Genomic DNA, 225,170 nt, shown 5'->3' with positions numbered 1-225,170 from the left:
CCCCGGCGCGCTGGAGGATCGGCCCTCGCTCACCGAGCTGGTGCGCGGCGCGGAGTGCGTCGTGCACTGTGCGGGCCAGGTGCGCGGGCACGCGGAAGCGGTGTTCACCCGCTGCAACGTCACCGGCAGCCTGAACCTGATGCAGGCGGCCAAACAGAACGGCCGCTGCCGTCGCTTCTTGTTCATGTCGTCGCTGGCGGCCCGCCATCCGGCGCTGTCCTGGTACGCCCATTCAAAACAGGCCGCCGAGCAGCAACTCATCGCCGCCACCGGCGAGATCGCGCTCGGGATTTTCCGCCCAACGGCGGTTTACGGGCCCGGCGATAAAGAGCTGAAACCGCTGTTCAACGGCCTGCTGCGCGGCGTGCTGCCCCGGCTGGGCGCGCCTGACGCCAGGCTCTCTTTTCTGCACGTGAGCGATTTGGCCAAGGCGGTCAGCCAATGGGTACAGGCCGAACCCGCACAGCCGAATATTTACGAACTGTGCGACGGCGTGGCCGAGGGCTATAACTGGCTGCGCCTGCGGGACATCGGCGCCGCCGTGCGGCACGGGCCGGTGCGCCTGGTGGGCATTCCGCTGCCGCTGCTGAAAGCCCTGGCGGATATCAGCGTGGTGTGGAACCGCCTGGTAAAACAGGAGCCGATGCTGACGCGCAGCAAAATACGCGAATTAACCCATCACGACTGGTCCGCCAGTAATCACGCGCTGTCGCAACAGATTAATTGGTTTCCACAGGTAAGTTTGGAGCGCGCGCTGCGCGAAGGGCTGTTTTAATTATTCCAAATAGAGGTGTGTCAACGTTCTTATGCTAAATCGCGATGCTGTAATGGATTATATCCTGACGTGTTTGCAAGGTATCGTCGAAGGCGGAGTGGAAATAAAACCTGATAGCGATCTCGTCAATGATCTTGGTCTGGAATCCATCAGAGTCCTGGATCTGCTGATGATGCTGGAAGATGAATTGGATATCTCCATTCCTATCAATATATTGCTTGATGTCAGAACGCCTGAGCAACTGCTTGACGCGCTGCGCCCTTACCTGGAGAAAAACCATGGGACTGTATGATAAGTTTGCGCGGCTTGCCAATGACCGTGAACAATTTCAAACGTCCGGTCTGAATCCGTTCGGCACCTGCATCGACGAAGTCTATTCCGCCACCCTGGGCCGCATCGGCGATCAAAAGATTGTCCTCGCCGGCACCAATAATTACCTTGGCCTGACGTTCGATGCGCAGGCGATCGCCGCCGGCCAGGCGGCCCTGGCCGCGCTCGGCACCGGCACCACCGGCTCGCGCATGGCGAACGGCAGCTACGGATCGCACCTGACGCTGGAACGGGAGCTGGCGGAATTCTTCGATCGCCCGAGCGCCATCGTATTCTCCACCGGCTACACCGCCAACCTGGGCGTCATCAGCACGCTGGCGGGGCCGGGCGCCGTGGTATTGATCGACGCGGACAGCCACGCAAGCATTTACGACGCCTGCGCCCTCGGCGGCGCGGAGATTATTCGCTTCCGCCACAATGACGCCGCCGATCTGGAGCGCCGCATGGTGCGCCTGGGCGAGCGTGCGCGCGAGGCGATCATTATCGTGGAAGGCATCTACAGCATGCTGGGCGACGTCGCCCCGCTGGTGGAAATCGTCGACATCAAGCGGCGGCTCGGCGGGTATCTGCTGGTCGACGAAGCGCACTCCTTCGGCGTGATGGGCGAGCACGGCCGCGGCCTGGCCGAAGCGCTGGGCGTCGAGCAAGACGTGGATATCATCCTGGGCACCTTCAGCAAAAGCCTGGCTTCGATCGGCGGTTTCGCCGTTGGCGGCAAGGGGATGGACGTGCTGCGCTACAGCAGCCGGCCGTATATCTTTACCGCGTCGCCGTCGCCGTCGAGCATCGCGTCGGTGCGCACGGCGCTGCAAAAAATCGCGCGCCATCCCGAACTGCGGGAAAAGCTGTGGAGCAACGCGCACCGCCTGTACCACGGCCTCGCCGAACTGGGGTATACCCTGGGGCCGCGCATCAGCCCGGTGGTGCCGGTGATGATCGGTTCGAAGGAAGAAGGGCTGCGTTTCTGGCGCGAGCTGATCGCCCACGGTGTGTATGTAAACCTGGTGCTGCCACCGGCCGCGCCGGCGGGCGTCACCCTGCTGCGCTGCAGCGTCAATGCCGCGCACAGCGATGAAGAGATCGACACCATCGTGCGCGCCTTTGCGGCGCTGAAAAAATAAAGCCTTCCCTCTCGGCCGCGGCGGCGGTGCCGAAAATGGCATCGCCGCCCTGCCGAACCGATGCGCGCCTCAGTGCGCAGCCGTTGATACTTCATCAGCGGAATAGCGATAACCCTGCGCCGCCATAAATTCCGCGATGGCTTTTTCCGCCGCCGAAAGCACCTCCTCGATCGGCCGATCGGCATCGAGATCCACGATGTCGGCGCCTTCGAACGTCAATAACGGCGTGACGGCGATCTTCTTCTCCAGCGCCGCTTTGCGGTGATCGGGTTTGCGCGCGCAGGCCACCGCCAGACTGACATTCAGCTTGAGCACCAGATCCGGTTTTTGCCCCGCCATCCATTGGAACGCCGCCCGCTCGCGCGCCGCCAGCCAACGGACGAAACGGCTCCCTTCAACGTCGACGGGAAAAACCGTGCCGTCGTAAGCGCCGGGGATCTGCGCCTGCGGAAAACGGTCGGTCAACACGATGAACCCTTGCCGCCGATACGCCAGCATGCGGCGAAACCGCAGCAGCCGCCGCCCCACGAAAGCGATGATCACCGCCGACGGCAGCAGGCCAATGCGGGATTTTTTCGTTTTGACTTTTTTGGTATTGCTCTCGATAGCCTTGCCCACCGAGCGCCCGAGCAGCGGCAACTTCGCCGCCGCGCGGCCGACGTTGCCCGCCTGTTTGCCCAGATGCACCTGCACCGCCGGGCCATAATGTTTCATATACGCGATCAGATGTTCACAAACGGTGGACTTACCCGATCCGTCGCTGCCGATAACCGCAATCAGCGGCGGAAATTTTGCACTCATAATAAGACTCTCTTTCAATACACCAGAAACGGCGTGCCATATTTGAAGCGAACTACCGCTTATCATTGCCATGGTGGCCGCGTGGAAAAAATTTTCCGTAACGCGACGCCAAAAAAGCACAAAACATTAAGCGAAAATTGAAAAGCCCTGCTCTTTTTTCGCCGTTAGCCCGGCCGGAAATTAACATAAAAAGCGAAACAGGCCCACACACCAACAATTAGCACAAAATAACAAGAACGAACGCTATAAATATCAATTCAAATAACGAACAGGAATAGCAATCTCATTATTTTATCGCGGCAAAGCACAATAAATATCTTGAACCCAAGGCGTATTGGAATACAATAGTTTTTTTCGCATTGGATCAATTATTGTGAGTCAGCAGATAAGACCTTCATCTGATCGCTCGCCCGTGCGCGTAATAGCGATAACCGGCTGTGACGGCTCGGGAAAATCCACGTTAGCCGCCCGCCTGGTCAACGCCTTATCGGCACAAGAACCTGCCGAACTGCTTTATCTCGGCCAGTCTTCCGGGCGCATCGGCGAATGGATCAGTTCGCTGCCGATTATTGGCGCCCCTTTCGGGCGTTATTTATTGAAGAAGTCGCAGCGCGTGCATGAGCGCCCTTCCACGCCGCCGGATAATGCCACGGCGCTGGTGATTTTTTTACTTTCCTATTGGCGCGTTTATAAATTCCGTCGCATGCTGAAGAAAAGCCGCAGCGGCGCATTGCTGATCACCGATCGTTATCCGCAGGCCGAAGTGGCGGGGTTTCGTTTCGATGGCCCACAGCTGGCGAAAACCGCCGGCGGCAATCGCTGGATCCGCTGGCTGAGAAAGCGCGAACAAAACCTCTACCAATGGATGGCGTCTTATCAGCCCTTATTATTAATTCGGCTGGATATTGACGAACAAACGGCCTATTCACGCAAACCCGATCACTCGCTGGCGGCGTTGCGCGAAAAGATCGCCGTCATCCCGCACCTGACGTTTAACGGCGCTAACATATTGGATTTAGACGGCCGCGAGCCGGCCAACCGTATTTTCGACGAGTCTCTGCGCGCCGTTAAAATATCGCTGAGGGCCGCCAATGCCTAGCCGCCAAATAACCTTTTCGTACCGAAACAGATGAAAAAAAATAAACTCACCGCCGAACAGAATACCTCTTCCGCCTGCATCACCGGGCTGATTGCCGTGGTGGGCAGCGACGGCACCGGCAAGTCCACGCTGACCGCCGATCTGGTCAAGAACCTGCAGCAACATCGCCCCACGGAGCGGCGCTATTTGGGGCTGATCTCCGGCGAAGACGGCGACAAAATCAAGAAATTGCCGTTCATCGGCGTGTGGCTGGAACGGCGCCTGGCGGCCAAATCCGATAAAACCCAGCGCATGAGCAACAGGCCGCCGGCGCTGTGGGCGGCGCTGATCATGTACGGCTTTTCGCTGTGGCGCGCCTCCAACCTGCGCAAGGTGCGGCGGCTGGCGCAGAGCGGCGTGCTGGTGATCAGCGATCGCTACCCGCAGGCGGAAATTTCAGGTTTTTACTACGACGGGCCCGGCATCGGCGTGGAACGCGCAAAAGGCTGGCTATTGAGCCGCCTGGCGGCGCGCGAACGCCGTTTATATCAACGCATGGCCGTCTATCGGCCGGCGCTGATCATTCGCCTCGATATCGACGTCGATACGGCGTTTTCTCGCAAGCCCGATCACAGCTATGAAGAGCTGAAAGACAAGATTTCCGCCATGGTGCGCCTGCAGTACAACGGCGCGCGCATCATCGAGCTGGACGCCAGAGCCCCTTACGACGAGGTGCTGAGCAACGCGCTCAACGCCATTTCCGCCGTGGTGAACCCCGCGAAGTGCCCACAGAGCGACATCGGGCAACCCGGCGAAAACGCCGGCGAAGAAACTCAGGTTTATTAAACGCATACAGGGCAAGCGCATGACAGCGGAACACAAGATGCAGCAAAACAACGATAACGGCTGGTTTGGGTTATGAAACGGTGGTTTTCCGATGGCGCATTTCGCTCCATTTTACGTAATGCCGCCTACTTAGGCTCCGGCAGCGTGGCCAGCGCGCTGCTCGGCCTGCTGGCGCTCTCCTGCGCCGGTAAAGGCATGTCGCCTGAAATGTTCGGCGTGCTGGTGGTGATCCAGGCCTATACCAAAGCGGTCAGCGATTTCATCAAATTCCAGACCTGGCAGTTTGTGGTGCAATTCGGCACCCCGGCGCTGGAGCATCAAAACACCGGGCGCTTCCGCGACGTCGTCGCCTTCTCCTTCGGGCTGGATATCGCCAGCGGCGTCATCGCCGTGCTGGGCGGCATGATCATGCTGCCGTTCTTGTCTCACGCCCTGGGGCTGGACAGCGAAAGTTTCTGGCTCGCCATGCTGTACTGCACCCTGATCCCGTCGATGACCTCGTCCACGCCGACCGGCGTGCTGCGCGCCTTCAACCGCTTCGATCTCATCGCCATCCAGCAGGCGATCAAGCCGTTCCTGCAGGCGGTGGGCAGCGTCATCTCCTATTATTTCGATCTGGGATTCCCCGGCTTTATCGTCACCTGGTACGCCTCTAACCTGATCGGCGGCACGCTGTTCTGGTGGTTCACCGCACGCGAGCTGCGCCGCCGCGATATCCACGGCGCGCTGAGGCCACGGCTGTTCAACGTCGCGCGCCGCATCGAGGGCGCCTGGAACTTCGTCTGGACCACCAACATCGCCCACACCATCTGGGCCGCACGCAACTCCTGCACCACCGTGCTGGTGGGCGTGGTGCTCGGGCCAGCCGCCGCCGGGCTGTTCAAGATCGCCATGACCTTCTTCGATGCGACGGGCACCCCGGCCAAGCTGCTGGAGAAAAGCTTCTATCCGGAGATCATGCGCCTGGATCCGCGCACCAAGACCCCGTGGCTGCTGGGCCTGCGCTCCTCGCTGCTGGCCGGCGGCATCGGCCTGGCCGTCGCGGTGTTGATGCTGCTGGTGGGTAAACCGCTCATTTCCGCGGTGTTCGGGCAGCAATACCTGGAAGCCTATGACCTGATTCAAATCATGCTGGGCGCGATCATCGTCTCCATGATGGGCTTCCCGCAGGAATCCTTACTGTTTATGGCAGGCAAGCAGCGCGCTTTCCTGATCGCGCAGGCGACGGCCTCGGCGGCCTACATTGCGCTGCTGGTGTCGATGGCGTATGCCTTCGGCGTGCAGGGTGCCGCCTTCGCTTATTTACTGGGGCAATGTTTAGACGTTCTGTTATCCCTGATACCGACGATCGGCGCCTACCGCAATCGCTTTATGTTGGGGCTGAATGCGCCCAAAGAGAGTAATCAATGACCGCTAACGATAATTGGAAGAAGTTCTCCGCCGAAACCACCCAGGCGCTGTTTGTCGCGGTGGAAGAAGACGACCTGGTTGAGGCGAATATCAGCCTGCCACAGCAGATTGATTTGCAGTGTTCCCCCGAGAGCATCCGGGACAACTACGCGCTGTGCCTGCAGTTTTGGGAAGACGGCTTTTCCCGCCGCGAGCTGCTGCAACTGGTGAACGGTTTCCTGCAAGATCCGCAGTTGGCGGCGCCCACCCGCATGCGCTACAAATATATCCGCGCCCGCTACAAGCACCTGCGCTTCGCCCAGCAGCTGTACGGCGCGCCCCACCGCGCCAACCGCCTGTTCCACACCACCACCGTGGTGCTCGGCCATTTTCAGGACGCGTTTCGCAACGGCAACCAGAAGAACCTGACGCTGTACGGCAACCTGCTGCGGCTGCTGCTCAGCAAGCCGGTGTGGTCATATGTGCGCTATGCGCTGCGCCACACCCGGCTGGAAAGCGCACAGGGCTTTATCACCTACCGCCAGGAGCAAATGCGCCAGCTGCAGACGCTGATCGCCAGCCCGGCGCTGACCGGGCACCAGTTCCACAACGTGCGCAAAATCGTCAGCCGCCAGGTGTCGTTTTACGACACGCTGAGATCGATCGATCCCGACAACCGCGAAGCCCGGCAGATCTCGCGCTTCCTGGCGGCGATTAACGGCCTGATGGGCGACCGGCACGACGTGATGGTGGCGGACAAGCTGGCCGGCGGCGATATCTACGATCGGCCGGCGATCCTGGATATCGACATTCGCCAGCGCCTGGAGCTGCTGCTGGCGCGCTTTCCGCTGTCGTTTTCCCCGCCGGCCGTCGCGGCGGGCAGATAAGCGCGTTGCAAGGAGCCATGATGACGTTGCGTCGCTTGCTGATCTTCACGCTGCTGCTGTCGCCGCTGGCGGCATCCGCGCATAACTTCGTGCAGGGCCGGCCGGTGGCGCCGATCGCCATCGCCGATCGCGGCGAACTGCTGCTGCGCAACGGCGATTTCAGCTACCGGCCGTGGAACAGCGCAAAACTGGCGGGCAAAGTGCGGGTGATCCAATACATCGCCGGGCGCACCTCCGCCAAGAAGAAGAACTCGCTGCTGATCAACGCCGTCAAGGACGCGAACCTGCCGGGCGATCGCTTCCAGCCGACCACCATCGTCAACACCGACGACGCGATCCCGGGCTCCGGCTTTTTCGTGCGCGGCAAGATCGAGAAAAACAAGCGGAATTACCCCTGGGCGCAGTTCATCGTCGACAGCGACGGGCTGGGGCGCATGGCCTGGCGGCTGCCAGAGGAGAGCTCCACCATCGTGGTGCTGGACCAGGCCGGGCGCGTGCAGTGGGCGAAGGACGGCGCACTCACCCCGCAGGAAGTTGACCAGGTGATTGCCCTGCTGCGCGCGCTGATCGCGCGGGAGACGCCATGAAGCGCACGCCGCCGGGAGCCGATGACGCATGTCTTTGATTGAACGCTACATCACGGTTGAGATCCGCCGCCTGGTGATGATGATCGCCGGGTTTCTGATCTTTATGTTCGCCAGCTACTCCGCCCAGCGCTACCTGACCGACGCCGCCAACGGCACGCTGGCGCTGCGGGTGGTGGCCGACGTGGTGTTCTATAAGTCGCTGATCGCGCTGGAGATGATATTGCCCGTCGCGCTGTATGTCTCGGTGGCGGTGGCGCTGAGCCAGCTGTACAGCGATGCGGAAATCACCGCCATGCTGGCCGCCGGCGCCAGCCCGCTGCGGCTGTACAAGGCGGTGCTGATACTGGCCGTGCCGCTGGCGATAGCGGTCACGCTGCTGTCGCTGTATGGCAGGCCCTGGGCGTACGCCAATATTTATCAGCTGCAGCAAGAGTCGCAGTCGGTGCTGGACGTGAGCCACCTGCAGGCCGACAAATTCAACGTTAGCGGCAACGGCCGCATGATCCTCGCCAATCACGTCGACAAAACGGCCAACCACCTGACGGATGCCCTGATTTATGTGCGCGGCGGCCATCACACCAACCTGTACCGCGCGCAGTCGGTGGAGGTGCTCGACGCCTCCCCCGCCAGCCCCGCCGTGCGGCTGAAAACCGGCACCGCCTATGTGCTGGATCGCCAGGGCACCGACGACAACGGGCAGAACTACGACAACTTCGACATCGCGCTCAAACCGTTCGTACCCAGCGCCGAGAGCCGGCACAAATCGGCCTCGCCGGTGGAGCTGGCGCGCTCCGCCGATCCGGGTGACGCCGCCGAACTACAATGGCGCGAAAGCCGCGGGCTGACCACCGTGCTGATGGTGCTGTTGGCGATCCCCTTTAGCCGCATCAAGCCGCGACAAGGGCGCTACGCCGCGCTGCTGCCCCTGACGGTGCTGTTTACCGCGATTTTCTATGGCGGCAACATTTGCCGCACGCTGGTGGCCAACGGCTCTCTGCCGACGATCCCCGGCGTTTGGCTGGTGCCGCTGGCGATGGCTGCCGGCATCGCCCTGCTGCTGGCGCGCGACTTATCCCTGCTGCGGAAACCCTCCCGATGACTATTTTTAGCCGTTACCTGATCCGCAACGTGTTCATCGGCTTCGCCGCCGCGGCCGGGCTGCTCATCCCGCTGTTCACCACCTTTACGCTGATCAACGAGCTGGAGGACGTGACCCCGGGCGGCTACCGCTGGCAGCAGGCGCTGCTGGTGACCGTGCTGACCCTGCCGCGCAGCCTGGTCGATCTGGGGCCGTTTATCGCGCTGCTCGGCGGCATCGTCGGGCTGGGGCAGCTGTCGAAAACCCTGGAGCTGACCGCGATCCGCTCCGCCGGGATGTCGATATTCCGCATCGCGCTGGTGATGCTCGCCGCCGGGCTGCTGATGAACCTGTCGCTCGGCGCCCTCGATGAATGGGCGGCCTCGCCGCTGCAGCAACGCGCGCTGCAGATGAAGAACAACGCCCTAGCGCAGTCGAACAATAACGACGTCACCGTTAACCCGCTGTGGGCGCGGCGCGGCAACGAGTTTGTGACGGTCAAAACCGTCGATGAGAACGACCAGCCCCACGGCATTGAGATCTTCCGTTATCAGGCCAACCGCGCGCTCGAATCTTATATCTACGCCGACAGCGCCAGCACCGCCGCCGACGGCAGCTGGCTGCTGCACAACGTGATGCTGAAAAGCTGGCAAGGCAGAAAAGAGACGATTGAGCGGCAAAGCAGCCTGCCGTGGCGCTCGCTGTTCGCGGTGCCGAGCCTGAAAGAGCTGACCCTGCCGGCGGGCAGCTTCTCGCTGCAACAGCTGGAGCGCTATATCGATTACCTGCAGGGCTCGGGGCAGCCGAGCACCGAATACCGCCTGGCGCTGTGGAAAAAACTCGGCCAGCCCCTGCTGGTGCTGGCGATGATTTTGCTGGCCATCCCGTTTACCTTTACCGCCCCGCGCGCCCCCGGCATGGGCAGCCGGTTAGCGCTCGGCGTCATCATCGGGCTGCTGACCTACATCGCTTACCAGATCGTTCTCAACCTGGGGTTGCTGTTCGCCCTCAACGCGCCCTTCACCGCCCTCGCCCCGCCGCTTTTACTTCTGGCGCTGGCGTTAGTGCTGGTTTATCGGTTTGATCGGCGGGGTTAAAAACCCGCAGCAGCCTTTGGAAAACAAGAACTTTCCGGTTAACCTTTGGCCGGCTTTACAAATTGGCCTGAGCCGTTATCATCCCTTATCTGGTGTCCTATGCGCCGTTAGCTATCGCTGACTGCCGTTCGATAACATGCCCCTCAGGGCTCCATCGAGTGCAAGGAGTGCGAGCGCCCGCCTGAACAGGCCAAGACGCAGCAAGCAAAGGAAGAGACACACTATGTTTTCCCGTTTGAAACTGCTGTATATCGCCGATGATATTATTTCACCTGATGAATTCCCCCGTATAGTCAGCCCTTCCAGCGCCTGTCACAGCCTTTCATACATGCCGGACAATGACATTCTGTCGCTTTTTTCTGGTTTTCGCGGTGGCGAACGGATCCGCCGTGAAGTCGGCGTTACGCAAAACGGAATAAGCTCTAACCTGCGCGCAAGAGTGCAGAGCGACCTGATGAGCGGCGTTGTCGTAGCGGTTGAAACCCGGCCCGGCGTGTTGGCGACGATGGGGCCATTTTACGCCGACATCGACGGCTACCTGATACCGCAGGGAAGACAAGAGCCCAACTACCCGGTGGACAAGATAGTGAAGCGGTACGAAGAGGCCGTGAAGTCTTATGGCGGCCGCCGGGCGCGCCCGTCCGTCTTCCCCGCACAAGTCACGCGGGCCAAACCGGCCCTTGGCCCGGATATCCCGGCGCAAGGTGGAAGAGCCTCACAGTCGGTCGTGTCTGGCCCCTTGACCAAAGCGCAACGCTGGCAGGAGCGAAAATACCTCATTGGCCGCGGGCAACGGAGTATCTACCCGGACGCCCGAATCGCCTCGGAACGCCTGGCGGCAAACAATGTCGCCGTCGAGAAGGCAAAGCTGGCGGAGAATATCTACAAGACCACGAATCCGCTAAAGGATACACCCGGCGTTCCCGAGGGCTGGAAAGATATCAGTAACGATAATGCGGCCCTGAGTAAAATTGGGCTAAACAGAAATATGCTCTTCGACAGAGATGAATCGCCGGATTTTTTGGCAAGGGTATATCAACCTGACAACAGTATTTTTGGTAAAGAGATGAATCCGACGGTCGTGTTCAGAGGATCAAGAGCGCCAGAGTTCCCGGAGGGAATCGGCAGCGCCGCCAAAAAGGCCCTTAAGGGCGATTTGTCAGGAATTAAAAATGTGAATGACTGGATAAATAATGGTGCTCAGGGGATGGGGGCGAACTCAGATTATTATAAGCAGGCGGTTAAAATAGGATTACAAGTAAAGAACTCCTCCGGCGTCGATATTTCTGGTCATTCATTGGGCGGGGGAATGGCCTCAGCAGCATCAATGACCAGTGGAAAACCCGCCTGGACGTTTAATGCAGTCGGGCTCAACAGCGGAACAATTAGAAAATACGGAGGGGAGGCTCTTGGTTCAGCCAAGAACATACAGGCCTATCGAGTGGAAGGAGAACTGTTAACCACGTTACAGGAGGTTAATAACGAAAGTGATTATGAGCTTATAAAAAATGCCCTGCCCGATGCTTTGCAAAAACCCTGGGGCACAGCATTGCCTTTCACCTTGAAAGAGTGGTCATCACTGGCGATACCTGATGCCGCCGGCATACCACACACTCTTGCCGGTGGGACAGGAACCTTGCTCGATAAACACGGTATAGACCAGACAATAAAGTTGATTGAAGACCAGAAAGACGATGATATCGCCACTATCAGGGGGAGAATATGAGCAAGTTGATAATGGCCATGGCGTTACTGTTTACTGTTTTCATGATGCAAGGATGCAAAAAAAATATGGAATATGAGCCGCAGGATTTTTTTGAAGGCCGTCAACTGGAAGTCGCACAGCTGATTTATGATGGCGATGAAGTGAAACTGAAAGAAAAGCTTCCTTCAATAAACAAGCAAGAACTGAATCGACCAGTGAAAGCAGACATGACCCTGCTGTTTTGGTCGGTGCTAAACGCGATCTATGATAAAAATACGCCGGAAAGGCTGAAAATAATAACCGACCTGGTAAAAAGTGGCGCAGACCCGCTGCAACCCAGACCAGAGGGCGGGAGCAGCCCAGCGGAATTCGTCATGAAAGCCGACAAGGGGATTTGGGTCAAAGCCATGCTCGACGGCGGTTTACCGCCAAACGCAAAAGATAAGGTATTCAATGAGCCCATTATATTCCAAACAATCAAAGCCAAAAACCCTGAAACATTAAAGGTGATGCTGGATTATGGCGCGGATATAAACATCAGAGACTCCTTGCAACAAACCTTATTAATGGATGCTTTTTTTAGCTCAGCCTTTGAGCATATGACCTTACTGCTCAATCGGGGTGCGAATCCTAACCCGGTAAATATAAACAATCTTTCGCTGTTAACAGCAGTGAATCGGCAAATAAAAGACAGCCAAGATGGCTCAGAATACAATGTACAGTGTAAGAAAATACTCGAGCTCATGCTTTTGAAAGGAGCAAAGGAAACACAGTAATTTCATCAACGCAGATCTGACAGCTGCCGATTTTTTATACCTGGGCTGTCAGATTGCATCTGGTTTTCGATAAACACGCTATAGACCACACAATAAAACTGATTGAAGAGACGAGGATGTCACCATTCTCAGGGGAAAACATGAGCAAATCGATAATGACAATAGCGCTGCTGTTTACTGTCCTCATGGTGCAAGGATGCAACAAAAGCATGGAATATGAGCCACAGGATTTTTTTGAAGGCCTGCAGCTGGACATCGCACAGCTGATTTATGATGGCGATGAGGTGAAACTGAAAGAGAAGCTTCCTTCTATAAGCAAGGAAGAACTAAATCGACCGGTTAAGGCGGACATGACCCTGCTGTTTTGGTCGGTGCTAAACGCAATCTACGATAAAAATACGCCGAAAAGACTGAGGATTATTACTGACTTGGTTAAAGCAGGTGCAGACCCATTGCAACCCAGACCGGAAGGGGGAAGCAGTCCAGCTGAGTTTGTCCTGCAGGGCGATAAAGACGTCTGGATAAAAGCAATGTTGGATGGCGGGTTACCACCGAATTCTAGAGATAAAGTTCATAACGAGCCAATTATATTCGAAGCATTAGACGCGAAAAACCCTGAAACATTAAAGGTGATGCTGAATTATGGCGCAGACATAAATACAAGAGACTCATTGGGAAACACCTTGTTAATAAGCTCATTGGATTCTCATTCGTTTGATCATACGATTCTTTTGTTAGAGAGAGGTGCGGATAGTAAAATCAAAGGGAAGTTTGGTTGGACTATGGGCAATCAGCTTCAGCGCTTTATAGATAGAGGCGTAGGAGATGCCGAGGATAAAGAGAAAATTGACAAGATAAAAGAGTTATTAATTAAAAAGGGTGGTGACTGGCCTCCACTACCTGTAGAGAATTGATACTCCCCTACCCTACGGCATGGATAGGTCGACGTCGAAGACATGAAATATGCCGCTCAGGGGCGGAGGAATGGCAACCGCCCCTGCTTGCCCAGCCGACGTTAACGCAATTCCTTCGCTATGGCACTAAACATCAGCGATGCCTCCAGTGGTTGCGCGCTGAAGGACGGCTCCGCTTGCGGCCAGGTAGACCACTGGACGATCACCAGATTCTCTGCCTGATTAACCATAATCATCTGGCCGAAGATCCCCAGCGCCCACAGGGAATGCTTCAGGGATGCCTGCGGAGTAGGCTCAACGTTGGTCGCATTCACCGGCACTTCGTTGTTCCACCACTGGAAGCCGTAAATCCCGTCAGGATGGGCCGCCGACACCGAGCCAGCCGCCCGCGTCCAGTTGGACGACTGGGCTACCCAATCTTCCGGCAAGATCTGTTTGCCGTCCGGCAACCTCCCGTTATGCAGGATGAACTCGCCGAAGCGCCCTCAGTCTTCCAGCGTGGCGTTGAACCCGTGCGCACCCACGTCATGCTGGCCTTTGGCGTAGGCATGCCACACGCCGTCGCTCGCCATGCCGTAGGGCTGCCAGATGCTTTGCTGCAGATAGGCCGCCAGCGGCATGCCGGTGGCGCGCTCCAGCACGTCGCCCAGCAGCCACGCGCCGCCGGAGGAGTAAGACCAGTTCTGCCCGGCCGGATGCGCACGCTGCAAACCGGCCACCAGCTTGCGCACGCAGGCGTAGGTACCGGGCCTGGCTTCACACTCGGTCAGCTGCGCGAAGTCCGATTTCGGGTTGGTGTAATCCTCATTCCACGCCACGCCGGAGGTGTGGGTGATCAGCTGCCTGAGGGTCACGCCGTCCCACGCGGTGCCTTTCAGATCGGGTTCGTATTGCGTGATGAGATCGTCGAGCGAGTGGATCTTGCCCTGTTTAATCGCCACGCCCACCAGCGTGGCGACCACCGATTTGCCTACCGAGCGCGACGTCCACAGGGTGGCGTCGGTATTGCCCTGCCCCAGGTATTTCCAGGCGATTTTGCCGTCCTTCAATACCAGCATGCCGCTGACGTTCTGGCGCTGCAGGTAATCCTGCAGGCTGTAGGTTTTGCCATTCACCCGATAACTGGCGTCGGTTAACGGTTTAGCGGCAGTAAGCAGCGGCGTGGCATTGCCGTGGTGAAACACATCCCCCGCATAGTTGCGGTAGTCGTTACGAAAACCGACCACCCGATCGCTCTGGCTCCAGGTGAGCATCTTGTGCGTGTCCGGCAATTGCGCATCGAAAGGTGCGGGACAGGCGCTGAGTTCGGTGCCCGCACAGGCGGCCAGCGCGGCGGGCGCCAACAGGCCGCTGCAGAGACTGAGGACAACGCCCGCCAGCAGGCTGCGGTTAAACACTTTGCTTTTCATATTTTTTCTCGCTTAGCTCAGGAAGGCGTTCAGCTTAAAAAAACGCGGCCTATAATAAAAAACGCCTGATGGGGGAAAATCCCCCGAAAAATCGACGGGGGAACCGCGTGCCGAGCCTGATTTATTCCTTTGCCCAACTGGAAGCCTTCACCGCCGTGGCCGAGCATGGCAGCCTGGCGAAAGCCGCGCTCAAGCTGGGCAAAGACCGCACGACGCTGCGCGATTTGATTGATTTTCTCGAGGATGGCTTGGGCTATGCGCTGTTCCTGCGCGAGGGGCGCGGCCTGCACCTGACGCCAGAAGGCGAACAGCTGCAACGCCAGGCGCACCTGCTGATGCGCCAGGTAAAAGCGTTTGAGGCATTTGCCAAAGACGTGCCGAAGAGCGCGGCGCAGGAAATCTCGCTGGTCTACGATCCCTTTACACCCCGCGCGCTGTTGCAAGCGCTGATTGCCGCCATGGCCCAACGCAACACGCGGCTGAGTCTGATTAACGCCTCACGCGACGAAGCGGAAAGGCTGCTGGCAAGCGGCCAGGCCGATCTGGGGATCTGTCAGGCGCGCCACCGCAGCGTGGGCGACGCCATGGAGTGGCGCGCCTTAGGGGCGATAGAGATGGATTTTTACGCGTCTAAAGCGCTTTTCCCCGGCGCGGAACAACCGCTTTCGCTGCTGGAGCTCTCGCTCACGCCGCAGGTGATCATGCATCCGGACTCTGACGAACCGGTGGCGCGCCGCCTGCAAATTTCCGGGCATACCATTTTCACCAACGAGCTGGAAATGCTGCGCGCCCTGCTTGAACAAGGCTGCGGCTGGGGATTCTTGCCGACGCATATGCATGCCGAACAGTGGAAAAACGTCAACACGCTGCGCACCCAAGTAGGCAGCCAGGGGATCAGCCAAACCATGGTGACCATCTGGAAACCGGGCAATGACCGGCGGGCGTTGATTGATGAGACGTTGGGGTTGTTGCCGGGATTGTGGCGGGGAGCTGAGGGGTGAAAAGTCGCTGTTAGATTAGCGGTGTTGTTATCGGTGGTCGATCGTGGGAAGCATCGCCTGCGTTGTTGGTCCGTTTGCTCTTAAGCGGGGATTGTTGTTTCCCTCAATGCGCCCCTCACCGCCTTTAATTCAGCGCTACTAGTGCTAGTTTATTGCTTTGATAGGCGGCATTTGAGGGGCGAATTTGAGCGAGAGCAGACATTTTCCTTTGTTGTGGTCAGCTAAAACTGTATCTCGCCCTGAGGCAGGACATCAAACCTCATACCATTGTTGCTATAAATCTTCCATTACAAAGAAAATTATTGGATAATCGCTTTTATTGATATGACTGTTTGATTTTTGGTAGTTAATAGCTAAAAACAGAAAGAAATGAACGATGACAAAAGAGAATTTATATAAATTACTATATGATATTTGGAGCGAATCTAATCGCGTTTATTTTTCTGGCCTAGGGGTTATTATATGTAATAACCCTGACGGTCTTCCCATCACGAGCCTTAGAAATGTAGCCCCCATACAGAATGATTCCACACTGGGATTATTAGCAAGAATTTCCAATAAAAATAGCGAATATCACGATGGTTTTCACATCTTAAATGAAGCAGGAAATGTTACTTATATCGCACAATATTTCTCACCACCAATCATAGAGAACATCAGCTTTGACAGGTCAAGATTCATCGGGGGACGTTTTGTTGCTGCTCTTTATGGTTCTTGTATCAATGAGATTAAACTTACAGGGATTGTAAGCGAAGGGGATCGTCTTTCTATATTTGAGGCTGGCAAGGAAGTTTATTATGAGGAGTTGCAATGATAAACCTTCTCCCAATAGGGAAAATAATATCAATAATTGCCGTTATCTATGCGACTGCCTGCTGTTTGATTTTATGGGGCGTATATGATGAAAACACAACTTTAGTGACAGCCCTATCAGTTGCATCTGGAGGTTCGTTTCTTCTTAATACTATTTTAATATCAATTTTTTTCTTTGGGTGGCGAAAGCTATGGCAATGGTTCCCTAAACTAAATGACCTACTATTCCCTGATTTGAACGGAACCTGGGATATGGTTATTCATTGGGAATGGAAAGATAAAAAAGGCATATCCCACGCACAAGCAACTATAAGGCAAAATTTTCTTAGAATTGGAATGGATGTCGAAGCTGACGACTCCGATTCTCAGACGTTGGTGGCTAAACCCAAAAAGGATACCGAAACGGGGCGAGCAGCACTCTACTACGTTTTTTTAACAACCCCCAAGCATAAAGCAGGTTTTGCTGCGCAAGATCCTTACAGAGGCACAGCGATTCTCAAGCTAAACCTTAATGGTAAAGAAGTGCTAAATGGAAACTACTTCACAAGTCGTAAAACAGTAGGTCATTACGAGCTGACACGCATTGACTGATCGCTAGCCAACGGTTGACGTCCCCTGACTGGGAACCAATATCCTTAGAAAGTTATCATAGATAATGATCGAAGTCTAAACACTGCTTTTGTATAAACTGATTGATTAGTCATCGAAATTCTTTCCTTATAAACTTGAAGAGAGATAAATATACAAGACCAGGAAATGAAAGTGTGAACTTATTTGCTTTAGCCAAAACCACACTGCTTAACTGATAAATAGTAACAATCATATCAAACATTAATCAGGCACGAGTATTTAAAATACTCGTGGCCATGGTTAGATTATTAGTCCGGCACCACTACTCTGTTTTTCTATTTCACAGCACACCCAGACTACAGATTAGAGTTCACAACAATGTCCGCTCTTGGCCGAACTAACTGTGCAGAAGGCTCACTGTGAGCAAACAGCGGACGTTTGCAGTTGTTAACATGAACTAATACTTTGTTGGTTTGCTGTATCCTGATTGATGTTTGCATTTATTTTCTTGATTGCAGACCAATACATATCTTCGAAGTTATGGCCTATTACTTCAATTGTAATAACTTTGACACTGAATGCTTCAAGCAACCCTTTCTTCTCATCACTAATATAATGGGTGTAAAAATAGATTTTGTTATTTATTGTTGCTTCAGATAAAAATCGGGCTCGTTTATTTAGCAACCACCAGATGTCAGTCTCGCTGTAGTCTAATGAAAAACCGAGAATGTGGATATTGCTTGAGAAAAATAGATCAACCCAGGACGTATGACAAAATGAAGCATCCTTTAGTTTGTCTAACATGGGTTTAACAGTAACATCATCACCACTTATCTTATGTGAGTACGTACCTTTAACATATGCATCGATTTTGCTCACTGAACCACAATAATGATCTAATCCAAGCATGATGGATTTAGGGTTATCTATTTCACCGTGTATATTCCAGAGAAATTTTGTATCGTTCTCTGACTCGTACATCCTCTTTCTTCTCAGACTATAGATGTCTTCTGAACTGAGCTTTATCGGCGAAATGTTAAGTGCCTTTTCGAAAGCGTAATCATAGTTGGTAGTAAGATAATGCTCAATGGGTAATGATGCTAACTCTTCAAGAACCTCATTTGGTCCTTGCTCTCGCAGCCCGTTAGCTATAACATTTTTTATTTCAAGCTCATCTTTTTTTTCGCTTCTATCTGGCACGTGTTTATCCAGAAATATTCGTTCATACACCATAGTGTTTGGCAGCTGCCCGCTTTCGAATTTGTTGATACCTTTTATATTATCCAGCAAATCATCCCAGGTAACGTGATTTTCAGAAAGTCTATTTATTCCATTACCAAAAAAAAGAGTGTTTTTCATATTTACCATCTTATTTTAGCCAGTTAACTATGTTATTAAATTCTATATTTTAAAAAATCATGATCCACAATCATTATTTTTCATTAGTAGCGTGAAGAGATCAAGTGCTCGTTCGTAATTAATTTTATGTTTCCCGTGTGGTGTCGCCTCGATGAACATCCGCATCTCTTGGGGAGAGAACGAAAAATCATTAGGCAGTTTAAGCACCCTTTTTACTATTCCGTCCGCTGAATTACACTGGTCACAAATTAGTGTTTCAGGAAACCGAGACACGCCTAAACACCTGTAATCAGTAGAATGGTCATGGTGTTTGTGTAATGCTGCAACCCAATCCATAAAAGCGGCCGGTGTATTCGGGAATCTGAGGGTCCATCTCATGATCTGAAATTTGCTGCGTCCACACCCCGGGCAGATCCAGTTGTCTCCCGTTGTTTTCCATAGTCTATGATAATGGAGTCCAGTGTGGTTCCGATAATCTTCGAATGTAGGCGTTTTGTTCTTCATTATTTCACTGGCTCTCCACTTTTACAGCACTTCTGCGGTTAGGTTGTCATTCAGGATGGCTGGAACATTGTTGTAATCTGTAACACATGTGAACACAGATATGACTACTCTAGAGCTGTCCTAAATCATCATCCAATGTGGCTATACGTTGGATTATATCGTACAAAACGGACCTCTCCATCACCCGGTGAAAACCACAAGAACATAAATAGCGGGTCTTTCCGGACGAGGATTTGTCAGAGGTCAATAATTCGCTTCACACTAGCCAGGGGAAATTTTCATACTGAAAGCACATAGGATACCGCAAAGGCTTTTCTGCAGGTTTCACTGCGAAAAGAATAATCACCCATCAAAATTATTGCACCTATATTAGGCATGCTTACAAAGGCAGCCCCCCTTTCATTTTTCCACCATACCTACTTAAGAAGTATGGAATTAATAATTATCACAATCGCAGATAGATGGCTATAGATCCGTTTCATTCACTGTGCAACTGACTTATTTCAATTGATTAATACAGTGTGCATGTTAGCAACGTCCGCTCCTGGCAGATACTAGCCTTCTCCCATAAAACACGCCTTAAAAAATTTTCCTGCAACAAAATTCAATCATGCGGAATAATTAAATAAAAAACTAATCAACAAACTTTATTATTGAATGCCTTTACATTTTGTCATTCCCACCCCCACTCCAAACACCCTACCCTCCCCCCCTAGCACCGCCCTCGCCCTTTCCCTACAATAAGGGATCTGTTGAGGCATAACGCAAGGAAAGACGGTGTCGAAAGCCAATCCCAATGCCACTATCGTGGATATCGCCCGCCGCGCCAGGGTGACCAATATCACCGTTTCCCGCGCCTTCAATAAACCCGAGCTGGTCAAGCCGGAAACCCGCGAGCGCATTCACGCCATCGCCAAAGAGCTGAACTATGTGCCCAACGCCTTCGCGCAGGGGCTGAAAAGCAGCAGCAGCCAGATTATCGGCATCGTCACCAGCAGCATGTACAACCCGTTCTATTCCGGCCTGATCAAGACCGTGTCGCGCATTGCGCGTCAGCAGGGCTACCAGATCATGCTGTTCGACACCGACGGCAGCGAAGAGGCGGAAATGCGCGCCATTCAGGCGCTGTTCGGCTACAAGGCGCGCGGCATTCTGCTGTCGGCGGTGCGCGACGACAAGCGCTACCGCCCCGCCTATCTCGAGCTGGCCGAGGTGTACGGCGTGCCGCTGATCCTGATCGACCGCGACCTTTACGATCAGCAACTGAGCGGCGTGTTCCTCGATAACCGCGAGATCGGCGTGCTGGCCGGGCGCTATCTGGCGGAGCAGCCGGAGAAGAAGCTGCTGATTATCGGCGGCCCGGCAGATTCGGAAATTACGCTCACGCGCACCGCCGGCATCGTCGCGGCCTTGCAGGGCAGCGGCCGTGAGATTCATATCATCAACGGCGACTATGATTTCACCTCGCAGGAAAGCGAGGTGCGCGCCTATCTGGCGCAGCTGGAGAACCGCCCGGATTACATCATCGGCCTGAACGGCATCATCACGCTGGGCGCCATCGCCATCTGCCACGAGATGGGGCTTTATGAGCAGGTGAAGTTCTTTTCGATAGACGAACCGCCGCGCGCCGGCGCTTACGGCCTGCATATTCCGGGGGTGTATCACGATACGCAGAAACTGGGGGAGATCGCCGCGGAGCTGCTGTTCAGCGCCATTAACAGCCCGCGCGGCGAGCTGCCGGTGCGCAGAGAGTTCTTCACCGGCTCGCTGTTGAATCGCTGACGGGCGCTATTGCCCGTAGTAGGCGTGTTTGCCGTGCTTGCGCAGGAAATGTTTGTCCAATAGTTCCGGCTGCATCGGGGCGATGGCCGGCGCCAGCTGGCGCGTCGCCATCGCCATGATCGCCACCTCTTCCAGCACCACCGCATTGTGCACCGCATCCGCCGCGTCCTTGCCCCAGGCGAACGGGCCGTGGGAGTAGACCAGCACCCCCGGCACCTGCTGCGGATCGCGCCCCGCCTGATTGAAGGTCTCGATAATCACCTTGCCGGTTTCCCCCTCGTAATCCCCGGCGATCTCCGCCTCGCTCATCGGCCGGGTACAGGGAATGTCGCCGTAAAAGTAGTCGGCGTGGGTGGTGCCCAGCGCCGGGATCGGCTGCCCGGCCTGCGCCCAGATGGTGGCGTTGCGGCTGTGGGTGTGCACCACGCCGCCGATATCGGCGAAGGCGCGGTACAGCGCCAGGTGAGTGGCGGTGTCGGATGAGGGTTTGCGGTGCCCTTCGCGCACCTTGCCCTCCAGATCCACCACCACCAAATCCTCCAGCGTCATCGCCTCGTAGGCGATGCCCGAAGGCTTGATCACCACCAGCCCGCTCTGGCGGTCGATCGCCGAGACGTTGCCCCAGGTAAAGGTCACCAGCCCGTATGCCGGCAGGCTGAGGTTGGCGGCCAGCACCTGCCGCTTGAGTTCGTTCAGCATGCGATGCCTCCATCATTCATCTGTTGTTCGATCCAGGCCTTGGCCTGGGCAATGCGTTGCTTGTCCTGCCCGTCTTCGCGCGCCCACATCTCCAGCAGGTAGGGGCCGCGATAGCCGAGCGCGTTGAGCACGGCAAAGGCGTGGGCGAAATCCACGCAGCCCTCGCCGAACGGCACGTCGCGAAACTGCCCGGCGCTGCTCGGCCCCACCGCGACGGTGTCTTTGAGGTGCACGGCGGTGATGCTGCCGATGCCCAGCGCCAGCTCGGCGGCGACGTCGTTGCCCCAGGCGCTGAGGTTGCCGAGATCGGGATACACCGTGAACCACGGGCTGTTGACGTGGCGGGCGATGTCGCGCCATTTGCTGATGCTGTTGATGAACGGCGTGTCCATCACCTCCACCGACAGCATCACCTGCGCCCTGGCGGCCTGCGCCGCCGCCCACTGCATGCCTTCGATAAAGCGTTCGCGGCTGTGGCGATCGGCGGGTTCGTAATAGACGTCGTAGCCCGCCAGCTGGATGTTGCGGATGCCGAGATCCGTCGCCAGTTCCAGCGCCTTGCTCATCAGCACCCGCGCCCGTTCGCGGGTGGCGGCGTCGGCGCTGCCGAACGGATCGCGCCGGTGCGCCGACAGGCACAGGCTCGGTACCGTCACCCCGCTGTCGAGCCGCGCTTGGATAAACGCCAGCCGCTGGCGGCGATCCCAGTCCAGCCGCTGCTGGCGCGCCGGCTGCTCGTCGATCGACATCTCCACAAATTCAAAGCCCAGCTCGGCGGCGGTGGCCAGCCGCTGCGGCCAGCTCAGATCGGCGGGCAGCGCTTTTTCATACAGCCCCAGACAGGCGGCGTTAGTCGTTTGCATCAGTCACCTCACTCAAAGCCTGAGCGACCGCCAGATAGCGCGCCTGCTGGGCGCGCAGGCGCCGATGGGCGGCGGTCGCGGGATAATAACAGCGCAGCTTGGGCGGCGCGGCGGCGATCGCCTCGGCGAACCCGGCGTACTCCCCGGCGCCGACGGCGGCGCACAGGGCGGCGGCGCGGCAGCCGCTCTGGCGCGTTTCCACCACCTCAAGCGGCAGGTTGCCGGCGTCGGCGTACATCTGCATCCAGACCTCGGACTGCGTCGGCCCGCCGGTCATGCGCACCCGCTCGATGCGCGGGTTCAGCTGCACCATGCGCTCCTGATGGATCAGGTGCGAGAACACGATGCCCTGGTAGATCGCCTGCACCACGTCCGCCATCTCGTGGTGGGCGCTCAGGCCGATCAGCCCGCCCGGCGTGTTGCCGCCGAGGTTGGAGCCGTACAGATAAGGCAGGAACAGCAGCCCGCTGGGCTGCTCGCGGCGCTCGGCCACCCAGGCATTGAACTGGGCGTAGCGCTGCCGATCGTCGGCGCAGAACTGGCGCAGGAACCAGGCCAAATTGCCTGCCGAGGTCGGGCTGCCTTCGTGCACGAAATAGCGGCCGTCGATGCAGTAGCGCCCCCAGGCGTAGGGGTAATCGGCGCGAATGATGCGCTCGGTTACGCAGGTGGCGATCGACCAGGTGCCCGCCACCGCGCTGAGCGTGCGATCGTCGGCCACGCCGGAGCTGAGCGCCGCGCCCACCACGTCGAACAGGCCGCCGTACACTGCGGTGCCTGCCCGCAGGCCGCATTGCGCCGCCGCCGCGGCCGTCACCCGCCCGGCCAGCTGCGCCGAGCCGATCACCGGCGCGGTTTTCTCCTGCGCCTCTTCGATGCCGAAGGCCGCCATCAGCGCCGGATCGTAAGCGCCGCTGTGCTGGTTAAACAGGTTGCTGCCGGAGATGTTGGTCACCTCGGCCGCCGCCTCGCCGGTGAGGCGAAAGCGCAGGTAGTCGTGCGCCATCAGGATGCGATCGACGGCGGCGTACTGCGCCGGTTGCTCATGCTTCAGCCAGCGCAGCAGCAGCGCCGGGTGGCTGGGCCACAGCGGCTGCAGGCTGCGCGGGTAGGTCTGCGCGTCCACGCCGGCGCGGCGCAGCTCAGCCGCCGTGGCCGCCGCCCGGTTGTCCGAAGAGAGGATGCCGTTGCCAACCGGCTTGCCGTGGCGGTCGATGGCGTACAGCCCTTTGCCGTGCGCCGAAAAGCTGACGCCGCGCACCTGCCCGGCATCCAGCCCCGCCGCGTGCAGCGTCTGGCGGATCGCCGCGCAAACGTCATCCCACAGCGCGTCCATATTGCGTTCGCTGAAGCCCGGCTGGGCGGCAATCGCCGCGCCGTCGCGCTCGGCGACTGCCAGCTCTTCGCCGCTTGCCCGGTACAGCCCGGCCTTGATCACCGTGCCGCCGACGTCTATGCCAAGAAAGACTGCCATCGCGCCCCCTATTTGCGCCGCACGGAGCTGAGGTAGATGGCGGCCAGAATGATGCCGCCCTTCACCACGTTCTGGATATACGGCGACACGTTCATCAGATTGAGGCCGTTGTTGAGCACCCCGAGCATCATCGCCCCCACCAGCGTGCCGACGATGGCGCCGCGCCCGCCGGAGATCGCCGCCCCGCCCAGCACCACCGCGGCGATGGCGTCCAGCTCGAAGCCTTCGCCGGCGTTGGGCTGCCCGCTCATCAGGCGCGAGGTCAGCACCAGCCCGGCCAGCGCGGCGGTCAGGCCGCTGATCACGTACACCAGCATCTTGTAGCGCGGCACGCGGATGCCGCTCAGCCGCGCCGCCTCTTCGTTGCCGCCCATCGCATAGACGTAGCGGCCGAACGGCAGTTGGTTGAGCATCAGCCAGGCCAGCACGTACACGCCGAGCATGATCAGGATCGGCACCTGGATGCCCAGCACCGTGCCGCGGCCGAAGAAGGAGAAGACGTCGGGCAGGCCGGAGATCGGGTAACCGCCGGTATAGAGCAGCGCCAGGCCGCGGGCGATGCCCATCGACGCCAGGGTGACGATGATCGGCGGCATGCGCAGATAGGCGATGCAGGCGCCGTTGGCCAGGCCGAACAGCGCGCCGACCGCCAGCGCCGCCACCATCGCCAGCGGGATCGGCACCGCCGCCAGCATCAGCCCGGCGGCGACCGAACCGGCCAGCGCCATCACCGGCCCCACCGAGAGATCGATGCCGCCGGTCAGGATGGCGCAGGTCATGCCCACCGCGATGATGGCATTGATAGACACCTGGCGCGCCACGTTGGTCAGGTTGTTGACGCTGAGGAAGCTGTCGTTCAGCAGGCTCATCAATACGAACAGGACAGCGAAGCCGATAAACGGCAAGACCGCCGGGTGATGCAGCAGTTTTTCCCAGCGCTTGCCGAGGCTGGGGCCGGCGGCGCGGCGCGCCACGGCGGGTTGTTCAATTCCGATCATAAGGCACTCCCGGTCGCGTGAAGCATAATGTGGTTGGATTCGATGTCGTCGCCGGTCAGCTCGGCGACGATGTGGCCGCCGCGAAACACCAGCACGCGGTCGCACACGCCGATGATCTCCGGCAGTTCGGAGGAAATCATGATGATGGAGATGCCCTGCTGGGTCAGTTGCTGCATCAGTTGGTAGATCTCGGCCTTGGCGCCCACGTCGATGCCGCGCGTCGGTTCGTCGAAGATCAGGATGTTGCAGTCGTTGTTGAGCCAGCGGGCGATCACCACCTTCTGCTGGTTGCCGCCGCTCAGGGTGCTGACGGCGGTCTCGGCGTCCGGGGTTTTCACCCCCACGGCGCGGATCAGCCGCTGCACCACGTCGCGATCCTGGCGGGCGCTGACGAAGATCTTGCCGCGCCGGTGGTGCCGGTTGAGGGTGATGTTCTGCGCCACCGAGAACGGCAGCACCAGGCCCTCGGTTTTGCGGCTCTCCGGCAGCAGGCCGATGCCCTGCGCCAGCGCCTGCGCCGGGGAGCGCAGCGCCGCCGGTTGGCCGCCGAGGCTAACGCGTTTGCGGTGGCAGCGGCTGGCGCCGATCAGCGCCGAGACGGTCTCGGTGCGCCCGGAGCCCACCAGCCCGGCGAAGCCGAGGATCTCGCCCTTGTGCAGGTGGAAGCGGTCGGTCGCGCCGTGCTTCTCGCGCTGGATCTCCGCCTCCAGCAGCACCGTCGCGGTATCGACCGGGTGCTGTTTCACCGGGAAGGCGTTCTCGATTTTGCGCCCGACCATCAGCCGCACCAGCTCTTCCACGTTGGTGTCGCCGGTGGCCAGCGTTTCGATGTAGGCGCCGTCGCGCAGCACGGTGATGCGATCGCAGATGGTGAAGATCTCGTCCAGGTGGTGCGAGATAAACACCATGCCGACGCCCAGCAGCCGCAGATCGTTCATCACGCTGAACAGGTGCTCGGCCTCGCCCGGCGTCAACGTGGCGGTCGGTTCGTCCAGCACCAGCACCCGCGCCTCCAGCGACAGCGCTTTGGCGATCTCAACGAACTGCTGCTGCGCCACGCTCAGTTGCTCCACCGGGCAATCGAGATCGATAGCCACCGTCAGCCGCTTGAAGATCGCCTCGGCCTTGCGCCGCATCGCCCGCCGATCCAGCAGGCCCCAGCGGTTCCTGATCTCCCGGTTGAGGAAGATGTTGTCGATGGCGCTCATGTAGGGAATCAACGAGAATTCCTGAAAAATAATGCCGACGCCGGCCTCGATCGCCTGGCGATAGTTGTTAAAGCGGCGCTGCTCGCCGTCGATAAAAATATCGCCCTCGTCCGGCTGATAGATGCCGCACATGATTTTCACCAGCGTCGATTTGCCGGCGCCGTTTTCGCCCAGCAGGGCGTGCACTTCGCCGCGTTGAATGGCCAGATCGATGCCGTCCAGCGCCTTCACGCCGGGAAAGCTCTTCTTTATTCGCTTCAGTTCCAGTAAAGGTGTCACCGCATTGCCCTCCGCGCCGAACGCCCCGCCGCAGCGGGGCGAACCTGGCCGCTGTTACCAGCTAAAGCCGGCCGCATTGCTGCGGTCGATCAGCTTCACTTTGACCGGCACGGTTTTCGGCACCGTGGCGCCCCAGTAGCGGGCCAGCGCAATGCCGAGCGCGATGCGCAGCTGGTCGCGCGGGAACTGCGCCGAGGTGGCGATAAACGGCGAGTTCGGCTTGAGGATCTCTTTGATGGCTTCCGGCTGGCCGTCTACACTTACCAGCTTGACCTTGGCGCCGTTGCTTTCGATCGCCGCCAGGGCGCCGAGCGCGCCGACGTCGTTGACGCTGAAGATGCCCGCCAGATCCGGCGCCGACTGCAGCATGTTTTCGGTCACGGTCAGCGCGGTGTCACGTTCCTGCTTGCCGTTTTGCTTGGTGACGATCTTGATGTCGGGGTATTTCTTCATCGCCGCTTCAAAGCCGCGCACGCGCTCCAGGATCGGCACCACCGGGATGCCGTCGAGGATCGCCACCTTGCCTTTGCCGCCCAGCGCTTTCGCCAGGTACTCGCCCGCCTGGAAGCCGGCGTCGTAGTTCTCCGAGCCGACGAACGAGTCCAGCGGCCCTTCCGCCTGCGCGTCGATCGCCACCACCACCGCGCCGGCCTTATGGGCGGAGATCACCGCCGACTGCACCCCCACCGAATCGGTCGGGTTGATCAGCAGAATGTCTACCTTCTTCTGCAGCATGTCTTCCACGTCGCCGATCTGCTTGGCGACGTCATGGCGCGCATCGGCCACGTACACCTTGGCGCCGATATCCGCCGCCGCCTGATCCAGCGCCTGTTTCATGGTGACGAAGTAGTCGTTGTTCATCTCCTGGAACGACATACCGATAGTGATTTGCTTGGCCAGTGCCCCATGGCTGGCCGCCAACATTCCACCGGCGACGATAAAAGGCAGGGTCTTTTTGAATAATGAAAACATAGCCAATTCTCCTGTAGGGAAGCTTCTTGTTGTGGTTATCAGAGCAACAGCATGTCTTTACGTTTGGCCGACCGGCCGGCCCCCCATTGCGAGCGGGCCGGCGGTCGTGACTGCAACAGCGGTACAGCGGGAGGGTCAGGGAACCAGGATCACCTTGATGGAGTCGGTCGAGTCCGCCAGGGCGAAGGCTTTGTCCCAGTCGTTCAATGCATAGCTGTGGGTAACCACGCCATTGGAGGTCACCAGCCCGCGCTCGAACAGATCGATGGCGATTTCGTAGCTGTAGGGCGCCAGGTGCGCGCCGCGAATGTCCAGCTCTTTGCGATCGCCGATGATCGACCAATCGACGGTGGTTTCCTTGCCGAACACGCTGAACTCCACGAAGCGGCCCAGCTTGCGGATCATCTGCAGCCCCTGGGTGACGCCGATCGGCGCGCCGGTGGCCTCGATGTAGACGTCGCAGCCGTAGCCGCCGGTCAGCGATTTGACGATCTGGTCGGCGTCTTCCTTCAGCGGGTTGATCACCACGTCGGCGCCGAACTCCTTCGCCAGCGCCAGCCGCTCGTCGATGGCGTCGATCACGATCAGTTTCTTCGGCGTCTTCAGGCGCGCCACCTGCACCATGCACAGCCCGAGCGGCCCGGCGCCGGCCAGCACCACCACGTCGTCCAGCTGGATGTCGCCGCGCGCCACGGTGTGGATGGCGCAGGCCATCGGTTCAATCAATACCGCGTCTTCATGGCTCAGGCTTTCCGGGATCTTGTGCACGATGGCGTTCTCGGAAAAGCGCATGTACTCCGCCATGCCGCCCTCCGCCACGTCTTTTTGGAAACCGTAAATGTTATGCGTCTCACACATCCAGTAACTGCCGGATTTGCAGTAGCGGCACTCCCAGCACGGCACGATCTGCTCGGCGATCACCCGCTCGCCGAGCTGGTATTTGCCTTCCGCGCCCTCGCCCAGCGCGGCGATGCGGCCGTAGAACTCGTGCCCCGGCACCACCGGCGGTTTGACCCACGGGTTTTCCCCCCAAAACATCTGCGCGCCGTTCTTGCACTTGCAGTCGCCGGCGCAGATGCCGCAGCCTTCCACCTTGATCACCAGCTCGCGCGCCTTCGGCAACGGCGTGGGCACCTGTTCGAAACGATAGTCCTGCGGGCCGTGGCAAACGACCGCGCGCATTTTTTCCGGCAACTGGCTCATCTCTTCCTCCAATACACTTGTTAAACGCTTGAATTTTCTTAATGTTGACGTTGTCATTTTTATCCAACAAAAAACAACAAACGTTATAAAGTGATAAATTTCAATTGATTAATCATCAAAAACCCACGAAAACCAAAAATGACAACGTGAACATAGAGAAACATATAACCAAAGCTGCAAAAATAATTATTTGAGCGAAATCACATATCGTTAACATTGCGGCTAAAAATGCTACAAATGCGGATCGCGATCCCATTTACGGGATCGTCGATCCGGGGGGATCCGCTAAATCAGCAGACGCACGCGATCGTAGATCTGGCGATCTTCCGGCCGCGACGATCGCGCCTGCTGGCGCAGGGTGCGCACCAGCGTGTCGATAAACGCATGGGCGGCGGCGCTCAGAATGCTGTTGCGCCGAGTGACGATATTCAGCTGCACCGGCCGGCAGCTCTCCCGCAGCGCCAGCGGCTGCAGGCGAGAGGCGAACTGCGGCAGCGCGGCAATCGGCTGCGGACAGCAGGTACACATTTCGGCGAACTCCACCAGCGCCTGCAGCATGCCGAACGAATGCGCCTGGATAATGCGCTGGCGCGGCAGGCGCACGCCGTGGCGGAGAAACACCTCGTCGAACAGCGCATCGAAACTTTCCGGGGTATAGCTCATCACCCAATCCTGTTCCAGCAGCTGATGCAGCGAGGTGCTGTGCGCCAGCGGGTGGCCGCGCCGCACCATGTACGCCGTTTCGTACTCCAGCAGCGGCTCGCAGTGGAACTCCTGCGGCGCCGACGACGCCGGCAGCGGCGTGATGGCGAAATCCATCGTGCCCTCGCGCAGCTGCGACTGGGCGTTGGCCATCAGGCTTTCCGACAGTTCCAGCCGCACCGCCGGCATCTTGCTGCGAAACGCCATCACCGCCGACGGCAGCACCGTCAGCATCAGCCAGGGGGTGAACGCCGCCTTGACCAGATCCGCCGTGCGCCCGCGCAGCGCCGCCATTTCGCCCTGCGCCTGCTCCAGCTGGTTCAGCACCAGCCGGGCGTGCGCCAGCAAGGTTTTGCCGTAGGGGGTAAAGCCCAGCCCGGTCGGGGTGCGGATCAGCAGCGGCAGCGCCTGTTCCTGCTCCAGTTCGCGCAGCGCGCGGGTCACCGCCGCCTGCGACAGCCCCAGATGCCGCGCCGCCGCGCGAATGCTGCCGCTGTCGGCGCTGGCCACCAGCGCCTGCAGTTGGTGCAGTTTCATGTCACCTCCTGACAATAATAGGTTGTCAGCATAACCGAACGGCGGCTACCCGGCAAAAACGGAGTTTGCTAGTCTCGATGCCTACCCCTCTGCCCCATTCCCCGCCCGTTGGCCGGGACCCTTTGCCGGAGACCGTGATGAGCCCTTCACTCGTACTGCCTGAGATCGCCGCCGTTCATGATGAGATGGTCGCGCTTCGCCGCCACATTCACGCCCACCCGGAGCTGGGATTTAAGGAGTTCGCGACGTCGGATCTGGTGGCGCAGCGTCTGGAGGAGTGGGGTTACCGCGTCACGCGCGGCGTAGGACAAACTGGCGTTGTCGCCACATTGCAGCGCGGGCCGGGAAAATCGCTCGGCATCCGCGCAGACATGGACGCCCTGCCGATCGCCGAAACCACCGGCTTGCCGCACGCCAGCACCCATGCCGGGGTGATGCACGCCTGCGGCCACGACGGGCATACCGCCATGCTGCTGGCGGCGGCGCGCTGTCTGGCGCGGCAGCCCAACTTCAGCGGCACGCTGCACCTGATCTTTCAGCCAGCGGAAGAAGGCGGCGGCGGCGCCAGAGTGATGATTGAAGACGGCCTGTTTGAGCGCTTCCCCTGCGACGCGGTGTTCGCCATGCACAACGTGCCCGGCTTCCCCACCGGCCACCTGGGCTTCGCCAGCGGCCCCTTGATGTGCTCGGCCGATACGGTGCACATCACCCTGCACGGCCACGGCGGCCACGGCGCGGTGCCGCAAAGCACCGTCGATCCGGTGGTGGCCTGCGCGGCCATCGTCATGAGCCTGCAAACCATCGTGGCGCGCAATATCGATCCGCAGGAAACGGCGATCGTCACCGTGGGAGCGATGCAGGCCGGCCAGGCCGCCAACGTAATCCCGGCGACCGCCACCCTGACGCTCAGCGTGCGCGCGCTGACGGCGGTGGTGCGCGCGCGGCTGGAACAGCGCATCACCGAGCTGGTCACGGCGCAGGCCGCCAGCTTCGGCGCCCGCGCGGAGATCGACTACCGGCACGGCTATCCGGTGCTGGTGAACCACCCGGCAGAAACCGAACTGGCGCGCGCGGTGGCGCTGGACTGGGCCGGAGAGAGCCAGGTTATCCCCACGCTGCGGCCGTTTACCGCCAGCGAAGATTTCGCCTTTATGCTGGAGAAGTGCCCAGGCAGCTACATCTCGATCGGCAACGGCCCCGCCACGCCGGGCAATTCCCTGCACAACCCCGGCTATGACTTCAATGACGACAACCTGTCGGTAGGCGCCACCTACTGGGTCAAATTGGTCGAGCGCTTTTTGGCTCGCCCCACTGTTTAATCGCCAACGCTGAGGAAATGACATGAAAACCATCAAAGGGCTGTTGTTGCTGCTGCCGCTGGCCGCGAGCTTTCCCGCGCTGAGCGGCGAATTCAGCGGCAAGGTGATCAAGCTGGGCATCGATCCCACCTTTCCGCCGCTGGAATATAAAAACCCGCAGGGCAAGCTGACCGGCTTCGGCGTCGATATCGCCCAGGCGCTGTGCGACCAGATGCAGGCCAAATGCGTGTGGGTGGAAAGCAGCTGGGACGGCATGATCCCCGGCCTGCAGGCGAAGAAATTTGATGCCATCGCCTCGTCGATGACCATCACACCGCAGCGCCAGCAGCAGATCGCCTTCTCCAGCAAAGTCTCCAACGCCCCGGCGCGGCTGGTGGCGCATAAGGGCAGCAACCTGCAGCCTACCGCCGCCTCGCTGAAGGGCAAATCGGTCGGCGTGCAGCAAGGTTCCAGCCAGGAGGCCTACGCCAACGCGCTGTGGCGCCCGGCCGGCGTTAACGTGGTCGCCTACCAAAGCCAGCAGGAGGTGAACGAAGATCTGGCCAACGGCCGGCTGGATGCGTCGCTGCTGGCCAGCGTCAGCGCCAGCGAGTTCTTCAAAACGCCCGGCGGCAAAGATTTCGCCTTTATCGGCGCCGAACTGAACGACAGCAAATACTTCGGCGTCGGCGACGGCATCGGAGTGCGCAAAGAGGATACCGCGCTGCTGAACGCCTTCAACACCGCGCTGCAGGCGATCCGCGCCAACGGCACTTACAAGAAAATCAACGACAAGTATTTCGACTTCGACATGTACGGTGCAGAGCAGTAACAAGCGTTCCCCGGCGGTCACCTGCAGATCCTGCGGGATGGGGAGGCGCCTTCGGCCGCCGGGGAGCGCCCCAACGGAAACGGCAGTGTCGGCAAGAACGGAAAATCAGGCGGGATAAGGATGCGGGCCAGGCAGAACGCCCGGCCCGCTAAAGCGGGTTACTTCACTTCGCCCATCGCTTTCAGCTTTTTGGACAGCTCGCGGCGTTCTTTGGACAGATCGGCATTTTTGATGATGTAGTCATCAACGCGATCTTCGTAGTCGCTGCGCATGTTGGCGATGATGCCCTGAATGTCTTCGATGCTCATGCCGGGCTTGATGTACTCACTCAGGTTGTCTAGCAGCAGCACGCGCTTCTGGTTATCACGAATTTTCTTTTCGTTGTCGACGATCTCGCGTTGCAGTTTGTTTTTGCGGCGGAACATACGCACAAACTCCAGCACGTCCTGGAAACTCGGCTTATTTGCATTATCCATCTTTATACCCTTGCTTTAGTAATACACAGATTCATTTGCTTACGGCCACATGGCACCAAGATACAGGTTTGTGGCGGTCCGGCACAACAGTGATTGCCTTATCTTACCCACTTTGCCCCGGCGGCCAAAACCCAAAGCGCCGCCTTCATGATCTGACCCCTTATTCGCGCCCGGCGGCGGTGCAGACCAGGAGCAGATCCCCCAGCTCTTCCAACTGCTGCGCCAGCTCCATGCTGAGCCAGACATAGCCGTAAATCGGCGCTTCGCCGTGCTGGCCGAGGCTCACCTCCTGCATCAGCGTTTTCAGCTCGCCGGCGATCTCCGCCAGCTGCCCCGCCGCCGCCTGCCGCTGCGCCTGCGGCCCTTCGCGCATCAGCACGGCCAGCGATTCCAGCGAGCTCAGCGTCAGCAGCTGGGTGCTGCGCAGCGTGCGGGCGTTCAACATGATGAAGTGCGTTTCACGCGAGGCCCAGTAGGCGTCGGCCATCAGCTCCAGCGTGCACACCAGATTGCGGCTGAGGGTTTGCACCGCCTCGAACACCGCTTTGGGGATGCGGGTTTCCTTACTGGCGGGCACGATCAGGCTGCGCAGCTTCACCACCTGATTCAACAGATCCTTGAGCTGCGGCTCCAGCCGCGGCCGCTCAATGACGTTCGGTGAAAAATAGGCGCCATAGAGGCGGGCGGCGGTTTGCAGGCAGTCCGCCATTTGCATGCGCCACAGAATATAGGCGCGCTGTGGGTAGATGCTGGTGAACAGCAGCGCCAGCAGCGAGCCGAAGATCACGTCGCCGCTGCGCCACAGCGCGGTGTGCATGTCGCCGGCGCCCGCGCCGCACACCACCGCCAGCGTGATCCCCACCAGCAGCGCCATATACGGCCGCTTGCCGAGCGTCAGGTAACCGCAAACGAACATCACCACGCCGCACCAGGCCAGCATCAGCGGCAGCGAATAGAGTTCCAGATACAGGGCAATCAGGCCGGAAGCGGCGCCGAACACGGTGCCGGCAATGCGTTGCAGCGCCCGCTGCAGCACGTTACCCCAAAATGAGATCGGCCCCATCACCACCACCAGGGTGATCAGCGGCCAGGTGCCTTCGGGCACCGCCAGCAAGCGGATCAGCAGAAAGGTCAGGATAAACGCCAACCCAATGCGCACGCCGTGAACGATGCGATAGTGCCGATAGGTCAGTAATTCAAGGGAAGAGATTTTTCGATCGAGGCGCACGATGCCTCCGATAAAGACCAGCCAGGCCGCTATTTTAGCGGAGGAAACCCGGCAAGGAAAAGGCGAATGAGGCGTCCCCCATTCGCAGTCAGGCTCAGGCGGCGTACTTGTCGACCAACGCGCGCAGAGCGGCGGCGGTTTCGACATCCATCACGCCGTCATACTTCTGCTGGCGGAAGTGCAGCTGGAACGCGCGCACCAGCTGACGATAGCCTTCTGCGGTATTGGCCGCCGAGGTATCGTAGCCGTATTGGGCGAACAGTTTCAGCAGCTCGGCCTGCGCCGGCAGCCCCTGGCGGCAGTATTCCTGCTGGCGCTGCTGCTTGGTCGCCTCGTCATACCAGGCGCCGACGCCGGCCTGATACAGCTGCTGCCACGGGAACTGCGGGCCCGGATCGCTCTTGCGGCCCGGCGCGATGTCGGAGTGCGCCACCACGTTCACCGGCGAGATGTCCGGGTAACGCTGCAGGATATTCTGCGCCAGCTGGGTGACCGCCTCGATCTGCTGCGGGTTGAACGGCGGGAAGGTGATGTTTCCACCGTCGCCGCTCGCTAGGTTGACGATCTCGATGCCGATCGAGGTGTCGTTGATATTGCTGCGGGTGCCCCACTGGCTGGCGCCGGCATGCCAGGCTCGCTCGTTCTCATCCACCAGGTTGAAAATGCGCACGCCGCTGAAGCCGGCGGCCTGATAGGTGGCTTCGGTCGGATCCGGCACCAGATAGTGTGCGCTGACCGATTTTCCGGTCAACGACTTCACCGAGTCGGCGAAGTTTTGCGCCGTGTAGTGCAGCACCAGAAAGCGCACGCGGTGGCCGAAGCTGGCGACCGATCGGTAGCTATTGTAATCAATCTTGTACATCGTAAAGTCCCTCTCTCGCTTGATTTCACTGAGCGGCCCCTCATCATGACAGGCCGCCCCGCACAGGTGAACCTTTGGCTCACCCTTTTTGTTTTAGCTAATTGCTAAATTATGCGCAAGCGTTTTTTAGCAAAACCGTTATTTACCTTTTTGCTAAAGAGTGCGATCATGGCACGATGGAAACTAAAGAAATCAGGCGCAACAATCTGCGCGAATTGATGGCCCGCTACGCCCGGCAAGGCGTCAACCAGAATGAATTCGCCACGCTGGTTGAGTCTTCCGCGCCGACGCTGAGCCAAATCATCGGGGAAAAATCCTCCCGCAATCTTGGCGACAATCTGGCCAGGCGGATCGAGGCCCGGCTGAATTTGCCCAAGGGCTGGTTCGACGTGTTTCACGAAAAGCAGCTGGTACGCCCGTTTGACAACGTGGCAGCGGAGTCGGACTTCCAGCCCGCCCGTTTGAAACCGGTGGTATGGGAAGATACCGAACAAGACAAGGAAGAGTTTGTGGAGATCCCGCTGCTGGATATCGATTTTTCCGCCGGCGACGGCTGCTACGAAATCGTCGATCGCGAGGAGTTTTCGCTGATCTTCCGCCGTTACTATCTGCACAAGATGGGGGTGGCGGTCAACGCCGCGCGCATTATCCGCATCTCCGGCTCCAGCATGGAACCGCGTCTGCAGGACGGCGACGTGGTCGGCATCAACACCGACGATACGCGCATCCGCGAAGGCAAGACCTACGCCATCCGCCACGGCAATTTGCTGCGGGTGAAGGTGCTGATCGAGCAGCCGGACGGCGGCGTCGTCATCCGCTCCCTCAACCGGGAAGAGTACCAGGACGAGCATCTCAGCTATCAGCAGCGCAAGGAGCAACTGGTGGTGCTCGGCCGCGTCTTCTGGTCCTCTTCGTCCTGGTAGCGGAGCAACCTCGGGCGCCCGTTGCGCCCGGCGGTTATTTGAAGTCCACCACCATCTGCTGCTGGATAGACAGCCCGCGGGTCGACTGCACGCAGCCGGCGATATAGTCGGTAAAGCGCGGCGGCTTCGGCATGCCCAGCTTGAGGATCTTTTCGTTGCTGAAACGCACGTTGAGCATGGCGAACGATCCGTACAGGCGCATCGCCTTGAGCATCAGCCGCTCGTTGCACGGGCCGAAAATGTCTTTCAGCTGGCGGCGCATTTTCACCAGCGCGTCATAGGTCACCTGCGCATACTCATCGCCCACCGGCGCCTTTTCCAGCGCCGCCGCCATGGCGCGGTCGATTTCGGCAAAGCTGACGCTGCTCTCCTCACCGGCGGAGATGTGATAAACGTCGTTCTCCAACGTTTCGCTGTTCATCAGCATCACCAGCGCATCCGCGCAGTAGTCCGCCGGGATCACATCGATATTGTCCTGCAGCGAGCACATGAATTTGCGCAGCATCAGCGCCATGCCGAACACCCAGAAAATGCTGCTGGAAGGCTGGCAGCCCAGGCGGGTGTGCCCCACCACGATCGACGGACGAGCGATGGTCAGCGGCAGTTGCGGGCAGCGCTGGCGCATCAGCTGTTCGATGGTGGATTTGGAACGGGTGTATTCCACCAGATGCTCGGCGTCTTCCTCAAACTCGCCGCTCTCCGCCACCAGCGAACCCGGCTCCGGCGAACAGGACATGGCGGTACCGACGTGCAGGAAACGTTTTAATCCCGGCACCTGCGCCATTCTTTCGGCAAAGGCCAGAGTGCCTTCTACGTTTACCTTCCAAATGAGCGGGTTATTACCAAATGAAGCAACGGCCGCGCAGTTAATAACGTGCGTGACTTTGTTAATACGTGCGTCAGTTAAAAAGTCGGCCGGCTCGGAAAGGTCGCCCAACAATATATTTTCTATCGTAATTTTAGACAGCAGGTTCGCGTCGATATTAAACTTTTCCATATTCGCACGAATACGGGCCAGCCCTTGTTGCGCATCATCGGCACGCACCAACAAAAGATAATTAACAGACTGATTTTCAATCAATAACTTCTCGAGAACCGCACCACCCAAAAAGCCGGTAGCGCCGGTCAACAGTAGCGTTTTCATAATTGTCATCCACATTGGTATTGAATGTGGGAGATTGTATCTGCGGGTATTTAAACAAATATTAAATAGAATTACGGCGCCAGAAATCACTTCTCTTAATATTATCTTAAGGAATCTTTTGATACATCCAACGTGGATTTAGTAACAAAAGAATCTCATCTATTTTATGATTAATCTCTGCCGTTTAAATACCATTGATGTAGCGCCTGATTTAATTTAGCGGTCAATGTTATTTCTCTTATCGTCCGTGGAGGACTTATGACCTATAACCAAAAAATCTGGTTGGGGGTTTTGCTGCTGTGCGCCCTGTTTTGGGGGGCGGTGATAAGCGGCGCCTGTTCGCTGTATAACCGGGCGGGTCGCTTCCAGGCTCACCACACGGAGAGCGAGCTCGCCGCTCGCCACAGCCAGCCCCCTTGCACGCAACCCAGCTCACAGGCATCAAGCGCCCCCCGGAATGGGTAGGGACAAGACCCGCTAACGATCCTATTATGCCCTAAGGTTAACAGGGAGATAACGATGGCTCGAAAGCTGGATAGCTTACCGCAGGCACAACGCGAAAAAATAGAAACCGATTTGCTGGCCATCAGCGTGATCTACAATGAGCGCTACGGCATCGCCTCGACCCAGGCGGAAACGGAACGACAGATCCCCGACCACCTGCTCCCCTACTTTCATCAACGGCTGGATTACTATCGCCGTGCGTAATTGCGCGCATTTCGCTAACCGTCACTTGGCATCGCTCCCTACGCCGTTACAATAGGAGCATATTATATCCGCCACTGAAGAGACGCGATTTTGAGCAGCAAGGCAACGGCCACATTTTATATTCACGATTACGAAACAACTAAATCAATACATTGATTATATTGCATTTTTATTTGAATAAATTTCTTGTGGTACGCAATTTTGTACGCATCTTTTTGTCCAACTCACCTCACGAAACCGCTTATTGCTTGACGTACACGAGTTCATCGAACAATACTACTGTACATATATACATGTACTTTCAGAGGTGCGAATGTTCGTAGAGCTGATTTTTGACCAACGTAATGTTAAAGGCTTGCCTGACGCGGCAGAGATAATCAAAGCAGAACTGACAAGGCGGGTACATCGGGTATTCCCTGATGCAGAGGTGAAAGTAAAGCCGATGCAAACGAACGGACTCATTAGCGACGCTAACAAAAGCGACAGGGAGAAGTTAAATCGGCTTCTTGAAGATATGTTTGAAGAGTCAGAACAATGGCTGATGAGTGACATCTATGGGTAGCATTACCCTTGCCGGGCGGCAGATTTTCGTTCTCAACGAGAACGACAGATACCCAGAGCCGCAGCAAAATAGCCCTCCGATGTTCGCGATACGTGAAGACGAGGAGCAGCAGCACTGGCTATATGTGTGGCACAAGGGGCGCTGGCCGCTCGTGTCAGATGTACCGTTTGAAACCCAGGGCAAAGCCGTTGACGCGGCCATAGCTTTTAATTTTGATGTGCTTTACAAGTGATAGGCGCTGCCCCTGCCGATGTTCAACCGTCCGAACAATACGAGGCCAGCAACGGGGCAGCAGATTTTAGATAGGGTCAACGTTCACATTTTCAAGGGCGGCAGTTTCCTCGAGTGCTTCCGGTGCTTCTTCAGCCTCGCTCACAGGCATTTCCAGGCGAAGATCGATCCAGCGTCCTTCCGGGATATCCATCGGTTCACCAGCCACAATAGCGGCTGTGTCGATGTCAAAGCGGCGCTTGCTGACCTTCACATAGATTGTGCCATCCTTGCCGGTGTTAGCTGAGACAAAGCATAGGCGGTTGCCGTTCACGTCCTGCGGCACTTCGATATTCCAGCCCTCCTCCGCAAAACCTAATGCGCCAGTAACTTTGTAAACGCCGACTGAAACGCGCTCAGCTGATACCCCAACAGCCTCGCCATTCACGGCTACGTGTCCGGACAACATGAAACCGTCTAGATAGTCATCCGCCATTTTTTCAGGCTCACCGCAAAGTCTTGCGATCGGGGAAGCCTTTTTGATGAACCCGTTAGCATCAACGGTCGTATTGCTTGAAGTCCACAATGACGACCAAACAACTTTTGATGGGGCTGCTATTGTAGAATTACCAACCCACGCTTGGTTTGTCACTGACACGGCAAAATAAGTGCTCGACGGCCCACCATCAACGGGTAAAACCATTACGCCGCCAGCCGCGCCGCCAGGCCTGTTAGCTGTCGCAGTGGTATACCGACGAATGCATGACTTGTTATCTGTAGAAAAAATATCAGCTGTATGAATCGGGGCTGATGCAAAACCTGCTGCGATAACGGCTTTGCTATTTTCGGCTGCACTCTGCTCGCTGACTTTTGCCGCTGCTGCTGATGCTGCTGATTTGTCGGCGGACAAAGCTGCCTCTGCACGCAGGCGATCGACGGTTTGCACAATCTCAGGCGTAATGTCATCTTCACCAGGGCGGCGCAGGAAATCATTGAGCGTGCCGGGCAGTGAATCAACATAAACATCTATCGTTCCTACTCGCTCCGGCTGTGCACCATAAACCGACACAATGACTTCATAGGCTCCTGGCTCAACATTTAGCAAATACCGACCCGTATCATCGGTGACAGATTGCGACTTCGCTAAATTCAACACCGTGGAAGAAGTTTTCATCGATCGCATAGTAATCGTTACGCCAGAACGAGAATCGCCGTAAGGTCCCTTTAGTACGCCGCTGATTAATACCATTATTTATTTCTCCATAGGTTTAGGAATATACCACTCAGGCTCGCTATCACCTGAAATGCTAATCGCTGTGCCAATTATCTTTAAATAATCTTCCTTGCTTATTTGGTATGTATCACTTGGAACATCACCGAGTTCGTCAATGAATAGCGCTCTCGTCGATGGCTGATAGAAGAATTTCATTTAATATCCCTCCGCTGAAAAATTAAAATAGGGATACCACCCCGTAACAGGTGTTGTGATTGAAACTGTTATTGCATCTCTTGAGGCACCGCCCCCGTTCTTATCCCGTGTGCATGCAATAAATGCCGGTGTTCCCGCTGCTTGTTGGTCGCCGCGCGGAGATACCAGAGTTGCAACACATGACACGACGGCATTTGGAAAAGCTGCGGGCAGGCTAAACGAATAGAAATGCGTGTACCAGGTAACGCCGCCTATGTTCTGCGAGTTATATGCGCCAACCGGTTGTTGCGCACCGATAATGCCTTCCTGCTTTACAATACTTCCGCCGATCGACGTTAATATGGCATCGCCAATTCTTGTTATTTTAACACCGAGATTATTACAGGCATCCAGTTGAGTTTTAGCACCCGTCCCGCCCTGACTCAGACTCAAGGGCGTTTTAAGTCCTTTGATGGATGTAATATCACTATTGTCACCATTTGCTGCCTTGTTATCTAGCGCGGTTTTATCTGCTTTTTTATCAACTTCTGTTTTATCCGCCTTCAAATTCAATTCAGATATGAAGCTGTTCCATGCAGGGCCGGTAAACGTGCTGCCGTCAGGTAACGTCACAGTAATGTTTCCGGTGCCGCTGAATACCTGCTGCCAGTTATCTTTATCGAGGTTCAGCCCGCGCAGGGCTTTCGCCGTTTCGGCGGCCAACTGAGCGGTGATGGTGTTCATCGCGTCGCGCGGTACGGCATACCATGCTGCGCCCGCCTGCGTTGGGCCGTCATAGGTTTTAATCAGCGTCGCCTGTGTGGCACTATCAACAGTTTTCACCGGTAACGTATAGGTGACGCCGCCGACAACGCTCACGATGAAATCACCGGCTTTCAGCTCGGTATTGAACGCCGTCCCCGTACCTTTCACTACGGCGGAGTTGTTCGTTAGGGTAAGAGTGCCTGCGGGCATGATGCTCTCCTAAATCGTTGCATAAAAAAACCGGCTCAGTGGCCGGTTGTTAGAAATAATGGTCTGCGTTAATCACCATGAGCGGCATCTGTGACGAGTACCATCGGTTTGACGTATTCCACTGGGTCTGTATTTTTCTCCCTGATTCAGAGCGCCAGAATTGGACGGCGCTGCCGTTAAACCGATAGCCGCAGCTGTAATAGTTATAAACCCCGCCGCTACCTTGAGAGTCACCACGCATAAACGCATTAACGGCAAGGGGGATCATTGGCCTGGCTATCCCTGTATCGATTAAATCTTCGGGGTTCCTGCCGACATTAACCGAACGACCATCCCAAACTAACGGCTCTGTATCGCTGGTGAATGTGTTATTACCGGCAGCGTTCTTTATCACCATTCCGTAGCCGCTTGGCGTCGGTGGGTAATAACCGCTGTTCATAATGACCACTTTCACATTGGCTGTGGTTAACACTGCTTCACCGGAACCATTATCACGCGATACCGTTAATTCGTTATATTGCACAGCATGGTAAATAGAAACGCCGGGGTCATCGCACCGCACAAAGACAACCTTGGTGTTATCGTTTTGAACGACTGGCAATGTCCATTTGCCGTTAATCGTCACTTCCCCTTTCCACGCAACAAAGCCCAGCCTGGACGAACTGTTAATGCTCATCCAGTCCACCGAGTTTTGAATCATTATTCCATACGTGCCGGAAACTGATTGCGGCGGTTGAACCTGGTATATGCTGAACTCGGTAAAGAACGCCTGCTGATTTGCATTGGTAAAATCAACAATTATCCTCCCCCCATCGGTTCGCCATCCAGTAACCCCGCCGTAAGACGGGGGATTTGTCTGGCTGCCGAATATATACCCGGTCTGACCAACCAGAAAAACCGGGTTCCCAGCGACGTAATCAGGCGGAGTATAAATCTTTTGTTTATTGCCATCCGCCCAGGGTTCTTTATCGTTGGCTAACAGTGAAATGCTATTAACCGCCGCCAGCTCTTTGCCATTCATCCACAGGCCATACGCCACGTTACAACCTCCCCATTCTCACCCGCAGATTACCGCCAGCGTCATAAACATTAATCTGGTCGCCGCGTATCTCCATGCGCCCATTACCGTCGCCGCCGTTAATCTGGATTTGCCCGGCCCCTGCACCGCTTTTATCCATCCTCCACCCGCTGGTCGCACTGAAATTATCAGACTGAATAAAGCCGCTGATTTTGGCGTTTGTGATTGCCGCATCCGCAATTTTCGCCGACGTGATAGAGGCGTTCTGAATGAAAGCGTCGCTGATAAACACCTGGCCGTTGACTACAGCGAACGGCGAGTATTGGGTGTCTCCGCTGCCGCTCATCAGCACGAACTGATTGGCGTTGAAACCGATACGGGTGATGACGGGTTTGCCGGTTTCCGCCAGCACGGCGATTGACATGCCCGCGTTGTAGAACACGCCGTTAACCCGCACACCTGATTTCAACGTGTGGATTGCCGTTGCGCCGTCGGCATCAACCGTGGCCGTCAGCTTGTCCTCCAGTACAGCTGTCACGTCGTCAATCTGCGCCTGCACCTGCGTAGACAGTTCGGCCAGGGCGTGATCGACTTCTGCTATTGTGGTTTTCACCACCAGAATATCAGCCCGTACCGTGCCGTACTGCGCCCACTGGTGCTCAACCGTCGCGTTGTTGGCCAGCGCATTCTGAATGATGGCCTCAATGTTTGTGTCAATGTCGCCAGTGAGGCGGTCACCGTCCTTATCCGTCAGGAAGCCATCGCCGATGCTCTCCAGGTAGTCACCGGCGTTTGCGTTGGATTGCCCCTTAATCCAGCCAGTCCAGTCGCCCTGGTTGCCGGTGCGGTCTTGCAGACGCGCGCGGAACCAGAACTCCTGCCCCGCTTTCAACCCGGTCATAGTGTGCGTGTGCAGCGGGTACGGGATATCGGCCAGCAACATCGCGTTATTCCCAGCGGCGTTGTCCGCATACTGGATTTCGGTTTTCAGCGTGTCTTCGGCCCCGTCTGGGAATCCCCAATCGAGCTGGATACCCCACAACAAAGGCGAAGCCTTGAAGCCGACCGGCACCGGAGGCTTGCCTTCTTTCCCCTTCAGGTAGGTTTCCGGGGCATTCGCCCAGATACTGGAAATCTCTGCCGCGTTTATGGCGCGCACACGGGCCTGATATCGGCCAGCGTAGATACCAGGCACTTCGAAGCCCTGCGTTGATGTTCTTGCCGCTGGTATCCAATTTCCGTTATCTCTCCGCCATTCAGCCTCGTAGGCAATAGCGCTCTCAGCCGATTCCCAAGTTACACGCAGGGTGGTTACCGCGATATTCTGGTTGATAGTTGAGAAGCTGCTGATCGCCACATTCTTCGGCGGAGGTTGCACGCCCGGAGGAATAACCGTGATCGGGCGATCCTCGATGCGAGCGCCGGTATCGATACGCGCATATTTGTTCGGGTCATGCTCTATGGCTGTAATATCAAACGACACGCCATCTTCATTTTCTGTAACACCGGTAACACGGAATAGCTGAATCGCCAGATCGGAGGCATCAACAGCCCAGACGCATTCCGCCACAGGCACTTCGCTGTATTCAGTAGTGACCGTAACAATACGCCCATTTACCGATTGAATCGTGCGAGCTTGCGACTTACCCGATGGTAGGTTAACGATCAGGCGCTCACCCACTGCCGCCGATGACTCACGATCAAGGGTAATATTGCGGCCAGAAACGGCACTGATGCGGCCACCCAATGGCCTACCCGCCAGCGTTTCATCTGCCACACCGATGATATAACCAGGCAGCGGAATGTTACCGTCCATACCTACGGTAAAATTAATCACCCGATCTTTATCATTGGTCAACAGCAACCAGCGACCACGGCGGATAGCTTCGGTTTCGCGGGTGCAACCGATCGCCGTAATGTCAGCCTGCTTGATGTTGTAGCGGCGGATAAGTGCATTTTCAAACACCGGCGCCACTGCGTCCTGATAGCCGTTTGCCGGGTCAGCCCAGCTGACCATTGCCATGCTGTAGTGCGTTTTCTCGCTGGCGCTGGAGTCTCGAAACTCCCCATCCTTCACGTTGGCGCGGGTGTAGGTGTAATCCAGATCGCGAGGCATATCAGCCAGCGCGTTCATGCTGTTCTTTGCCCAATAAGTCATGCCACGAAAGATGTTGGCGAAGTCGCGCAGAACCGTCCAGGCTTCTTCCTGTGACTGGATATAGGCATCACACAAGAAACGCGGCTCCAGCCCATCACCGCCCCGCCCATCCGGCACCAGCTGATCGCAATACTGAGCAATGGCGTACAAGTCGAATTTCGTCATTACCAGATTTTCGGCTTTGATACGCTCGCCGATGCTGTATCGGTCGTTAATCAGAAGATCGTAGAAAACCCACGCTGGATTATTTGTCCAGGCCCACTTGAACGAGCCGTCCCATGTGCCGGTATAAGAGCGAGTGACCGGGTCGTAAGTGGTCGGTACACGAACGATGCCCATTTTTGGCTCGCACGATACCGCTGGGATATTCTGGAACTGCTTTGCGTCAAACTGCACAAACAGCAATGCGGTTTCTGGATAACGCAACTTCACATCAATCAGTTCGGTAATCGACTCCGTAACCATTTTATCGGCGATGCGGTTACTGGTGCTGTTCGGTGTGAGACGCCGCACACGTACCTGCCAGCCGGTCGTCGCTTTTGGCAGGTCAATCCGATGACTGCGCTCATATTTCGTTGTTGTCTTACCGTCGATAGCGGTCTTCAACATTTCCTGATACGCGCCGCCATCCGTCGCCACGTCGATCGCATATTCGATCCGGTAGCCAACCACATCACCGTTATCCAACTGCTGCTGCAGCTGTTGCCATGAGAAGCGCAAACGAAAAGCTGACAGCTGGGTATTCGTCAACGAGCGAACCCACGGGGTCTGACTGGTTAACTCTGTGCCGACAGTGATCTCGTTCTCAACATCAGGCATACCTTGAATGTATTCCTGATCAGGTGTGCCTGGACGGAATTCCCACTTCACGCCGGGAAAGTTTTGAGTACCATCAGCGGCAATAATTGGCGTGCCATCAAGAAAAATGTTTGTGCCGTCCAGTCCTCCCTCCCATTCCCCCTCACCCAGCGCCAAAAGGATTTTTGCGTAAGAGGTGGATTGTAGGGAATCGGGCGATTCGGTAGGCGTTGTGGTGTTGCTACTTCCACCTTTTCGACCTTTTATCGTTACATTTCTCATATTGCACCAATGAAAAAAAAGCCGCGATAAGCGGCGTAGTGAATACACTGATCAAATATCAGGGTTTACTGATGAAATTAAGGTACTATCTTGTAATGACTCAGCCCGCCATGTAGAAGCATGAGCGTTTCAAATCAGAGGGATGGCTGATTAACTCTGTGAGCGGAGACTAAATTGGAAAGACAAATACAAAACATGACTCGTCAGATTGAAGAATTAAAAAGAGAAAACAACAAGATAAAAACTGCCGCTAACTTCCTATTACATAGCATTGTAGAGTTGCTTGACGAGCAAAGTGGAGAGGGGAAGTTTAGCGAAGCATTAAGAGAAAAAATCAATTCCGAACTGGATAAAATAACAATGGGAGGAAAACCAACAATTAAATATGCCATAAATGAATTAATGCAGCCACCTGTTAAAGTTATCTTTTCTCAAGATAAGGCAGAGCCTTTCTTAAAATAAGAAAATGCCATTGCCTTATAATTAAAAAGGCAATGGCCTTATTAATTATTGACAATGAGATGACTATATTTACTGACAGATTATTGCTGATCCTCCGCGTAGATACCAGCTGAAATGATTGCTCCACCGATACGGCGCTTGCCGTAGCCAATTGGAACGGGATTTCCTTGGGCAATGGTATTAACTGGCCCGCCGAATGCGTAGCTGGGTTTATTGTCCGGGTCTTCCCTTCGGGCTAATCCGTTTTGCATAGGTGAGAGCATTTGGACAACACCGCCCAGCATCATGGCTCCGCCCATCATCATTACGTTTGTTCCCCATGGTTGCCCATAACCAAACTGCGCGATAGCCCCTACAGCAACTAATACGGCTCCCAATATTGTCTGGAAAACACCAGCTTTTTTACTGCCTATAATCACGGGTGCTATTCGGATATCTTCACTTCCTATGAACTTAATTTCATCAAGGCCGATATTCCGTTTACCATTAAACACGGCAAACGTTAACCCTCTGTCTCTTGCACTTTGTAAAAATCTCTCAAAGCCAGGAATGGTTACAGATAATGCTTTTATCGCCTCTCTTGGTGTATCAATTACCAGCCTATGTACACGCCCAAATTTAGAGCCAAGCAAACCGTACAGCCTTACAGTTCTATACTTATTTTCACTATGCATAGTTAGCCCCGCAATATAATAACCCGCGTTCTGCGGGCTATCATTTTTTACAAACACCCCTTAGCATCTCTTTCCCAAAGATTATTAAACCCTCTGGAAACCGCATATACATTCACATTTGAACCGCCAGCACCATCTGGCTCGATTGTAGCCATAGATAATGCACCTAAACCTTGGGTGGTTATTCTAAACCCAGTTTCAGTTTCTATTACACTGGCTGTTGAGTTTATATCCTGCCATTTGGGTGCCAAGCATTTCGTGTATTTTTGTGGACTCTTTTTACTATGGGATGAGAAGATAGGTTTTTGATCTTCTAATTGTCCAGTTGTACAACCAGAAAAAATAGCTGTGGCAGCAATGGCTAAAATGATTTTCCGCATTTTGAAATCCCTTCTTATGTAGGATTCAAGATGATAGCAGATTAGCGTCGTACCGCAGAGTGATGATCGTCCGCGCCAGCCAGTAACCGCCATACGGCACGCGCTGGCTCATGTGTCCGTACATGTGGTGGATCATTACGCCATCCCCCAGGTAAACCGCAGCGTGATTCGGTTCATCAGCGCGCACCTGCATAATGATTACGTCGCCGACCTGTATTTCACCGGATGCCGGTACAAACCCGGCTTCGGCGTAATGTTTCATGTAGAGGTTTTCACCCCGTTCCCACCAGCCATCATCCCGTTCAAAATTGGGGAGAGATATATTACGCTCCAGTGCATACCAGTCCCGCACTATTGCGTAACAGTCCCAGAACCCATGCACGAACGGGCGGCCCAGCAGCGGTTTTATACCCTCTGTAGGCATCACCTGCCGAATGTCTCCCTCCGGCCAACTGGCTATAATCCACGGCAGCTGTGACAGGTCACATTGTGCAAGATCAAGGTGACTCGGTTGCGTCGTTGCATCCGGGTGGCTATGAACGATAGCGACAATATCGCCGCTATCCTCTGCCTCGGCATAGTCCTCCGGCGCCAGGCTGAATTGTTCCGTTGGTTCAGGAGCCAAATTACGGCAAGGCACATAACGCTGTCGCCTGCCGTTCTGCACCACCAGCCCGCAGCACTCCCGTGGATACTCCGCTTCTGCGTGCGCCATGATCGCACTGATAATGTGCTTTCGCATGATCACCTCTTCAGCAAGGCGGAGCCAGGGAACCCGCCGAACGGCAGCGGATTACCTTTCCCCCAACGCGGCTCACACCCAGTAGAGAGCAGGCCAGAGCATTCATCCTTAGACGGGTCATCGGTCGGGTTGCCGTCAGCATCAAAATACTTGTTGCCGGTATACCCGCACGACGCACCGCGATACTGACCACGCATGCACCAGGTGCAGAGGCCGTGGATTTGCCGCGTCGGGATCATTAGCCCTTCAAGGTCAGCGGGTGAAGACAGCGCAAACTGAATTTCTTTGTTGTTGCCGTTCAGCTTGTGATCGATATACCAAACGTCGATATCTTCCTGAGAAGGATCGGCCTCCGGGTTGCCCTCGGGAAAATTACGGGCATCAAGATAATGCGCGTAGGTGTCCCGGATCGTCACCTTTGCCTTGGCCATGTTCTGGTAGTACAGGCAAAGTGAGGCGATCGTGCCGTCGATGTTACTGACGGTCAGTGTAGGGCTTGGCGCTGAACCATCGCTGGTTACCTCAAGCCCTTCAATCTTCACAGGCCACGGCTTGTATTCCTGCCCCTGCCACCAAATAGACTTGGCCAGCAGCTTACCGGGGTCATCTCCGGCGGCTTCCAGTTCATCTTCAGAATGGGGGATTGTATGGCTGTGGAAATACAGCTCTGGCCCGTTAAATTTTGTGCCGTCCACGACGAACAGGCGTACTTTACTCCCAGGCTCCAGGCGCTGGTGATCGGTGATAATTGACATATTCTGTCCTATGGGTGGTAGGCGCGGGTAAACGTAACGGAAAGGGAATAGTAAGCGCCGCTGGCCTGCACGCTGAATTTACCAGCCTGATAGAGGCCAAGCTCAAACATCGGGTTTTTCCATTTAAAGGAACGGTATCCTTTATGTTCGCGAAGAAACTGAACGATGGGCTTTATCTCATCCCAGACGCCGAGAAACACAAGCGGCCAGCTTTCCTTCTCAGCGTTGATACCGTCGCCGGTGCTCTGCGCATACCCGTCTCCGAATTGTGTCGTTCTCACCACCGGCTCTATTTCACCGGTGGTGCCAATCCGCGCCGGGAAATTGAACGTTTCTAATTTCATCGGCTCCCCTTGATTGCACGATTAAGCGTTCCGCCCTGGCTCAGACTCTTGTTCAGCAACAAACGGAAGCGCTGATCGACATAGTTCGCGATATCATTACCCGCAGACTCAAATCCGCTCGTTGCCTGTACCTGGCTGGAGCCGTCAGAGTTCAGCGTAATATCAACGTTGATCAGGGTTTGATTACTCATAACGCCATTAGCCCGCACACCCAGCGAACCGTCCGCTCCCCGTTTGAGCGGCATGATCGCCTCCGGGCCAGCCTCGCCCATCAGGCCAGCGCCCTTGGCGAACGCAAACATGGTGGGATTGCTGACTATCTGCCCGCTATATGCACTCAGTGACGGCGACGAATAAACGCCGCCTTTGGCGTTGGCGAACATTGGAACAGCACCTGGATTATTACCACCACCAGCGCCACCGCCAAAGCTCATGAACGAAGACAAAATGGTTTTTGTCAGCAAAGCCTGTGCGGCCATTTCTATCAGGTTTTGCACTATCGATTGCGTCAACGATGAGAACAGCCCCACCATGCTGTCTTTAAAGCTCTGCGTACCCGTGAGCAATCCAGTCAACATATTGGTAGAGCGTTCCCGCGTTGTGTCCACCAAACCAATTTGTAACTTATTGATCTGGCTTTGCCCCGCATAAAGACTCATTGCCTGCTTATATTGAGCTTCGGTTGATTCTTGCGTTGCCGCCTGCATCAGCTGCTCATAACGTTGCTTGTCAATATAGCCTTGCTGGTAGTACGCCTGATATTGTGCCTGCTGCTGTACAAGTTGGTTGTTCAACTGGACGGAGGGATCTACGTCACCGGCAATATCTTGCCGTGGTAAAGAAATGGCATCAGCCTCTGCTTTCAGGCGTTGGCGAGCCATTTCTTGCTGCAACGTGTCGCGAGCAACAAGATAATCACGCTCAGTCAGTAGCCTGGCATCATACAATGCCTTCAGTTCGCGACTAGTTTCCTGTTCCTTGCGTACTGCAGCCTGTCCTGGAGCGTACTGTTCTGCCAGTTCCAACCGCTGACGCTGATAATTTTCCGCATTTAATGCCATGACACGTTGCACGTCGGCTTGACTGGCGCCAGCAGCCTTAGCAGTAGCCACCAATTTTGCCTGCGAATTTCGTTCTTCGAGATCGATCTTCGCAAGGCTGGTTGCATGAGCGACTTCAATTTCCCGGCGCAGCTGCTGATATTGTTTCAGCGCCTGCTGACCCTTTTTATCAACCTTGCCAGGGTCTTCGCCACCCCACGGACTAAGCGGCTTATCACTCAGGTTTTCCGTTTGTGAGGTAATGGTATTGATATCGCTGGCAAGCTGATTAGCGGTGTTGGCTACGCCGGTCTGAACGAGGAAACGGGCCTTGCCGACATTTTCAAGATTATCGCGAGTTTTCTGGATGCCTTGATTAACGGAGTCCAGATCGTTCTCTGCACGGGTTCTCGCAGCCTGCATTTCTTTCTTATTGCCAAACAGATCACCAACCCACCCCTGTTGATTGGTTTGCTCAATCTGTTTGTTCATATACTTCAGCTGATTTTGCAGCTTACTTTGCTCTTCCAGCTGGCTTTCAAGCTGATCGCCAAGGTCCAGCTCTTTGACTGCAAGCTGCTTGTCAGATAACTGCATCAACGCGGAGGTGGTTTCTATAACCGCGTCCTTCAGATTTATCGCTGAGTCTCTGGCATCCTTCGCCTGCTGATGAAAATATAGCAGTGCCGATCCAGCCAGCATGGCCGCGCCAAATGGACCACCTACCAACGCTAACGCTCCACGTGCAGCCCCCACAGCGACTGATGCAGCTCGAGCAGAGAATGACAGACGTTTGTTAGCTGCATCCAATTGGGCTTTAGCCACAGTAGCTGAGCGTGTTGCCTCAGTCTCCTCCCGAATCAAACGATTGTAGTCAGCGGTATAGCTGACGTTCAGTCCGTACTGCTTAGCCGCTTTTTCCATCGCACGAACGCGACCAAACTCCGCATCATTTTGTTTTAACGTGGCGTTGGCAGCATCAATAGTTTTCTGCGCGATACTTGCTTGTGCCAATGTGGCGGACTTAACTGCCGCCTGCTGTTCTCGCCAGGCACCTATACTTTCACGAATTCCAGCCGTAAGTTTTGTGGACATAATGGGGATCAGCGTATACATCGCTACGCTGGCCACCATATTGAAGTTGTCCGCCAGCCCGTTGATCGCCTCAGTCACATTCTGAACACCACTGCGCAGCGGCCCGACGCTCGCTTGCCCAACCTTGATGATCAATCCTTCAAAGGCACTGGTCAGCCCCATCAGGTCGCCGTTCAGGTTGTTGACGCGAGTTGCCGCCTGTTCATGCGCAGTCTGTGTGCCGGTCAGTGATTTGGTCAGGTCATCCAGCTTGCTGCGGTTACTCACAAGGATTGAGGCGGCGTTGATGTTCTCGAGGCCGAACAACTTTACCGCCTGCGCTGTAGAGAGGTTTTTCTTCGACAGGTTTTCCAGCGCGGTGCTTAGTCCCACAACGGAAGGTTTGAGCGTTTTATCAGTGCCTTTTTCAAGGTTAAGGATAACGTTACGCAACCCGGTTCCTGCCTCACCCCCTTTAATTTCACGCTCTGCCAACACCTGGATTGCTGCGTTCAGCTGCTCAAAGCCGATACCGGCCTGTGCCGCTGCCACGCCGCCATTCTTTATTGCGGCGGCCGTATCAGCAATCTCCGATGAACCGTACTTGGCACCGGCGGCCAAAACGTTAATGTAGCGCTCTGCCTGGTTAGCACTGGCGCCAAATTGGTTCAGCGAGAGGGCCAACGTCTTCGTCGCATCCGGCAACGTTGTCCCCGCCGCCTGCGCCAAAATAAGCGCGCTGTGGGTCGCAGTGGTCAGTCCGTCAGCCGTTTTCAGCAGTTCCGGCTTGGCGCTGGCCATAAGTTTCAGCGCTTCCGCCGCCTGACTGGCGCTGTACTCGGTAGTTCGCCCCATTTGCTGGGCTGCATCGTCCAATTGCTTCAGCTGAGCACCTGTAGCACCGGTGATAGCGGAGAGGTCAGACAGCGCCTGACCATACTGCCGGGTTGTCGCGATAATACTCCCCAGCGAGAAGCCTAACCCTGCAACGCCAGCCAAACCCGCCAGCGTCCCTTTAAGGCTGCTGACCGTTTGGCCGACACGCTGATAAGCCTCATCGGTCTTTTTCGCATCCTGCTGGGCTTGACGGTTAAACCTTCCAGATTGATCGCCAGCGGTGCGGTAAGCAGCCACCAGCTTGTTTCTAAAATTGGCGTCATTCAGGTACAACCCGACCGCCAACGATGCCACATCAGCCATTTCCAAGCACTCGCATAACGTCAGCACACTGCGCATCTATCAAACTTTGCACAGGCTGAACGGGTTGATGAACAGAAACATCCTCAGCAGCATCGGCAGTAATTCCCTGCAGCTTGAAGTATGCCCGCCAGTAATTCAGGATTTGCGCCGGCAACGCGGCTATTTTGCGTGGATCAGACTCACCCCAACGGTCTGCCAACTGGAAAATCAGCATCAGCCAGGGTGAGTCAGTCAGTTTTTTTCCGCTTCTTCCAGCGTACCGACAGCGTGACGTTTGACGGTGCTGATCGCTTCGACCAGTGTAGGATTGTCATGAGACTTCAACAGCTCATCCACACTGGGCAATGCATTTGCAGGAATACGTTTGCCGTCTGGCGTCATAAAGCAGGACAGCAGCAACTCAACATTGAGGCGCGCGGCCTTATTCATATCACCGGCCTCGATGGCATCTTTCATGCCATCCTCATTATCCTGCAGTTCTGAGGCCTTCAGGCGGCGGATAAAGGTTTTAGTGCCAAACATTGGCACTTCTGTCACGTGGTCGTCAGATTTCAAAAGAGCGGCTTTGAGCGCCTTCAGGTCATATTTCTCGGACATTGATATTCCTTATTTAACAGTTACGGTTGCGGTAGCGCTGTTGATGGTGTCTGACCGCTCGGCAGACAACACCACGCGATAAGTGCCTGCATCTGCCGCCACAACTGAGTTTTTGGTATAGGTGGCAGAAGTTGCACCGCTGATATCAGTGCCGTTTTTCTGCCATTGGTATTTAACGGGCTTGCCGTTACTGGAGGTAGCCGCAACAGTCAGGGACAGATTGCCCCCGACTGCCAGATCAGCGCTCTTCGGCTGGGTAGTCACGCTGATCACACCTTTGGGGCTACAGCTCCCCAGGTGTTGCTGTTCTGCTTGCCTTGCACTGTGATCTGAATGACTTCACTCGCCGGAGCGGTGATTTCGTTCATCTTCCAGCCTGATAGCGAGAGGATCGAGGTCGAGGTACGGCCGTTTGGCAGCTCAACATAAAACTGAACGGTTTCACGGTTGTCCGCTGCGGTCAGGAACGCCGCAAAATCGGTATTGGATGGATCGTCGATAAACCCGATCGACTTCTCCGCGCCTTCCGGCAGGTCGGAGATAAATTGCTTGGTGGTGTCGATAAGGGTCGTGCAATCGACAAAACTGCCGGTCTGCCCCATCTCGCCCACAGCCTTACAGTTAACCAGCGCCTTCATGGCCGTTGGTGCTGCGCCGACAGCGCCCCACTTAACAACCGTGCCAGCCGGAAGCATGGCGTACTCTGGCGACGTTTTATCAGCCATAATTTCCCTCACTTAATGATTGTGGCAGCGGTCGCTACCGGTTTTCGATGCCATAGCGGACGTTAGCCGCCAGGATGCGTAATACGCGGGTTTTGTTGTAATCCAGTGCCGGACGAATGAATGGTGAGGCAACCTGCTTAACCGTGCCGAATTCCTGCGCCAGCGCCTTCATATGGTGCACCTTGCTTGGGCCTACACGTAGAGTTACCTGCGACCGTCCACGTGTGGTTGAACGAATAGATATGCTGTCGCGCATGTGTGGGCCGCTGGCGGTATCGTCATAACCCGCATGCTGCTGCATATCTTCCAATACAGGCTCCAAAGCGGCTCTGCCTGCATCACGCAGAATTTTTGTAGATACGTCACGCCCCAGGGCTTCCAACTGGCGGGCCAATTCGTCCATACCCGTTACACCTATGCTGATCATGTGGCGTCCTCCGGGTAACAGATGACGTAATCACGCACCAGCCGGTACTGAACGCTGTTGTTGGTGAGAGTGGTTGCTCCCTGTTGCATCGTGCCGCGTGTTACCGTCTGCACGGGCCAGCGCCCAATATGCCCGTGCTGAATGCTCTCCCAGGCGGCGCAGATAACCTTATCCAGTTCAATCAGGCGCGCGTAATCATCAATGACATACAGCGCGACCTGAAAACGCCCTTGAACCAGTGCCGTGCTGGCTAGCCCGGTATCAACTTTAGGGTTGCTGATCTTCTGATACGTCACGCCTTCCTGTTCCGGGTCAGGCAGCAACAGCGGGTACGCTGGCAGGCTCGTTAGTGCCTCCAGTGCCGCTTTGATTTCATACTCGATCATGACGAATATCAGCCTCCGCCGTAATTAACAGCCGGTCTCGCTGCGAACGATCTGGCGCACGAACGGTAAAAGTTCGCTGCTGAAAAACCACCTGCCAATCAACGGTAATTTCATCCCGTGGCCGCAATGTGAACAGCATGGTTTCCACTACCTGCCCCTGTTCACCCGTGCGAATTTTTCGGTTGGAGATCGGCTCCGCATCCGCCCAGACCTCAGCGACAAATTCAAAGGATTTGACCGGTGCGCCGGTCTGCTCATCACGAACCGTAACGGGGCGAAGAAGCTTGATGCGAAACTCCAGCGAACCTGCGCGTAATGATTTCATAAGCCGTAAATCCGATAGGGTTGGAGTAAAGACTCAACAGCCAGCGGCAATTTTGATGCCGACATGCCAACAATCGCGGCCTCGCGGTTCGCGTACCAATGCCCGATACAAAGCAGCATTGCCGTGCGCACATCATCATCCAGCAGCAGGTGATCTTCGTCGGTATCGTATCCGGGGTCGGATTCGCTGGCGTAAAGGGTGCGGCGTGTATACATCTCAACATGCTTTTTCGCCGCACCGATGTAGACGCCGATTAGGGTGTCATCCGCACTGAAATCAGGTTCCAGGCGGCAATGCTCTTTCACCAATTCCAGTTCTAACATGGCTCACCTTACTTTTTGGATTTCTTGGCCGCTTCTGGCTGCTCTGGCTGCTCTGGCTGCTCTGGCTGCTCTGGCTGCTCTGGCTGCTCTGGCTGCTCTGGCTGCTCTGGCTGCTCTGGCTGCTCTGGCTGCTCTGGCTGCTCTGGCTGCTCTGGCTGCTCTGCAGGATTGTCATCACTCACCTGCTCGGCATAGCCTTTTTTGATCAGCTCGCGCCCGTGAAGCTCCTGTGTTTCGAACAACTCGCCGTCATTCACCACCCGGCTACCGAACAAGATCGGTACAAGTGCTTTAACTTTCATGGGTATCTCCTTTAAAGCGGCCCGAAGGCCGCTATGCGGTGAGGATAATTAGCCGCCGGTTGGTGGGGTTGGCACAGTGAAGGCACCGGTAACAAACGCTTCAGGTCGTTTGACCGCCAGCGCCACACGCTCTTCACAACGAATCGAGATCATGTTCTTCTCGAAGTCGTCGGCGTTCTCGGTACTGATCACCACGTTTGCCTCTTCACGGTCAAAGAGCTGTGCACCCGCGCTGAAAGCACCGGTCAGGAATTTACCCAGGAACGCCGCTGACTCCGTCGCGACAACAGGCAAGCCCCAGAGAGTCGGGCCGGTTAGCGCGGCTGGATTGGCGAGGATATAGCGGCCCAGCGAGTCCTTGAGCAGCTCAATCTTGGCCCAGTCGGTGAAGTGCAGCACATGGCCCGTTGATGGGAAGCGTGCCAGTTGTGCCTGCAACATTGCCAGGCGCAGATCGTCAATGCCGTTTTGCATCGCGACTTCAAACGCCGCCTTATACTTCGACGCCTGTGGCATGATGCCTTCCAGGTGTGCGCCGGTGCCGTCACCGAACAGAATCTCCTGCTCTTCGACATACTTCAGGCCGTAACGCATCTCTGCATCAATGGTCGATTGCAGCTGTGCGAAATCGTCCAGAATCTGCTTGGAGGCTTTGAACATATGGGCCAACGTGCGAACCGGTGTGATCTTTTCAGCGAATTGGATATCGCTGTACGGCTTCGTGGTATTTTCAGGAACAGCGGCGGCCTTGTTGGTGAAGCCGGTTTGTTGCACCCAATAAATCGTGCTGGAGCCGGTGGTGCCTGGTGCGATCAGGTCGCGAATAAACAGGCGTTGTTTCGGCGCGGTATCAATACCCGGCAGACGTTGCGGGGCCACAATCTGCCCAGGAACATCGGTAGAGATCAGCGTCGCGTTAACCGGAATGCTCAGCCGCTGAGAGGCCTGAATGCCGGAGGCAAAGTCTTTCAGCGCTTCTGCCGAAATCACCTGCTGCCCGACCGATTGAACCACTTCAGCCGCGCGGTTCAATGGCATTTGCGCCACATGTTGCTCCAGCTCACCCAACCCAGCCTTCAGCGTTTTTTCTGCCGCCTTCAGGGCGTTCAGTTCGGTCGCCATTTTATCAACGCTGTCCTTGGTCGCTGCGGACAGCTCGCCTGATTTTTTCGCCTCTTTCAGGGCGTCCTCGGCCTTGGCGTTAAATTTGCTGGTTGCATCTTCGATAGATGCAGTAACTTTTTTCAGAATCTCATTAACTTCAGACATAATTTCTCCAAATAATTAGCACGCCGCGCACAGCCCGCTCAACGCGGCGTTCAGCTTGGCAAGGATTTCAGGGGATGGTTCGGTAGCGCTCGGCGTACCCGTTGGTTCGGTAACAGCGCTCGGCGTGCTACCTGTTAAGGCTTTCAACAGTTTTCGGCGTTCTGACCGAGGGGTATTAGCCTTGGCCAGTATGGAATCCAGCTTGCGCAATGCTGCCGCCGGTGAGTCTTCGTCACTACTGACCGCATCGGATGACAACAGGCTATCGGCCAGCCCTTTCTCGATGGCATCACTACCGCCGATGTAGCTTTCGCCGTCCATCAACTGCTTGACGGTGTCGCTATCGAGTCCGGAGCGGGCGGAGTAAATATCCGCCATTGCGTTATCGAAAGGTTCGAGGTATTCCACCATCGCGGCAAAGTCATGACGATTACCGATCGCCACCACCCAGCAGTTATGGATCATCAGGAAAGCACCGCGGCCAATTTGAATCTCATCACCGGCCATCGCAATGATTGAGGCTGCGCTTGCAGCCAGCCCCAACACTTTTACGGTTACTTTGCCCTGGTACTCTCGCAGCAGGTTGTAAATCGCCAGCCCCTCAAACATGTCCCCGCCCGGCGAGTTAATGTTTACGGTAACGTCAGCGCCATTCATTGAACGCAACGCACCGGCGATCCGTTTCGCTGTAACGCCTTCGCCCCAGTAATCCTGGCCGATGACGTCGAACACCGAGATAGAGTTGTCGTTAGAGACAGCGGCCTTTAGACCGCCATTCCATCTTTCGAGAGCCGAAGGCAGCGGCTCACAGGTAACGCCCGCGCAGGGACGCCCCGCCGGTGCGACCGGAAGTCGTTTTTTTGTCATGGGGGATTGCTCCTACGCCGCTTTTCTCAGCGGTGACTGGTCTTCAGGAATATCGGGGAAAAGATAATTATGCAGCCGGGTGATATTGGCAGCCTGAGCGCCGAGGTTATTTTGTTTCAAGTCCTCAAGCGGGGTCAGGTTAAGCTGCACGGTATAGATTTCACCGCCAGGAATCGGCGGCAGGTTTTCAAGTCGGCGAACGTCGTTGCGACTCATCCAGCCATTCTGCAGAGCGGTGGTGTAGTACGCCGCGCGGCCAACACTGTCGGCACGCAACAAACCTTCCACCGAGAACTCAGCAAAGTAATCTTCATCGCTATCGAGCAGGCAACGTGAGATTTCTTGCTCGATGTTCACCAGCAGTGGGCGTAACGTGTTGGTCAGGAAAATCAGGTTCATCCCTTCAACACTCGATGCCCAGCTACTCTGCTTCGTCACATGCCCCACCATGAAAGGCGGCACCCGGAACCAGCGGCAGATTTCCTCAATGCTAAAGGCTCGGCTCTCCAGCATCTGCGCGTCTTCAGGATTCATCGTGACATTCTGGTACGATAAATCCCCCTCCAGCACCATCATTTTACCGGCGTTTTTTGAACCGGCGAATGCAGCTAAGTATTGGCGCAGACGCTCTCGCTGCTCTTTATTCAGCGCAACTTTCGAACTGATGTATCCTGACGTTTGCAGACCGTTTTCAAAGATTTTTGCCGCCGACTCATCAACAGCCATCGCCGCCCCAAACACGTCACGGCCCGAACTCAGCGGCATCATGCCGCAGACACCATCCAGACCAAAGCCGCGAATGTGCATCATCCGGTCTACGGGTATCACGCGCTTTTTGCCGTCCTCGGTGTAGGTGTACTGCAACTGCCCGGTATCCAGACGTTTAACCACCATGTTTTGAGGCAACAGCGGATTAAGCGCCACCAGCTTTCTACCAATCATTTTTTTCTCAATGAAGGCATTTCCTCGCAAACAGATGCTGGCCACCACCATCAACATGAATCGGGACGGCGTCATTTCGAGGTTCGGACGGCGGCACAACACCTGGTATGCCGGGTGATCCTGCGCCAGCTTACGAGAACCATCCGCCTCACGACGATAGACTTTCATCGGTAAAGTGGAAACCGATTCGCTGAGTAACCGAATGCACGCCCATACAGCGGAGAGCTGCATAGCCTTGTCAGCAGTGACCACCTTGCCGCTGCTGCTGGTGCCGAACCATTCTTGCCAGAATGTCCCGGTAGTGAGACTGATAGGAACACCCAGCCAATTTAAAAGGGCGCTTTTAACGCGCCCAGGTTGCTTGTTTTTGCCCATCAGATACCTACCATGATCGGATCATCGAAAAAGCCATCAATATCGCCGTCATCCTCAACAACGCCGTCAGCAGCACCGACGGCCATCGCCAGCCCTACTACGCCATCTATGCGGCCATTACTGCGCCGTTTGCTGAATACCCGGTTACCGCTTTTATCTTCTTCAATAACCGCGTTGGCCGCATTCCAGCGCAGACAAGGATTAAACAGGATGGTGATTTCTTTCTCGGTGATGAGTTGTTCGAGCAGCTCGATTGAATGCGGCATCCACAAGCCCGACTCCGCCGATTTGCCGAAGCCTTGCCCATGAGGAACCAACGGTACGGTCACCCCTTCATCCAGCAATTCAGGCTCGAGATAATCCATGTGATAACGGTCGAAAGCGATCGACCGAATATCAAAGAGTGCCGCCAGCTCGGCGATTCGTTTAGAAACGAAGCCGTAATCGATAGCGCTGCCCTTTGGCGCATGCAGGTACTTTTCACGTACCCAGGAATCATACGGAACGCGGTCATTTCTGGCCCTGTCGTGCAGCGTGTCGCGCGGCGTCCAGAACTCCACCAGCGCCGTCTTAATGCGCGGGAAATACAGCCCCAGCGCTGTCAGGTCGCGCTTGCCGGACAAGTCCAGACCGCCAAAACACTCTTCCCCTTTCAGGCTTTCGATATCGAATGTTTTTTCACATGCCATCCAGATATCGCCACCGATCCACGGATTTTCAGCATCCACCCATTCACAGAAATTAAGGCGTCTGACCAGGCTTTCTTTTGACGGCATGCCTCGCGCATCTTCCACCTGCTCGCGTAAATATTCAGGTTGGAACGTATGCCCCATTGATGGGTTGGCTTTTGCCCAGCAGGACTCATCCTTGAAAGGATCGTCACCCTCATCCAGAGAGCAGATGAACGCAAAGAAGGCATCGTTAACTTTCTGACCGGCGGCGAGTTGTTTGCCGTACTGGTGGTACTCGTAACAAACGCTGGTTTTATCGTGACCGCTGTTTGTGATCATGAAGATGAGCGCTTGCCTGCGGCCTTTTGTCCCGGCGCGCATCATCTCAACCACTTTGTTGTCTTTGTGCTCATGCACCTCATCAATGAGGCAACAGTGCGGACGCGGCCCTGATTGCCCATCATCAGAGCTGATCGGGCGGAAAAAAGAACCCGTTTGCAAAAATGCCAGGTTCCATTCTTTACCGGCCCCGCCGGAGGGATCGATACGTTGGGCCAGCGCCGGGGACTGGTTCACCATCGCCACCGCATCACGAAACAAGATCATCGCCTGGTCTTTTTTCGTGGCGGCTGCATAAACCTCAGCACGCGGCTCTTTGTCTGCAACCAGACAGTAGAGGCCAATCCCTGCGGATAATGGCGACTTGCCGGAGCCTTTGCCGGATTCGATGTATGCCGTTCTGAATCGACGCGTGCCGTTTGCTTTTTTCCAGCCAAACAGTGAGCCAACAACAAATGCCTGCCATCCAAGAAGGACGAAAGGCGCACCTTCATGTTCACCGCCGTTCAACTTCAGCACTTTGGCAAAGAAGTCAACCACGCGGCCAACAGCATCAACATCCCAATACAGCCCCCGGCTTTCACCTTCGGCTAAATCATTAAGGTGACGTTTGCAGGCGTTTCGGATATCAGGCCCGGCAATAATTCGCCCTTCGGTAACGTCCAGCGCATATTGCGTGGCTGGATCAGGTGCCGAAAAATTCGGCGAGCGGGTCTTCTTCTTTCTCTCCACCATTTACTTTCACCTTTGACCTGGCGGCAGGCGTCAGACCAAACTCCACCAAATAACTTTTGAAGCGGCGATCGGCGTCTGCCAGCATGGCAACCGCAGGGTTAGCCTTAATCAAAAAGCCCCCCTCCGTTTGAACTGTATAAGTTCGGCCCTCGTCGGCGATCGTGTTGCGCAGTTGCAATATGTCGGCGTAAATATCGCAGAGCCGCTCAAGCGCAAAAGTATCGGCAACGGTCAGAACGCCCATGCCGTCCAGCAGCACAGTCATTTTTCCCCAAGCCGTTTTCCCCCAGTCCGTCAGGTGCGAAGGTGGGCTGGGAATTTCTCTCGCCGGTTGCGGCTCTTTATCATTAAGTTTACGTTTGCCCGGATTGCCGGTGACCACCTTGAGGTGGGACGGTTTCGGGCGTCGTCCTGCCATCGGAACCTCCCAGAAAAAACTTTTCATTTCGCGGTTGTGCGCACAAATGACAAGCGGCGGTCTTTAAGGGCGAGAGGGGGGAACTCTTACCTCGCCCCTCCCCACCGCGTTCAAACGCCGCTGTCAGCGGTTCCAGTGCGACGCAGGGTCAAGCGGCAGGCCGTCGGGCGAGCACCCTATTACCTTGCCAGTCTTCTCCATACGTTGCTTTGTGGAGTCGTGGTGTGGCTTACATAAGCCTTGCCAGTTCTTTCGGCTCCAGAACAGGTGCTGAGCCTTCTTCATTTCCTCGGGCGTCTTCGCTTCTTTCATGCGGTGCGGCACGATGTGATCCACCACCGTTGCTGGCTCAAAACGCCCCATCTGCTGACACATGGCACACAGAGGATTCTCCCGAAGGAACACAAGCCTTTCGGCTTGCCACTTGCTGCCGTAGGGTTTCTTGATGCTCATACGGAACTTCCTGCTAGTTAGTTGGATACAACCCCGACGATGTAGCAAACCACCATGTGGGTATTCAGAGCGTTTATTCTGTCAAAGGCACTCGATGAATGCCTTTTGCAGAATTTTATAAATTAGGCCAACTGCAAAACGCCGTGCTCTTTCGACTCCGAGTAAGCGATCAGGCCGCTGTACTCCGGCACGTGCTTACCATCATCCGCCTCGAACGCATCAATAAGTCCATGCGTAATGGTGTATGACGGCTGACCGTCTTCAGCTGCAAACCGGGCCAGCTCTTTGATTTGCTCTTGAGTCAGCACAATCTTGCTGACCTCCATCTCTTCCATGCGGCGGCGCTTCTCTTCGAGATAGCGCTTGCGGCGCTCGTAAAACTGCTTGCTCATTGCTCTCTCCCGGCGCTCTGCGCCCACTTGATTAACGCCTCCATGCGTGAGGCGCACACCTTCATTTCGCCTTGTTTGGCGTGCAGCGCTGTCACTGCATCACCGAACGTCGTGCCGGTGAACGGCGCGTCATCGCACTGTTGCAGCAGCACCGCTGGCGGCAGGACGTAAATCATCTGCGTGCTCTGCGGCTTTGGCCTGTCCGCGCAGGATGTTGAGAGCAGCACTAGGCAGAGGCTTGTTGCTACAGCCGCTCGCGTCCAGAGCCTCGCGCAACGCTTTGTTTTCTGCATCAGCCTTTCCCCTCAGTTTCCGCTCTTTTTCCAACTGGGCGGTGCTCGCTTGCCTGTCAGCGTCGGAAGCCTGTTTCATCGCCACCAGCGCCGCGTCTTTGGTATCCAGCTTTTCTACCAGCGCGCCGTTGTCCCTTTTGGATTTATCCAGGTCATCGCGCAGAGAAAGCGTGTAGAACACCAGCACAGCGGCCAGCAGCGCCACCAGCAGAGGCCACGCCTTGATCATTACATCCCACCACCAGCGCCAGCTCATAACAGCACCTTGCAAGCACGCTCGAAGCGTTCGCGTCTGTCCTGCAGGCCGTTAGTCCCGCCGTTAATACGCCGCGTGGTCAACTCGACATCACCAGCGTTGCGACCACAGTCGTTAGCTTTCCAGTACCAGCCAGCCGAACGCATGCCGTTCAGGTCTTCTTCCAACAGCTCAGGATGACCAACCAGGTCAAGCTTCAGCGCCGGGCCGCAAGCCATGTAATTTTTCAGGCCGGTCGTTTGCATAGGCCCGCGTCCGCGATACTTCCAGCCGTCGCCGCTGGCGCTGTTACCCATTCGTCCGCCGTAGACCAGATTGGCAATAGCTTCCTGCTTGGCTGGCTGCTGGGCTGTACGCCCCAACATCCGGCACTGATAGTCAGTCAGCCGCTTGGCTTTCGATTTAGGGCCGAATGTAGCGATCAAGCCATCAACGCTGTAGTTGAATGATTCGACCTTGGCCGTGAAGCCGTTCGACTCATGGCCGATTTGAGCGATAAACATCGCCTGCTCTAACGGCTTGTTGATGCCGAATTCTGCAAAAGTTACGAGCAGATGCGGATACCAGCGCGCAGCTAACCCGGCGCTGATACCTGCCGCCCGTTGAAAGTCGTTTTGTGTCATAGGTCTATCTCAAGAAAGGTTTAGCCAGGTGCATGACATTCCCGCGTGCCGCCAGCACCGTGACGCAAAACGCGATATTGATGAATGTCTCCGACCAATCTGCACAAACGTACTCACCGGTCAGGATGCGGATTGGTACGGACGCCGCCGCGATAATGAGGAAATAAGCCGCCCATGCGGCTAATGGCCGATGAGTGCCACCAGCCCTGCGAAATGTCATCAGACGCAACGCGATAGCAGTGCAGGCCACCGCATTCACAATCAAGATAATTTCACTGGCCATCACCACTACCTCCCCGCAGCCGCTTAAACCACTGCCCCGGATTTTCCGACTGCTTGCTGATGTACATGAAGATGCGAACCGCCACAGCAGCAGCAACTACAGCACCCAGCGGCCTTTCTGCGTGAATAGCGTCCGGGGTCAGGTAGTTGATGGCGTCAGTGACGAACCCAGCCGCCAACGTGCCAATCATGAATGATGCCAGGAACGACGCCAGACGATGCCAGATTGAAAGATCAGCTGCCGACAAGACATAAATCACAGCACCAGCGAAAGCCCCGATGATTACGCCCGTATCTGCTCCAGCCACCAGCCCAGCAATAGTGATACCGCCAATCATGTAAGTCCCTGCGGCGGTACTGGTTACCGGTTCGGACATGAGTTATCTCCTGTGTTAGCTCAGCCGATGCCGGGCGTTAGATGCAAAAAGCCCCAGCAAATGCCAGGGCCGTTCAGTTTTCCGGGAATATCTCCCGTTGTGTTTGTTCGAACCGTTCAGACTCCAGCTCTACACCCAGGCCGATACGGCCCAGCTTGATAGCTGCCTTGATGGTTGAGCCAGAACCCATGAAGAAGTCGGCCACCACGTCACCGGGGCGGCTACTGGCGCTGATGATGTGCTCCATCATTTCGGCAGGCTTTTCACAGGGGTGCTTGCCAGGGTAGAAGGCCACCGGCGGATAGTGCCAAACGTCAGTGTAGGGAACTGCTGCCGTTACCGTGAATGGGCGGCGGAGCGATCGGTATTCCTGGCACAATTCCAAATATTCGCGCTTCAGCGTCCGGTATTCTCGCACCAGCTCATGATGGGGCCGATTCAATCCACCAGCCTGCTGCCGCTCTTTTGCGATGCGGTCAAATAACGCCTGGAGTGCCTGATACTGCTTTTCGCTTGGCAATTGCCATTGGCTCTCTGAGAACCAGTGGCTGCACATCTGCGTTTTTGTTGCCGCGTTGATTTCCTTCGCTGACACGCCGAGGGATTGCCGGGCCGTTCTGAAATAATCAATCAGCGGCTTAAAGACGTTTTGCTTCAACTCTCCACACTTCGCGGCGAAGCCGTTTGCCTTCGGTTGTAGAGGCCCGGCATAGTGACCGGCGAAAATGATCCGCTCAGTCGATGGGAAGAAAGCGCGCAAGTCTTCTTTGTGATGTCGCTTCCAAACACCAGTGGGTTTAGCCCACACGATATGGCTCAGTACGTCGAAACGTTGACGCACCAGCAGCTCAGTATCGGACGCCAACCGGCTACCGCAGAACATGTAAAGGCTACCGTTCGGTTTCAGCACCCGCCAGAATTCCACCAGCAACGCATCCAGCCAGGCGAGATACTCGGCCTCGCTCTTCCACTGGTTATCCCAATCGCAAGATTTAACCCGGAAGTAAGGCGGGTCGGTTGCTATCAGGTCTATGGAGTTGTCCGGCAGGGTTTTGATAAACGCTGTTGTGTCAGCGTTGATAAGACGTGTTTCTGAAATCATAAGCGCCCTTAGTTGATACGCTCGTCCTGCTGTTAGCAGCACGGGCAAAGGTTCGCTTGTGACCATTGACATGAGCACCTGGCGGACGGGGTGTTACCTCACCCTCTCCGCCGCCCACTTCACAAACATTAAGGCGAAGCCCCATCACCCCGCTGCCGACACAACCCCTCAGTTGGGACACCGGTTAATGTTGGATGAGGCTTCGCTTTAATTTTTCGAGCAAGTTCCCGGTAGTTCGCTACCAAAGAAAAAGCCCCAGCAACATTGCCGGGGCTACATAGTCGTTATTGTCGTTGCATTCAGTGCTGATGGCCGGTCTTAAAGCCCATCAAGTACTGCTCTTGAGCCAGATCTTCTGTGATTTTAACTGGAACTGCGGATGAACACGAAGTTCTCCAGCGAGCATACTCGAAAATGATTCGGTTAAACTTCCAGTTGATGCAAAACATCATGTTAATTATTTCACCCAGCTCTTCACGAGCATCCTCATAAAGCGCTTCTTCTTTCTCATGTTCAGCGAGAATTTTATCTAGCTCTTCACGGGCCTCAGGATTGTCCTGGCAACGTATTGTGAAATTCATCATGAAGATCGGTAATTTTACCGACAGGGCATCCTCAAACGCATTCTGCGCAACTTCCTTCATGCGGATGCTAGCATCAGGTCGCTCAATGAAACTGATTACACGGTTAAGCATGAAATGCCGACGGATGAAAACCGCTCTTGCATACATAAATGCTTGAACAATGATCGCGAGTACAATTACGATTGGTACGATAGTTTCCATATCATCCACCTGCTGTAGTTGTGTTGTTGACCACTTCTTGAGGGACTTCTTTTTTCAAAGCTTCTCGTTCTTTTTCAATCTTTAGCTTGCCGAGAACCCGCTCGTTGTCCAGCGCCGTCATTTTGTAAGCAAATCTCAAGATCAGAAACAACGGTATAGAACCCATCAGCAGAAGATAGCCCGTCGATGCAACGATAGGGTTTTTTTCATAAAACTCTAAGTTAGCAGCAAAAAATACCTTTGCTACCTCGCCGCCCCAACTTGCTGCGTTCTCGTTTGCCATGCCAGTGAGTCTCTCAACCAAAAGTATTGATATAAGTCTGATACCCTCAACGAGTGAACTCACAATGCTTCACGCACGAAACAAAGTCATCGCCAAACCGTTGTAGTAGGCACCAAACAAATCAGTCATGGGTGCAGTAATCCAAACCAGCACATCTGCGCGCCACCTGCAACCCTGTTTTTTTTCTACATTATTTTTAACACGGAACGTGATTTTTATCCACAGACTGAACGGCGTTAAAGCGGAAGATAGCAACCAATAAAGGTATATAGTTAGCTTTGCAATCAAGTTACCCACAAAAAACCTGTATCAACCTTAGGTAAAACTTAACGCCGCTGTGGATAACCAGATTTAAACCAAAAGTTTATCTACAAAATTTACGAATCCCTCTATTTTCGCAAAAAATGCTTTTAGGATTATTTTCCTATAAAAAAACCCGCTCAGTGGCGGGTCATTTTGTTGCATCGCTTGATGGTACAGCTTCGCGAAAGCATATATGTATTATGCAGTTTCTTTGGCTATTTTCAAGCTATTTTTGCACTTTTCTTCATTTTCGATGCAGATAGCCGCACGAACGGCGACGAACACCGCAGAATTGAATATTTCAATGCACCAGCGCACCCGGTCGTCAGCCTGATCGCGTGTCAGCCAGGGCGCGTAATGATTTTGCATATAACGCCCCAGCACCGAGACCGTATTGTTCCGGCCCGTGTAGAACAGCTTGCCGATGATGTAGACCGGGTTATCGTGCTTCATCGACGCCAGCACCGCTTTTTCCATGAAGTCGCATTCCTCGCCAGCGTCAGCAGCCACCAGCATCGACTCAAGCGAGCGGTGCGGCCAAAGAATTGTGGTCGCCTTCTTCAACTGCTCCTCACCGCGATACCCAAGTTTGCGCAGGTCGCCCAGCACCTTCACAATTCGCGCCGCGCTTTCGTCGTCCCACTGCTCAGGCACGATTTGCCCCCATACACCGCTGCCGCCGCTGCACTTCAACTTCCCATCGGTGTTACCGCCGTACATATCGCCCCAGGCGTTCAGCAGCGAAGTGATCCACAGTGTTTGCAACCGGGTCAGGCGCTGGTACTTACCCAGGTATTTCTTGCGAGGAACACCGGCAACAGTCGCCCATGCGTTGTGTTTGATTTCTCGTTTCTGTTTTGGGGTCATCATGCTGCCTTCTCCTGCTTCAATGCTTTGCGTTTGGCTTTATACGTGTCGCGGATGTGCTCATAGTCACTGCGGCCCAGCTTGCCGACTTTCGGCGGTGGCCCAATTAACCGGTCAAAACGTGCCTGCCCGATTTTTGCTATCAGGTTAGGGCGGTACTCGCTCAGGTTCGCGGATTTGAAGTTGTTGCAGACCGAGCACTGCTTGTGGCAGTTATCTTCATCAAAGCGCAGCTCCGGATGACTCCCGACGGTGCGGTAATGCCCGGCGTGATATTGGCCGGTGTGGTAGCGCCCACAGCTGATGCATGGCTCGTCGGCGTCGCGCTCGCGGATGTAGGCGTTAAATTCGGTCTGCGCCTGGTTGATGAAGTAGCGCAGCGGCTTAACGGCCAGTTTGCGGATTTTCAGCTTGTCCTTACGTTCCCTTTCCTCAAGACGCTTACGCGCGTCACGCTGGTATGCGATAGCGCAGAGCGGGCCACAGACCTTTTGCAGGTACTTCACCGGCGTGAACGTTTCACCGCATTGGGCGCACTTTTTCGCCTTGTACTGCTTCGGCTTAGTTGGTTTTTTCATTGTTTTCCTCGCGGTGGAATACCCACTCGTAGACCTCTGAGCCGTTAAGCAGCAGATCGTTAAAGTCGCCGGATTTCGGCCAGCGCACTGAGACTTGTTGCAGATCGTTCTTTGCCAGCAGATTGGCGCGGGCGCATTCAAACGCCGCAGCGTGGCCGGATGCGTTCTTGTCTGCGTCAGCAAAGATGATCAGGCGTTGCACTCCACGTGGTACGCGGAACTTCTTCATGAAGGTGGTGTTCAGCGTCGCCCAGGTGTTGCATTGCGTGATTTGATGGCAGGACAGCGCGGTTTCGATTCCCTCAGCGATGCCCAGCGTGGTGGACGGCGGGAACATGCGGATAGCGACCGAGCTGGCGTGCTCCAGATAGCTGTCCTCTTGCAGCTTCATCATTTTTTTCGGCGCGCCAGCTACCGTGGCTTTTTTGTCCCCGTCGAGCAGGGTGCGGTGCAGGTAGCACAGTTCGCCTTTGTCGTCCGTTGCCAGCGCATAGATCGATTGGTATTCGCCACCCGCTGCGCGTTGCCGGTCGCAGTAGCGGACGTTGTCTTGTGGCAGACTGGTGATGCCGCGCAGCTTCAGGTAACGGTCTGCGCCGGTGCCTTTCAGACTGGTCAGCGATGCAAACTTGCAGCTCACGCGCTGGCGTTGCGAGGCTATGCCAGATGAAGGGCCACCAGCTTGATAACCCTCCTCCGGCGAGTAGACGCGGCCAATCAGCTTATCGACCTCTGCCGCCAGCGTTTTAAAGTCCTTGCCGGTTGCCCCGGTCAGCAGCGACCAACCGTCACCCGCGCCACATGCGCAGATGTAAGAGCCGGTGCCGTTCTTGTCGTCGCAACGATATTTGCCCTTGCGGCCACACAGCGGGCATTCACCCTTAAAATGTTTTTTCCCAGTTACCGGAGGGAGGCCGTAAAACTCGAATATTTTCGGCCAATGGCCGATAGCTGCCTGTTTGGTATTCATGCGGCTTTCCCTTCGTTTTGCTTAGATTTTGCGTAGGCGATCTGCGTTGATTTGATGAAGTTGCTCACCACTGGCGTGATGGCCATTGGTGTTCTGTGCAGCCCGTTGGGCCATACGTCGAATTTTTTGCGGTAGACATGCGAGCACCAGCCGTCACTTACCGGTTTGCCTTGGGCGGCGCGGGTGCGTTGGTAATAGAGAATTTGACTCCACCAGGCTTGTTTCACTTCTTTTGTGACAACCTCCTTGGCTTGCTTCACTTTTTTCAAGCCGCGTGACTTATCGGTTTCTACGTCCTCACCGGCGATAGGCTTGAAGCCACATTTCGGGCAGATGTAGACGCCGACCGGCTTCACGTAATGGCATTGGGTGCATTCTTTCGGCAGGCGCTCCGGCTGGTCAGTCTTAACCACGCGCGCGGGTGCTTTCTCCATCCCGTCAGAACTGGCGGGCAGGTAGTCGTATTCGATATCGTCGGGATAGCCGAGCTTATGCACAGTTCCGGTGTGATCGAAGATGAGGCAGTGATCTTTACCAGGCGCCGGTCGCAGGCCACGGCCAAGAATCTGAATCCAACGCATTTCCGATTTGGTCGGACGCGCGAAGATGATGCAGCGGACATCGCTATCAAAACCGGCCACCAGCACGCCGACGTTGATGATGATCTTCGTGATGCCCTGCTCGAAGCGGCGGATCGTCATCTGGCGGTCTTCGTGTGGCGTCGCCGCCGTCATCACTTCAACGGTCACGCCCGCCTTGCTGAATTCAACGGTCACGTAATTTGCGTGGGCCACGTTGACGCAAAAACAGATGGTCGGGCGATCTTCCCCGTTCTCCAGCCAGTTCTTAACGATATCGCCCACCAGCGTCGGGTCGCTCATTACCTCTGCAGATTGCGTTTCGTTGTAGTCGCGGCCATAGCCCGCCTGCTCTGACGTTTTAACGTCGCTTAGGTCTGGGTGCGATGGGGCGTAAAATTCGTATTTGCTCAGGTCACCGATAGCGATCAGCTCTTTCATCGTCGTCGGCTTAATCAGCTTTTGGTAATAAGTACCAATCCACGCGGCGAACGGGCTACCAGACAGGCCGACAACCTTCACATCAGTATTGGTCATCAGGTATTCGATGAATTCCAGAATTTTTTTTCGCTTCAGGTGTGCTTCGTCGATGATCAGCAGATCGATGTTGTCGGGGAAGTCACGGCGGATCAGTGTATCGGCTGATGCGATTTGAATAAGGCGGCTCGGGTCATAGGCCGGATGGTCGCGCCAGATGTAGCCGATTTCCTCGGCTGGCAACCCGTACTCAATAAAACGCGTTGCGGTCTGGTCGAGCAGGACGGTATACGGGGCCACAAACATTATGCGCATGTTGCGGCTGATGAACCCGCTGGCGATCAGCGCCGCGATTGCGGTTTTGCCGAAGCCGACCGGGGCGTACATCATGAACGAGGCGTATTGCTTCCACGCCGCGCGCAGCATGTTCAGTGCAACTATCTGTTTTTCGCGTGGCTGGATTGTAAGCGTCATCGTTATCTCCTCGTTTAATCGTCTAGCCGTCTAAATGTCCGTTTGGCGTTTTTAACCACTCGATCCCTTAAAGATCTTCTCTCTGGTAAAGCCCGTTCCTTCCCCCACACCCCAACCCGATCACCCCCCTTTCCCCCCTCTTACCCTTCCCCTCTCCCCCGTTTAAAAAAACACCGGCTAAAAAATTCATGCCGCTACCCTGTTTTGCCCCACCAGCGGTGGCGCGGTTGTCATGCCCTGGCCAGCCCGCGAATACCGCTCGACGTACAGTCGCAGGCGCGTGTTAGCCGCTTTGCGGCCTGCGTTCTCCTGCCGGTAAGAAACCTCCTCGGCGTCAAACGCTGTGCGGTAAGCCTCCTCGTAGGCGTGCGCAATCTTCCCGCGCTGTCCGTGCGGTAACTTACCGAGCTGGTCTTGAATCCATGCGGCATCCTCGCGGCAATACACCGCAGGCATGGCGGTTCGAACAAACGATGCAGGCTGCATACGCTTACCCTCCGGTTGTGAAATACAGCAGTCCCTACGGCATAGGAGCGCGCCACTTCGCTGTGTGGATTGGGGTTACTTCCGCCGGGCAGAACACGCTATAGAGCAACAGGATGTGCTCCTGGAACGTCGCGATCAGGCGGTAGGTATTGGCGTCCAGCGCTTTACGCTCAGCGGCGTCTATCTCGCCGTCTTCGGTAAATTTGCGGACAAGTTCGGAGTGCTTGCCGATGTACTCAATCGCTTCCATTAGCTTGGCGTTGATGTCGTCTCGATCGACGTCTTCAACTTCTGGCAGACGCACATTCACGCTGCGAGACTGGCGGGATACAGCGTCGGCAAAATGGGTATTGCCACCAGCCTGCTGTAAAACCATAAGCCAGCCGATCGGGAAAATTTGGTTGCTGTTTGGGCGAAGACGGTTAAACAACGCGTCTTCCGTAACCCCCAGCCACTGTGCAGCCTCAGCATAGCCACCAGGCAGACCAGTGATGATTTTGCGGGCGACACTGACCACCCATTCAGGCTGTTTTTCTGCCTGCCAGTCCGGCGCTTTTTGCTGTGACACAGTTGTACTCCTCGGGCTGTGGTTACTTTAAATTTTTGGCTGACTGATAATTCTCTTCTCAGCCACCAGCGATGTGTTCCACCGAAGCTTTCGCGCTAGGGAATGGCCGTAACTCCTCAGCTTCAACCTTCCCATCGGGAAGAGTGGTTACGAAAATTCTCCGATTCGTTCGGATTGCTTTGCTGATCGCTGTCTGATGAACGCCGATAGCATCTGCTGCTTTTGCCTGTCCGTTCTCTTTGACGTAATCAGCAAGAGATTTCTTTTCCATTGTGAGTCCCTTGTGATTGCTAATGCTGGCAATAATACCTCAAGTATTTAAACAGTCAATACCTGTGGTATTTCATTTTTTAATAACATAGGTATTAGAATCTGGGGATGGAAAAGAAAAAGGTTTTGACGACGGAACAGCTCGAAGATGCTAAGCGTCTGAAAGCTTTGTACGAGTCCAAGAAGAAAGAACTGGGTTTAACCCAACAGCATATAGCTGATGCTCTTGATATTACTCAAGGTGCTGTAGGTCATTACCTCAATGGGCGTAATGCGCTAAACCTGTCTGTGGCGGCATCCTTTGCAAAAATCTTGCAAGTGTCAATCGCCGATTTCAGTCCCACATTAGAGGGTGAGGCGCAGCGGATGTTAGCGCATGAGACCTCAAACGTTAAATTTGCTGGGCCTTATAAAAAAGGCAGGGAGTATCCGCTGATCAGTTGGGTTCAAGCGGGAGCTTGGGCAGAAGCAATGGAGCCATATACTATCGATGAGATAGATGAATGGTTCGAGTCTGATGCAAAAGTTTTCGGTAAAGCGTTCTGGCTGCGTGTCGATGGTGATTCTATGACCGCGCCTACAGGAATCAGTATTCCTGAGGGGACATTAGTCCTAATAGATACAGGTCGTGATGCCGTCAACGGTAGCCTTGTTATAGCCAAGATGGTTGACGCCAATGAAGCCACATTCAAAAAACTCATCATCGACGGCGGGCAAAAATACCTTAAAGGTCTGAACCCTGCATGGCCGATGAAAGAGATCAACGGCAATTGCAAGATTATCGGCGTCGCGATTCAGACCATGATGCGGTTAGTCTAAAAGAAGGTCGCTAAAGCGGCCTTTTATCACCCTTCCACGTTTCCTATCGCTTAAATTTCATCAACCTATCCAACTTTCCTTCGCAGCGGTCATAAAAAATTTCCAACTAAATCACCTTTTAAATCAACGAAATAATATCTTTCATATTATTTTGAATACCTGGAGTATTGATTTATTTTAATACCGCAAGTATTGTTACCCCATCAACCCGGAACGCCACCAGCAAAACACCGCCGCAAACGTTACGGGAACGGCAGGAAGCCAACAGGCAACACGCCAAGGGGTGAGCGATGCAATCACTCCCCGGCCCCGAAGAGGGATCGACCGGTAACGTTCTTTAGGGAAAGAGTGGATTTACCCTGCCGCTGCCAGTTTGGGGCGGTAGGCATAAAACCACTGAGGATTAGCGATGAACACTACTCACGATATGGGCAACAACGAAACAGTAAAGACCGGCGTTTTCCCCAACGGAGACGGCACGTTTACCGCGATGACGTTCACCAAGAGCCGGGATGGTTTCAAAACCGAAGCAGGCGCGCAACGCTGGTTTGTTCGTCAGATGGCCGACTAACAGCAGAGGGTTACACGATGATTTACGAGGTAGTCGAGAACGGGCCAGACTCCACAGATTACGTCGTCGCCACTTTTCGAGATACGCCGCGTAAGGATTACGACTCGTTTTACCGTTCAGCGGAAGACCGAGCTAATACAGTGGCTGCAAACCTGACAGAAAATAATGCTTATCTCGGCTACGGGTACACCGTCCGCCGGGTAGCTGATTAACACCCACCGCGCCCTACGGGGCGCAATAGCAGGGCTACCCATGCGCAAAATTATTTTGACTAACCGCATTCGCCGCCGAGCACGCCGGGAATTGCGCTCACAGCGTCGCCGAGCATTTAAAGCTTATGGCCATTGCAATAAAGCCAGCCTGCTGAATAGCTACGCCCGCTGGTACTTCTGAAATAAATAGCCCCGGCTGCAGACGCCAATCTTTGCCGGGGCATGACCAGTAGAACGGAGATTCAACATGATCAACCGCAATTTTAACACAGTCGTTGTCGATACCATGCGCGTGGCTCCTACCGTGCAAGCTGTTCGCCTCACCTTCTTTGCCCGCCTGCGCAAAATCCTCTGCCAGAAAGGCCACCCGCTCTAAATCTTTGCTGTGTGTAGTCTTTGGCGGCCAGACCGAACTTCAACCAATAAGGGGTGAAGATAATGTTCATAGGCTGGTCGCCCTGTTTCATAGAGAGAAGAATTCAGGCATCCATTTAATCGTGGAGGGCGTCACCCGGCCCGAGTTCTTCTCTGTATGTGACGAGGAGAAATAGTATGTCTGAAAGCAAATGCACTCCCTTTAGCCAGCAGCTGGCTTATATCAACAAAGGCACCTTAGACCAGGAGCTTACCGAAGCGCTGGCCGAGGTTATTAAAATGGTTCGCGAAACCGGCAAGAAAGGCGCTGTTACTTTGACGCTGAATTGCCAGATGTTGAACAGCCGCGACGAAAACACGATGAAAATCACCCCGAACGTCAAGAAATCCATTCCTGAACTGGATCGGGCTGACACCATTATGTTCTCAACCGCCGATGGCGATTTAATGCGTGATGATCCATCTCAAGTGCAAATGGATTTGAAAGTCATTGATACAGCCCCCGCCGCAGCGCCTATTAAGCTGCAAGCCCACGGCTAATTAATTTAGCCAGCAACGTTAATATTAATTAAGGAAAATAGCATGCAAGAACTTGCAAGCCTCGCTAATGGCTCTGTACGCGAAATTCAGGAATTGGCACTGACCGCGTTCACGCCGAAAACTGATATCCCGGTAGCAGTGGTTCCTGACAACCATGAAGTAAAAACGCTCGAGCATTTTCAGCTTCAACCTTCGCTGATTCGTCAGGCAGTACGTCTTATTTCGGTGTCCTCGCTGATCGCCTACGTTCAAAAGTTCGCTGATCCGCGTACTGCAATCTTCGCCGACAAATCTGAAACCCGCATTGAGGCCGTGCTGGATTACCACTCTGCGGCAAACTCACCAGAGTGGGCAAAGCATCGCGCTGTGTACGACTGCCCCTATTCCGATGAATGGCAGGAGTGGGCATCCCGTGACAAGCGTCCCATGAATCAGACCGATTTTGCAGAGTTCCTGGAAAACCACATCCAAGATATCGCGCCGGTCAGTGATAACTATAAAGGCCCATCCGGTACAGAACTGCTCGAAATGGTGCTGGCTTTCCAAGAGACGCGTAAAGCTGAGTTCAAGTCTGTGCGTCGCCTGCAGGACGGTACGTTCCAGATGTCCTACAGCGATGAAAAGGATGGCTCTGGTAATACTTCCCTGCCTGAAAAAATCAGTCTGGCTATCGCACCATTCCACAACGGCGCGCCTTACCAGGTTGAGGCCCGTATCCGCTACCGCCTGAAAGACGGCGGCTTAGCTCTTTGGTACGAACTTATCGAACCGAAAAAAATCGTTGAGCACGCTTTTACTGAGATCGTCGTAGACCTGGAAAACCAGCTCGAAAACATCCCGGTTTATGAAGGCTCAATTAAATAAAGTGCAGTCTTATGCGCCACCGTGTGTGGCGCATAGTGAAGCATTTTCACCCCCTCAATATGGAAGATAATTATGGCAACTTTAAGTCAGCGTTATTCTGCAAAAGAAAGCATCGGTTCAGATATCACTACCCGCAAAACGTTTCTGGTTCCACTCAGTGAAATTTATGCCGAAGATGGCTATAACGTTCGCGAATTAAATCAGGCGCACGTTGAAGAGTTTAGGGATGCGTTTATTGCGGGGGAATATATACCACCGCTGGCAGTTGAAGTGACTGAGCAAGGCGTGAAGGTTATCGACGGTCACCACCGCTTCCACGGTGCGCTGTTGGCAAGTGAAGCCGGGCATGAGGTGGCGCGTCTTGAGTGTAAGGATTTTGTGGGTACTGAGGCCGATAAAATCGCCTTCATGGTCACCAGTTCGCAAGGTCTGGCACTTACCCCTATCGAACGTGGCGCGGCCTACCAACGGCTGGTAAATCAAGGGTGGACTAACGCGGAGATCGCAAAGAAAGTTAAGCGCTCCGAGTCCGATATCCTCCAGCACCTGCAATTGCAGGAATGCAGCCCCTACATCAAGAGCCTGGTGCGCGCTGGTTCCATTAACTATGCCCTGGCTATTCAAATTAACCGCGAGCATGGCGTATATGCCGACCGTGAAGCCGCGCGCTTAATGAAAAAGGCCGAAGAGTCCGGCAAGAAAAAAATCACTAAGAGCGTCGCCCAGCCACAATTCAACGCTACCCGCGCCCGCCGACTCTGTGAACTGCTCTATGATGCTGCGCCAATGGTTCGTGAAGAGGGTGACGTCCTACTGCTCCTTCCTGGAACCCGAGAAGAAATCAACACCATTCTCAACGAATACCGCCAGCAACATCCCCAGGTTGCGAGTGGTGAAGATCAATGAGCATCAACCTGAACAATGCGCCTTTGTGGATTACTGCGAAGGCGCTGGAGAAATTAAAACAGTTCCACGCCGGTCGATTATTCCCCAAAAGAACCTATGGCAAAAAATATCTTACCTTTCGTGTAAATAAACGCTGGCGCTTACTTTCAAAAGACGACGGCCATAACTGGCTGTTACTTACCCACAATGATTACAACTGCGTAATCGACAAATAGTATATTCATGGGTTTCAAAGTCTGGTAATGATTTAAATACCCAATGGCGCAACCACTGGACATCCCCCCATCTTTCCTATACTGTCCACAGAGTATTTTTATAGGTGAGACATTATGATACTGGATTATTTAAAAGATCATTTAGATCTAGTTGTTGCTACGATTTCCTGTGTTGCTGCTATAGCTTCAGCCCTGGCAGCCTTCGCAAGTAGGAACACTGCAGAAAAAGCATTACAATTTCAAAGCAGGATGGGTCTTTACGAGACTTTAAAATCCTGTGCGGAAAGAGCCAATGGGTATGCTAAAGGTAAAAATGGTGCTGATTGGGATTTTAATGATGCTGCTAACATTGTTAGGAGTATGAATCTTGCAATGAAGACCATCCATGAGCACACCCAACATGACAACGAAAGGGAAATTAATGAATTTAAGCGATTCTTTCTAAACCAATTGAACATGGAGCTATTTAAGGAAGTAAATTACGGAGTTGGCCCTGATGCATTATTTCATAATGCTGTAGAGTCTAGCGTAGATTCAGAGATTTATAACCAATGGATTGATGTGATTAACTTCTTTAATCTAATGATTGCTACAGATGCTGACCTTGCAGATTGAAGCAAGATAATTTTTCCATGCACACTTCGAAAGCTTCATTGTCATATAACAACCCTCGCTCAAAGGTATTTTTACGAAGTGGGATATTGAAGCCGAAAGCCATGACGAGCGAGGTAAGCTAGCTGCATGATCATCTGCGCGAATATCTCTATAAGCGGCTGATACACTATCGTGATAGTAAGGAAAATTATATCTAGCAGAGGATGGAAAGTAATGGCGAAGGTGATTTTTAGTAACACCGGAATTGAAGAAGAACATCAGATTGACTTTGAGGTTCGTGCGGGACAAGCAATAACGCTTATTCGTGATGGTGTGAGTAAAAAATACATTGTCGATATTGTCTCTGGGCCTATTTATGAAAGCAAATGTCATCCCACCCTTATTAGAGTCAGAGAAACGTAAAGTTCACTCATGATTATACGACCGCCTACGGGCGGTTTTTTATTACCTGGAGAATAGTTGATGAACCACCTAATGCTTGACCTTGAAACGTTGGGTAAGAAGCCCAGCGCCCCTATCTTGACTATCGGCGCTGTGCTTTTTAACCCGCACAGCGGCGAGCTTGGCGAGCAGTTCTACACCGCCGTAGACCTGCAAAGCGTTATGGCCGGTAAGGCGACACCTGACGCCGATACGATTATTTGGTGGATGAAGCAAAGCAGCGAAGCTCGCGCGGCTATCTGTGTTGACGGTGCGCCCTCATTGCTGTCTGCGTTATATGACCTGAATAAGTTTATCCGGGCCAATGTCGCCAATCCTCGTAGCCTGCGCGTGTGGGGGAACGGAGCTGTATTCGATAACGTGATCCTGCGTGAGTCTTACCAGCGTGAATGCGTTCCGTTGCCGTGGGAGTGGTACAACGACAGGGACGTGCGCACTATCGTTGAGCTTGGCCGCGTAGTTGGCTTTGATCCCAAGCGTGATATGCCGTTTGACGGCGAGCGCCACAACGCATTAGCCGATGCTATCCATCAGGCGAAGTATGTTTCCGCAATTTATCAGCGCCTATTCTCAGCAGCAGAATAATCCACCAGCATTCCCGAGGTAACTATGCAAGATATCAACCTGATCCCTGAAAAGGAGGTCATGGCGAAGCTTGGCATTTCGTCACGATCGACCATGTACACCTACCAGAACAAACACTGTTTCCCTAAGCCTGTTCGCACTCACCCAAAAGCATATTTAGAGAGTGCGGTTAATCAGTGGATATTGAATGGCGGCATCAACCAGAAAGTTTCTTAACATGCCAGAAAAGCTTATCGGCATGTATCTCATACCCTTCCTTTTGCCCTTCTATCCAGTCGTGTTTGTTGTAGACGGCCATCACCCCACCCAGCTCATGCCCCAGCATTCTTTCCGTAATGTGTGGGGCTACCCCTTCCTCTGAAAGGCGTGTCACCAACGTCCGCCGGAAATCGTGCGCACGCCAATACCCTATATCCAAACCTTCCCGAATGCGTTTTATGTAACGATTGGCCGCAGAGATCGTTAGAGGTTCCGTGATCAGATTCCCTGGGAAAAGAACCTTGTCATACGTCAGCATTGCCTTTTCCAGCAACGGCTCAATTTGCTTGAAGATCGGACGCCGGATTTCCTTTCCTGTTTTGCTGTGCTCTTTTGGTACAGTCCAGAGCATTTCCCTCAGATCAAACTCATGCCGTTCAGATAACCTCAACTCGGACAGCCGCGCTCCCCAGAGCATGAGCATTTGGTGCAAAAGCTTATTTGAAGTGGACGCCCTGCTGCGCTCTATGGCGATCCAAATTTCTGCCAGCTCAAAGTAAGTTAGAATTCTATCCCCGGTTTCAGAACGGCTCCCTACGTCACGAGGCTCAACCTTCATTACTGAGCAATCGGGTATAAAATGCCGACGGATACACCACCCCATCGCTGATCTCAACTGGACAAGTAGTTGCCGCGCCCGCCTGCTGTTTTCCCTTTCCTCTTGAGTAAACAAATCAACCCATTGCTTAATGGTAATCTCTGCTACTGGACGCCCTTCAAAAGCATCACTTAAACGTTTAATGACAGTCGATTTATACAGCTCTCTACTGTTCTCACGAAGCGAGACATCAACGTAGTTTTCCTTCCAATAATTCAAACAGTCCTTCACCGTTGCCGTGTTGCCGATATCTCCGCTTTTATCAAAATATTGGCGCGGGTCTATCCCTCGGTCATAGAGGGTGCGCAACTCTGATGTGATTGCACGAGCCTCTTTCAAAGCGACGGCAGGATACCTGCCAATCCCTAAACGTTGGGCTTTGCCATGCCACCGGTATCGAAACTGAAAGTTGATCACCCCTTTGGGCGAAATGCGGGCGCTAAGCCCATCGGCATCGGACACTTCAGGACTTCCCGAATATGGTTTACCATGTAGTGAGCGCAGTTTTGTATCGCTGAGAGCCATAATAATTTTTTGTACGCAGTTGATTTAAGGTTATGTACCAAACCCGTACACAATAGCACATGGACGAAGGCAAACAAGTGAATACAGTCTTATGCAAGAATGGACAAACAAGGCAGTTAACGCGCTAAAAAATACTTTTAAATCGGTACGTTAAACAACATACGCGGACAAACCCCGACAGTGAAAGACAACGATAGACAGAACACCTTTTACATTCACGATTACGAAACCTTCGGCAAAAGCCCGTCGCTGGACCGCCCGGCGCAGTTTGCCGGCGTGCGCACCGATATGGATTTCAACATTATCGAAGAGCCGCTGGTCATCTACTGCGCCCCGGCCGACGACTACCTGCCGGAACCCGAGGCGGTGATGATCACCGGCATCACGCCGCAGGTGGCGCGCGCCAAAGGCGTTAACGAAGCCGAATTCACCCGCCAAATCCACCAGGCCTTCAGCGTGGCCGGCACCTGCATTCTCGGTTACAACAACATCCGTTTCGATGACGAAGTGAGCCGCAATATCTTCTATCGCAACTTCTACGATCCCTATGCCTACAGCTGGCAAAACGGCAACTCGCGCTGGGATCTGCTGGATGTGATGCGCGCCTGCTACGCCCTGCGCCCGGACGGCATCGTCTGGCCGGAAAACGAAGACGGCTTCCCCAGCTTCCGCCTGGAGCATCTCACGCGCGCCAACGGCGTCGAGCACACGCAGGCTCACGACGCAATGTCGGACGTTTACGCCACCATCGCCATGGCCAAGCTGGTCAAGCAGGCGCAGCCGCGGCTGTTCGATTTCCTGTTGCAGCACCGCAACAAGCACAAGCTGAACGCCCTGATCGACGTCGCCGAAATGACGCCGCTGGTGCACGTCTCCGGCATGTTTGGCGCGGCGCGCGGCAACACCAGCTGGGTGTCGCCGTTGGCCTGGCATCCGGACAACAAAAATGCGGTGATCATGTGCGATCTCGCCGGCGACATGACGCCGTTGCTGACGCTGAGCGCCGAGCAGCTGCGTGAACGGCTGTACACCCGCCGCGACGACCTGGCGCCGGATCAGGCGCCGGTGCCGATCAAGCTGGTGCACATCAACAAATGCCCGGTGCTGGCGCCGGCCAAAACCCTGCTGCCGGAGAACGCCGAGCGGCTGGGCATCGATCGCCAGGCCTGCCTGCAAAACCTGCAGCTGCTGAAACAGCACCCGGAAGTGCGTGAGAAAGTGGTGGCGCTGTTCGCCGAAGCCGAGCCGTTCAAAGGCTCCGACGACGTCGACGCCCGGCTGTATGACGGCTTCTTCAGCGACGCCGACAAGGCGGCGATGAGGATTATCCAGCAGACCAAGCCGCAGAACCTGCCGGCGCTGGATCTGGCCTTCAGCGACGGCCGCATGAAAGAGCTGCTGTTCCGCTTCCGCGCGCGCAACTACCCGAATACGCTGGACGATGCCGAACAGCGCCGCTGGCTGCAGCACCGCCAGGAAGCGCTGAGCGCGGAGCGCGTGCAGAGTTACCTGCTGCAGCTCGAATCGCTGTATAACCTGCACGAAGGCGACAAAGAGAAAACCGCCCTGTTGAAAGCGCTGTTCGATTACGGCAAAGAGTTGGTGGGGTAAACCCGCAGCAAGCAAAAAAGGAAAAGGCCGCGAATGCGGCCTTTTTTGTGGCTGAGGAGACGGCTCGCGCTTAGGCGGCGTCTTCGCTCGCTTGCGGCACCGGCAGACGGAAGCTGCGGGTGACGAAGGCCAGGTAGATCAGACCGATGGCCGCCCAGACCAGGCCCAGCGTCATCGAGCTGGCTTCCAGGTTGATCCACAACGCGCCGACGGTCAATGCGCCCAGCACCGGCAGGATCAGGTAGTTGAACGTGTCTTTCACGGTGCGGTTCATCTTGTCACGAATATAGAACTGCGAAATCACCGACAGGTTGACGAAGGTGAAGGCCACCAGCGCACCGAAGTTGATCAGCGCGGTCGCGGTCACCAGGTCAAACGACACGGCGGACAGCGCGATGGCGCCAACCAGCAGCACGTTCAGCGCCGGGGTACGCCACTTCGGATGTACATAGCCGAAGAAACGAGTCGGGAACACGCCGTCGCGGCCCATCACGTACATCAGACGCGATACGCCCGCGTGCGCCGCCATGCCTGACGCCAATACCGTCACGCAGGAGAACACCAGGATCACCGACTGGAAGAATTTGCCCGCCACGTACAGCATGATTTCAGGCTGCGACGCGTCAGGATCCTTGAAGCGCGAGATGTCCGGGAAGTACAGCTGCACGAAGTAAGACACCACGATAAAGATGATGCCGCCGATCAGCGCCGTCAGGAAGATGGCTTTCGGGATCACTTTTTCCGCGTCTTTGGTCTCTTCAGACAGCGAGCTGATGCCGTCGAAGCCCAGGAACGAGAAGCACAGGATGGTCGCGCCGGTAATCATCGGCACCACGTGAGCGTTATCGGACCAGAATGGGCGGCTGCTGACCAGCGTACCGGCGCCTTCGCCGTGGTAAACGCCGTTGATCACCAGGCCGAGGAACACGATCATGATCGCCACCTGCACCACCACGATAATGGAGTTCAGGTTAGCCACCAGCTTGATGCCGCGCAGGTTGAAAATCGTCATCAAGCCGACCAGCACCGCCACGAAAATCCAGGACGGAACGCCCGGGAAGATCGCTTCCAGGTAAATCTTGGCCAGCAAAATGTTGATCATCGGCATGAACAGGTAGTCCAGCAGCGATGACCAGCCCACCATAAAGCCGACGTGCGGGCTGATGGCTTTCTGGGCGTAAGTGTAGGCGGAACCGGCGGAAGGGAACTTCTTCACCAGCTTGCCGTAGCTCAGGGCGGTAAACAGGATCGCCAGCAGAGCGAAGGCGTACGCGGTCGCGACGTGACCATCGGTCAGGCCGGATACGATGCCGAAGGTATCGAAGATGGTCATTGGCTGCAGATAAGCCAGGCCCATCATCACTACCGGAACCAAAGTCAGGGTTTTACGCAGCTGAGTGCGCTGAGCCGGAGCGGCGTTGAGGGTGTTATCGGACATTGTTCAGCCCCCCCTTACCTTGAGCCTTGCGGATGGCGGACACGCCAAGACTTAAGGTTGCGGGGAAACTTCGCAACGAGCGACTTAATTCTAAAAGAAGGGGATTGTAAGCTGGATAACGGGTCGAGGTAACCTCGGCTGCTCCATAGTCGCTGCGGCCACAGCGGAAACCGGCGGGCACCGGTGCTAAAGTGAAAAATTGCCCCATCTTTCTAATCCTCATGAGTCACGACCATAAAGTTTTGTTTGATCGTGCACGAAACTATTTATCTATCCGGATCGGTGTCCGGCCTCGCTTGGTGTATGAAACGCTACGTTGGTAAAACTTAATGCAAAAAAAATAACCGACGCGTTAAAACGTCGGCTATCTGCATTTGAGATATTTTGCACCAGAATGCCTCCGGATGACAAGATCCGGAAGCCCTCAAATACAAATTCTTTTTGTCGATCGAACGGAAAACCGGCCCGGCAGGCGAATTAATCCACTACCGGCAGGCCGGTCGGCCGCACATACCTCTTACTTTATACGCCCATTCAGGCATTTTTCAACATCCAGTCAATCTCGGTTTCCGTCACTCGCCGCTCGAACTGCAGCAGTTCGTCGGTCTTGCAGGCGTGATAAACCTGGGTGAAACGCTCGCCCAGATAGTGGGTCAGCGCGTGCTGATGCTCAAACTCGTACAGCGCGTCGCTCTGGCGGATCGGCAGCGGCAGCCCCTCCTGCTCCAGCCCGTTGCCGGTCACCGGCTCAGGCAGCGGCAGCGCGTTGTCCAGCCCGTACAGCATGCCGGCCAGGATCGCCGCCATCACCAGATATGGATTGGCGTCGGCGCCGGCCACGCGATACTCCACCCGATGGTTCTCCGGTTCGCCGCAGGGAATGCGCAGCGCCACGGTGCGGTTGTTGTGGCCCCAGGCGGCCTGGATCGGCACATACATCCCAGGCTGGAAACGCCGGTAGGCGTTGACGTTCGGCGCCAGCAGCGCCATCGACGCCGGCATCAGGGTGATCATCCCGGCCAGCGCCTGTTTCAGCAGTGGCGAATCCTCGCCTTCGTCGTCGGCGAACAGGTTGTTGCCCGCGCCGTCCTGCATGCTGACATGCACGTGCATGCCGCTGCCGGCATGATCCTCGTAGGGCTTGGCCATAAAGGTGGCGTGCATGTCGTGGTTCTCGGCCACCAGCCGCACCAGCCGTTTCAGCGCCAGCGCGTGGTCGCAGGCCAGCAAAATATCGTCGGTATGACGCAGGTTGACCTCGAACTGCCCCGGCGACGCCTCCGCCACCGCGCCGTCCGCCGGCAGCCCCTGCAGCTTCGCCAGCGCGTCAATGTCGTTCAGCACCTCGGCGAAATGGTTCAGGTTATCGACGGAGTACACCTGGCTTTGGGTGTTGCGCTCCTGGGTGCCGGGCGCGCACGGCGGCTGCAGATCGCCCTCCGCGTCGCGCTGCCGATCGATGAGATAAAACTCCAGCTCTACCGCTGCCACCGGGAACAAGCCGCGCTGTCGCAGCGCCTGCCACACGCGGTTCAACACATTGCGGGGTTCAACGTCAAAGGGAGTGCCATCTTCATCCAGCATGGTCAGCAGCACCTGGCCGATATGCTGCGGATCGGCGGCCGACGGCGTCAGCGAGCCGGGTACCGGCAGGCAAATGCGGTCCGGCTCGCCGAGGTCTTGCCCAAGGCCGGTCTCCTCCACCACGTTGCCGAGGATGTCCATGGCGAACACCGACGCGGGGAAGTAGCTGCCTTTTTCCAGTTTTTTCAACCCTGAGACGGGTATGCGTTTGCCGCGGAAGGAACCATTGAGATCGGTGAGAAGGATATCGACATACTGCGTGGCGGGATGGCGTTCCAAATAATGAGCAACCTCATTTTGGAACGCGCTACTTCGCCTCTCTTCATGATGCTGTGCAAAATGTTCAACTGCTGCGCTATTGGTTTGCATACGTCACCCGCCATTATGCTCTTAAGGCGCGTTGGCGCCCGTCCGCCGTTCGATTCAACACATGATTGGATTTCTCGCCAGGCTGCGCCGCTGCCGGGCGCTCAAAATAACATCCACACCATGAAACATAGTCTTAACAGAATAGGTTTGCAAATGTTACAATCCTGTTTGATTATTCGCCGCCGGCTGCTAAATTGATAAAATATTGACCGAAAAGGCCTTGCCGCCATTTTTACGTCAACTATTTCGTCCAACGCACCGAGAGTGAACATGGGCAATATATTTTCCAAACCTGCCCTAACTACCGATATCATGCAGCATCGTTATCGCCCAGACAGGCGCCCGATAGCGATATTCATGTCTGCCTGTCGCCCCTACCAGAAGGAAGTACCGCTATGAGCGAAGCCAGCTTGGCACCGGGCAAACGCCTGTCGCAGATCCGTCAGCAATTGGGTTTGTCGCAGCGCCGGGTCGCCGAACTGTCCGGGTTAACCCACAGTGCGATCAGCACCATCGAACAGGACAAGGTCAGCCCGGCCATCAGCACGCTGCAAAAGCTGCTGAAGGTGTATGGCCTGTCGCTGTCTGAATTCTTTGCCGAACCGGAAGCCGTCGACGAGCCGCGCGTGGTGATCGACGCCGAGGATCTGATTGAGATCGGCAGCCAGGGGGTGTCGATGAAGCTGGTGCACAACGGCAGCCCGACGCGTAACCTGGCGATGATGCTGGAAACCTACCAGCCCGGCACCACCACCGGTGAAAAGATCAAGCACCAGGGCGAAGAGATCGGCACCCTGCTGGAGGGCGAGATCGTGCTGACCATCAACGGCCAGAGCTACTGCCTGACCGCCGGCCAGAGTTACGCCATCAACACCGGCATTCCGCACAGCTTCAGCAATACCTCGGCGCGCATCTGCCGCATCGTCAGCGCACACACCCCCACCACCTTCTGAGCGCTTCTCGCACCGGCGCAGCCTGACGCGGGTTGCGCCCCTACCCGCCAACGCGTTTTCCACCGCCGTTATGCCATTTTGTTGGTTGCCAACGGCGTAATCTGTGTTACAACAGAGCATAACAGCCATCTAAACATCTAAACGGCCTTAATACCCTATGTCAACCGCAACGCCTTCACGCCTCGAGATGCGCAATATCTCGATCGCCTTCGCCGGCTTCAATGCGCTGCAGGACGTGGACTTCACGCTGCAGGGCGGTTCAATCCATGCGCTGGTCGGCGCCAACGGCGCGGGCAAGTCGACGCTGATGGCGATCCTCTCCGGCGCCCACGATCATTATCGCGGCGAGATCCTGATCGACGGCCAGGCGGTGGCGATCCACTCCCCGCTGCAGGCGCGCCGCCACGGCATTCACGTGGTGCAGCAAGAGGTCGACGTCGCGCTGATCCCCACGCTGTCGGTGGCGGAAAACATCATGCTGGACTGGCTGAACGAACCGGGCCATTGGCTGAACTGGGCGGAACTGCACCGCCGCGCCGCGCAGCTGCTGCAGCAATGGGCGTTGCCGCTCAACCCGCGCAGGCGGCTGGCGGACTGCACGCTGGCGGAAAAACAGCAGGTGCTGCTGGCGCGCGCGCTGTCGCACCGCTGCCGTTTTCTGGTGCTCGACGAACCGACCGCCCCGCTCGATCGCGCCGAGAGCGAGCGCCTGTTTAACGTGGTGCGCCGCCTGCAATCCGAAGGTATCGGCATCGTATTTATTTCCCACCGCATCCACGAACTGAGCGACATTTGCGATCGGCTGACGGTGCTGCGCGACGGCCGGCGCGTCAGCGAGGACGCCATGCGCGGGCTGAGCGGCGAACAGATCGTCGAGAAGATGCTCGGTCATCGGCTGGACGATATTTTCCCACCGCCGCGCCCGCCGCACGCCGAGCGAACGCTGCTGCAGGTGCAAGGCTTGCGCGATCGCCACAAGCTGCGCGACGTTTCGCTGCGGCTGCATGAGGGCGAAATTCTCGGCATCGCCGGGCTGGCGGGAGCCGGCAAAACCGAGCTGTGCAAAGCGCTGTTCGGCGCCAGCGCCGTGCAGCTTGAGCGCGGCGAACTGCGCGGGCAGCCCTGGGCGCCGCGTGCGCCGCATCTCTCGGTCGAACAGGGGCTGGCGCTGGTGCCGGAGGAACGCCGCAAAGAAGGCATTTTCATCGATGAGGCGATCCCGATGAACCTGAGCGTCAGCGCCGACGACAGCTTCTCGCGCTGGAGCCTGTTCAGCCGGCGACAAGAGCTGCGCTGGGCGCGCGAGATCATGCAACGCCTGAACATTCGCGCCTCCGGCCCGCAACAGCGGCTGGCGCGCCTGTCCGGCGGCAATCAACAAAAAGTGGCGATCGGCAAATGGCTGCGCGGCGACGCCGAGGTGCTGATCTTCGATGAACCGACCAAGGGCGTGGACATCAAGGCCAAGCAGGAGCTGTTTGGCCTGATCGACGGCCTGGCGCGCGCCGGCAAGGGCGTGGTTTACGCCTCCGGCGAGTTCGCCGAACTGGTTGGCCTGTGCGATCGCATCTGCGTGCTGTGGGACGGCCGCATCGTGGCGGAGTTGAACGCCGCCGACATCGACGAAGAAACCTTATTGCTCTATTCCACCGGAGGAACCCCTGCGTGAGTAAAGAATTAGCCCTGCGGCCTGCGCTGCCCTGGCGCCAACAGCTGTTCGATTTCCTCTACAAATGGGGCATGCTGCTGACCGTGGCGGCGCTGATCGCCCTGTTCGGCCTGGCGTCGGACAACTTCCTCGATGCCAACAACATCATCAATATCCTGCGTTCGATCGCCATCGTGACGGTGATCGCCATCGGCGTCTCTATCTCGCTGTCGGTCGGCGGTTTCGATCTGTCGGTCGGCTCGACCGCCTCGCTGGCCAACGCGCTGGTGATTTCGCTGTTCGTCTGGCACGGGTTCGGCACCACCGGCGCCATCGTGGTAACGCTGCTGCTGTGCACGCTGGTCGGCCTGTTCAACGCCCTACTGATCGTGGTGTTCAGAATTCCCGATATGCTGGCGACGCTGGCCAGCCTGTTCGTGATCCAGGGCGTGGCGATGACCTACAGCTACGGCGGATCCATCACCCAAAACATGGTGCTGCCGAATGGCGACATGGCGGAAGGCCTGATCCCGGAGGTGTTTTCCGCCCTCGGCCAGGTGCCGGTGATCGTGCTGATCATGCTGGCGGTCACCGTGGCGGTGCAGCTGTTCCTGTCGTTGACCAAGCATGGCCGCCGCATGTATGCCATCGGCGGCAACCCCGAGGCGGCGCGCCTTTCGGGCATCCGCACCGTGCGTTACAGGGTTGCCGCTTATGTCATTTCCTCTTGGCTGGCGGCGCTTGGCGGCATCTTGCTGGCGTCACGTATCGGCTCTTCGCAGGTCAACGCCGGCGGCGGCTATCTGATGGACGCGGTGGCGGCGGCCTATATCGGCTTCTCGCTGGCCGGGGCCGGCAAACCTAATGCGCTCGGCACTCTGATCGGCGCGGTGATCCTCGGCGTGCTGCAAAACGGGCTGGTGATGCTGTCGGTGCCCTACTACGCCATGGACATTATCAAAGGCCTGGTGCTGGCGCTGGCGCTGGCCATCACCTACATCCAAAAACGCTGATCCTCCCCGGCGCACGCCCGCTGCGCCGCTTTTCCCTTTAATTCATCCGGTTAACCTTTCCCGCCAGCAAAACCAGCATACAAATGATATGGATTATCATTAGCGTTTACATTCAGAAAAAAATCCTTACAATAGCCTCACGCAACGTTGACGAAGCTAAGCATTTCTCAGCGAAAGACGAACAATTTCATTAGAAATTCAATTGGTTAATTACTTTCACTTCAATCCAGGAAAGGTTTACCTCATGGAAACGCCACGTTACAGCAAGCTCGCCGCTCTGGTGATCGCCTCACTCAGCGCCACCGCCGCGCTGGCCGCGCCGCAGGACGACACCCAGGACACCATGGTCGTCACCGCCTCCGGCTTCCAGCAAAAAATTCAGGACTCCGCCGCTTCCATCTCGGTGATCCCGCGCCAGCAGATCGAAGACAAGGCCTATCGCGACGTGACCGACGCGCTGAAAGACGTGCCGGGCGTGGTGATCACCGGCGGCGCCAGCAGCAGTGACATCAGCATCCGCGGCATGTCCTCCAAGTACACCCTGATCCTGGTGGACGGCAAACGCGTCGACACCCGCGGCACCCGTCCGAACAGCGACAACGCCGGCATCGAACAGGGCTGGCTGCCGCCGATGGAAGCCATCGAGCGCATCGAAGTGGTGCGCGGGCCGATGTCTTCGCTGTACGGTTCTGACGCCATGGGCGGCGTGATCAACGTCATCACTCGCAAGACCTCCCGCACCGAGTGGAAAGGCTCGCTGCACGGCGACGCCACCATTCAGGAAAACCGCGATTCCGGCGATCTGTTCCAGACCAACGCCTACGCCTCCGGCCCGCTGGTTGAAGGGCTGCTCGGCCTGCGGGTCAACGGCCTGCTGTCGCGCCGCGCGGAAGATAAAATCGTCAACGGTTACAACGAACAGCGCATGCGCAGCGGCACCGCGGTGTTCACCCTGACGCCGGACGAGAAAAACGAATTCGACTTCGAAATCGGCCGTTCGCTGCAGGATCGCAACAGCACGCCGGGCAAATCGGTGGTGGCGGAGCGCTGCAGCAAAGGCAAATGCTCGCCGACGTCCCGCAGCGAAAGCCTGTATACGCGCACCAACTACTCGCTGACCCACAACGGCTATTATGACTTCGGCAACTCCACCAGCTACGTGCAGCGCGAAGAAACCGGTAACCCGGGCCGTAACATGAAGGCCTACAACACCATCTTCAACACCCAGAACCAGTTCGAGCTGGGTTCCCATATGCTGAACCTCGGCGGCCAATACCGCTATGAAAAACTGGGCGACGGCGGCAACCAGCTTGAATCGGCTCAAGGTCTCAGCAAGCTGACGCGCTGGAGCTGGGCATTGTTCGCTGAAGACGAATGGGCGCTGACCAACGACTTCAGCCTGACCAGCGGCATCCGCATGGATCAGGATGAAAACTTCGGCAGCCACTGGACCCCGCGCATGTACGGCGTCTGGCACCTGACCGAACAGTGGACGCTGAAAGGCGGCGTCTCCGCCGGTTACAAATCGCCGGATCTGCGCCAATCCTCCCCTAACTGGGGGCAGGTCACCGGCGGCGGCGTGCGTAAAGGCATCATCGTCGGTAACCCGGATTTGCAGCCAGAGAAGAGCCTGAGCGAAGAAATCGGCCTGATGTGGGATAGTCTGAAAGGCATTAACGCCGGCGTGACGGTCTTCAACACCGACTTTAAAGACAAAATCACCGAAGTGCGCCGCTGCGAAGACACGCCGGATTGCACCATCGGCGGCACGTCCTACGACTTTATCAGCGATCGCGTCAACGTCGACAAAGCCAATATGCGCGGCGTAGAAGCCACCTTCGGCTGGCAGATCAACAAAGACTGGAAGTGGAACACCAACTACACCTACACCGCTTCCGAACAGAAGAGCGGCGAGTTCCAGGGCAAGGCGCTCAACCAGATGCCGAAGCACATGCTGAACACCGTGCTGGACTGGCGCGCCACGCAGGACCTCAGCCTGTGGTCGCGCGTCAACTTCCGCAGCCGCACCTCTGACTACCTGAGCCGCACCTCGATGGCCAAGAGCACGCCGTCCTACACCTTCGTCGATGCGGGCCTGAGCTACCAGGCGGCGAAAAACCTGCAGCTGACCGGCGGGGTCTACAACATCCTCGACAAGACCGTGGATTACGACCACTACAACACCACGCTGGACGGCCGCCGTTACACCGTCGGCATGACCTATAACTTCTGATGCCCCCGGGCGCGCGCTGCGCGCCCTTTTCATTCCATCACCGTGAGGAAGCCCCATGAGATTACGCCGCTCCCCCCTGATGATCGCCCTGCTGGCAGCGATGGCGCTGGCGGGTTGCCACAGTAAAACCGCTACGCCGGTAGCCGCAACCCCGGCCACCGTCAACGTCCAGCACCTGAACGGCAGCACCGAGGTGAAAAAGCACCCACAGCGCATCGTGGTGCTGGATTACGCCTCGCTGGAAACGCTGCAGCTGCTGGGCGTCGAGCCGCTGGCGCTGCCCGGCAACCGCAAGAACTTGCCGGATAGCCTGAAGCGCTATCAGGACGACAAATACCTCAATGCCGGCACCCTGTTCAAGCCGGATATGGCCGTGCTGCGCGCCGCCAAGCCGGATCTGATCCTGATCGCCGGCCGGGCGTCCAAAGCCTATGATGAGCTGAACGCGCTGGCGCCGACGCTGAACATGTCCGTCGATCCGCAGGATCAGCTGGGCAGCCTGAAACAGCGCACGCTGCAGCTGGGCGAGCTGTTCGATAAGCAGCAACAGGCACAGGCGGCGGTCGATAAGCTGGATGCGCAGATCGCGGCGGTCAAACCGCAGGCCGCTCAGGCCGGGCGCGGGCTGGTGGTGCTGTTCTCCGGCGGCAAGATCAGCGCCTACGCCCCCAAGAGCCGTTTCAGCTTCGTCTATGACGCCCTCGGCTTCTCGTCTGCGCTGCAGTCCGACGAAAAAGACGTGCGCGGCAACAAGCTGACGCCTGAGCAGGTGGCCAAACTGAATCCGGACTGGCTGTTCGTCATCGACAGAGACGCCGCGACCGGGCGGCCGAACGCGGTGGCGCCGCAGAAGATCCTCACCGGCACCGCGCTGAAGAAAACCACGGCGGTGAAAAAAGGCCAGGTGGTTTACCTGCCGGCGGCCGAGGTGTATCTGTCCGGCGGCATCGTCACCGCCCAGCACGTCGTCGAACGCGTGAGCGAGGCGCTGAACCACGCAGCACGATAAAGAAAGCCCGGCGATGCCGGGCTTTTTCTTGGATTAAATCGTCGGCTGGTTCACCAGACCGTCTATCAGCACCTGCGGCGTGCCCTGCGAACAGCGCTCGATACGCCCGCGCACGCCGTAGACCCGCGCCAGGCTCTGCGGCGTAATCACCTGATCCGGCGCGCCGTCGGCGATCAGATCGCCATCCTGCAGCATCAGCACGTGGTCGCCGTGGCGCAGCGCGATGTTGATGTCGTGCACCACCACCACCGTCACGATGTTGCGCTTGCGGGTTTCGCGGCGCACCAAATCCATCACGTGGAATTGATAGTTGAGATCGAGCGCGCTCAGCGGTTCATCCAGCAGCAGCAGCGAGGGCTGACGGATCAGCGACTGCGCCAACCCCACCAGCTGTTTCTGGCCGCCGGACAGCTGATCGAGATAGCTCAGCGCCAGGTGGGCGATACCCAATTGCTCCAGCAAAGCCATCACTTCCGCTTCGCTGCCGGCGTTGCTGCGGCCGCCCGAGGCGCGCTGCGCCACGATGATCGACTCCAGCACGTGCAGATGCACCCCGGCGGGCAGCGACTGCGGCAAATACACCACTTTCTCCGCCCGACGGGCGAACGGCATCTGCATCAGATCGCCGTCGTCCAGCCACAGCTTGCCCTGCGCCGGGTTCAGCCCGGCCAGCGAGCGCAGCAGCGTCGATTTGCCGCTGCCGTTCGGCCCCAGCAGCACGGTGATTTGCCCGCGCGGCAGCATCGGCACCGAGAGATCGTCGATCACCTGGCGCTTCGGGTAGCCCGCCGAGAAGTGTTCTATTCGCAGGCCCTGGCTCATACGTTCCCCCGGTGGCGCAAAATAATGCTCAGGAAGAACGGCACCCCGACCAGCGACGTGACGATGCCCACCGGAATGATCACCCCGGGCACCAAATTTTTCGACGCCACCGAGGCCATCGACAGCACCAGCGCGCCAATCAGCGCGCTGGCCGGCAGATAGAAACGGTGATCTTCGCCGAAGATCATGCGGGCGATGTGCGGCGCCACCAGGCCGATAAAGCCGATCGGCCCGACGAACGCCACCGCCAGCGCCGAAAGGATGCTGATGCGCAGCAGCGTGGTCAGCCGCAGACGGCGCACGTCGATGCCGAAGCTCACCGCCCGGTCTTCACCCAGGCGCAGCGCGGTCAGTTTCCACGAGCTCATCATCGACAGCGGCAGCAGCACGGCGAACACGCCGAACAGAATGCCCAGCTTGTCCCACGAGGCGCGCGCCAGGCTGCCCATGGTCCAGAACACCAGCCCCTGCAGCGTGTCCTCGCTGGCGATGAACTGCATCATCGACACCAGCGCGTTGAAGGTAAACACCAGCGCGATGCCGAACAGCACCACGCCGGAGGTGGCGACCCGCGTCCAGCGCGTGATGCCGTCGAGCATCAGCGCGGCGAACAGCGCGAAGATAAAGGCGTTGGCGGAGATGAACCACTGATCGGGAATGCCCGGAATGCCGATGCCGAGCACGATCGCCAGCGCGGCGCCAAAGGCCGCGGCGGAAGACACGCCGAGGGTAAAGGGGCTGGCCAGCGGGTTATTCAGGATGGTCTGCATTTCCGCCCCGGCCAGGCCGAGCGCAAACCCCACCACCACCGCCATCAGCGCGTAAGGCAAGCGGATGTCCCAGACGATCACCCGCGTGCCGGCATCGGCCGCCGCGGGGTCAAGCAGCGTTTGCCATAAAGACGACAGCGACAGCCCGGACGGCCCCATGGTGAAATCCAGCAGCAGCGACCCCAGGATCGCCAGTGCCAACACGCCCATCATCAACAGGCGATGGCGAAGAATATGCTGATAACGCCCCATCACGCCGGCGTTGGGTTGCCCCTTGGCGTCAGTCATGGGATCGGTGGATACGCTCATTCGTTAAGATACCTGTTACAACCATCATGACAGCGGCGCGAAAGCGTCCGCCGTAAACCGGAAAGCGCGCGGCGACAGCCTGCGCGCAGCCGTCAACAATAAAGCAAACGATAATACTTATCAATCATATCAATAGGTGAAAACGGCGTTATCGGAATGTAATAAATTGTTTTTCCACGCCATTCTTCAATCCATCGCGTTTACCCCCGCTGCGGCCAGCAGGTTCATTATTCTGAAAGTTATTCCTGATCCGACCAGACTCTGACAAATAACGAAAAAACCACATAGAATCCAAAATCACAGCACCGAGCGTGCAAAAAACTTCAGGCCGCCGCAAGAGCGGCCTTATTGACGAGGCTGTAATGAGAAGTCCATCTCCGGCGGTAACGCCCAAACGCCCGGCGCTGCTGAACTGGCTGTTGCACAGCCCGCTGCACGCCGATGACGAGCCGTTTAAACGCAAGCTGCGGCTCACGCTGACGCCCTCTCCTCTCACTCCCTGGCTGAATGCCGTGGGGCCGGCGGCGCTGTTGGTGGGGTACGCCTGGCTGAACCAGCGGCTGGTCGGTATCGTTCTGCTGCTCCTGTTGCTGCTGCTGACCGCCGGGCGCGCCTGGCTGGCGCAGAGGCGCCAACCCGCCTGGCCGGACGCCATGCTGGTGACGGTGTTGCTGTGGATGCTGCTGGTCGGCGCCAGCGCCGCGCTGGCGATGCTGTCGGGCCGCTTTGTGCTGATCCTGTTCGCCGGTCTGACGATCACCGCTCTGGCCTGCTGGCTGATGCAGCGCCATGCCGCCGCGCCGCGTTTCGCGCTGCTTGAGGTGATCGCGCTGACGCTGCCCTACCTGCTGGCGGCGCCGCTGTCGCGCGTGCAAAACCTGTTCGTCCTGGCGGATCTCACGCCGCTGTGGCTGGTGCTGGCCCATGGCATGATCGCGCGCTACCACCGCCAGCGGGTACAGCACGTCACGCTGGCGTGGGAGAAGCAGCAGGCGTCCCACCGCGATCGCCTGACCGGCTTCCTCAACCGCGCGGGCGGTGAGGCGGTGATGCGCAACATCTGCCGCCCTGGTACGACACAGCCAATCTCTCACCTGTTCATTCTTGAATTCGGCCCGCTGGCGGCGCTTTACCAAAGCCACGGCGTGCAGATCGGCGACGACGTGCTGCGCACCGTCGGCGAGCGCCTCAAGACGCTGATCCGCCCCAGCGACTACGTCTGCCGCTACACCGGCGGCCTGTTTTTAATACTGGTGCACGATCTGCCGTACGGCGCGGAAAGCGAGTTCCTGGCGCGCATTGTGCCGCCGCTGGAAGCGCCCTACGATTTTGGCACGTTCGGCGAGGTGAACATGCAACTCAACGCCGGCATTTTGGCGCTGACGCAGGATTATGCGACGGTGGAAGATTTGATGAGTTCGGCGCAGCAGGCACTGGCGGAAGCCAAAGGCGGGAAAAAGTAAAACCACACGCGGCGGGAGCTCCCGCCGCGTGTCACTCACCGAAGATTACTTCACGTCCATCTTCGGGAATTCCATTTCGCTGTACTTCACGACGCGGGTGCCGCGCGACAGCTTGTAACCGAACCAAATCAGCAGGAACAGCGGAATGCCGATGTAGGTGGCGGTCACGCCGTACCAGTCAATCTTGTCTTGCAGGAAGGCCTGGTAGTTCTGGCCCAGGGTAATGATCAGGCACAGCACGAAGGCGAAGATCGGCCCCAGCGGGAAGAACCCGGAACGGTATGGCAAGTCGTTCAGATCGCGCCCCTGCAGCATGTAACCACGACGGAAACGGTAGTGGCTGATGGCGATGCCCAACCAGGCGATGAAACCGGTCATGCCCGAGGTATTCAGCAGCCACAGGTAAACCGACTGGTTGCCGAACATCGAGGTCAGGAAGCACAGCCCGGCCACCACGCAGGTCGCATACAGCGCGTTGCGCGGCACGCCGCCTTTCGACAGCTTGGCGAAGATGCGCGGCGCCTTGCCTTCCGACGCCAGGGTGTACAGCATGCGGGTAGAGGCGTACATGCCCGAGTTACCGGCGGACAGCACCGCCGTCAGGATCACCGCGTTCATCACCGCCGCCGCCGACAGCAGGCCGGCATGCTGGAACACCAGGGTGAACGGGCTGACGCTGATGTCTTTCACGTCATTGCGCAGCAGGCTCGGATCGGTGTACGGAATGATCAGGCTGATGATCAGAATGGCGAAGATATAGAACAGCAGAATACGCCAGAACACCTGACGCACCGCGCGCGGGATGTTTTTACCCGGGTTCTCCGATTCGCCGGCCGCGATGCCGATGAGCTCGGTGCCCTGGAACGAGAAGCCGACGATCATCGCCACGCCAATCATCGCCGAGAAGCCGCCGGCGAACGGCGCGTCCCCTATCGTCCAGTTCTGCCAGCCGGCGTGCTCGCCGCCTTTCAGAATGCCGACGATCATCAGCACGCCGACGGCGATGAAGATAATCACGGTGCTGACCTTGATCAGCGCGAACCAGTATTCCGCCTCGCCGAACCCTTTCACCGAAATGTAGTTCAGCAGGAACATCAGGCCGAGGAACAGCGCGCTCCAGATCCAGCCGGGGGTGTCCGGGAACCAGTAGCTCATCACCAATTGCGAAGCCACCAGGTCAACGGCGATGGTCACCGCCCAGTTGTACCAGTAGTTCCAGCCCAGCGCGAAGCCGAAGCCTTCTTCCACGTATTTGGCGCCGTAGGTGGAGAATGAACCGGAAACCGGCATAAAGGCCGCCAGTTCGCCCAGGCTGGTCATCAGGAAGTACACCATCAAACCGATCAGAGCGTAAGACAACAGCGCCCCGCCGGGGCCTGCCTGAGAAACCGTGGCGCCCGAGGCGACAAACAGGCCGGTGCCGATGGAGCCGCCGATGGCGATCATGGTCAAATGCCGGGCTTTCAGCTCGCGGCGCAATCCGGGTGCTTGCTGCCCCGATGTTTTTATATCCTGCTGAGCCATTCGTACCCTATCTGCTCTTTGAAAAAATGAGGGCGGATTGTAACAAATACCCGCCGGTGAACTAGCAACATTGCACTGATATAAGATAGCTTCATAATTCAGAGGCAATTATTAGCCGCGGCCCTTATGGCCTTACTTACTCTCATTAATGTGAGCGCGCGCAGGTTTTTATGCTTTCTTCGGCCTGCGCGGCAGCAGAGGGCGTGACGCGCTGTCGATTACAGCGCGCAATAGCTGAGAAAACGCTGCAAGGCGTTGGAAATGTGCTTTTGCCGATGGCGGATCAGGTACAGGGTGCGCCGCAGCGGCGGCAGCGGCACCGGCAGTTCCACCAGCGCGCCGCTGGCCAGCTGTTCCGCCACCACCCGCCGCGACAGGCAGCTGATGCCGATGCCGTGCCGCACCGCGTGCTTGATCGCCTCCGAGTTGCCGAGCTCCATCACCAGTTGAAAATGCGGCAGGTGCGCCAACAGCAGATGATCCAGCACCTCACGGGTGCCCGAACCGCGCTCGCGCAGGATCCAAGGGGCATTGGCCAGCGCCTCCAGCGTTGGCGGCTGACGGGTCAGCGGGTTGTCCGGCGCGGCGAACACCACCAGCTCGTCCTCCAGCCACGGCTGCGTCACCAGCTCCGGCATATGGCAAGGCCCTTCGATCAGCCCCAGATCGACGCGGAAATCCGCCACCGCCACGATCACGTCCTGGCTGTTGCCGACGTTCAGCTCCAGCGGCGTGGCCGGAAAGTCCCGGCGGTAACGGGCGATCATCTCCGGCAGCATGTAGTTGCCGATGGTGCTGCTGGCGGCGATGCGCAGCGCCCCGCCGTCATGGCGAAACAGCTGCTCGATCTCCCCCGCCTGCTCCAGCAGCGCCAGCGCCTTGGGATACAGCAACCGGCCGTGCTCGTTGATCACCAGCCGTTTGCCGACGCGATCGAACAGCTGCACGCCCAGCTGCCCCTCCAGATCCGCCAGCGCCGCGCTGACCGCCGACTGCGACAGCGCCAGCACCACCGAGGCCTGAGTGGTCGAACCGCTTTTCAGCACTTCGGTGAAGACTTCCAGTTGACGCAACGTGATATGCATAGCCGTCCCGGTAATGAAAAAGGGTTCTGCCAGAGAACCGCAAAATGATGTCAACATGCTGTGGAGAGCCCAGCGAGGCCACCCCGTTTACGGCCAATTCGGCGCGCTACTTACCCAAGGCGACCAGCTGCGCCGCCGCGGCCAGCGCCGCCTCGCGCGGCGTGCCGGCTTCGTCCCGCTGTATCAATTGCAGCATCGCCACGAGATGGTCGCGGTCGATCGCCTTGTTTTCTTCAATCAACCGCCGCACCGCGCGGCCCACTTCCCGGTCTATCTGCTCTCTGCGTTGATCGTCGGTATCCATCGCCTGCTCCTGTTCAGTTGGAAAGTTGACGGCGGTTCGCCGCTCCTCCTCACCCTAGCCGCAATGCGGCTGTATGCCAATGCCTGACGCCATACCACTTATTCAGATAGGTTATAAATATATAATCAATTTCTCTTTTATTCAGCCCAAACGTACTCTTGGCAGCAAGAAACAGACTGAAGGACTGACTTTTATGGCGACTGATACCACTCATACTTACCCCGAGCGACGCTTTCCGCTGTTCGGCCTGCCGCGGCTGGTGCCGGGGCTGGCGCTGACCGGCGCGCTCACCGCGCTGGCCGTCTGGGCCGGCGACATTCCCTGGGTGGCGGAGCTGGGCCTGGGGGCGCTGACGCTGGCGATCCTGTTCGGCATTCTGGTGGGCAACACGCTGTATCCCCGCTGGCAAACCGTTTGTCACGGCGGCGTACAGCTGGCCAAACAACGCCTGCTGCGTTTGGGCATTATCCTTTACGGCTTTCGCCTGACCTTTCAGCAAATCGCCGACGTGGGCGCCAGCGGCATCATCATCGATGCGCTGACCCTGACCACCACCTTCCTGCTGGCCTGCTGGCTCGGCAAGAAAGTGTTCGGCATCGACAGCCAGACCGCGATGCTGATCGGCGCCGGCAGCAGCATTTGCGGCGCGGCGGCGGTGATGGCCACCGAGCCGGTGCTGAAGGCCGACTCCAGTAAAGTGGCGGTGGCGGTCTCGACCGTGGTGGTGTTCGGCACCCTGGCGATCTTCGCCTACCCGTGGCTGTATCAGTTGAACGAACACTTCCAGTGGCTGCCGTTCAGCCAGGAAACCTTCGGCATCTATGCCGGCTCCACCATCCACGAAGTGGCTCAGGTGGTTGCGGCCGGGCACGCCATCGGGCCTGACGCCGAAAATGCAGCGGTGATCGCCAAGATGATCCGCGTGATGATGCTGGCGCCGTTCCTGCTGCTGCTGTCGGGCTACATCAGCCGCGGCGGCGCAGGCAAGGCGGAAAAATCCGCGATTACCATTCCGTGGTTCGCCGTGCTGTTTATCGCCGTCGCCGGGCTGAACTCCTTCAACCTGCTGCCGGCCATGCTGGTGCAGCACCTGATCACCGCCGACACCTGGATGCTGGCGATGGCGATGGCGGCGCTGGGATTGACCACCCACATCAGCGCCGTGCGCCAGGCCGGGATGAAACCGATTCTGTTGGCCACGCTGCTGTTCGTCTGGCTGCTGGTCGGCGGCGGCGCGATAAACCAGCTGGTGCAACACTGGCTCTAATCACTCCCTTCTGCCCCTTCTGCGGCTCGCTTCGGCGGGCCGCATTTATTCCGCCCGCCATCAATGCCATAATGTCACCGATAACACAGGAGAATGAAGATGAAGTTTGTCGGTGCACATGTCAGCGCGTCAGGCGGCGTGGATCAGGCGGTTATCCGCGCGCACGAATTGGAGGCGACCGCGTTCGCTCTGTTCACCAAAAATCAGCGTCAATGGAAGGCCGCGCCGCTGGCCGCGGACGTGATCGATAAGTTCAAGAGCGCCTGCGCCCAGTACGGCTTCGGGCCGGGGCAGATCCTGCCGCACGACAGCTACCTGATCAACCTGGGCCACCCGGTGGCCGACGCGTTGGAAAAATCGCGCGAGGCGTTCATCGACGAGCTGCAGCGCTGCGAACAGCTGGGGCTGACGCTGCTGAACTTCCACCCCGGCAGCCACCTGCTGCAAATCGATGAAGACAAGTGCCTGGCGCGCATCGCCGAATCGATCAACATCGCGCTGGATAAAACCGCCGGCGTGACGGCCGTGATCGAAAACACCGCCGGCCAGGGCAGCAACCTGGGCTTCAAATTCGAGCACCTGGCGGCGATCATCGACGGCGTGGAAGACAAAAGCCGCGTCGGCGTTTGCATCGACACCTGTCACGCCTTCGCCGCCGGGTACGATCTGCGCACCGAAGAAGACTGCGAACACACCTTCAAACAGCTCGGCGACATCGTCGGCTTCAACTACCTGCGCGGCATGCACCTGAACGACGCCAAGAGCGAGTTCAACAGCCGCGTCGACCGCCACCACAGCCTGGGGGAAGGCAACATCGGCAAAACGGTGTTCAGCTACATCATGCGCGATCCGCGCTTCGACAATATCCCGCTGATTCTGGAAACGGTAAACCCGGATATCTGGGCGGAAGAGATCGCCTGGCTGAAAGCGCAGCAGTAATGCGGCGCCAAAACGACAAAACCGGAGCCTGAGCTCCGGTTTTTTTATGGCTGGACGCCGTTACGCCACGCTGGCCGCCGGCACTTCAGCACGTTTCAGCAGAGCGTAAGCCACGCCCGCCAGCAGCGTACCGGCGGCGATCGCCACCAGGTACAGCAACACCGGCGAAATCGCGCCCGGGATCAGCAGCACGAACAGCCCGCCGTGCGGTGCCATCAACTTGGCGCCGAACGCCATCGACAGCGCGCCGGTCAGCGCCCCGCCGGCAATGCAGCACGGCAGCACGCGCATCGGGTCGCGGGCGGCGAACGGAATCGCCCCTTCGGTGATGAAGCACAGCCCCAGCACCAGCGCTGCCTTGCCGCCTTCCTGTTCGGATTTCGGGAACTTGCGGCGCGCCAGCAGCGTCGCCAGCCCCATCGCCAGCGGCGGCACCATGCCCGCCGCCATGATCGCCGCCATCGGCGCATACACCGAGGAACTGAGCAGCGCCACGCCGAAGGCGTAGGCCGCTTTGTTCACCGGGCCGCCCATGTCGGTACACATCATGCCGCCGAGGATCGCCCCCAGCAGCACGGCGTTGGCGGTGCCCAACGATTGCAGCCAATGAGTCAGGCCTTCCATGATTTTCGCCACCGGCGTGCCGACCACGTAAATCATGATAAGACCGGTGATCAGACTGGCCACCAGCGGAATGATCAAGATGGGCTTCAGCGCTTCCATACTCTGCGGCAGGCGCAGCTTGCTGCTGATCGCCTTGGCGACGTAACCCGCCAGGAAACCGGCGATGATGCCGCCGAGGAACCCGGCGCCGGTGCTCACCGCCAGCATGCCGCCGATCAGGCCCGGCGTCAGGCCAGGGCGATCCGCGATGGAGAAGGCGATGAAACCGGCCAATACCGGCACCATCAGCGCAAAGGCGGAGCCGCCGCCGATCTGCATCAGCGCCGCCGCCAACGTGCCTTTGACTTCAAACGCCTTGATGCCGAACACGAACGACAGCGCGATGCACAGGCCGCCGGCCACCACCATCGGCAGCATGTAGGACACGCCGGTCAGCAGGTGGCGATACGGGCCGTTGCCCTCTTTCTTTTTACCCGCCGGCGCCGCGCTACCGCGCTGCTGCGGCTGGAACACCTCGGCCTCGGCCAGCGCCTTGTCCAGCTCCTGGGCGGTTTTCTTCAGCGCCAGGCCGGTGGAGGTGCGGTACATCGGCTTACCGGCGAATTTATCCAGGTCCACCTCGATATCCGCCGCGACGATCACCAGATCCGCCGCCGCCACCTCTTCCGGGGTGATGGCGTTGCCGGCGCCGACGGAGCCGCGCGTTTCCACCTTCACCCACCAGCCGCGTTTCTTCGCTTCGCTTTCAATGGCTTCGGCCGCCATAAAGGTATGCGCCACGCCGGTTGGGCAGGCGGTGATCGCCACGATGCGTTTTTGCCCACCGGCTTTCACCGGCGCCGCCTGCGGCGCCTGATAGGTTTCAGCTTCGGCCTTGGCGCGCGCCAGAAAAGCGTCCGGTTCACGCACCGCCTGTTCTACGTCGCCCACATACACCAATTTGCCGTTCAGCCCGGCGTCAGCCGGGGCCGACTGCCCCGCCACCGCCACCAGTTCGGCGTCCTGCAGCGACTCGACCAGCGTCAGGCCGGTTTTGGCCGCGGCGGCCTCCAGCATGTGTTTCGCCAGGTGGCCACGGGCCTGCCCCAGCGAACTGTCTACCATCAGCAGCGTTTTCATTCTGCCTCCTGCTATTGATTGAAAGGTTTCAGATCGACGCGCGCCATCATCGCGGCCAACTGGGGACGATCGGTCACGCCGACGTTGCTCTGGCTGACCGCCAGCGCCGCTACCGCCGTGGCCAGACGCAAGGTGTGTTCGCTGGATTCGCGCATCAGCAGGCCGTAAATCAGGCCGCCGACCATCGAATCACCGGCGCCCACGGTGCTGACCACCTCACAGGACGGCGGTTTGGCGATCCAGGCGCCGGAGGCGTTAACCCACAGCGCGCCTTCCGCGCCGAGGGAGATCACCACGTGGGCGATGCCCTGCTCACGCAGCGCATGCGCGGCCTCGACCACGTCCGCCAGCGCCGGCAGCGGGCGGCCGGCCCAGATCTCCAGCTCGCGGCGGTTCGGCTTCACCAGCCACGGCGAGGCCTTCAACCCTGCGACCAGCGCTTCGCGGCTGCTGTCGAAAATGATGCACGGGCATTTGGCGCGCAGCTGGGTCATCCAGTCGGTAAAGGCATCGGGATCGACGCCGGCCGGCAGGCTGCCGCTCACCGCCACCATGTCAAACTGGCCCAGCCAGCTCAGCGAGTCGCTGACGAAGCGATCCCAGTCCTGCGGCGTCACTTCAAAACCGGAGAAATTGAAATCAGTGACTTCGCCGTCTTTTTCCGTCAGCTTGACGTTGATGCGGGTGCGGCCCGGCACTACCTGGAAGCGGTTGGCGATCCCCAGATCGCTGAACAGCAGCTGGAAACCGTCCTGATTGTCTTTGCCCAGGAAGCCGCCGACGGTGACGTCGATGCCCAAATCCTTCAACACCTTGGCGACGTTGATGCCCTTACCGGCGGCGTGCAGGCCGGCGGTTTTTACCCGGTTGACTTCCCCGCGTTCGATCTGCGGGCAAAACCCCACCAGATCGTACGCCGGGTTCAGGGTGATCGTTGCTACTCTTCTGCTCATGCTGCGCCCTCGCCCAGTCCTTCATTAATCGCTTCGCCGATCGCCTTCAGCGCGGCTTCAGCATCTTCTCCATTGGCGGTAAAGCGCAGGTGATGCCCTTTTTTCACGCCCAGCGCCACCACCTTCATCAGGCTGCGCCCGTTGGCCGGCTTGCCGCTGCCGTCCAGGTTGGTGACGGTGATGTCACTGTTGAAACTTTTGATCACGTTGACCAGCGCCGTGCCCGGCCGTGCGTGCAGGCCGTGCTCGTTGCGGATCACGAACTCGGCGCTCAGTACGCTGCTCTCCTCGGCCACTTCGCTGGTCAGCAGCGCCAGCACCCCGGCGGCATCCGCCTTCAGCAGGCGTTCAGCTTTGTTGGCCAGCAGCAGATCGCTGAGGTAGTTGAGCACCGCCAGCGGCTGCGCGTCGGCGACCGACACCGTCAGCAGCAGCGCCACCGGCTCGCCGTCTTCCACGAAAGCCTGCGCCGGGCGGCTGACGGTGGCTGCGCTGGCCAGGTTGCCTTCAACGCTGTCGCTCAGCCAGATGCCCTGCCCCAGGTTCAGCGGCTTGCGGGTAATGGCATCGCTGACGAACTGCGCGTTGACCGCGCCGGCCTTTTGCAGCCGGCCGGCGTTCAGCGCCTGCAGCGTCATCAGGCTGTCGGCCGCGACGTCGAGCGCAATCAGCGAAACGTCGAACTGGAATTCGGCGCTCTGCTGCTCGCCCATCAGCAGGCCGCGCAGCTCTTCCGCGGAGGTGGTTTTCGCCAGCCGCTCCGCCACGCCGTCATCGCTCAGCACGTGAGTAAGCTGGCGCAGCAGCGCCAAATGCTCGTCGGAACGGGCGGCGATGCCGATCGCCACATAGGCGGTCTGGCCTTCGCCCCAGGCGATGCCCTGCGGGAACTGGAACACCTGCACGCCGGTTTTCAGCACCAGATCGCGGGTATCGGTGGTGCCGTGCGGAATGGCGATGCCGTTGCCCAGATAGGTGGACGTCTGCAGTTCGCGCTGCAGCATGCCGTCCACGTAACCGGCGCTGACGCAGCCGGCTTCGGTCAGGGCGGCGGCCACCTGGCGGATGGCCTCCTGCTTATCGGCGGCAGCGGCGCCCAGATGAATGTCTTGCGGTGACAACTGGAACATGATTCTCCTCTCCTGCTGAATTGAATCGTTTCAGCTTCATTGAGAAAAAGGAGCGTTACCCGCTCGCCACAAGCGGCCGGATAACGCTGAAACGTTTCAAGGAGTGTGTGAGCAGCGCAAGGCGAAAGCAAGCTTTCTCCCTTTTGCCATTGCAGATTTTTGAGCTTACGCACACTTTCGCCGGCGCATTGGTCAGCGCCGGGGCAAAATGACATACTGTGCTGAAACTTTGCTGACGGAGAAAAGCATGAACGTAGTGACCGGCGTCGGGGTGATCATCGTCAACCCACAGGGCGAGATTTTGTTGGGCAAGCGCTGCGGTTCCCACGCGCCCTTTTGGTCGATCCCCGGTGGGCATCTGGAGGCCGGTGAAACCTTCGAGCAGTGCGCCCGGCGCGAAATCGCCGAAGAGACCGGGCTGCTCATCGATCCGCCGCGCTTCGTGGGCGTCAGCAACAATCTGCAAACCTGGCGCGCCGAAGGCAAACACACGGTGTCTGTTTGCCTGCAGGTGGATCACCCCGGCGGCAGCGCCGAGTTGAAAGAACCCGAAAAGTGCGCCGAGTGGCGCTGGTGCGCGCCCGACGCCCTGCCGGAGCCGCATTTCGAAGCCAGCCGCACCGCCATCCGGCTATGGCTGAGCGGCCAGCCCTATTTGCCCACGGCCTGAGCCATCGCGAACGCGTCCTGCGTTCGCTTCCCCTGCCGCTCGACCCCATCGCTATATACACCAGAATATAACGCTATTTTTTGCGATATATGCCCTTTTTTTGACTACGGATAACCCTATGGGGTTAACCCTCTTCTATATTACCCCTGCAATCGACGTGGCATTCTGACCTCCGGTCGGCGGCCTTTTGGCAAGATTTTATTTTAAATTCATAATTATAAGCGGGTTTACCATGAGCAAAAAACTGACTGGCTTTGAAAAAAAGCGCCGGTGGGGATGGCTATGGCTTTTGCTGCTGGGGATTATCCTCGGCGCGGCGCTGTTGGCCGGGACCGCCACCGTATTCCACAAAACCAGCGATACCGCCTTCTGCGTTTCCTGCCACACCATGCAACAGCCGCTGGCCGAATATCAGGGCAGCGTTCACTTCCAGAACACCAAGGGCATCCGCGCCGAGTGCGCCGACTGCCACGTGCCGCACCAGCCGATCGATTACCTGTGGACCAAAATCCGCGCGGTGAAAGACATTTACGGCGAAATGGTCGGCACCATCGATACGCCGGAAAAATACGAAGCGCACAAGCTGGCGATGGCGCAGTCGGTCTGGAAAACGCTGAAAGAGAACGACTCGGCCACCTGCCGCTCCTGCCACAGCTACGACGCCATGGACATTACCGCCCAGCGCCCTGAGGCGCGCCTGCAGCACCCGGTGGCGATCAAACAGGGCGAGACCTGCATCGATTGCCATAAGGGCGTGGCCCACATCCTGCCGGACATGAGCGGCGAAACCCAGGCCGGCGCCGCCGAGCTGGCGAAGGCCGCGGCGTTGACCGCTCCGGACGCCACCACCCTCTACACCATCGCCACCGAACCGTTCTTCCTCAGCGCAGACGACAGCCATAACGCCGGCAACCTGATGCCGTCCACCGAAGTGCAGGTGGTGAAGCAGGATGGCGACAAGGTGCTGGCCACCGTGAGCGGCTGGCAGCAGGACGGCGTCAGCGAAGTGTTCTACGCCGCGCAGGGCAAACGCATCCTCAGCGTGCTGCTGGGTGAAGACGCGCGCCAACAGCTGAAGACCGCCTCCACCCAGACCGATGCGGAAACCGGCCTGGTCTGGCATCAGGTTTCTCTGCAGGTGTGGCTGCCGCGTAAACAGTTGATTGACGATCAGCAAAAAATCTGGCGCTACGCCGCGGACATGATGTCGGCCAACTGCACCGGCTGCCACGGGCTGACCGCGCTCGATCGCTTCAACGCCAACCAATGGATTGGCGTCATCAAAGGCATGGCGCCGCGCACCTCGCTGACGCAGGAACAGCTGCGCGTGCTGACGCAATACGTACAAAAACACGCCAGCGACATGCCACCTGCCGCACCGGCCAAGCTTTAAGGGAGAAGCGCAATGAGCAACCAACAACCGTTAACCATGAGCCGCCGCCGCTTCCTGACCGGGGCCGCCGCGCTGGCCGCCGCCCCGCTGCTGGCGGGCTTATGGCCCAAAGCGGCGCTGGCGCAGGCCATCAGCGAAGCGCTGCCGCAGTTCATCGCCTTGCGTCAGGCGCAAAAAGGCATTCTGACCGGCGCCCACTGGGGCGCGTTCGAGGCCATCGTGCAGGACGGCAAGATGGTCGGCGTGCAGCCGGTGCAGGACGATCCGTATCCGAATGAGCTGATCGCCATGGCGCCTTATCAGGTGCACGCCGAGAACCGCATCAAATACCCGATGGTGCGTAAAAGCTGGCTGGAGGGCGGCCCCGGCAGCCGCACCGAGCTGCGCGGCCGCGACGAGTGGGTGCGCGTCAGCTGGGACAAAGCGACCGAGCTGGTGTGCAATGAGATCACTCGCCTGCAAAAAGATCACGGGCCGCAGTCGATCTACGCCGGTTCCTACGGCTGGAAAAGCGTCGGCATGCTGCACAACAGCCGCACGCTGCTGCAACGCTTGATGAACCTGACCGGCGGTTTCCTCGGCTACGCCGGCGACTACTCCACCGGCGCGGCGCAGGTGATCATGTCGCACGTGGTCGGTTCGATGGAGGTCTACGAACAGCAGACCGCCTGGCCGAACGTAATTGAGAACAGCGAGCTGGTGATCCTGTGGGGCTGCAACCCGATGGTCACGCTGAAAAACAGCTGGAACGTGCCGGATCACGTCGGCCAGACCGGCTTCGAGGCGCTGAAGAAGAAAGGCACCCGGGTGATCAGCATCGATCCGGTGCACAGCGACAGCGCCAAGTTCGTCAATGCGCAGTGGATCGCCCCGCGCCCTTATACCGACGGCGCCATGCTGATCGGCATCGCCCACACGCTGCTGACCGAGAAGCTGCATAACCCGGACTTCCTGAAAACCTACACCGTCGGCTTCGACAAGTTCCAGGCCTACCTGCTGGGCGAGAGCGACGGCGTAGCGAAAACCGCCGAATGGGCGGCCGACATCAGCGGCGTCGATGCCGACACGCTGCGCCAACTGGCGCGCGAGATGGCGAAACACCGTACCATGATCATGGGCGGCTGGGGCATTCAGCGCCAGCACCACGGCGAACAGCAGCACTGGCTGCTGGTGACGGTGGCGGCGATGCTCGGCCAGATCGGCCTGCCGGGCGGCGGCTTCGGCTTCAGCTACCACTATTCCTCCGGCGGCAGCCCGACCGCCAAGGGCGGCATCATCGCCGGCATCTCCGCCGGCAACGCGCCGAAGAACTCGCCGGCGCCGATCCCGGTGGCGCGCATCGCCGAATGCCTGAGCAACCCGGGCAAAACCATCGACTTCAACGGCGCCAAGGTCACCTACCCCGAGGTGAAAATGGTGTATGTGGCGGGCGGCAACACCTTCCACCAGCATCAGGACACCAATAACCTGGTCAAAGCCTGGCAGCGGCCGGACACCATCGTGGTCAACGAGCCTTACTGGACCGCCACCGCCAAGCATGCCGACATCGTGCTGCCGGCCACCACCAGCTACGAGCGCAACGATCTGGAAATGGGCGGCGACTATTCGCAGCTCTACGTGTTCCCAATGCATCAATGCGTGCCGCCGCAGCACGAGTCGCGCAGCGACTTCGACATCTTCTCGGCGATGGCGGCCAGGCTGGGCGTGCAGGAGGCCTTTACCGAGGGCAAGGACGAAACCCAGTGGCTGAAAGGCATGTACGACGACATGAAAAACCAGGCGCGCGCCGCCCGGGTGGCGCTGCCGCCGTTCGACATGTTCTGGCAATCCAACAACTACGTGCGCTTCCCGGTGCCGGAGGCCAACAAGCAGTGGGTGCGCTTTGCCGATTATCGCGACAACCCGCTGCTGAACCCGCTGGGCACGCCGTCGGGCAAGATCGAGATCTACTCCGACGCCATCGCCAAAATGCATTACGAGGATTGCCCCGGCATCCCGACCTGGATGCCGCCGCACGAGTGGTACCGCGGGCCGGAAGCGGCCAAGTATCCGCTGTCGCTCAATACCGCGCACCCGACCAACCGGCTGCACTCTCAGCTCGACAACACGCCGCTGCGCGAGAAATACGCGGTAGCGGATCGTGAAGCGATCCTGATCCACCCACAGGACGCGCAGCCGCGCGGCATCAGCGGCGGCGATCTGGTGCGGGCGTTCAACGATCGCGGCCAGATCCTGGTGGGCGCAGTGGTCAGCGAAGACGTGCGGCCGGGCGTGGTGCGCATCAGCGAAGGCGCTTGGTTCGATCCGGCCGATCCGGCGCAGCCCGGCTCGCTGTGCAAGAACGGCAACGTCAACTGCCTGACCTTCGACATCGGCTCTTCCAGCCTGGCGCAGGGCAACTGCGGGCAGATGGCGCAGCTGCAGATCGAGAAGTATCGGGGGCCGGTATTGAAAAATACCGCGCACGCGGTGCCGCAAGGCGCCTGATCCCGCGATAACCCGCGATAAACTGGGGCGCGCAACGCGCCCCTTTTTTCTCGTCGCCGCGCGACATATCCGCTTACCCTTCGCCGCAAGGGAGCGGTTTGCGTTTCATTTCAACGGGCGTATGATGCGCGCGACCTCCCTTTTTCGACGAATTATCAACCGCCATGCCGACTTCATCCGCAGTAACGCGACGCGCGCCCGATCTCACTTCGCTGGCCTTTTTGGCGGTGGCGTTTCTGACCGGCATCGCCTGCGCGTTGCAAACCCCGACGCTGAGCCTGTTTCTGGAAACCGAGGTCAAGGTACGGCCGGCGCTGGTCGGGCTGTTCTTTACCGGCAGCGCGGTGATCGGCATTCTGGTCAGCCAGTTTCTCGCCGGCCGTTCGGATAAACAAGGCGACCGCAAATCACTGATCTTCCTCTGCTGCATGCTGGGTGCGCTGGGGTTCACGCTGTTCGCCTGGAGCCGCAACTATTACCTGCTGCTGCTCGTCGGCGTGCTGCTCACCAGCTTCGGCTCCACCGCCAACCCGCAGATGTTTGCGCTGGCGCGCGAGCATGCCGATCGCACCGGGCGCGAGGCGGTGATGTTCACCTCCATCATGCGCGCCCAGGTTTCCCTTGCCTGGGTCATTGGCCCGCCGATCGCCTTCGCGCTGGCGCTGGGCTTCGGCTTTAAGGTCATGTATCTGGCGGGCGCGGCGGCCTTTGTGCTGTGTGGCCTGCTGGTGTGGAAGCGGCTGCCTTCGATGCCGAAAACCGCGGCGACGAACGCGCCCCTGGCCGCACCGCGGCAGCATCGCCGCGATTCGCTGCTGCTGTTCGTCGCCTGCACCCTGATGTGGACCGCCAACAGCATGTACCTGATCAACATGCCGCTGTATGTGGTGCACGAGCTGCGGCTGCCGGAGCGGCTGGCCGGGATATTGATGGGTGCCGCCGCCGGGCTGGAGATCCCAATCATGCTGATCGCCGGCATGGTGGCGAAACGCTGCGGCAAGCGTTGTTTGATGCGCGGGGCGGTGGTCGCCGGCGTGCTGTTCTATTGCGGCCTGCTGTTTATCACCGGCAGTTGGCCGCTGATTGCCCTGCAGCTGCTGAATGCGGCGTTTATCGGCGTGCTGGCGGGCATCGGCATGCTCTACTTTCAGGATTTGATGCCCGGTCAGGCCGGCACGGCCACCACGCTGTTCACCAACACCATTCGGGTAGGCTGGGTCATCGCCGGCGCCATCGCCGGTGCGGTGGCGGAAATCTGGAATTACCATGCGGTGTTTTACGCCGCGCTTGCGATGGCGGCAGGCGCGACGCTGTGTCTGTGGCGGTTGAGGGAAGCTTAAGGCGCGGTGTCCGCTTCCAGCCTGGCGAGATAAATCAGCGCCTGATCGCGGTGATCGTGGCACATGTCGCGGCTCGGCTGCAGGCTGCCGCACACCTTCGGCCGCAGCGGCGAATGAAACAGGCCACAGCGCAGCCGTTCATCCAGATGAATGCAGCGGGTATTGGCGGGCTTGCCGTTCGGCATGCCGGGGATCGGGCTGGATATTGACGGCGCGATACAGCAGGCGCCGCAGTCGCTGCGACAGTCCATCAGCGCTACTCCTGGTGGGCTGGGGAAAAGAAGCGCGACAATAGCAGCCGCGCGCGGCGGCCGCCAGCAGAATCCCTGCGCCCCCGCGATCTTTACACTCATCGCCCTGCGCCGGCCGGCTGCATCCTATGGCGAAAAAACGCCCAACAAACCTTGATTTAAAGACAAAAACGCGTGAAGCGTGCAATTACCACGCTTTACATGCGCCATGCGCCCATGTACCATTGAGCTAGTACAAAAGAACCCATCCCCCAGGAGCACGCATGTCTACGGACACCATCCAGAAACTGGCCCGCCCTTCCGTCCTCGGCGGCGCGATGATCATTGCCGGAACCGCCGTTGGCGCCGGCATGTTTTCCATTCCGATCGTCACTTCCGGTGTCTGGTTCAGCGGCTCCGTCGCGCTGCTGGTGTATACCTGGGCCTGCATGTTACTTTCCGGCCTGATGATCCTCGAAGCCACGCTGCACTACCCGATCGGCGCCAGCTTCAATACCATGGTCAAGGATCTGCTGGGCAAAGGCTGGAACGCCGTGAACGGCCTGTCGGTGGCGTTCGTGCTGTACATCCTGACCTACGCCTATATCTCCGCCGGCGGCTCGATCATCGCCCACACGCTGGAGGGCATCGTCGGCGTCGGCCAGACCACCGCCGGCCTGGTGTTCGCGCTGGTCGTGGCGTTTATCGTCTGGCTCTCCACCCGCGCGGTCGACCGCCTGAGCACCATTTTAATCGGCGGTATGGTGATCACCTTCGTGATGTCGGTGGGCGACATGTTCACCCACGTACAGCCCGCGGTGCTGTTCAACACCGGCGATGACCAGGCCAGCTATCTGCCTTACGCCCTGGCGGCGCTGCCTTACCTGCTGACCTCGTTCGGCTACCACGGCAACATTCCCGGGCTGGTGAAGTATTACCATAAGGACAGCGGCTCCGTGGTGCGCAGCCTGGTGTACGGCACCCTGCTGGCATTGGCTATCTACATCCTGTGGCAGTACGTGATCCAGGGCAATATCGCGCGCGACGCCTTTAAGCAAGTGATCGCCGAGGGCGGCAACATCGGCAGCCTGCTCAAGCAAATGGGCAACGTCTCCAGCAGCCAGACCGTCAGCCAACTGCTGAACGCCTTCTCCTATATGGCGCTGGCCAGCTCGTTCCTCGGCGTGTCGCTGGGCCTGTTCGACTACCTGGCAGACTTCTGCAAGTTCAAGGACGACGCCGTCGGACGCAGCAAGACCGCGCTGGTGACCTTTGTGCCGCCGACCCTGGCCGCGCTGCTGTTCCCGAACGGTTTCCTGTACGCCATCGGTTTCGCCGGGCTGGCGGCCACCGTCTGGGCGGTGATCGTGCCGGCGCTGATGGCGCGCGCCAGCCGCCGCCGCCACCCGCAGGCCGGTTACCGTGCACCGGGCGGCAACGGCGTGATCCTGTTCGTTATCCTGTTCGGCCTGATCAACGCCGCCGCGCATATTCTTTCGCTGTTCGGCCTGCTGCCGGTCTTCCGCTAATCCCCGACGGGAGGGCGATCGCCCTCCCTTTCCCGCACTGTTTTTACGCCGGGCTATTGCCTGAAATCGGCGGCGCGAGTACCTTGTCGCAACTTCTCTAATACTCTTCATTGCGGATGAATTGAAATGGCAAGAGCTAACGAAATTAAGCGCGGCATGGCGATCAGCTACAACGGCAAGCTGCTGCTGGTAAAAGATATCGACGTGCAGAGCCCAAGCGCCCGCGGCGCCAGCACCCTGTACAAAATGCGCTTCTCCGACGTGCGCACCGGCCTGAAAGTGGAAGAACGCTTCAAGGGCGACGATATCCTGGACACCATTTCCCTGTCGCGCCGCAAGGTGAACTTCTCCTATATCGACGGCGAAGAATACGTGTTCATGGATGACGAAGACTACACCCCGTACATCTTCAAGAAAGACCAGATCGAAGACGAGCTGCTGTTCATTCCGGAAGGCGGCCTGCCGGGTATGCAGGTGCTGACGCTGGACGGCCAGGTGCTGGCGCTGGAGCTGCCGCAGACCGTGGATATGGAAATCGTCGAGACCGCGCCGGGCATCAAAGGCGCTTCCGCCAGCGCCCGCAACAAACCGGCCACCATGGCGACCGGCCTGGTGATCCACGTGCCGGAATACCTCAGCGCCGGCGACAAAATTCGCATTCATATCGCCGAACGCCGCTACATGAGCCGCGCCGACTAGTCGCGCCAGCGGGGCCGAGTCTCGGCCCCGTTTCATTTTCCGCTACGGCAACTCCGGGAAAAAACGCCGCTTGAGCGCCAGCTCGACGCCGCGCAGCTCCGCCAGCCCTTTCAACCGCCCGATGGCCGAATAGCCCGGATTGGTTTTCTTTTTCAAGTCGTCCAGCATCTGATGCCCATGATCGGGGCGCATCGGGATCGGCCGCCGATCGCCCGCCCGCTGCCGACGCAACTCTTCGGTCAGGATCGCTTCGATCACCGCCACCATGTCCACATCGCCCTGCAGGTGCGCCCCTTCGTGGAAGCTTTTCGGGTTCTCCTCGCGGCAGGTGGCGCGCAGGTGGGTAAAGTGAATGCGATCGCCAAAGGTTTCAATCATCCGCACCAGATCGTTGTCGGCGCGCACGCCGTAGGAACCGGTGCATAGGGTGAAGCCGTTATAGATGCTGTCGACGGTCTGCTTCAGCCATTGCATGTCTTCAATCGTGGAGACGATGCGCGGCAGGCCGAGGATCGGCCGCGGCGGATCGTCGGGGTGCACCGCCAGCCTGATGCCGACCTCTTCCGCCACCGGCACGATGGCGCGCAGAAAGACCGCCATGTTCTCGCGCAGCCGCGCCTTGTCGATGCCATCGTACTCCGCCAACCGGCGGTGGAACTGTTCCAGCGTGTAGCCCTCTTCCGCCCCCGGCAGCCCGGCGATGATGTTGCCGGTCAGCCGGTTTTTTTCCTCCTCGCTCATGGCGGCGAAATAGGCCGCCGCCTGACTGCGCTCTTTCGGCGTATAATCGGCCTCGGCGCCGGCGCGCTGCAGGATATGCAGCTCGAACGCGGCGAAGGCGATCTGATCGAAGCGCAGCGCTTTGGAACCGTCCGGCAGCGGATAGGCCAGATCGGTGCGCGTCCAGTCGAGGATCGGCATGAAGTTGTAGCAGACGGTGTCGATGCCGCAGGCCGCCAGGTTGCGCAGCGACTGTTGATAATTGGCGATGTACCGCCGCCAGTCGCCGCTGTGGGTTTTGATCTCCTCATGCACCGGCACGCTCTCCACCACCGACCACACCAGCCCCTTTTCCGCCAACAGCGCCTGTCGCGCGCGGATCTCATCGATCGGCCAGACGTCGCCGTTCGCGATATGATGCAGCGCCGTCACCACCCCGGTCGCCCCGGCCTGACGCACGTCATCCAAAGAGACCGGATCGTTCGGGCCATACCAACGCCATGTTTGTTCCATGTTTTGTCCTTATGCCTGTCTCGCACCGCGATGCTGTTATACCAGTTTAATTTAGATGTCAGTTACCTTTAACTTACTCTTTCGCCCTGCGCTGTCAAAACCGAACCCCTCATTGGTTGATCCACTTCACGATTCTGGCTTATTTTGGACTGACCAATTCCTTTAGCTGGCCGACATCCTTACACTGGTCGCAGTTTTTTATCGCCGGCGCCCCCCTGCCGATGTGGCAGAAAACTGGTCTGCTAACTTGGCGCAACTGGCCCGCCAGCTGTCTTACACGCTTTGGAGATGAGATGAAAACGATCGCCAACACCCCATTGCCGGGCGCCGTCCGGCAGCCGGGCTATGACCGCCGGGCTCTGCGCAGCCGCATCGTGCACCTTGGCTTCGGCGCGTTCCACCGCGCGCATCAGGCGCTGCTGACCGATCGGGTGCTGAACGCCCACGGCGGCGACTGGGGCATCTGCGAGATCAGCCTGTCCGGCGGCGTGCCGCTGTTTGAGGCGCTGCGGCAACAGGATCATCTGTACAGCGTGCTGGAGAAAGGCGCGGACGGCCATCAGGCCATCGTGATCGGCGCGGTACATGAGAGCCTGCACCGCAAGCTGGAGGGCATCGCCGCGGTGCTGGAGAAACTGGCCGAGCCGCAGGTGGCGATCGTCTCGATGACCATCACCGAAAAAGGCTACTGCATCGAGCCCGGCAGCGGGCGATTGGATCGGCAGCATCCGGGGATCGTCGCCGATCTGGCGACGCCGCATCAGCCGCAGACCGTGCCCGGCATTTTGGTGGAGGCGCTGCGGCTGCGGCGCGAACGCGGCCTGCCCGCCTTCTCCCTGCTCTCCTGCGACAATATTCCGGAGAACGGCCACGTGCTGCGCCGGGCGGTGCTCGATCTGGCGCAGGCGCGGGATCCGTCGCTCGCCGATTGGATCGCCACTGCCGCCACCTTCCCCTGCACCATGGTGGATCGCATCGTGCCGGCCGCCACGCCAGCCACGCTGGATGAGATTGCCGCCGCGCTGGGCGGCGTGCGCGACGAATGCGCCATCGCCTGCGAGCCCTTTATTCAATGGGTGGTGGAAGACAACTTCGCCGCCGGACGCCCGGCGTGGGAGCTGGCCGGCGCCCAGCTGGTCAGCGATGTGCTGCCGTTTGAGCACATGAAACTGCGCATGCTGAACGGCAGCCACTCGTTCCTGGCTTACCTCGGCTACCTGGGTGGCTACCGCTATATCAACGAGTGCATGGCGGATGAACACTACCGTCGCGCCGCCCTGCGGTTGATGCTGGACGAACAGGCGCCCACCCTGAGCGTTACCGGCATCAGTCTGACCGACTACGCCGCACAGCTTATCGCGCGCTTCAGCAACCCGGCTCTGCAACACCTCACCTGGCAGATCGCCATGGACGGTTCGCAGAAGCTGCCGCAGCGCATGCTGGACGCGGTGCGCTGGCATCTGCGGCACGGCGGCGACTATAGCGGGCTGGCGCTGGGCGTGGCGGGCTGGATGCGTTACGTCGGCGGCGTCGATGACGCCGGTCAGCCGATCGACATTCGCGATCCGCTGGCAGACGCGCTGCAACAGACTATTGCCGCTACGCCGGACGATCGGCGGCGCGTAACGGCGCTGCTGGCGCTGAAATCGGTGTTCGGCGAATCGCTGGCAACGCATGCGGCGTTTGCCGACGCGGTGACGCAAGCCTATTTGTCGCTGCGCGATCGCGGTGCGCGTGAAACGGTGAAGGAGTGGGTGCTGCGGTGAGAAGCCTGCAGGGCCGAGAATAACCATGCCGGCGTAACGTTACGCCGGCATGGCGGAACGACTTAACGATAAACGACCGTCATAACAGCGAGTTTCTTCTGTTGGTCTACCCACTTCATTTCGGTTGTGCCTAGATTTAGCGGAAGTTCTTTGCGTGTAGTATCAAAACCTGACAACGCTTGCTGGGCCTGATAACGCTGGCCGTTGCGGTAACATTGCGTATTCGCCTTAGAATCTGCAATATTGACCGTGCAAGGACTTTCAACGATAGAACCGACGAAGCGAATTACCCCGCCGGCCACTCCTGCATAACTCACTGCCGTCCATGAAAACAACATTCCTACGATCAAAAATAACCGAAAGGTATTCATGGCAACCTCATTTTTAGTTAAGCCAATTTAACCATAGAGGATCTTGTTAGGAATAATCGCAAGGAAAGGGACGAGATTTGATCGTTAATCGCGTCATTAACAATGTAAAAACAAGCTACTAACAAAAGTTAACCGCATCTAATACAGGGTTTTATCTAAGAATTTTCTTGTTATGAACGGTGGATTTTGTCGGTTGAAAAGCGCATGGTGACGTGCAAAATTTGCGAGATAGAGCACAAATTAAATCGCGGCGGTTTCACCGATAAGGCTGCGTAACTCATTTATTAAGCAGGTTAATTTTTGCTCCAGGAATTATTAATGACCAAAACCAATTTGATTACCGGTTTCCTCGGCAGCGGTAAAACCACCACTATCCGCCATTTGCTGGCTCATAAACCCGAACATGAGCGCTGGGCGGTATTGGTCAATGAATTCGGCGAGATCGGCATCGACGGCGCGCTGCTGGCAGACAGCGGCGCGGTGCTCAAAGAGATCCCCGGTGGCTGCATGTGCTGCGTCAACGGCCTGCCGATGCAGGTGGGCTTGAATATGCTGTTACAGCAGGCCAAACCGGATCGGCTGCTGATCGAGCCGACCGGGCTCGGGCATCCGAAACAAATTCTGTCGCTGCTGACCCAGGAGAGCTATGCCGGCTGGATCGATCTGCAGGCCACCCTGTGCCTGCTGGATGCCCGCCAGCTCAGCCAGCCCCGCTACCGCGACAACGAAAACTTCCGCGATCAGCTGGCCGCGGCCGACGTTATTTTGGCCAGCAAAAGCGATACCTATCAGCCGGAAGACAGGCGGGCGCTGGAGGCCTGGAGGGCGCAAGATCCGCTGCGGCGGCCCTGTTATGCCATCGCGCAAGGCGAAGCGGATGTCGCGCTGTTGTCACTTCCGCGCACGAATCGTACAGAATTGCCGGACGCGCAGCATCATCATGGTCAGGCGAAAACGCAGGGGCTGGCGGCGCTGCGGCTGCCGGAGCACGCCCGCTGGCGGCGAGCGTTGAACGAGGGGCAAGGCTTCACCAGCTGCGGCTGGATTTTTGACGGCGACACCCAATTCGACACCGTCGGCTTTATGGAATGGGTGCGACTCGCGCCGGTAGAACGCGCCAAAGGCGCGGTGCGCATCCCCGAAGGCACATTGCTGATCAATCGTCAGGGACAGGATCTCAACATCGAAACCCGCCCGGTCGCGCCGCTCGACAGCCGAATTGAGCTTATCCACAGCGAAAATGCCGATTGGAACGCCCTGCAATCCGCCTTGTTTAAGATTCGTTTAAGTTAGACCCCGTACCGTTGCCCCCCGGTTGCCGCAGGGCGGCCGGGTTTTATTTCGTTTTCATTTTGCCAACAGGTTATGTCATGACACGCCGCAATTTACCCCTCATTATCCTCTTCAACTTACTGGGCGTTGCGCTGTTTTTGTCCTGGTTCCTGCCGGCCAATCACGGCGGCTGGTTTACCCTGGACTCGGCGATCTTTTTCTTCTTTAACCGCCATCTGGCCACCGACCCGGCGTTTTTGCACCTGGTCGCCATCACCAACAACCGCGCGTTTGACGTGATTTCGCTGCTCGCCATGGGCCTGCTGTATTTGTACTTCTACCTGAAGCAGGACGCCGCCGGCCGCCGCCGCCTGGTGATCACCGGCGTGGTGATGCTGCTGACCGCCGTGGTGCTGAACCAGCTTGGCCACCTGCTGCCGGTGAAGCATCCGAGCCCCACCCTGACCTTCGACAATATCTATCGCGTCAGCGAGCTGACCGGCATCCCCACCAAGGACGCTTCCAGCGACAGCTTCCCCGGCGACCACGGCATGATGCTGATTATTTTTTCCTGCTTTATGCTGCGCTATTTCGGCCGCCGCGCCTTCGCCGTCGCCCTGCTGATTACGCTGCTCTTCTCATTGCCACGCGTGATGATTGGCGCCCACTGGTTTACCGATATCGCCGTCGGCTCGCTGTCAGTGGTGCTGGTTGGCGCCAGCTGGGTGCTGATGACGCCTTGCAGCGACTGGATCGTCGATCGGTTGAATCGCCTGTTGCCCGGCAAGCATCGCCCCGGCCAACCATAACTTGCGTCTATGACTCATGCCGGGAGGCGCTCGCCTTCCGGCCTTAATCCCTTCGCTGAGCGCAAAATATCGTCACCGCCCGTTAACGCTTTTGCAACCTGATTTCACGCCAGATTCATACATCGGACAATTGGCGTTTTTTATATGAAGATTTACATTATGTTACATCACAAATTCATATAAAAAAGACGGGAAAAAGGCTCGCAATCCCCTATTTGTTCCGGTAATCTCAGATGCGTTTGTGCCTGGTTTAAGTCGAATCAGTATGGAATCCGATAAAAATGTGCGTTCTCGCACGTTTTCAACGGTAACTGGTTGTCGATGCAACAGGTGCGGACTAGGCTCGTTTCGTTTGGCATTTTTCAGGTAGCGACTTTCGTCGCTAAGGACTTCAAGGGAAAACAACAACAATGGTCAAATCTCAACCGTTTCTGAGATATTTTTTGCGGGTAGTCCCTGCAATTGCCGCTGCGGTTATGCTCTCCGCATGCAGCTCGACTCACACTTCGAACTTGAATAACGCACAAACTGAGATGCGTGCAGTTAATGACAAAGACGGTCTTTTACTGCAAGCCTCTCAGGATGAATTCGAAGCGATGGTCCGCAACGTTGACGTCAAGTCAAAGATTATGGATCAGTACGCGGACTGGAAAGGCGTTCGCTACCGTTTAGGCGGTGACAGCAAGCGCGGCATCGATTGCTCGGCGTTTGTTCAACGCACCTTCCGCGAACAGTTCGGCATGGATTTACCGCGTTCTACCTATGAACAGGAAGATCTCGGCAAGAAAATCCAGCGCACCAAGCTGCGCGTCGGCGATTTGGTGCTGTTCCGCGCAGGTTCCACCGGGCGCCATGTCGGCATCTATTTAGGCAACGATCAGTTCGTTCACGCCTCCACCAGCAGTGGGGTCATGATTTCCAAGCTGACCGATAACTATTGGAATAAACGTTATCGAGAAGCGCGCCGGGTGTTGACCAACGGTTAACGGCGCAATGCCTTGAAGATCCTGAATACCAAACGAGCGATAAGCGCCGCCTACGGGCGGCGTTTTTTTTGGTTGTCTAACAGATATCATCAAGATTGCTCCCTGCCTTATCGCCATCTTTCTCCGCTTAACGCTGCCGCACGCCATTATTTTGATAAACTGTTGGCAGGAAATCGCGCCATCGAGGAAAAACTCGCCTATTATCGTCAGATGACGGCAACGGCGCCCCGGCGTTATTTAAAATGTTTCCGCTTAAAATAGGCGCATTATATTTCTGTCGGCGACGCCGCATATTTAAACAACGCCGCCGGTTGGTACGGGATAAAAAGGCAAAAATGAAAAAAAAGCCGTTGGCACAATCCATTAAATGGCTGCGCGACACCCCTGACGCCCTGTTGCAGAGGACTCGGTTATGGGCTTGAAAAGAGCTTTTGCCCGCAGCGTATCTCACCGACAGCGTAGCCTGGCTAAAAGCGGCGTCGCCGCTCTGGTATTTTTTACGCTCTTCACCGCGGTCACGCTTTCTTTGATTAACCACCAGCGCACGCAATATCAACATAAGGTCGAAGCGCGCACGCAAAAGTTCACGCTGGGTTATATCTCGCACCTGAAGACGGTGATGCAGCAAATGATGCCGCTGCTGGCCAAGCCTTGCCTCTCAAGCCAGTCGGACATTACCTACCAGGCGGCCTTTACCAGCGGCGTGCGCACCTTCCTGTTGGTGAAAGACGGCTACGCCTATTGCTCTTCCGCCACCGGCGACATGATGTTGCCGATGAAAAATCTCTACCAGGATATCGACTGGAATCTGCCCCTGGATCTCAAGCTGCAGCAGGGCACGCCGATCGTGCCGAACAAACCGGCGGTTGCAGTTTGGCTGCGGCATCCCGACGAAAAGGCCACCGGCATCCTCGCTACGCTAGACATCGATCTGATGCCCTATCTGCTGTTCACCTCGCACGACGAACAGGCGCCGGGCATCGCCATCGTGATGGGCAACCGCGCGCTGACCACCTTCAGCCCGAACCTGATGCCGGTCGATCAGTTGCCGAAGGGCAAGGCGGATAAACTGACGCTGCCCAATCTGCCGCTGACCATCCTGTTCTACAACGAGAAACTGACCCCCAACGACATTCGCCTGACGCTGCTGGGCAGCCTGGTGCTGTCATTGATGATCGGCGTACTCTGCTATTACATGCTGCTGCTGCGGCAAAGCCCGGAACGCGCACTGCTGCGCGGCATCAAGCGCAACGAGTTCTTTATCGAATACCAGCCGGTGTTCCATACCGACAGCAACAGCATCGGCGGGCTGGAAGCGCTGATCCGCTGGCAGCATCCGATCGAAGGCCGCATCCCGCCCGACGTCTTTATCCCCTACGCCGAAAGCAACGGGCTGATCGTGCCGCTCACCCGCCACCTGTTCAGGCTGATCGCCGAAGATGCGCCGCAGCTCGCCAAAGCGCTGCCGCGGGGAGGCAAGGTCGGGCTCAACATCTCCCCCGCCCACCTGAGCGCGCCGTCGTTCCACCAGGACGTGTATGAACTGTTGACGCAGCTGCCGGGCGATTACTTTACGCTGGTGTTTGAAATCACCGAGCGCGGCATGGTGGAAGAAGAGAGTGCGCTGGCGGAGTTTGACTGGCTGCACAAACAGGGCATCGAGATCGCGGTGGACGATTTTGGCACCGGGCACAGCGCGTTGATCTATCTTGAGCGCTTCACCATGGATTACCTGAAGATCGATCGTGGCTTCGTCAACACCATCGGCCAGGACACGGTCACCGCGCCGGTGCTGGATGCGGTGATCTCGTTGGCGAAAAAGCTGAAAATGCTGACGGTGGCCGAGGGCGTGGAAACCGCCGAGCAGATGCAGTTCCTGCAAGAACACGGCGTTAACTTCATGCAGGGCTACTACTTCAGCAAGCCGCTGAGCATCGACAATTTCGTCGCTTACTGCAATGCTCATCAGGTCTTTGATTATCAGGCAAATAAATAGTTAGTCTTTAAGCATCTTTACCCTGCGCCCGCCCGAAGAATGTTATGCTGGGCGCAGGTTGTACTTTATTCCACAGCAGGAGCTTACCGTCTGATGTCCGTGCGCATTTTCGCTGCTCTGGTGCTCTCGGCACTGAGTTTCGGTCTGCGGGCCGAAGCCCTCAACGAAAGCTACGCTTTCGCCCTTCTCGGTGAACCGAAATACGCCACCGACTTCAGCCATTTCGACTACGTCAACCCGGCGGCACCCAAAGGCGGCGACGTGCGGCTGGCGGCCATCGGCACCTACGACAACTTCAACCGCTTCGCTACCCGCGGCGTGCCCGGCGAACGTACGATGGAGCTGTACGATACGCTGTTCACCAACTCCGACGACGAACCCGGCAGCTATTATCCGCTGATTGCCGAATCGGCCCGTTTCCCGGCCGACATGCGCTGGATGGAGTTGGATATCAACGCCCGCGCCCGCTTCCAGGACGGCAGCCCGATCACCGCCGCCGATGTGGCCTTTACCTTCAATAAATTCATGACCGAAGGCGTACCGCAGTTTCGCTCCTATTACAAAGGCGTCACGGTCAAGGCCATTTCCCGGCTGACGGTGCGCATCGAGCTGCCTAAAGCCAACCGTGAGCAAATCCTCAGCCTGCTCAGCCTGCGCGTATTGCCGGAAAGCTTCTGGAAAAACCATAAGCTCAACGAACCGCTCAGCACCCCGCCGCTCGCCAGCGGCCCGTATAAAATCGCCGATTACCGCCTCGGCCAGTACATCACCTACCAGCGAGTGCGCGACTACTGGGCCGCCAACCTGCCGGTGAACCGCGGCCGCTACAACTTCGACAGCATTCGCTACGATTATTACCTGGACGATAAAGTATCGCTGGAAGCCTTCAAGGCCGGCGCTTACGATTTCCGCATCGAGCCGTCGCCCAAAAGCTGGGCCACCCAGTATCAGGGCGGCAACTTCGCGCGCAACTACATCATCAAGCAGGATGAGACCAATCAGGCGGCGCAGAATACCCGCTGGCTGGCGTTCAACCTGCAAAAACCGCTGTTCGCCGATCGTCGGGTACGGGAAGCGATCGGCCTGGCTTTCGACTTCAACTGGATGAACAAGGCGCTGTATTACAACGCCTATCAGCGCGCCGACAGCTATTTCCAAAACACCGCCTACGCCGCCCGCGGCTACCCGGACGCCGCCGAACTGGCCTTGCTGGCGCCGCTCAAAGGCCAGATACCGCCGGAGGTGTTTACCAGCATCTACCAGCCGCCCTCCTCCGACGGCAGCGGCAACGATCGGCAAAACCTGCTGAAGGCGACCCAATTGCTGAAAGAAGCCGGTTGGGTGGTCAAAAATCAAAAGCTGGTCAACGCCAAAACCGGCCAGCCGTTCACCTTCGAACTGATGCTGCTGAGCGGCAGCAACTTCCAGTACGTATTACCCTTCCGCCACAACCTGCAGCGGCTGGGCATCGAGATGCAAATTCGCGAAATTGACGCCTCGCAGTACACCCGTCGCATGCGTGAACGCGATTTCGACATGATGTCGACCGTATATATGGCGATGCCGTTCCCCAGCGCCGATCTGCAAATCCTGTGGGATTCGCAGTACATCGATTCCAGCTACAACACGGCCGGCGTCAAAGATCCGGCGGTCGACAGCCTGGTGAGGCAAATCGCCGCCCATCAGGGCGACGAAAAGGCCCTGTTGCCGCTCGGCCGCGCGCTGGATCGGGTGCTGACCTGGAACAACTACATGCTGCCGATGTGGTACTCCAACCACGATCGTTACGCCTATTGGGACAAGTTCTCCACGCCGTCGATCCGCCCGGCCTATGCGATCGGCTTCGATAACTGGTGGTACGACGTCAACAAGGCGGCGCGTTTACCGGCTCAACGGCAATAAGGAGTCGGAATGGCGGCCTATCTGATACGCAGACTGTTACTGGTGATCCCCACGCTGTGGGCGATCATCACCATCAACTTTTTTATCGTGCAAATTGCCCCCGGCGGCCCGGTCGATCAGGCCATCGCCGCCATTGAGCTGGGGCACGGCAGCGGTTTTGGCAGCGGCGGCGTCAGCGAAGGCCTGGGCCATGCCCGAGCGGGCATCGCGGCTGGCGACAGCCAATACCGCGGTTCGCGCGGTCTGGATCCGGAGGTGATCGCCGAGATCACCCAACGTTACGGCTTCGATAAACCGCTGCACGAGCGCTACTTCACCATGCTGTGGAACTATATGCGCTTCGACTTCGGCGACAGCCTGTTTCGCGGCGCTTCGGTGATGCAGCTGATCGGCCAGAGCCTGCCGGTCTCCATCACGCTGGGTCTTTGGAGCACGCTGATCATCTACCTGGTGTCGATCCCGCTCGGCATCCGCAAGGCCGTCCACAACGGCAGCGCGTTCGATACCTGGAGCAGCACGCTGATCATCATCGGCTACGCCATTCCGGCTTTCCTGTTCGCCATCCTGATGATTGTGCTGTTCGCCGGCGGCAGCTACCTCGACTGGTTCCCGCTGCGCGGCCTGGTCTCCAGCAACTTCGACACCCTCTCGTGGCCGGCGAAGATCGCCGACTACCTGTGGCACATCACGTTGCCGGTGCTGGCGACGGTGATCGGCGGCTTCGCCACCCTGACCATGCTGACCAAAAACTCGTTCCTCGACGAGATCCGCAAGCAGTACGTCACCACCGCCCGCGCCAAGGGGCTGGATGAGAAAAAGATCCTGTACCGCCACGTGTTCCGCAACGCCATGCTGCTGGTGATCGCCGGTTTTCCGGCCACCTTTATCAGCATGTTCTTCACCGGCTCGCTGCTGATTGAGGTGATGTTCTCGCTCAACGGCCTGGGGCTGCTGGGCTACGACGCCACGCTGCAGCGCGACTACCCGGTGATGTTCGGCACGCTGTATATCTTCACCCTGATCGGCCTGCTGTTGAATATCCTCAGCGATATCACCTACACCCTGGTCGATCCGCGCATTGACTTCGAGGCCCGCCAATGAGCCGCCTTAGCCCGATCAACCAGGCGCGCTGGGCGCGCTTTCGCCGCAACCGCCGCGGCTACTGGTCGCTGTGGATCTTTTTGGTGCTGTTCACCCTGAGCCTGGCCGCCGATCTGATCGCCAATGACAAACCGCTGTTGGTGCGTTATGAAGGCCGGCTGTACCTGCCGTTTATGATTAGCTACAGCGAAACCGCCTTCGGCGGCGAACTGAATACCGAAGCCGACTATCAGGATCCGTTCGTGCAGCGGCAGATCGAACGGCACGGCTGGGCGGTATGGGCGCCGATCCGCTTCAGCTACGACACCATCAACTTCGCCACCGAAGTGCCCTTCCCCTCGCCGCCTTCGCGTCACAACCTGCTGGGCACCGACAGCAACGGCGGCGACGTGCTGGCCCGGGTGCTGTACGGTTTTCGCATCTCGATGCTGTTCGGCCTGGCGCTGACGCTGTTTTCCAGCCTGATCGGCGTGTGCGTCGGCGCGACGCAAGGGTATTATGGCGGGCGCTTCGATCTGTGGGGGCAGCGCTTTATCGAAGTGTGGTCGGGCATGCCGACGCTGTTTCTGATCATTCTGCTGTCGAGCATCGTCCAGCCCAATTTCTGGTGGCTGCTCGGCATCACCATCCTGTTCGGCTGGATGAGCCTGGTGGGGGTGGTGCGCGCCGAATTCCTGCGCACCCGCAATTTTGACTACATCCGCGCCGCGCGCGCCATGGGCGTGCCGGATCGGGTGATCATGTCCCGCCATATGCTGCCCAACGCCATGGTGGCGACGCTGACCTTCCTGCCGTTTATCCTGTGCGGCTCGATCACTACCCTGACGTCGCTCGATTTCCTCGGTTTCGGTCTGCCGATCGGTTCGCCGTCGCTCGGTGAATTGCTGCTGCAAGGCAAAAACAATCTGCAGGCGCCGTGGCTCGGCATCACCGCCTTCCTGGTCTTGGCGGTGCTGCTGTCGTTATTAATCTTTATCGGCGAAGCGGTGCGCGACGCCTTTGACCCCAGCAAGGCGCATTGATATGGCCACTCCTTTGCTCGCTATTCAGGATCTCAGCATCGCCTTCCGCCAGGGCGACACCGTCACGCCGGTGGTCAACGAACTCTCGCTGCAAATCGCGCCGGCGGAAACGCTGGCGCTGGTAGGGGAATCCGGCTCCGGCAAAAGCGTCACCGCCCTGTCGATACTGCGCCTGCTGCCCGCGCCGCCGGTGGTTTACCCTGCCGGCGACATTCTGTTCAACGGCGACTCGTTGCTGCATGCGCCGGAAACGGCGCTGCGCAAGGTGCGCGGCAATCAGATCGCGATGATCTTTCAGGAACCGATGGTGTCGCTTAACCCGCTGCACACCATCGAGAAACAGCTGGCGGAAGTGCTGATGCTGCACCGCGGCCTGCGGCGCGATGCCGCGCGCGCGGAGATCGTCGAGTGCCTGGAGCGCGTCGGCATCCGCCAGGCCAAAAGCCGGCTGCAGGACTATCCGCATCAGCTGTCCGGCGGCGAACGCCAGCGGGTGATGATCGCCATGGCGGTGTTGACCCGACCGAAACTGCTGATCGCCGACGAACCCACCACCGCGCTCGACGTCACTATCCAGGCGCAGATCCTGACGCTGCTGCAAGAATTGAAACGAGAGATGGACATGGGGCTGCTGTTCATCACCCATAACCTGAATATCGTGCGCCGCCTGGCGGACAACGTGGCGGTGATGCGCCAGGGGCGCTGCGTGGAGCAAAACGCCCGCGCGCGGCTGTTCAGCCGGCCGCAGCATCCTTACACGCAGCAGCTGCTGGCCGCCGAAGACGTCGGTGAACCGCTGCCGTTGCCTGCCGCGGCCAACGGGCGCCCCGGCGACGAGCGGCCGCTGCTCAAGGTGGAGAACCTGCAGGTGCGCTTCCCCATTCGCCGCGGCCTGCTGCGCCGCACGGTGGATTATCACTATGCATTGAAATCATTGAGTTTCGAGCTGCGGGCCGGGGAAAGCGTGGGGCTGGTGGGGGAATCCGGCTCGGGCAAAAGCACCACCGGGCTGGCGCTGCTGCGCCTGTTGGCCTCGCAGGGCGCCATCTGGTTCGACGGCGAACCGCTGCACCCGCTCACGATGAAGCAGATGCTGCCCTACCGCAGCCGGATGCAAATCGTCTTTCAGGATCCCTATTCCGCCCTGAACCCGCGCCTGAACGTGCAGCAGATCATCGCCGAGGGGCTGGAAGTGCACCAGCAGCTTAGCGCCGAGCAGCGGGAACAGCGCGTGATCGAGGTGTTGCAGGAGGTCGGCCTGGATCCGCAGCTGCGCCACCGCTATCCCACCGAGTTTTCCGGCGGCCAGCGCCAGCGTATCGCCATCGCGCGCGCGCTGATCCTGCAGCCGCAGCTGCTGATCCTCGACGAGCCGACCTCTTCGCTGGATAAATCGGTGCAGGCGCAGATCCTGGCGCTGCTGAAATCGCTGCAGCAACGCCACCGGCTGGCTTATCTGTTCATCAGCCATGACCTGCAGGTGGTGCGTTCGCTATGCCACCAGGTCATCGTGCTGCGACAGGGAGAAGTGGTTGAACAGGGAGACTGTCGGGCGATTTTCGCGGCGCCCGCCGCCGACTATACCCGTCAACTGCTGCAGTTAGCGGATTAGCGGCGAATTCAGAAAGGGTATTGCGCGCTGAGCGGTTCGGCGATCGCGGCGCCGACGTTTTTCAGGCGGCACATGGTGGCGCTCTCGTCGCTGCGCTGCACGAACAGGCAAGGTTCTCCTTCCCATTCGACAATCGCGCAGTCGACCTGAATCTCCTGCAGCGACAGATTGAGCTGTTGCATTACCTGCCAGGCCTCGGCCCCTTCATGGCTGAGCAACTTCAGCCCAATCAGGTTGTTATCTTCGTCTATTCCGTTAAACGGAATCGGTTCGACCTTCACGCCGGTGAAACCGGATAGCCAACGATAACTTTGCGGCAAGCGATGCACTACCGAAAGTTGGATACTCTCCACATGAAATCCCTAGTTTGAAAAGGTGAAACACTTTTACCTGACAGGGTTACTAAGTTATAGCCGTTGACTCCCGACTCTGCCGCGCACAAATGTTATTTAAATGTAAATTTTGCCGCAAACCATTAACCTGACCCCGTGCTTGCCGATGCCGCGCCATTTTTTGGCGCGCCGTGCGGTGTTATTTCACGGCATTTTGCGACTCAGCTCGCATTTTTGCGTTATATGTAACCCTTTCCCGCAGCGATCTCAACTCTTTTTTCTTGCAATGCGACTACTTTTCCGTCGCCATATTTTTACATTGAAGAAACATTTCACCCGCCACGTTAGCGCAGCCTCTCCTGCTAATGCCTTGATTTACATCAACCCTAATACAAACCACTCGCGCGGCGCAGCCGACAGAACGCCGCGCCTCCCGGGGAATATCGGGCGGCACGATGGCGGAGTTTTTTAACAAAAAGCACACAGATGGGAAATGACCGATTAATTAGCAGGCATATATTTAGCAACAAATTATTCATTGCCGGTTGCACCCTGAAATGGCAGGGCGCAACCCCATGACGCTGCGGGGCGAAACGCCCCGAGTCGGGAGAACGTCAGGCTGCGCGATCGCGCGGCCGGCTGGCGTAAACGTAGAACAGCACCGCCACGATGCTGCACAGCGCCATCGAGGTGACCATTGGCCAGGCGCTTTTGCCCGGCGCCATCGACAGCACCGCCCCCACCAGCGCGCCGATGCTGAAGCGCAACGTGCCGGCCAGGGAAGACACGGTGCCCGCCATATGCGGAAAATCATCCAGGATCACCGCCATGGCGTTGGAGGAAATCATCGCGATGCACCCCAGGTAGACCGCTACGCCGATCACCAGCGCCCAGAAGCCCAGGCCGACGGCGCTTACCGCCAGCAGCCACAGCCCCATCGCCAGCTGCACCAGCAGCCCCAGCTTGAACATCTTGACCGCGCCGAACCGCCGCACGTTGCGGCTGTTGATCAGCGTCGTCAGGAACAGGAAGACGATGTTCAGCGCAAAATAGTAGCCGAAGTGCTGCGGCGAAACGTGGTTCAGTTCGATGTAGACGAACGGCCCGGCGCTGAGGAACGAGAACATGCCCGCAAACGAGAAGGCGCTGGCCAACATGTAGCTCAGCACCCGCTTGTGGCGGAACAGCGAACCGAAGTTGCCCAGCGTGGTGCGCAGGTGGAACCGCTGACGCCGCTCTTTCGGCAGCGTCTCCTTGATGAACAAGGCCACCAGCAGTGAACCGATCAGCGCCGCGGCACCCATGGTCCAGAAGATGGCGTGCCAGCTGAACCACAGCAGCAGCGCACCGCCGATCATTGGCGCCAGCAGCGGCGCGATGGTCATCACTAGAATGACGAACGACATCATGCGCGAGAACTCATCCTTGGTGAACATGTCGCGCATCAGGGCGTTAATCACCACGCTGGCGGCGGCGGCGGCCAGACCGTGCAGGAAACGCAGCCCGATCAGCTGATCGATAGACTGCGCCATGGCGCAGGCGCAGCCGGCGATGGCAAAGATCAGCGTTCCCCACAGGATCACCGGCTTGCGGCCGATGCTGTCCGACATCGGCCCATAGAACAGCTGCCCGAAGGCAAAGCCGAGCATATAGGCGCTGAGCGTCATCTGCACGCTGCCGGACTCGACGCCAAACTGGGCGGCGATCACCGGCATACTGGGCAGGTACATGTCGATCGCCAACGGCATCAACATGGACAACAGGCCCAGAATGAAAATCAAACCGAGATGAGAGGTTCGGTTCTGTTGCACGTTCCACGACTCCTTAATCGGCCGCAATCAATGATCGGTTATCAGTCCTGCAGGTGCGGCGCGCCCACGCTAGCGATCTCTTCTTCGGTCAGTGGGCGGTATTCGCCCGGCGCCAGATCGTCATCCAGCACGATGGCGCCGATGCGCTCACGGTGCAACTCGATCACCCGGTTGCCGACGGCGGCGAACATCCGCTTCACCTGGTGGTAGCGCCCTTCGCTGATGGTCAGGCGCACCACGCGCTCGTCGACCTGCTCCAACGTCGCCGGTCGCGTCAGATCTTTCTCGTTGTGCAGTTGCACCCCTTCGGCGAAACGCTGCGCGGTGTCTTCCGCCAACGGGTGCTCCAGCGTGACCAAATAGGTTTTCTCGCAGTGGTGGCGCGGCGACGTGACGCGGTGCGACCACTGGCCGTCGTCGGTCATCAGCACCAGCCCGGTGGTGTCGATATCCAACCGCCCGGCGGCGTGCAGCTTGTACGCGACCGGCTCATCGAGGAAATACAGCACCGTCGGATGATCGGGATCGTCGGTGGAGCAGACGTAGCCCTGCGGTTTGTTGAGCATGAAATAGCGCGGGCCGTTCTGCTGCTGCAGCGGATTGCCGTCGAACGCCACTTCTTGCTCCGGGGTCAGTTTGATCGCCCCGCTCTTCACCACCTCACCGTCAACGGTGACGCGTTTAGCCCGAAGTTCGCGCGCGACCAGCGCACGGCTGATGCCTAACTGCTGAGATAAAAACTTGTCCAATCGCATGGGATCTGCTTTGCCTGTCGTTGTTATGATCGCATTGATCGTATTGCCAAAATATGACGCCCGCCGTTGCACCGGGTGCAAATGGCAGGTTCAGGGGGGAAATCGCGTGGGGGAACAGCGATTGCTGTCACACGAGTATAGCGGCACAACGCGTTGCCCGACAGGGGTAATTTTCACGCTTCTCGCACCGCGCGCGCACAGAAGGCATAATAATGGAAATTTTTCGGCCGCCCGGGGCGTAAAATGTCACGCTTTCTGTGGGAACAGAGGTGACAAAACCGCTTCCCGGCGGCCCATTCCAACCTACGGCGTTCATTTATGGCCTTTACCCTACGCCCCTACCAACTGGAAGCGGTCGAAGCCACCATCAATCATTTCCGGCGGCACCCCGAACCGGCGCTGATCGTGCTGCCGACCGGTGCCGGCAAAAGCCTGGTGATCGCCGAACTGGCGAAGCGCGCCCGCGGGCGGGTGCTGGTGCTGGCGCACGTCAAGGAACTGGTGGCGCAAAACCACGCCAAATACTGCGCCTACGGCCTGGAAGCGGACATCTTCGCCGCCGGCCTGCAACAAAAAGAGAGCGCCGGCAAGGTGGTGTTCGGCAGCGTGCAGTCGGTGGCGCGCAACCTGCCGCTGTTCGACGGCGCCTTTTCGCTGCTGATCGTCGATGAATGCCACCGCATCAGCGACGACGACGACAGCCAGTACCAGCAAATCATCCAGCATTTGCAGAAAACCAACCCGCAGCTGCGGCTGCTGGGGCTGACCGCCACGCCCTATCGCCTGGGCAAGGGCTGGATTTACCAGTATCACTACCACGGCTTCACCCGCGGCGACGGCGCCAGCCTGTTTCGCGACTGCATCTACGAGCTGCCGCTGCGCTACATGATTAAGAACGGCTTCCTGGTGCCGCCTGAGCGGCTGGACATGCCGATCGTGCAGTACGATTTCAGCCGGCTGGAGGCCAGAAGCAATGGCCTGTTCAGCGAAGCGGATCTGAACCGTGAGCTGAAGCGGCAAAACCGCGTCACGCCGCATATCATCAGCCAGATTGTAGAGTACGCCCAAGATCGTAAAGGGGTGATGATCTTCGCCGCCACCGTCGAGCACGCCCGCGAGATCCACGGCCTGCTGCCGAACGGCGAGGCCGCGCTGGTCAGCGCCGAAACGCCGCCCGCCGAGCGCGATGCGCTGATCGAGGCGTTCAAACAGCAGCAGCTGCGCTATCTGGTCAACGTAGCGGTATTGACCACCGGTTTCGACGCGCCGCACGTCGATCTGATCGCTATTCTGCGCCCGACCGAGTCCGTCAGCCTGTATCAGCAGATCGTCGGCCGCGGTCTGCGGCTGGCGCCCGGCAAGGAGGATTGCCTGATCCTCGACTACGCCGGCAACCCGCACGATCTGTTCACGCCGGAGGTCGGCGTCAGCAAGCCGCACGGCGACAGCCAGCCGGTGCAGGTGTTCTGCCCGGCCTGCGGCTTCGCCAACCTGTTCTGGGGCAAGTGCACCGAGAATGGCGACATCATCGAGCACTACGGCCGCCGCTGTCAGGGCTGGCTGGAAGACGACGACGGCCACCGCGAACAGTGCGATTACCGCTTCCGGTTCAAGAGCTGCCCGCACTGCGGCGCGGAGAACGACATCGCCGCGCGCCGCTGCCATCAGTGCCAGGAGGTGCTGGTCGATCCCGATGACATGCTGAAGGCGGCGCTGAAGCTGAAAGACGCGCTGGTGCTACGCTGCGGCGGCATGGAATTGCAGAGCGGCCGCGACGACAAGGGCGAATGGCTGAAGGCCACCTATTACGACGAGGACGGCACCAGCACCAGCGAGCGTTTCCGCCTGCAAACGCCGGCGCAGCGCAAAGCGTTCGAAATGCTGTTCCTGCGCCCGCACCAGCGCGCGCCGGGCGTGCCGTTCGCCTGGCACACCGCCGCCGACGTGCTGGCGCAACAGCAGGCGCTGCGCCATCCGGATTTCGTGGTGGCGCGCAAGCGCGGGCAGTTTTGGCAGGTGCGCGAGAAAGTGTTCGATTATCAAGGCCGTTTCCGCCGCGCCAATCAGTTGGCCTGAGCGAACGGCCCTCAATCTGGGCAGGTTTTCGTTGCCCTGCAGGCGGCTTTCCGTTAAAATGCCGCGCGCTTTACCTGGGCCTGCCCAGCGTTAAAGCGGAATTCCGAACTTGCTACTTGGGTCGCCTGTAGCAGGGTAAATTTTCTTTTAAGAGAAAAAACAATGTTCACTATCAATGCAGAAGTACGTAAAGACCAGGGTAAAGGTGCGAGCCGCCGCCTGCGTGCAGCAAACAAATTCCCAGCTATCGTTTACGGTGGCAAAGAAGCTGCAGTTTCCATCGAATTGGACCATGATTCTGTCAAGAACATGGAAGCTAAACCAGAATTCTACAGCGAAGCAGTAACTCTGGTTATCGACGGTAAAGAAACCAAAGTTAAGGTTCAGGCTGTACAGCGTCACCCGTTCAAGCCAAAACTGGCTCACATCGACTTCGTTCGCGTTTAATCGCTACGTTTTCGAACCTTTCGGGACGCCGAAATAAAGAACGCCGCAATTGCGGCGTTTTTTATTGTCTGCGATTCGGCGCGCTTACTTGCCGCTGCCGGTCCGGCGCTGCAGCTGATCGCGCAGATTCGGCGGCGTGCCTCTGATGGTCAGGGTGTCGGTGGCCGCATCCCAGAAAATGCGCTCGCCCAGCAGCATGGCGTCGAAGTTCAGGCTGATACCGCCGCCGCTGCCGGCGAATTTGGTTAGTTGGCGCAGCGTGCCGCGATCCGCCGGGAAGCTTTCTTCCAGCTCATACCCTTGCTCGCTGGAGAACTGCATGAAGTCTTTCTCGCCGACCGGCGACAGCTCCTGCGACAGCGCCTGCAGCTCAATCTCTTCGCCCGCCTGCAGCTGTTCGTTGCAGTAGCTGTACACCTGCTGGCGCACTGACTGGCGCTCGTTCTTGTCCAGCTGCGCATCGGCGCAGTAGTCGTCCACCGCCTGCAGCAGCCCACGATTTTGCGCCTTGGCGTCCAACCCTTCGGATGCCGCCAGGAAATCCATGAAGAAGTCGGCGACCTTGCGGCCCACGCGCCCACGCAGGAAGGTCAGGTAGCGGGTCGATTCCGGGTTGGTTTCCCATTCGGTCAGATCGATGCGCGCGACGATATCGGCGTTGTTGATGTCCAGATAGTGCGTGGTGTTGATATCCAGCTCTTCGTTAACGCGCATGCTGTTACGGCTGTTCAGCACCGCGATCAGCAGATACTCCACCGCCAGATAACGGTATTGGCCAAACAGCACCACGCCGCCTTCGGCGAACGGATACTTCGCCAGTTCGTCGCGCAGGCGGCCAGTCGCCGCGCGGCTGAAGGCCAGAAAGTCCTTATCGTCCTTGCGGCAGGTGCGCAGCGCTTCCGCCAGCTCGCTGCCTTCGTTGAACAGGCCCAAGGCCTTGCTCTTGGCGCTATAGACGCGATGCAGTTCCGTCATCATTTCTTCCACCGCCGCGTTGGTGGGAAGCAAGGAATCGCGCAGCACCACGTCCAGCGTTTGCTCGTCGCGTTTCACCAACTGGTGCAGAGCGATCTGGTCGATATCCAGACTCATGGTAAATCCTCCTGTTCTTTAGGCGCGTATTCAAACACTGAAGGCCCCGCCCTGCAATACTAAAAACCGCGGCAAACCGGAAAGGCGCTGCAAGGGGCAGCCCCGGCGCGGGCGAACAATTTCCCGAATGACAGGAAGTGATAAAAGAGCGGAAAATCACTGCCCTATACGGTAAGATAGGGCACTTTGCAGATTACTAAGCGCAATTTTATGCCACAATCATCCCGTTACAGTGACGAACACGTTGAACAACTGCTCTCAGAGCTGGTCAATGTTCTGGAAAAACACCATACCCCCACCGATCTTTCCCTGATGGTGCTGGGCAATATGGTCACTAATTTGATCAACACCAGCGTTGCCCCCGCGCAGCGGAAAACCCTGGCGAGATCGTTCGCGGAAGCCCTGCAGGCTTCTGTCCGTGAAGATAAAGCACATTAATATTGACTTATGGTGACAAACCGTCAGCGTTATCGTGAAAAAGTCTCCCAGATGATCAGCTGGGGGCACTGGTTCGCCTTATTCAACATTTTGCTCGCCCTTGGGCTGGGCAGCCGTTACCTGTTTGTCACCGACTGGCCCGCATCCCTGCTGGGCCGGGTTTATGCCTTTGTCAGCCTGCTGGGGCATTTCAGCTTTATCGTGTTCGCCGGCTATTTGCTGGTGATCTTCCCGCTCACCTTCGTGGTGATGTCGCAGCGGCTGCTGCGATTTATTTCCGCCGCGCTGGCCACCATCGGGCTCACGCTGTTGCTGGTCGACAGCGAAGTGTTCTCCCATTTCCACCTGCACCTCAATCCGGTGGTGTGGGATCTGGTGGTCAACCCGGACCAAAGCGAGCTTTCGCGCGACTGGCAACTGATGTTCATCTGCGTGCCGGCGATCTTCCTGGTGGAGATGCTGTTCGCCACCTGGAGCTGGCAGAAGCTGCGCAGCCTGAACCGCCGCCGCTTCGGCAAACCGCTGGCGGCGCTGTTTATCAGCGCCTTTTTCGCGTCGCACCTGATTTACATCTGGGCCGACGCCAACTTCTATCGCCCGATCACCATGCAGCGAGCCAACCTGCCGCTCTCGTACCCGATGACCGCGCGCAAGTTCCTCGAAAAACACGGCCTGCTCGACCAGCAAGAGTATGAGCGCCGCCTGATGCAACAGGGCAACCCGGAAGCGGTGGCGGTAGAGTATCCGCTCAGCGATCTCAGCTACGGCGATAAAGGCAGCGGCTATAACCTGCTGATGATCGTGGTGGACGGCATTCGCGCCAAAGACGTGGCGCAGGATATGCCGGCGCTGACGCGCTTCGCCCAGGAAAACGTGCGTTTCAGCGATCATTACAGTTCGGGCAACCATGCCGATACCGGGCTGTTCGGCCTGTTCTACGGCATTTCCCCGACCTATCTGGACAGCGTGCTCGCCGGCCGCAAGCCGTCGGCGCTGATCGCTGCGCTCGGCGATCGGGGCTACCAGCTGGGGCTGTTCTCCTCCGATGGCTTCAACGCCAGCCTGTACCGTCAGGCGCTGTTGACCGACTTCTCGCTGCCGACGCCGGCGCCGCAAAGCGACGCGCAAACCACGCAGCAATGGCAGCGTTGGCTGGCGGATCAGGGTAGCAAAGAGCCGTGGTTCTCCTATATCAGCTTCAGCGGCGCCGAGGCTGTCGAAGGCGACAAAACCCCGGCGCCGGCCGACTTTATTCGGCGCTATCGCACCGGCGCGCAAGACGTGGACGCCCAGATAGCCCAGGTGCTGGACACCCTGAAACAGCGTGGCCTGCTGGATAAAACCGTGGTGGTGATCACCGCCGAGCACGGCGTCGAGTTCAACGACAGCGGCAAAGGCCAATGGGGCGCCGGCACCGGCTTCAACCAGGCGCAGCTGCAGGTGCCGTTGGTGATCCACTGGCCGGGCACCCCGGCGCAGACCATCAGCAAGCTGACCGGCCATAACGACGTGATGCGCACCCTGATGCAACGATTGCTGCACGTGAAGACCGCGCCGAAAGACTATTCGCAGGGCGAAGATCTGTTCACCGCCCAGCGCCGCAACGACTGGATCGCTACCGGCGATGGCAATCAGCTGGTGATCATCACGCCGACGCAGACGCTGATGCTGGACAACAGCGGCAACTATCGCGTCTACGATCAGAACGGCGATGAAATAAAAGACGAGAAACCGCAGCTTGCTCTGCTGTTGCAGGTGCTGACCGATGTAAAACGCTTTATCGCCAACTAACTGCTTAAAACTAAAGCAATCAAGTGGCGAGGCGCTTGCATTAACATCGGGAATCGGTAGTATGATTTTTCATAGCGTCGGCATGTAGCGCAGCCTGGTAGCGCACCGTCATGGGGTGTCGGGGGTCGGAGGTTCGAATCCTCTCATGCCGACCAAATTTAAGAAAACCTGCTGTTACAGCAGGTTTTTTTTCGTCTGCATATTGAGAGGATTAGGCCGCACCGGTTTGGCCCATGCGCTAGCGGAGGCCCGGGCAAGGCCTCTCTCTCAGCGCGGCTGCAGGCAGTTTTCTTCTTTCCAGCCATACAGCCATTCCATTCCGCGATAAAATTCCGCCTGAGATTTGCCTTTCCATAACAGATTACGCACCTGGCGCTCAACGCCTGCGGCGTGATAAACACGGCCCATCTCACGGGTTGACCAGACGATGCGCGCCGTGCGTGGAATACGTACCGACTCGTACAGAGCAAGCGCTTTTGCCGCATCCCCTCCATGCTCTTCCAGCGCTTTACCCAGCGTTACCGCATCCTCCAGCGCCATGCAGGCTCCCTGCGCCATATACTGTGCCACCGGGTGTGCTGCATCTCCCACCAGCGTGATACGGTCGTTGCCCCATTTCTCCACCGGCTCACGATCGGCGGTTGACCAGCGGCGCCACGAGGTCGGCTTATCCAGCATTTGACGCGGACGCGGGTGAATACCGGAAAAATAGGAGAGCACCTCCTCTTTACTGCCGTCCTTCACCCCCCACTCCTCCTGCTGACGGCTATGGAACGTCACCACCAGGTTATATTGCTTCCCCCCGCGCAGCGGGTAGTGCACCAGATGGCAGTGCGGCCCCGCCCACAGCACCGGCGCGTTAATGCGTAAATCCTCCGGCATCTCATCGCAATCAATCACGCCGCGGTAAACCACATGTCCGGTCACCCGCGGCGCATCCTCCAGTAGGTACTGGCGCACAACCGATCTCACGCCGTCACAGCCGATCAGAATATCCGCCGTCCAGCGATTGCCCTGCTCATCAAATACCGTCACATCATCCGTCGTTTGGCTGATACTCACCACCTGCGTTGAGGTACGGTATTCCACATCCGGATGGGTTAATACCGCTTCCCAGACGGATGCGTGGATATCCACCCGATGGATAACCGCATAGGGATCGCCAAAGTGATCGCGAAATGCCTGCCCGGTCTCAATATGCACTACCTCCTGGGCGTTTACCGCGTCCATCAGGGTTATGTGATCGGTAAAGACGGCGCGCTCGCGTGCAACGTCGCCCACACCCAGGCTATCCAGCGCGGAAAAGGCGTTGGGTCCGAGCTGAATGCCCGCCCCAATCTCACCAATCTCGTGCGCCTTTTCCAGCAACATCACTTTAATCCCCTGGCGAGCCAACGAGAGCGCAGTCGCTGCACCGCCAATGCCTCCACCCACGATAATTGCGCGCATCACTTTAGCCATTGTTTTCCTCCTTTCGGGATCAGGCTGAGATTTTGTCTTGTTGGTTTTCTGGCGCCGCGGCGATGAATGCCGGGAGCCGAGTACAGGCGTCGTAAACCGCTTTACAGCGCGGGTACCCGCTCAGATCGCACCCCATCCGCAGGGCATTCGCCCACTGAGGGATCAGGCAGCAGTCCGCCAACGTCGGGGTATCACCAACGCAGAAGGGGCCTGGCGGCCTCTGGAGCAACAACTGTTCTACGGCGCTCAGTCCTTGGCGGATCCAGTGCGCATACCAGCGTTTTTTCTCTTCGTCACTCACCTTCAATTCTTCACTCAGGTAGCGTAAAACCCGCAGGTTATTTACCGGGTGAATATCGCAGGCGATGACATAGACGATTTCCAGTATCCGGCTGCGCGCCGGATCGGCCGTCGGTAACAACGGCAACTGAGGAAAATGGCGATCCAGCCAGTCGGTAATCGCCAGCGACTGGCTGAGAAACTCACCGTCGTCCGTGAGCAGCGTCGGCACCAGCCCGACCGGGTTCATTCGCCGATAAGCCAGCTCATTCTGTTGCCCAATGCGGATATTGACGCCCACCGTCTGGTAATGGATGCCTTTCAGCGCCAGCGCAATGCGCACGCGGTAGGACGCTGAGCTATTAAAGAAACTGTACAGCTTCATCATTCACCTCTGAATCAGCCTCAGATAATCTTCACGGCGATAGGGGTTAGCCCTTCTACATTGCCGGTAATCACATCGCCTTTCACCACCGCGCCCACCCCTTCCGGCGTTCCGGTAAAAATCAGATCGCCGGGCTGCAGCTCAAAAAAGCCGGACAGATAGCTGATGGTTTCATTCACCGACCAGATCAGATGACGGATGTCGCTGCGCTGGCGATCGCTGCCGTTGACCTGCAGCCAGATAGGTGCGCTACTCACGTCTGCGCTGTCGCCGGCTTTATGCAATGGCGCGATGGGCGCAGAAAGATCGAATGACTTGCCGATTTCCCATGGGCGCCCCATCTGACGCATGTCCATCTGCCGATCGCGGCGGGTCATGTCCAGGCCCGTAGCATATCCCCAGATGTATTCATGCGCCTTGTCCAGTGGAATATCACTCCCCCGTTTACCAATTGCCACCACCAGTTCGATTTCGTAGTGATAGTTGTCGGTTTGCGACGGATACGGCAACGCCAGCGTTTCGTCGGCCGCCACCGGCACCACCGCATCGGCAGGCTTGCAGAAGAAGAACGGTGGCTCACGATCCGGGTCAAAGCCCATTTCGCGGGCATGCGCGGCATAGTTGCGCCCGACGCAGTAAACACGGCGCACGGGAAACTGCTTATCACTCCCCACGACAGGAACAGTCACGGGGGCTTGCGGTGAAAATACGTATTGCGTCATTTTGTCTCTCCCAAATTAATAACGTGCTTCACGGAACAGTCCCAGGGCTTCCTGAACCGGTCGGTCCGAAAAACTGAATAACACGGTGTCTTCGTCCGCCTGAAACGACACATCGAACCAGGTCGGCGCCACAAAGATATCTTTTGCCAAAAAGTGAATGGTTTCGTTGCCGATGCTGACCTGGCCGCGCCCTTCCACCACGTGGTAAATGGTGCTGTCCGTGGTGCGCGCCTTCCGTGAGGAAAAGCCTTTCGGCAGCAGTTGCAGGAAGGCGCCCATCGAGGGCATGGGATAGCCGCCGGTCACCGGGTTGGCGTAGCGCATCTTGTAGCCATCCCACTCGTCGACTTCCCCCAAGCGGGTGAGGTCGTGCAGCGCTTCCCGACTGCGATCGTAGCGGTAGTTGAAAATAGGCGACGAGTTGCCTTTCTGATGGCGCAACGGCAGCATATTGGCCGCATAGCGAGGTAAATAATCCCCCTCCTGGCGCGTCACGGGCTGCTGTTCTTGCGGATAGTCCTCCGCGAAACCGCAACCCAGCAAGTTCACCAGCGGCAGATCCAGCCCATCCAGCCATACCACCGCCTCCTCGCCGGGATTACCGTGATCGTGCCAGCACCACTGCGGCGTCAAAATGAAGTCGCCTTCATGCATTTGCGTACGTTCACCGTCAACGGCGGTAAATGCCCCTTTCCCTTCGACGATAAAACGCAATGCCGACTGATTATGGCGATGGCTCGGCGCGACTTCACCCGGCATGATCAACTGCAATCCGGCATACAACGTCGGGGTGATGGAGGACTGTCCGCGCAGCATCGGGTTTTCCAGCACCAGCACGCGGCGAACCGCCTCTTTGGCGCCAATCAACTCGCCGCTGGCCAGAAGATGTGGGCGAATCTCCTGATAGTTCCAGTAAGCCGGAGCGCAGTTTGCATTCGGCGTTTGCGGCACCAAATGGTGCAGTGACTCCCACAATGGGGTCAGATTCTGCGCGGAAATATGCCGGTAGAACTGCTGACGGCTGGGGTTAACATCCTGATTGCGTTCAGGCATAGGGATTCTCCTTTTCATTCACGACGCTGCGCGAGGCAACGTATCAGGGGCTGGGGCCGGCTGGCGAACAACAGCCGTCAGCAGAATTAACATCACCGTACTGAACGCCGCCGGCACGGCAATAATGAAAAATAGCGTTTCGAATGAGAAATTCATCGCCATCATCACGCCGCCGGCAAGCGAGCCGACAATCGCGCCGCAGCGGCCAATGGCATTGGACCAGCTGACGCCGGTCGCCCGGCTTTGTGTCGGATAGAGCGTGGCGGTCAAGGCATTCAGCCCAACCTGCGAACCGCTGATGCCGATGCCGGTGCCGAAGATGGCCAGCGCCATCAGCCACAGGCCGTTCTCGCTCAGGCCAATCATGACGATACACACGGCGCCCAGGGCGTAGCTCGCCGCCAAAACCCGGAAGGGATTGTATTTGTCCATCAACACCCCCAGCCCCAGCGCCCCCAGCGTTCCGCCCATCTGGAAAGCGGCGGTCACCCAAGAGGCGTGCTGCAGATCTATACCGCGATGGTTAAGCAGCGTCGGCATCCAACTGGAGAGCAGATAGATAATCAACAGGCTCATAAAAAAAACCACCCAGAGCATGAGAGTAATGCGCAGCTGGCGGCCTGCAAACAGCGGGCTGATGCTCCCTTTGGCCACCGCAGCGGCTTCGTTGAGGTAAAAATGAGTCTCTTCATCGCACTCTCGGGTGATGGCGCTGACCGTTTTGGCAATCACCTTGTGCGGCAGTTGGCGACGGACCTGCCAGCGAGGGGATTCCGGCAGGGCAAACAGCAGCACCACAAAGAGCATCAACGGCAAAACGCCACCGAGCACCAAAATGCCTTGCCACCCCATCACCGGCACCAGTTGGGCGCTGACGATCCCGCCCAGGGCCGAACCGAGCGTGAAACCGCAGAACATCAGCGTGACCAGCGCGCCACGGCGGCGAGCAGGCAGATATTCAGAGGTCATCGTGATGGTGTTCGGCATCGCGCCCCCCAACCCCAGGCCGGTGAGAAAACGCAAAACGATCAGCGTTGGCAGATCGGGGGAGAAGGCCGAAATCAGGCTCAGCGCACCAAACAGCGCCACGCAAAGTTCAATGACGCGCTTGCGGCCAAAGCGGTCAGAGAGCGGGCCGCAAAGCAATGCGCCCGCCGTCAACCCCAACAGCCCCGCGCCAAACAGCGGCGCCAGTTCGCCGGCGGTCAGTTGCCACTGGGTGCGGATGTCAGGTGCGATGAAACCAATGGCGGCGGTGTCAAAACCATCCAGCATCACCACTAAAAAGCAGCAGATGATAACGCGCCACTGCGTCTTACCGATGGGAGCAGCGTCGATCAGTGCTTGTAAATCACGCCGTTGAGTCATAGTGAGCGCCTCGGTGCAGGTAGGTAGATGTCTGTCTTGTTTTATATATGTTATGAATTTGTATTCTTAGCGATAAAATGTACAATGGCTTTTCAGACAGAGACATAACCTGAGAGTTATAACAAATGGCGAACTGGGCGCAGAAAATGAAACTGCACCATCTGCAAATGTTGGTGGCGTTGGGTGAACAGGGAAATCTGACCCACGTTGCCCGGATGATGAACATCTCCCAACCTGCTCTGTCAAAATGGTTATCGCAGCTCGAAGATGAGATTGGGATCACACTGTTTGAGCGGCATAGCAAAGGGCTGCGCCCTTCCGAAGGGGGGAAACTGCTGCTTCAGCATGCGCAGCGTTTGATCAATGACCTGGAACGTTCGCAGTCTGAAATCGCCCGCTTTAAACAAGGCGGGCTAGTGGGAAGCCTGAAAATCGGCTGCTCACCGGTCGCCACCGACTGCGTTTCACAGGCCATATTGAGCCTACTGCAGGAAATGCCGACGCTTCATCTCAATATTGAGGAAAAAGTAATGACCCCGCTGCTGCACGATCTGATCGCGGGCGCGGTGGACGTCGTCGTGGGCCGCGTTGGCGGGCGGGCGCTGCAACTGCCGCTCAACTATCAAGTGCTCTACACCGAACCGGTGTGTTTTGTTGCCCGCCCTCACCACCCGCTGGCAAAATCCACCACCCTCACCTGGCACGATCTCACCCACTGGCGCTGGATTGTCTGGCCGACCGGCACACCCATCCGCCTCAGCATTGATAATGCGCTGGCAGATAACGGCGTGATGCTGCCTGAAAACACGGTTGAATCGGCATCAATGAACGTCAGTACCAACCTACTGCAAAGCAGCGATATGATCTCCATTCTTTCTCTACGGCTGGCGCAGCATTATGCCAGTCAGGGGCAGTTGGCGATCCTGAATCTGCCGAAGATTGAGCAAAAAGGCAGTGTGGGCGTCTTCTGGCGCAACAGCGAGCCGCCTTTTGCCGCACTGAGCCGCTTTTTGCAGCTGCTTACGCAGGCTTAAAACCCCCGCGCCGTAAACCTGCTGTTACAGCAGGTTTTTTTTCGTCTGCCGTTTACGCGGAAAGCTTGACGATGGTCGCTGGAATCCCCTGGCGCACTGCCGCACCGGTCACCCAGTCCAGCCAGGTGTTCGGCACTTCGCGCGTCGGATCGGCAAACCCCAGATCGTTGAGATTGATGCCGGCGGCAATGCGCTTATCCATCGCCAGCGGCTCGCCGTCCAGGTAGTGCTGGCTGGCGCCCATCTCCCGGTGGCCGTAGCCGTGTTCCACCGCGATCACGCCGGGCATCACCCCCGCCAGCAGACTGATCTGCGCCTCCCGACTGCCGCCCGGGGTGCTGATGCTCACCCAATCACCGTGTTGAATGCCGAAACGCGCCCCGTCCGCCGGGTTCAGCGCCACCAGGTTCACCGGCTTCACGTCGTGCAGGCGCCGGATCACCGCGGTGGAGCTGCTCATCACATTGGATTTGAAGGACATCAGCCGCAGCGGCCACTGCCGCTCAGGGTAGAGTTCTTCCACCGCACGGCCGTCAGACAAACGCGCCGGGTAGCAGGTTGGGCAGCCGCTGAAACGCTCGCCGGTAATCGCATGCCGGTGCTTCGCCACTTCCGCATTCCAGATCTGCAGCGGCTTCTCCCAGCGGTTGCCCACGCTGCCGTCGCGGCGGCCGCTGTCATGACCGGCGAAGCGGCCGCCGCGGCTGTAGATAAACGCCACGCGGCCGATCTCATCGGCGCGCAGCGTCTGCGCAAGCTGCGGCAACAAGCGATCGACGCCGCTCAGCGCCAGCTCTTCCTCCCTCACGGCCGGCACCGGCGCCTTGCCGGCAAACGCCACGTTGGCGGCGGCGCGCAGATAATAATCCTCGGCGCAGTTGAGCGGCAGCAGCCCGCCCCGGCCGTCGCCGATAGCGCGATCGCCGAACCCCGGCAGCGCCAGGCGTTTGGCGACGGCGATGCAAAACGCCTCCATGGAGATCGGCTGCCCTTGCGCCGTTTTCGCGGTCGCCGGCGTCACTATCGGCCAGCGCGCAGTGGTGGCCTTGCTGGCGACGCCGCCCCAGGGGGCGCTGAATCCCCAGCTCTCAAAGTTATGGGTGTCCGGGACGATATAGTCGGCCAATGCCGTCGTTTCGTTGATAAACGCATCGATGGCGATAAACAGCGGCAAACGCGCCGGATCTTTCAGCCGCTCTTCCGCCACGCCGCGCAACCCGGCGATACCGTACAGGGGGTTGGTCATGTTCGAGATCCAGGCTTTCAGCCCGTACGGATATCCCGCCAGCGCCGACGTCAGCAGCTCGGTCAACTGCCCGGCGACGAACGGATACCAGGGCGCCCTGGCCGGCCAGGGCGAAACGCCCGCCGCCACTTTTTCGCGGTATTCGTCGGAGGTTTCATAGGCGGCCTTGCTGCGCGCGATATTCAACCCCTTCGGTTTTACCAGGCCGGGAAACTCGACCAGGTTATAGCGCGGCCCCTCGGCGAAACCGTTGAATTTGCCGCCGCCGACGAACACCCCGCCCGCCAGGCTCAGGTTACCGATCAACACATTGAGCATCATCACCGACCAGGTATTGTAAAACCCGTTCGCCGCCATCATCCCGCCATGGGCGATCACCGCCGCCTTGCGCCCGTGGGCGGTAAAGGCCTCGGCCAGCGCCGCGATGCGCGCCACCGGTACGCCACATTCCCGGCTGTAGGCTTCCGGCGACAGCTTGTCGGCCGCCTCTTTCAGACACTGAAAGCCGCTCTTCACCGCCACCTGCGCGCCGTCGTGCAGCGTCACCGTGCGGGTTACCCACAGCTCGGCGCTGTCGCACGTCTCGGCCGCCACCAGTTCCCCCGCGCCGTTGACCACCAGCGGCGACGCCGACTCGGCGCCGTTCAGATGGGCCAGCGTCAGATGCTGCCCCGCCAACGGGTGCTCGCTCTCGGCGATCACCAGATGCGTGGCGTTGGTCCAACTCTTCTCGCCGGCGCGTTGCATAGCGGCCTCCGACGGGATGGCGAGATAACCGGCCTGATAACGCCGATTGTCGAGGATCCAACGGATCATCGCCATCGCCAGCGCCGAGTCGGTGCCCGGCAATATCGGGATCCAATGGCCATGATCGTCCGCCAGCGTGGTGGTCAACGGCAGCGCCGGCGCCACTACCGCGTAGCGGAATTCGCTGCGCAATCTGGCGCTGGCCAACTGCCGGGCCTGCCGCTTGAACGGGTTGCCGGACTGCGCCGGCGAGGTGCCCATAAACAGCGCGAATTCGACCTGTTCCCAGTCCGGTTTCACGTGCGGATTCTTGTCCAGATCGTTCATCAACGCGCCGGAACCGGCGCGGTAGGCCAGCCCGCAGTAAGCGCCGTGCGCGCCGAAATTTTTGCTGCCGAAGCTGTTCTGGGCGAAGCGCCGCAGGAAGCTGTCGCGCCCGTCATCACCGGCGTTGGTCACCAGCAGCTGGTTGGCTTTCGGCCCCAGCCCCGGCTGTCGGGCATCGATCGGCGTTTCCAGATCGCGGATCGCCCGCAGGCCGTCCACATGCCCCTCGCCGAACAGATCGCCGCCCTCCACCACTTCGGCGATCAACTGCTCGAAGCTGATGCGCTGCCACTTGCCCTCGCCGCGTTTGCCGACGCGTTTCATCGGCTCCAGCACGCGCAGCGGGCTGTAAAGCCCCTCCAGCAGCGTAGCGCCCCGCGCGCAGGCGGTGGAACGCGCGTCGAGGCCGCTCTCCCCGCCCAGCTGCGCAAACGCGTCCTGCAGCGGCAACGCAGAGTCGAGGTGCCGCTCCTGAGACAGCGGATGATACGGGTTACCGGCGATACGCAATACCCGATCGGTCTGCCTGTCCACCCGCACCCGCACGCCGCATTGCGTCCAGCAACCGAAGCACTGGGTCATCGAGATGGCCTGCTGCGGATTGCCTTGCCATTCCGGCACTGCCCGCCCTTCGGGCTGCAGAGAGTTGCCGTTGATGCGATCCAGAGCCACGCGCCCTGAGGTGCCGTGAATCAAGCCGTCGATCGCCCGTTTGGCGACCTCGCGATAGCTCAGGCCGAAAGCGGACAGCCCGCCGAAGGCCAGGCCCACTTTCAACCACTGACGCCGGGTGAGTTTAGCCATGTTGTTTTCTCCGCAGTAAAAACGCCTGTGCTTCACGCACCATGATCATTAACGCCAGCCACAGCCCGAAGGTGCCGACGATCGCCAGCAAGCCATCGGTACCAAGCGGCAGGCTATAGGGGGAATAAGACGCGTTGTATTTCGGGATGGTCTGCACCTCAATCAACAGCGTCCAGCGCATCAGCCAGCTCAGCCCCAGCGCGCAGGCCACCAGCAGCGGCGCGCCGCCGCGCGGCAAACGTCGATAGGCCGCCCAGGCGGCCCACGCCAGCGCCAGCCCCCACAGCGCGATCCAGCCGGCAGCATACTGGCGCGCCGTCGCCTGCGTCTGCAGCCAGTGGCGTACCGCCGCGCCGGATAGCGTATCGCCGCACACCCACAGCAGGATCGCCCCGCCGAGCGGCAGCAGCGTCAGCAGCATCCCGCGCGCCAGCGGCGCCTGCAGGCCGGGCCGTTTGCGCATCGCCAACAGCAACAGAGCCAAGAGCGCCTGCAGCGCGCTGAGGAACATCACGATCGGAAATGCGTAGCTGAACCAGATTGGGCGGGCGCGCACGACGGAAACCTCGCGCCCGGTGTACAACAGCAGGCCGATAGCCACCAGCGCGCAGGCGGGCGCGATCCCACGCAACAGCGCAACCGGTCTGCCCGTCAGCCGTGTAAATTCAATCGCGATAAACCACAGGCCGATCAGCAAGGTAAACAACGGCAAGAACAGCGCGCCCCACGGCATCCACGACCAGGGCGTCGGGTAGGCGTAAAAATGCCAGAAACGGGCGGTTTGATGCAGATCGGCGGTCAACGCCAGCGGCGCGGTGATGGCGCACGTCAGCCCGATAAACAGCGCCGCGCGCTCCAAATGTGCGGCGTTGTCTCCACCGCGCCAGCGCCACACGCAGGCCAGCAGCGCGGCGCAGGCGGCAATGCCGATAAAGAAGAAATATTGCACGGCCCACGGCAGCCAGCTCACCGCCTGCGGCTGGCTCAAAACCTCTGCGATCATCAGTTGGCGGCTCATCGTCCCTCTCCCCATAAGGCGACCTGCGCCCGCCCCGGCAGCGGCGTGACGAAGGCATCATCCAGCCCCAGATAAAACACGTGGGGCGCGGTTTGGTTCTCCGGCTTGAGGACTTTGATCTCGGCCTCGTGACGCCGCAGCAGCTTGCTCAGCGTGCTGTGCGGATCGCGCATATCGCCGATGATCCGCGCCCCGCCCACGCACGACTCCACGCATGCCGGCAGCAATCCCGCCTCCAGCCGGTGTACGCAGAAGGTGCATTTGTCCGCCGTTTGGGTGGCGTGATTGATAAAACGGGCATCGTACGGGCAGGCCTGCACGCAATAGGCGCAACCCACGCAGCGTTTGTTGTCGACCACCACGATCCCGTCCTCGCGCTGGAAGGTGGCCTGCACCGGGCACACCGGTACGCAGGGCGGGTTGTCGCAGTGGTTGCACAGCCTGGGCAGCAGCACGTTGGTCGCCACCGCTTCGCCTTCGAGACTGACCTGGTACTGGTTTACCGTGGTGCGGAACTCGCCGTGCGGCGTCTGGTTTTCAATGGCACAACTGACGGTACAGGCCTGGCACCCAACGCAGCGCCGCAGATCGATCAGCATCGCGTAGCGGCGGCTGGCATCCCCCTCGCGCCGCGTCGGCGCTAACGTCAGCCCGGCCTCCGCCACGGGGATCAGCGAAGCCCCCGCCGTCAACACGCCCAGCCGCTGCAAAAACTGCCGTTTACCGAAATCCATGCGCCTCTCCCACGCCCTGGGCATCACCCCGATCACGCTATTGATGCCCGTTAGATGAATAAACAATGTCGATGATTTACAGTGTAAAAATGACATTGGGCTCAGCTCTATTGTGGTTAACCACATACCGAACCCAACGTTGATCTAAAACAAGTGGCGGCAGGCAAATTGCCCATCAGGAGGGGCCGTGAGGGTCGTGTTATTACTGCTGTTCAGTCTCGGCTGGGGGATGGCGGCACAGGCGGGCGAGTGGTCGGTCGGCGTGCTGGCGATGCGCGGCGATGCGGCGACCGAGCGTGACTGGCAGCCGCTGATCGACAGGCTCAACGGCAGCGTCGGCGGAGAACGCTTCCGCCTGCGGCCGCTCGATCTGGCGCAGATGCGCGAAGCGGTCAATCGGGGCAGCGTGCAGTTCGTGGTCACTAATCCGGCGCAGTTTGTGCAGCTGAACAGCCACTATCATCTGCGCTGGCTGGCGTCGTTGCGCGCCGCCAACGGCGATCGGGCAACGGGCAACATCATCGGCAGCGTGATTCTGGTGCGGCGCGACAGCGGCATTACGACGCCGCAGGCGCTGATGGGCAAAACGGTGGGCGCCATCGATCCGCAGGCCTTCGGCGGCTATCTGACCGGCTATAAGGCGCTCAGCGACGCCGGCATACGGCCCGAGCGCGATTTTCACCTGCGCTTTACCGGTTTCCCTGCCGACGCCCTGCTCTATCTGTTGCGCGAGCGCGCCATTCAGGCCGCCATCGTCCCGGTCTGCCTGCTGGAGAAAATGGGCAAGGAAGGCCTGATCAACCCGGCGGATTTTCGCCCGCTGCTGCAACAGGCCACGTCGGCTCCCTGCGTCACCAGCACGCCGCTTTATCCCAACTGGTCGTTCGCCGCCCTGCCCGGCCTGGATAACTCACTGGTGGATGCGGTGGCGAGAGCCTTGCTGACCGCACCGCCCCAGTCTCCCTTCCTGTGGGGCGCACCGGCCTCGACCAGCGAGGTGGAAACGCTGCTGCGCGCCGTCAATCAGCACCCGGAACAGCGGCGGCTATGGCTGGATATCAAGAGCTGGCTGATCCAGCATCAGACGGCCGTCGGCCTGTCGCTGGCGCTGCTGGCGCTGTTGATCGTCAACCATATCTGGATCGCGCTGCTGGTGCGCCGACGCGGGCGACAGCTGCTCCGCGCCGACGAGCAACTGCGGCGGCAGGAACGGGCGCTGGAAAACGCCAGGCAGCTGAACGTGCTGGGGGAGATGGCCTCCGGCTTCGCGCACGAGCTCAACCAGCCGCTGGCGGCCATTCGCCACTATGCGCAGGGGTGCCTGATCCAACTGCGCAACACGGACGCCGGGCATCCGCTGCTGGGGCCGCTGGAAAATATCGACCGGCAGGCGCAGCGCGGCGGCGAGACGATTCATAACCTGCGCCAGTGGGTGCAGCCCACCGCGGAGGCGATAGACCAAACGCGCTGGCGCCCCACCGCGGTAAGCGAAACCGCCGAGCGGGTGTGGACGCTGCTGCGCCTGACGCAGCGCTATCCCGACCTGACGTTGTTCAATAACGTGGCGCCTTCGCTGACGCTAACCCTGCCGCCGGCGCTGCTGGAACAGTTGCTGGCGAACCTGCTGCTGAATGCGGCGCAGGCCGGGGCCAATGCCGTCTGGCTTTCCGCCGCCAAGAGCGAACGGGCGATGGAGTTGCATCTGCAGGACAACGCGGGCGGCATGACAACGGCCGGGCTGGAACAGGCTTTTCGCCCCTTCAACACCACCAAGGCCGGCGGCATGGGGCTGGGGTTAGCCATTTGCCGGCGCCTGTCCCGCTATGGCGGCGGCGAAATCCGCCTGGCTAACCGCCCGGCTCCCGACAGCCGCAACGGGCTGTGCGTAACGCTGCATTTCATATTGGATAACGAGGAAAACCATGTCGCTAATTTATCTGGTGGATGATGACGTCGCCGTCACCGACGCCTGCCATTTTTTGCTGACCAGCCTCGGCCACGGCGTGCAATGCTGGAATGACAGCGCCGATTTTCTGGCGCAGGCGGACCTGTTTCAGACCGGGATCGTCTTGCTGGACATGCGGATGCCGAAGCTCGATGGTCACCAGGTTTACGGGGAGCTGCGCCGCCGCGGCAGCACGCTGGCGGTGGTGTTCCTGTCCGGCCATGGCGACGTGCCGATGGCGGTGGAGCAGATGAAGTACGGCGCGGTGGACTTCCTGCAAAAACCGATCGCCGCTGAACCGCTGATCGCCGCCCTCGAACGGGCGCAGCAGGTCTCCGCCGAGGCCTGGCAACGCCATGAAACTTGCGGCCGCTACCGCACGCTCACGCCGAAAGAACGCGACATTGCGCAGCTGGTGGTGCGGGGCATGATGAACAGGGAAATGGCTGAGCGGTTGAATATCGCCCTGCGCACCGTGGAGGTTCACCGGGCAAAAGTGATGGAGAAAATGCAGGCCACCAGCCTGGCGGAATTGGTGATTCAGCTGCAGGATGTACCACACGCCGCGCAAGAATGAACGCATCATGCAAAATTCCACGCCCCCTCTTGCCAACCGGCCTTCCTCAGGCCAGAATACTGTACATTAAATCAGTGCTTACAGGTGAGTCATGTTTGTAGAATTGGTGTACGACAAACGCAACGTCGCTGGGTTACCCAACGCCGCCGAGATTATTCGCAACGAGCTGGAAAAACGCGTGCATGCACTGTTCCCGGAAGCTGACGTGCGCGTGAAGCCGATGCAGGCCAACGGCCTGAACTCCGACGCCAGCAAAAGCGATCGTGAGAAGCTGAACCGAATGTTGGAAGAGATGTTCGAAGAAGCGGATCAGTGGCTGGTCACGGATATTTGAACCCTATCTGATAGCCGGCTCGTCCACCGGCTATATTTCTGCCAGAATAAGCCACATCCCCCCCCAATCCCTCAGTGATAAATGCCCTAGGTTCCAAGCTCCGCGCGGCTGATAAAACCCCGGCTATAGGTTAATACCTATACTGTTTGTTCCTGCGGAAGTGTAAAGCTCATAACAAAAAGCCCCAGCATCGCTGCTGGGGCCTCTGTCATGGTGCCGGCTACCGGAATCGAACTGGTGACCTACTGATTACAAGTCAGTTGCTCTACCTACTGAGCTAAGCCGGCTGAATTTGGCGGAAGGACAGAGATTCGAACTCTGGGAGCTGTTACACTCGACGGTTTTCAAGACCGTTGCCTTAAACCACTCGGCCATCCTTCCAATGGGCGCTGATATTAGCGATACCGTTATGAAATGTCTATCGTTTTGATGCAAAAAAATGGCATGGGCGGCGCAGTTGCCTAAACTTCAGGCCTTAAACGCTTAAAAAATGAAAAGCCCCGCGCAAGCGAGACTTTTTTGGTCGGCCGAAACGCAATTATTTCGGCTGAGAATCGTAGTCTGAACAAGTTTGATAGCCCTTGTTCATGACATGGCCCGTGTCGTTGTAGCTGACAAAATAGGTTTGCACCTTGCCGTCGCGCGGCGCCACCGCATAAGTGTCGCAGGTGCCCTGCGCATGGATCAGCGTGGCGGACGTCGACGGCGGACCGGCGATAGCCCGCACCTGCTGCTTGGTCATCCCTACTTTGACATCGCTGACCACCGGCTCATTGACATAACTGGCTGCGCGATCATAGGTGGTGCAACCGGCAAGAATGGAAAATACCGCCGCGGTGCCGACGGCCAAAACCAACTTCTTCGTCATAGCTTGTCCTCTTGGAGTGCATTTGTTGTTCCCTAAGTCTAGAAGCGGGAAGGCTTTTCTACAAATTCCCCTTTGTCGATCGGTGCGCTTTTGCACTCAAGAGGCCATCGCCGGCGTGCCAGCAGATTCAAAAACCGAAATCGCTCAGCGCTGGAACATCGTCCGGGCGCCGGCCGAGCGGCCAATGAAAACGCCGATCCTGTTCGCGAATCGGCATGTCGTTGATGCAGGCATGGCGGTTGATCATCAGCCCCTCCTGATTGAACTCCCAGTTTTCATTGCCGAAGCTGCGATACCAGTTGCCGGAATCGTCGCGCCATTCATAGGCGAAACGCACCGCGATGCGCGCGCCGTCAAACGCCCACAGCTCCTTAATCAGCCGATACTCCAGTTCTTTCGCCCATTTGCGTTGCAAAAAGCCGACCACCGCCGCGCGGCCGTCGACAAACTCCGCGCGGTTACGCCAGTGGGTATCGAGGGAGTACACCTGCGATACGCGTTCGGGATCGCGACTGTTCCAGGCATCCTCCGCCAGTCGCACCTTCTCGATGGCGGATTCGCGGGTAAAAGGCGGCAATGGGGGTTTAATGCTCATGTTCATCTCCTGAGTGAAGGCATGTAGACAACTCTGTCTACACCTTTACGCTAGCGCAAGTAGACAGAGTTGTCTACAATCACTCGAAAATCGCCCCGGAGAAAATGATGACCGCCGATCTCAACGCCTTGCCCGCCCGCCAGCGCATCCTGCTGACGGCGCACGATCTGTTTTATCAAGAAGGGATCCGCGCCACCGGTATCGATCGCATCATCAAGGAATCTGGCGTGACCAAAGTGACCTTCTACCGCCACTTTCCCAGCAAGAACGATTTGATTACGGCGTTTTTGACCTATCGCCATCAGCAGTGGCTCAGCTGGTTCAGCACATCACTGGCCCGCCATGTGGCGCAGACCGGCGGGTTGCTGCCGGCGCTGGCGCCCTGCCTGGCGGAATGGTTCGACGATCCGCGCTTTCGCGGCTGCGCGTTTATCAATACTGCGGTGGAGATAGCCGATCTGCTGCCGGAAAGCCTGCACATCGCCGGCCGGCATAAGCGGCAGATGGCGTATGAACTGGCGCGCCACCTGCCCGCCGGGCCGCAGCGGGAACAGCGGGCGGCAATGCTGGCGATGCTGATCGACGGCGCCATCGTCAGAGTGCAGATAGAGCGGCAACCGCAGGCCGCGCTGCAGGTGCTGAATGCCGCGTTGGACATGTTGGCGCTAGGCGGGTTCGATCAGTAATTGGCCCAGATGCCCGGCGTCACCAGTTCCAGCAGGTGGGCGTCGGGATCGCGAAAATAAATGCTCTCCCCGCCGTGTTCCCAACGCATTCGCCCCTCAATCTCCACGCCGTTGGCCACCAGATGCCGTTCCCAGTGCGGCAGTTGCTCTTTCGCCACCGCCAGCCCGATATGCGCCGGCCCCACGCCATCGTGCGCGGGAATAAACCCGGTCGGATAGTGCGCCCCGCGCAGCGAATCGCCCTCGATAAACAGCAACAGTACGCTCCGATCGCCGACGTTATAGGCGCGAAACCGTTCATTGGCGACCATTGCCGGCAGCTTCAGCACCTGCCGGTAAAAAGCGTCCGCGCGTTCAATGTCGCTGACGTACAGCACCGTTTCGATCACCTTATCGATCTTGAGTTCCATATCACCTCCGTTCTGTTTGCTGTACTGACAGCGTAGGCCGAGCGGAGGCGATCCGAAGCGCTTCCCATGCCGACAACGGATCAATCCGTGCTTTTTACCGGCAAAAAAAACGCGGCCCGAAGGCCGCGCTGTGTCATTCACACGCTGGTGCTTAGAACTGGTAAACCAGGCCCACGGCAACCACGTTGTCGGTGTTGATGCCGGCAGCGTCGGTGAAATCGTTGTTGTCCACCAGGTTGATTTTGTAATCAACATAGGTAGACATGTTTTTGTTGAAGAAGTAGGTCGCACCCAGGTCGACGAATTTGACCAGATCTTGATCGCCGTAGTCCTTGCCGTTGCCGGCGCGGCCCAGGTCTTTACCTTTGGTCTGGTTATAGCCCACGAACGGACGCAGACCGAAGTCGAACTGGTAGTGCGCGTAGGCTTCGAAGCTCTGCGCCTTGTTGGCGTAGCCATAAACGCTGCTGTCGGAACTGCCGAAACGCGCCGCGTTGTAGGACTGGGTGAACATCACCGCCAGGTAGACGTCGTTGGCGTCATATTTCAGACCGCCGGAGTAACCTTCCGCCTTGTCGCCGCGGCCCATAATATTGCGGTACGCGCCGGCGCCGTTCTGCTCGCTGGTGCGGCGAGAGTTGAAGAAGGCGCCCGCGGCGCTGATGCCGTAGCCCATGTCATAGCTCATGGACATACCGTAGCCTTCGCCGTTTTGGCCCAGGACGTCACGACCGTTGTTGGTCTCTTCGCCGTTGCCGTTTTTACCCTGGTACTGCAGGGCAAAGTTCAGGCCGTCAACCAGACCGAAGAAGTCGTTGTTACGGTAGGTCGCCAGGCCGCTGGAACGCTGGAACATGAACTGGTCGGCGCCGTAGGTCATACCGTCGAACTCAGGCTGCAAGTCGGTATACGCCGCGACGTCATACAGCACGCCGGTGTTACGGCCGTAGTCGAAGGAACCATAGTCGCCGAATTTCAGACCGGCGAAGCCGTAACGGGTGAAGTTCTTGTTGTCCTGGTTTTCAGCGTGGTTCAGGTTCGCCTGATATTCCCACTGGCCGTACCCGGTCAGCTGATCGCTGATTTGCGTTTCGCCGCGCAGGCCAAAACGCATATAAGACTGATCGCCGTCCACGCCGTTGTTGCTGGAGAAATAGTGAAGACCGTCGACTTTACCGTACAAATCCAGTTTATTACCGTCTTTGTTGTAGATTTCCGCCGCGCCTGCTGTGCCTGCAACCAGCAGTGCGGGTACCATCAGAGAGAGTACTCGAAGTTTCATCGTTATTATCCTCGTTAATTATGTCGAGCTACGGCCACTGCCCTTTTCGAGCATTATTAGCACGACTGTGCATTACCATTCTGGTAACAAGGGTTATATTAATCCAGAAAGAAAATGATACCAAGTATCCGATAGTGTTTCAGTGTAATTAATAAAGGTTTCAAAATGTAAATACGCGCGAACTTTCACAAAACCTTACAGACAAACAAAATAAAGCACTTAAAGACAAAGAATAGATTAATTGATAAAAAATCATGTAGTTATACATATCTTTAAGAAAAAAAAGCCAACCATACAATTGAGACGGGCAATAAGCACATTGTGCCAAAACTCTCCCCACACGCAGCCGCTATAATCACTTCGCTATCATCATTATTTTCATTATTACCTTCATTATCGGAAGATAATTTCTGCATTCCTTTTAACCGGCTTCTGGCCGGTTTTTTATTTCCCTCCATACTCCCCTCACAATTTCGACTCGCACAAATAGCAAGCAAATAAATAACCCAATGATATAGTTTCACTAATTTACCGCCGCACTAATTGCTAATCTTTTCCCTTATCTTAGCCTACAAATTGAGCTTGCTTTTCATTTCGTGCTTTATCTTGCCGATTATTTCCCGCCGCAGGCACAATTAGCCGCAGAGTTTCAGTTCTGGTAATCTGAAAAAAGCGCACCTTCAGCGAGTAAAATTCATGATGCCCTTTCAACCCGACGTGCTGTGGCGGCGGCTGCAAAGTTCCCCCTTCCGCGCTCGCTTCCGTTTAAATGCCAAAGACCAGGCTTATCTCGAGGGCAAGGGATTACCCCTTATCCTCAGCCATGCCCGCGATTTTATCGATCGCCGCCTGGCCGCCGCCCACCCTAAAAACGACGGCAAGCAAACGCCGATGCGTGGCCACCCGGTGTTCGTCGCCCAGCACGCCACCGCCACCTGCTGCCGCGGCTGCCTGGAAAAGTGGCACGGCATACCGCAGGGCGTCGCACTGGACGAGCGGCAAAAGGACTATATTGTCCAGGCTATCGCGCTGTGGCTGGTGCGCAGAGGCGGCGCCAGGGATGTGTCAGGCTCGAATATTTTCGACCCGGATCGCGGATTGTGATAAAAACTGTCGGTAACTTTCACCATTCTTTTGACCCAAGATCCTGACGCTTACATGACAGCCACCTTGTGCAATGAACAGCAAACGCCCGGCGTTCCTCAACAGATCGCCACCCGTCTGGCCTTTTTCGTCGCCGGTCTCGGCATGGCCGCCTGGGCGCCGCTGGTCCCCTTCGCCAAAGCGCGCATCGGCATCGACGACGGCTCGCTCGGCCTGTTGCTGCTCTGTATCGGCGCCGGCTCCATGCTGGCGATGCCGCTGACCGGTTTCCTGACCGGCAAATTGGGCTGCCGCGCGGTGATCTTGATGGCGGGGCTGGGATTGTGCATCGATCTGCCGCTGCTGGCGCTGATGGACTCTCTCGGCGGCATGGCCGTGGCGCTGCTGCTGTTCGGTGCGGCGATCGGCATGATCGACGTAGCGATGAACGTTCAGGCGGTGATCGTCGAACGCGCCAGCGGCAAGGCGATGATGTCCGGCTTTCACGGTTTCTTCAGCATCGGCGGCATTGCCGGTGCCGGCGGCGTCAGCGCGCTGTTGTGGCTGGGGCTGACGCCGCTGCAATCCACCCTGCTTACCGTACTGGCGGTGATAGTGCTGCTGGCGCTCGCCAGCCGCCATCTGCTGCGTGAGAGCGGCGCCGACGACGGCGGGCCAATGTTCGTCTTGCCGCGCGGCTGGGTGATGTTCATCGGCATTCTTTGCTTCATCATGTTCCTGGCGGAAGGATCGATGCTCGACTGGAGCGCGCTGTTCCTCACCACATTGCGCGGCGTCGAACACAGCCAGGCCGGTCTGGGCTATGCGCTGTTTTCCATCACCATGACGCTCGGTCGCCTCAATGGCGATCGGGTGGTGAATTCGCTGGGCCGCTACCGGGTGTTGCTGCTGGGCAGCCTGTGCGCCGCTCTCGGCCTGAGTCTGGCCATCGCCTTCAATCACGCCACCGTGTCGCTGGTCGGTTTCATGCTGGTCGGCCTGGGCGCCTCGAACGTGGTGCCGATCCTGTTCAGCGCTGCAGGCAACCAGCGCGACATGCCGGCCAATTTGGCGATCGCCTCCGTCACCACCGTCGGCTATGCCGGTATTCTGGCCGGCCCGGCGCTGATCGGCTTCATCGCTCAGTTTTCCAGCCTGACGGTGGCTTTCGCCTGCGTAGCCGCTCTGCTGTTGGCGGTGACCGCCAGCGCCAGGGCCGTCACTCGCTGATTCAGGAATGCGCAGCCACTATGCAAAATAAACAATTGACCATCAGCTCCAGCAACATTACCCGCTGCTTCCTGCTGTTTATCGTGCTGCTGACGATCGGCATCGGCCTGTATGGCTACAACTACACCAACGCCTGGCTGGCGGAAAAGAAGTACGCGCTGAACAGCATTGCCGGTTCGCTGCAAAAGCGCATCGATACCTACCGCTATATGACCTATCAGGTCTATGACAAATTCGGCAATGCGCCGGCGCAGAATGTCGATCCCGGTTTGCAGGAAACCCGCCTGCGGCCCGACGTCTATTATATCGAGAAACCGCACAAGAAAACCGACGCGGTGATCTTCGGCAGCCATGACGAGAGCACGCTGGCGATGATCGCCAACATCTCGGATTACCTGGACACCCGCTGGGGCGCCAAGACCGAAAACTACGCCATGTATTACCTCAATGGTCAGGACAACAGCCTCAGCCTGATCACCACCCAGCCGCTCAAAGAGCTGGCTTCGCGCTTTCGGGAAAGCTACCTGACCACCTCGGCGGACGAACGCCGCGCCGAGATGCTGCAGCAGGCCAATATGCTCGACGAGCGCGAGAGCTTTTCCGATCTGCGCAAGCAGCGCTTCCAGAACGCCTATTCGTTCTCGATTCGCACCACTTTCAATCAGCCAGGGCATCTGGCGACGGTGATCGCCTTCGACTTGCCGATCAACGACATCATTCCGGCCAATCTGGCCCGCGCCAATTTCCTGCTGCAGCCGGACGATGTTGATCTCGACGACAGCACCATCCCGGCGGAAACCGTCCTCGGCACCCATGCGACGATGAGCGGCGGCTGGGTGGAGTTCAGCGCCGCCCTGCCCAATGCGCCGCTGAAGGTGGTGTATCGCGTTTCGGCCATCAATCTGGCCATCGACCTGCTGCGCAACAACATCTGGCTGATCGCGGTCAACTTGCTGCTGCTGGCGCTGTCGATGCTGAGCATCTACTTTATCCGCCGCCAGTACATTCGCCCGAGCGAAAACATGGCGGTGGAACTGGAGGCCGAGCGCGCGCTGAATCAGGAAATCGTCTCCAGCCTGCCTTCCGGCCTGCTGGTCTACAGCTTCGCCAACAATGCGGTGATCGCCAGCAATAAAATCGCCGAGCACCTGTTGCCGCACCTCAGTCTGCAAAAGATCGCCCATATGGCCGAACAGCATCACGGGGTGATCCAGGCGACGGTCAACAACGAGGTGTATGAAATCCGCATCTTCCGCAGCCAGCTGTCGCCGGACACCTACCTGTTCCTGATGCACGATCAGGATAAAGAGGTGATGGTGAACAAGCGGCTGCAGCAGGCACGGCGCGAATACGACAAAAACGTTCAGGCGCGCAAGCTGATGCTGCACAACCTGGGCATTGAGCTGAATCAGCCGGTACGCCAGATGCACGATCTGGTCGATCGTCTGCACGGCCGGCCGGATGAGGAACAGCAGCAGGCGCTGCTGGGCCAGCTGACGGCGGCGTCGGCTTCGGTGCTGGAATTGATCGATAACATCACCCTGCTGACCCGACTGGAAACCCAGGACTGGCAACCCTCGCGCGAGCCGTTTAGCCCGACGGCGATGATCGACGAGTTGCTGTTGGAGGCCCTGCCCGCCCTTAATCAGAAGGGGCTGGCGCTGTTCAAGCATTTCCAGCTGGACGTCGAGCAGAACTATATCGGCGACGCCAACGCGCTGCGCAAGGTGATCTCGCTGCTGGTGCATTACGCCATTATCACCACCGCCTGCGGCAAGATTTCCCTGGTTGTCGACCATGAGCCCGAGCACCCGGATCGCCTGATTTTCCAAATCAACGACACCGGCTCCGGCATCTCCAACGAAGAGATCAGCAACCTCAACTATCCGTTCCTCAGCCAGACGCTGGTGGACCGCTTCAACCACGGTTCCGGCCTCACCTTCTTCCTGTGCAATCAGCTGTGCAAGAAGCTTAACGGCCAGTTGGACATTCGCAGCAAGGTGGATATCGGCACTCGCTACACCATTCGCGTCGCCATGGAGATGGAGAAAAAAGAGCCGCAGGAGCAGGAAAAACTGCTCGACGGCGTCACCGCCCTGCTGGACGTCACGTCGGATGAAGTGCGCGGCATCGTGACCCGTCTGCTGCAGGCCTACGGCGCCGACTGCCTCGTCGCCGACGATCGCGCGGTCAATCGCGATTATGACGTGCTGCTGACCGATAACCCGCAGCGAGCCGATGATTACACCCTGCTGCTGGCGACCGATGAGCCGGGTTGGCAAGCGCTGGATAAACGCTACATTCGGGTGAACTACAACCTGAACGGCGCATTAATCGACGCCGTGCTGATACTGATCGAACAGCAAATGGCCGCGCTGGAACAGGAAGAAAGCCCGCTTTCATTGAGTTCAGAAGATATCCAACTCTATGAAAAACAATTGAAATCAAGTGATTACTATGGGCTGTTTGTCGATACAGTACCCGACGATGTCAAAAAACTGTATACTGAGGCGGGCAGCAGTGATTTCAATGCGCTGTCACAAACCGCACATCGCCTGAAAGGCGTGTTTGCCATGTTAAATCTGCTTCCCGGCAAGCAGCTGTGCGAATCGTTAGAACAGCGCATCGCAGAAGGTGATGCGCCCGAGATCGAGAATAACATCAGTCAGATTGATTTTTTCGTCAGCAGACTGCTGAAGCAAGGTAGCCAACAACATGAATAACCTGAACGTAATTATTGCTGATGACCATCCTATCGTACTGTTTGGCATCCGGAAGTCACTTGAGCAAATTGAATGGGTGAATGTCGTTGGGGAGTTCGAAGACTCAACCGCACTGATCAACAATCTGTCCAAGCTGGACGCCAACGTGCTGATCACCGATCTGTCGATGCCGGGTGACAAGTATGGCGACGGCATCACGCTGATTAAGTACATCAAGCGTCACTATCCGCAGTTGTCGATCATCGTGCTGACCATGAACAACAACCCGGCGATCCTGAGCGCGGTATTGGATCTGGATATCGAAGGCATCGTGCTGAAACAAGGCGCGCCTACCGATCTGCCGAAGGCGCTGGCCGCCCTGCAGAAAGGCAAGAAGTTCACGCCGGAAAGCGTCTCTAAACTGCTGGAGAAGATCAGCGCCAGCGGCTATGGCGACAAACGCCTGTCGCCGAAAGAGAGCGAAGTGCTGCGCCTGTTCGCCGAAGGTTTCCTGGTGACCGAGATCGCCAAGAAGCTCAACCGCAGCATCAAAACCATCAGCAGCCAGAAGAAATCGGCGATGATGAAGCTGGGCGTCGAGAACGACATCGCCCTGCTCAACTACCTCTCCTCCGTCAGCATGACGCCGTTGGACAAAGATTAACGCCTGACTCACGGCAGGTTAACGCCAAACAGGCACGGCATTCGCCGTGCCTGTTTGCTTTTCAAGCCTCGCTGCGGCTGTAGCGCACCTGCTGGCTGTAGTAAGCCAACGTCTGTTCCAGCGTCTCCAGCGTGACCGGTTTCGACAGGCAATTATCCATACCCGCCTCGAGGCAACGCTGCCTCTCTTCCGCCAGCGCGTTCGCCGTCACGCCGATCACCGGCGCGCTGAACTGCATCTGCCGCAGCGCCTGCGTCAGACGATAACCGTCCATATTCGGCATATTGACGTCGGTCAGCACAATATCGACGCGATGCTGTTTCAGCACGCCGAGCGCGTCGACGCCGTCGTTGGCGGTCACCACCTGATATCCCAGCGATCCCAGCTGATCGGACAACAGGCGACGGTTGATCGGATGATCGTCGACCACCAGCAGATGAATATCGCCGTTGTCCGCCGCGCTGGCCTTGGCGGGCACCGGCAGCTGCACCAGCGCCTCTGCCGCGCCGCTGCCGACGCCGAACAACCGGTTGAGCAAGGTCAGCGTTTCACGCGGCGTGGAGGTGCTGTGCATCCAATAGCCCGGCCGGGTTTCCTGTGATGGGCCAATATGCTCGGTGGAGAATTGGATCTGAGCCAGCAGCGGCGCATCCAGCATCAGCGGATGATCGCTGAGCAGCACCTCTCCCGCGGCGGTCTCCTGCCCGTCATAGCGCTGGATATCGGCGCCGTAGCCGCCCAGGATCGCCATCAGGTAGCTTTCCAGCCGCTGATTGCGGATATCCAGCCACAGCCGACGCCCCTGCCAGGTATCGCTGGCCTGCGGGATCGGGAACTGGGCGTTAAACAATGGAATGCGAATGCTGAACAAGCTGCCCAGGCCCGGCTCGGACTCGACGGAGACGTCGCCGTCCATCAGGTTGACCAATTTCTCGCAGATCGCCAATCCCAGGCCGGTGCCCTGGAAATGACGCTGCACGCCGGTCCCCACCTGGAAGAACGGATCGAACAGGCGCGAAATCTCCTTCTCCGGGATGCCGACGCCGGTATCGCGCACGCTGAACTCCAGGTAGCTGCCGCGGCTGCAGACCTGCAGCACGATACAGCCGGTATCGGTGAACTTGATGGCGTTGTTCACCAGGTTGGAGAGCACCTGCTGCAGCCGCACCGGATCGCCGAAGATGCGCTCCGGCACGTTCTGTTCGATAAAGCAGTACAGCCCCAGACGTTTCTTGACCACCAGCGGCAAATAGTTGCCGGCGATATGGGTGATCACCTCCAGACAGGAGAACTCGCGCGGTTCAATCTTCAACTGCTCGGACTCGATTTTGGAGAAATCGAGAATGTCGCTGATGATTTTCAGCAGCAGGCCGGAAGAGTTGTTCATCGCATTGACCAGCCGATCGACCCCTTGCGGCAACGCCTTGGTTTGCAGCAGATCAAGGTTGCCGATAATGCCGTACAGCGGCGTGCGCAGCTCATGGCTGACGGTGGCCAGGAACATCGATTTCGACTGGCTGGCCTGCTCCGCCGCCGCCGCCATCTCCTGCAGCGACTCTTCCATCTTCACGCGCGCGCTGACGTCCACCAACACGCAAATCGCCACCTCTTCGTTACGGTAGCGCGAATGGACAAAGCTGATCTGCAGGTTGTTGTTGTTGCTGGTCATCACATCGACGAAATTCGCCTGCTGTTCGCAAATGATGCGCGTTATGCGATCGCGATCTTCGTGGGTCAACAGGTTGATGTAGTTGTGCGCCAGTTCGTTACTCAGGATATTGGTGCCGTCGCTGATGCGCAGGATACAGATGCCCACCGGCGCCGAAGCGACGATCTTGCGGTTGAACTGCTCGTGCTCTTCCAGGCGAAACGCGTTGTCCTCCGCCGGCAGGAACATCTTGCGCTCAAACAGCCACGCCAGCGTGAACAGCACGATGGCCGACAGCAGGTTCAGCAACAGCGCGTTGAGGATCAGCATTTTGAAGCGTTCCACCACGCTTTTCACCGGCAGCGCATAGACGATGCTCAGCGAAGAAGGCGGCAGCGCTTTCTTCAGGATCAGGTCGCGGTAATTGTCGACATAACCGAAGTAGGCATGCTCTTCGGGGTAGCTGTTGAGCGCAGCGGCATAGCGTTCGCCATCCGCCAGGCGCAGCACCGGCTCGTTGTTCTCATCCAGCAGCGTGACGCCGATCGGCAGGTTGCCGGCGGTAACGAAATCTTCCAGCCGAACGGTTTGCTCGATGCCCAGCAACGCCTCCAGCTTGTTGCCGATATAGAGAGGCGTCAGCACGTACAGATAACCGACGTCCGGCCGCTGCGCGCTGGGGCTGATCCAATACAGGTTGTTGTCTTTGTCGAGATTCTTGGCGTTGCGGTATTTCAGAATGCGCTCGTGCAGCAACTTCAGCATGTTTTCCCGATTGGCGCTCGCGTTGCCGCCGCCGAATTCCGCCATACACAGGCTGTCGCCGCCGATGAAGAACACCCGGTTGAGATCGTAGGCCGCCACGAAGTTCTCTTTCCAATACTGGATCAGGCCGCTCAGCGAATCGAGCGAACTGCGATAGGTGGTGCTCAGCGCGCAGTTGGACTCCGGGTACAGCGGAAAGAATTGCGGCGGGCTGCCCTTGCCGGGGATCACGCCGCTGAACATGTCCAGGCCGCTGACCGAACCGTTGAGGCGATTTTCCGCCATATACTTGATGTCGCGAATGATGTCAGCGGAGTGACGGATGTAGCCCTGCGCCTGGTCGAAGTTGAGGTTGTACTCCTGCCGGATGTCCGATTCTTTCTGATGCAGGATATTCAGAATATAAAAGGTGGTGAGCAGCGCACCCAACGACCACAGCAAAATCGCCAGTACCCGGAACAGATAGCGGGATATCTTCAGCGTAGTTCGAAAAGAGGCTAAGTATTTCAATCGGATACCATACGAAAGTCAGTGGCGGCGCACGCTGTCGCCGGCGCGGCGGCCGGCGGCTCGGTGCGCCAATTAAACCATATAACTGAAAAAGGGCCTAGCATCGCTGCCAGACCCTTTTGTCTCAGTGCATCATGGTGCCGGCATGCCGACGCCCTTTGCTTTAAACGTTGTCGTCATCCATCGGCTCAGCCGCGTCGTCGCCATCGTCCAGCGGCGTGGTGTCTTCTTCCACCGCTTCCGCGCCCGGCTCCAGGCTGTCCAGCTCTTCGTCTTCCACCGGCTCGGCCACGCGCTGCAGACCGACGACGTTTTCGTCTTCCGCCGTGCGGATCAGCGTCACGCCCTGGGTGTTACGGCCCACCACGCTGACTTCCGAAACGCGGGTACGCACCAGCGTGCCGGCATCGGTGATCATCATGATCTGGTCGCTGGTTTCCACCTGCACGGCGCCGACCACCTGGCCATTACGCTCGCTCACCTTGATGGAGATAACCCCCTGGGTGGCGCGTGACTTGGTCGGATATTCGGTCACGGCGGTACGTTTACCGAAGCCGTTTTGCGTGACGGTCAGGATGTCGCCTTCGCCGCGCGGCACAATCAGCGAGATCACGCTGTCGCCTTCGCCGAGGTTGATGCCGCGCACGCCGGTCGCGGTACGGCCCATCGAACGCACCTGCGTTTCCGGGAAGCGCACCACTTTACCGTTGGCGGAGAACAGCATCACTTCGTTGCTGCCGTCGGTCAGATCGACACCGATCAGCTCGTCGCCCTCGTTGAGGTTGACGGCGATGATGCCGGCGCTGCGTGGGCGGCTGAACTCGGTCAGCGCGGTTTTCTTCACGGTACCGCTGGCGGTGGCCATGAACACGTGGCGCCCTTCTTCATACTCGCGCACCGGCAGAATGGCGGTGATACGCTCATCGGCTTCCAGCGGCAGCAGGTTGACGATTGGGCGACCGCGCGCGCCGCGGCTGGCTTCAGGCAGTTGGTACACCTTCATCCAGTACAGGCGGCCACGGCTGGAGAAGCACAGGATCGTATCGTGGGTGTTGGCCACCAGCAGACGATCGATAAAGTCTTCTTCTTTGATACGCGCTGCAGACTTGCCTTTGCCGCCGCGGCGCTGCGCTTCATAGTCGGACAGCGGCTGATACTTCACGTAGCCCTGGTGAGACAGGGTCACCACCACGTCTTCCTGATTGATCAGATCTTCGATGTTGATGTCGGAAGTATTGGCGGTGATCTCGGTGCGGCGGCCGTCGTTGTACAGCTCTTTGACTGCCACCAGCTCTTCGCGGATCACTTCCATCAGGCGCTCTGGGCTTTCCAGGATAAAGATCAGCTCGGCGATGAAGTTGAGCAGCTCTTTATATTCGTCCAGCAGCTTCTCGTGCTCCAGGCCGGTCAGTTTCTGCAGGCGCAGATCCAGAATCGCCTGAGCCTGCTGCTCGGTCAGGTAGTATTTGCCGTCGCGGATGCCGAACTCCGGCTCCAGCCACTCAGGGCGGGCGGCGTCGTCACCGGCGCGTTCCAGCATGGCGCTGACGTTGCCCAGATCCCACGGCTGCGCCACCAGCGCGACTTTCGCTTCGGCCGGGGTCGGCGCACGGCGAATCAGCTCGATGATCGGATCGATGTTGGCCAGTGCGATAGCCAGCGCTTCCAGGATATGGGCGCGGTCGCGGGCCTTGCGCAGTTCGAAGATGGTGCGGCGGGTAACCACTTCGCGGCGGTGACGCACGAAGGCTTCGAGGATGTCTTTCAGGTTCAGCAGCTTAGGCTGGCCCTGATGCAGCGCGACCATGTTGATGCCGAAGGTGACCTGCAGTTGCGTCAGCGCATACAGGTTGTTCAGCACCACTTCGCCGACCGCGTCGCGTTTGACTTCGATCACGATGCGCATGCCGTCTTTATCGGACTCGTCGCGCAGCGCGCTGATGCCTTCCACACGCTTTTCTTTCACCAGCTCGGCGATCTTCTCGATCAGACGCGCCTTGTTCACCTGATACGGGATCTCGTGAACGATGATGGTTTCGCGCCCGGTCTTGGCGTCGGCTTCCACTTCCGCGCGCGCGCGCAGGTAGACTTTGCCGCGACCGGTGCGGTAGGCCTCTTCAATGCCGCGACGGCCGTTGATGATCGCCGCCGTCGGGAAGTCCGGCCCCGGGATGTGTTCCATCAGCCCTTCGATGCTGATGTTTTCATCGTCGATATAGGCCAGGCAGCCGTTGACGACTTCCGCCAGGTTGTGCGGCGGGATATTGGTGGCCATGCCCACGGCGATGCCCGACGAACCGTTGACCAGCAGGTTCGGGATCTTGGTCGGCATGACGGCCGGGATCTGCTCGGTGCCATCATAGTTAGGCACGAAGTCGACGGTTTCTTTTTCCAGATCCGCCAACAGTTCGTGAGCAATCTTGGACATGCGCACTTCGGTATAACGCATCGCCGCGGCGGAGTCGCCGTCGACGGAGCCGAAGTTACCCTGACCGTCCACCAGCATGTAGCGCAGTGAAAACGGCTGAGCCATACGCACGATAGTGTCGTAAACCGCGCTGTCACCGTGCGGGTGATATTTACCGATCACGTCCCCGACGACACGGGCCGATTTCTTGTATGGTTTATTCCAGTCGTTACCCAATACGCTCATCGCGTACAGAACGCGGCGGTGAACCGGCTTCAGTCCATCACGAACATCTGGCAGCGCACGTCCGACAATAACGGACATCGCATAGTCCAGATACGAGTTTTTCAACTCGTCTTCGATGTTTACCGGTGTGATTTCTCTGGCAAGGTCGCTCATGGAGCTGCTATCCCTCTACTAATGATTCATCTGCCCGCTGCCATAGTGGCAAAGGTGTAAAACTATATCACAAAGCACGCTTTACGGGAAAATAACCGCCGCTGTTTCACGGAAATTGTGCAGATAAGTGCGCTAAAAACGCATCGGCGCAGACGATGCCGCGCCGGAACATGTATAATCCGCGCAACGAGAACAAGGAGCCAGACAAGCCCATGAACGCAGAATCATCCAGCCGAGTGCAAAACGTTGACCACCAGGAAATCGCCAAGTTCGAGGCCGTCGCCTCCCGCTGGTGGGATCTGGAAGGCGAGTTCAAACCGCTGCACCGCATCAACCCGCTGCGCCTGAACTACATCATGCAACGCGCCGGCGGCATTTTTGACAAGCAGGTGCTCGACGTGGGCTGCGGCGGCGGCATTCTGGCGGAAAGCATGGCGCGCGAGGGCGCCAAGGTGACCGGGCTGGACATGGGCGCGGAGCCGCTGCAGGTCGCGCGGCTGCACGCGCTGGAAAGCGGTATGGACGTCACCTATGTGCAGGAGACGGTGGAAAGCCACGCTCAGGCTAACCCGCAACGCTACGACGTGGTCACCTGCATGGAGATGCTGGAGCACGTGCCGGATCCGGCCTCGGTGGTGCGCGCCTGCGCCCAGCTGGTGAAACCGGGCGGCCACGTGTTCTTCTCCACCATCAACCGCAACACCAAAGCCTGGCTGATGGCGGTGATCGGCGCGGAGTACGTGCTGAAGATGGTGCCGCAGGGCACCCACGATCATAAGAAGTTCATTCGCCCTTCCGAACTGATCGGCTGGGTCGACGGCACGCCGCTGCGCGAAAAGCACATGATCGGCCTGCATTACAACCCGATCACCGATCATTTCAAGCTTGGGCGCAACGTTGACGTGAACTACATGGTGCACACCCAGCACGAAGGTTAAGCGCTGTAAACCGCGCCGGCCCTGCATTACCGGGGGGCGGCGCCGTTGGCGTATTCGGAAAAATGCCTAATTTCCGCGATTTCGCTCAAAATACCCGTTGTAAACAGTTTTTTAGAATATTAAATCAGATCAATATGCCGTTTTTTTCTAACGTTTAATAAAGCGTCAAACGATCGATTTTTTCAGTTTTTCAGTAAAATCTGATCGCGCTTATTGACAAGCTTGTCGCGCCAGTCACGGCGCGCACTGCGAACGGCAAGTTACATTTCACCCCCAAGTTATCCACAAATTAGGCCGGTTTTGTTCACTTGCAAACGCCGTTTTTTCTCACTATCTTGTTACCTCACCGACATACAACCCCTATATATAGTGTTTACATACTGAGCAGAGCGACTACACTTCTGCTTAGGGGCACCATACGGACAGGTAAAACACCAATGAACCAAAGTCTGCTTGTAACTAAACGCGATGGCCGTAAAGAGCGCATCAATCTCGACAAAATCCACCGGGTCATCGATTGGGCCGCAGAGGGATTACACAACGTCTCGGTTTCTCAAGTAGAGTTGCGTTCACACATTCAGTTTTATGACGGCATCAAAACCGCCGACATTCACGAAACCATCATCAAAGCCGCAGCCGATCTGATATCCCGCGATGCGCCGGACTATCAGTACCTGGCCGCTCGCCTGGCGATCTTCCACCTGCGTAAAAAGGCTTATGGCCAGTTCGAGCCGCCGAAGCTGCACGCTCACGTGACGCGCATGGTCGAGATGGGCAAATACGATAAGCATCTGCTGGAAGACTACAGCGCTGAAGAGTTCGAGCAGATGGATTCCTTTATCGATCACTGGCGCGACATGAACTTCTCTTATGCCGCCGTCAAGCAGCTGGAAGGCAAGTATCTGGTGCAGAACCGCGTCAGCGGCGAGATCTACGAAAGCGCCCAGTTCCTGTACATGCTGGTGTCCGCGTGCCTGTTCTCCAACTACCCGCGTGAAACCCGTCTGGACTACGTCAAACGTTTCTACGACGCGATTTCCACCTTCAAGATTTCGCTGCCTACGCCGATCATGTCCGGCGTGCGCACCCCAACCCGCCAGTTCAGCTCCTGCGTGCTGATCGAGTGCGGCGACAGCCTGGATTCCATCAACGCCACCTCCAGCGCCATTGTGAAATACGTTTCGCAGCGCGCCGGCATCGGCATCAACGCCGGCCGCATCCGCGCGCTGGGCAGCCCGATCCGCGGCGGTGAAGCCTTCCATACCGGCTGTATTCCGTTCTACAAACACTTCCAGACCGCCGTCAAATCCTGCTCGCAGGGCGGCGTGCGCGGTGGCGCAGCAACGCTGTTCTACCCGATGTGGCACCTGGAAGTGGAAAGCCTGCTGGTGTTGAAAAACAACCGTGGCGTTGAAGGCAACCGCGTGCGTCACATGGACTACGGCGTGCAGCTGAACCGCCTGATGTACCAGCGTCTGATCAAGGGCGAAGACATCACCCTGTTCAGCCCGTCCGACGTGCCGGGGCTGTATGACGCGTTCTTCGCCGATCAGGACGAATTCGAACGCCTGTATACCCAGTACGAGAAAGACGACAGCATTCGCCAGAAGCGCGTGAAAGCGGTTGAGCTGTTCTCGCTGATGATGCAAGAGCGCGCCTCTACCGGCCGCATCTACATCCAGAACGTCGACCATTGCAACACCCACAGCCCGTTCGATCCGCAGATCGCGCCGGTGCGTCAGTCCAACCTGTGCCTGGAAATCGCCCTGCCGACCAAGCCGCTGGAAGACGTCAACGACGAAAACGGCGAGATCGCGCTGTGCACCCTGTCCGCCTTCAACCTGGGCGCGATCGACAGCCTGGACGATCTGGAAGAGCTGGCGACCCTGGCGGTGCGCTCGCTCGACGCCCTGCTGGATTACCAGGATTATCCGATCAAGGCCGCGCACCGTGGCGCGATGGGCCGCCGCACCCTGGGCATCGGCGTTATCAACTTCGCCTATTACCTGGCGAAGAACGGCGTGCGCTACTCCGACGGCAGCGCCAACAACCTGACGCACAAAACGTTCGAAGCCATTCAGTACTACCTGCTGAAAGCCTCCAACCGCCTGGCTCAGGAACAAGGCGCTTGCCCGTGGTTCAAAGAGACCACTTATTCACAGGGTATCCTGCCGATCGACACCTACAAGAAAGACCTGGATGCGGTCTGCAGCGAGCCGCTGCACTACGACTGGGAAACCCTGCGTAAAGAGATCCAGGAAACCGGCCTGCGCAACTCGACCCTGTCTGCGCTGATGCCGTCGGAAACCTCTTCGCAGATTTCCAACGCCACCAACGGCATCGAGCCGCCGCGCGGCCACATCAGCATCAAGGCGTCGAAAGACGGCATCCTGCGCCAGGTGGTGCCGGAGTATGAGCGTCTGAAAGACAACTACGAGCTGCTGTGGGAAATGCCAAGCAACGACGGCTATCTGCAGTTGGTGGGGCTGATGCAGAAATTCATCGACCAGTCGATTTCGGCCAACACCAATTACGATCCGACCCGCTTCCCGGGCGGCAAGGTGCCGATGAAGCAGCTGTTGAAAGACCTGCTCACCACCTACAAGTTCGGCGTGAAAACGCTGTACTACCAAAACACCCGCGACGGTGCGGAAGACGCCCAGGAAGATTTGCAGCCTGCCAAGGCCGGCGATGACGACTGCGAAAGCGGCGCCTGCAAGATCTAAAGTTTGACCTAGCGGGCCGGAATTTTCCGGCCCCTTCATTTAGCCACGTTACGATGGATTCAGGCTTATGGCTTACACCACTTTTTCTCAGACCAAAAACGACCAGCTGCAAGAGCCGATGTTCTTCGGCCAGTCGGTAAACGTTGCGCGTTTCGACCAGCAAAAGCATGAAATCTTCGAAAAGCTGATCGAAAAACAGCTCTCCTTCTTCTGGCGCCCGGAAGAAGTTGACGTCTCCCGCGATCGCATCGATTACCAGGCGCTGCCGGAGCACGAGAAGCATATCTTCATCAGCAACCTGAAGTATCAGACGCTGCTGGATTCCATCCAGGGCCGCAGCCCGAACGTCGCTCTGCTGCCGCTGATCTCGATCCCTGAGCTGGAAACCTGGGTGGAAACCTGGTCGTTCTCCGAGACCATCCACTCCCGTTCCTACACTCACATTATCCGCAACATCGTCAACGATCCGGCGCTGGTGTTCGACGACATCGTCACCAACGAAGAGATCAAGAAGCGCGCGAAAGACATCTCCGGCTACTACGACGATCTGATCGAGATGACCAGCTACTATCACCTGCTGGGTGAAGGCACCCACCAGGTGAACGGTAAAACCGTCACCGTCAATCTGCGCGCGCTGAAGAAACAGCTGTACCTGTGCCTGATGAGCGTGAACGCGCTGGAAGCGATCCGCTTCTACGTCAGCTTCGCCTGCTCCTTCGCGTTCGCCGAGCGCGAACTGATGGAAGGCAACGCCAAAATCATCAAGCTGATCGCCCGCGACGAAGCGCTGCACCTGACCGGCACCCAGCACATGCTGAACCTGATGCGTTCCGGCGCCGACGATCCGGAAATGGCGGAGATCGCCGAGGAATGCCAACAGCAGTGCTACGATCTGTTCGTGCTGGCTGCCCAGCAGGAAAAAGAGTGGGCGGAATACCTGTTCCGCGACGGCTCGATGATCGGCCTGAACAAAGACATCCTGTGCCAGTATGTGGAGTACATCACCAATATCCGCATGCAGGCGGTCGGCCTCGGTCTGCCGTTCGAAACCCGCTCCAACCCGATCCCGTGGATCAACGCCTGGCTGGTGTCCGACAACGTGCAGGTGGCGCCGCAGGAAGTGGAAGTGAGCTCCTACCTGGTTGGCCAGATCGACTCGGAGATCAACGCCGACGACCTGAGCGACTTCGAACTGTAAGCGATGGCGACGCCAATCGTAACGCTGCGCGCCGCTGGCACGCAGCTCTCCTGCCCCAACAGTGAAAGCTGCCTGCTCGACGTGCTGGAACTGCACGACGTGCAGGTGGAGTACCAATGCCGCTCCGGCTATTGCGGCGCCTGCCGCCTGAAGCTGGTGAAAGGCGAAGTGGCCTACCGCCAACAGCCGCTGGCGTTTATCAACGCCGGCGAGATCCTGCCCTGCTGCTGTATGCCGCTGACGGATATCGAGCTGGAAATGTAAAGTCGGGTGCCGGAAACCGCACCTGGAGACCAGAAGGCGGGGTTGCCCCCGCCCTATGATTACCGCTTCACCTCACACGCCAACCTGATCAGGATAGTGATATTTTCCTGGTAGATTTTCAGCTCGCACAGCGAGTCTCTTATCATCCAGATAAATAAAAAAACCGTAATACATACAACGGTTAGCGAGTGAAACACATGCCTTAAGCGCATGCTTGCCTCCTTGCTGTGAAGGGGCTACCATACCGGTGTCTAGGCGGTATGTGCAGCCCCATTCTGATTGAGAGTCAGTCTGGGGCTTTCATCTATCCGCCTTGTCACACAATGCCCAAGACGAACAGTCTCAAGCACCCGCCAAAAGAGTAACAGCATTCCCTCGCCGCGAATATCCCCTATAACATTATGATTAATCAGGGATATATAACTATCCTCAAAGTATTCCGCTTAGCGCCCCTTTCCTGCCGATGCGGAAAAATAACGCGCCGGAGAATCGCCAAAGGCTTTGCGAAACATGGCGATAAAATTACTCGGCGAGGCATATCCCAGCGTTTCCGCGATCTGCAGCACGGTTTCGCCGCGCAGGCACTCAGGAACTACGGTACAGAACTGCAAACGCGGGGCGCGGCGGCGATACGCCTTTCACGCCTGGCGTCCGAACGGCTGCAGCAAAACCGTGACGCCGGCAACTCGGCGCCATGACCGTCACTCGATAATTTCCACCACCTCCAGCCAGGCGTTTTTACCGCACGCCTGGCCCCCATTCAGCCAGCGGCGCAGCATATCCAGCGCCAGCATCGCCACCGACTCCTGACGCAGCCGCAGGCCGTGGCGCGACGCACGATAACGCACGGTCTGGCCAATGCCGCCGCGCGGTGTGTGCAGCGCAATGCTCACCTGCTCGTCGCACATGGCGCTGACCGCCAACGCCAACGGCGCGCCGGTCAATTCCGCCAGCGAGCGGGCGCGCGCCAGCGTCGTTTCCAGCGTTTCGATGCAGTGCGCCGGCAGCAGCTCTCCCCCTGCCAGCGGCGCCCCTTCGCTCTGCAGCTGCAGATTGATCAACCCGCCGCTGAACTGTTCGCTCAACGCCAGCTTCAGCCCTTGCTGATTCAGACGCTGCGTCAGCGTCGCCGGCAACCCGATAGTGCCTTCAAAAATGCAGTTGTCCCCCGCCACCTCACGCACACGCCGCCAGGCCAGTTCCATTTCCGCACGCCGGCTTTCCGGCCCGGTCAGCTTCAGCTCGATGATCGGGCTGGAGGAACGGTAACCCAGCACCACATCCGGCGGCAGCGGCATACCGTCCAGCTCGGCGGCCAGATCGCTCTCGGAGGTGCCGAAGGTGGTCAGGCGCAGGCAGAGCGGCGGCGTCGGCAGGGTGAAGCGCTGGCGCAGACGCGGCACGATCTGCTGTTCGACCATCACTTTGAATTCCGACGGCACGCCGGGGGTGAAGAACATCTGACATCGGTTCAGCTGCAGCGCGAACCCGCAGGCGGTGCCCACCGGGTTATCCAGCATTTCCGCGTTGGCCGGGATCTGCGCCTGCTTGCGATTGGAAGGGGCCATCGGCCGCCCGCGCTCGGCGAAATAGGCTTCCATGCGCGCCAGCCAGTCGGCCCGTTCAACCAATTCGACGCCACAGGCTTTGGCGGCGGCCAGCGCGCTGAGATCGTCGCTGGTCGGCCCCAGGCCGCCGTTGACGATCAGCACATCGGCGATATGGCTGCGTTCCTGCAGGATCTCGATCAAAGCAGAGAGGCTGTCCCCTACCGTTTCCCGCCCGCTCATCGGCACGCCCTGCTGGAACAGGTAGTCCGCCAGCCAGGCGGCGTTGGTATCAATAATTTGCCCGTGCAGCACCTCATCGCCGGTGCTGAGCATCTCCACCCTTAACATTGATCTCTCCCACATTTTTTGGTCATTCCACTATAGAAGCCCGTAAATAACTTTTCACTAGCCGCCTGCGGATAATTTCAGCCATGGGCCCGTTCCTCATGTGCCATGCAGCTCGCTGCAATGTAAACATTACTGTACATTATGCGTAACGTCGGTTTGACACAAATTAGGGCTTCCACTATCCTGCCATCCTCATAAATCGTTACCTATAATTTTCAAAATCTTTCGGCTGGTAGAGAAAAAACGTGAAGAATCGCACTCTTGGCAGTGTTTTTATCGTGGCGGGCACCACCATTGGCGCCGGGATGCTGGCGATGCCGCTGGCGGCGGCCGGCGTCGGCTTCGGCGTCACGCTGGCCTTACTGGTCGGGCTGTGGCTGTTGATGTGTTACACCGCGCTGCTGCTGGTAGAGGTTTACCAGCATGAGCAGGCGGATACCGGTCTGGGCACCCTCGCCAAACGTTATCTCGGCGGCGGCGGCCAGTGGCTGACCAGCTTTAGCATGATGTTCCTGATGTACGCCCTCACCGCCGCCTACATCAGCGGCGCTGGCGAACTGCTCGCCACCAGCATCAGCCAGTGGACGTCGCAGGACTTCCCGGTGTCGCTCGGCGTTCTGCTGTTCACCCTGGTGGCCGGCGGCGTGGTATGCATCGGCACCCACTCGGTCGATTTGTTCAACCGCATCCTGTTCAGCGCCAAAGTGGTATTTCTGGTGGTGATGCTAGGCCTGATGTTGCCGAATATCCACCAAACCAACCTGATGACGCTGCCGCTGGAGCAAGGCCTGGCGCTGTCGGCTATTCCGGTGATCTTCACCTCTTTCGGCTTCCACGGCAGCGTGCCGAGCATCGTCAACTATATGGGCGGCAACATTCGCAAACTGCGCTGGGTGTTTATCATCGGCAGCGCTATCCCGCTGATGGCCTACATCTTCTGGCAGCTGGCAACGCTGGGCAGCATCAGCTCCGACACCTTCGTCGGCATTCTGGCGCAGCAGGCCGGGCTGAACGGTCTGTTGCAGGCGGTGCGCGACGCGGTGGCTTCGCCGCACGTTGAACTGGCGGTGCACCTGTTCGCCGATCTGGCGCTGGCGACCTCGTTCCTCGGCGTCGCGCTCGGGCTGTTCGATTTCCTGGCCGACCTGTTCAAGCGGCAAGACAACGTGCGTGGCCGCCTGCAAACCGGCGCCATCACCTTCTTGCCGCCGCTTGCCTTTGCACTGTTCTATCCGCGCGGCTTCGTGCTGGCGCTGGGATTCGCCGCCATTGCCTTGTCGGTGTTGGCGCTGCTGTTGCCTTCACTGCTGGTGTGGAAAACGCGCCAAAAACATCAGGCACAGTATCGCGTCTGGGGCGGTACGCCGGCGCTGGCGTTGGTGTTTGTCTGCGGGGTGACGGTGATCGCCATTCAACTGGGCATCGCCAGCGGCATGCTGCCGGCGGTGGGGTAAACCAGGCAGAAAAGATAAAGGGGCCTTCAGGCCCCTTTTTCACAGCGTCAGAAGCTCAGACCCACGCCGACGTAAGGGCCATCGGCCAGGGTGTTGTCGCGACGCCCGTCTTTGCCTTCCATTTGCATGTAACGGTAGCCCACGTCCACGCTCAGCGGACGGAACTTCCAGCGCAGGCCGCCGCTGGCTTCGTTATAGGCTTTCACGCCGCTGGTGAAGGATTCAGGGGCAAAGTACCCTTCGCCGTGCAGGCTGAAGTAACGGTTAATCTCCCACTCCAGGCCGCCGCCCAGCGCCACCGCCCCGCCGCTCTTCCCGTCTTTCGGGCTGAGGTACAGCGCTTTGGCACCCACGGTCGCCGTCAACGGCCCCAGCGGCACGCCGAAGTTCAGCCCCACGCTGCCGACGTTGCCGTCGTGGTCGCTGCGCGCCCAGTTGCCGGTCAGGCCCAGACCAGAAGAGCCGGTGCTCATGCCAACGCCCAGGTTGGTGTAGTGCTGCCCGGCTTCGCCCGACACGCTGATGGCGTTCGCCGCGCCGGTCACCAACAGCAATCCTGCCGCGCACGCGACCCAAGTCTTTTTCATCATCTTTCCCTCTGGTTTGTCATCCGTACCGAATGATCGAATCAACGCATAATAATAACGTCACGAGTCTATACCAAAGCGCAATGAGTATTTAAGGGATAAAAGCGAAAAAATTCTTCAATAATCAAATAAATGTAAATATTTGCAAACAAGATTCTATATTCGTCAAGGCAATGCCAACGATAACCGAGACCTATTTGCCGCCGCTCGGCAATAGAGCTACAACTAGTAGTGGCTTTGACCAAGGTCAGGGGAAGAAGCCCCGCCAAAGGACTATGCTGATGAACGCTTAAACCGCCCGAGTCTTTACTTAACTGCACTACGATAAGGAGCAAGTGATGAGCAAGAAAGGACTGACCACCGCAGCCGGCGCACCGGTTGTCGATAACAATAACGTGATCACCGCAGGCAAACGCGGCCCGATGCTGTTGCAGGACGTGTGGTTCCTGGAAAAACTGGCCCACTTCGACCGTGAAGTCATTCCCGAGCGCCGCATGCACGCCAAGGGATCCGGCGCTTACGGCACCTTTACCGTCACCCACGACATCACCCGCTACACCCGCGCCAAGATCTTCTCCGAGGTCGGCAAACAGACCGACATGTTCATCCGCTTCTCCACCGTCGCCGGTGAACGCGGCGCCGCCGACGCCGAGCGCGACATTCGCGGCTTCGCCATGAAGTTCTATACCGAAGAAGGCAACTGGGATTTGGTGGGTAACGATACGCCGGTGTTCTACCTGCGCGATCCGCTGAAATTCCCCGATCTCAACCACGTGGTGAAACGCGATCCGCATACCAACCTGCGCAACCCCGTCTACAAGTGGGACTTCTTCTCCCACCTGCCGGAGTCGCTGCACCAGTTGACCATCGACTTCAGCGATCGCGGCATTCCGAAGTCCTATCGCCACATGCACGGCTTCGGCAGCCACACCTTCAGCTTTATCAATGCCGCCAACGAGCGTTTCTGGGTGAAATTCCACTTCCGCTGCCAGCAAGGCATTGAAAACCTGATGGATGAAGAAGCGGAAGCGATCATCGCCAAGGATCGCGAAAGCTCACAGCGCGATCTGTTCGACGCGATCAAACGCGGCGACTTCCCGCGCTGGAAGCTGCAAATTCAGATCATGCCGGAACACGAAGCCTCGCAGACGCCATACAACCCGTTCGATCTGACCAAGGTGTGGCCGCACGGCGACTATCCGCTGATCGACGTCGGCTATTTCGAGCTGAACCGCAACCCCGACAACTACTTCTCCGAGGTTGAGCAGGTGGCGATGAACCCCGCCAACGTGGTGCCGGGCATCAGTTTCTCGCCGGATAAAATGCTGCAGGGCCGTCTGTTCTCCTATGGCGATGCGCACCGCTATCGCCTGGGCGTCAACCACCACCAGATCCCGGTGAACGGGGCCAAATGCCCGTTCCACAACTACCATCGCGACGGCGCGATGCGCGTGGACGGCAACAGCGGCAACGGCGCCACCTACGAACCAAACAGCTTCGGCCTGTTCCAGGAGCAGCCGGACTTCAGCGAGCCGCCGCTGAGCATTGAGGGCGCGGCCGACCACTGGAACCATCGTGAAGACGACGATTACTACAGCCAGCCACGCGCGCTGTTCAACCTGCTGAGCGCCGAAGAGCACCAGCGCATGTTCACCCGCATCGCCGGCGAACTGTCGCAGGTGCCGGAGCAAATCCAGCGCCGTCAGGTCGAGCTGTTCACCAAGGTGCACCCGGACTACGGCGCCGGCGTCGCCAAGGCGCTGGGGCTGAAATAACCCCCTGCCGTCATCCACTCAGCCGCCCTTTCGGGCGGCTTTTTTATGCCTGAGAGAGGCGCTGCGCCACCCATTGCTGCAACTGGCGGCGCGAAATCTTGATGCCGCCGTTTTTCAGCTCGTCAGGCAGCGGGAGCAGCACCGCCGGGCGTTGGAAATTGGCCAGCTTGTCCTGCGACCAGGCGAGCAACGCCGCCAGCGACAGCGACGGATCGCCGTCGATTACCGCCACCGGCCGCTGGCCGAACTCGACGTCCGCCGCCGGCACCACAAACGCCTGCGAGATCTGCGGGTGCGCCGCCAACACGCGTTCGATATCCTCCGGCTGCACCCCTTCGCCGCCGCTGAAAAACAGGTTGTCCAGCCGGCCCAAAATGCGCAGTTCCCCCTCGGCCATCGCGCCGCGATCGCGGGTCGCGAACCAGCCCTGAGCATCCGCCAGCGGCTGCAGCTGGCCATGACGCCAGTAGCCGAGCGCCAGGCTGTCGGCGCGGATCCAGACCTCTTCGTCCACCAGTTTTACCTCGCGGCCGCTGAGCGGCAGGCCGACGCCCGGCCGCGCATCGGCGCGCTTGGCGCACACCGTGGAGGCCAGTTCGGTCAGCCCGTAGCCGCACCAGCAACGGATCCCCGCCGCCTCCGCCCGTTCGGTCAGTTCCACCGGGATCATCGCGCCGCCGAGCAGCACCGCCTTCAGCGTCATGCCCGCCAGCGGTTGCGCCAACAGCCGCCACAGCTGGGTCGGCACCAACGAGGCATGCGTGCATCCCGCCAACGCCTCGTTCAGCGGGTGCATCTCGCGCACCGCCAACCGGGCGCCCGCCGCCAGCCAGCGCCAGACAATGCCCTGTCCGGAGACGTGAAACAGCGGCAATGACAGCAGCCAGCAATCCTCGCGCTGAAACGCCATCAGCCCCAACACCCCGGCGGCGCTGGCCAGATGATTGGCGTAGCTGTGCGCCGCCGCTTTCGGCAGGCCGCTGGAGCCCGAGGTCAGCGTCAGCGTCGCCAGACGTTGCGCATCCCACATCGGCAGGTTCGGCCAGCGCGGCTCGGTCGAGGGCGGCGTCAATCGAATCACCTCTTCCGGCAGCGCCGGCAACGGATCCGGGCCGAAGGCAAAGGTGATGTCCAATTCGGGTAACAGCTGTGCCAGCAGCGGCGTCGGCAAGGCAGGATTGAGCGGCAACAGGCGCGCGCCGCATTGCAGCAGCGCCAGATAGGCCAACAGCAGCGGGTAGCTGTTTTTACCGCACAGCGCCACGCCGCAGCCCGGCTCCACGCCCTGGTGCTGGAAGTCCGCCGCCAGCTCATCCACCTGGCCTTGCAACGCCAGCCAGCTCAGCGGCTGTTCGCCGAGCAGCAACGCCGTCGCCTGCGGCTGAAGGCGTGCCCAGTGTCGCCACGGCCAATCGCTTAACGGCGCCATAGGCACTCCAGCGCCGAAATATCCAGCAGCGGCAATGCGCTGCCCGGCCAAGGCCGCAGCACCTGCGCCTGCATCAGCCCCAGCGTATCCAGCCCCGGCACGGTGTCCGGCGTCAGCCAGCGGGCGATGCGCGCCAGCTGGGTTAACCCCAGGCTGGACTCGATGCTGGAGCTGATCACCGCCGTCAGCCCCGCCGCGTGCGCCTGCGCCACCAGCGCCTGGCAGCGCGCCAGGCTGCCGACCAGCGTCGGCTTGATCACGATGGCTGCCACGCCCGGCTCGGCCTGGACTACAAAGTCCGCCTCGCGCACGCTCTCATCCCAGGCGATGGCGATGCCGGTCGCCCGGGCGAAATCGCGCGATTCATCACGGGTCTTGCAGGGCTCTTCCAAAAAGGCAATGCGATCGCGCCACGCCGGGTTGACATATTTGGCGAAGCCGTCGGCTTTGGCGCGGGTCCAGCTGCGGTTGGCGTCCAGCCGCAGCCGCAGATCCGGCAGCGCCTCCAGCAGCACGTTGACGATCATGCCGTCGCGCACCGCCTCATACAGCCCCACCTTCACCTTGGCGACTTTCTCGCCCGGCAAGGCGCTCAATGTCTCGAACAGCTCATCCGGATCGCCGGTACACAGCGGCGCCTTGCGGAAATCCGCCTGCGTCGGCAAGCGCTGCTCCAGCTCGGCCTGCGCGCAGCTGAGCCCAAAGGCCACCGAAGGCAGCGCGCTGTCATCCGGTTCGTTGCCCGCCAACCAGGCCTGCAGCCAGTCCAACGCGGCCTGTTCGGCCTGCGCCAGCGTTTCCCGGCTGAATTCCGGCAGCGGCGCGATCTCGCCCCAGCCTTCACGCTCGCCCTGACGCAGCTGCACCACCCATCCGTCACGCGTTTTCAACCGCTGATTGCGCAGCACCACGCCCGCCTCCATCGGCAGGCTGTAACGGTAAAGCGCCGCGCTGCGGTTTAGCCCGCTCATTACGGATTACGCTTGAATTTGCTGAAGTCCGGCTGACGCTTCTCGTTGAACGCGTTGCGCCCTTCCTGCCCTTCGTCGGTCATGTAGAACAGCATGGTGGCGTTGCCCGCCAGCTCCTGCAAACCGGCCTGGCCGTCGCAGTCGGCGTTCAGCGCCGCCTTCAGGCAGCGCAGCGCCATCGGGCTGTTCTGCAGCATTTCGCGGCACCAGCGCACCGTCTCTTTTTCCAGATCGGCCAGCGGCACCACGGTATTGACCAGCCCCATGTCCAGCGCGGCGGCGGCATCGTACTGGCGGCACAGGAACCAGATTTCGCGCGCCTTCTTCTGGCCGACGATGCGTGCCATGTAAGACGCGCCCCAACCGCCGTCGAACGAGCCCACTTTCGGGCCGGTCTGGCCGAAGATGGCGTTATCCGCCGCGATGGTCAGATCGCACATCATGTGCAGCACGTGACCGCCGCCGATCGAATAACCGGCCACCATCGCCACCACCGGTTTCGGGCAGGTGCGGATCTGGCGCTGGAAGTCCAGCACGTTGAGGTGATGCACGCCGCTGTCGTCGCGATAGCCGCCGTAATCGCCGCGCACTTTCTGATCGCCACCGGAGCAGAAGGCCTTATCGCCGGCGCCGGTCAGAATAATGACGCCAATGCCGTCGTCGTAACGGGCGTTGGCCAGCGCGTCGATCATCTCTTTAACCGTTTGCGGGCGAAACGCGTTGCGCACCTGCGGCCGGTTAATGGTGATTTTGGCGATGCCGTCGGCGGACTTGTGATACAGAATGTCTTCGAAATCGCCGGTGCAATCCTGCCAGGCGATGGCGGCATACAGCTGTTCTTCATTCGGATAAAGCATGTTCGGTTCCTTTAACCAGGGTTAACGAGAAAGGTCTGCAGCTCGGCGACGAAATCCTGCGGATTGGCCAAGTGCGCGTTGTGCCCGGCCTGCGGCACGATGCGCAACGGCAACCCGGCGTCGCGCGCCAGCCGTTGAAATTTGGGGTCGTTCTCACCGCACAGCACCCGCAGCGGCACGGTCAGTTGGCGCAGCTGCGGCGCCAGATAGGGCTGCCGCCCGAGCGACGTGGCTTCGAGCATGTCGGCGATCGCCGGGCCGCTGTTGACCGAGCGCGCGGCGATCAGCGCCTGGCGGTGCACATGGCTGAGCTCTTTGAACACCGGTTGCTGATACCAGTCCGCCAGGACCTCGGCGATCGGCTCACTGCGAAAACGCGCCGCCCACAGCGCATCCTGTTCGCAGCGCTGGCGGCGCTGTTCTTCGTCCTCCAGCCCCGGGTTGCCGCCCTCGACGATCACCCCCTGCAGGCCGGCATGGCGGCCGTGGCAGGCGTGATACATGGCGATGCGCCCGCCGAGCGAGTAGCCCACCAGCCAATAGCGTTCGATATTGCGCAGCTGCAGCGCGGCGGCGATCTGCGCGCTGATGTCGTCGAAGCCGCGGCAGCTCACCGCCACGGAATCGCCGTGGCCGGGCAGATCGATGGCCAGCGACGGCCATTCCGGGCTGCGCGCGGCGATCACCCGCCATTCATTGTTGTTGCCAAGCAGGCCATGCAGCCACACCAGCCACGGGCGGCCCGCCTCGCCCTGTTGCAAAATTCGCGTCGCCAGCATCATTGCACCGCCATCTGTTGCACCAGGTATTGCAGGCTTTCGGCCCCCGCGCTCGGCGGCACCTGCAGTTCGATAAGCGTGGCGCCGCCGCGCCGCCAGCCTTGTTCAACCGCCTGTTGCAGCTGGTTCCAGTTCTCCGGCCGCGCGTAACCCAGCTGGAACATCGCCGCCGCGTGGCTGAACTCGACGTTCTGCGGCATGCAGTAAAAGCGCTGACGATCCTCTTCCGGCGTCGGCAGCAGCGAGAAAACTTGGCCGCCGTTGTTGTTGACGACGATCAGCACCGTCGGCGCCGAGCTCTGGCGCAGCAGCGCCAGCGCATTGAGGTCATACAGAGCGGAAAGATCGCCCACCACCGCCAACGTCGGTCTGGCGGTGGCGCGCTGCACGCCGGCAGCGGTGGAGATCAGGCCGTCGATGCCGCTGGCACCGCGGTTGCTGAATACCGGGTAGGCAACGGGCAATGGCGTTAGCGCGTCGATGAGCCGCACTACCAGGCTGTTGCCGAGAAACAGCTGGCCGTTCTCCGGCAGCAGCTCCGGCAGGCGGTGCGCCAGCTGCGCTTCGCCAAAGCTATCGTGCAGATGCGTGGATGCCGCCGTCAGCGCTTTATCCGCCAGCACGGCCAGCACGGCGGCCCAAGGCTGGCGCGGCTGCGCCGGGTGCTGCGCCAACCACTGAGCCACGCCGGCACGCAGGCGCCGCCCCCGGTGCTGGGCCGGATCGAGCCGCCCCGGCAGCTCGTCGATGATCCAATACTCTTCAGGCCGGCACTGCGCCTGCCACTGCAGCAGGCGTTTGCCGGTCAGGCTGCCGCCGAACTGCACCACCAGTTGCGCATCTTGCAGTACGCGCTGCGCCTGCGGGTGAGCGAGCCACAAATCGGCGCAGGGCAGCGGTTGCCCGGTCTGCGACAGCACGTCGCCGATCAGCGGCCAGCCCAGCGTTGCGGCCCATTCGGCCACCTGCGCGCCCTCTTGCGCGCTCATGCGCCCGGCCAACACCACGCCGCGCTTTTGCCGCCAGAAGAACCAGTCCGGCTGCGGCAATGGCGCCGCATGCGTCTCGCTTTCCTGCAGCCACGGGCGATCGCTCTGCCACCAGTCGCCCAGCGCGGCGGACCAGTCGGCATAGTGACGTTCGTCGCCGCCGTACAGCGGCTCGGCGAACGGGCAGTTGATGTGCAAAGCGCCGTGCTGCAGGCGCGCCATCGCGCTGTCGACGCTGGAGGCCAGCCACGCGGCCGGAATATCCGGCGTAGGACGCGGCAGATCGATCGCCAGCGTCGGGTGGCTGCTGTAGAGGCCGTTTTGACGGATCGCCTGATTGGCGCCGCAGTCGATCAACTCCGGCGGCCGATCGGCGGTGAGAAACACCAGCCGCTCACCGGTCAGGCCGGCTTCAATCAACGCGGGATAAAGGTTGGCCGCCGCGGTGCCGGACGTGACGATCACCGCCACCGGCTCACGCGCCGCCTTCGCCAGCCCAAGCGCCAGATGGCCGAGCCCGCGCTCGTCAAAATGGGTATGACAGATAAACGATCGGTTAGCCGCGGCGGCCAGCGTCAGCGGCGTGGAGCGCGATCCCGGAGCGATACAAACATGCCGTACCCCATGGCGGGCCAGCGCCTCGAGCAGCACAGCCGCCCACCGGCGATTAAAAACACTTGTCGACATAGTTCGCTCACAAGTCAGTTAGCAGAGATCGTCTCCGGCGCAGCCGACGGACGCTGCGCCTGTAGTTACGCTCTGTATTATATGAGGTGTTATTTTCACGGCTTTTGCGCCAGCGCAAGAACGCCGTATATCCCTGGGCGTTTACACCAGATAATTATTTGATTTAGAACAAAAAACAAACAATAAAAACACAAATACTTTACACTTGCGGCGGCGCCGGCTCAATCCGTCCATACAAAAATAAGGGGAATAGAGGCACTCCGACGGCGGCTAGCGGGAAGTATAGGCGGGATAAGGGAAAGCCAGCGGGGAAACGGCGGGATGAACGTACCGCCGCGGAAAACATGGGGCGGCCTGCGCCGCCCCGATGGGTGATTTATTTGCGGGCCAGCAGCAGCCCCAGCACCAGCCCTACGGTGGCGCCGATGCCTACGCTGTGCCAGGGTTTATCCCGCACGTAGTCGTCGGTGCGGTGTACCGCTTCTTTGGCGCGCGCATAGTAGGATTCGCCGGTGTTCGCCCAGCGCGCCTTAACCTCACTCAGCGCCTGCTCGGCGTGCGACTTGATGTCGATGTAGGCCTGATCCGCGCGATCGCCGGTGTATTGCAGCACTTCCTCCAGCGTCTCGGTCAGCATTCTCAGATCGTCATCCAGCGTAGTTTGCTCAGCATCCGTATGTCTTGCCATAGTGAGATCTCCGTGGTTGAAAAATTAAGCGTTCCTACACTATAGACAAGGATCGCCGCCTGCGGCCATCGGACTTTTACCCTAAAACACCAATTGCACCTTGGCGGCCTGGCGCTTATCGCCGGCAAACTCCAGCGCCTGCGCCAGTTGCCCGCTGGCGAACTCCGCCGACAGCAACGGCAGCGGATCGACCACGTCGTCGGCCAGCCACGCCACCGCCAGCGCAAACTCCGCCACGAAGCGGAAGGATCCGAGCAGGTTCAACTCCTTGGCGATCAACAACATCAGCGGAAAATCGGGGAAGCTGGCGCCCATGCCCACCTGCACCACGGTGCCTTTGGCGCGGGTGATCTCCAGGCAGCGCTGCAGCGACTGCGGATGCCCCGCCACTTCGAAGGCGACGTCGAAATATCCTTTGTCCTGCTGATAACCGCTAACATCGTCGTCCGCGGCATGCAGGCACCGATCGGCCCCCATTTGCCTGGCGATCGCCAGGCAGCGCGGGCTGAGATCGGCACAGACAATTTCGGCGGCGCCCAGCGCTTTCAGCGCCGCCACCAGCAGGCAGCCGATCGGGCCGACGCCGGACACGAAGATCTTTTTCCCCGTCACGTCGCCGGGCTGCTTCGCCGCGTGGATCGCCACCGCCAGCGGTTCAGCGAACACCATCACCCTGTCGTCGCGATCGGCGCCGTAAGGAATGCACTGCGCGCTGTCCACCACTTTGTATTGGGTAAAGGCCCCGTCGACGTGCGGAAAATACATCGCGCTACCGAAAAAGCGCATCTCGACGCATTGATTGCTTTGCTGCGCCAGACAGTATTTGCACTGCCCGCAGGGTTTGCTGGGATTGAGCGCCACCTTCTGCCCGACCGGCAGCTGCGGCGAATCGCTGGCGACCACCTCGCCGATCACCTCATGGCCCAGCACCATCGGCTGGCGCACCTGAAAATTGCCGACCCTGCCTTCCTGAAAGTAATGCAGATCCGAGCCGCAGATGCCGCCGCGGCTGATTTTCACCAGCGTTCCCTGCCCCCGGTAATCCACTTCTTGCGCAATCACCGCCACGTCGCGTTTGCCATTGACCACGCAGGACTGAGTTTGAATTTTCATCTCAACACTCCACGAAAAAAGGTTACACCGCCGCCGACATGCCGCCATCGACAAACAGCAGTTGCCCGTTGACGAAGGTAGAGGCGTCGGCGGCCAGGAACACCGCCGCGCCGATCAGCTCCTGCGGATCGCCCCAGCGTGCGGCGGGCGTGCGTTGGGTCAGCCAGGCGGTGAAGGCCGGATCGTCGGCCAGCGCCTGTGTCATCTCGGTTTTGAAGTAGCCGGGGGCGATGCCGTTGACCTGAATGTTGTAGCGCGCCAACTCCACGCACATGCCGCGCGTCAGCATTTTCACCGCGCCCTTGGAGGCCGCATAAGGGGTGATGGTGTCCCGCCCCAGCTCGCTTTGCATCGAGCCGATGTTGACTATCTTGCCGCGCCGGCGCGGCACCATATAACGCGCCACGGTTTGCGACACGATGAAAACCGCCTTCTGGTTGACGGCGATGATGTCGTCCCAGTCTTGCTCCGGAAACTCGGTGAACGGATGGCGGCGCTGGATGCCGGCGTTGTTGATCAAGACGTCTATCGCGCCGATATCCGCTTCGATACGATCGATGGCGGCATGCACCGCCTGGGAATCGGTGACGTCGAACGCCGCCGCATCGGCGCGCAAGCCCTCTTCGCGCAGGCGATCGGCGGCGTGTCGGGCATGTTCGTCGGTGGTGGCGTTGACCAGAATATGCGCGCCTTGCTGCGCCAGGCCGCGCGCCAGCAGAAAACCGATGCCGCGCGAGGCGCCGGTGATCAAGACAATTTTATTATCCAGTGAAAACAGGTTGTTCATGGTGATTCCCGGCCATCAGGCCTCCAATCAGACAGGCCTCTATCTCAGCCGATTGTTACCGGTAAAAACGTGATGGAAATCACTGAACATCATGTTACGAAACCCTGTTACCCTTAACGTGATCTCACGCAGGCAGCAAGCGGGCAAAAAGCAGTTATCCAATTGAAAAATAGCTATTTTCAATAGGATCGCATTCATTGTTATCGCCAAATCGATTTGTTAACATACCGCTATCCACCCTTGCCGCGCCGCCCGTGAAGGCCAACGAATGAAACACCCTCGCGTTACGCTACAGGACATCGCACAATTGGCCGGCGTGACCAAAATGACCGTCAGCCGCTTCCTGCGCACGCCGGAAAAAGTGGCGGCCGACACCGCCGAACGCATTGCGCAGGTCATGCGGGAGCTGAACGTCACAGATACCGATACCACACAGGCCGGCAGAAAACCGCGCATCGGCGTACTGATCCCCTCCTTCAACAACCAGATCTTCGCCGACCTGCTGGCCGGCATCGAATCCGTTACCCAAGCGCGGGGTTACCAAACGCTGGTGGTGAACTACGATTACAGCCCGCAGCGGGAAGAAGAGCAGATCGCACAGCTGTTGAGCTACCCGATCGCCGGGCTGATCCTCACCGACTCTGCGCATACCTTGCGCGCAGAGACCTACCTCGGCGCCGCCAAAATCCCCCTCGCGCAGGTGATGGATCTCGACGCGCCGCCGGGGCGGATTGCGGTGGGGTTTGATAATGAACAGGCGGGGTATGACATGACCGAAGCACTGCTCGCCAGCGGCAAACGGCATATCGTTTACTTTGGCGCCATGTCGGACGCCCGCGACAATAAACGCTATCGGGGGTACTGCCGCGCCATGGCGGCCCAGGGGCAAACACCGCGCCAGATCACGCCGCATCGGGTCTCTTCGGTTTCGATCGGCGCCGACATGCTGGCGATGGCGCGCGAACGCTACCCGCAGTTGGACGGTATCCTGTGCACCAACGACGATCTGGCGGTGGGCGTGTTGCAGGCCTGCCTGCGTCTCGGCGTGCGCGTGCCGCAGGAGATTGCGCTATCGGGTTTTCACGGCCTGGATATTGGCCAGGCGACCACGCCGGGCATCGCCAGCGTGATCACGCCGCGCTTTGACATGGGGAAAACCGCCGCTGAAATGCTGCTGCTGCGGATCGCGGGCGAACCCTGCGCCGAGCGCCACGATCTGCACTACCGCCTCTCACTTGGCGGCACCGTTTGAGCCGGCATTCGGGCTGACCGGCTGTGCGGCACGGGCTTTTTCGCTGCGCGCCGCCCACCACAGCCCGCTGTTTTTCATCGCATAGCCGAATAGCAGGCCCACCAGCAAAGAGAGCGTCACCAGCGGCCAGTCGCCGCCGCCGGCGAAGGTCGCACAGGCGCCGATAAAGGTGCCGGGCACGAACCCCAGCCACTGCTGTTTGGCCTGTATGCACATCAAGAACGCCACGACGCCGGTCAGCAGATACCCCAGCAGCTCCCACTGCGGCGCCAGTTCGCTGCCGTGGATGATCGCCATTGCCCAGAAGACGCCGCTGCAGCAGGTCAACGCGCCGATCAACAGCCCTTTCAGCCCGCCCTGCGGGCAGGCGAAATACGCCGTGCAGCCGAGAAAACCGGCCCAACCGATCAGCCCCAGGCTGACGGCAACCCAGCCCCACACGCCGGAGAGGATCCCGGTAGTAACGGCAATGGCGAAAAGAACGTTCATAAAGTGACCCGCGGCAAAAAGAAAGCGCGCAGTTTACCCGAAAGCCGGTTATTTCATGTGATTAAAATCACAATATAAATGCAATTAAAGAATGATTAATTAAATAAAAGAGACATACATCACAAAATTATTAACGTGGGAACCCTACACGTACCGTCATCCATGCCAACAACAGGCATACCGTGGTGCTGCTCAGGAATAGCAGATGGGTTGCCTGCTGCAGATCGACACGGTCGACCACGATCCCCAGCAAGATCGGCACCCAGTTGGCGATATAAGCGATAACGTAAAACAGTGAAAGCAAACGCGCATGGCTGGCCGGCGGCGAAATCAGGTTTACCAGGGTCGCGCTGCCGACGAAAATGGCGCCGTAAGCATAGCCGGCCACCACCAGGCCCGCAGCCGCCAGCCACAGTGAATGCCATTGGATCGCCGCAGCGAATACCACCGCCGCCAGCACCTGCGCCAGGCAACCGAACAACAGCGAATGACGGGCGTTAAGGCGGCGGCTCAGGATCTGGCTAATACCGGCGATCAACAGATACACCGCAATCGCATAGCCAAAGACGCCCCGCTGGTGCATGCCTAACAGCGTTTCCGCCACGCTGGGGCCAATAGCCAAAATGCTGGCGGCCAGGGCCCAACAGATAAACAGCGCCCCGGCACACACAAAGAATTTACCGCCGGTGGCGCGCAGGCCATCGAGCAGCGTGCTTTTTTCTGTCGCCGTCGGCGCAGCGCGGGTCGGCGCCGCGACCACGCCACGCGGCCACGAGAACATCACGCCCAACGCCGCCACGGCGGCAATGATCATGATGAAAACGAACGGCAGCGTCGTGGGATGAAAACCGGTCTGCAAAGCGATGCCGCTGAAGATCGGGCCCAGCGCCAACCCTGTGGTAAAGGACAACGTGGCGATCAGCGCGGCGTTTTTACCGCCGTCTTGTGGCCCAAAACGCACAAGGGCGATGTTTGCCGCCCCGGTCAATGCCCCGGTGCCCACCCCGGCCAGCAGTCGCGCCATGAGCATCATGACAAAGGTATCCGCCAGCGCAAACAGCAGCGCACCGCTCAACACCACCAGCAATGCCGGCACGATCACGCTGCGCAAATCCTTCACTTTGCCGGCCAGATTGCCGACGCCGAACAAAGAGATCAGTACGCCGGCGGCGTAGGCACCGTAAACAACGGTCAGGCTGACGGAACTCAGCGCAAACTGCTGCTGATACAGCGGATAAAGCGGCGTCGGCGCACTGCTGTTCAGCAATGCCGACATCAAAGCCAGCGCCAGGAACAATAAAATGGTCCTGCGCGACGCCTGAGCATTTTGCGGCGCCGCGATCTGGCTGGCGGTATTTTCTGACATGTTTAAACTCCCAAAGTCGGCAGACGGCGGCCTGCCATCGACATCTTTCTCACCCGGCGGGCCGGGAACGGCGCTTATCATAGCGTTACGGCGACGGGCGAAGTATCGTCAAGAATGAATCACCCTGATGCATTCTTGCATCACCGGAGAAATAACCGCCGATGTGCAGGCCGCTAGCCGTCTTTCTCTCCCCCAGGGCAGAGCAACGCTTTATGATATAACCCGTTATCATTCGTCCGGCCCGGCCTGTTTCCTACGGCGCCGACAAATCTGCAGAGAGGAAATGGCATGATAAATTGGGACGACGCGCGCTTCTTTTTGGCCGTCGCGCGCTGCGGCACGCTACGCAAAGCCGCCAGCCAGCTGCATGTCGATCAGGCGACCGTCGGTCGACGGCTGTCCGCTTTCGAGGATGCGCTCGGCTCCAAGCTGTTTATCCGCACGCCGAAATCCTTCGCCCTCAGCCCGCTGGGGGAGCAAATGCTGGCGGACGTGATGAAGATGGAAAATGCGGTGCAGGCGATCAACCGCAAAGCCGCCAGCGGTGACGAAAGCCTGAGCGGCAACGTGCGCATCGCCACCACCGATACCCTGGCCGAAGCCTTCGTGATGCCGGCGCTGCAAGATCTGCGGGAACGCTACCCCGCCATCACCGTCACGCTGTTGACGGCGGTCAACATCGCCGATATTTCTTACCACGGCGCGGATCTGGCGATCCGTGGCGCCCGCCCCGATGACGATGAGCTGATCATCAAACGCTTAGCCACCATCGAAATGGGTCTGTACGCCAGCCCACACTATCTGGCACGGCGCGGCATGCCGCTCAGGGGCGAGCAGCTGCGCGGCCACGATCTGCTGATGTTCCCGCGCGATCTGGTGCCGCGCCACTGGAACAATTTCTGCGGCGAGGCCCTGCACGAGCCCAACGTGGTGCTGCAATGCAATTCGCAGCTGCTGCTGCGTTCCGCCACCCGCAGCGGGCTGGGCATCGGCCTGCTCTCCGCGTTTTTGGCGGACAAAGACCCGGAGCTGGTGCGCCTGTTGCCGGAGAACAAAGACTGGGTGGGTATCTGGCTGGTGCTGCATCCCGATTTGCAACGCGCCGCCCGCGTGCGCGCGGTGGTGCAGGCGCTGGAAACCTCGTTTAACGTCCATTACGGCTGAGTGCCGTTTCCACATAAAAAAAGGTCGCCGAAGCGACCTTTTTACCGTCTGAAGCGTTATCAGAACGTCGGCTGCGCCATCTGCACCAGCGAAATCAGCGGCTGTGGATAGACCCCCAACAGCAGCACCAGCGCGGCTGAGATCAGCACCACGACGCCACCGGCGGTCAACGCCCAGTTGTTCGGGGTATCGCGCTGCAGCGATTCCGGCGCGCTGAGGAACAGGCTGACGGTCACGCGCAGGTAGTAGTACAGGCCGATGGCGCTGCCTACCACAACCGCGCCGGTCAGCCACCACAGATGCGCGCTGACGCCCATCGCGATCACGAAGAACTTGCCGATAAAGCCCAGCGTCATCGGGATACCGGCCAGCGACAGCATCATCACCGTCATCACCGCGGACAAGATTGGCTTATGCCAGAACAGACCGCGATAAGAGAACAGTGAATCCGCATCCGGGCCGCGGTACGGGCTGGACATCAGGCTGACCACGCCGAAGGCGCCCAGGCTGCTGAACAGGTAACCGGCCAGGTAAACGCCGGCGGTTTCCAGCGACAGCTGGTGGGTTTGCACCGCAATCAGCGCTACCAGCAGGTAGCCCAGGTGAGCGATCGACGAGTAGCCCAGCAGACGCTTGATGTTGGTCTGGCTGATGGCCATCAGGTTACCGAACAAGATAGAGCAGAACGCGATGATCGACAGCACCATGCGCAGCGCTTCGTTGTCGGCGGCCGGGGCATACAGGAACAGACGCATCACGACCGCGAAGATCGCGATCTTGCTGGCGGTCGCCAGGAAGGTCGAGACCGGCGCAGGCGCGCCCTGATACACGTCCGGCGTCCACAGTTGGAACGGCACCAGCGACAGCTTGAAGCCCAGACCGACGATCATCATGCCCATACCGGCCAGGATCAGCGGCTGGTGCATCATGTTTTCCTGCAGGCTCTTGCCGAGGCCGGCCAGCGACAGATCGCCGGATTCGGCATACAGCAGCGCCATGCCGAACAGCAGGAACGACGACGCGGCGGCGGACAGCAGCATGTACTTGATGGCGGCTTCCAGCGGGCGCTTCTGGCGGTAGGCGTAGCCCACCAGGCCGAACAGCGGCAGCGAGATCAGCTCGATACCGATGAACAGCGAAGCCAGATGGTTGGCGCTCGCCAGCAGGATGCCGCCCATGGCGGCGATCAGCACCAGCAGGTAGAACTCTTCGCGGTTATCCGGATAGCCGACCAGCCACGGATAGGCGAAGGTGCAGGTCGCCAGGCTCGCCAGCAGCACCAGCCCGGTGTAGAACATCGAGTAACCGTCAACCCGCAGCAGCGGGGTGACGTCCATTGGGCCTGCCTGGCCGACAAAGTACAGCGAAAGCAGCGCCAGGTTGAGACCGATCACGGTCAGGGTGGCGTTGATAAAGTGGTCGCGTCGCCACGCAATGCCTAGCATCACAACCACCACCGTCAATCCGACGATCAACAGCGGCAGCAGTGCGATCAGTTGTTGAGGAGTTATTGTCATGGCGAATTACGGCCTTGTTGTTGAAATTGCTGAAACTGACGAACCAAACCAGTGTTGCACGTTGCTCATCGCCGCGTTGGAAGTATCCAGAATCGGCTGCGGGTAAACCCCCAGCAGAACCAGCAACACCACCAGCAGCAGAATGATGAACAGTTCGCGCGCGGTCATGCCCTGCAGCGGCTGGTCGGATTTAGGCGCACCGTAGTAAGCGCGCTGCATCATGATCAGCGAGTAAACCGAAGCGAACACCAGACCGAAGGTGGAGATCACGGTGATCACCGGCACCACCTGGTAGCTGCCGAACAGAATCATGAATTCGCCGACAAAGTTACCGGTACCCGGCATCCCCAGCGTAGCCACGGCGAAGAACAGCGACAGCGCAGGGATGAACTTGATACGCCCCCACAGGCCGCCCATCTGACGCATGTCGCGGGTATGCAGGCGCTCATACAGCTGGCCGCAGATGATAAACATACCGGCGGCGGACAGGCCGTGCGCGATCATCTGGATCACCGCGCCCTGATAAGCCAACTGGCTGCCGGTGTAGATGGCGATCAGCACGAAGCCCATGTGCGAGACCGAGGTGTAGGCGATCAGACGCTTGATGTCGGTCTGCGCGAACGCCATCCAGGCGCCGTAGAAGATGCCGATCACGCCCAGCCACATGGCGATTGGCGCAAACTCGTGCGAAGCCTCAGGGAACAGCGGCAGGCTGAAACGCAGCAGGCCGTAGGCCGCGGTTTTCAGCAAGATGCCCGCCAGATCGACGGAACCTGCGGTCGGCGCCTGGCTGTGCGCGTCCGGCAACCAGCCGTGCAGCGGCACCACCGGCATTTTCACCGCGAAAGCGATGAAGAAGCCTAGCATCAACAGATATTGCACGTTGTGGGACATCGGCGTTTGCAGCAGGTCTTCGTAATCGAAGGTCCACACGCCGGTGGCGTTGTAGTGCACGAACACCAGGCCCAGGATCGCAATCAGCATCACCAGACCGCTGGCCTGGGTGTAGATGAAGAACTTGGTCGCCGCGGTGATGCGGGTTTTACCGTCCGACGCCTTGTGGCCCCACAGCGCGATCAGGAAGTACATCGGCACCAACATCATTTCCCAGAAGAAGAAGAACAGGAACATGTCGATGGCGAGGAACACGCCGATAACGCCGCCCAGGATCCACAGCAGGTTGAGGTGGAAGAAGCCCTGATACTTCTGGATTTCACGCCAGGAACAGAGGATCGCCAGCACGCCCAGCAGACCGGTCAACACCACCATCAGCAGCGACAGGCCGTCCAGCGCCAGGTGGATGGAGATGCCGAAGCGCGGGATCCACGGCAGCAGGAATTCGCTCTGCCACTGCGGAATGCCTTTCGGCGTGGTCAAGGTATAGCCGCCCTGCATCCACAGCTGCAGAGAGAGCGCCAACGTCAGCCCCATTGCGATCAGCGCTATCCAGCGCGGCACCTTAGTACCGAAGCGCTCAAGCTGCCAGCACAGCAGACCGCCGATAAAGGGGATAAGAATTAGCCAAGGTAATAGCATGGCGTTTTGTGTCCCTTATACGAATAATTTCAAACTTTGTACGTAGCGCCTGCCCGGCGCTACGCCCGAAAAATGCGTCTGTTTAAATTATTCAATTAAACCAAAATCAACAGAGCCAATACGACCACTGCACCCACACCCATAGACGCTATATACCAACGCACCTGACCGTTCTCGCTCACCGTCAGACCGCGGTTCCCCCAGCGGGAGAAGACGGCCGGCAGGTTCATCAGCGAGTTCAGCGGATCGCGCTGCAGCAGCTTCGCAATGCCCAGGTACGGCTTGACGAACACTTTGTCATACAGCCAGTCGAAGCCCCAGGCATGGAACCACCAGGTCGAGAAGAAACGCCCCGGCGCGCTGTTGGCGATGCTGTTGACCAGGCTGCGTTTGCCCAGCCACAGCGCGGCCGCCAGCAGAATGCCGACGATAGCCACCACGCCGGAGGTGATTTCCAGCGTCAGCACGCTGCCGTGCGCCAGCTCGGTCGTCTCCGGCAGCACGCCCTGCAACGGCGGCACGATCATCGCGCCGACGAAGGTGGACAGCACCAGCAGAACCAGCAGCGGCAGGTGGTGAGTGATGCCTTTACCGGCATGCGCTTTGATTTTCTCTTCGCCGTGGAACACGATGAAAATCATACGGAAGGTGTACAGCGAGGTCATGAATGCGCCGACCAGGCCGGCCACCATCAGGTTGATGTGGCCGTTGGCCATCGCGCCCGCCAGGATCTCGTCCTTACTGAAGAAGCCGGCCGTGACCAGCGGCAACGCAGACAGCGCCGCGCCACCCACCAGGAAGCAGACGTACACCAGCGGGATGCTCTTGCGCAGGCCGCCCATCTTGAAGATGTTTTGCTCGTGGTGGCAAGCCAGGATCACCGAACCGGACGACAGGAACAGCAGCGCCTTGAAGAACGCGTGGGTCATCAGGTGGAAGATCGCCGCGTCCCATGCCTGCACGCCCAGCGCCAGGAACATGTAACCGATCTGGCTCATGGTGGAGTAAGCAAGCACGCGCTTGATGTCGGTCTGCACCAGCGCGGCGAAGCCGGCCAGCAGCAGGGTGACCGCACCGACGATGCCCACCAGGTGCAGCACTTCCGGCGCCATCAGGAACAGGCCGTGCGTACGGGCGATCAGATAGACGCCCGCGGTCACCATGGTCGCCGCGTGGATCAGTGCGGAAACCGGGGTTGGGCCCGCCATCGCGTCCGCCAACCAGGTTTGCAACGGCAGCTGCGCCGATTTACCGACCGCGCCGCCCAGCAGCATCAGGGTCGCCCAGGTGATGGCCGTATCGCCCACCGCCAGTTTCTGCGGCGCCAGGATCATCAGCTCGCGGATGTTCAGCGTGCCCAGCTCGTTGTAGAGGATGAACAGCGCGAACGCCAGGAACACGTCGCCCACGCGGGTCACGATGAAGGCTTTCATCGCCGCCGCGCCGTTGGCCGGATCTTTGTAGTAGAAGCCGATCAACAGGTAGCTGCACAGGCCCACGCCTTCCCAACCCAGATACATCAGCAGCAGGTTGTCCGCCAGCACCAAGACCACCATGCTGGCGATAAACAGGTTGGTGTAAGCGAAGAAGCGCGAGTAGCCCTCTTCACCGCGCATGTACCAGGAGGCGAACATGTGGATGAAGAAGCCGACGCCGGTGACCACCGACAGCATGGTCAGCGACAGGCCGTCCAGCACCAGGGTCACGCCGATATTGAAGTTGCCGACGGCCATCCAGGTCCACAGGCTTTGCTCAAACAGCTGCACGCCGGCGGCTTTCTGGGCGAAGAAATCCATCGCCACATACACCGTGACCAGCGCAGCCAGGCCGATAGAGCCCACGCCGACGGTAGCCGCCGTGTTCTCAGACCAACGACCGCGGGAAAATGCCAACAGCAGGAACCCGATCAGCGGTAGCAGAATTGTTAAATATAATAGGTTCATCCGCGCATCTCACTGACAGTATCAATATTCAGGGTATGACGACGACGGTAGAGCTGCAGCAGCAGCGCCAGGCCGATACTGGCCTCGGCTGCCGCCAGGCTGATCGCCAGGATGTACATCACCTGCCCGTCCGCCTGGCCCCAGTAGCTTCCCGCCACGATAAACGCCAACGCCGCAGCGTTGATCATCACTTCCAGGCTGATCAGCATAAACAGCAGGTTGCGGCGCACCAGCAGCCCGGTCAGCCCGAGCACAAACAGGATAGCCGCCAGGATCAGGCCGTGTTGAAGAGGGATCATGCTTGCTCCTCCGATTTTCTTCTCGCCATTTCGCCACTCGCCGGCGCGTTGCTCAGCACCTCGCCAGGCTTGTGCTCGCGGCCGATATGGAAGGCGACAACCAGACCCGCCAACAGCAGCATTGAAGCCAGCTCAACCGCCAGTACGTAAGGCCCGAACAGGCTGATGCCCACCGCCTTCGCGTCGACCATCTCGCCGCTGATACCCTGGTCGGATACGCTGCGGATCGCGACGATCAATACCACCAGCAGCGCCAGCGACAGCAGGCCAGGCCCGATCCACACCGTCGGCTTCATCCAGTCGCGCTCTTGCTGCTGCACGTTGCCGAGGTTCAGCATCATCACCACGAACACGAACAGCACCATGATGGCGCCCGCATAGACGATGATTTCCAACGCGGCGGCAAAGTAGGCGCCGAGCGAGAAGAAGACTGCCGAGATCGCCAATAACGAGACGATCAGATACAGCAGCGCATGCACAGGGTTGGTATGGGTGATCACGCGAATCGTCGCGGCCACCGCAATCAAACCTGCCAGGTAAAATGCAATTTCCATGCTTGCTGGCTCCTTAGGGCAACAGACCTTTGACGTCGATCGGTTTGGCTTCGTTTTCGGCTTCGCCTTTGGCTTTGCCGTCAATCGCCATACCGGCCATCCGGTAGAAGTTATATTCCGGATATTTACCCGGCCCCGAGATCAACAGATCTTCTTTTTCGTACACCAGATCCTGACGCTTGTACTCACCCAGTTCGAAATCCGGCGTCAGCTGGATAGCGGTAGTCGGGCAAGCCTCTTCGCACAGGCCGCAGAAAATGCAGCGCGAGAAGTTGATGCGGAAGAACTCCGGATACCAACGGCCGTCTTTCTGCTCCGCTTTTTGCAGCGAGATACAGCCGACCGGGCAGGCAACCGCACACAGGTTACAGGCGACGCAGCGCTCTTCGCCGTCCGGATCGCGCGTCAGCACGATGCGGCCGCGGTAGCGCGGCGGCAGGTAAACCGGTTCTTCCGGATACATCTGGGTTTCGCGCTTGGCGAAGGCATGCATGCCAATCATCCAAATGCTGCGCACCTGGGTGCCGAAACCAACCACTAACTCTTTCAATGTCATGGTTTATTCACCCCTTATTGAGCGTTGTACAAAATGACCGCGGCGGTTGCCAGCAGGTTCAGCAGCGTCAGCGGCAGGCACACTTTCCAGCCGAAGGACATCACCTGGTCATAACGCGGACGCGGCAGCGCGGCACGGATCAGGATGAACATCATCATGAAGAAGGCCGTTTTCAACGCGAACCAGATGAATGGCGGCAGGAACGGACCCTGCCAGCCGCCGAAGAACAACGTCACAATCAGGGCGGACACGGTGACGATACCGATGTATTCCCCCACGAAGAACAGACCGAACTTCATGCCGGAATATTCGATGTGGTAACCGTCGGCCAGTTCCTGCTCGGCTTCCGGCTGGTCAAAGGGGTGACGGTGACACACCGCCACGCCGGCGATCGCGAAGGTCACGAAGCCGAAGAACTGCGGAATGACGTTCCAGACGTGCGCCTGGGATTCAACGATGGCCTGCATGTTGAACGAATCCGCCTGCATCACCACGCCCATCAGCGACAGACCGATGAACACTTCGTAGCTCAGAGTTTGCGCGGAGGCGCGCATCGCGCCCAACAGCGAGTATTTGTTGTTGCTCGACCATCCGGCGAACAGCACGGCGTACACCGCCAGGCCGGCCATCATCAGGAAGAACAGAATACCGATGTTGAGATCGGACACCGCCCAGGTCGGGCTGACCGGCACGATGGCAAATGCCAGCAACAGGGAAGTAAAGGCGATCATCGGCGCCAGGGTGAAGATCACCCGGTCGGAGAATCTCGGCACCCAGTCTTCCTTGAAGAACATTTTGATCATGTCGGCGACCAGCTGCAGCGAGCCGCCCCAGCCTACGCGGTTCGGTCCGTAGCGGTTCTGGAACAGGCCGAGCAGGCGGCGTTCGCCGAAGCTCATGAATGCCCCGCACGCCACGACCACCAACAGGATCACGACCGCTTTAAGAATGGCGATCAGAATGTCGATCACCTCAGGGGTAAACCAGCTCATCGTGCCGCCTCCCGCAGATTGTCTACCTTAGCACCCACCAAGATCGGCGGGATCCCTGGCAAGCCGAGCGGCAAACCAACCTGTCCCTGGGTCAGGGTTTCACTCAGACGCACCGGCAGACGCAGGGTCTGGCCCGCACAGCTGAACTCCACCAGGCTGCCCGCGTTGACGCCAAGCGTCGCCGCGTCGGCCGGGTTGACCATCACGTAGGCTTCCGGCATGCGCTGCTGGATCACGTGAGAGCGCTGCGACATTTCGTCGCTGCCGAACAGGTGGTAGTAAGGCGCGACACGCCAGCCGTCGACCGGATTGAACGCGGCAGGCACGCGATCGAAGTAACCGAGGCTGCCCTCCCCCGCTTCGATCAGGCGCACGCCCGGATCGCCATGGCGCAGTTTGCCGCCCACTTCGGCCTGGAACTTGTTCCATGCCTGCGGTGAGTTCCAGCCTGGCGCCCAGGCGAACGGGATCTGCTGACGATCGGCCAACGGGCTGTTGTTCCCTTCCATCGAGAAGGCGAACATGGTGTCTTTATCCTGTGGCTGACGCGGCTCGTGCACGCTGATGTTGGCGCGCATGGCGGTACGGCCGCTGGAGCGGTGCGGCGAACGCGCCAGCTTCTGACCGCGAATGCGGAAAGTCGCGTCCGGCGCGGCGTCGACGATGCCCTGCAGCTGCGGCAACGCGGCAACGCAAGCGGCGATCACGTCATCGAGCTGGGTCCAGTCCACGTGGCGGCTGGTAGTGCAGCGAGTGCATCCAGCGCCAGCTTTCCAGCATCACGGTGAACTGATTCTTCTTGGCGTCGTCGTAGTAAGCCGGATCGTATACCTGGAAGAAGCGCTGCGCGCGGCCTTCCTGGTTGATCAGCGTACCGTCGCTCTCGGCGAAGCTGGCCGAGGAGAGGATCAGGTTGGCTTTGTCCATGATCGCAGTGCGCTGGTGGTCGGCGACGATCAGATTGTTGACCTTGGCCAACGCCGCATCCACCTGCGCCGCCGGCGCATGGCGATAGAGATCGTTTTCCATCACGATGGCGGTGTCGGCTGCGCCGCTCGCCAGCTGTTCCAGCGCCTGATCGAGCGAACCGCCGCCGATCATCGCCAGGCCCATGCTGTTGGCTGCGCCCGCCACGAAGGTGATGCCGACATCGGAACCGCGGCCCTTCAACGCTTTGGCGATGTTGGCCGCCGCTTCGATGATGGCTTCGCTGCCAGCGTTGCTGCCGGTCACGATCAGCGGTTTGCGTGCGCCGGTCAGCGCCTGCACGATGATATCGACTTTCTTGTTCAGGCCTTCAGCCAGATCGTTCACCGCCGGCGCCGCGCTGTCCAGCGCGTGAGCGATGGCGAAGCCGAAGCGCGCCTGCTCGTCCACCGGCGCGCGGTAGTTCCAGGCGGCGATGTCGTCCAGACGGGTGTTGTCGACGTTGGTGGTGAACAGCGGGTACTTGGCGTGCTGACCGATGTTCTGCACCGCCGCGATCTGCCAGTCGGCAACGCGTTGCGCCGCCGCCATCGCGCGGGCTTTGCCCTTGACGGCCTGGCGCACAGACAGCGCGATGCGCGCGCCGGTTTGCGTCAGGTCTTCGCCCAGCACCAGCACCGCGTCGTAATCTTCGATCTCACGCAGCGCCGGCGTATGGACGCCGCCGTTCTTCAGCACGTTCAGCATCAGCGCCAGGCGTGATTGCTCCGCCTGAGCGATACCGGTGTAGTAGTTCTCGGCGCCGACCAGCTCGCGCAGTGCGAAGTTGCTTTCCAGGCTGGCGCGCGGGGAGCCGATGCCGATGGTTTTCTTCGCCTGACGCAGGATGTCCGCCGCGCCCTGCATCGCCTGCTCGGCGTTCAGGGTGATCCAGTCATCGCCGCGCAGCTGCTGCGGTTGACGCGGACGATCTTTCTGGTTGACGTAGCCGTAACCGAAGCGGCCGCGGTCGCACAGGAAGTAGTGGTTCACGCTGCCGTTGTAACGGTTTTCGATACGGCGCAGCTCGCCATAGCGCTCGCCCGGGCTGGTGTTACAGCCGATGCTGCACTGCTGGCAAATGCTCGGCGCGAACTGCATGTCCCATTTACGGTTGTAGCGCTCGGAGTGCGTTTTGTCGGTGAATACGCCGGTCGGGCACACTTCCACCAGGTTGCCGGAGAACTCGCTTTCCAGCGTGCCGCTTTCCGGGCGACCGAAGTAGACGTTGTCGTGCGCGCCGTACACGCCGAAGTCGGTGCCGTCCGCATAGTCTTTGTAGTAACGCACGCAGCGGTAGCAGGCGATGCAGCGGTTCATCTCGTGCGAGATAAACGGCCCCAGCTCCTGGTTGTTGTGGGTGCGCTTGGTGAAGCGGTAGCGGCGGAAGCTGTGGCCGGTCATTACCGTCATATCCTGCAGGTGACAGTTACCGCCTTCTTCACAGACCGGGCAATCGTGCGGGTGGTTGGTCATCAACCACTCGACCACGCTTTCACGGAACTGCTTCGCTTCGCCGTCATCGATGGAGATGAAGGTGCCATCGGATGCCGGGGTCATACAGGACATCACCAAACGGCCGCGCGTATCTTCCGCGTTTTGGTATTGCTTTACCGCACATTGGCGGCAAGCGCCGACGCTTCCCAGCGCCGGATGCCAGCAAAAGTAAGGAATATCAAGGCCGAGGGAGAGACAAGCCTGCAGCAGGTTGTCCGCTCCGTCTACCTCATACTCTTTGCCGTCTACATGAATCGTAGCCATAGTCAGCATGCTTCCAAGTGGCCTGCCTTGCGGCAGGCGTTAATCAAAAATTCTGGCCGTGTTCGGGCGAGTCGGCTTACCAGCGCTGCTTCAGCAGATTGTTCGGCTGAATGCCGCCAATCGCATGGGCGTTGCTGAAGTGCTGCACGGCGATGCCCGCCTCGAACTCTTCACGGAAATATTTAATCGCGCTTTGCAGTGGCTCTACGGCACCTGGCGCGTGGGCGCAGAAGGTTTTGCCCGGGCCGAGGGAACGGCACAGCTGTTCGAGGGTTTCGATATCCCCCGGCTGCCCTTCGCCGTTTTCCAACGCACGCAGGATCTTCACGCTCCACGGCAGGCCGTCGCGGCATGGCGTACACCAGCCGCAGGACTCGCGGGCGAAGAACTCTTCCAGGTTACGCACCAGCGGCACCATGCCGATCTCGTGGTCTACCGCCATCGCCAGCGCGGTGCCGAGACGGCTGCCGGCTTTGCCGATCGCACCGTATTCCATCGGCAGATCGAGGTGATCGGCGGTCAGGAAGTCGGTCCCCGCGCCGCCTGGCTGCCAGGCTTTGAAGCGCAGACCGTCGCGCATGCCGCCGGCGTAGTCTTCCAGGATCTCGCGCGCGGTGGTGCCGAACGGCAGCTCCCAAACGCCCGGATTTTTCACCCGGCCGGAGAAGCCCATCAGCTTGGTGCCTTTGTCCTCACTGCCGGAGATGCCGGTGTACCACTCCACGCCGTTCGCCAAAATGGCCGGTACGTTGCACAGCGTTTCGACGTTGTTGACGCAGGTCGGCTTGCCCCACACGCCGGCGCTGGCCGGGAATGGCGGCTTGGAGCGCGGGTTGGCGCGGCGGCCTTCCAGCGAGTTGATCAGCGCGGTTTCTTCGCCGCAGATGTAACGGCCGGCGCCGGTGTGCACGATCAGCTCGAAATCAAATCCGGTGCCGAGAATGTTTTTGCCCAGATAGCCGGCCTCGGTGGCTTCCGCGATGGCGCGACGCAGGTGCGCCGCCGCTTCGATGTACTCACCGCGCAGGAAGATGTACCCACGGTAGGCTTTCAGCGCGAACGCGGAGATCAGCATGCCTTCCACCAGCAGGTGCGGCAGCTGCTCCATCAGCAGGCGGTCTTTATAGGTGCCCGGCTCCATCTCATCGGCGTTACACAGCAGGTAACGGATGTTCATGGATTCGTCCTTCGGCATCAGGCTCCACTTCAAACCGGTGGAGAAGCCCGCGCCGCCGCGGCCCTTCAGCCCGGAGTCTTTCACCAGGTTGACGATCTCGTCCGGGGCCAGGCCTTTGAGGGCCTTTTCTGCGCCGGCATAGCCGTTTTTGCTGCGGTATTCGTCCAGCCACAGCGGCTGCTTGTCATCACGCAGCCGCCAGGTCAGCGGATGCGTTTCGGGAGTGCGTACAATGTGCTTGGTCATTGATACTGCTCCAGTAGCGTCTCGATATCTTCAGGCTTCAGCTGACTGTGAGTGTCGTCATCAATCATCATGGTCGGCCCTTTATCGCAGTTGCCCAGACAGCAGGTCGGCAGCAGCGTGAAGCGGCCATCAAAGGTGGTTTGACCCGGCTTGATGTTCAGCTTCTTCTCGATAGCGGCCTGAATGCCCTGGTAACCGGTGATGTGACAAACAACGCTGTCACAATAACGGATCACGTGACGTCCTACCGGCTGACGGAAAATCTGGCTGTAGAACGTGGCCACGCCTTCTACGTCGCTGGCGGGGATGCCCAGCACTTCCGCGATGGCGTAAATCGCACCGTCCGGAACCCAGCCGCGCTGCTTCTGCACAATTTTCAGTGCTTCGATGGAAGCGGCGCGCGGATCCTCGTAATGATGCTTTTCGTGCTCGATCGCATCACGTTCTTCCGCACTCAGTACAAATGCATCAACGCCGCTCTGAGGAGCGGCTGCGTTGATGGGCTCGAGCGCATCATTGACTGCGTGATTGTCTTTTTGAGAGTGCATAATTAGCGGTCCACATCTGACATAACAAAATCGATACTACCCAGATAGACGATCAGGTCGGAAACCAGGCTGCCACGGATGACCGATGGGATCTGCTGCAGGTGCGCAAAGCTCGGCGTACGTACCCGGGTGCGGTAGCTCATGGTGCTGCCGTCGCTGGTCAGGTAGTAGCTGTTGATCCCTTTGGTGGCTTCAATCATCTGGAATGATTCGTTGGCTGGCATCACCGGGCCCCAGGAAACCTGCAGGAAGTGGGTGATCAGCGTTTCAATGTGCTGCAGCGTGCGCTCTTTCGGCGGCGGCGTGGTCAGCGGGTGATCGGCCTTGAACGGGCCTTCCGGCATGTTGTTCAGGCACTGTTCGAGGATGCGCAGGCTCTGGCGCAGCTCTTCCACCTTCAGCATCACGCGGGTGTAGCAGTCGCTGGTGCCGTCGCCAACCGGCACTTCGAAGTCGAAGTTCTCGTAGCCGGAGTACGGACGCCATTTACGCACGTCGAACTCGACGCCAGTGGCGCGCAGGCCGGCGCCGGTCACGCCCCACTCCAGCGCTTCTTTGGCGTTGTAAGACGCTACGCCGATGGAACGGCCTTTCAGGATGCTGTTCTTCAGCGCCGCTTTCACGTAGGAGTCCAGACGCTTCGGCATCCAGTCGAGGAATTCACGCAGCAGGCGATCCCAGCCGCGCGGCAGATCGTGCGCGACGCCGCCGATGCGGAACCAGGCCGGGTGCATACGGAAACCGGTGATCGCTTCCACCAGATCGTAGATTTTCTGACGATCGGTAAAGGCGAAGAACACCGGGGTCATCGCGCCGACGTCCTGAATGAAGGTGGAGATGTACAGCAGGTGGCTGTTGATGCGGAACAGCTCGGACAGCATCACGCGGATGGTGTCGACACGCTCCGGCACCTTGATGCCGGCCAGCTTCTCGACCGCCAGCACGTAAGGCATTTCGTTCACGCAGCCGCCGAGGTACTCGATACGGTCGGTGTACGGAATGTAGCTGTGCCAGGATTGGCGCTCGCCCATCTTCTCGGCGCCGCGGTGGTGATAGCCGATATCCGGCACGCAGTCGACGATCTCTTCGCCGTCCAGTTGCAGAATGATGCGGAACGCACCGTGCGCGGACGGGTGGTTCGGGCCGAGGTTGAGGAACATGAAATCTTCGTTCTCGGTGCCGCGCTTCATGCCCCAGTCTTCCGGCTTGAAGGTCAGCGCTTCCATCTCCAGATCTTCTTTCTGCTTGGTCAGCACGAAAGGATCGAATTCGGTGGCGCGCGCCGGGTAGTCCTTGCGCAGCGGGTGCCCTTCCCAGGTCTGCGGCATCATGATGCGCGACAGGTGCGGGTGGCCGTCGAAGGTGATACCGAACATTTCCCAGGTTTCGCGCTCATACCAGTTGGCGTTCGGAAACACCTTGGTCGCCGTCGGCACGTGCAGGTCTTTTTCAGACAGCGCCACCTTCAGCATGATGTCGCGGTTGCGTTCGATGGAAATCAGATGGTAGAAAACGGAGAAATCCGCAGCGGGCAGGCCATCGCGGTGGGTGCGAAGACGTTCGTCCACGCCATGCAGATCGAACAGCATGACATACGGCTTCGGCTGTTTTCTCAGGAACGTCATTACTTCCAGCAACTGGTCAGGTTTAACCCATACCACGGGCATGCCGGTACGGGTGGCCTGAACAGTAAAGGCTTCCGGCCCAAAACGGTTGCGCAGTTCGCCGATCACCGGGTCGTCAAGGTGATCTCGGGTCTGCCAGGCAGGCAAGGCGTCGTGCGTCGTCAAATCTGTCATAATTTTTTTCACCACACTAAAGGGTTATTCGCCGCAAGTTTCACTTTTCGCTGTGTTAACCAATAGCGCACTAAGATGGACGTTAAATGAACGTCTTAAATCTCGTCAGGCGTCCGGAGGTTGGTCACCGCGATGCGCTCGCCGTGTTTACGCTCTCTTTCAGACTGCATATTGGCGCGGTAAACGCCCTGATCGCCGACAACCCACGACAGCGGGCGACGTTCTTTGCCGATGGATTCCTGCAGCAGCATCAGCGCTTGCATGTAGGCTTCCGGACGCGGCGGGCAGCCGGGAATGTACACGTCGACCGGCAGGAACTTGTCCACGCCCTGCACCACGGAATAGATGTCGTACATGCCGCCGGAGTTGGCGCAGGCGCCCATCGAGATCACCCATTTAGGTTCCAGCATCTGCTCGTACAGGCGTTGGATGACCGGGGCCATCTTGGTGAAACAGGTACCGGCCACCACCATCAGGTCAGCCTGACGCGGGGAGGCGCGCAGTACTTCCGCACCGAAACGCGCCACGTCGTGAACGGCGGTAAACGACGTCACCATCTCCACGTAACAGCACGAAAGGCCGAAGTTATACGGCCAAATAGAGTTTTTACGCCCCCAGTTCACCATGTCATGCAGCGCATGTTCGAGTTTACCCATGTAAACCGTGCGGTGGACCTGTTGTTCCAGGGGATCGGCGACGATCTCCTGTTTTTGCAGGGGATAACGGTCGTTCTCACCGTTCGGGTCTATGCGGGTGAGCGTATAGTCCATCTTAATGCCTCGCTGTTACTGCGGATGACTGTTGGTGTTAGTGATCGTGCTCGGTTTGCTGCGGCGTTGGGAACGCGCCGGAGTCCAATCCAACGCGCCGATGCGCACCAGATAAACCAGACCGGCCAATAGCACCAAAATGAAAATGGCGGCTTCGATAAAGCCTACCCAACCGCTCTCGCGAACCGAGACCGACCAGGCATACAGGTATAAGGCTTCAACGTCGAAAATAACGAAGAACATGGCCACCAGGTAGAACTTGGCGGACAAGCGCATGCGCGCCGTGCCGACCGAGTCGATGCCTGATTCAAACGGGGTGTGTTTGGCGCGCGCCCGGGCTCTCCCGCCCAAGAAGAACGCACCCAGCAGCATTAAGCCGCAGAGCCCGATAGCCACGACGAGAAATACGGCGAGCGCCCAGTGATGAGCGATAACTTCAGTGGTTGTTGACATACTCTATGCTTACTCATCAAAAGTGGCGTCGATCGCGCTGCTCTTGTCACCGGCAGTTAGTGCGCCACATCGATTTAAGGGAAGGATAAATAACCACACAAACAAACTGCTTTTACAGCGAGTTAGGCAGCGTTTTTCTGTGGGCTTTTTACTCCTTTCTATAACCTTTTGTCAACTTTGACAAAAGTATCTACACACTAGTTTACATACGTATCATTTGATTAACATTTGATGCGCCAGGGGCTGGCTAAATCGTGTCAGTTAATTTTTGTGTAGAAACAGATAGATATAAACCAACGTGCACATTTCAGTTTTACTATACCATTGTCTCAGGAATTCCCTGTTCTTCCACTCACTACCTAGGGGTATTTTTTTGATCCAGGACACGTTTTCAGCATAAATCCTCAAAAAAAGTGTGGCCCTTTAACAATTTTCCTCAAATTAAGCCGCAAAAACGGCCGCTATAAGCTAACAAAATAACCCTTCTATTACCATGCCTTTAACCCATTCAATCTTATTGCTCAAAAAACACACTCAACGTCTTAAACCCGGCCAAACTCTCTTTTCAGCAACGCTTAAAAGTTAGTAAAACAGCCAACTCATAACAAAATCGTTATTAAACCCCTATAACAGTAAAAACCCCAAAAAAAAGGGTAAAAAAAACCTCCGCCGAAGCGGAGGTTTTCATCAGATATCACGCCACGGCGTTATTCTTCCTCGTCCACCAGGCTGGCGTCATCCTGATCGCCCTGGAGACCGGCCTCTGCGCCGTTGAAGCCATAGCTGTCATTGCCGCCCTGCATGGCGCTGAAGATGGCCATCGCCAGCTCATTGCTGCACTGCGCGTTTTTGCACAGCGCATACTGGGTATCCGGCAGCGGCGGCAAACCTTCCACCGCCCCCAGCACCCGCAGGTCGGGGCTCATCATCTCGATCGGCCGCGCGGTCACGCCCAGGCCGGCCTTACAGGCTGCCCGCACCGCGGACAGCGTGGAGGCAACGTAGGCGATGCGCCACGGGATACCGGCTTCGTCCAGCTGCTTGATCGCCAGCGCGCGGAACGGGCTTGGCTCATCCATCACCACCAGCGGGATCGGTTCGCCGGCCTGATAGTGATAATCGGCGGCGCAGTACCACAGCGTCGGCGATGTGCGCAGCACGATGTGCGGGTGCCCGGCCGGATCGGCCGTGGTCACCGCCAGATCGATCTCGCCCTCTTCCAGCAGATCGACCATCGTCGTGCTGCGCTTTACGCGCACGTCAATGGACAGCTTCGGATAGATGGCGGTCACGCGGTTCAGCAGGAAAGGCAGAATGGTATCGGCGGTGTCGTCTGAAGCGCCGATGGTCAGAACACCTTTAATATTGTTGTACATCAGCGAGGTACAGGCTTCGTCGTTAAAGCGCAGGATCTTCCTGGCATAACCGAGAAGCTGAATACCATGCTCAGTCAGGAGTTTGTTGCGCCCATGGCGGGCAAACAGTTCTTTGCCGACCAGTTGCTCTAATCGCTGCATTTGTTGACTGACGGCTGATTGAGTACGGCATACGGCGACGGCCGCCGCTGCGAAGGTATTCAAATCAGCAACCGCAACAAAGGTTCTTAGCAGATCGAGGTCGAGATTAAGTATCGGACGATTTGCAGTTGTCATAGTGTATTCTTCACTTTTTTAAATTCTAATTTACGAACTACTACCCTGGTGTGTTTCTCAGACGCCGTTGAAAAGGACGGAGCCTGTTATGACAGTACCCCACTCATAAGTGGAGGGCAAAAAAATTACTTATGATTCGTTACCTCTATCGCTTTTTAAAATGCGATCTATCGATGGTGCTTATAGAACGCGGGGGGTTGAATATCGGTGGAAAGGGAAAACCCCCACCGAACCTGAGATTTTACTCATTCATACTGCCTAATTTCCACTCCATTCGTGCTACTGAGAACCCTTATCAACCGGCGTTAAGACTGCATTACAGAGCAAAAAAGATAAATAATTAACGATATCGACTTCGTGTTACTACTCAATGAATTTAATAAATTCAATCAGTAAGATTTTTACTTTAAATAATAATCCTATAACCACATAAACAATGCTTAAGCTAAAATATAAAGTAAAGCTAATGTAAATATGCCATTTTCTTAGTGTGGTGCGCTAACCGACAACCCGCTATCAGACAACTCCGGTATTATCGTTCCTTTACAGTTTATTGAAGCCCATTCTCACTTTCGGCTTATCAGTTCACTGCTGCCGGCCGCGATCGCCGGCACGTCGCTTTTATCGATGCGGGATTTTACAGAACAAAACACTAGTAAAATTATAGTTCATGAAATTATGAACCACAAAATAACTTTACCTTTGCTTATCATAACTAAAATCTCCCGTTACGACATGCATTTGCACCAAAGGCGTGCAAAACCCTTCAAAAGCAACTACGCCAGGAGTACATTGGGCGGGTTGCGGCGTCCCACGGTAGGAGCGCCCCTATCCCAGCAAAAGGCTCAACTTTTTATGTCCCCCATTGAGAAATCCAGCAAACTGGACAACGTCTGCTATGACATTCGCGGCCCGGTGCTTAAAGAAGCTAAACGTCTTGAAGAAGAAGGCAACAAAGTCCTGAAACTGAACATCGGCAACCCTGCCCCGTTCGGTTTCGACGCCCCTGACGAAATCCTGGTCGACGTGATCCGCAATCTGCCCACGGCGCAAGGCTATTCCGACTCCAAGGGCCTCTTCTCGGCGCGTAAAGCGATCATGCAGCACTATCAGGCGCGCAACATGCGTGACGTGACCGTTGAGGATATCTACATTGGCAACGGCGTCTCGGAACTGATCGTCCAATCCATGCAGGCGCTGCTCAACAGCGGCGACGAAATGCTGGTCCCGGCGCCGGACTACCCGCTGTGGACCGCCGCGGTATCGCTGTCCGGTGGCAAGGCCGTGCACTACCTGTGCGATGAGCAGGCCGGCTGGTTCCCGGATCTGGACGACATCATCAGCAAGATCACCCCGCGCACCCGCGGCATCGTGATCATCAACCCGAACAACCCGACCGGCGCGGTTTACAGCAAAGCGCTGCTGGAACAGATCGTCGAGATCGCCCGTCAACACAACCTGATCATCTTCGCCGACGAGATCTACGACAAGATCCTGTATGACGAAGCCGAGCACCATTCGATCGCCGCGCTGGCGCCGGATTTGCTGACCGTCACCTTCAACGGCCTGTCGAAAACCTACCGCGTGGCGGGCTTCCGCCAGGGCTGGATGGTGCTGAACGGGCCGAAGAAGCACGCCAAAGGCTATATCGAAGGGCTGGAGATGCTGGCTTCGATGCGCCTGTGCGCCAACGTGCCGATGCAGCACGCCATTCAGACCGCGCTGGGCGGTTATCAGAGCATCAGCGAGTTCATTCAGCCCGGTGGCCGCCTGTACGAACAGCGCAACCGCACCTGGGAGCTGCTCAACGACATCCCGGGCGTCTCTTGCGTGAAGCCGCAGGGCGCGCTGTACATGTTCCCACGCATCGACGCCAAGCGCTTCAACATCCACGACGACCAGAAGCTGGTGCTGGATCTGCTGCTGCAGGAAAAAGTGCTGCTGGTGCAGGGCACCGCGTTCAACTGGCCTTATCCGGATCACGTGCGCATCGTCACCCTGCCGCGCGTAGACGAGCTGGAAATGGCGGTCGGCAAGCTGGGCCGCTTCCTCGAAGGCTACCACCAGTAATCGCCTGGGGCGCAGCGCCTTGTTGCGCCCTTCTCTCACTGCCCGGTTGCAAAATTCGCCGTCACTGCTTCACAATGGGGCCCTCACTTGCCGTTAAAGAGAGCACCATGAGCCAGAGCCATTTCTTCGCCCATCTGTCCCGCCTGAAACTGATCAACCGCTGGCCGCTGATGCGCAACGTGCGTACCGAGAACGTTTCCGAACACAGTCTGCAGGTGGCTTTTGTCGCCCACGCGTTGGCGGTGATCAAAAACCGCAAATTCAACGGCAACCTCAACGCCGACCGCGTTGCGCTGCTGGCGATGTACCACGACGCCAGCGAAGTGATCACTGGCGACATGCCAACGCCGATCAAGTACTACAATCCGCAGATCGCCCACGAATACAAGAAGATCGAAAAGATCGCCCAGCAAAAGCTGCTGGACATGATCCCGGCGGAGCTGCGCAACGATTTCCGCACCATTCTCGATGAGCACTACTACAGCGAAGATGAAAAGCAGGTAGTGAAGCAGGCAGACGCACTGTGCGCCTACCTGAAATGCCTGGAGGAACTCTCTGCCGGCAACAACGAATTCACCCTAGCCAAGGCGCGGCTGGATAAAACCCTGGAACAGCGCCGCAGCCCGGAAATGGACTACTTCATGGACGTGTTCATCCCCAGCTTCAGCCTGTCATTGGACGAAATCAGCCTCGACAGCTCGCTGTAACCCCGCCGGCGCAGCCTCGCTGCGCCGTTAAAAGCCGTAGAGCCACGGCACCACAATCACGCTGACCGCCATCACCAGCAGGGTGAACGGCACGCCGAGACGCACGAAATCGCCGAACTTGTAATTGCCCGGCCCCAGCACCAGCGTGTTGACCGGTGAAGAAACCGGCGTCATAAAGGCGGCGGACGCGGCGATGGCGATAATCATCGCGAACGGGTATGGCGAAACGCCCATTTCGCGCGCGGCGGCGATGGCGATCGGCGCCATCAGCACCGCCGTCGCGGTGTTGGAAATAAACAGGCCGATGGTGGCGCACAAGACGAACAGGCACAGCAGCATCACGCGCGGCCCCGCGCCGCCGGCGACGTCCATCAGCCCGCTGACGATCAGATCCACCCCGCCGGTCTTTTGCAGCGCCTGCGCGAACGGCATCATGCCGACGATCAAAATGATGCTCGGCCAATGGATCGATTTATAGGCGCTCTCCATATCGATACAGCGGAACTTGCCCATCAGCAGACAGGCGATCAGCGCCGCGATAGGGTTGGGGATTTCGTCGGTCAGCATCATCGCCACCATCAGCGCCAGGCAAAACAGCGCGTGCGGCGCCTGCGTGATGGCCGGCGCCACTTCGTCCACCTCGGCCGGCAGGTTGAGCACGATAAAGTCGTGGGTTTTGGCCTGCAGCTGACGGATCGCCTTCCAGTCGCCGATCACCAGCAAGATGTCGCCCAGCTCCAGCGGCTCGTCCACCAGCTTGCCGCCCAGCGTCTCGCCGTGGCGGCGGATGCCCACCACGTTCAGATCGTAGCGGCTGCGGAACGCCGCTTCGCGCAGGCTTTTGCCCAGCAGCGCCGAGTCCGGGATCAGCGACACTTCGGCCATGCCGACGTTGCGCGACTGTTCCGAGAAGTAATCGCCGCGCAGCACCATCGGCTCCAGCCGCTGCTCGCCGCAGAATTCGCGCAGATCGACCTGGCTGTCCGACATGTCGATTAAAAGAACGTCGCCCTCGCGCAGCTCGGTGCTGCCGGAAGCGCTGACCATCACCCGCCGGAAGCGTTTCCAGCGCTCAATGCCCACCACGTTGGCGCCATAGCGCGCACGCAGGTGCAGTTCATCCAGCGAACGCCCGATCAGCGGCGAAGCGCTGCGGACAGCCAGCCGCCGCGCGCGGCCGGTCAGCTTGTAGTCGCGGATCAAATCGCGGAAGGTTCGGCGCTGCCAGTCATCGCCGGCTTTGCCCGTGTCACCGCTGCCCAGCCAACGCCGAGCGATCAGCATGTAACCGACGCCCAGCGCCAGCACCGCCAGACCGATGGGCGTCACGCTGAAGAAGCCGAAACCATGGATGCCTTCACGCACCAGTTCGCTGTTGACCACCATGTTGGGCGGCGTGGCCACCAGCGTCATCATGCCGCTGATGAGCCCGGCGAAGCTGAGCGGCATCATCAGCCGCCCCGGCGCAATCTTCATTCTCGCCGTCACGCTGAGCACCACCGGGATAAAGATCGCCACCACGCCGGTCGAGCTCATGAACGCGCCCAGCCCGGCGACCGTCACCATCAGCAGCATCAACATTTTGGTTTCGCTGCTGCCGGCCACTTTCACCAGCCAGTCGCCGACCTGATAGGCCACGCCGGTGCGCACCAGCCCTTCGCCGATCACGAACAGCGCGGCGATCAAAATCACGTTGGGATCGCTGAAACCGACCGTCGCCTCCTGCAGGCTGAGCGTGCCGCTCAGCACGAAGGCGATGATCACCAACAGCGCCACCACGTCCATACGCAGCTTGTTGGTGGTAAACAGCACGATGGCAATCAGCAGTAAACTCAGCACCCACAGTAATTCGCTGTTCAAAACGGCCTCATCCGGCAAATATCCAAGGGTCTAAAAAATAGCATAAAAAAACCCCGCCGAAGCGGGGTCTAATCAATTAGGGTGAAGATAATGCCGCTCAGGCCAGCCGGCGAACGATCGCGCCCTGCGCCGTTTTATCGACGGCGATCTGCGCCAGCGAATCCAGCCGCAGGTCGACCTGCTCCAGCTTCGGCGTATCCGCCGGCGCGTTGACCGCGATCACCTGGCAGCCCGCGGCCAGGCCGGAGAGAATGCCGGCCGGCGCGTCTTCAACCACCACGCACTCGTGCGGCGCCAGCCCCAAGCGCTCGGCGCCCAACAGATAGGCGTCGGGCTGCGGCTTGCCGTGTTTAACCTGCTCGGCGGTGATGAACACCTCCGGCTGCGGCAAACCGCCGGCCTGGCGGCGAGCGCCGGCCACCGGCACCGAACCGGAGGTGACGATCGCCCAAGGGATGCCGAGCGCGTTCAGGCGCTCCAGCAGCGCAATCGCGCCCGGCAGCGCGCGAACGCCGTCGGTATCCTGCGCTTCCACCTGCTCCAGCAACTCGAACTCGCGCTGAATTTCCGCTTCGCTTTCGCCCGGCATAAAGTGGCGCAGAGAAGTAATGGCCTGTTTACCGTGAATGAAGTCCAGCACCGCTTGCGGGTTGACACCGCGGCGTTCGGCCCAGTGCGTCCAGGCGCGCTCTACCGCCGGCAGCGAATCCACCAGGGTGCCATCAAGATCGAACAGAAAACCCTTACACTCCACAGAAAACCTCTTCTTAATCAAGCATTGATGATTTGCGCTATCTCAACGGCGCTCAAGTGATACTGGCGCGGACAGGCCAGCCAGATCGCCAGCATGCGCTGGTATTTTTCCCACATTTTGGTCTGGGCGTTGAAACCGTGGCTGCCGGAATCGAAGTGAGTATAGCGCCCCTCGGTGCTGACCAGGAAACGCACGTAGCTCAGGTAGCGCGCCTCGGTGGCGGCGTCGAAGCCGAGAAACGCCAGGCGGCGCTCGTCCAGATCCTGCTTCTCTTTCAGGTTGCCCCAGGAAACCTGCAGCGCATGGTGCATCTCCATCACGTTGATGATGGTGCGGCACACCTCTTCGCTCAGTTCGCCGAAGTCGCGATCCAGTTCGCGCATTTGCAAACCGAAGCCGCGTTCGACGATGGTTTGCAACCGGCGATAACGGTCGCCGTTGTCCGGATCGAGCAGGGTCATCATCTTGTACTGGTTCGACAGGATCAGCCGCTGGGCGTTGGTCATTTCCATCAGGATTTCCTCATTTCTGTGTGATGGCGGGAGCATCGCACAGCGCAAGAACGCAGGAAATCACAACTCGACCGTTCTTTGATTTAAACCGGGGTTATTGGCGCTTTGACGAGAAAGGCCGCACAACGCGGCCTTTTTTCATTTACAGATCGTCGAGGAAAGTTTTGTCCAGCTGCTTGAAAGCGCGCTTGAGCAGATCGGCCAACGTCTGATAGGTCGGCGTGCCTTCGAGCGGCGCCACCGCCTGCCCGGCTTCCGTCAGCTTGTTGCGCACCTCATGGAACCATTGCAGCAGCGTCGGCGGCAGCGGCGTGACCGAACGGCGCCCCAGCCACCACAGCCCCTGCATCGGCAGGCTGCAGGCGAACAGCGCGGTGGCAATCGCCGGGCCGAGCTGGCCGCCGAGCGCGATCTGCCAGGTCAGCGTGAAAATCGCCAACGGCGGCATGAAACGGATAGCGAAACGGGTGGCACGCGCAACGCGGTTCTCCGGAAAGACCGGTGCCAGACGTTTGTCCGACGGCCAGGTTTTCATATAATGCTGCCCGCGCTGGAAGACCTGAAACCAGCTTACGGAACCGGACGGTTTGCTCGTCATTGCGTACCTCAACGTCACGTAAAGAAACTAAAAGCGTGCTGCCAGAGACCATACTAAAAAATTTGAAGCTTTAAATTTATTTTGTGTTTACACCGGGCTATCGGTATCCTAAGCCGGCCTTGTGGCCGGTAGAAGATGACGCAAACTTTGTCAACTTTTAGCCCTATAAAAATCAAGATTATTTAAACCGCAGAGAAATCATCGGTTTTTCCATCATCCTGTGATTTGTGCACGTCACATGATGTTAATCATAAATGTCATCGGCACTATGCGCTACGCTTGTTGTCTGATTGACGATTAATTCACCACGTGTTTTCGATTTTCTTTTAACAACACGACTATTTAAGTAGGTACTTCCATGTCGAGTAAGCTAGTACTGGTTCTTAACTGCGGCAGTTCTTCTCTGAAATTCGCCATCATCGATGCCGTTAACGGCGACGAATTCCTCTCCGGTTTGGCCGAGTGTTTCCACCTGCCTGAAGCTCGCATCAAGTGGAAAATGGACGGCGCCAAACACGAAGCTGCCCTGGGGGCCGGCGCTGCACACAGCGAAGCGCTGAACTTCATCGTGAATACTATTCTGGCACAAAAACCAGAGCTTTCCGCGCAGCTGACCGCCATCGGCCACCGCATCGTGCACGGCGGCGAGAAGTTCACCGCTTCCGCCGTGATCAACGACGAAGTTCTGCAGGGTATCAAAGATTCCGTGCCGTTTGCACCACTGCACAACCCGGCTCACCTGATCGGCATCGCGGAAGCGCTGAAATCCTTCCCTAACCTGGCCGACAAGAACGTTGCCGTGTTCGATACCGCGTTCCACCAGACCATGCCGGAAGAATCTTACCTGTACGCCCTGCCGTACAGCCTGTACCGCGACCACGGCGTTCGCCGCTACGGCGCGCACGGCACCAGCCACTTCTACGTGACTCAGGAAGCCGCGAAGATGCTGAACAAGCCGGTGGAAGAAGTGAACGTGATCACTTGCCACCTGGGCAACGGCGGTTCCGTCACCGCAGTGCGCAACGGCCAGTGCGTTGACACCTCCATGGGCCTGACCCCGCTGGAAGGCCTGGTGATGGGCACCCGCAGCGGTGACATCGATCCGGCTATCATCTTCCACCTGCACGATTCTCTGGGCATGAGCGTTGACCAGATCAACAAGATGCTGACCAAAGAATCCGGCCTGCTGGGCCTGACCGAAGTCACCAGCGACTGCCGTTACGTTGAAGACAACTACGACAGCAAAGCCGACGCCAAACGCGCCATGGACGTGTTCTGCCACCGTCTGGCCAAATACGTCGGCGCATACAGCGCGCTGATGGAAGGCCGTCTGGACGCGGTGATCTTCACCGGCGGCATCGGCGAGAACGCCGGCATGGTGCGTGAGCTGACCCTGAACAAACTGGGCCTGCTGGGCTTCGAAATCGACCACGACCGCAACATGGCCGCTCGCTTCGGCAAATCCGGCGCCATCACCAAAGACGGCAGCCGCCTGGCGCTGGTGATCCCGACCAACGAAGAGTTGGTCATCGCGCAGGACGCATCCCGCCTGACCGCGTAATGCACTCAAAACACCGTCAGCCCAGGCTGACGGTGTTGTTTTAGCCTCATGTTAATCGTGAAGAGGACTATTCTGTGTCACGTACTATTATGTTGATCCCCACCGGCACCAGCGTCGGCCTGACCAGCGTCAGCCTGGGTGTCATCCGCTCCATGGAGCAAAAAGGCGTTCGTTTGAGCGTGTTCAAGCCTATCGCTCAACCGCGCACCGGCGACAACGCGCTCGACCAGACCACCACCATCATCCGCAGCAACTCCACCATCCCGGCGGCCGAACCGCTGCGCATGGACTACGTTGAGGGCCTGCTGAGCTCCAACCAGCAAGACGTGCTGATGGAAGAGATCGTGGCGCGTTACCACGAGAACACCAAAGACGCGGAAGTGGTGCTGATCGAAGGCCTGGTACCGACCCGCAAGCATCAGTTCGCCAACGCGCTGAACTACGAGATCGCCAAAACCCTGAACGCCGAGATCGTCTTCGTGCTGGCGCTGGGCAACGACTCCCCGGCGCAGTTGAAAGAGCGCATCGAACTGGCGCGCACCAGCTTCGGCGGCAGCAAGAACAAAAACATCACCGGCGTGATCATCAACAAGCTGAACGCACCGGTCGACGATCAGGGCCGCACCCGTCCTGACCTGTCCGAAATCTTCGACGACTCCACCAAAGCCAGCATCGCCCACGTCGATCCTGCGCAGCTGTTCGCCAACAGCCCGCTGCCGGTTCTGGGCTGCGTGCCGTGGAGCTTCGATCTGATCGCCACCCGCGCCATCGATATGGCTCGCCACCTGAAGGCCCGCGTGGTCAACGAAGGCGACATCATGACCCGCCGCGTGAAGTCCGTGACCTTCTGTGCGCGCAGCATCCCGCACATGCTGGAACACTTCCGCCCGGGCTCCCTGCTGGTGACCTCCGCAGACCGTCCTGACGTGCTGGTCTCCGCCTGCCTGGCGGCGATGAACGGCGTGGAAATCGGCGCCATCCTGCTGACCGGCGGCTACGCCATCGACGAGCCGATCAAGAAGCTGTGCGAACGCGCCTTCCAGACCGGCCTGCCGGTGTTCATGGTCGATACCAACACCTGGCAGACCTCGCTGAGCCTGCAGAGCTTCAACCTCGAAGTGCCGGCGGACGACCACCAGCGCATCGAGAAAGTGCAGAACTACGTGGCCAGCCACATCAACACCGAATGGATCGACTCGCTGACCGCCACCTCCGAGCGTTCACGCCGTCTGTCTCCACCGGCGTTCCGTTACGAGCTGACCGAGCTGGCGCGTAAAGCCGGCAAGCGCATCGTGCTGCCGGAAGGCGACGAGCCGCGCACCGTGAAAGCGGCGGCCATCTGCGCCGAACGCGGCATCGCGGAATGCGTGCTGCTCGGCAACCCGGAAGAAATCCAGCGCGTCGCGGCAGCGCAAGGCGTTGAGCTGGGCAAAGGCATCGAAATCGTCGATCCGGTCGCCGTGCGTGAAAACTACGTGCCGCGTCTGGTTGAGCTGCGCAAGAGCAAGGGCATGACCGAAGTGGTCGCGCGCGAGCAGCTGGAAGACAACGTGGTGCTCGGCACCCTGATGCTGGAACAAGGCGAAGTCGACGGTCTGGTCTCCGGCGCGGTTCACACCACCGCCAACACCATCCGCCCGCCGTTGCAGCTGATCAAAACCGCGCCGGGCAGCTCGCTGGTGTCCTCCGTGTTCTTCATGCTGCTGCCTGACCAGGTACTGGTCTACGGCGACTGCGCGATCAACCCGGATCCGACCGCCGAGCAGCTGTCTGAAATCGCCATCCAGTCTGCGGATTCCGCCGCCGCCTTCGGCATCGAGCCGCGCGTGGCGATGATCTCCTACTCCACCGGCAACTCCGGCGCGGGCAGCGACGTCGAGAAAGTGCGCGAAGCAACCCGTCTGGCGCAGGAAAAACGCCCGGATCTGATCATCGACGGCCCGCTGCAGTACGACGCCGCCATCATGGCCGACGTTGCCAAGTCCAAGGCGCCGAACTCACCGGTAGCCGGCCAGGCGACCGTGTTCATCTTCCCGGATCTGAACACCGGCAACACCACCTACAAAGCGGTACAGCGTTCCGCTGACCTGGTCTCCATCGGGCCGATGCTGCAAGGCATGCGCAAGCCGGTGAACGACCTGTCGCGCGGCGCACTGGTTGACGATATCGTCTACACCGTCGCGCTGACGGCGATCCAGTCTTCCCAGGCTGACGCTGCCGCCAAGGCCTGATACCCTTCGGGGTAGGTGATAAAAAAAACGCCGGTCATTGACCGGCGTTTTTCTTTTTATCCTCTCTAACGCGCCAGCAGCTGCCCGGCGGCCTCCAGAATATGCTCGGCGGTCAGGCCATACTCCTGTTGCAAGAACGCTTGGGTGCCCACCTGGCCGTAACGCTCCTTCACCCCCACGCGCCGCATCGGCGTCGGGCACTCTTCCGCCAGCACCTCCGCCACCGCCGATCCCAGCCCGTTATGAATGCTGTGGTTTTCACAGGTGACGATGCGCCCGGTCTTGGCCGCGTAAGTTTTGATCAGTTCACGGTCGATAGGCTTGAGGGTGAACATATCGATCACCGCCGCGCTGACGCCCTGCTGCGCCAGCCTCTGCGCCGCCTTCAGCGCCTCCGCCACCATGATGCCGTTGGCGATCAGCGTAATGTCGTCGCCGTCGCGCAGCAGGTTGCCCTTGCCGATGGTAAAGCGCGAGCCCTCCTGATAGATGCGCGTCGCCTGCTTGCGAATGGTGCGCACCCAGTAGAAGCCGCGCAGATCCATCAGCTGGCGCAGAATGTCGGCGAACATGGTGGCGTCGGTCACCTCCAGCACCACCGAATGCGCCAGCCCGCGCACGATGCCCATGTCCTCGAACGACATGTGGGTGCCGCCGTTGTGGCAGGCGCTCACCCCGGCGTCGGAGGCGATCACCTTGACGTTGTTGCGCTGATAATCCAGCGACATGAACAGCTGATCGAAACAGCGGCGGCTGGCGAAGGCGGTAAAGGTATGCACGAACGGCACCCGGCCGGTGAGCGACAGCCCGGCGGCGACGCCGATCACGTTGGCCTCCATGATGCCGCAGTTGATCACGTGCTGCGGGTGATCCTTGTGTACGCCGTCCATCGCCATCGAGCTCATCAGATCCGCCTCCAGCGCGATGATCGGCGCGCCCGCCTCAATCTGCCGACGCACCGCGCCGGCGTAGACTTTGCGCATTTCGACGGCGTCGTTTTCCAACTGCGTCACTACGTTAAACATGGGCGGCCTCCAGTTCGGCGATGGCTTTTTCGATTTCCTGCTGCACGTCCGGCGTCAGGCGCAGGTGGTGAGAGTTCGACAGGTTTTCCAGATAGGCCACGCCCTGCCCTTTGATGCTGTCGAGCACGATCGCCAGCGGCCGCTGTTCGCCGCCGCGCGCCGGCGCCACCGCCGCCAGCAGCGCCGCGATGTCGTCACCCTTGATGGTCTGCACCTCAAAGCCGAAGGCGCGGAACTTGGCGGCCAGATCGAACGGTTGGATCACCTCGTCCAGCGCGCCGTCCAGCTGTTGCTTGTTGTAATCGATGAACAGCGTCAGGTTGTTCAGATTGTGGTGGGCGATAAACTGGAACGCCTCCCAGCACTGCCCTTCGTTCAGTTCCCCGTCACCGAGGATGCTGAACACCCGATTGCGGCGCCCCGCCAGCCGATGGGACAACGCCATGCCGGCGGCGATCGACACGCCCTGCCCCAGCGAACCGGTGGTGGCGTCCACGCCGCGCGTGCGCAGCCGGTCCGGGTGGCTCGGCAGACGCGTGCCGTTCTGGTTGAGGGTCTTCAGCTCCGCCAGCGGGAAGTAGCCCTTGATCGCCAGCGTGCTGTACAGCGCCGGGCCGGCGTGTCCTTTCGACAGCACGAAGTCATCGCGCTCCGGCCAGTCAGGATCCGCCGGATCGATGCGCATCACGCTGCCGTACAGCACCGCCAGCGTCTCCACCACCGACATGCAGCCGCCGTAGTGGCCGAAGCCCAGCCCGGTCAGCGCTTTCAGCGTTTCCAGGCGGATCGCCCGCGCCAGGGCATGCAGCTCTTCAATTTCCGTTTCGCTCGTTGTGTAGTTCATCAGTCTGCCCTCGTTATTTCTCGACGCGGTCAGCGGCCGGCGCGCCTTTGCGTTTTCCCAGGAAGTTATGCGCCACCAGCAGCGCGAACACGGCGACGATCACCAGCATGATCATCTCTTTCGACATAAAGCGCGCCATATTGCCCAGCAGGATGCCGATCGCGCCGAAGTCGGCGTCGGAGAAGGTGGTGTTGGCAAAGCCCAACGCCCCCAGCACCGGCAGCAGCAATACCGGCAGGAAGGTGATCAGCAGCCCGTTGGCGAAGGCGCCCAGCATCGCGCCGCGCCGCCCGCCGGTGGCGTTGCCGAACACCCCGGCGGTAGCGCCGGTGAAGAAGTGCGGCACCACGCCGGGCAGGATCAGCACCATCTTCAGCTGCCCCAGCAGGAACAGCCCGGCCAATCCGCCAAGGAAGCTGAACAGGAAGCCGATCAGCACCGCGTTAGGGGCATAGGGATAGACCACCGGGCAATCCAGCGCCGGCCGCGCATTAGGCACCAGCTTTTCCGAGAAGCCGGTGAACGCCGGCACGATTTCCGCCAGAATCAGTCGCACGCCCTGCAGAATGATGAACACCCCGGCGGCGAAGGTGATGGCCTGAATGATCGAATACACCAGGTAGTTCTGGCCGCCGCTGAGCTCGCTTTCCACATAGGCCCGCCCGGCGGAGATCGCCAGGATCAGGTAGATGACGATCATGGTCATCGAGATCGAAATGGAGCTGTCGCGCAGGAAGCTGAGGTTTTTCGGCAGGTTCATCTCCTCGGTCGAGCGCGAGTTTTTACCCACCTTCGAGCCGATCCAGCCGGACAGCACGTAGCCCAGGGTGCCGAAGTGGCCGAAGGCGATATCGTCGTTGCCGGTGATGCGGCGCATATAGCGCTGGGCGATTGCCGGGAAGAACGCCATCACCAACCCCAGGGTCAGCGCGCCGGTAAACACCAGCTGCACGCCCTCGAAGCCCGCCACCGTCAGGATGATGCCGATCATGCAGGCCATGTAGAAAGTGTGGTGGCCGGTCAGGAAGATGTATTTCAGCCGGGTGAAGCGCGCCACCACGATATTCGCCACCATGCCGAACGCCATGATCAGCGCGGTGGAGGCGCCGTATTTCTCCAGCGCGATGGAGACAATGGCTTCGTTATTCGGAATGATGCCCTGAATATTGAACGCATGTTCGAACATGCCGCCTAGCGGATTGAGCGACCCGACCAATACCGTGGCGCCGCCGCCTAGAACGATAAAGCCGAGAATGGTTTTTATCGTGCCTTTCACCACGTCGGAAAACGATTTCTTTTGCGCCAGCAAACCGATCAGCGCAATAAGCCCGACCAGCACCGAAGGCACCTTTAATATATCCACCACAAACTTAAGCGTTTCCTGGATAAACATATCCACCTCGCCAATCGTTTTATTCAGATGATTGAGTGGGCTTCGAAGTAAGCGCGCAGCTTGGCTTCCAGCTCATTAATGTCGATAATGTTACTGATCACCACCAGCTGCTCGGCCGGTACGCTGGCGCTGTCGGCGATGTCTTTCGCCATCACGAACACGTCGGCGGCGCCGGGAGTGGCGGACGACAGATCGGAGTGTTCGACCTCGGCCTCCACCCCCATCTTTTTCAGCACCTTTTTAATGTTCATTTCCACCATAAAACTGCTGCCGAGACCGGAACCGCAGATCGCCATGATTTTCATAATATCCACCTGTTGAATTTAGCGTGTAGGGTAGCGCCGCCGGTCATATTCCCGGCGTTGTTAGCATTGATGGTATTCCTGGTGATTAAACGTTAATAGCGGGCGATAATATCCTCGATTTGCCGTTTATCTTTGGCGTGAAATAACGCCGCCATGGCCTGATTGTCTGAAAATAATTCCGCCAGTTGCGAAATCAATTCGATGTGGCTGTCGCCGTCGGGCGCCGAAAGCATCACCACCACCTGAACCGGATCGTTATCTGCGGAATGAAAGTTCACCCCCTGATGGATCTTCAACAGTGATAATCCCAACGCGTTGGCGCCCTCTTCGGGCCGGGCGTGCGGCATGGCGATGCCCGGCGCCAGGACGAAGTAAGGGCCGAGCTTCTCCTGCTGATGAAAGATGGCCGTCAGGTAATTCGGCGTGATCACGCCGTCTTGCAGCAGCGGCTGCGCGCTCAGCGTGACCGCCTGTCGCCAGTCCTCCACCCGTTCGCACAGCTGTATATGATCGGCGGTCAGCCACTCTTTCAGCACGTTACCCTCCTAAAGGTTGATGGTTTCGGCCGGTGATTAATTCACCGACGACGGTAAAACTTTAATCAACCCCTCCCGGCCACACAGTGATGGATATCACAAAGATAGCGCTACCAAAGCGCTATCATGCAGATCTGTGATAGCGCTATCAAAACGCCGCGCCGCGGCATGGCGTTAACCACAATTTTTTCTCGCTCTTTCGGGTAACGGGGTAGAATGTGCCGCATACGGGGATCGTCGAAGCCGCACCGTCGGCTTCCCGCCCTCACCATTTTTATGCGCCGCGCGCGCATTTCAGTCGGGATTAGGCATGTCGATCGGTAAAAAACGACGCAGCACGGGCAGGGTGACGTTGGCTGACGTAGCGCAGCTGGCGGGCGTCGGCACCATGACGGTGTCGCGCGCGCTGCGCACGCCGGAGCAGGTATCAGACAAACTGCGCGAGAAGATTGAAGCCGCGGTGAGCGAACTGGGGTATCTGCCCAACCTGGCCGCCAGTTCGCTGGCATCGGCCTCGTCCTACACCATCGCCATGGTGGTGCCCAGCCTGTCCGAATCCGGCTGCGCCGAGATGTTCGCCGGCCTGCAGAAAGTGCTGCAGCCGGCCGGCTATCACATCATGCTGGCGGAATCGCAGCACCATCTGGAGCGCGAAGAGAAGCTGCTGGAGACCCTGCTCTCTTACAACCTGGCGGCGGCGGTACTGCTCAGCGTCGAGCATTCGCAAAACGCCCGCAACGCGCTGATCGCCGCCAACATTCCGGTGGTGGAGATCGGCGCCGTGCGCGCCGATCCGATCGACATGAGCATCGGCATCGACTACGTGGCGGCCATGTATCAACTGACGCAAACGGTGATCGCCAGTGGCTACCAGAACATCGGGCTGCTGTGCGCCAACCAGGAACAGTGGATTTTCCAGCAGCACCTGCAGGGCTGGCACAAGGCGCTGCTGCGCAACCATATGTCGCCGCATCGGGTGATCAACGCCGCGCAGCCCGCCAGCTTCAGCACCGGCGCGCAGCAGCTGCCGGAATTCTTGCTGGCCTGGCCGGAGCTGGACGCGCTGGTGTGCGCCTCGGACGAACTGGCCGGCGGCGCGCTGTATGAATGCCAGCGGCGGCGCATCAAGGTGCCGGACAATCTGGCGGTGGTGGGCTTCGGCAACAGCGAATTCAGCCGGGTATGCCAGCCGCCGCTGACCACCATGACCATTCCGCATCGCGACATCGGCATTCAGGCCGGCCAGGCGCTGCTGGCGCGGCTAAACGAGCAGCCCTGGCAGCCGGCAGGCTCCCTGCCCGCCACGCTGTGCCGCCGCGACAGCTGCTGAATCCGCACCATAAAAAAAGCCGGTCGATGACCGGCTTTCTTACGCGTTGGCGTCTCAGTGGTTGTCGAGCGGCTTGCCGTAATCCTGTTCGTTGTTGCGCGTCAGCCACAGCGACAGCGCCTTCAGCGAATCCGGAGTAAACTCGTCGCAGCGCGCGGTGATCTCTTCCGGCGTCAGCCAGCACACCTCGGCCACTTCTTCTTCCTGCAGCGCGAACGGGCCGTGCGATACGCAGCTGAACAGCGCGCCCCACACCCGACACTGCTCTTCTTCGAAGTAGAACAGACCGTGTTCGGCGAAAGGCACGCCGGCGATGCCCAGCTCTTCTTCCGCCTCGCGGCGCGCCGAGTCCAGCACGTTTTCACCGCTTTGCACCACGCCGCCCGCCGTCGCGTCCAGCCAGCCCGGGTAGAAGTCTTTGATCTCGGTGCGACGCTGCACCAGAATTTTTCCCATTCCATCATGCACCACAATATAGGTAGCACGATGACGCAGCCGCTCCGCCCGCATCTGTTGACGACTGGATTGCGCAATCACCTCGTTTTGCTCGTCGACGATATCAACCCATTCGGTATCTGCAGCCTGACCCTGTTCCGCCATCCTCTAAAACCTTCTATTTTGGCGCGATGCATCCCGCGCGCTGGTTAATCAATGAGTGCTTGTCAAAGATTTTTATTGTGTGTGTATAAATTAGTGCGTTTAGCGTGTTAACGCCACCTCCGCGACGACCTTGCCGCCGTCGAGCGTCAGCACGCGCAAAGTGCCCCGATCCAACATGCCGTAGCTGGCCGGAAAGCCCCCTTTGGGGATGCTGACCGAGCCCGGATTGAAGCAATAGATCTCACCCTGCCGCTCCGCCTGCGGCAGATGCGTATGGCCGTAGGCCAGGACGTCACCGCGGGATAACGGCGGCAGTGCCGAGGGATGATAAAGGTGACCGTGGGTCAAAAACAATCGTCTTTTTTGCAGTAAAACCTGTTGCCAGGGCGCCTCGATGGGAAACGTCAGCAGCATCTGGTCGACCTCGCTGTCGCAATTGCCGCGAACGGCGATGATCTTGTCGCTATAGCGATTCAATCGTTCGGCAACCTGAGCAGGTTGATACCCGGCCGGCAGCGCGTTGCGCGGGCCGTGATTCAGCAAATCACCCAGAAGAATCAACCAGTCGGCGCCGTTTTGTGCGAACAATTCCAGCACGCGTTCGGTAGCCGGCAGCGATCCGTGAATATCCGAGGCGAACATCAGCTTCATAACCTTGTCCTATAGAGGGAAATAAGCGCCATTTTACCGCGCCGGCGCCGTGCGGCAAACCGCCGCCCGCCCCGGTGGAGAATTGTGATCCAACCGCGCAGATAGCATCGGACGAATCCCACATAGCCTGCTATCCTTAGCTGCTATTGTTGGATCTCTGATATACCTTTGTGCGCGGCGAAGACCGCAGCAACGTGTAATGAATTACAGATCACCTTACCGCAGGAGGCAACATGATTGACCTGTATTACGCGCCTACTCCCAATGGTCACAAGATCACCTTGTTTTTGGAAGAGGTCGGCTTACCCTACCGTATCCATCGCGTAAACATCAGCGCCGGCGAGCAGTTCAAACCGGACTTTCTGAGCATTTCTCCCAACAACAAAATCCCGGCGATCGTCGATCAGCAACCGGTGGACGGCGGCGAGCCGATCAGCCTGTTCGAATCCGGTGAAATCCTGCTGTATCTGGCGGAGAAGACCGGCAAACTGCTGAGCAAGGGCCTGCGCGAACGTGCCGCCACCCTGCAGTGGCTGTTCTGGCAGGTGGCCGGGTTCGGGCCGATGCTCGGGCAGAATCACCACTTCAACCACTACGCGCCGCAGCCGGTGCCCTACGCCATCGAGCGTTATCATCTGGAGACCAAGCGGCTGTATGGCGTGCTGGAAGCCGAACTGCAAAAGCACCCGTACCTGGGCGGCGACAACTACAGCATCGCCGATATCGCCACCTACCCGTGGGTGGTGTCGCATCCGCGCCAGCGCATCGATCTGGCGGATTACCCGGCGGTGCGCAACTGGTTCGAACGCATCAGCAACCGCCCGGCGACCGAGCGCGCCTACAAACTGGCCGAACAGGGCTAAGTGCCTCCCCGACTCCCCGCCACCGGGGAGTCACATCGTCGCTGCGTTATCATTTCCCTACTTTCCGTGTATTCTGAACGCCAATAATCAGACCTATGGAGAATCTCTGATGTCTTTCAGTCAACCCGACGCCGTTATCCGCATTAAAAATCTGCGGCTGCGCACGTTCATCGGTATCAAGGAAGAGGAAATCAACAACCGACAGGACATCCTGATCAACGTGGTGATCCACTACCCGGCGGACAAGGCGCGCAACAGCGAAGACATCGCCGATGCGCTCAACTACCGCACCATCACCAAAGCGATCATCCGCCATGTGGAAGATAACCGTTTCGCGTTGCTGGAAAAATTAACGCAGGATGTGCTCGATATCGTAAAAGAACACGCCTGGGTGACCTATGCTGAAGTGGAGATAGATAAACTTCTGGCTCTGCGCTACGCCGATTCTGTCTCCATGACCATGAGCTATCGCAGGGACTAACTCAGGGAGGTCGACCATGCGGATCCTGATCACCGGCGCAACGGGTTTGATCGGCAGCAGCCTGACGGCCAGGCTGCTGGCGCTTTCTCACCATATTACGGTACTAACGCGAGACGAACGGCGGGCTCGGGCCCGGCTCGGCGACCAGCCGAGCTATTGGCGCACGCTGGACGACCGGCAGTCGCTGGATGACTTCGATGCGGTGATCAATCTGGCCGGCGAACCTATCGCCGACAAGCGCTGGAGCGCACAGCAGAAGCAGCGGTTGTGTCATAGCCGCTGGGATCTGACCGAACGCTTGGCGCAGCTGATCAAGGCCGGCAGCACGCCGCCCGGCGTGCTGATTTCCGGTTCCGCCGTCGGCTACTACGGCGATCAGGGGCAGGCGGTGGTCACCGAAGAGGAGCCGCCGCACGACGAATTCACCCACCAGCTGTGCCAACGCTGGGAAGCGCTGGCGCTGCAGGCGCAGAGCGACGCCACCCGCGTCTGCCTGCTGCGCACCGGCGTGGTGCTGGCGCCGCAGGGCGGCGCGCTGGCCAAAATGCTGCCGCCGTTCCGCTTCGGGCTGGGCGGCCCGATCGGCGACGGCCGCCAATACCTGCCGTGGATCCATCTCGACGACATGGTCAACGGCATTATTTATCTGCTGGATCACGCCACGCTCACCGGTCCGTTCAACATGGTCGCTCCCTACCCGGTGCATAACGAGCAGTTCGCCGCCCAATTGGCCAACGTGCTCGATCGCCCGGCGTTTCTGCGGGTGCCGGCGTTCGTCATGCGTTTGTTGATGGGGGAAGCGGCGGTGCTGGTGCTCGGCGGCCAGCGGGCGGTGCCGAAGCGGCTGGAGGAGGCCGGCTTCCACTTCCGCTATCTGGAGCTGGAGCAGGCGCTGGATGACGTGATTAATCAGCGGGCCGAAGCCCGCTGATCTGAAGTTACTTCAACGCGCCGGACAGGAACTGCTGCAGGCGCGGGCTTTTGGGGTTGCCGAACAGCTCGGCCGGCGGCCCCTGTTCTTCAATCAACCCTTTATGCAGGAAGATCACGTGGTTGGAAACGTGGCGCGCAAACTCCATTTCGTGCGTCACCACCACCATGGTTTTCCCCTCCTCCGCCAGCTTCTGCATGATGCGCAGCACCTCGCCCACCAGCTCGGGATCCAGCGCCGACGTCGGTTCGTCGAACAGCAGCACTTCCGGCTCCATCGCCAACGCGCGGGCGATAGAGACGCGCTGCTGCTGGCCGCCCGACAGGTGCACCGGGTATTTGCCGCGCGCCCGCTCATCGATGCCCACCTTATCCAGATAGCGCACCGCGCGCTCGTGCGCGTCGGCCTTGCTCAGCCCCAGCACCTGCACCGGCGCCTCCATCACGTTCTCCAGCACCGTCATGTGGCTCCACAGGTTGAAATGCTGGAACACCATGGTCAGGCGAGTGCGCAGCAGCTGCAGCTGCTTCTTGTCGAACACCTTCAGCTGGCCGTCCTTGTCGCGCACCATGCGGATGTCTTCGTTGTTCAGGCTGATCGAGCCTTCGCTCGGCTTCTCGAGGAAGTTGATGCAGCGCAGAAAGGTGCTTTTGCCGGAGCCGGAGGAGCCGATGATGCTGATCACATCCCCGGCGTTGGCCGCCAGCGAGACGCCCTTCAGCACTTCGTGGTCGCCATAGCGTTTGTGCAGTTCCGTGACGGCTAATTTATTCTCAGACATGGTTTTTCTTCCCGTCATTTATCAGTGACTAACGTGTGCCATCCAGCGTTTTTCAGCCTTGCGGAACAGGCTGATTAACACGTAGGAGATGATCAGGTACAGCACCGCCGCGATGCCGAAAGCGTAAAACGGCTGATAGGTCGCGGCGTTGATGTCGCGCGCAATCTTCAGCAGATCCGGCACGGTGGCGGTAAACGCCAGCGCGGTGGAGTGCAGCATCAGGATCACTTCGTTGCTGTAGGCCGGCAGCGCGGTGCGCAGCGCCGAAGGCAAAATGATGCAGCGATACATCTTGAAGCGCGAGAAACCGTAGGCGTTGGCGGCCTCGATTTCACCGTGCGGCACCGAGCGGATGGCCCCGGCGAAGATCTCGGTGGTATAGGCGCAGGTGTTGAGCGTCAGCGCCAGGATGGTGCAGTTGAGCCCGCTGCGGAAAAACGCATTGAGAAACTCGCTGCCGCGCACGATCTCGAGGCTGTACATGCCGGAGTAGAACACCAGCAGCTGCACGTACAGCGGCGTGCCGCGAAACACGTAGGTATAGAGCCACACCGGGAAACGCACCCAGCGGATGGAAGAGACGCGCGCCACCGCCATCGGGATCGCCAGCAGCCCGCCCATCACCACCGAAGCGATCAGCAGCCACAGCGTTACCGCCACGCCGGTGAAACGGTAGCCGTCGCTCCACAGCAGCGACTGCCAATACTGTTGCAAAATCTCGATCATAGCTCGGCCCTCTTGACGCCCAGTGAGTAACGCCGTTCAAGCCACAGCAGCACGCCGTTGGAAACGGTCGTGAAGATCAGGTACACCACGCCGGCCACGATGGCGAAGAAGAACGGCTGATAGGTGCCTTTCCCCGCCAGCTGCGTGGCTTTCACCACGTCGTTCAGGCCGAGGATCGACACCAGCGCCGTCGCCTTCAGGATCACCTGCCAGTTGTTGCCGATGCCCGGCAAGGCGAAACGCATCATCGCCGGGAACAGAATGCGCCGGAAGATCTGTGCGCCGCTGAAGCCGTAGGCCGTCGCCGCTTCGATCTGCCCTTTCGGCACCGCCAGATAGGCGCCGCGGAAGGTCTCGGTAAAATAAGCGCCGTAGATAAAGCCGAGGGTAATGATGCCGGCGCCGAGCGGATCGATATCGATCTGCGAGAAGCCCAGCAGCGTAGTGATATTGTTCAGCGCGATTTGCAGACCGTAAAAGATCAGCAGCATCAGCACCAGATCGGGCACGCCGCGGATCAGCGTGGTGTAAGCGCCGAACAGGCCGGAAATAAGGGGGTTGTGGGAGAGTTTGCCGCCGGCGCCGATCAACCCGATCACCACCGCCAACAATACGGAACTGAGGGCCAACTCCAGCGTCACCAGAGCCCCCTCGAAAATCAGTTGGGAATAGCCTTGCAGCATCTACTTCACCCTGTGGTCTAGGATCCGAACCATCGGGGCCGGCGCACCGGCCCCGCAGTCACAGCATGGAACGGTTAGCGGATTACCCGCCGTAGACGTCAAAGTCGAAGTACTTTTTCGCGTATTTATCGTAGGTGCCATCTTTGCGCATTTCGGCGAAGGCTTTGTCCAGCGCCGCTTTCAGCTCGGTATCGGCTTTGCGCAGCCCCATGCCGGTGCCGACGCCGAAGAATTTGTCATCCTTCACCGATTCGCCGGCGAACGCGTAGTCTTTGCCCGGCGGCTGTTTCAGGAAGCCGTCGCTGCCCGCCACTTCATCCTGGAAGGCGGCGTCGATGCGCCCGGACGCCAGATCGGCGTAGACCAGATCCTGGTTCTGGTAAGGCACCACGGTGACGCCCTTCGGCTGCCACATGGCGTTGGCGTAGGCTTCCTGGGTGGTGCCCTGCAGCACGCCCACGCTCTTGCCTTTCAGGGCGTCCACGGTAGGCAACAGCTTGGAGCCCTTCGGCGCGATCAGACGCGCGTTGGCGGCATACAGCTTGTCGGTAAAGGCGATTTCCTGCTGGCGTTTTTCAGTGATGGACAGCGAAGAGATGATGGCGTCGATTTTCTTCGCCTTGAGGGATGGGATCAGCGCGTCAAAGTCGCTCTCCACGAAGGTGCATTGGGTATTTATGCGTTTGCACAGCTCTTTGGCCAAATCGATATCGAAGCCGACCAGCTCGCCTTTGGCGTTTTTGGATTCAAACGGCGCATAAGTCGGATCGGTGCCGATCTTCAATGTCGATGGGATAGCGGCGAATGCGCTGTTTGCGGCCGCCAAAGCCAAGACTAAAGGAAGAACCTTAACCAGCTTTTTCATAAATTACCCTCAAATTGATTTTTTTGATGCCACTACGGGCATTACTTTTCCCCACCAAATCAATTTGCAGTAATCGTGCCACATTAGGTGCTACGGGCGGAGGGAACGGCTCCGGCCTTCA

At 58.6% G+C, this 225,170-nt stretch carries 219 protein-coding genes, 3 tRNA genes and 3 pseudogenes (1 of these 225 only partly in view); 91 read left to right on the top strand and 134 right to left on the bottom strand.

The features are described from left to right. The 3 genes in view from ACSBQQ_RS01950 to spt are tightly spaced (at most 31 nt apart) and all read left to right on the top strand, a layout consistent with a single transcriptional unit that may run on beyond the window. A protein-coding gene (locus ACSBQQ_RS01950) for an NAD-dependent epimerase/dehydratase family protein (protein WP_033635221.1) crosses the window boundary here: on the top strand, window positions 1-775 show its 3' portion. Its footprint begins 140 nt before the window's first position; 775 of the gene's 915 nt are visible here — the last part of the coding sequence; its start codon lies beyond the left edge, outside the window; the stop codon is at window positions 773-775. Between the two features lie 31 nt (window positions 776-806). Continuing rightward, window positions 807-1,067 (top strand): acyl carrier protein, encoded by a 261-nt coding sequence (locus tag ACSBQQ_RS01945; RefSeq protein ID WP_015378483.1) that lies wholly within the window; start codon window positions 807-809, stop codon window positions 1,065-1,067. Next, a complete protein-coding gene (gene spt / locus ACSBQQ_RS01940) occupies window positions 1,054-2,226 on the top strand; it encodes a serine palmitoyltransferase (protein WP_060427755.1) in 1,173 nt (390 codons plus the stop codon). Before ACSBQQ_RS01945 ends, spt begins: the two co-directional genes overlap by 14 nt. A gap of 69 nt (window positions 2,227-2,295) precedes the next feature. Here spt and ACSBQQ_RS01935 read toward each other — a convergent pair whose 3' ends face one another. Next, the gene (locus ACSBQQ_RS01935) at window positions 2,296-3,027 is read right to left on the bottom strand and encodes an ATP-binding protein (protein ID WP_041035915.1); all 732 of its coding nucleotides are present in this window, start codon (window positions 3,025-3,027) and stop codon (window positions 2,296-2,298) included. A 373-nt stretch (window positions 3,028-3,400) separates the two neighbouring features. Here ACSBQQ_RS01935 and ACSBQQ_RS01930 point away from each other — a divergent pair, with 373 nt between their 5' ends. The 10 genes from ACSBQQ_RS01930 to ACSBQQ_RS01885 all read left to right on the top strand — a co-directional run bounded on the left by ACSBQQ_RS01930 (window position 3,401) and on the right by ACSBQQ_RS01885 (window position 13,384). Beyond that, a complete protein-coding gene (locus ACSBQQ_RS01930) occupies window positions 3,401-4,126 on the top strand; it encodes a hypothetical protein (protein ID WP_060427753.1) in 726 nt (241 codons plus the stop codon). 30 nt (window positions 4,127-4,156) lie between these two features. After that, window positions 4,157-4,951 (top strand): hypothetical protein, encoded by a 795-nt coding sequence (locus tag ACSBQQ_RS01925; protein WP_043147699.1) that lies wholly within the window; start codon window positions 4,157-4,159, stop codon window positions 4,949-4,951. Window positions 4,952-5,023: 72 nt separating this feature from the next. Next, on the top strand, window positions 5,024-6,361 hold the full coding sequence (locus tag ACSBQQ_RS01920) for a lipopolysaccharide biosynthesis protein (protein ID WP_033655209.1): 1,338 nt from the start codon (window positions 5,024-5,026) through the stop codon (window positions 6,359-6,361). Then, complete coding sequence (locus ACSBQQ_RS01915) at window positions 6,358-7,227, top strand: hypothetical protein (RefSeq protein WP_060427751.1); 870 nt, start codon at window positions 6,358-6,360, stop codon at window positions 7,225-7,227. Before ACSBQQ_RS01920 ends, ACSBQQ_RS01915 begins: the two co-directional genes overlap by 4 nt. Before the next feature lie 20 nt (window positions 7,228-7,247). Continuing rightward, window positions 7,248-7,814: a YtfJ family protein gene (locus ACSBQQ_RS01910; RefSeq protein ID WP_033635227.1), complete on the top strand. Its 567-nt coding sequence runs from the start codon at window positions 7,248-7,250 to the stop codon at window positions 7,812-7,814. 28 nt (window positions 7,815-7,842) lie between these two features. Next, window positions 7,843-8,913: an LPS export ABC transporter permease LptF gene (gene lptF, locus ACSBQQ_RS01905; protein ID WP_060427749.1), complete on the top strand. Its 1,071-nt coding sequence runs from the start codon at window positions 7,843-7,845 to the stop codon at window positions 8,911-8,913. Beyond that, window positions 8,910-9,989, top strand: a complete 1,080-nt coding sequence (gene lptG, locus ACSBQQ_RS01900; protein ID WP_060427747.1) for an LPS export ABC transporter permease LptG — start codon at window positions 8,910-8,912, stop codon at window positions 9,987-9,989. Before lptF ends, lptG begins: the two co-directional genes overlap by 4 nt. Before the next feature lie 223 nt (window positions 9,990-10,212). Then, window positions 10,213-11,715, top strand: a complete 1,503-nt coding sequence (locus ACSBQQ_RS01895; RefSeq protein WP_072269926.1) for a phospholipase — start codon at window positions 10,213-10,215, stop codon at window positions 11,713-11,715. Next, window positions 11,712-12,470 (top strand): ankyrin repeat domain-containing protein, encoded by a 759-nt coding sequence (locus ACSBQQ_RS01890; protein WP_060427745.1) that lies wholly within the window; start codon window positions 11,712-11,714, stop codon window positions 12,468-12,470. The genes ACSBQQ_RS01895 and ACSBQQ_RS01890 overlap by 4 nt, the downstream gene beginning before the upstream one ends. A 140-nt stretch (window positions 12,471-12,610) precedes the next feature. After that, on the top strand, window positions 12,611-13,384 hold the full coding sequence (locus ACSBQQ_RS01885; protein ID WP_060427743.1) for an ankyrin repeat domain-containing protein: 774 nt from the start codon (window positions 12,611-12,613) through the stop codon (window positions 13,382-13,384). 101 nt (window positions 13,385-13,485) lie between these two features. On the opposite strand, the pseudogene ACSBQQ_RS01880 reads toward ACSBQQ_RS01885, so the two are convergent. Continuing rightward, window positions 13,486-14,793: pseudogene (locus ACSBQQ_RS01880) on the bottom strand (serine hydrolase domain-containing protein). Window positions 14,794-14,900: 107 nt separating this feature from the next. Between ACSBQQ_RS01880 and ACSBQQ_RS01875 the strand changes: the two are divergent. From ACSBQQ_RS01875 to ACSBQQ_RS01865, 3 genes are all read left to right on the top strand, one after another. Next, window positions 14,901-15,794, top strand: coding sequence for a LysR family transcriptional regulator (locus ACSBQQ_RS01875; protein WP_060427739.1), 894 nt, complete (start codon window positions 14,901-14,903; stop codon window positions 15,792-15,794). 376 nt (window positions 15,795-16,170) lie between these two features. Continuing rightward, window positions 16,171-16,608: a diadenylate cyclase gene (locus tag ACSBQQ_RS01870; RefSeq protein WP_107685458.1), complete on the top strand. Its 438-nt coding sequence runs from the start codon at window positions 16,171-16,173 to the stop codon at window positions 16,606-16,608. Next, window positions 16,605-17,198, top strand: a complete 594-nt coding sequence (locus tag ACSBQQ_RS01865) for a hypothetical protein (protein ID WP_060427737.1) — start codon at window positions 16,605-16,607, stop codon at window positions 17,196-17,198. Before ACSBQQ_RS01870 ends, ACSBQQ_RS01865 begins: the two co-directional genes overlap by 4 nt. 426 nt (window positions 17,199-17,624) lie before the next feature. On the opposite strand, the gene ACSBQQ_RS01860 is transcribed toward ACSBQQ_RS01865, so the two are convergent. Next, entirely contained in the window at window positions 17,625-18,536 is a 912-nt protein-coding gene (locus tag ACSBQQ_RS01860; protein ID WP_158500248.1) for an SIR2 family protein, read from the bottom strand. 1,281 nt (window positions 18,537-19,817) lie between these two features. Here ACSBQQ_RS01860 and ACSBQQ_RS01855 point away from each other — a divergent pair. Then, entirely contained in the window at window positions 19,818-20,822 is a 1,005-nt protein-coding gene (locus ACSBQQ_RS01855; RefSeq protein ID WP_060427732.1) for a LacI family DNA-binding transcriptional regulator, read from the top strand. Window positions 20,823-20,828: 6 nt separating this feature from the next. Here ACSBQQ_RS01855 and araD read toward each other — a convergent pair whose 3' ends face one another. The 8 genes from araD to ACSBQQ_RS01815 form a co-directional block, all read right to left on the bottom strand. Beyond that, entirely contained in the window at window positions 20,829-21,521 is a 693-nt protein-coding gene (gene araD / locus ACSBQQ_RS01850; RefSeq protein WP_033632583.1) for an L-ribulose-5-phosphate 4-epimerase, read from the bottom strand. Next, window positions 21,515-22,384 (bottom strand): L-ribulose-5-phosphate 3-epimerase, encoded by an 870-nt coding sequence (locus tag ACSBQQ_RS01845; protein ID WP_060427730.1) that lies wholly within the window; start codon window positions 22,382-22,384, stop codon window positions 21,515-21,517. The genes araD and ACSBQQ_RS01845 overlap by 7 nt, the downstream gene beginning before the upstream one ends. Then, a complete protein-coding gene (locus tag ACSBQQ_RS01840) occupies window positions 22,371-23,858 on the bottom strand; it encodes an FGGY-family carbohydrate kinase (protein ID WP_060427728.1) in 1,488 nt (495 codons plus the stop codon). Before ACSBQQ_RS01840 ends, ACSBQQ_RS01845 begins: the two co-directional genes overlap by 14 nt. 8 nt (window positions 23,859-23,866) lie before the next feature. Then, window positions 23,867-24,856: an ABC transporter permease gene (locus ACSBQQ_RS01835; RefSeq protein WP_038877882.1), complete on the bottom strand. Its 990-nt coding sequence runs from the start codon at window positions 24,854-24,856 to the stop codon at window positions 23,867-23,869. Further along, a complete protein-coding gene (locus tag ACSBQQ_RS01830) occupies window positions 24,853-26,343 on the bottom strand; it encodes a sugar ABC transporter ATP-binding protein (RefSeq protein ID WP_049200535.1) in 1,491 nt (496 codons plus the stop codon). The genes ACSBQQ_RS01835 and ACSBQQ_RS01830 overlap by 4 nt, the downstream gene beginning before the upstream one ends. Window positions 26,344-26,397: 54 nt before the next feature. Further along, the gene (locus ACSBQQ_RS01825; RefSeq protein WP_015378502.1) at window positions 26,398-27,315 is read right to left on the bottom strand and encodes an ABC transporter substrate-binding protein; all 918 of its coding nucleotides are present in this window, start codon (window positions 27,313-27,315) and stop codon (window positions 26,398-26,400) included. 135 nt (window positions 27,316-27,450) lie between these two features. Then, window positions 27,451-28,518: a zinc-binding dehydrogenase gene (locus ACSBQQ_RS01820; RefSeq protein WP_049195327.1), complete on the bottom strand. Its 1,068-nt coding sequence runs from the start codon at window positions 28,516-28,518 to the stop codon at window positions 27,451-27,453. A 285-nt stretch (window positions 28,519-28,803) separates the two neighbouring features. Continuing rightward, window positions 28,804-29,757 carry a LysR family transcriptional regulator gene (locus ACSBQQ_RS01815; RefSeq protein ID WP_033655111.1) on the bottom strand — a complete coding sequence of 318 codons (954 nt, stop codon included), beginning with the start codon at window positions 29,755-29,757 and terminating at the stop codon, window positions 28,804-28,806. 137 nt (window positions 29,758-29,894) lie between these two features. Between ACSBQQ_RS01815 and ACSBQQ_RS01810 the strand changes: the two genes are divergently transcribed. Next, complete coding sequence (locus ACSBQQ_RS01810) at window positions 29,895-31,076, top strand: M20 aminoacylase family protein (RefSeq protein ID WP_060427727.1); 1,182 nt, start codon at window positions 29,895-29,897, stop codon at window positions 31,074-31,076. 22 nt (window positions 31,077-31,098) lie between these two features. After that, the gene (locus ACSBQQ_RS01805; RefSeq protein WP_033655109.1) at window positions 31,099-31,887 is read left to right on the top strand and encodes an ABC transporter substrate-binding protein; all 789 of its coding nucleotides are present in this window, start codon (window positions 31,099-31,101) and stop codon (window positions 31,885-31,887) included. Window positions 31,888-32,045: 158 nt separating this feature from the next. Here ACSBQQ_RS01805 and tmaR read toward each other — a convergent pair whose 3' ends face one another. The 3 genes from tmaR to ACSBQQ_RS01790 form a co-directional block, all read right to left on the bottom strand. Next, window positions 32,046-32,363: a PTS system regulator TmaR gene (tmaR, locus tag ACSBQQ_RS01800; protein WP_004935612.1), complete on the bottom strand. Its 318-nt coding sequence runs from the start codon at window positions 32,361-32,363 to the stop codon at window positions 32,046-32,048. Window positions 32,364-32,523: 160 nt separating this feature from the next. Next, complete coding sequence (locus ACSBQQ_RS01795; protein WP_048321808.1) at window positions 32,524-33,591, bottom strand: FUSC family protein; 1,068 nt, start codon at window positions 33,589-33,591, stop codon at window positions 32,524-32,526. A gap of 94 nt (window positions 33,592-33,685) precedes the next feature. Continuing rightward, window positions 33,686-34,453 (bottom strand): N-acetylmuramoyl-L-alanine amidase, encoded by a 768-nt coding sequence (locus ACSBQQ_RS01790; protein ID WP_033647986.1) that lies wholly within the window; start codon window positions 34,451-34,453, stop codon window positions 33,686-33,688. 176 nt (window positions 34,454-34,629) lie between these two features. On the opposite strand from ACSBQQ_RS01790, the gene ACSBQQ_RS01785 reads away from it, so the two are divergent. Further along, the gene (locus ACSBQQ_RS01785) at window positions 34,630-35,376 is read left to right on the top strand and encodes a S24 family peptidase (protein WP_004935623.1); all 747 of its coding nucleotides are present in this window, start codon (window positions 34,630-34,632) and stop codon (window positions 35,374-35,376) included. A gap of 34 nt (window positions 35,377-35,410) precedes the next feature. Here ACSBQQ_RS01785 and ACSBQQ_RS01780 read toward each other — a convergent pair whose 3' ends face one another. Further along, window positions 35,411-36,520 carry an SDR family oxidoreductase gene (locus tag ACSBQQ_RS01780; protein ID WP_048321809.1) on the bottom strand — a complete coding sequence of 370 codons (1,110 nt, stop codon included), beginning with the start codon at window positions 36,518-36,520 and terminating at the stop codon, window positions 35,411-35,413. Window positions 36,521-37,039: 519 nt separating this feature from the next. Between ACSBQQ_RS01780 and ACSBQQ_RS01775 the strand changes: the two genes are divergently transcribed. The 3 genes from ACSBQQ_RS01775 (at window position 37,040) to ACSBQQ_RS01765 (ending at window position 38,022) form a co-directional block, all read left to right on the top strand. After that, window positions 37,040-37,228 carry a DNA polymerase III subunit theta gene (locus ACSBQQ_RS01775; protein WP_033635247.1) on the top strand — a complete coding sequence of 63 codons (189 nt, stop codon included), beginning with the start codon at window positions 37,040-37,042 and terminating at the stop codon, window positions 37,226-37,228. Window positions 37,229-37,541: 313 nt separating this feature from the next. Then, window positions 37,542-37,790, top strand: a complete 249-nt coding sequence (locus ACSBQQ_RS01770; protein ID WP_046687465.1) for a DinI-like family protein — start codon at window positions 37,542-37,544, stop codon at window positions 37,788-37,790. Then, a complete protein-coding gene (locus tag ACSBQQ_RS01765; protein ID WP_060437591.1) occupies window positions 37,783-38,022 on the top strand; it encodes a hypothetical protein in 240 nt (79 codons plus the stop codon). The genes ACSBQQ_RS01770 and ACSBQQ_RS01765 overlap by 8 nt, the downstream gene beginning before the upstream one ends. A 66-nt stretch (window positions 38,023-38,088) precedes the next feature. On the opposite strand, the gene ACSBQQ_RS01760 is transcribed toward ACSBQQ_RS01765, so the two are convergent. The 5 genes and pseudogenes from ACSBQQ_RS01760 to ACSBQQ_RS01740 all read right to left on the bottom strand — a co-directional run bounded on the left by ACSBQQ_RS01760 (window position 38,089) and on the right by ACSBQQ_RS01740 (window position 44,639). Next, window positions 38,089-39,249 carry a prophage tail fiber N-terminal domain-containing protein gene (locus ACSBQQ_RS01760; protein ID WP_072271590.1) on the bottom strand — a complete coding sequence of 387 codons (1,161 nt, stop codon included), beginning with the start codon at window positions 39,247-39,249 and terminating at the stop codon, window positions 38,089-38,091. Window positions 39,250-39,252: 3 nt separating this feature from the next. Continuing rightward, a complete protein-coding gene (locus ACSBQQ_RS01755; protein WP_154640823.1) occupies window positions 39,253-39,429 on the bottom strand; it encodes a hypothetical protein in 177 nt (58 codons plus the stop codon). A gap of 363 nt (window positions 39,430-39,792) precedes the next feature. Beyond that, window positions 39,793-40,383 (bottom strand): annotated as a pseudogene (locus ACSBQQ_RS01750) (phage tail protein); the annotation flags it as partial. A 49-nt stretch (window positions 40,384-40,432) separates the two neighbouring features. Further along, on the bottom strand, window positions 40,433-41,422 hold the full coding sequence (locus ACSBQQ_RS01745; RefSeq protein ID WP_060437588.1) for a DUF6453 family protein: 990 nt from the start codon (window positions 41,420-41,422) through the stop codon (window positions 40,433-40,435). A 1-nt stretch (window position 41,423) separates the two neighbouring features. Continuing rightward, window positions 41,424-44,639, bottom strand: coding sequence for a host specificity protein J (locus ACSBQQ_RS01740; RefSeq protein WP_060437587.1), 3,216 nt, complete (start codon window positions 44,637-44,639; stop codon window positions 41,424-41,426). A 174-nt stretch (window positions 44,640-44,813) separates the two neighbouring features. Here ACSBQQ_RS01740 and ACSBQQ_RS01735 point away from each other — a divergent pair, with 174 nt between their 5' ends. Then, the gene (locus ACSBQQ_RS01735; RefSeq protein WP_060437586.1) at window positions 44,814-45,101 is read left to right on the top strand and encodes a hypothetical protein; all 288 of its coding nucleotides are present in this window, start codon (window positions 44,814-44,816) and stop codon (window positions 45,099-45,101) included. Window positions 45,102-45,181: 80 nt separating this feature from the next. Here ACSBQQ_RS01735 and ACSBQQ_RS01730 read toward each other — a convergent pair whose 3' ends face one another. The 36 genes from ACSBQQ_RS01730 to ACSBQQ_RS01555 all read right to left on the bottom strand — a co-directional run bounded on the left by ACSBQQ_RS01730 (window position 45,182) and on the right by ACSBQQ_RS01555 (window position 70,429). Then, a complete protein-coding gene (locus tag ACSBQQ_RS01730) occupies window positions 45,182-45,775 on the bottom strand; it encodes a tail assembly protein (RefSeq protein WP_060437663.1) in 594 nt (197 codons plus the stop codon). A 47-nt stretch (window positions 45,776-45,822) separates the two neighbouring features. Then, window positions 45,823-46,155: a hypothetical protein gene (locus tag ACSBQQ_RS01725; RefSeq protein WP_072271588.1), complete on the bottom strand. Its 333-nt coding sequence runs from the start codon at window positions 46,153-46,155 to the stop codon at window positions 45,823-45,825. A gap of 25 nt (window positions 46,156-46,180) precedes the next feature. Continuing rightward, a complete protein-coding gene (locus ACSBQQ_RS01720; RefSeq protein ID WP_060437585.1) occupies window positions 46,181-46,897 on the bottom strand; it encodes a C40 family peptidase in 717 nt (238 codons plus the stop codon). Between the two features lie 2 nt (window positions 46,898-46,899). Further along, window positions 46,900-47,652 carry a phage minor tail protein L gene (locus ACSBQQ_RS01715; protein ID WP_049301621.1) on the bottom strand — a complete coding sequence of 251 codons (753 nt, stop codon included), beginning with the start codon at window positions 47,650-47,652 and terminating at the stop codon, window positions 46,900-46,902. Between the two features lie 8 nt (window positions 47,653-47,660). Then, a complete protein-coding gene (locus ACSBQQ_RS01710; RefSeq protein WP_060437584.1) occupies window positions 47,661-47,996 on the bottom strand; it encodes a phage tail protein in 336 nt (111 codons plus the stop codon). Further along, window positions 47,993-51,310 (bottom strand): phage tail tape measure protein, encoded by a 3,318-nt coding sequence (locus ACSBQQ_RS01705; protein ID WP_060437583.1) that lies wholly within the window; start codon window positions 51,308-51,310, stop codon window positions 47,993-47,995. The genes ACSBQQ_RS01710 and ACSBQQ_RS01705 overlap by 4 nt, the downstream gene beginning before the upstream one ends. Before the next feature lie 231 nt (window positions 51,311-51,541). After that, the gene (locus ACSBQQ_RS01700; RefSeq protein WP_060437582.1) at window positions 51,542-51,907 is read right to left on the bottom strand and encodes a phage tail protein; all 366 of its coding nucleotides are present in this window, start codon (window positions 51,905-51,907) and stop codon (window positions 51,542-51,544) included. Window positions 51,908-51,916: 9 nt separating this feature from the next. Continuing rightward, window positions 51,917-52,171, bottom strand: a complete 255-nt coding sequence (locus tag ACSBQQ_RS01695; RefSeq protein ID WP_230203727.1) for an immunoglobulin domain-containing protein — start codon at window positions 52,169-52,171, stop codon at window positions 51,917-51,919. A gap of 5 nt (window positions 52,172-52,176) precedes the next feature. Next, a complete protein-coding gene (locus ACSBQQ_RS01690; RefSeq protein WP_033655098.1) occupies window positions 52,177-52,632 on the bottom strand; it encodes a hypothetical protein in 456 nt (151 codons plus the stop codon). A 34-nt stretch (window positions 52,633-52,666) separates the two neighbouring features. Beyond that, on the bottom strand, window positions 52,667-53,059 hold the full coding sequence (locus tag ACSBQQ_RS01685; RefSeq protein WP_060437581.1) for an HK97-gp10 family putative phage morphogenesis protein: 393 nt from the start codon (window positions 53,057-53,059) through the stop codon (window positions 52,667-52,669). Continuing rightward, a complete protein-coding gene (locus ACSBQQ_RS01680) occupies window positions 53,056-53,445 on the bottom strand; it encodes a hypothetical protein (protein WP_060437580.1) in 390 nt (129 codons plus the stop codon). Before ACSBQQ_RS01680 ends, ACSBQQ_RS01685 begins: the two co-directional genes overlap by 4 nt. Further along, complete coding sequence (locus ACSBQQ_RS01675; RefSeq protein ID WP_048796895.1) at window positions 53,432-53,770, bottom strand: phage head closure protein; 339 nt, start codon at window positions 53,768-53,770, stop codon at window positions 53,432-53,434. Before ACSBQQ_RS01675 ends, ACSBQQ_RS01680 begins: the two co-directional genes overlap by 14 nt. Beyond that, complete coding sequence (locus tag ACSBQQ_RS01670; RefSeq protein WP_435012457.1) at window positions 53,767-54,093, bottom strand: head-tail connector protein; 327 nt, start codon at window positions 54,091-54,093, stop codon at window positions 53,767-53,769. The genes ACSBQQ_RS01675 and ACSBQQ_RS01670 overlap by 4 nt, the downstream gene beginning before the upstream one ends. 8 nt (window positions 54,094-54,101) lie before the next feature. Next, on the bottom strand, window positions 54,102-54,395 hold the full coding sequence (locus tag ACSBQQ_RS01665) for a hypothetical protein (RefSeq protein ID WP_435012456.1): 294 nt from the start codon (window positions 54,393-54,395) through the stop codon (window positions 54,102-54,104). Between the two features lie 48 nt (window positions 54,396-54,443). Continuing rightward, a complete protein-coding gene (locus ACSBQQ_RS01660) occupies window positions 54,444-55,664 on the bottom strand; it encodes a phage major capsid protein (protein WP_048796898.1) in 1,221 nt (406 codons plus the stop codon). Between the two features lie 15 nt (window positions 55,665-55,679). Then, window positions 55,680-56,531 (bottom strand): head maturation protease, ClpP-related, encoded by an 852-nt coding sequence (locus ACSBQQ_RS01655; RefSeq protein WP_060437578.1) that lies wholly within the window; start codon window positions 56,529-56,531, stop codon window positions 55,680-55,682. A gap of 12 nt (window positions 56,532-56,543) precedes the next feature. Then, a complete protein-coding gene (locus ACSBQQ_RS01650) occupies window positions 56,544-57,848 on the bottom strand; it encodes a phage portal protein (protein ID WP_060437577.1) in 1,305 nt (434 codons plus the stop codon). Then, a complete protein-coding gene (locus ACSBQQ_RS01645) occupies window positions 57,848-59,593 on the bottom strand; it encodes a terminase large subunit (protein WP_060437576.1) in 1,746 nt (581 codons plus the stop codon). Before ACSBQQ_RS01645 ends, ACSBQQ_RS01650 begins: the two co-directional genes overlap by 1 nt. After that, complete coding sequence (locus tag ACSBQQ_RS01640) at window positions 59,544-60,011, bottom strand: phage terminase small subunit P27 family (protein ID WP_047574388.1); 468 nt, start codon at window positions 60,009-60,011, stop codon at window positions 59,544-59,546. Before ACSBQQ_RS01640 ends, ACSBQQ_RS01645 begins: the two co-directional genes overlap by 50 nt. 123 nt (window positions 60,012-60,134) lie before the next feature. Beyond that, window positions 60,135-60,464, bottom strand: coding sequence for an HNH endonuclease (locus ACSBQQ_RS01635; protein WP_435012452.1), 330 nt, complete (start codon window positions 60,462-60,464; stop codon window positions 60,135-60,137). A 122-nt stretch (window positions 60,465-60,586) separates the two neighbouring features. After that, a complete protein-coding gene (locus tag ACSBQQ_RS01630) occupies window positions 60,587-60,790 on the bottom strand; it encodes a hypothetical protein (protein WP_368927576.1) in 204 nt (67 codons plus the stop codon). A gap of 62 nt (window positions 60,791-60,852) precedes the next feature. Continuing rightward, complete coding sequence (lysC, locus tag ACSBQQ_RS01625; RefSeq protein ID WP_074181246.1) at window positions 60,853-61,032, bottom strand: Rz1-like lysis system protein LysC; 180 nt, start codon at window positions 61,030-61,032, stop codon at window positions 60,853-60,855. Further along, window positions 60,986-61,405, bottom strand: coding sequence for a hypothetical protein (locus ACSBQQ_RS01620; protein WP_435012449.1), 420 nt, complete (start codon window positions 61,403-61,405; stop codon window positions 60,986-60,988). The genes lysC and ACSBQQ_RS01620 overlap by 47 nt, the downstream gene beginning before the upstream one ends. Continuing rightward, window positions 61,402-62,028, bottom strand: a complete 627-nt coding sequence (locus ACSBQQ_RS01615; protein ID WP_063990582.1) for a glycoside hydrolase family 19 protein — start codon at window positions 62,026-62,028, stop codon at window positions 61,402-61,404. Before ACSBQQ_RS01615 ends, ACSBQQ_RS01620 begins: the two co-directional genes overlap by 4 nt. A gap of 4 nt (window positions 62,029-62,032) precedes the next feature. After that, window positions 62,033-62,311 carry a phage holin family protein gene (locus tag ACSBQQ_RS01610; protein ID WP_033655083.1) on the bottom strand — a complete coding sequence of 93 codons (279 nt, stop codon included), beginning with the start codon at window positions 62,309-62,311 and terminating at the stop codon, window positions 62,033-62,035. Continuing rightward, on the bottom strand, window positions 62,301-62,687 hold the full coding sequence (locus tag ACSBQQ_RS01605; protein WP_033655082.1) for a putative holin: 387 nt from the start codon (window positions 62,685-62,687) through the stop codon (window positions 62,301-62,303). The genes ACSBQQ_RS01610 and ACSBQQ_RS01605 overlap by 11 nt, the downstream gene beginning before the upstream one ends. A 73-nt stretch (window positions 62,688-62,760) precedes the next feature. Further along, window positions 62,761-63,789 (bottom strand): DNA-methyltransferase, encoded by a 1,029-nt coding sequence (locus ACSBQQ_RS01600; RefSeq protein WP_435013196.1) that lies wholly within the window; start codon window positions 63,787-63,789, stop codon window positions 62,761-62,763. Between the two features lie 299 nt (window positions 63,790-64,088). Next, window positions 64,089-64,574 (bottom strand): hypothetical protein, encoded by a 486-nt coding sequence (locus ACSBQQ_RS01595; protein ID WP_342173462.1) that lies wholly within the window; start codon window positions 64,572-64,574, stop codon window positions 64,089-64,091. A gap of 1 nt (window position 64,575) precedes the next feature. Then, complete coding sequence (locus ACSBQQ_RS01590; RefSeq protein ID WP_435012445.1) at window positions 64,576-64,857, bottom strand: hypothetical protein; 282 nt, start codon at window positions 64,855-64,857, stop codon at window positions 64,576-64,578. A 501-nt stretch (window positions 64,858-65,358) separates the two neighbouring features. Further along, window positions 65,359-66,030, bottom strand: coding sequence for a hypothetical protein (locus ACSBQQ_RS01585; protein WP_435012443.1), 672 nt, complete (start codon window positions 66,028-66,030; stop codon window positions 65,359-65,361). After that, window positions 66,027-66,605: a recombination protein NinG gene (locus ACSBQQ_RS01580; protein ID WP_435012441.1), complete on the bottom strand. Its 579-nt coding sequence runs from the start codon at window positions 66,603-66,605 to the stop codon at window positions 66,027-66,029. Before ACSBQQ_RS01580 ends, ACSBQQ_RS01585 begins: the two co-directional genes overlap by 4 nt. Then, the gene (locus ACSBQQ_RS01575) at window positions 66,589-67,575 is read right to left on the bottom strand and encodes a toprim domain-containing protein (RefSeq protein WP_273830625.1); all 987 of its coding nucleotides are present in this window, start codon (window positions 67,573-67,575) and stop codon (window positions 66,589-66,591) included. The genes ACSBQQ_RS01580 and ACSBQQ_RS01575 overlap by 17 nt, the downstream gene beginning before the upstream one ends. Continuing rightward, on the bottom strand, window positions 67,572-69,104 hold the full coding sequence (locus ACSBQQ_RS01570) for a DEAD/DEAH box helicase family protein (RefSeq protein WP_435012440.1): 1,533 nt from the start codon (window positions 69,102-69,104) through the stop codon (window positions 67,572-67,574). The genes ACSBQQ_RS01575 and ACSBQQ_RS01570 overlap by 4 nt, the downstream gene beginning before the upstream one ends. A gap of 186 nt (window positions 69,105-69,290) precedes the next feature. Further along, window positions 69,291-69,590: a hypothetical protein gene (locus ACSBQQ_RS01565; protein WP_033653818.1), complete on the bottom strand. Its 300-nt coding sequence runs from the start codon at window positions 69,588-69,590 to the stop codon at window positions 69,291-69,293. A gap of 34 nt (window positions 69,591-69,624) precedes the next feature. Further along, entirely contained in the window at window positions 69,625-70,158 is a 534-nt protein-coding gene (locus ACSBQQ_RS01560; RefSeq protein WP_060437567.1) for a YmfL family putative regulatory protein, read from the bottom strand. A gap of 58 nt (window positions 70,159-70,216) precedes the next feature. After that, the gene (locus ACSBQQ_RS01555; protein WP_060559931.1) at window positions 70,217-70,429 is read right to left on the bottom strand and encodes a Cro/CI family transcriptional regulator; all 213 of its coding nucleotides are present in this window, start codon (window positions 70,427-70,429) and stop codon (window positions 70,217-70,219) included. A gap of 107 nt (window positions 70,430-70,536) precedes the next feature. On the opposite strand from ACSBQQ_RS01555, the gene ACSBQQ_RS01550 reads away from it, so the two are divergent. The 11 genes from ACSBQQ_RS01550 (at window position 70,537) to ACSBQQ_RS01500 (ending at window position 76,787) form a co-directional block, all read left to right on the top strand. Then, window positions 70,537-71,247: a LexA family protein gene (locus tag ACSBQQ_RS01550; protein ID WP_060437566.1), complete on the top strand. Its 711-nt coding sequence runs from the start codon at window positions 70,537-70,539 to the stop codon at window positions 71,245-71,247. Between the two features lie 409 nt (window positions 71,248-71,656). Further along, a complete protein-coding gene (locus ACSBQQ_RS01545; protein WP_151254265.1) occupies window positions 71,657-71,818 on the top strand; it encodes a DUF1391 family protein in 162 nt (53 codons plus the stop codon). A 459-nt stretch (window positions 71,819-72,277) separates the two neighbouring features. Continuing rightward, on the top strand, window positions 72,278-72,406 hold the full coding sequence (locus ACSBQQ_RS01540) for a hypothetical protein (protein ID WP_268258486.1): 129 nt from the start codon (window positions 72,278-72,280) through the stop codon (window positions 72,404-72,406). A 176-nt stretch (window positions 72,407-72,582) separates the two neighbouring features. After that, window positions 72,583-72,945: a hypothetical protein gene (locus tag ACSBQQ_RS01535; RefSeq protein WP_046687498.1), complete on the top strand. Its 363-nt coding sequence runs from the start codon at window positions 72,583-72,585 to the stop codon at window positions 72,943-72,945. A 42-nt stretch (window positions 72,946-72,987) separates the two neighbouring features. Then, window positions 72,988-73,809 carry a YfdQ family protein gene (locus ACSBQQ_RS01530; RefSeq protein ID WP_060437565.1) on the top strand — a complete coding sequence of 274 codons (822 nt, stop codon included), beginning with the start codon at window positions 72,988-72,990 and terminating at the stop codon, window positions 73,807-73,809. Between the two features lie 72 nt (window positions 73,810-73,881). Then, window positions 73,882-74,715, top strand: coding sequence for a ParB/RepB/Spo0J family partition protein (locus ACSBQQ_RS01525; protein ID WP_060437564.1), 834 nt, complete (start codon window positions 73,882-73,884; stop codon window positions 74,713-74,715). Then, a complete protein-coding gene (locus tag ACSBQQ_RS01520) occupies window positions 74,712-74,930 on the top strand; it encodes a ParE family toxin-like protein (RefSeq protein WP_060437563.1) in 219 nt (72 codons plus the stop codon). Before ACSBQQ_RS01525 ends, ACSBQQ_RS01520 begins: the two co-directional genes overlap by 4 nt. Window positions 74,931-75,044: 114 nt before the next feature. Then, complete coding sequence (locus ACSBQQ_RS01515; RefSeq protein WP_072271585.1) at window positions 75,045-75,545, top strand: hypothetical protein; 501 nt, start codon at window positions 75,045-75,047, stop codon at window positions 75,543-75,545. Between the two features lie 213 nt (window positions 75,546-75,758). After that, on the top strand, window positions 75,759-75,947 hold the full coding sequence (locus tag ACSBQQ_RS01510) for a hypothetical protein (RefSeq protein ID WP_154640822.1): 189 nt from the start codon (window positions 75,759-75,761) through the stop codon (window positions 75,945-75,947). A 60-nt stretch (window positions 75,948-76,007) separates the two neighbouring features. After that, window positions 76,008-76,571 (top strand): 3'-5' exonuclease, encoded by a 564-nt coding sequence (locus ACSBQQ_RS01505; protein WP_060435612.1) that lies wholly within the window; start codon window positions 76,008-76,010, stop codon window positions 76,569-76,571. Window positions 76,572-76,595: 24 nt separating this feature from the next. Next, window positions 76,596-76,787: a helix-turn-helix transcriptional regulator gene (locus ACSBQQ_RS01500; RefSeq protein ID WP_072271584.1), complete on the top strand. Its 192-nt coding sequence runs from the start codon at window positions 76,596-76,598 to the stop codon at window positions 76,785-76,787. On the opposite strand, the gene ACSBQQ_RS01495 is transcribed toward ACSBQQ_RS01500, so the two are convergent. Further along, complete coding sequence (locus tag ACSBQQ_RS01495) at window positions 76,768-77,952, bottom strand: tyrosine-type recombinase/integrase (RefSeq protein ID WP_060437561.1); 1,185 nt, start codon at window positions 77,950-77,952, stop codon at window positions 76,768-76,770. The two genes, ACSBQQ_RS01500 and ACSBQQ_RS01495, sit on opposite strands and share 20 nt — an antisense overlap. A 180-nt stretch (window positions 77,953-78,132) precedes the next feature. On the opposite strand from ACSBQQ_RS01495, the gene sbcB reads away from it, so the two are divergent. Further along, window positions 78,133-79,563, top strand: a complete 1,431-nt coding sequence (sbcB, locus tag ACSBQQ_RS01490) for an exodeoxyribonuclease I (protein ID WP_060435614.1) — start codon at window positions 78,133-78,135, stop codon at window positions 79,561-79,563. A 70-nt stretch (window positions 79,564-79,633) separates the two neighbouring features. Here sbcB and ACSBQQ_RS01485 read toward each other — a convergent pair whose 3' ends face one another. Together ACSBQQ_RS01485 and ACSBQQ_RS01480 are read right to left on the bottom strand one after the other, a co-directional pair. Continuing rightward, window positions 79,634-81,001 (bottom strand): APC family permease, encoded by a 1,368-nt coding sequence (locus ACSBQQ_RS01485; protein ID WP_033647989.1) that lies wholly within the window; start codon window positions 80,999-81,001, stop codon window positions 79,634-79,636. A gap of 534 nt (window positions 81,002-81,535) precedes the next feature. Further along, entirely contained in the window at window positions 81,536-82,954 is a 1,419-nt protein-coding gene (locus tag ACSBQQ_RS01480; RefSeq protein WP_033647990.1) for a glutamine synthetase family protein, read from the bottom strand. Between ACSBQQ_RS01480 and ACSBQQ_RS01475 the strand changes: the two genes are divergently transcribed. The 6 genes from ACSBQQ_RS01475 to ACSBQQ_RS01450 all read left to right on the top strand — a co-directional run bounded on the left by ACSBQQ_RS01475 (window position 82,868) and on the right by ACSBQQ_RS01450 (window position 89,810). Beyond that, window positions 82,868-83,152: a hypothetical protein gene (locus ACSBQQ_RS01475; RefSeq protein WP_162057002.1), complete on the top strand. Its 285-nt coding sequence runs from the start codon at window positions 82,868-82,870 to the stop codon at window positions 83,150-83,152. The genes ACSBQQ_RS01480 and ACSBQQ_RS01475 overlap by 87 nt on opposite strands. Before the next feature lie 197 nt (window positions 83,153-83,349). Further along, window positions 83,350-83,907 carry an HTH-type transcriptional regulator PuuR gene (gene puuR, locus ACSBQQ_RS01470; protein ID WP_016927000.1) on the top strand — a complete coding sequence of 186 codons (558 nt, stop codon included), beginning with the start codon at window positions 83,350-83,352 and terminating at the stop codon, window positions 83,905-83,907. 157 nt (window positions 83,908-84,064) lie between these two features. Beyond that, window positions 84,065-85,576: a sugar ABC transporter ATP-binding protein gene (locus ACSBQQ_RS01465; protein ID WP_039565101.1), complete on the top strand. Its 1,512-nt coding sequence runs from the start codon at window positions 84,065-84,067 to the stop codon at window positions 85,574-85,576. Beyond that, entirely contained in the window at window positions 85,573-86,568 is a 996-nt protein-coding gene (locus ACSBQQ_RS01460) for an ABC transporter permease (RefSeq protein ID WP_033648150.1), read from the top strand. Before ACSBQQ_RS01465 ends, ACSBQQ_RS01460 begins: the two co-directional genes overlap by 4 nt. A 244-nt stretch (window positions 86,569-86,812) precedes the next feature. Next, on the top strand, window positions 86,813-88,801 hold the full coding sequence (locus tag ACSBQQ_RS01455) for a ligand-gated channel protein (protein WP_048321811.1): 1,989 nt from the start codon (window positions 86,813-86,815) through the stop codon (window positions 88,799-88,801). Window positions 88,802-88,856: 55 nt separating this feature from the next. Continuing rightward, window positions 88,857-89,810: a siderophore ABC transporter substrate-binding protein gene (locus ACSBQQ_RS01450; protein WP_048321812.1), complete on the top strand. Its 954-nt coding sequence runs from the start codon at window positions 88,857-88,859 to the stop codon at window positions 89,808-89,810. A 33-nt stretch (window positions 89,811-89,843) separates the two neighbouring features. On the opposite strand, the gene ACSBQQ_RS01445 is transcribed toward ACSBQQ_RS01450, so the two are convergent. Together ACSBQQ_RS01445 and ACSBQQ_RS01440 are read right to left on the bottom strand one after the other, a co-directional pair. After that, window positions 89,844-90,632, bottom strand: a complete 789-nt coding sequence (locus ACSBQQ_RS01445; protein WP_033647994.1) for an ABC transporter ATP-binding protein — start codon at window positions 90,630-90,632, stop codon at window positions 89,844-89,846. Then, the gene (locus tag ACSBQQ_RS01440) at window positions 90,629-91,711 is read right to left on the bottom strand and encodes a FecCD family ABC transporter permease (protein ID WP_031300718.1); all 1,083 of its coding nucleotides are present in this window, start codon (window positions 91,709-91,711) and stop codon (window positions 90,629-90,631) included. The genes ACSBQQ_RS01445 and ACSBQQ_RS01440 overlap by 4 nt, the downstream gene beginning before the upstream one ends. A gap of 362 nt (window positions 91,712-92,073) precedes the next feature. Here ACSBQQ_RS01440 and ACSBQQ_RS01435 point away from each other — a divergent pair, with 362 nt between their 5' ends. Further along, on the top strand, window positions 92,074-93,174 hold the full coding sequence (locus ACSBQQ_RS01435; RefSeq protein ID WP_048321813.1) for a GGDEF domain-containing protein: 1,101 nt from the start codon (window positions 92,074-92,076) through the stop codon (window positions 93,172-93,174). A gap of 45 nt (window positions 93,175-93,219) precedes the next feature. Here the strand turns inward: ACSBQQ_RS01435 and ACSBQQ_RS01430 are convergent, their stop codons facing one another. The 3 genes from ACSBQQ_RS01430 to ACSBQQ_RS01420 form a co-directional block, all read right to left on the bottom strand. Continuing rightward, entirely contained in the window at window positions 93,220-94,698 is a 1,479-nt protein-coding gene (locus ACSBQQ_RS01430) for an amino acid permease (protein WP_033635259.1), read from the bottom strand. Between the two features lie 218 nt (window positions 94,699-94,916). Beyond that, window positions 94,917-95,783 (bottom strand): DNA-binding transcriptional regulator YeiE, encoded by an 867-nt coding sequence (gene yieE / locus ACSBQQ_RS01425; protein WP_016926991.1) that lies wholly within the window; start codon window positions 95,781-95,783, stop codon window positions 94,917-94,919. A gap of 106 nt (window positions 95,784-95,889) precedes the next feature. Continuing rightward, a complete protein-coding gene (locus ACSBQQ_RS01420) occupies window positions 95,890-96,087 on the bottom strand; it encodes a hypothetical protein (RefSeq protein ID WP_033647996.1) in 198 nt (65 codons plus the stop codon). 193 nt (window positions 96,088-96,280) lie between these two features. Between ACSBQQ_RS01420 and ACSBQQ_RS01415 the strand changes: the two genes are divergently transcribed. After that, window positions 96,281-97,354 (top strand): YeiH family putative sulfate export transporter, encoded by a 1,074-nt coding sequence (locus ACSBQQ_RS01415; RefSeq protein WP_048321814.1) that lies wholly within the window; start codon window positions 96,281-96,283, stop codon window positions 97,352-97,354. A 99-nt stretch (window positions 97,355-97,453) separates the two neighbouring features. Then, window positions 97,454-98,293, top strand: a complete 840-nt coding sequence (nfo, locus tag ACSBQQ_RS01410; protein WP_033635262.1) for a deoxyribonuclease IV — start codon at window positions 97,454-97,456, stop codon at window positions 98,291-98,293. Window positions 98,294-98,353: 60 nt separating this feature from the next. Here the strand turns inward: nfo and fruA are convergent, their stop codons facing one another. Genes fruA through fruB form a run of 3 tightly spaced genes read right to left on the bottom strand, consistent with a single transcriptional unit; the run spans window position 98,354 to window position 102,119 of the window. After that, a complete protein-coding gene (gene fruA, locus ACSBQQ_RS01405) occupies window positions 98,354-100,036 on the bottom strand; it encodes a PTS fructose transporter subunit IIBC (RefSeq protein WP_435012427.1) in 1,683 nt (560 codons plus the stop codon). A gap of 11 nt (window positions 100,037-100,047) precedes the next feature. Next, window positions 100,048-100,989: a 1-phosphofructokinase gene (gene fruK, locus ACSBQQ_RS01400; protein ID WP_004935702.1), complete on the bottom strand. Its 942-nt coding sequence runs from the start codon at window positions 100,987-100,989 to the stop codon at window positions 100,048-100,050. Continuing rightward, window positions 100,986-102,119 carry a fused PTS fructose transporter subunit IIA/HPr protein gene (fruB, locus tag ACSBQQ_RS01395; RefSeq protein ID WP_033635264.1) on the bottom strand — a complete coding sequence of 378 codons (1,134 nt, stop codon included), beginning with the start codon at window positions 102,117-102,119 and terminating at the stop codon, window positions 100,986-100,988. Before fruB ends, fruK begins: the two co-directional genes overlap by 4 nt. Window positions 102,120-102,366: 247 nt before the next feature. On the opposite strand from fruB, the gene ACSBQQ_RS01390 reads away from it, so the two are divergent. The 4 genes from ACSBQQ_RS01390 to ACSBQQ_RS01375 all read left to right on the top strand — a co-directional run bounded on the left by ACSBQQ_RS01390 (window position 102,367) and on the right by ACSBQQ_RS01375 (window position 108,009). Further along, window positions 102,367-102,789, top strand: coding sequence for a nucleotide triphosphate diphosphatase NUDT15 (locus ACSBQQ_RS01390; protein WP_033635266.1), 423 nt, complete (start codon window positions 102,367-102,369; stop codon window positions 102,787-102,789). Window positions 102,790-103,021: 232 nt separating this feature from the next. Next, window positions 103,022-104,182: a NapC/NirT family cytochrome c gene (locus tag ACSBQQ_RS01385; RefSeq protein ID WP_033648001.1), complete on the top strand. Its 1,161-nt coding sequence runs from the start codon at window positions 103,022-103,024 to the stop codon at window positions 104,180-104,182. Between the two features lie 12 nt (window positions 104,183-104,194). Next, entirely contained in the window at window positions 104,195-106,669 is a 2,475-nt protein-coding gene (gene torA, locus ACSBQQ_RS01380; protein WP_033648002.1) for a trimethylamine-N-oxide reductase TorA, read from the top strand. A 164-nt stretch (window positions 106,670-106,833) separates the two neighbouring features. Further along, window positions 106,834-108,009, top strand: a complete 1,176-nt coding sequence (locus ACSBQQ_RS01375; protein ID WP_060426044.1) for a sugar efflux transporter — start codon at window positions 106,834-106,836, stop codon at window positions 108,007-108,009. On the opposite strand, the gene ACSBQQ_RS01370 is transcribed toward ACSBQQ_RS01375, so the two are convergent. Next, window positions 108,006-108,260 carry a YkgJ family cysteine cluster protein gene (locus ACSBQQ_RS01370; protein ID WP_015378527.1) on the bottom strand — a complete coding sequence of 85 codons (255 nt, stop codon included), beginning with the start codon at window positions 108,258-108,260 and terminating at the stop codon, window positions 108,006-108,008. The genes ACSBQQ_RS01375 and ACSBQQ_RS01370 overlap by 4 nt on opposite strands. Before the next feature lie 263 nt (window positions 108,261-108,523). Between ACSBQQ_RS01370 and mtr the strand changes: the two genes are divergently transcribed. Continuing rightward, window positions 108,524-109,768: a tryptophan permease gene (gene mtr / locus ACSBQQ_RS01365; protein ID WP_060427722.1), complete on the top strand. Its 1,245-nt coding sequence runs from the start codon at window positions 108,524-108,526 to the stop codon at window positions 109,766-109,768. 126 nt (window positions 109,769-109,894) lie between these two features. Next, a complete protein-coding gene (gene yeiP / locus ACSBQQ_RS01360) occupies window positions 109,895-110,467 on the top strand; it encodes an elongation factor P-like protein YeiP (RefSeq protein ID WP_004935725.1) in 573 nt (190 codons plus the stop codon). 42 nt (window positions 110,468-110,509) lie between these two features. On the opposite strand, the gene uxuA is transcribed toward yeiP, so the two are convergent. Continuing rightward, on the bottom strand, window positions 110,510-111,700 hold the full coding sequence (uxuA, locus tag ACSBQQ_RS01355) for a mannonate dehydratase (RefSeq protein WP_060426045.1): 1,191 nt from the start codon (window positions 111,698-111,700) through the stop codon (window positions 110,510-110,512). Window positions 111,701-111,993: 293 nt separating this feature from the next. Here uxuA and ACSBQQ_RS01350 point away from each other — a divergent pair, with 293 nt between their 5' ends. Continuing rightward, complete coding sequence (locus ACSBQQ_RS01350) at window positions 111,994-113,466, top strand: mannitol dehydrogenase family protein (protein WP_060426047.1); 1,473 nt, start codon at window positions 111,994-111,996, stop codon at window positions 113,464-113,466. A gap of 62 nt (window positions 113,467-113,528) precedes the next feature. Here ACSBQQ_RS01350 and ACSBQQ_RS01345 read toward each other — a convergent pair whose 3' ends face one another. Beyond that, entirely contained in the window at window positions 113,529-113,837 is a 309-nt protein-coding gene (locus ACSBQQ_RS01345) for a type 1 fimbrial protein (RefSeq protein WP_060427720.1), read from the bottom strand. A gap of 318 nt (window positions 113,838-114,155) precedes the next feature. Here ACSBQQ_RS01345 and ACSBQQ_RS01340 point away from each other — a divergent pair, with 318 nt between their 5' ends. The 9 genes from ACSBQQ_RS01340 to yejF all read left to right on the top strand — a co-directional run bounded on the left by ACSBQQ_RS01340 (window position 114,156) and on the right by yejF (window position 124,537). Further along, a complete protein-coding gene (locus ACSBQQ_RS01340; RefSeq protein ID WP_033648007.1) occupies window positions 114,156-115,130 on the top strand; it encodes a CobW family GTP-binding protein in 975 nt (324 codons plus the stop codon). 77 nt (window positions 115,131-115,207) lie between these two features. Continuing rightward, on the top strand, window positions 115,208-115,918 hold the full coding sequence (locus ACSBQQ_RS01335; RefSeq protein ID WP_043147725.1) for a phosphatase PAP2 family protein: 711 nt from the start codon (window positions 115,208-115,210) through the stop codon (window positions 115,916-115,918). Between the two features lie 410 nt (window positions 115,919-116,328). Beyond that, window positions 116,329-116,904: a bifunctional murein DD-endopeptidase/murein LD-carboxypeptidase gene (gene mepS, locus ACSBQQ_RS01330; RefSeq protein WP_033635277.1), complete on the top strand. Its 576-nt coding sequence runs from the start codon at window positions 116,329-116,331 to the stop codon at window positions 116,902-116,904. A gap of 12 nt (window positions 116,905-116,916) precedes the next feature. Further along, entirely contained in the window at window positions 116,917-117,165 is a 249-nt protein-coding gene (locus ACSBQQ_RS01325) for a hypothetical protein (protein WP_126171814.1), read from the top strand. 151 nt (window positions 117,166-117,316) lie between these two features. Further along, entirely contained in the window at window positions 117,317-118,900 is a 1,584-nt protein-coding gene (locus ACSBQQ_RS01320) for a cyclic di-GMP phosphodiesterase (RefSeq protein WP_039565063.1), read from the top strand. Window positions 118,901-118,993: 93 nt separating this feature from the next. Next, window positions 118,994-120,802: an extracellular solute-binding protein gene (locus ACSBQQ_RS01315; protein WP_039565061.1), complete on the top strand. Its 1,809-nt coding sequence runs from the start codon at window positions 118,994-118,996 to the stop codon at window positions 120,800-120,802. Between the two features lie 9 nt (window positions 120,803-120,811). Continuing rightward, window positions 120,812-121,903 (top strand): microcin C ABC transporter permease YejB, encoded by a 1,092-nt coding sequence (locus ACSBQQ_RS01310; protein WP_048321818.1) that lies wholly within the window; start codon window positions 120,812-120,814, stop codon window positions 121,901-121,903. Beyond that, entirely contained in the window at window positions 121,900-122,925 is a 1,026-nt protein-coding gene (locus tag ACSBQQ_RS01305; protein WP_015378535.1) for an ABC transporter permease, read from the top strand. The genes ACSBQQ_RS01310 and ACSBQQ_RS01305 overlap by 4 nt, the downstream gene beginning before the upstream one ends. Before the next feature lies 1 nt (window position 122,926). Further along, a complete protein-coding gene (gene yejF, locus ACSBQQ_RS01300; protein WP_060427718.1) occupies window positions 122,927-124,537 on the top strand; it encodes a microcin C ABC transporter ATP-binding protein YejF in 1,611 nt (536 codons plus the stop codon). Between the two features lie 8 nt (window positions 124,538-124,545). On the opposite strand, the gene ACSBQQ_RS01295 is transcribed toward yejF, so the two are convergent. From ACSBQQ_RS01295 to rsuA, 3 genes are all read right to left on the bottom strand, one after another. After that, window positions 124,546-124,890, bottom strand: a complete 345-nt coding sequence (locus tag ACSBQQ_RS01295) for a YejG family protein (protein WP_004935763.1) — start codon at window positions 124,888-124,890, stop codon at window positions 124,546-124,548. Window positions 124,891-125,483: 593 nt separating this feature from the next. Continuing rightward, entirely contained in the window at window positions 125,484-126,680 is a 1,197-nt protein-coding gene (locus ACSBQQ_RS01290; protein WP_060388052.1) for a Bcr/CflA family multidrug efflux MFS transporter, read from the bottom strand. Window positions 126,681-126,721: 41 nt separating this feature from the next. Next, window positions 126,722-127,435 (bottom strand): 16S rRNA pseudouridine(516) synthase RsuA, encoded by a 714-nt coding sequence (gene rsuA, locus ACSBQQ_RS01285; RefSeq protein WP_033648013.1) that lies wholly within the window; start codon window positions 127,433-127,435, stop codon window positions 126,722-126,724. A gap of 318 nt (window positions 127,436-127,753) precedes the next feature. Here rsuA and ACSBQQ_RS01280 point away from each other — a divergent pair, with 318 nt between their 5' ends. Next, a complete protein-coding gene (locus ACSBQQ_RS01280; RefSeq protein WP_033635283.1) occupies window positions 127,754-129,511 on the top strand; it encodes a DEAD/DEAH box helicase in 1,758 nt (585 codons plus the stop codon). A gap of 162 nt (window positions 129,512-129,673) precedes the next feature. Continuing rightward, window positions 129,674-129,958: a 50S ribosomal protein L25 gene (rplY, locus tag ACSBQQ_RS01275; RefSeq protein ID WP_004935776.1), complete on the top strand. Its 285-nt coding sequence runs from the start codon at window positions 129,674-129,676 to the stop codon at window positions 129,956-129,958. 84 nt (window positions 129,959-130,042) lie between these two features. On the opposite strand, the gene yejK is transcribed toward rplY, so the two are convergent. Further along, a complete protein-coding gene (gene yejK, locus ACSBQQ_RS01270) occupies window positions 130,043-131,050 on the bottom strand; it encodes a nucleoid-associated protein YejK (protein ID WP_033635284.1) in 1,008 nt (335 codons plus the stop codon). A 210-nt stretch (window positions 131,051-131,260) separates the two neighbouring features. On the opposite strand from yejK, the gene ACSBQQ_RS01265 reads away from it, so the two are divergent. From ACSBQQ_RS01265 to ACSBQQ_RS01255, 3 genes are all read left to right on the top strand, one after another. After that, the gene (locus ACSBQQ_RS01265) at window positions 131,261-131,488 is read left to right on the top strand and encodes a YejL family protein (RefSeq protein WP_004935782.1); all 228 of its coding nucleotides are present in this window, start codon (window positions 131,261-131,263) and stop codon (window positions 131,486-131,488) included. Window positions 131,489-131,497: 9 nt separating this feature from the next. Beyond that, complete coding sequence (gene yejM / locus ACSBQQ_RS01260) at window positions 131,498-133,279, top strand: LPS biosynthesis-modulating metalloenzyme YejM (RefSeq protein ID WP_033635286.1); 1,782 nt, start codon at window positions 131,498-131,500, stop codon at window positions 133,277-133,279. Between the two features lie 78 nt (window positions 133,280-133,357). Further along, a tRNA-Pro gene (locus tag ACSBQQ_RS01255) sits at window positions 133,358-133,434 on the top strand. Between the two features lie 112 nt (window positions 133,435-133,546). Here ACSBQQ_RS01255 and ACSBQQ_RS01250 read toward each other — a convergent pair. Genes ACSBQQ_RS01250 through mhbT form a run of 5 tightly spaced genes read right to left on the bottom strand, consistent with a single transcriptional unit; the run spans window position 133,547 to window position 138,547 of the window. After that, a complete protein-coding gene (locus ACSBQQ_RS01250) occupies window positions 133,547-134,740 on the bottom strand; it encodes a 3-hydroxybenzoate 6-monooxygenase (RefSeq protein ID WP_060427716.1) in 1,194 nt (397 codons plus the stop codon). Window positions 134,741-134,759: 19 nt separating this feature from the next. Next, entirely contained in the window at window positions 134,760-135,404 is a 645-nt protein-coding gene (maiA, locus tag ACSBQQ_RS01245) for a maleylacetoacetate isomerase (protein ID WP_033648151.1), read from the bottom strand. A 20-nt stretch (window positions 135,405-135,424) separates the two neighbouring features. Next, window positions 135,425-136,126, bottom strand: a complete 702-nt coding sequence (locus tag ACSBQQ_RS01240) for a fumarylacetoacetate hydrolase family protein (RefSeq protein WP_033648015.1) — start codon at window positions 136,124-136,126, stop codon at window positions 135,425-135,427. Between the two features lie 15 nt (window positions 136,127-136,141). Then, window positions 136,142-137,179, bottom strand: coding sequence for a gentisate 1,2-dioxygenase (gtdA, locus tag ACSBQQ_RS01235; RefSeq protein ID WP_033648016.1), 1,038 nt, complete (start codon window positions 137,177-137,179; stop codon window positions 136,142-136,144). Between the two features lie 18 nt (window positions 137,180-137,197). Further along, on the bottom strand, window positions 137,198-138,547 hold the full coding sequence (gene mhbT, locus ACSBQQ_RS01230) for a 3-hydroxybenzoate transporter MhbT (RefSeq protein ID WP_033648017.1): 1,350 nt from the start codon (window positions 138,545-138,547) through the stop codon (window positions 137,198-137,200). Window positions 138,548-138,672: 125 nt separating this feature from the next. On the opposite strand from mhbT, the gene ACSBQQ_RS01225 reads away from it, so the two are divergent. Continuing rightward, window positions 138,673-139,581: a LysR family transcriptional regulator gene (locus tag ACSBQQ_RS01225; protein WP_060426053.1), complete on the top strand. Its 909-nt coding sequence runs from the start codon at window positions 138,673-138,675 to the stop codon at window positions 139,579-139,581. Window positions 139,582-139,633: 52 nt separating this feature from the next. On the opposite strand, the gene ttrA is transcribed toward ACSBQQ_RS01225, so the two are convergent. From ttrA to ttrB, 3 genes are read right to left on the bottom strand one after another with little or no spacing between them, the layout of a single operon-like run. Then, on the bottom strand, window positions 139,634-142,705 hold the full coding sequence (gene ttrA / locus ACSBQQ_RS01220) for a tetrathionate reductase subunit TtrA (protein ID WP_060426055.1): 3,072 nt from the start codon (window positions 142,703-142,705) through the stop codon (window positions 139,634-139,636). Next, the gene (gene ttrC / locus ACSBQQ_RS01215) at window positions 142,698-143,723 is read right to left on the bottom strand and encodes a tetrathionate reductase subunit TtrC (protein WP_033648020.1); all 1,026 of its coding nucleotides are present in this window, start codon (window positions 143,721-143,723) and stop codon (window positions 142,698-142,700) included. The genes ttrA and ttrC overlap by 8 nt, the downstream gene beginning before the upstream one ends. Further along, on the bottom strand, window positions 143,720-144,457 hold the full coding sequence (gene ttrB / locus ACSBQQ_RS01210) for a tetrathionate reductase subunit TtrB (protein ID WP_033635289.1): 738 nt from the start codon (window positions 144,455-144,457) through the stop codon (window positions 143,720-143,722). The genes ttrC and ttrB overlap by 4 nt, the downstream gene beginning before the upstream one ends. A gap of 229 nt (window positions 144,458-144,686) precedes the next feature. On the opposite strand from ttrB, the gene ttrS reads away from it, so the two are divergent. The 3 genes from ttrS (at window position 144,687) to ACSBQQ_RS01195 (ending at window position 147,313) form a co-directional block, all read left to right on the top strand. Continuing rightward, entirely contained in the window at window positions 144,687-146,405 is a 1,719-nt protein-coding gene (gene ttrS / locus ACSBQQ_RS01205; RefSeq protein WP_230200372.1) for a tetrathionate respiration histidine kinase TtrS, read from the top strand. Continuing rightward, a complete protein-coding gene (gene ttrR / locus ACSBQQ_RS01200; RefSeq protein WP_060426056.1) occupies window positions 146,380-146,979 on the top strand; it encodes a tetrathionate respiration response regulator TtrR in 600 nt (199 codons plus the stop codon). Before ttrS ends, ttrR begins: the two co-directional genes overlap by 26 nt. 91 nt (window positions 146,980-147,070) lie before the next feature. Further along, window positions 147,071-147,313, top strand: a complete 243-nt coding sequence (locus ACSBQQ_RS01195; protein WP_004935803.1) for a DinI family protein — start codon at window positions 147,071-147,073, stop codon at window positions 147,311-147,313. A gap of 211 nt (window positions 147,314-147,524) precedes the next feature. Here ACSBQQ_RS01195 and ACSBQQ_RS01190 read toward each other — a convergent pair. From ACSBQQ_RS01190 to ACSBQQ_RS01175, 4 genes are all read right to left on the bottom strand, one after another. Beyond that, window positions 147,525-147,600, bottom strand: a tRNA-Thr gene (locus tag ACSBQQ_RS01190). A gap of 6 nt (window positions 147,601-147,606) precedes the next feature. Continuing rightward, window positions 147,607-147,694: transfer RNA gene (locus tag ACSBQQ_RS01185), tRNA-Ser, on the bottom strand. A gap of 157 nt (window positions 147,695-147,851) precedes the next feature. Further along, window positions 147,852-148,181, bottom strand: a complete 330-nt coding sequence (osmE, locus tag ACSBQQ_RS01180; RefSeq protein ID WP_033635291.1) for an osmotically-inducible lipoprotein OsmE — start codon at window positions 148,179-148,181, stop codon at window positions 147,852-147,854. A gap of 127 nt (window positions 148,182-148,308) precedes the next feature. Next, window positions 148,309-148,776 carry a DUF1348 family protein gene (locus tag ACSBQQ_RS01175; RefSeq protein ID WP_025303631.1) on the bottom strand — a complete coding sequence of 156 codons (468 nt, stop codon included), beginning with the start codon at window positions 148,774-148,776 and terminating at the stop codon, window positions 148,309-148,311. Window positions 148,777-148,883: 107 nt separating this feature from the next. Between ACSBQQ_RS01175 and ACSBQQ_RS01170 the strand changes: the two genes are divergently transcribed. Then, complete coding sequence (locus ACSBQQ_RS01170; protein WP_049213514.1) at window positions 148,884-149,462, top strand: TetR/AcrR family transcriptional regulator; 579 nt, start codon at window positions 148,884-148,886, stop codon at window positions 149,460-149,462. Here the strand turns inward: ACSBQQ_RS01170 and ACSBQQ_RS01165 are convergent. From ACSBQQ_RS01165 to ACSBQQ_RS01155, 3 genes are all read right to left on the bottom strand, one after another. Continuing rightward, window positions 149,456-149,872 carry a VOC family protein gene (locus tag ACSBQQ_RS01165; RefSeq protein WP_060427713.1) on the bottom strand — a complete coding sequence of 139 codons (417 nt, stop codon included), beginning with the start codon at window positions 149,870-149,872 and terminating at the stop codon, window positions 149,456-149,458. The two genes, ACSBQQ_RS01170 and ACSBQQ_RS01165, sit on opposite strands and share 7 nt — an antisense overlap. Before the next feature lie 151 nt (window positions 149,873-150,023). Beyond that, on the bottom strand, window positions 150,024-151,154 hold the full coding sequence (gene ompC, locus ACSBQQ_RS01160; RefSeq protein WP_033635297.1) for a porin OmpC: 1,131 nt from the start codon (window positions 151,152-151,154) through the stop codon (window positions 150,024-150,026). Between the two features lie 272 nt (window positions 151,155-151,426). After that, entirely contained in the window at window positions 151,427-151,612 is a 186-nt protein-coding gene (locus ACSBQQ_RS01155; RefSeq protein WP_140367559.1) for a hypothetical protein, read from the bottom strand. Between the two features lie 238 nt (window positions 151,613-151,850). On the opposite strand from ACSBQQ_RS01155, the gene ACSBQQ_RS01150 reads away from it, so the two are divergent. From ACSBQQ_RS01150 to rcsB, 4 genes are read left to right on the top strand one after another with little or no spacing between them, the layout of a single operon-like run. Next, window positions 151,851-152,258, top strand: coding sequence for a DUF4186 domain-containing protein (locus ACSBQQ_RS01150; RefSeq protein WP_086556942.1), 408 nt, complete (start codon window positions 151,851-151,853; stop codon window positions 152,256-152,258). A 54-nt stretch (window positions 152,259-152,312) separates the two neighbouring features. Beyond that, the gene (locus tag ACSBQQ_RS01145) at window positions 152,313-153,467 is read left to right on the top strand and encodes an MFS transporter (RefSeq protein WP_033653783.1); all 1,155 of its coding nucleotides are present in this window, start codon (window positions 152,313-152,315) and stop codon (window positions 153,465-153,467) included. 20 nt (window positions 153,468-153,487) lie between these two features. After that, complete coding sequence (gene rcsD / locus ACSBQQ_RS01140; protein WP_033653782.1) at window positions 153,488-156,190, top strand: phosphotransferase RcsD; 2,703 nt, start codon at window positions 153,488-153,490, stop codon at window positions 156,188-156,190. Beyond that, a complete protein-coding gene (gene rcsB, locus ACSBQQ_RS01135; protein WP_004935900.1) occupies window positions 156,183-156,833 on the top strand; it encodes a response regulator transcription factor RcsB in 651 nt (216 codons plus the stop codon). The genes rcsD and rcsB overlap by 8 nt, the downstream gene beginning before the upstream one ends. Window positions 156,834-156,894: 61 nt before the next feature. Here rcsB and rcsC read toward each other — a convergent pair whose 3' ends face one another. Both rcsC and gyrA read right to left on the bottom strand, forming a co-directional pair. Beyond that, on the bottom strand, window positions 156,895-159,756 hold the full coding sequence (gene rcsC, locus ACSBQQ_RS01130; RefSeq protein WP_049213516.1) for a two-component system sensor histidine kinase RcsC: 2,862 nt from the start codon (window positions 159,754-159,756) through the stop codon (window positions 156,895-156,897). A 163-nt stretch (window positions 159,757-159,919) separates the two neighbouring features. Next, window positions 159,920-162,562 carry a DNA topoisomerase (ATP-hydrolyzing) subunit A gene (gene gyrA / locus ACSBQQ_RS01125; RefSeq protein ID WP_004935906.1) on the bottom strand — a complete coding sequence of 881 codons (2,643 nt, stop codon included), beginning with the start codon at window positions 162,560-162,562 and terminating at the stop codon, window positions 159,920-159,922. 212 nt (window positions 162,563-162,774) lie between these two features. On the opposite strand from gyrA, the gene ubiG reads away from it, so the two are divergent. The 4 genes from ubiG to yfaE all read left to right on the top strand — a co-directional run bounded on the left by ubiG (window position 162,775) and on the right by yfaE (window position 167,688). Next, the gene (ubiG, locus tag ACSBQQ_RS01120) at window positions 162,775-163,500 is read left to right on the top strand and encodes a bifunctional 2-polyprenyl-6-hydroxyphenol methylase/3-demethylubiquinol 3-O-methyltransferase UbiG (RefSeq protein ID WP_004935909.1); all 726 of its coding nucleotides are present in this window, start codon (window positions 162,775-162,777) and stop codon (window positions 163,498-163,500) included. Window positions 163,501-163,937: 437 nt separating this feature from the next. After that, window positions 163,938-166,226: a class 1a ribonucleoside-diphosphate reductase subunit alpha gene (gene nrdA / locus ACSBQQ_RS01115; RefSeq protein ID WP_033635301.1), complete on the top strand. Its 2,289-nt coding sequence runs from the start codon at window positions 163,938-163,940 to the stop codon at window positions 166,224-166,226. 67 nt (window positions 166,227-166,293) lie between these two features. After that, window positions 166,294-167,424, top strand: a complete 1,131-nt coding sequence (gene nrdB / locus ACSBQQ_RS01110) for a class Ia ribonucleoside-diphosphate reductase subunit beta (RefSeq protein WP_019453694.1) — start codon at window positions 166,294-166,296, stop codon at window positions 167,422-167,424. Between the two features lie 3 nt (window positions 167,425-167,427). Continuing rightward, window positions 167,428-167,688: a class I ribonucleotide reductase maintenance protein YfaE gene (gene yfaE / locus ACSBQQ_RS01105; RefSeq protein WP_033635302.1), complete on the top strand. Its 261-nt coding sequence runs from the start codon at window positions 167,428-167,430 to the stop codon at window positions 167,686-167,688. A gap of 59 nt (window positions 167,689-167,747) precedes the next feature. Here yfaE and ACSBQQ_RS01100 read toward each other — a convergent pair whose 3' ends face one another. From ACSBQQ_RS01100 to ACSBQQ_RS01090, 3 genes are all read right to left on the bottom strand, one after another. Next, entirely contained in the window at window positions 167,748-167,900 is a 153-nt protein-coding gene (locus ACSBQQ_RS01100) for a Hok/Gef family protein (RefSeq protein ID WP_021505939.1), read from the bottom strand. 231 nt (window positions 167,901-168,131) lie between these two features. Next, on the bottom strand, window positions 168,132-168,254 hold the full coding sequence (locus tag ACSBQQ_RS01095; RefSeq protein ID WP_228657843.1) for a helix-turn-helix domain-containing protein: 123 nt from the start codon (window positions 168,252-168,254) through the stop codon (window positions 168,132-168,134). 135 nt (window positions 168,255-168,389) lie between these two features. Next, the gene (locus ACSBQQ_RS01090; RefSeq protein WP_060427712.1) at window positions 168,390-169,586 is read right to left on the bottom strand and encodes a nicotinamide mononucleotide deamidase-related protein YfaY; all 1,197 of its coding nucleotides are present in this window, start codon (window positions 169,584-169,586) and stop codon (window positions 168,390-168,392) included. A 245-nt stretch (window positions 169,587-169,831) separates the two neighbouring features. Between ACSBQQ_RS01090 and tyrP the strand changes: the two genes are divergently transcribed. Beyond that, window positions 169,832-171,040: a tyrosine transporter TyrP gene (gene tyrP / locus ACSBQQ_RS01085; protein WP_015378562.1), complete on the top strand. Its 1,209-nt coding sequence runs from the start codon at window positions 169,832-169,834 to the stop codon at window positions 171,038-171,040. Between the two features lie 47 nt (window positions 171,041-171,087). Here the strand turns inward: tyrP and ACSBQQ_RS01080 are convergent, their stop codons facing one another. Next, entirely contained in the window at window positions 171,088-171,627 is a 540-nt protein-coding gene (locus tag ACSBQQ_RS01080; RefSeq protein ID WP_004935943.1) for a YfaZ family outer membrane protein, read from the bottom strand. A gap of 338 nt (window positions 171,628-171,965) precedes the next feature. Here ACSBQQ_RS01080 and katA point away from each other — a divergent pair, with 338 nt between their 5' ends. Next, a complete protein-coding gene (katA, locus tag ACSBQQ_RS01075) occupies window positions 171,966-173,402 on the top strand; it encodes a catalase KatA (protein ID WP_033648032.1) in 1,437 nt (478 codons plus the stop codon). Between the two features lie 43 nt (window positions 173,403-173,445). Here katA and menE read toward each other — a convergent pair whose 3' ends face one another. The 8 genes from menE to idnO all read right to left on the bottom strand — a co-directional run bounded on the left by menE (window position 173,446) and on the right by idnO (window position 181,702). Continuing rightward, window positions 173,446-174,831, bottom strand: coding sequence for an o-succinylbenzoate--CoA ligase (gene menE / locus ACSBQQ_RS01070; RefSeq protein WP_060426064.1), 1,386 nt, complete (start codon window positions 174,829-174,831; stop codon window positions 173,446-173,448). Continuing rightward, window positions 174,819-175,802: an o-succinylbenzoate synthase gene (gene menC, locus ACSBQQ_RS01065; RefSeq protein WP_060426066.1), complete on the bottom strand. Its 984-nt coding sequence runs from the start codon at window positions 175,800-175,802 to the stop codon at window positions 174,819-174,821. The genes menE and menC overlap by 13 nt, the downstream gene beginning before the upstream one ends. After that, window positions 175,802-176,659 (bottom strand): 1,4-dihydroxy-2-naphthoyl-CoA synthase, encoded by an 858-nt coding sequence (gene menB, locus ACSBQQ_RS01060; RefSeq protein ID WP_033635308.1) that lies wholly within the window; start codon window positions 176,657-176,659, stop codon window positions 175,802-175,804. The genes menC and menB overlap by 1 nt, the downstream gene beginning before the upstream one ends. A gap of 11 nt (window positions 176,660-176,670) precedes the next feature. Then, a complete protein-coding gene (gene menH / locus ACSBQQ_RS01055) occupies window positions 176,671-177,441 on the bottom strand; it encodes a 2-succinyl-6-hydroxy-2,4-cyclohexadiene-1-carboxylate synthase (RefSeq protein WP_060426068.1) in 771 nt (256 codons plus the stop codon). Continuing rightward, window positions 177,438-179,114 carry a 2-succinyl-5-enolpyruvyl-6-hydroxy-3-cyclohexene-1-carboxylic-acid synthase gene (menD, locus tag ACSBQQ_RS01050; protein WP_060426070.1) on the bottom strand — a complete coding sequence of 559 codons (1,677 nt, stop codon included), beginning with the start codon at window positions 179,112-179,114 and terminating at the stop codon, window positions 177,438-177,440. Before menD ends, menH begins: the two co-directional genes overlap by 4 nt. Window positions 179,115-179,490: 376 nt before the next feature. Beyond that, entirely contained in the window at window positions 179,491-179,802 is a 312-nt protein-coding gene (gene elaB / locus ACSBQQ_RS01045) for a stress response protein ElaB (protein ID WP_025303653.1), read from the bottom strand. A gap of 81 nt (window positions 179,803-179,883) precedes the next feature. Next, a complete protein-coding gene (gene idnD / locus ACSBQQ_RS01040) occupies window positions 179,884-180,915 on the bottom strand; it encodes an L-idonate 5-dehydrogenase (protein ID WP_033653769.1) in 1,032 nt (343 codons plus the stop codon). Between the two features lie 22 nt (window positions 180,916-180,937). Continuing rightward, entirely contained in the window at window positions 180,938-181,702 is a 765-nt protein-coding gene (gene idnO, locus ACSBQQ_RS01035) for a gluconate 5-dehydrogenase (protein ID WP_060426072.1), read from the bottom strand. A gap of 268 nt (window positions 181,703-181,970) precedes the next feature. Between idnO and ACSBQQ_RS01030 the strand changes: the two genes are divergently transcribed. Then, window positions 181,971-182,954 carry a LacI family DNA-binding transcriptional regulator gene (locus ACSBQQ_RS01030; protein ID WP_060426073.1) on the top strand — a complete coding sequence of 328 codons (984 nt, stop codon included), beginning with the start codon at window positions 181,971-181,973 and terminating at the stop codon, window positions 182,952-182,954. Here ACSBQQ_RS01030 and ACSBQQ_RS01025 read toward each other — a convergent pair. After that, a complete protein-coding gene (locus tag ACSBQQ_RS01025; RefSeq protein ID WP_039565005.1) occupies window positions 182,934-183,443 on the bottom strand; it encodes a DUF1097 domain-containing protein in 510 nt (169 codons plus the stop codon). The genes ACSBQQ_RS01030 and ACSBQQ_RS01025 overlap by 21 nt on opposite strands. 130 nt (window positions 183,444-183,573) lie before the next feature. Next, entirely contained in the window at window positions 183,574-184,809 is a 1,236-nt protein-coding gene (locus tag ACSBQQ_RS01020; protein WP_033648041.1) for an MFS transporter, read from the bottom strand. A gap of 288 nt (window positions 184,810-185,097) precedes the next feature. Here ACSBQQ_RS01020 and ACSBQQ_RS01015 point away from each other — a divergent pair, with 288 nt between their 5' ends. Beyond that, window positions 185,098-185,973 (top strand): LysR family transcriptional regulator, encoded by an 876-nt coding sequence (locus tag ACSBQQ_RS01015; protein ID WP_060427708.1) that lies wholly within the window; start codon window positions 185,098-185,100, stop codon window positions 185,971-185,973. A 59-nt stretch (window positions 185,974-186,032) separates the two neighbouring features. Here the strand turns inward: ACSBQQ_RS01015 and nuoN are convergent, their stop codons facing one another. The 14 genes and pseudogenes from nuoN to lrhA form a co-directional block, all read right to left on the bottom strand. Next, entirely contained in the window at window positions 186,033-187,490 is a 1,458-nt protein-coding gene (nuoN, locus tag ACSBQQ_RS01010; protein ID WP_033635324.1) for an NADH-quinone oxidoreductase subunit NuoN, read from the bottom strand. 6 nt (window positions 187,491-187,496) lie between these two features. Then, the gene (gene nuoM / locus ACSBQQ_RS01005) at window positions 187,497-189,026 is read right to left on the bottom strand and encodes an NADH-quinone oxidoreductase subunit M (protein ID WP_025303660.1); all 1,530 of its coding nucleotides are present in this window, start codon (window positions 189,024-189,026) and stop codon (window positions 187,497-187,499) included. 95 nt (window positions 189,027-189,121) lie between these two features. Next, on the bottom strand, window positions 189,122-190,969 hold the full coding sequence (gene nuoL, locus ACSBQQ_RS01000; RefSeq protein ID WP_015378577.1) for an NADH-quinone oxidoreductase subunit L: 1,848 nt from the start codon (window positions 190,967-190,969) through the stop codon (window positions 189,122-189,124). Then, a complete protein-coding gene (gene nuoK / locus ACSBQQ_RS00995; RefSeq protein ID WP_004936014.1) occupies window positions 190,966-191,268 on the bottom strand; it encodes an NADH-quinone oxidoreductase subunit NuoK in 303 nt (100 codons plus the stop codon). Before nuoK ends, nuoL begins: the two co-directional genes overlap by 4 nt. Continuing rightward, entirely contained in the window at window positions 191,265-191,822 is a 558-nt protein-coding gene (nuoJ, locus tag ACSBQQ_RS00990) for an NADH-quinone oxidoreductase subunit J (protein WP_019453717.1), read from the bottom strand. Before nuoJ ends, nuoK begins: the two co-directional genes overlap by 4 nt. A 13-nt stretch (window positions 191,823-191,835) precedes the next feature. Further along, window positions 191,836-192,378, bottom strand: coding sequence for an NADH-quinone oxidoreductase subunit NuoI (nuoI, locus tag ACSBQQ_RS00985; protein WP_025160170.1), 543 nt, complete (start codon window positions 192,376-192,378; stop codon window positions 191,836-191,838). A gap of 14 nt (window positions 192,379-192,392) precedes the next feature. Continuing rightward, window positions 192,393-193,370 (bottom strand): NADH-quinone oxidoreductase subunit NuoH, encoded by a 978-nt coding sequence (nuoH, locus tag ACSBQQ_RS00980; protein ID WP_004936022.1) that lies wholly within the window; start codon window positions 193,368-193,370, stop codon window positions 192,393-192,395. Continuing rightward, window positions 193,367-196,097: pseudogene (gene nuoG / locus ACSBQQ_RS00975) on the bottom strand (NADH-quinone oxidoreductase subunit NuoG). The gene nuoH and the pseudogene nuoG overlap by 4 nt, the downstream one beginning before the upstream one ends. A 76-nt stretch (window positions 196,098-196,173) precedes the next feature. After that, complete coding sequence (gene nuoF, locus ACSBQQ_RS00970; RefSeq protein WP_033653762.1) at window positions 196,174-197,520, bottom strand: NADH-quinone oxidoreductase subunit NuoF; 1,347 nt, start codon at window positions 197,518-197,520, stop codon at window positions 196,174-196,176. Continuing rightward, window positions 197,517-198,068, bottom strand: a complete 552-nt coding sequence (gene nuoE / locus ACSBQQ_RS00965) for an NADH-quinone oxidoreductase subunit NuoE (RefSeq protein ID WP_033635327.1) — start codon at window positions 198,066-198,068, stop codon at window positions 197,517-197,519. Before nuoE ends, nuoF begins: the two co-directional genes overlap by 4 nt. Window positions 198,069-198,070: 2 nt before the next feature. Then, window positions 198,071-199,867, bottom strand: a complete 1,797-nt coding sequence (gene nuoC, locus ACSBQQ_RS00960) for an NADH-quinone oxidoreductase subunit C/D (protein ID WP_004936036.1) — start codon at window positions 199,865-199,867, stop codon at window positions 198,071-198,073. Between the two features lie 95 nt (window positions 199,868-199,962). Further along, window positions 199,963-200,637 (bottom strand): NuoB/complex I 20 kDa subunit family protein, encoded by a 675-nt coding sequence (locus ACSBQQ_RS00955; RefSeq protein ID WP_004936039.1) that lies wholly within the window; start codon window positions 200,635-200,637, stop codon window positions 199,963-199,965. A 15-nt stretch (window positions 200,638-200,652) separates the two neighbouring features. After that, window positions 200,653-201,090 carry an NADH-quinone oxidoreductase subunit NuoA gene (gene nuoA, locus ACSBQQ_RS00950; protein ID WP_025303663.1) on the bottom strand — a complete coding sequence of 146 codons (438 nt, stop codon included), beginning with the start codon at window positions 201,088-201,090 and terminating at the stop codon, window positions 200,653-200,655. Between the two features lie 707 nt (window positions 201,091-201,797). Then, on the bottom strand, window positions 201,798-202,742 hold the full coding sequence (lrhA, locus tag ACSBQQ_RS00945) for a transcriptional regulator LrhA (protein ID WP_033648047.1): 945 nt from the start codon (window positions 202,740-202,742) through the stop codon (window positions 201,798-201,800). An 855-nt stretch (window positions 202,743-203,597) separates the two neighbouring features. On the opposite strand from lrhA, the gene ACSBQQ_RS00940 reads away from it, so the two are divergent. Then, window positions 203,598-204,812 carry a pyridoxal phosphate-dependent aminotransferase gene (locus ACSBQQ_RS00940; RefSeq protein ID WP_004936047.1) on the top strand — a complete coding sequence of 405 codons (1,215 nt, stop codon included), beginning with the start codon at window positions 203,598-203,600 and terminating at the stop codon, window positions 204,810-204,812. A 107-nt stretch (window positions 204,813-204,919) separates the two neighbouring features. Beyond that, window positions 204,920-205,519 (top strand): 5'-deoxynucleotidase, encoded by a 600-nt coding sequence (gene yfbR / locus ACSBQQ_RS00935; protein ID WP_025303666.1) that lies wholly within the window; start codon window positions 204,920-204,922, stop codon window positions 205,517-205,519. A gap of 27 nt (window positions 205,520-205,546) precedes the next feature. Here the strand turns inward: yfbR and ACSBQQ_RS00930 are convergent, their stop codons facing one another. From ACSBQQ_RS00930 to yfbV, 4 genes are all read right to left on the bottom strand, one after another. Beyond that, window positions 205,547-207,397 (bottom strand): SLC13 family permease, encoded by a 1,851-nt coding sequence (locus ACSBQQ_RS00930; protein ID WP_071883829.1) that lies wholly within the window; start codon window positions 207,395-207,397, stop codon window positions 205,547-205,549. 79 nt (window positions 207,398-207,476) lie between these two features. Continuing rightward, the gene (locus ACSBQQ_RS00925) at window positions 207,477-208,133 is read right to left on the bottom strand and encodes a sugar phosphatase (RefSeq protein ID WP_033648049.1); all 657 of its coding nucleotides are present in this window, start codon (window positions 208,131-208,133) and stop codon (window positions 207,477-207,479) included. A gap of 17 nt (window positions 208,134-208,150) precedes the next feature. Continuing rightward, window positions 208,151-208,645: a YfbU family protein gene (locus ACSBQQ_RS00920; protein ID WP_016926898.1), complete on the bottom strand. Its 495-nt coding sequence runs from the start codon at window positions 208,643-208,645 to the stop codon at window positions 208,151-208,153. Window positions 208,646-208,787: 142 nt separating this feature from the next. Next, entirely contained in the window at window positions 208,788-209,243 is a 456-nt protein-coding gene (yfbV, locus tag ACSBQQ_RS00915; RefSeq protein ID WP_004936061.1) for a terminus macrodomain insulation protein YfbV, read from the bottom strand. A 358-nt stretch (window positions 209,244-209,601) separates the two neighbouring features. Here yfbV and ackA point away from each other — a divergent pair, with 358 nt between their 5' ends. Beyond that, window positions 209,602-210,804 (top strand): acetate kinase, encoded by a 1,203-nt coding sequence (gene ackA / locus ACSBQQ_RS00910; protein ID WP_025303669.1) that lies wholly within the window; start codon window positions 209,602-209,604, stop codon window positions 210,802-210,804. Window positions 210,805-210,878: 74 nt separating this feature from the next. Next, complete coding sequence (gene pta / locus ACSBQQ_RS00905; protein ID WP_033635332.1) at window positions 210,879-213,035, top strand: phosphate acetyltransferase; 2,157 nt, start codon at window positions 210,879-210,881, stop codon at window positions 213,033-213,035. 65 nt (window positions 213,036-213,100) lie between these two features. Here the strand turns inward: pta and ACSBQQ_RS00900 are convergent, their stop codons facing one another. From ACSBQQ_RS00900 to ACSBQQ_RS00880, 5 genes are all read right to left on the bottom strand, one after another. Further along, the gene (locus ACSBQQ_RS00900) at window positions 213,101-214,060 is read right to left on the bottom strand and encodes a transketolase family protein (RefSeq protein ID WP_039564982.1); all 960 of its coding nucleotides are present in this window, start codon (window positions 214,058-214,060) and stop codon (window positions 213,101-213,103) included. Further along, window positions 214,053-214,904, bottom strand: a complete 852-nt coding sequence (locus tag ACSBQQ_RS00895; RefSeq protein ID WP_033635336.1) for a transketolase — start codon at window positions 214,902-214,904, stop codon at window positions 214,053-214,055. Before ACSBQQ_RS00895 ends, ACSBQQ_RS00900 begins: the two co-directional genes overlap by 8 nt. Window positions 214,905-214,917: 13 nt before the next feature. Further along, window positions 214,918-216,297, bottom strand: coding sequence for a PTS ascorbate transporter subunit IIC (locus ACSBQQ_RS00890; protein WP_039564978.1), 1,380 nt, complete (start codon window positions 216,295-216,297; stop codon window positions 214,918-214,920). A gap of 23 nt (window positions 216,298-216,320) precedes the next feature. Next, a complete protein-coding gene (locus tag ACSBQQ_RS00885) occupies window positions 216,321-216,602 on the bottom strand; it encodes a PTS sugar transporter subunit IIB (protein ID WP_025303676.1) in 282 nt (93 codons plus the stop codon). Window positions 216,603-216,694: 92 nt separating this feature from the next. Beyond that, window positions 216,695-217,138 (bottom strand): PTS sugar transporter subunit IIA, encoded by a 444-nt coding sequence (locus ACSBQQ_RS00880; RefSeq protein ID WP_033653756.1) that lies wholly within the window; start codon window positions 217,136-217,138, stop codon window positions 216,695-216,697. 310 nt (window positions 217,139-217,448) lie between these two features. On the opposite strand from ACSBQQ_RS00880, the gene ACSBQQ_RS00875 reads away from it, so the two are divergent. Beyond that, window positions 217,449-218,468, top strand: a complete 1,020-nt coding sequence (locus ACSBQQ_RS00875; protein ID WP_004936083.1) for a LacI family DNA-binding transcriptional regulator — start codon at window positions 217,449-217,451, stop codon at window positions 218,466-218,468. A gap of 54 nt (window positions 218,469-218,522) precedes the next feature. Here the strand turns inward: ACSBQQ_RS00875 and yfcD are convergent, their stop codons facing one another. Together yfcD and yfcE are read right to left on the bottom strand one after the other, a co-directional pair. Next, window positions 218,523-219,068, bottom strand: coding sequence for an NUDIX hydrolase YfcD (yfcD, locus tag ACSBQQ_RS00870; RefSeq protein WP_004936086.1), 546 nt, complete (start codon window positions 219,066-219,068; stop codon window positions 218,523-218,525). A gap of 99 nt (window positions 219,069-219,167) precedes the next feature. Continuing rightward, a complete protein-coding gene (gene yfcE / locus ACSBQQ_RS00865) occupies window positions 219,168-219,719 on the bottom strand; it encodes a phosphodiesterase (protein WP_033648055.1) in 552 nt (183 codons plus the stop codon). A gap of 233 nt (window positions 219,720-219,952) precedes the next feature. On the opposite strand from yfcE, the gene yfcG reads away from it, so the two are divergent. The 3 genes from yfcG to ACSBQQ_RS00850 all read left to right on the top strand — a co-directional run bounded on the left by yfcG (window position 219,953) and on the right by ACSBQQ_RS00850 (window position 221,994). Beyond that, window positions 219,953-220,582, top strand: coding sequence for a GSH-dependent disulfide bond oxidoreductase (gene yfcG, locus ACSBQQ_RS00860; RefSeq protein WP_033635339.1), 630 nt, complete (start codon window positions 219,953-219,955; stop codon window positions 220,580-220,582). Window positions 220,583-220,691: 109 nt separating this feature from the next. Beyond that, window positions 220,692-221,063, top strand: a complete 372-nt coding sequence (folX, locus tag ACSBQQ_RS00855) for a dihydroneopterin triphosphate 2'-epimerase (RefSeq protein WP_033635340.1) — start codon at window positions 220,692-220,694, stop codon at window positions 221,061-221,063. Between the two features lie 16 nt (window positions 221,064-221,079). After that, entirely contained in the window at window positions 221,080-221,994 is a 915-nt protein-coding gene (locus ACSBQQ_RS00850; RefSeq protein WP_033648057.1) for a TIGR01777 family oxidoreductase, read from the top strand. Between the two features lie 7 nt (window positions 221,995-222,001). On the opposite strand, the gene hisP is transcribed toward ACSBQQ_RS00850, so the two are convergent. From hisP to hisJ, 4 genes are all read right to left on the bottom strand, one after another. Further along, window positions 222,002-222,775, bottom strand: a complete 774-nt coding sequence (gene hisP / locus ACSBQQ_RS00845; protein ID WP_004936098.1) for a histidine ABC transporter ATP-binding protein HisP — start codon at window positions 222,773-222,775, stop codon at window positions 222,002-222,004. A 21-nt stretch (window positions 222,776-222,796) separates the two neighbouring features. Then, window positions 222,797-223,501 (bottom strand): ABC transporter permease, encoded by a 705-nt coding sequence (locus ACSBQQ_RS00840; protein WP_033635343.1) that lies wholly within the window; start codon window positions 223,499-223,501, stop codon window positions 222,797-222,799. Continuing rightward, complete coding sequence (locus tag ACSBQQ_RS00835) at window positions 223,498-224,184, bottom strand: histidine ABC transporter permease HisQ (protein ID WP_033635345.1); 687 nt, start codon at window positions 224,182-224,184, stop codon at window positions 223,498-223,500. Before ACSBQQ_RS00835 ends, ACSBQQ_RS00840 begins: the two co-directional genes overlap by 4 nt. Before the next feature lie 82 nt (window positions 224,185-224,266). After that, window positions 224,267-225,049: a histidine ABC transporter substrate-binding protein HisJ gene (gene hisJ, locus ACSBQQ_RS00830; RefSeq protein WP_033635346.1), complete on the bottom strand. Its 783-nt coding sequence runs from the start codon at window positions 225,047-225,049 to the stop codon at window positions 224,267-224,269. Window positions 225,050-225,170 lie beyond the last annotated feature (121 nt).

Origin of the sequence: Serratia sp. G204Y, assembly GCF_051172435.1 — a bacterium.
Taxonomy (GTDB): Bacteria; Pseudomonadota; Gammaproteobacteria; order Enterobacterales; family Enterobacteriaceae; genus Serratia; species Serratia sarumanii.
The sequence above is the reverse complement of the archived record's forward strand: the minus strand, read 5'-3'. Positions and strand labels throughout refer to the sequence as shown.

Bases quoted from the DNA above. Each gene is read 5' to 3' on its own strand.
- ACSBQQ_RS01945 (WP_015378483.1), top strand. From the start codon at position 807: ATGCTAAATCGCGATGCTGTAATGGATTATATCCTGACGTGTTTGCAA.
- spt (WP_060427755.1), top strand. From the start codon at position 1,054: ATGGGACTGTATGATAAGTTTGCGCGGCTTGCCAATGACCGTGAACAA.
- ACSBQQ_RS01935 (WP_041035915.1), bottom strand. From the start codon at position 3,027: ATGAGTGCAAAATTTCCGCCGCTGATTGCGGTTATCGGCAGCGACGGA.
- ACSBQQ_RS01925 (WP_043147699.1), top strand. From the start codon at position 4,157: ATGAAAAAAAATAAACTCACCGCCGAACAGAATACCTCTTCCGCCTGC.
- ACSBQQ_RS01920 (WP_033655209.1), top strand. From the start codon at position 5,024: ATGAAACGGTGGTTTTCCGATGGCGCATTTCGCTCCATTTTACGTAAT.
- ACSBQQ_RS01915 (WP_060427751.1), top strand. From the start codon at position 6,358: ATGACCGCTAACGATAATTGGAAGAAGTTCTCCGCCGAAACCACCCAG.
- ACSBQQ_RS01910 (WP_033635227.1), top strand. From the start codon at position 7,248: ATGACGTTGCGTCGCTTGCTGATCTTCACGCTGCTGCTGTCGCCGCTG.
- lptF (WP_060427749.1), top strand. From the start codon at position 7,843: ATGTCTTTGATTGAACGCTACATCACGGTTGAGATCCGCCGCCTGGTG.
- lptG (WP_060427747.1), top strand. From the start codon at position 8,910: ATGACTATTTTTAGCCGTTACCTGATCCGCAACGTGTTCATCGGCTTC.
- ACSBQQ_RS01895 (WP_072269926.1), top strand. From the start codon at position 10,213: ATGTTTTCCCGTTTGAAACTGCTGTATATCGCCGATGATATTATTTCA.
- ACSBQQ_RS01890 (WP_060427745.1), top strand. From the start codon at position 11,712: ATGAGCAAGTTGATAATGGCCATGGCGTTACTGTTTACTGTTTTCATG.
- ACSBQQ_RS01885 (WP_060427743.1), top strand. From the start codon at position 12,611: ATGAGCAAATCGATAATGACAATAGCGCTGCTGTTTACTGTCCTCATG.
- ACSBQQ_RS01870 (WP_107685458.1), top strand. From the start codon at position 16,171: ATGACAAAAGAGAATTTATATAAATTACTATATGATATTTGGAGCGAA.
- ACSBQQ_RS01865 (WP_060427737.1), top strand. From the start codon at position 16,605: ATGATAAACCTTCTCCCAATAGGGAAAATAATATCAATAATTGCCGTT.
- ACSBQQ_RS01860 (WP_158500248.1), bottom strand. From the start codon at position 18,536: ATGAAAAACACTCTTTTTTTTGGTAATGGAATAAATAGACTTTCTGAA.
- araD (WP_033632583.1), bottom strand. From the start codon at position 21,521: ATGCTGAACGAACTCAAGCGGCAGGTGCTGGCCGCCAACCTCAGCCTG.
- ACSBQQ_RS01845 (WP_060427730.1), bottom strand. From the start codon at position 22,384: ATGCAAACGACTAACGCCGCCTGTCTGGGGCTGTATGAAAAAGCGCTG.
- ACSBQQ_RS01840 (WP_060427728.1), bottom strand. From the start codon at position 23,858: ATGGCAGTCTTTCTTGGCATAGACGTCGGCGGCACGGTGATCAAGGCC.
- ACSBQQ_RS01835 (WP_038877882.1), bottom strand. From the start codon at position 24,856: ATGATCGGAATTGAACAACCCGCCGTGGCGCGCCGCGCCGCCGGCCCC.
- ACSBQQ_RS01825 (WP_015378502.1), bottom strand. From the start codon at position 27,315: ATGTTTTCATTATTCAAAAAGACCCTGCCTTTTATCGTCGCCGGTGGA.
- ACSBQQ_RS01820 (WP_049195327.1), bottom strand. From the start codon at position 28,518: ATGAGCCAGTTGCCGGAAAAAATGCGCGCGGTCGTTTGCCACGGCCCG.
- ACSBQQ_RS01815 (WP_033655111.1), bottom strand. From the start codon at position 29,757: ATGAAACTGCACCAACTGCAGGCGCTGGTGGCCAGCGCCGACAGCGGC.
- ACSBQQ_RS01810 (WP_060427727.1), top strand. From the start codon at position 29,895: ATGAGCCCTTCACTCGTACTGCCTGAGATCGCCGCCGTTCATGATGAG.
- ACSBQQ_RS01805 (WP_033655109.1), top strand. From the start codon at position 31,099: ATGAAAACCATCAAAGGGCTGTTGTTGCTGCTGCCGCTGGCCGCGAGC.
- tmaR (WP_004935612.1), bottom strand. From the start codon at position 32,363: ATGGATAATGCAAATAAGCCGAGTTTCCAGGACGTGCTGGAGTTTGTG.
- ACSBQQ_RS01790 (WP_033647986.1), bottom strand. From the start codon at position 34,453: ATGTACAAGATTGATTACAATAGCTACCGATCGGTCGCCAGCTTCGGC.
- ACSBQQ_RS01785 (WP_004935623.1), top strand. From the start codon at position 34,630: ATGGAAACTAAAGAAATCAGGCGCAACAATCTGCGCGAATTGATGGCC.
- ACSBQQ_RS01780 (WP_048321809.1), bottom strand. From the start codon at position 36,520: ATGAAAACGCTACTGTTGACCGGCGCTACCGGCTTTTTGGGTGGTGCG.
- ACSBQQ_RS01775 (WP_033635247.1), top strand. From the start codon at position 37,040: ATGGCTCGAAAGCTGGATAGCTTACCGCAGGCACAACGCGAAAAAATA.
- ACSBQQ_RS01770 (WP_046687465.1), top strand. From the start codon at position 37,542: ATGTTCGTAGAGCTGATTTTTGACCAACGTAATGTTAAAGGCTTGCCT.
- ACSBQQ_RS01765 (WP_060437591.1), top strand. From the start codon at position 37,783: ATGGGTAGCATTACCCTTGCCGGGCGGCAGATTTTCGTTCTCAACGAG.
- ACSBQQ_RS01760 (WP_072271590.1), bottom strand. From the start codon at position 39,249: ATGGTATTAATCAGCGGCGTACTAAAGGGACCTTACGGCGATTCTCGT.
- ACSBQQ_RS01755 (WP_154640823.1), bottom strand. From the start codon at position 39,429: ATGAAATTCTTCTATCAGCCATCGACGAGAGCGCTATTCATTGACGAA.
- ACSBQQ_RS01740 (WP_060437587.1), bottom strand. From the start codon at position 44,639: ATGAGAAATGTAACGATAAAAGGTCGAAAAGGTGGAAGTAGCAACACC.
- ACSBQQ_RS01730 (WP_060437663.1), bottom strand. From the start codon at position 45,775: ATGCATAGTGAAAATAAGTATAGAACTGTAAGGCTGTACGGTTTGCTT.
- ACSBQQ_RS01725 (WP_072271588.1), bottom strand. From the start codon at position 46,155: ATGCGGAAAATCATTTTAGCCATTGCTGCCACAGCTATTTTTTCTGGT.
- ACSBQQ_RS01720 (WP_060437585.1), bottom strand. From the start codon at position 46,897: ATGCGAAAGCACATTATCAGTGCGATCATGGCGCACGCAGAAGCGGAG.
- ACSBQQ_RS01715 (WP_049301621.1), bottom strand. From the start codon at position 47,652: ATGTCAATTATCACCGATCACCAGCGCCTGGAGCCTGGGAGTAAAGTA.
- ACSBQQ_RS01710 (WP_060437584.1), bottom strand. From the start codon at position 47,996: ATGAAATTAGAAACGTTCAATTTCCCGGCGCGGATTGGCACCACCGGT.
- ACSBQQ_RS01705 (WP_060437583.1), bottom strand. From the start codon at position 51,310: ATGGCTGATGTGGCATCGTTGGCGGTCGGGTTGTACCTGAATGACGCC.
- ACSBQQ_RS01700 (WP_060437582.1), bottom strand. From the start codon at position 51,907: ATGTCCGAGAAATATGACCTGAAGGCGCTCAAAGCCGCTCTTTTGAAA.
- ACSBQQ_RS01690 (WP_033655098.1), bottom strand. From the start codon at position 52,632: ATGGCTGATAAAACGTCGCCAGAGTACGCCATGCTTCCGGCTGGCACG.
- ACSBQQ_RS01685 (WP_060437581.1), bottom strand. From the start codon at position 53,059: ATGATCAGCATAGGTGTAACGGGTATGGACGAATTGGCCCGCCAGTTG.
- ACSBQQ_RS01680 (WP_060437580.1), bottom strand. From the start codon at position 53,445: ATGATCGAGTATGAAATCAAAGCGGCACTGGAGGCACTAACGAGCCTG.
- ACSBQQ_RS01675 (WP_048796895.1), bottom strand. From the start codon at position 53,770: ATGAAATCATTACGCGCAGGTTCGCTGGAGTTTCGCATCAAGCTTCTT.
- ACSBQQ_RS01670 (WP_435012457.1), bottom strand. From the start codon at position 54,093: ATGTTAGAACTGGAATTGGTGAAAGAGCATTGCCGCCTGGAACCTGAT.
- ACSBQQ_RS01665 (WP_435012456.1), bottom strand. From the start codon at position 54,395: ATGAAAGTTAAAGCACTTGTACCGATCTTGTTCGGTAGCCGGGTGGTG.
- ACSBQQ_RS01660 (WP_048796898.1), bottom strand. From the start codon at position 55,664: ATGTCTGAAGTTAATGAGATTCTGAAAAAAGTTACTGCATCTATCGAA.
- ACSBQQ_RS01655 (WP_060437578.1), bottom strand. From the start codon at position 56,531: ATGACAAAAAAACGACTTCCGGTCGCACCGGCGGGGCGTCCCTGCGCG.
- ACSBQQ_RS01650 (WP_060437577.1), bottom strand. From the start codon at position 57,848: ATGGGCAAAAACAAGCAACCTGGGCGCGTTAAAAGCGCCCTTTTAAAT.
- ACSBQQ_RS01645 (WP_060437576.1), bottom strand. From the start codon at position 59,593: ATGGTGGAGAGAAAGAAGAAGACCCGCTCGCCGAATTTTTCGGCACCT.
- ACSBQQ_RS01640 (WP_047574388.1), bottom strand. From the start codon at position 60,011: ATGGCAGGACGACGCCCGAAACCGTCCCACCTCAAGGTGGTCACCGGC.
- ACSBQQ_RS01635 (WP_435012452.1), bottom strand. From the start codon at position 60,464: ATGAGCATCAAGAAACCCTACGGCAGCAAGTGGCAAGCCGAAAGGCTT.
- ACSBQQ_RS01630 (WP_368927576.1), bottom strand. From the start codon at position 60,790: ATGGAGGTCAGCAAGATTGTGCTGACTCAAGAGCAAATCAAAGAGCTG.
- lysC (WP_074181246.1), bottom strand. From the start codon at position 61,032: ATGATTTACGTCCTGCCGCCAGCGGTGCTGCTGCAACAGTGCGATGAC.
- ACSBQQ_RS01620 (WP_435012449.1), bottom strand. From the start codon at position 61,405: ATGAGCTGGCGCTGGTGGTGGGATGTAATGATCAAGGCGTGGCCTCTG.
- ACSBQQ_RS01615 (WP_063990582.1), bottom strand. From the start codon at position 62,028: ATGACACAAAACGACTTTCAACGGGCGGCAGGTATCAGCGCCGGGTTA.
- ACSBQQ_RS01610 (WP_033655083.1), bottom strand. From the start codon at position 62,311: ATGGCCAGTGAAATTATCTTGATTGTGAATGCGGTGGCCTGCACTGCT.
- ACSBQQ_RS01605 (WP_033655082.1), bottom strand. From the start codon at position 62,687: ATGTCCGAACCGGTAACCAGTACCGCCGCAGGGACTTACATGATTGGC.
- ACSBQQ_RS01600 (WP_435013196.1), bottom strand. From the start codon at position 63,789: ATGATTTCAGAAACACGTCTTATCAACGCTGACACAACAGCGTTTATC.
- ACSBQQ_RS01595 (WP_342173462.1), bottom strand. From the start codon at position 64,574: ATGGAAACTATCGTACCAATCGTAATTGTACTCGCGATCATTGTTCAA.
- ACSBQQ_RS01590 (WP_435012445.1), bottom strand. From the start codon at position 64,857: ATGGCAAACGAGAACGCAGCAAGTTGGGGCGGCGAGGTAGCAAAGGTA.
- ACSBQQ_RS01585 (WP_435012443.1), bottom strand. From the start codon at position 66,030: ATGATGACCCCAAAACAGAAACGAGAAATCAAACACAACGCATGGGCG.
- ACSBQQ_RS01580 (WP_435012441.1), bottom strand. From the start codon at position 66,605: ATGAAAAAACCAACTAAGCCGAAGCAGTACAAGGCGAAAAAGTGCGCC.
- ACSBQQ_RS01575 (WP_273830625.1), bottom strand. From the start codon at position 67,575: ATGAATACCAAACAGGCAGCTATCGGCCATTGGCCGAAAATATTCGAG.
- ACSBQQ_RS01570 (WP_435012440.1), bottom strand. From the start codon at position 69,104: ATGACGCTTACAATCCAGCCACGCGAAAAACAGATAGTTGCACTGAAC.
- ACSBQQ_RS01565 (WP_033653818.1), bottom strand. From the start codon at position 69,590: ATGCAGCCTGCATCGTTTGTTCGAACCGCCATGCCTGCGGTGTATTGC.
- ACSBQQ_RS01555 (WP_060559931.1), bottom strand. From the start codon at position 70,429: ATGGAAAAGAAATCTCTTGCTGATTACGTCAAAGAGAACGGACAGGCA.
- ACSBQQ_RS01550 (WP_060437566.1), top strand. From the start codon at position 70,537: ATGGAAAAGAAAAAGGTTTTGACGACGGAACAGCTCGAAGATGCTAAG.
- ACSBQQ_RS01545 (WP_151254265.1), top strand. From the start codon at position 71,657: ATGAACACTACTCACGATATGGGCAACAACGAAACAGTAAAGACCGGC.
- ACSBQQ_RS01540 (WP_268258486.1), top strand. From the start codon at position 72,278: ATGATCAACCGCAATTTTAACACAGTCGTTGTCGATACCATGCGCGTG.
- ACSBQQ_RS01535 (WP_046687498.1), top strand. From the start codon at position 72,583: ATGTCTGAAAGCAAATGCACTCCCTTTAGCCAGCAGCTGGCTTATATC.
- ACSBQQ_RS01530 (WP_060437565.1), top strand. From the start codon at position 72,988: ATGCAAGAACTTGCAAGCCTCGCTAATGGCTCTGTACGCGAAATTCAG.
- ACSBQQ_RS01525 (WP_060437564.1), top strand. From the start codon at position 73,882: ATGGCAACTTTAAGTCAGCGTTATTCTGCAAAAGAAAGCATCGGTTCA.
- ACSBQQ_RS01520 (WP_060437563.1), top strand. From the start codon at position 74,712: ATGAGCATCAACCTGAACAATGCGCCTTTGTGGATTACTGCGAAGGCG.
- ACSBQQ_RS01515 (WP_072271585.1), top strand. From the start codon at position 75,045: ATGATACTGGATTATTTAAAAGATCATTTAGATCTAGTTGTTGCTACG.
- ACSBQQ_RS01510 (WP_154640822.1), top strand. From the start codon at position 75,759: ATGGCGAAGGTGATTTTTAGTAACACCGGAATTGAAGAAGAACATCAG.
- ACSBQQ_RS01505 (WP_060435612.1), top strand. From the start codon at position 76,008: ATGAACCACCTAATGCTTGACCTTGAAACGTTGGGTAAGAAGCCCAGC.
- ACSBQQ_RS01500 (WP_072271584.1), top strand. From the start codon at position 76,596: ATGCAAGATATCAACCTGATCCCTGAAAAGGAGGTCATGGCGAAGCTT.
- ACSBQQ_RS01495 (WP_060437561.1), bottom strand. From the start codon at position 77,952: ATGGCTCTCAGCGATACAAAACTGCGCTCACTACATGGTAAACCATAT.
- ACSBQQ_RS01485 (WP_033647989.1), bottom strand. From the start codon at position 81,001: ATGTCCGATAACACCCTCAACGCCGCTCCGGCTCAGCGCACTCAGCTG.
- ACSBQQ_RS01475 (WP_162057002.1), top strand. From the start codon at position 82,868: ATGAGCAACCTCATTTTGGAACGCGCTACTTCGCCTCTCTTCATGATG.
- ACSBQQ_RS01480 (WP_033647990.1), bottom strand. From the start codon at position 82,954: ATGCAAACCAATAGCGCAGCAGTTGAACATTTTGCACAGCATCATGAA.
- puuR (WP_016927000.1), top strand. From the start codon at position 83,350: ATGAGCGAAGCCAGCTTGGCACCGGGCAAACGCCTGTCGCAGATCCGT.
- ACSBQQ_RS01465 (WP_039565101.1), top strand. From the start codon at position 84,065: ATGTCAACCGCAACGCCTTCACGCCTCGAGATGCGCAATATCTCGATC.
- ACSBQQ_RS01455 (WP_048321811.1), top strand. From the start codon at position 86,813: ATGGAAACGCCACGTTACAGCAAGCTCGCCGCTCTGGTGATCGCCTCA.
- ACSBQQ_RS01450 (WP_048321812.1), top strand. From the start codon at position 88,857: ATGAGATTACGCCGCTCCCCCCTGATGATCGCCCTGCTGGCAGCGATG.
- ACSBQQ_RS01445 (WP_033647994.1), bottom strand. From the start codon at position 90,632: ATGAGCCAGGGCCTGCGAATAGAACACTTCTCGGCGGGCTACCCGAAG.
- ACSBQQ_RS01440 (WP_031300718.1), bottom strand. From the start codon at position 91,711: ATGAGCGTATCCACCGATCCCATGACTGACGCCAAGGGGCAACCCAAC.
- ACSBQQ_RS01435 (WP_048321813.1), top strand. From the start codon at position 92,074: ATGAGAAGTCCATCTCCGGCGGTAACGCCCAAACGCCCGGCGCTGCTG.
- ACSBQQ_RS01430 (WP_033635259.1), bottom strand. From the start codon at position 94,698: ATGGCTCAGCAGGATATAAAAACATCGGGGCAGCAAGCACCCGGATTG.
- yieE (WP_016926991.1), bottom strand. From the start codon at position 95,783: ATGCATATCACGTTGCGTCAACTGGAAGTCTTCACCGAAGTGCTGAAA.
- ACSBQQ_RS01420 (WP_033647996.1), bottom strand. From the start codon at position 96,087: ATGGATACCGACGATCAACGCAGAGAGCAGATAGACCGGGAAGTGGGC.
- ACSBQQ_RS01415 (WP_048321814.1), top strand. From the start codon at position 96,281: ATGGCGACTGATACCACTCATACTTACCCCGAGCGACGCTTTCCGCTG.
- nfo (WP_033635262.1), top strand. From the start codon at position 97,454: ATGAAGTTTGTCGGTGCACATGTCAGCGCGTCAGGCGGCGTGGATCAG.
- fruA (WP_435012427.1), bottom strand. From the start codon at position 100,036: ATGAAAACGCTGCTGATGGTAGACAGTTCGCTGGGGCAGGCCCGTGGC.
- fruK (WP_004935702.1), bottom strand. From the start codon at position 100,989: ATGAGCAGAAGAGTAGCAACGATCACCCTGAACCCGGCGTACGATCTG.
- fruB (WP_033635264.1), bottom strand. From the start codon at position 102,119: ATGTTCCAGTTGTCACCGCAAGACATTCATCTGGGCGCCGCTGCCGCC.
- ACSBQQ_RS01390 (WP_033635266.1), top strand. From the start codon at position 102,367: ATGAACGTAGTGACCGGCGTCGGGGTGATCATCGTCAACCCACAGGGC.
- ACSBQQ_RS01385 (WP_033648001.1), top strand. From the start codon at position 103,022: ATGAGCAAAAAACTGACTGGCTTTGAAAAAAAGCGCCGGTGGGGATGG.
- torA (WP_033648002.1), top strand. From the start codon at position 104,195: ATGAGCAACCAACAACCGTTAACCATGAGCCGCCGCCGCTTCCTGACC.
- ACSBQQ_RS01375 (WP_060426044.1), top strand. From the start codon at position 106,834: ATGCCGACTTCATCCGCAGTAACGCGACGCGCGCCCGATCTCACTTCG.
- ACSBQQ_RS01370 (WP_015378527.1), bottom strand. From the start codon at position 108,260: ATGGACTGTCGCAGCGACTGCGGCGCCTGCTGTATCGCGCCGTCAATA.
- mtr (WP_060427722.1), top strand. From the start codon at position 108,524: ATGTCTACGGACACCATCCAGAAACTGGCCCGCCCTTCCGTCCTCGGC.
- yeiP (WP_004935725.1), top strand. From the start codon at position 109,895: ATGGCAAGAGCTAACGAAATTAAGCGCGGCATGGCGATCAGCTACAAC.
- uxuA (WP_060426045.1), bottom strand. From the start codon at position 111,700: ATGGAACAAACATGGCGTTGGTATGGCCCGAACGATCCGGTCTCTTTG.
- ACSBQQ_RS01350 (WP_060426047.1), top strand. From the start codon at position 111,994: ATGAAAACGATCGCCAACACCCCATTGCCGGGCGCCGTCCGGCAGCCG.
- ACSBQQ_RS01345 (WP_060427720.1), bottom strand. From the start codon at position 113,837: ATGAATACCTTTCGGTTATTTTTGATCGTAGGAATGTTGTTTTCATGG.
- ACSBQQ_RS01340 (WP_033648007.1), top strand. From the start codon at position 114,156: ATGACCAAAACCAATTTGATTACCGGTTTCCTCGGCAGCGGTAAAACC.
- ACSBQQ_RS01335 (WP_043147725.1), top strand. From the start codon at position 115,208: ATGACACGCCGCAATTTACCCCTCATTATCCTCTTCAACTTACTGGGC.
- mepS (WP_033635277.1), top strand. From the start codon at position 116,329: ATGGTCAAATCTCAACCGTTTCTGAGATATTTTTTGCGGGTAGTCCCT.
- ACSBQQ_RS01320 (WP_039565063.1), top strand. From the start codon at position 117,317: ATGGGCTTGAAAAGAGCTTTTGCCCGCAGCGTATCTCACCGACAGCGT.
- ACSBQQ_RS01315 (WP_039565061.1), top strand. From the start codon at position 118,994: ATGTCCGTGCGCATTTTCGCTGCTCTGGTGCTCTCGGCACTGAGTTTC.
- ACSBQQ_RS01310 (WP_048321818.1), top strand. From the start codon at position 120,812: ATGGCGGCCTATCTGATACGCAGACTGTTACTGGTGATCCCCACGCTG.
- ACSBQQ_RS01305 (WP_015378535.1), top strand. From the start codon at position 121,900: ATGAGCCGCCTTAGCCCGATCAACCAGGCGCGCTGGGCGCGCTTTCGC.
- yejF (WP_060427718.1), top strand. From the start codon at position 122,927: ATGGCCACTCCTTTGCTCGCTATTCAGGATCTCAGCATCGCCTTCCGC.
- rsuA (WP_033648013.1), bottom strand. From the start codon at position 127,435: ATGCGATTGGACAAGTTTTTATCTCAGCAGTTAGGCATCAGCCGTGCG.
- ACSBQQ_RS01280 (WP_033635283.1), top strand. From the start codon at position 127,754: ATGGCCTTTACCCTACGCCCCTACCAACTGGAAGCGGTCGAAGCCACC.
- rplY (WP_004935776.1), top strand. From the start codon at position 129,674: ATGTTCACTATCAATGCAGAAGTACGTAAAGACCAGGGTAAAGGTGCG.
- yejK (WP_033635284.1), bottom strand. From the start codon at position 131,050: ATGAGTCTGGATATCGACCAGATCGCTCTGCACCAGTTGGTGAAACGC.
- ACSBQQ_RS01265 (WP_004935782.1), top strand. From the start codon at position 131,261: ATGCCACAATCATCCCGTTACAGTGACGAACACGTTGAACAACTGCTC.
- yejM (WP_033635286.1), top strand. From the start codon at position 131,498: ATGGTGACAAACCGTCAGCGTTATCGTGAAAAAGTCTCCCAGATGATC.
- ACSBQQ_RS01250 (WP_060427716.1), bottom strand. From the start codon at position 134,740: ATGGCTAAAGTGATGCGCGCAATTATCGTGGGTGGAGGCATTGGCGGT.
- maiA (WP_033648151.1), bottom strand. From the start codon at position 135,404: ATGAAGCTGTACAGTTTCTTTAATAGCTCAGCGTCCTACCGCGTGCGC.
- ACSBQQ_RS01240 (WP_033648015.1), bottom strand. From the start codon at position 136,126: ATGACGCAATACGTATTTTCACCGCAAGCCCCCGTGACTGTTCCTGTC.
- gtdA (WP_033648016.1), bottom strand. From the start codon at position 137,179: ATGCCTGAACGCAATCAGGATGTTAACCCCAGCCGTCAGCAGTTCTAC.
- mhbT (WP_033648017.1), bottom strand. From the start codon at position 138,547: ATGACTCAACGGCGTGATTTACAAGCACTGATCGACGCTGCTCCCATC.
- ACSBQQ_RS01225 (WP_060426053.1), top strand. From the start codon at position 138,673: ATGGCGAACTGGGCGCAGAAAATGAAACTGCACCATCTGCAAATGTTG.
- ttrA (WP_060426055.1), bottom strand. From the start codon at position 142,705: ATGGCTAAACTCACCCGGCGTCAGTGGTTGAAAGTGGGCCTGGCCTTC.
- ttrC (WP_033648020.1), bottom strand. From the start codon at position 143,723: ATGAGCCGCCAACTGATGATCGCAGAGGTTTTGAGCCAGCCGCAGGCG.
- ttrB (WP_033635289.1), bottom strand. From the start codon at position 144,457: ATGGATTTCGGTAAACGGCAGTTTTTGCAGCGGCTGGGCGTGTTGACG.
- ttrS (WP_230200372.1), top strand. From the start codon at position 144,687: ATGGCGGCACAGGCGGGCGAGTGGTCGGTCGGCGTGCTGGCGATGCGC.
- ttrR (WP_060426056.1), top strand. From the start codon at position 146,380: ATGTCGCTAATTTATCTGGTGGATGATGACGTCGCCGTCACCGACGCC.
- ACSBQQ_RS01195 (WP_004935803.1), top strand. From the start codon at position 147,071: ATGTTTGTAGAATTGGTGTACGACAAACGCAACGTCGCTGGGTTACCC.
- osmE (WP_033635291.1), bottom strand. From the start codon at position 148,181: ATGACGAAGAAGTTGGTTTTGGCCGTCGGCACCGCGGCGGTATTTTCC.
- ACSBQQ_RS01175 (WP_025303631.1), bottom strand. From the start codon at position 148,776: ATGAGCATTAAACCCCCATTGCCGCCTTTTACCCGCGAATCCGCCATC.
- ACSBQQ_RS01170 (WP_049213514.1), top strand. From the start codon at position 148,884: ATGACCGCCGATCTCAACGCCTTGCCCGCCCGCCAGCGCATCCTGCTG.
- ACSBQQ_RS01165 (WP_060427713.1), bottom strand. From the start codon at position 149,872: ATGGAACTCAAGATCGATAAGGTGATCGAAACGGTGCTGTACGTCAGC.
- ompC (WP_033635297.1), bottom strand. From the start codon at position 151,154: ATGAAACTTCGAGTACTCTCTCTGATGGTACCCGCACTGCTGGTTGCA.
- ACSBQQ_RS01155 (WP_140367559.1), bottom strand. From the start codon at position 151,612: ATGGAGGGAAATAAAAAACCGGCCAGAAGCCGGTTAAAAGGAATGCAG.
- ACSBQQ_RS01150 (WP_086556942.1), top strand. From the start codon at position 151,851: ATGATGCCCTTTCAACCCGACGTGCTGTGGCGGCGGCTGCAAAGTTCC.
- ACSBQQ_RS01145 (WP_033653783.1), top strand. From the start codon at position 152,313: ATGACAGCCACCTTGTGCAATGAACAGCAAACGCCCGGCGTTCCTCAA.
- rcsD (WP_033653782.1), top strand. From the start codon at position 153,488: ATGCAAAATAAACAATTGACCATCAGCTCCAGCAACATTACCCGCTGC.
- rcsB (WP_004935900.1), top strand. From the start codon at position 156,183: ATGAATAACCTGAACGTAATTATTGCTGATGACCATCCTATCGTACTG.
- gyrA (WP_004935906.1), bottom strand. From the start codon at position 162,562: ATGAGCGACCTTGCCAGAGAAATCACACCGGTAAACATCGAAGACGAG.
- ubiG (WP_004935909.1), top strand. From the start codon at position 162,775: ATGAACGCAGAATCATCCAGCCGAGTGCAAAACGTTGACCACCAGGAA.
- nrdA (WP_033635301.1), top strand. From the start codon at position 163,938: ATGAACCAAAGTCTGCTTGTAACTAAACGCGATGGCCGTAAAGAGCGC.
- nrdB (WP_019453694.1), top strand. From the start codon at position 166,294: ATGGCTTACACCACTTTTTCTCAGACCAAAAACGACCAGCTGCAAGAG.
- yfaE (WP_033635302.1), top strand. From the start codon at position 167,428: ATGGCGACGCCAATCGTAACGCTGCGCGCCGCTGGCACGCAGCTCTCC.
- ACSBQQ_RS01100 (WP_021505939.1), bottom strand. From the start codon at position 167,900: ATGCGCTTAAGGCATGTGTTTCACTCGCTAACCGTTGTATGTATTACG.
- ACSBQQ_RS01090 (WP_060427712.1), bottom strand. From the start codon at position 169,586: ATGTTAAGGGTGGAGATGCTCAGCACCGGCGATGAGGTGCTGCACGGG.
- ACSBQQ_RS01080 (WP_004935943.1), bottom strand. From the start codon at position 171,627: ATGAAAAAGACTTGGGTCGCGTGCGCGGCAGGATTGCTGTTGGTGACC.
- katA (WP_033648032.1), top strand. From the start codon at position 171,966: ATGAGCAAGAAAGGACTGACCACCGCAGCCGGCGCACCGGTTGTCGAT.
- menE (WP_060426064.1), bottom strand. From the start codon at position 174,831: ATGGCGCCGTTAAGCGATTGGCCGTGGCGACACTGGGCACGCCTTCAG.
- menC (WP_060426066.1), bottom strand. From the start codon at position 175,802: ATGAGCGGGCTAAACCGCAGCGCGGCGCTTTACCGTTACAGCCTGCCG.
- menB (WP_033635308.1), bottom strand. From the start codon at position 176,659: ATGCTTTATCCGAATGAAGAACAGCTGTATGCCGCCATCGCCTGGCAG.
- menH (WP_060426068.1), bottom strand. From the start codon at position 177,441: ATGATGCTGGCGACGCGAATTTTGCAACAGGGCGAGGCGGGCCGCCCG.
- menD (WP_060426070.1), bottom strand. From the start codon at position 179,114: ATGTCGACAAGTGTTTTTAATCGCCGGTGGGCGGCTGTGCTGCTCGAG.
- elaB (WP_025303653.1), bottom strand. From the start codon at position 179,802: ATGGCAAGACATACGGATGCTGAGCAAACTACGCTGGATGACGATCTG.
- idnD (WP_033653769.1), bottom strand. From the start codon at position 180,915: ATGAAAATTCAAACTCAGTCCTGCGTGGTCAATGGCAAACGCGACGTG.
- idnO (WP_060426072.1), bottom strand. From the start codon at position 181,702: ATGAACAACCTGTTTTCACTGGATAATAAAATTGTCTTGATCACCGGC.
- ACSBQQ_RS01030 (WP_060426073.1), top strand. From the start codon at position 181,971: ATGAAACACCCTCGCGTTACGCTACAGGACATCGCACAATTGGCCGGC.
- ACSBQQ_RS01025 (WP_039565005.1), bottom strand. From the start codon at position 183,443: ATGAACGTTCTTTTCGCCATTGCCGTTACTACCGGGATCCTCTCCGGC.
- ACSBQQ_RS01020 (WP_033648041.1), bottom strand. From the start codon at position 184,809: ATGTCAGAAAATACCGCCAGCCAGATCGCGGCGCCGCAAAATGCTCAG.
- ACSBQQ_RS01015 (WP_060427708.1), top strand. From the start codon at position 185,098: ATGATAAATTGGGACGACGCGCGCTTCTTTTTGGCCGTCGCGCGCTGC.
- nuoN (WP_033635324.1), bottom strand. From the start codon at position 187,490: ATGACAATAACTCCTCAACAACTGATCGCACTGCTGCCGCTGTTGATC.
- nuoM (WP_025303660.1), bottom strand. From the start codon at position 189,026: ATGCTATTACCTTGGCTAATTCTTATCCCCTTTATCGGCGGTCTGCTG.
- nuoL (WP_015378577.1), bottom strand. From the start codon at position 190,969: ATGAACCTATTATATTTAACAATTCTGCTACCGCTGATCGGGTTCCTG.
- nuoK (WP_004936014.1), bottom strand. From the start codon at position 191,268: ATGATCCCTCTTCAACACGGCCTGATCCTGGCGGCTATCCTGTTTGTG.
- nuoJ (WP_019453717.1), bottom strand. From the start codon at position 191,822: ATGGAAATTGCATTTTACCTGGCAGGTTTGATTGCGGTGGCCGCGACG.
- nuoI (WP_025160170.1), bottom strand. From the start codon at position 192,378: ATGACATTGAAAGAGTTAGTGGTTGGTTTCGGCACCCAGGTGCGCAGC.
- nuoH (WP_004936022.1), bottom strand. From the start codon at position 193,370: ATGAGCTGGTTTACCCCTGAGGTGATCGACATTCTGATCGCCATTCTT.
- nuoF (WP_033653762.1), bottom strand. From the start codon at position 197,520: ATGACCAAGCACATTGTACGCACTCCCGAAACGCATCCGCTGACCTGG.
- nuoE (WP_033635327.1), bottom strand. From the start codon at position 198,068: ATGCACTCTCAAAAAGACAATCACGCAGTCAATGATGCGCTCGAGCCC.
- nuoC (WP_004936036.1), bottom strand. From the start codon at position 199,867: ATGACAGATTTGACGACGCACGACGCCTTGCCTGCCTGGCAGACCCGA.
- ACSBQQ_RS00955 (WP_004936039.1), bottom strand. From the start codon at position 200,637: ATGGACTATACGCTCACCCGCATAGACCCGAACGGTGAGAACGACCGT.
- nuoA (WP_025303663.1), bottom strand. From the start codon at position 201,090: ATGTCAACAACCACTGAAGTTATCGCTCATCACTGGGCGCTCGCCGTA.
- lrhA (WP_033648047.1), bottom strand. From the start codon at position 202,742: ATGACAACTGCAAATCGTCCGATACTTAATCTCGACCTCGATCTGCTA.
- ACSBQQ_RS00940 (WP_004936047.1), top strand. From the start codon at position 203,598: ATGTCCCCCATTGAGAAATCCAGCAAACTGGACAACGTCTGCTATGAC.
- yfbR (WP_025303666.1), top strand. From the start codon at position 204,920: ATGAGCCAGAGCCATTTCTTCGCCCATCTGTCCCGCCTGAAACTGATC.
- ACSBQQ_RS00920 (WP_016926898.1), bottom strand. From the start codon at position 208,645: ATGGAAATGACCAACGCCCAGCGGCTGATCCTGTCGAACCAGTACAAG.
- yfbV (WP_004936061.1), bottom strand. From the start codon at position 209,243: ATGACGAGCAAACCGTCCGGTTCCGTAAGCTGGTTTCAGGTCTTCCAG.
- ackA (WP_025303669.1), top strand. From the start codon at position 209,602: ATGTCGAGTAAGCTAGTACTGGTTCTTAACTGCGGCAGTTCTTCTCTG.
- ACSBQQ_RS00900 (WP_039564982.1), bottom strand. From the start codon at position 214,060: ATGTTTAACGTAGTGACGCAGTTGGAAAACGACGCCGTCGAAATGCGC.
- ACSBQQ_RS00895 (WP_033635336.1), bottom strand. From the start codon at position 214,904: ATGAACTACACAACGAGCGAAACGGAAATTGAAGAGCTGCATGCCCTG.
- ACSBQQ_RS00890 (WP_039564978.1), bottom strand. From the start codon at position 216,297: ATGTTTATCCAGGAAACGCTTAAGTTTGTGGTGGATATATTAAAGGTG.
- ACSBQQ_RS00885 (WP_025303676.1), bottom strand. From the start codon at position 216,602: ATGAAAATCATGGCGATCTGCGGTTCCGGTCTCGGCAGCAGTTTTATG.
- ACSBQQ_RS00875 (WP_004936083.1), top strand. From the start codon at position 217,449: ATGTCGATCGGTAAAAAACGACGCAGCACGGGCAGGGTGACGTTGGCT.
- yfcD (WP_004936086.1), bottom strand. From the start codon at position 219,068: ATGGCGGAACAGGGTCAGGCTGCAGATACCGAATGGGTTGATATCGTC.
- yfcE (WP_033648055.1), bottom strand. From the start codon at position 219,719: ATGAAGCTGATGTTCGCCTCGGATATTCACGGATCGCTGCCGGCTACC.
- yfcG (WP_033635339.1), top strand. From the start codon at position 219,953: ATGATTGACCTGTATTACGCGCCTACTCCCAATGGTCACAAGATCACC.
- folX (WP_033635340.1), top strand. From the start codon at position 220,692: ATGTCTTTCAGTCAACCCGACGCCGTTATCCGCATTAAAAATCTGCGG.
- ACSBQQ_RS00850 (WP_033648057.1), top strand. From the start codon at position 221,080: ATGCGGATCCTGATCACCGGCGCAACGGGTTTGATCGGCAGCAGCCTG.
- hisP (WP_004936098.1), bottom strand. From the start codon at position 222,775: ATGTCTGAGAATAAATTAGCCGTCACGGAACTGCACAAACGCTATGGC.
- ACSBQQ_RS00840 (WP_033635343.1), bottom strand. From the start codon at position 223,501: ATGATCGAGATTTTGCAACAGTATTGGCAGTCGCTGCTGTGGAGCGAC.
- ACSBQQ_RS00835 (WP_033635345.1), bottom strand. From the start codon at position 224,184: ATGCTGCAAGGCTATTCCCAACTGATTTTCGAGGGGGCTCTGGTGACG.
- hisJ (WP_033635346.1), bottom strand. From the start codon at position 225,049: ATGAAAAAGCTGGTTAAGGTTCTTCCTTTAGTCTTGGCTTTGGCGGCC.